Here is a 230,686-nt window from a genome sequence, read left to right as displayed (position 1 = left end):
CCCAAAACAATTTGAAGATATTACGGCAGGAGAATTTTTAGACGAACGTTTAAGAGAATTAGGATTAAAAAAATAGTTTGCAGTTATCAGTCTTCAGTTGGCAGTAATAAGTTAACTGAAGACTGAAGACTGAAGACTGTAAACTGATAAAAAATGGATTTCAAAGATCAATTAAAAAATTTATTTCCAGAACATAAGGAAACCATTGAACCTGTAAAAGAAAAATTGGATATTTGGTTACAAGACGATCCTATTATTTGCAAATACGAAAAGCGAAAAGGGAAACCAATTACCATCTTAGAAGGCTATACAGGCGCAACATCAGATTTTAAAAAGCTAGCAAAAGAAATTAAAACAAAACTGTCTGTTGGCGGTAGTTTTAAAGATGATAAAATTATTATTCAGGGAGATTTTAGAGACCGAATAATGACCATGTTAAAAGATAAAGGATTTAAAGTAAAACGTGTTGGTGGATAAAAATTAGAATCACCTCACCATAAATAATTAGTGTAAACGTTATTAATAAATTATGAGTTCTTCTATATTACATATTACAAATGGAGATAGTACTACAAACTATCTTAAAAATCTGAATTTCTCTGGAGATTTTATTACCTGGAGAGAAATGTTGTGCGAAGGAAAAACTACTGTTGATGTAGGAAGTGAAACTTTCTGGAAAACCAGATTCGATTTCTTAAAAACCTCTTACAGCATTAGTAAAAAGAAATTTATAGATTTTACCTTAAAAGAATACAGGACGCTTTGCAGTAAAAAAGAAAGCAAAGAGATTGTCTTATGGTTTGACCATGATTTATTTTGTCAAATTAATATGATTGCTGTTATTAGTTGGTTAAAAATCTATAGAAAAGGGTATCATATTTCTTTAGTAACAAGTAGCAAACCTAAAGATTCTAACAAATTAAAAAGTTTTTCTGAACTTACTAAAAATCAGATGCAGCAACTTTATAAAAGCCGCATCGATTTATCTTTAGATGATATTGAGTACGCAGACTACATTTGGCAATTATATTGCTCAGATAGCCCTTTAAGGTTAGAAACGGTCTATAAGTTTAACCCAATGTCTCCTTTTATCCATTTAGCGGACGCCTTAGCCGCACATTTGCAAAGATTTCCATCCATTAAAAACGGATTAAACCAAATAGAAAACACCATACTAGAAACTGCAAATTCTCATAATTTTTCATCTAAACCTCAACTAGTTAATCAATTACTAGAATCACAAACTATATATGGTTTTGGAGATTTGCAATACGAACATCATATAGAGCAACTTCAAAAATTATTTACCTCTTTCGATCCCGTAAAATTATCTCGAAAAGGAAAAAAAGTGCTAGAAAACCAACTTAATTTTTATGGTGAACTTCGCAATGAAAATTCGTATCTTGGTGGTGCAAAAAAATATAGTTTTTTATATAATAATCAATCTGAAAGACTATTACAAATTACATCTTAAATGTCTATAAAACAATCTGAACTTATCTTAAACCCAGATGGAAGCGTATATCATCTAAATTTAAAACCAGAACATATTGCCACAAACATAATTTTTGTTGGCGATCAAGATAGAGTCGATAAAATCTCTAAATATTTTGATTCTATCGAGTTTACTACTCAAAAACGCGAGTTTAAAACGACTACAGGCACCTACAAAAACAAACAATTTTCTGTTATTTCTACCGGAATAGGCCCTGATAACATAGATATTGTTTTAAATGAGTTAGATGCACTTGTTAATATCGATTTAGAAACTAGAAAACCAAAAGAAAATTTAACGTCTTTAAACATTGTTAGAATAGGAACTTCGGGTTCTTTACACAATGATATCCCTGTAGATTCTTTTGTAATTGGTTCTCACGGTTTAGATTTAAACGGAATGTTACATTCTTATCAAATTGACACCATTTCGAATCCAGAAATTGAAAATGCTTTTGTACAACACACTAATTGGAGCGCTAAAAAATCGTATCCCATTGTAATTGAAAATAGCAAAGAATTAGAAAACAGGTTAAAATCTGACAAAACCTATAAAGGAATCACAGCTACAGCTGGTGGTTTTTACGGACCACAAGGAAGAATTTTACGTTTAGCTTTGCAGGATAATGAATTAAACCATAAAATTGATAGTTTTAGTTTTAACCAACATAGAATTACCAATTTAGAAATGGAAACCTCAGCAATTTATGGTTTATCTAAATTATTGGGACACAAAGCCTGTTCTATCAACGCAATTATTGCCAATAGAGCCAATGGATCTTTTAGCGAAAACCCAGGTAAAGTAGTTGCTGAATTAATAGAATATACACTTGAAAAATTAGTAGAGTAAATGACAAACCTTAATGTTGGCGGAGTTCCAGAGCATTTTAATTACCCTTGGTATTTAACACTAAAAAATAAAGCATACAAAAAACAAGATATTAATCTTCGTTGGCAAGATTTTCCTGGAGGAACTGGGCAAATGTGTAAAGCTTTACGTGCTGGTGATGTAGATATTGCTATTGTTTTAACCGAAGGAATTATTAAAGATATTGCAGACGGAAACCCTTCTAAAATTGTACAGACATTTGTAAAATCTCCTTTAATTTGGGGAATTCATGTAGGCGCAAAATCATCTTTTAAAAATATAGAAGATTTAGAACATGCCACCATTGCTATTAGTAGGTTTGGTTCTGGCTCTCATTTAATGGCCATTGTAAATGCTTACAACCAAGGTTGGAATATTGCTAATTTAAAATTTAAAGTAATTGGCAATTTACAAGGCGGAATTGATGCCTTAACAAACGGAGAAGCAGACTATTTTATGTGGGAACATTTTACCACAAAACCTTTGGTAGATAATGGTACTTTTAGAAGAATTGACGACTGCCCTACTCCATGGCCTTGCTTTGTAATTGCTGTTAGAAATGAAGTTTTAGAAAATAATTTTGAAGAAGTTAAAAAAGTTTTAGACATTATTAATGATGAAACAAAAGACTTTAAAAAAAGTAAAATGATTGATGTAATTCTTGCAGAAAGATATGAACAGCAATTAGAAGACATTCAGCAATGGTTAAAAATTACCGAATGGAATGACGGAAAACCTATTACAAAAAACTTAATTACACGCATACAAAATAAAATGGTACAATTTAACGTTATTGATGAGAAGAAAAATTCTAGTGATTTCATAAAAAATATGTACATTTAACACGAAAAACCATTATCAATGAAAAAAGTAGTATTTATTGCAGTTTGTATTTTAGGAATTCTTTGTTTCTCTTCTTGTAGAAGTACGTCTAGCCATTGTGGTTTAGCAGACAATACAACAACTATTCAAACAACCTTACAGCAAGTAGATTTAACCTAAAACCTATTTGTTTCTTAATTTCAAATTCAATGAATCCGCTTTTACTGCGGATTTTTTTCGTTCTAAAACACTATACCTCTTAATAGTAAGCTAACTTTTAGTAAACTTTTTCATAAAGTTTATCTTACCTTTTTTTCATTTTTATTTTACGTTTACAACACATACTCTTTTTATGTTTGATAGAACTTAGAAATAAGATAATTGTTTACATATATTTAGAAAATCGTTTTCTTCATAAACTTGTTTACACAAGAAACAATTCTTTTTCTTTTTATGATACAAAATGAAAAAACAAAAAAAACGAAAATTAGATTATGTTGTAATTTCAGACGTACATTTAGGTACTTATGGTTGTAGAGCTAAAGAATTATTAAATTATTTAAAAACAATTCAGCCAAAAGTATTAATACTTAATGGCGACATTATAGACATTTGGCAATTTAACAAACGTTACTTTCCTAAGTCTCACATGAATGTAATTAAACACATTACTTCTCTCCTTTCTAAAGGAACCACCATTTATTACATTACAGGAAACCATGATGAAATGCTTCGAAAATTTAAAGGTTTTCAATTAGGAAATTTTAAAATTTTAAATAAACTCGTTTTAAACATTGATGATAAAAAAGCATGGATTTTTCATGGTGATGTTTTTGATATTACCATGAAAAATTCTAAGTGGTTAGCTAAATTAGGAGGAAAAGGATACGATTTTTTAATTCTAATAAACACCTTTATAAATTGGATTAGTAAACTCTTTGGTTACGGAAAATTATCACTTTCTAAAAAGATAAAAAACAGTGTAAAAAGTGCCGTTAAGTTTATTAATAATTTTGAAAAAACGGCTTCAGACATTGCTATTGAAAACAAGTATGATTACGTAATTTGTGGACATATACATCAACCAGAAATTAGAGAAATAGAAAATGAAAAAGGAAAAACTACTTATTTAAATTCTGGAGATTGGATAGAAAACTTAACCGCTTTAGAATACCATAACCAACAATGGAATTTATATGAATATGCCAAGGATGAAATAGCTAAAAAACCTACAAAAAAACTCAGCAAAAAAGAGTTAAAGAACTTAAACAAGGAAGATCAAAATAATTTTCTTTTTGAAGAATTGTTAAAAGAATTTGATATTGAAAAACCTCTAAAATAAATATTTATGCGAATATTATATGCTATTCAAGGAACAGGAAATGGTCATTTAACAAGAGCTAAAGAAATTATACCTATCCTGCAACAAAAAGGTGAACTAGATATTTTAATTAGTGGAAATGAAAATAATTTAGACATCGGTTTCTATATAAAATATAAACTTTCTGGCTTAAATTTTACCTTCGGAAAAAAAGGTGGTATTGATTTTTTGGCAAGTTTCAAAAAAATGAAACTAGCTCGTTTCTACAAAGAAATAAAAACTTTCCCTATAAAGGACTATGATTTAATTATAAACGATTTTGAACCCGTTACTGCTTGGGCTGCAAAATTAAATAATGTAAATATTGTTTCTTTAAGCCATCAAAATGCAGTGCTAGATGTAGCTTCACCAAAATATGGCAAACACAAAATTGAAAAATTAATTTTAAAGCACTATGCACCATCAAATTATAGATTTGGATTTCATTTTAAACCTTATAGTTCTGCTACTTTTACACCAATCATAAGAAAAAGCATTCGGTCTAAAAAAAATAGCAATAAAGGGCATATTACCGTCTATTTACCCTCTTATAATGTAACTAAAATTGTAGATATATTATCTAAAATACCTCTTGTAAAATGGCATATTTTTTCTAAAGAACACAAACGTTTAATCTTTAAAAAGAACATTACTATTTACCCAATTAGCGAATTTGATTTTATAAAAAGCATGGCTTCTTCTAATGGTGTTCTTTGTGGAGCTGGATTTGAAACTCCTTCCGAAGCATTGTTTTTAAAGAAAAAATTAATGGTAATCCCCATGAAAAATCAATATGAACAACAATGCAATGCTTTAGCTCTAAAACAAATGGGAGTTTCTGTTTTAAAAAAATTAAATAGAAAACAATTAATTAAAATTGCAAAATGGATTGAGAGCGATACTATAATTCCTGTAAATTACCCAGACACAACAGAAGATATTCTGGACGCTATTTTATTACCACATGAAAACCAAACAATTTTGCCTACCATTTTATTGTAGGTTTATCTAAGTTCCTCAAAACCTCATTGGTTTTAGAAAAATGTTTACTTCCAAACCAACCTCTCCAAGCACCTAAGGGAGATGGATGAGGAGCTGTAAAAACGGTATGCTTATCTGTATTTATTAGTTTCGTTTTACTTTCTGCGAATTTTCCCCAAAGTAAAAAAACCACATTTTCTTTTTCATTAGATATTTGCTCAATAACGGCGTCTGTAAATTCTTCCCACCCTTTTTTCTGATGACTTCCTGCTTCATGAGCTCTTACCGTTAAAGTGGCATTTAATAATAAAACTCCTTGCTTTGCCCACTTTTCTAAATTCCCACTTTGTGGAATTTCTTGATCTAAATCTGCTCCAATTTCCTTAAAAATATTTTTTAGAGAAGGAGGATGCTTTATATCATCTTTTACAGAAAAACACAAACCATTTGCTTGCCCTTCGTCATGATAAGGGTCTTGGCCAATAATAACCACTTTTAAATCATTAAAAGAGCAAAAATTAAATGCAGCAAAAATATCTTCTTCTTTAGGAAAGCATTGGTGATTTTTATATTCTGATGTTACAAAACTAGATAAATCCTTAAAATAAGGTTTATCAAATTCTAATTGTAAAATAGTAGACCAAGATTCGGATAAATTTCTTTGCATTGCTAGTTGCTTTTAATATTTCTTCAAAGATATTCCTTTTATCAAAAGTACCATTCCTTTAATGAAAGGAGTATTTACTTTAACGTTAAACATCACTCATTTTAAATATATAAATTTCTTTTTAAAAATGGGTGATTTCCCCTTACTCTCTTTTAAAAAGTACAGTTAACTTTGAATAACTAAAAACTAAAATTATGAAACTAAAACTACTTTCTATTGTATTACTTTTTTTTACTAATATAATATTGTCACAAAATATTACTATTCCTGATTATAATTTTAAAGAAGTTTTACTGAACAACTCCTCAATAAACACCGATGGAAACTACGAAATATCTGTTACCGAAGCTGAAGCTGTAACCATATTAAATATATCTGGTTATCAAGAATTTATTGGAGGCGAAATGGGTGAGATAGGTTCTCCAGGTATTTCAGATTTTACAGGTATTGAAGCTTTTATAAATTTAACTTCTTTAACTTGTTCTCAAAACGATCTGTCTAGCTTGGACGTCTCTGCACTTACGCAGCTAACTTATTTAGATTGCTCAAGCAATATTAATCCAACAGGAATGGCTACGAATAGTGGTATTAGTACGCTAATACTTCCTAATAATAACATTTTAGAAACCTTAATTTGTAAAGAAAATTATATTACTTCATTAGACCTTTCTAATAAAACGGCATTAACTCATTTAGATGCTTCAAGTAATTATTTAGCAAGTCTAAATATAACAAATACACCCGCTTTAGAAAATTTAAATGCCAGTTATAATTACAGTCTAACTTCGTTAGATTTATCAAATCACGCTAATCTTACTTCATTAAATGCAGAAAATTGCACGCTAAATAATTTAAATATAAATAACACCCCACAATTAGAGACACTTAAATGTAAACAAAATCAATTAAGCGTATTAAATGCATCAAGCAGTGCTGCTCTTAAAACTTTAGAATGTTATCAAAATCGAATTGTATCATTAGACTTAACAAACAATACAAACTTAATTACTGTTTCAACATCTAATAATTTATTAACTAATTTACAGTTACCAACCACCAATACTTTAACATCTCTCTTGTGTAACACAAATAAACTACCTGGTTTAGATACAACAATGGCAACTAGTCTTATTACACTTAAATGTAATTCAAATTTATTAACCAATCTATTATTACCAACTACAAGTACATTATCAACTATTGAAACGACATCCAATAAACTTACAACACTAAACACAACAGACGTTACAGGTTTAATAACTTTAAAAGCACACAACAACCTTTTAACAAATTTAACTTTACCAAATTCTACTTCATTACAAACTCTAGAAGTTTATAATAATCAATTAGCTACTATTAATTTATTACCTCAAGCTGGACTAACCAATCTAAATATTAGTAATAACAGTTTACCTTTATTAGATGTTTCTGGAAATTTAAATTTGCAAACACTACGTAGTTCTAATAATCAGTTAGCTGTTTTAAATACTTTATCGAATACTTCTTTAAATTATTTAGAATGCTCTAATAATTTAATAACAAGTTTAGATACTACAACTATTAATACTTTAGCTAGTTTATCTTGTTCTGGAAATTTACTTACAGAATTAGACTTGTCTAGTTTTTCTAATTTAAGTAAACTTTACTGTAATAATAATTTATTAACGTCTTTAAACCTTAAAAACGGAAATTCTAATACACTTGCTTACAACACTTTTACTGCTAAAAATAATACAAATTTAAATGCTATTTGTGTAGACGATGCTTTGGTTGCTGCAGGCAATTTAGGTAATGGTATAGACCCTCACATGAACTTTACAGAATATTGTTCTTTTGTACCCGTAAATTCTAATACAATAACGGGTACTGTTTCTTTTGATTTTAATAATGATGGTTGCGATGCTGCAGATACAAAATCTGTAAATACAAGAATTAACAGTACAAGTGCCAATGTTAGTGCTTCTGCGTTTAGCGCTACAGATGGTACGTATACAATTTATATAAATGACACAAATGTAAATACCGAATTAATACCAAACTTTCCATCATTTTTTACAGCAACCCCAACTACACAAACCACTAATTTTACGGGTTCTGGAAATACAGAAACTATCGATTTTTGCATAACTGCAAACTCACAAGTAAATGATGTAGAAGTATATGCTTTTACTACATCTGAATCTAGACCAGGTTTTGATACACAGTTAAGAGTGTTCTACAAAAATAATGGATCTACAATTATTCCATCCGGAACGATAACTTTAAACTTTAATGAAAACCAAGAAATTTTTAATAATGCAAGTACAAGTCCTGATGCTCAAACAAGTAATTCTTTAACATGGAATTACACCAATTTAATGCCTTTTCAAGAAAGTTATATTGATGTTCATTTTACCATAAATACACCTACAAACTCCACAAACCCAGTAAATGGAGGTGATACAATTACCTACACCACTTCTATTACACCTTTAACAGGTGATGCAACACCTGCAGATAACACCCATATTTTTTCTGATATTATTGTAAACGCTTACGACCCCAATGACGTGGTTTGTTTTGAAGGTGATAAAATTAGTACCACACAAGTACCAAATGATTTAACGTATAGAGTTCGTTTTCAAAATACGGGTACTGCATCAGCAATAAATATTGTAGTAAAAGACATTATTGATGCTGATTTAGACATGACTACTTTTCAGCCCGTAGCAGCAAGTCATTCATATAGAACCGCTATTAGCAATACTAATAAAGTAGAATTTATTTTCGAAAACATACATTTAGCAGATAGCACTTCTAACGAACCAGCTAGTCACGGTTGGTTATTTTATAAAATAAAACCTAAAAGTAACACAGTAATTGGTGATGATTTTGATACTACCGCAAATATTTATTTCGATTATAATGCACCTGTAATTACAAATACTTACAACACTGCTGTTGCTATAGAAACAACAATACCTGATAACAATTTTGAAATGGCCTTAATAAATGCCGGTTTAGATAAAGGAATTCCGGACAGCAAAGTGTTTACAGACAATGTAAATATGATATCTAATTTAGATGTTTCTAATAAAAATATTTCAGACTTAACGGGTATAGAAGATTTTACATCCTTAACTACTTTAAATGTTAGCGATAATCAACTTACAGATTTAGATGTAAGTGCACAGACTTTATTAACTTCTTTAAACATACAATCTAATGCACTCACCTCTTTAAATGTAAAAAATGGAAACAATACCGTTTTCACACTATTTAATGCCATTAACAATCCAAATTTAACTTGTATTGAAGTTGATAATGCTACTTGGAGTGCAGACAATTGGACAAATATTGATACAACAACAAACTTTGTGAATAATCAAGCTGAATGTACTGCATTAAGTACTGATACTTATAATACACTAGCGTTTTCTCTATTTCCAAATCCAACTAACGGAAAAATCACTATTACAGCTTTAGAAAAAGCAGATTTACTTATTTATTCACTTTTAGGTAATGAAATTAAAAAAAGAGTTTTAAATAGTGGCAAAAATGAAATTACGGATTTAAATTTATCAAAAGGAATTTATCTTTTTAAGCTTGTTACTAAAGAAAAATCAGCTACTAAAAAAGTGATTATAAATTAATACGTTACCAAAAAATAAAATATTCAAACTCCATATTATTATAAATGATATGGAGTTTTTAATAAAAAAATATTCTTCTTAATACGCTGCAAACACCTTTAAAAATTTTATTCTAAAAAAAGTTTATTTTATAATTCTAGAAATACTATAATCATAAAATTAATCAGATATTAGATTCAAAATATTTTTTTAATTATCAGCTACTTTTACATAGATTCTTTGTTATTTTTGTCGCTAAACTTAGACTTCACCGGTTATAAAAATCATAAAAAGTCTTCTAAGATATCAAAGAGCGTATTTTGAATAAAAACATATCATCCAAGACATTACAAGATTTAGAATTTTCAACAGTTTTACAGCATGTTGCAGAACATTGTATTTCTGGTTTGGGTAAAGAACAAGTTACTGATATTGAACCTATCATTAATAAAAAAGCACTTTTTAAAGAATTGTATTTGGTTAACGAATACGTTTCTTCTTTTCAAAGTGAAAACAGAGTTCCTAATCATAACTTCGATAATATTACAGAAAACGTAAAACGTTTGGCTATAGAAAATAGTTTTGTAGAAACAGATGCTTTTTTAAAAATAGCTACGACATCTCTTACTGTAAACGAATTGATTAAGTTTTTTAAGAAATTTAAGGTTCAATTCCCTACTTTTTTCGAGCTTTCACAAGAAATAGAATTCACCACTTTTATAGATGATGAAATCAAAAAGATCATTGATATTTCTGGTGAAGTAAAAAACAACGCATCAGATTCTTTAAGACAAATAAGAAAAGATATTAATAATGTTCGTGGTAAAATCGGGGCCAGTTTTTCTAGTGCTTTGTCTAGAGCAATTTCTGCGGGTCATTTAGATGATATAAAAGAAACCGTTGTAGACAATCAGCGTGTTTTGGCCGTTTCTGCAATGCATAGAAAAAAGGTTGCTGGTAGCTTATTAGGTTCCTCAAAATCTGGTAACATCGTTTATATTGCACCACAAGCAACACTTGCGTATTCTAGAGAATATCAAAATTTAATTTATGATGAAAAGCAAGAAATTGTAAAAATTTTACGAGCATTATCCGCTACTATTCGTCCATATGTTTATTTATTAGAAGAATATCTTTCTTTTTTAATTCATATTGATGTGGTTGGTGCAAAAGCAAAATATGCGGTAGAAATGAATGCCGTTTTACCTAAAATATCAAGAGAGAAAAAGATACTTTTTAAGGATGCATATCATCCTATTTTATGGAGAAAGAATAAAAAACAAGAATTACCTACCGTTTCGCAAAGTATAGAACTGAACGAAAAACAACAAATTATTGTAATTTCGGGTCCCAATGCTGGTGGAAAAAGTATCACTTTAAAAACCATTGGTTTATTACAAGTAATGTTGCAAAGTGGAATTTTAATCCCTGTTGATGAACGCAGTCAGACCTATATTTTCGATACTGTTTTAACAGATATTGGAGACAATCAATCTATAGAGAACCAACTAAGTACGTATAGTTATCGTTTAAAGAACATGCGTAATTTTTTACGTAAATGTGGAGAAAATACGTTGTTTTTAATTGATGAATTTGGTACTGGTTCAGATCCTGAATTAGGTGGTGCTTTGGCAGAAATTTTCTTAGAAGAGTTTTATTATAAAAAAGCATTCGGAATTATAACAACCCACTACTCCAACTTAAAGGTTTTAGCCAACGAATTAGAGAATGTTACCAATGCAAATATGCAGTTTGATGAACGTACTTTAGAACCGCTATATCGATTATTTATAGGACAAGCAGGTAGTTCTTTTACGTTTGAAGTTGCTCAGAAAAACGGAATTCCGTTTAGTATTATCAACAAAGCAAAAAAACGTGTAGAGACAGAAAAAGTTCGTTTAGATAAGACGATTTCTAAACTTCAAAAAGAACGTAATAGATTACAAAAGCATTCTGATAATTTAGAAAACCAACATTCTAAAGGACAAGAACATTTAGATAATTTACAAGAAAAAGAGCAACGTGTTCAAGATAAATTATCTGGTTTTCAAGAACTATATGACCAAAACCAAAAAATGCTTTCTTTAGGAAGAAAAACTAATGAACTGCTTAATAAATACTTTCAAACCAATAACAAAAAGGAATTAAACACTAATTTTAATAAATGGGTTGCAGACTTAAAGGTAAAACAAGTAATGAAAAAACCTTTAGCTCCAAAAACCAAAGCACAAAAACAAAAGGCTAAAGTTGCGGAAAAACAACAGCAAGAAATTATTAAAAAAGTAGAAAAAGAGGTTTTACAAAAGGTTGTAGAAGTTAGAAAAGAAAAAAAGATTGAAGCTGCTAAAATAGCCAAAGAAAAATCTGAATACATCTATCAAATTGATGACAGCGTAAAAGTGATTGGCTCAAATTCGGTAGGAACCATCGATAGAATTGATAAGAAAAAAGTAACTATTAATTATGGTTTCTTTACCACAAAAACAACGACAGATAAACTAGAATTAGTAAAAAGAGCTAAAAAATAATTCCTTCCTTTTTTATTTATCTTTAACCTTATTTGAATTCCAAAAAGCAATAAACAAATGAACTTCATTTTAAAATTCAGGTATAGTTTAATAGTTGTCTTGATAATTATCGCTTCTTGCAGTAAAACTCAAAAATCAACTTCAGAAAAGGACTTTTGTGCTACTATTCATAGAAACGACAGTACAACACTTTCTAAAGAATTAGAAAATGTTGCCGAATTGATGGATACTAAAACAGGTGTGTATGTTTTAGAAGACGGAAGTGGTTCTATGGTTGCCAGAGCATGGTTAACAGAATATGCCGAAAAAACAATTGATATTCAGTATTTTATTTTCTCTACAGACAACGTAGGATTAATTGCTTGCGATTATTTGGTAAGAGCAGCAGATCGTGGAGTTAAAATTAGAATTCTGGTAGACGATATTATGGTTGATTCTGATATTGAAGACATTCTAACCTTTGCTTCTCATGAGAATATTTCTGTTAAAATTTATAATCCAGGAGTAAATTTAGGAAAGAACATCTTTCATAAAATTAAGAAATTTACAACTGATTTTAGGTCTGCAAATCAACGTATGCACAATAAAACATTTATTGTAGACGGCAAAGTGGTAATCACTGGAGGACGAAATATTGCCGATGAATATTTTGATTACGACCACGAATACAATTTTAGAGACAGAGATATTTTGCTCTTAGGCAAAGCGTCTAAAAAGGTAAACACTTCGTTCAATCAATTTTGGAATAGTGCTTTAAGTGAAAATGTTACGAGTATAATAAAAGAAAGTCCTAAAAACATTTATACCACAAACAAGTTTGACAACTTACACAACTACGCCTGTAATCCTGCTAATTTTTGGCCACAAATTAGACAAAGAATAGCCAATTTACCCACAACATTTCATGCCATTGAAGCATCCGGCAACTTAGTTTGGTTAGACGATGTTTCATTTATTTCTGATATTCCTGGTAAAAATGACGGAGCGAATGGTTTAGGAGGTGGCGGTATTGCTACAAGTGCTTTAATAGATTTAATTAAAAACGCCAAATCATCTATAGAGATACAAACACCTTATTTAATTACAACTGCCCTTGCTCAAAATTTATTTAAAGAAGCTGTTCAACGTGGTGTAAAAATTAGAATATTAACCAATAGTTTGTCATCTACAGATAATGTAGAAGCTTTTAGCAGTTATCAAACAGATCGAAAAAAATTATTAGAAACAGGAATTAGAATCTTTGAGTTTAGACCTGATGCCGCAGAACGCACAAAAATAATGACCGGTGAATTGCAAGAAAAACTAGACCACAAACCTATTTTTGGTCTACATGCAAAATCGATGGTAATCGATAAAAAAACAACTGTAATTGGTACTTTTAATTTAGATCCCAGAAGCGCCAATTTAAACACAGAATGTATTGTAATTGTAAATTCTGATAAAATATCTAAAGGCGTTTTAAAAGGTATGGAAATAGAATTTCAACCAGAAAATTCTTGGGAAACCACCTTAGATTTTAACCCAGATTCTGAAGTAAGTAAATACAAACGTATAAAAACCTGGACACGTAAAATTCTTCCTAAGAAAATATTGTAAAACTAAAAAAGGTTCGCAAATTGCGAACCTTTTTTAATATATCTAAACTAGTAATTACTAGATATTTTTAGCTAACCAGTCTCCTACTTCTTTTGTTCCGTAAGCTTTTCCACCGTCTGCTAAATCTTCAGTTACAAAACCTGCATCTAAAGCTTTATTTACAGCAGCTCTAATTGCTTTTCCTTCTTCTTGTAAACCAAAGTTTTCAAACATCATTGCTGCAGATAAAACAGTAGCCATTGGGTTTGCAATATTTAATCCTGTTGCTTGTGGGTAAGAACCGTGTATTGGCTCAAACAAAGCATTCTCAGTTCCTACAGATGCAGATGGCATTAATCCCATAGAACCAGAAATTACAGAAGCTTCATCTGTTAAAATATCTCCGAATAAGTTTTCAGTAATTAATACGTCATAACTATTTGGCCATTGAACTAAACGCATTGCAACTGCATCTACAAATTCATAAGAAACTTCAACTTCTGGATAATCTTTTTCCATAGCTTGTACAGTTTCTCTCCATAAACGAGATGTTTCTAAAACGTTTGCTTTATCTACACAACATAATTTCTTACCACGAGTCATTGCCAATTCAAAACCTTTTACAGCTAATCTTTGAACCTCAGCTCTTGTATATACACAATTATCGAAAGCAGTTTCTCCTTCGTCTCTTCTACCTTTTTCACCAAAGTAAATACCTCCAGTTAATTCGCGTAAAAAAACCAAATCAGTTCCTTCTATTCTTTCTCTTTTTAAAGGAGATTTATCTAATAAAGATGGAAACGTAAATGTTGGTCTTACATTTGCAAATAAGCCTAATTTTTTACGCATTTTTAATAAACCTTGCTCTGGACGAACCGTTGCAGAAGGATCATTATCATATTTTGGATGTCCAATTGCACCAAATAAAACAGCATCTGAAGCTACACAAATATCATGTGTTGCATCTGGATAAGGTTCACCCACTGCATCAATGGCAGCAGCACCTGTTAAAGCTGGTTTCCAAGTAATTTCGTGGTTAAATTTTTGAGCAATTGCATCAGATACTTTTACTGCTTGATCAATTACTTCAGGTCCTATTCCGTCTCCTGCTAATAATGCGATATTTAATTTCATGTGTTTAAGCTTTTAGCTGTTAGCTATTGGCCATTGGCTCAATAAACAGCAGATAATTTAATTAATTTATTTTTTTAGCTAATAGCAAACTGCTAAGAGCAAATGGCATTTTTTAAATAATATTCAACATTTTCTCGGTAGATTTAATTGCAGATACTGTTTGATCTGAATCCAATCCACGCGTAATAAACTCTTTTTCTTCTAATTTCCAAGTAATAATCGTTTCACACAAAGCATCAGAATTACTCCCAGGAGGAATTCTTACTGCATAATCGATTAAAGCTGGTAAATCTTTTTTGCTATGTCTTTTATACAATTTACGCAATGCATTCATAAAGGCATCAAACTGCCCATCTCCTTGCGCATGTGCTTCATATTGTACACCTTCTACTCTTAATTGTAAAGTGGTGGAAGGTTTCATTCCTTTCGCATGTCCTAAGACATAATTTTCTACCACAACACGTTTTTCAATAGCATTACTATCTAAAACGTCAGAAATAATATAAGGCAAGTCTTCTTGAGAAACCACTTCCTTTTTATCTCCTAATTCAATAATTCTTTGGGTAACTTTTTTAAGCTCTTCATCATTTAAACTCAGACCTAAATCTTGTAAGTTTTTCTGAATATTTGCTTTTCCAGATGTTTTTCCTAATGCGTATTTCCGTTTTCTACCAAAACGCTCTGGCATTAAATCATTAAAATACAAGTTGTTTTTATTATCACCATCTGCATGAATTCCGGCAGTTTGTGTAAAAACATTTGCACCAACAACGGGTTTGTTTACAGGAATACGAAAACCAGAAAAAGTTTCTACAAGCTTACTAACTTTATTTAATGCTTTTTCATTTACAGCAATCGTTACATCCTTTAAAAAATCATTAATCACAGCTATAACACTTGCCATCGGTGCATTTCCTGCACGCTCTCCCATCCCATTTATGGTTAAATGCAAACCGTTTGCACCCGCTTTTATAGCTTCCATAACATTGGCTACTCCTAAATCATAATCATTATGACCATGAAAATCGAAATGCGTTGTTGGGTATTTTTCACGAACTTCAGCAATAAATTTAAAAGTTTCATCGTGTGTTAGAATACCTAAAGTATCTGGCAATAAAACACGTTCTACTTTTTGAGCCGTTAAGAAATCTAAATATTCAAAAACATATTCTTTAGAATTACGCATTCCGTTAGACCAATCTTCTAAATAGACATTGGTTTTTATATCATGCGTAGCAGCAGACTCAATATTTGCTTTAATATCGGCAAAATGTTGTGCTGGTGTTTTTTTAAGTTGATGTGTTAAGTGATTTAAAGATCCTTTGGTTAATAAATTCTGAACTTTCGCCCCAGCATCTAGCATCCAATCAATAGATTTCCCTCCATCAACAAAAGTTAATACTTCTATTTTGTCTAAAAAATTATTTTCAGTAGCCCAAGAAGTTATTTTTTTAACAGCTTCTAGCTCACCTTCAGAAACTCTTGCAGACGCTATTTCTAAACGATCTACTTTTAATTCTTCTAAAAGTAATTTAGCGATTGTTAATTTTTCGGAAACTGAAAACGACACTCCTGATGTTTGTTCTCCATCACGCAGTGTCGTATCCATTATTTCAATCTTTCTACTAGCCATATTCAACCTAAAAAGTATTCTTAAAATGGTCTTGTTTCAGCAAATGCAGAAATTTCGTTTTCGATGTTTTTTAAGTAATCAATATCATCAAAACCGTTTAACATATTGTCTTTTTTGTAAGTATTAATTACAAAAGATTCAGACTCTCCAGTAGCAACTAAAGTTACTGTTTGGTTAGGTAAATCTACTTTAATTTCTGTTTTAGGATCTGCCATAATTGCTGCAAATAATGTATCTGCAAATTTTGGAGAAACTTGTACAGGTAAAACCCCTACATTTAAACAGTTGTTTTTAAAGATATCTGCAAAGGCAGATGAAATTACACAACGTAAACCAAAATCGTACACAGACCAAGCTGCGTGTTCTCTAGAAGAACCAGAACCAAAGTTTCTACCTCCAACTAATATTTTAGAACCTGCATAAATTTCTTTGTTTAAAGGAAAATCTGCTTTTGGTGTTCCGTCTTGTTCAAATCTCCAATCACGGAAAAAATTGATATCAAAATCTTTACGCTCAGTTGCTTTTAAGAAACGAGCAGGAATTATTTGATCTGTATCTACATTCTCTGTAGGTAAAGGATATGCTGTACTTGTTAGTACGTCAAATTTATCGTAAGCCATCTTTTATGCTTTTAGCTTTTTAGCTTTTCGCCTTTCGCTTCTCACGGTTGTCGAATTGCTGAAGCAATTATTTTAATTTATTTTTTTTGTTATTGGCTTTTCGCTGTTCACTTTTCGCCAATTGCAAATAGCGAAAGGCAAAGTGCCCTTAACCCAATTTACTTATTAATCTGTTTAAACTTCTTTTTAATTGATCTACTTTTTCAATTAACTTTTCTATTGATTCAATTTCTGCTAATTTTAAATCTTTTATCAAAATTAAAAAATATTCTAATTCTGTTGCCGATCCATTAGCTATTACTAAAAAGCGTTTAAACTCTTTTTCTGTTTCTCTTCCGCATCCTTCTGCAATATTTGCAGGTACGGAAGAAGAACATCTTCTCATTTGACTCGTTATTCCAAATAATTCTTCTTTAGGAAATTGTTTTGAAAGCTTATAGACCTCTAATGTAATCTCGTGTCCTAATTCCCAAACTTGATATTTTCTAAAGTTTCTCATTTTTCTAAGCCTTTCGCTTGTTAGCATTTCGCAATTAGCTAAAAGCCAAATCGCCAATTGCCAATAGCGAACGTTGCTAGCCTACTAGCAATGTTCTAGGATCCGTTACTACTCCGCTAACTGCAGATGCTGCAGCCACTAAAGGTGAAGCTAGTAATGTTCTAGATCCTGGTCCTTGTCTTCCTTCGAAGTTTCTGTTTGATGTTGAAACTGATAATTTTCCTGAAGGAATTTTATCATCATTCATTGCCAAACAAGCCGAACAACCTGGTTCTCTTAAAACAAAACCTGCGTCTGTAATAATCTTATCTAAACCTTCTGCTTTTATTTGATCTACTACTTTATGTGATCCTGGTACTAACCAAGCCGTAACATTAGGTGCTTTTTGTCTTCCTTTTACAATAGAACAAAAACCTCTAAAGTCTTCTATACGTCCATTTGTACAAGAACCTAAGAATACAAAGTCAATTTCTTTACCAATCATAGAATCACCTTCGTTAAAAGACATATATCCTAATGATTTTCTGTAAGTATCTACTCCACCTTCTACACTTTCTGCTAAAGGAATTGATTTAGTTACCCCCATTCCCATTCCTGGGTTTGTTCCGTAAGTAATCATTGGTTCAATATCTGCTGCATCATAATTAAATTCAACATCAAATTCTGCGCCTTTTTCTGTATATAAAGTTTCCCAATATTTCATGGCTTTGTCCCAATCTGCTCCCTTAGGAGTTTGAGCACGACCTTTTAAATATTCATATGTTTTAGTATCTGGTGCAATCATACCTCCACGTGCTCCCATCTCTATAGATAAGTTACACACAGTCATACGACCTTCCATAGACATGTCTTCAAAAACATCTCCTGCATATTCAACAAAATAACCTGTTGCTCCAGAAGTTGTTTGCTTTGCAATAATATATAAAGCAACATCTTTAGGCGTTACACCTAAACCTAATTTACCGTTTACGTTAATACGCATGGATTTAGGTTTTGGTTGCATAATACATTGCGTAGACAACACCATTTCTACTTCCGAAGTTCCAATACCAAAAGCAATAGCACCAAAAGCACCATGCGTAGATGTATGAGAATCTCCACAAACAATTGTCGCTCCAGGTAATGTAATTCCGTTTTCTGGACCTACAACATGTACAATTCCGTTATTAATATCTCCTAAACCCCAGTGAGAAATACCATGCTTTTTTGCATTGTTTTCTAGAGCATCTAACTGATTTGCAGATAAAGGATCTGCAACAGGTAAATGTTGGTTTATGGTTGGTGTGTTGTGATCTGCTGTTGCGAATGTTCGCGCAGGATATACAACACTGTTTCCTCTACTTTCTAAACCTAAGAAAGCTACGGGACTTGTAACTTCGTGGATAAAATGACGATCTATAAAAAACACATCTGGTCCGTCTTTAACTTGACGAACAACGTGTGAATCCCATACTTTGTCAAATAATGTATTTGCCATTTGTTTGTTCTTTAATTATTTAAATGATAATCAGCTACCAAAAATAAGAATTTGTTGAGATTTTTAAGGCTTATAATGTTTAGACATATTATACCCAACTGTTAATCATTCTAATAAAACACTCTATAACAATTAATTACATTATTAAAAAATACGATGTCTATTTATTTTATAGGGTTCTGATTTCGTTGAGTTCTTTCCTTTTTTTCTTTTGATATGAGTTGTAAAATAGTTAAAACAGAACTCTATTCAATTATAATTTTATTTTGATAAAAAACACTGAAGTAATGAGAAATCTTATAATCATCATAAAGTGAGATTCCTCAATCGCTTAAAAAAGTTCATTTCGGAATGACACAACTTCTAAAATTGAAGGTTATTTTTATGATAAATTAAACCATAAACATAAAATTGAGGCTTCTACAAAATCTCTACTTTGAGATTTTATTTCGTCTTAAATACATTAAAAATCCAACTGTATTATTTAAAAAAATTATAAGTCTTTTCATGTCGATAAAATCAGACCTACACCGTTTTTAAAAACAACACAAGTAAAATCCTAATTTTCTATATCGTTAACAAACTAGTTTAGCCCTGATTGAAACAATTGTTTGAGCTCTTTTTTAGCCTTTTTAGGATAAAAAAAGCGAGTGTGGAAAGCAGGAAATAGCTTCAAATAAATATTATAGTAATTTTAAAACTTTCTCTATATTTTCTTTGTGTGCCAAATCTGATCCTTCACTTAGAGTTGCAGATACGCCACAGGCAACGCCCCAACGTAAAATGTTTTTTGGTGATTCGTTTTGGGTAATGGCGTAAATTAACCCTGCAACCATACTGTCTCCTGCACCAATGGTACTTTTTACAGAAATTACGGGTGCCGTAACGTATTCTACACCGTTTTTATGTGCCATAAACGCACCGTCTTTCCCTAAAGAAACCACTACATATTGTGCTGTTTTATTTGTAACAAGTTGCATGGCAAAAGCTTCTTGTTCTTCTTTATTTAAAGAGTCTTTACCTGCTAACCTTGCCAATTCTTTTTGGTTGGGTTTAATTAAAAACAACTCGTTTTTTAAAACTTCGTTAAAAACAGGTCCAGAAGTATCTACAATTACTTTAACGTCTTTTGCTTTTAAACTTTTAATAATTTTGGAGTAATAATCTGTGGGCAATCCTTTTGGTAAACTTCCACTAATTACAAAAATATCGTTGGTAGCTACTTGCTCATTTATTAATTTTTCTACATTTTCCATTTCAGCTTCTGAAAAAGAAGCCGTAGGCATTCCGAATCTATATTGTAAGCCTGTTTTTACTTCAAAAACAGCAAAATTTTCTCTTGTCCAAATAGAGATTGGTGTTGCAAAAACGTTAACCTGTTGGTCTACTAATAAGTCTTTTAAGTGCTCGCCCGTTTTACCACCGTAAGGAAATACACAATGACTTTCTATAGACAGTCTGTGTAATACTCTAGAAATATTGATTCCGCCTCCTCCTGGATGATAGGTAATATCTGAACATTCTAGCTTATCAAAAGGTGTCATTTCTGCCACTTTAGCACTTTTGTCTAAAGCAGGGTTTATAGTAAGGGTTACAACTTTCATTATTCTTTTTTTTTATAGTAAAGATAGTATTCTTTTCTTTTTTCTATGGATGAAAAAGAAACAAAAAATCGAAACTTATTATATGTGATTAAAATAAAATAATTCAAAAAATAAATTAACATTCCTAATAAAAGTTAATCTAGCCTTTGTTATTTTACATGACAAAGAAGGAGAAATCTTTTAATTACACAGATATAAGATTCTTCAATCGTTAAAAAAAGCTCATTTAAGAATGGACGTACACACTATAGTCTTTAATTTAGAAAAACTTATTTCAATTCTTGTATATTGCATTCACAAATAAATATTATGAAATTAAACTTATTGTCTTGTGATGCCCAAAGACCAGATAAAAGAGCGATTGCTAGATGTATTGCAGAAATTTCTGTAAGCATTTCTGAGTCTTTATCTAATGAACTTACAGAAATCCTTTTAGAAGGTGACGTTGTAGATATTGAAATGGAAGATAAAAATGCGGGATCTGCTTTAAGAGCTCTAAGAAAATTAAGTATCGATTACGAAATTATAGCATAAAAAACACATGAAAAAATTTACTTTATTATCTATTTTCTTCTTTTTTATGACTTCTTATGGGCAACAAAAAAAGATGTGGGCAAAGTCGTTTTTAAATAAAAAAGCACCAGAATTAGTGGTTAGCACATGGTTAACGGATAAACCTGAAACGGATGGTAAATTTGTTTTAATCGATTTTTGGGCTACTTGGTGCGGACCTTGTGTTAGAGGGATTCCAGAAATGAATGCTTTTTATAAAGAGTTTGCCAAAGATCTAGTGGTTATTGGTATCAGTAACGAATCTAAGGCTAAAATTAAAGGTTTTAAGAAGGCTAAAATTGAATATTATAGCGCTATTGATAGAAAAGCTAGACTTAATAGAACGTTAGAAATAAAAGGAATTCCACATTGTATACTTATTAATCCTGATGGGATTGTTGTTTGGGAAGGCTGGCCTCAACTAAAAGGTTTTGAGTTGACTTCAGAAGTTATACAAGGGCTTATTGATGCTTATAAATCTTAAATAAGCAGCGTATTAAAGGGTTTTGTAAGTACTTATATTTCAATAATTAAATTATTAGAAATACAAAATTTACGTCATCGTTTTCGATTATTTTTTTTTGACTCACTCCTAAATTTAAGAAAGCTAAACGTTTTTAGCTTTACTAAAATAAGCAAACTAGCCTAGCCCTGATTGAAGCAATTGTTTGAGCTCTTTTTTATGATCTTTTTGAATAAAAAAAGCGAGTGCGGAAAGCAGGAAACAGCTTCAAAAAAAAGTAATTATAGCATATTATTTCTTTTGATGAAATACAATAACAAAACCAACCAATAGATTGTATATAATAGCATATTTACTTTAAAAAACTAACTTAGATAAACTTTCTACACCTTCTTTTCTTCTAGTTATTTATAAAAATTGTGAAACATTAAAAATATATACGCAATAAAGAAATTTAGGATGCGTTAACTTAAAACTATTCGCAATAATAAAAGTAAATTGCATGCTTATGTAAGCGACAATAACATAAAATATATAAAAATGAAATATTTGTTAAAAAAAAGTAGTTTAATAGTCTTAACAATTAGTTTAGTGCTATTTGGGCTTATTTCTTGTGAATCCAATGATGATGCAAACTCAGAAGAAAGTAAAGAAACACCTGTAGAGAATGCTACTAAAGCAAAACTTGTTGGAGAATGGAGACTTATTAGCAGTAAGGTTGATGGGGAATTAATAGCTGAAAGTGATTTTGCTACCTTAAAAGAATCATATGCCAACTTTAATGAAGATAATACCTACAAAGTTTTTTATAAGAAAAGTTCTGGTGCTTCTACTTCAACATCTACTTATTCTGGTACTTATGTTGTAAACCAATTAAATAGTGTTACTTTTTATGGTTCAGATTCAGAAATAGCGTTGGTTGATAATACTTTACAAATAACATCGAAAAATGCGGCTAATAAAACGCAGGTAGATCTATTTATTAGAAGTGATAATGATGAATTTGAAGAAGAAGATGCTGATGAAACAGATGTAGTTGATAAGGAGGAAGACTCTACTGATACGAACAATAGTTACGATGGCACTGATGTTATAGCAAAATTGAAGGGAGTTTGGACAATTAGTGGTGTTGATGATGATTGTTTGAAAAAAAATACGTTAAATTTTGAATCAGATGATTTACTGGTGTTTTCTCAACATAAAAAGACTTTTAATAGAAGTGATTTAACACGTAATAACATTAATGTAAGCTACCCAATGCCTGCAATATTTTCGGCAAGTGTAACAAAAGGAGTTAGCACGGTAACTTTTAATACCGAAGCGGATTGTCAGTTTATTAAAGTAAGTAAGCTACATTACAATGTTTTAGACGCGCAAACGATAGCTATAAATGAAACCTCTACTTTAATTATTAAGTTGCTAAATGACACTACTATTAACCTTATTTATACTTACAAGGATAGTGACTCGAATGAACAGGTAATAGAATTCGATTATAAGAAAATGTAACTAGATTATTAACAAGAATTACGCAACATTTTATAAGTACTACTAATAAAATATATAGCACACCTATTTATAACCCTATTAAACTTCTTACAAGTTTAATAGGGTTATTCTCTTTATAAGTGCATCAAAAATAACATTAAAGAATGGTTTCTATTTTAGAAAATCGCCTGTTAGCATTAGAATTTCTAATGAAATAATTATTACAAAACTAGAACAGACAATGCTACTGGGTTAATGTGGCAAAAAATAGGTGATGGAGTTGAAAAATATAAAAAAAATTTAGTTATCTACGCACCAACAAAATAACTTAGCCCTCATTAAAGCTATTGTTTGAGCACTTTTTTATGCTGTTTCTGAATAAAAAAAGCGAGTGTCTTTCGACTACGTCGAGATAAACTCCTAGTAGGGACTAGCTTCAACTAGAAATATTTACATGAAGCTATTTTTTAAAAATTAGGTTGTATACATTGCTACTCAAACTTATCCATAACAGCATCACTAATTCCCATATTAGAGAATCCGCCATCGTGGAATAGGTTTTGCAAAGTCACTTTTTTGGTTAAATCAGAAAATAGCGAAATGGTATAATCTGCACAATCTGCGGCAGAAGCATTACCTAACGGACTCATTTTTTCTGAAAAATTGATAAATCCATCGAAACCTTTTACGCCGTTTCCGGCAGTTGTTGGTGTTGGTGATTGAGAAATGGTGTTGACTCTCACTTTAAAATCTCTACCAAAATAATAACCAAAACTACGTGCTATAGATTCTAAATAGGCTTTATTGTCTGCCATATCATTGTAATCTGGAAACACTCTTTGCGCCGCCATATAGGTTAACGCAACGATTGAGCCCCATTCATTCATGGCTTTTTTATGATATAAAACATTCATTACTTTATGAAAAGAAACCGCAGAAACATCCCACCCTTTTTGAGTGAAATCGTAATTTGAGTCTGTGTAGGCTTTCTTTTTTCTAACATTTACAGACATACCAATGGAATGCAAAACAAAATCGATTTTACCACCTAGAATCTCCATAGATTTTTCTACTAAATTTTCTAAATCTTCGATTGAAGTTGCATCCGCAGGAATAATTTGAGAATTAGTTTTCTTTGCCAAAACATCTAATTCACCCATTCTTATAGAAGCCGGTGCATTGGTTAACACAAACTCTGCTCCTTCTTCATGCGCTCTTTGTGCCGTTTTCCAAGCGATTGAATTTTCGTTTAAAGCACCAAAAATAATTCCTTTTTTGCCTTTTAATAAGTTGTACATGCTATTAAATATTTGTTTTATGAGATTTCTCATTAGTTTATATTGAGCGAAGTCGAAAGGCTAAAAAGCTCATTTCGAAATGACATTCTAACTTTTTAAATTTTAAATAAACTAATTTAATAATTCTTTTGCGTGGGTAAGTGCAGAGTCCGTAATGTCTTTTCCGCTTAGCATTTCTGCAATTTCTTTAATTCTTTCATCTGTAGATAAAAGTTTTAAATTAGTGGTGGTTACTCCTTTTACTTCCTGCTTATATACTTTATAATGATTACTTCCTTTTGCGGCAATCTGCGGTAAATGTGTAATGGCAATTACCTGCATATTAGTACTCATTTTTTGCATAATTGCAGCTATTTTATTAGAAACTTCACCGGAAACTCCTGTATCTATTTCATCAAAAATAATGGTTGGTAATTGTGTATTTTCTGATAAAATTGTTTTTACTGATAACATTATCCTAGACAATTCTCCACCTGAAGCTACTTTTTTTAATTCTCCAAAACTACCTCCTTTATTTGCTGAAAAAAGGAATTCTAATTCGTCTTTTCCGTTAATAAAATAGTTTTTAGTTGGCTTTATTTTAATTGAGAACCGCGCGTTTTCCATACCTAAATCGGATAATAAAACTTGTAGTTCTTTATTTAACTTTGGTATTGATTTTGTTCTTGCACTTGAAATTAAATCTGCAACCTTATCTAGTTTAACAGAAACATCATCTATTTCTTTTTGCTTCTCATTAATTACTTCATCTGCAGATTCTACTTGCGCTACTTTTTCTGAAAGTTCTTCAAAAACAGCAATTAATTCTTTATTATTACTTACCGTATGTTTCTTCTGTAAATTATATAATAATTGTAATCTATCGTTAATTTCTTCAGCTTCATTCGGATTAAAATCTACATTTTCATTTGCATCTTCTAACTCAGAAACAATGTCATCAATTTCAATTTTTACTGATGTAACTCTTTCTGATAAATCTTGATATTCTTTAGAAAACGTTGCTATTTTAGTCAACCTGTTCTCTAAAGTATTTAATAAATTCTGAATTCCGATTTCTTCGTTTACCGTAATTTCTAAAGCTTCAGACAAATTAGCTTTTATATCTTCAATGTTATTTAGTTTTTCTAATCGCTCTTCTAAATCGTCTTGTTCTTCTGTCTTAATTTTGGCTTCTTCTAATTCTTTAAAAAGATGTAGGTTATATTCATACTGCTTATTCGCCTCTTTTTGTTGATCTTTTAATTTAGAAAGTTCTCTATTTAATTTACTTAATTGAGAAAAACCACGCTTGTAAGATGCTATTTTTGCTGTATTTTTTGCTAAAGCATCTAAAATTGAAAACTGAAAAAGATTGTCTGACAGTTCTATGGTTTGATGTTGCGAATGCACATCAATTAATTTGGATCTTAATTTATTTAAAACAGACAACGTTACGGGCGTATCATTTACAAAAGCTCTCGATTTACCAGATGGCAAAATCTCTCTTCTAATAATGGTTTCGGCTTCGTAATCTAAATCTACTTCGTTAAAAAAATCTTCTAAATTGTAATTCGCAATAGCCACTTTAGCTTCTACCACACATTTATTGCTGGTGTCTTTTAAGGAAGATAAATCTGCGCGGTTACCTAAAACCAATCCTAATGCACCTAAAAGTATGGATTTACCTGCTCCTGTTTCACCCGTAATTATAGATAAACCAGAAGAAAAATCAATAGATAACTGATTGATTAATGCGTAGTTATTAATGGAAAGTTGTGTTAACAAATTTTCTGAAATTTAGAAGCTAAAATTAAGGAAAATTGTACCAAGTATAAACAATAATTATAAGGAATGTTTTACTTAATATTTTTCCACTTAGAGTTGTTATTCGGAGATATTTTTTTAACAACCTCTTTTAATCTATTTTGATTTCTAGAAGTAGCATCATCCGTATACATATTTACAATTTCATCCGCTTTTGCATCAAAAAACACACGGATCAAGTAATTACCCACCGTTTTATTATAAATACTTTCTAAAGAGATTACAGCCTCTTCCATATTTTGTTTCGCAATACCATTATTTATAGAAAACTCGTCTAAACCTCTTCTATGATAATTATAAGTAGCCGTTCTATAAGCCGATAGTTTTGGTGATAAAAAACTATCTATTAATAAAAAACGAGTTTGTTTACCTACCACATTTTGCCAAGAAGCGATGCCACTTTGCTGTGCTTGTAACATTACATTCTCTGCTACTTTAAAAGATGCTTCTCCTCCATTCTTTTTAAAAGTATCTGCATCTGCACCTATAATTATATTTGTATAAAAAACAATGGTAGAAATTAAATTACTATCGTAAGAATTCTTATTATAAATTAATGGATCGAATTCATTGTATTTAAAATTGAAATCGTTGTCTTTTAAATTTAAAACAGGTGATGCATAGCTAGAACCAAAAACGGGTCTTGTAGATTGAACTTGTATCGTTCCTTTAAAATTATTTGCATCTCTAGAAGTTATTATAATAGTAAAAGCACAATCTATTCTTTCTTCTGGCTTAACGTTGTTATTAGTCCATTTTGTTTGATTTACAAACTCGGATAAAGATTTTTCTAGTGTTTTAAAAACCTGCGTATTTGAACCATCAACTTGTTTGTAATTTATGGTAACCAAGCAATTCAATTCTTGCGCTTTTAGCACTGAAACAGAAAATAATAACAGAAAAATGAATATAACTTTACGCATTTGTTTTTAGTTTTTACGTCTGGTCGAGCGCAGTCTAGACCTAACTTTAAACCCCTCGAAAACTGCGTTCAATGTATTCAATCAAAAAATATTTTGATTAAAGTAATGCTCGAGGAGAGAAGAAGTATTAAGAAATATTCTTTACAATTTCATCCAAAATATCTTTAGCCACTTCTTCTTTCGATTTTAATTCAAATGATTTCTCATTCAAATCTTTATCAATAATAGTAATTTTATTTGTGTCTGTAGCAAAACCAGCTCCTTTATCTTGTAAAGAATTTAAAACAATAGCATCTAAATTCTTACGTTTTAGTTTTCCTTTTGCATTTTCTAGCTCGTTATTAGTTTCTAAAGCAAAACCAACTAAAAATTGATTTTCCTTAATTTCACCTAAAGAAGCTAAAATATCTTTTGTTGATTCTAACTCAATCTCTAACGTAGAAGCCGTCTTTTTTATTTTCTGAGTAGCTACATTTTTCGGTCTATAATCTGCAACCGCAGCAGAAAGTATAGCAACATCTACTTCTTTAAAGTATTTATGAGCTGCTTTGTACATTTCATCTGCAGAAACCACATCTATTCTATGAACTAAAGAATGTTGTATTTTTTGATGACTTGGGCCAGAAATTAAATAAACCTCAGCACCTAAATTAGCCGCTGCTTTAGCAATTGCAAATCCCATTTTACCAGAAGAATGATTTCCTATAAAACGTACAGGATCTATAGCCTCGTATGTTGGACCTGCAGTTAATAAGACCTTTTTTCCTTTTAAAGGTAATTTTGATAGAATATCACTTTCTATAAATGACACAATATCTTCCGGCTCTGCCATTCTTCCTTCACCAACCAAACCGCTTGCCAACTCACCAGAAGTAGCAGGGATAATGGTATTACCAAAATTTTGTAATTTTTGTAACGTTTCTTTTGTAGATGCATGAATGTACATATCTAAATCCATTGCAGGTGCAAAATATATAGGACATTTTGCAGACAAATAGACTGCTAATAATAAATTATCGCAGGTTCCATTTGCCATTTTAGACATGGTATTGGCTGTTGCAGGTGCAACTACCATATAATCTGCCCAAAGACCTAAATCTACATGACTATTCCACATTTCATTCTCCTCATCTTCTTTATTGTAAAAAGTAGAATGCACAGGGTTCTTAGAAAGTGTGGAAAGTGTAAGAGGTGTTATAAAATCTTTAGACGCAGGAGTCATAATAACTTTGACTTCTGCGCCTAATTTTATAAATAAACGAACTAAACTAGCCGTTTTGTATGCAGCAATTCCAGCAGTAATTCCTAACAGAATTTTTTTACCACTTAAAACAGACATTATTCTGCTTCTGGAGTTCTAAAATATACTTTACCATTTAGCCATTCTTCCATAGCCATAGCTGTTGGCTTTGGTAATCTTTCGTAAAACTTAGAAACTTCTATTTGTTCTTTATTTTCGAAAACTTCCTCTAAACTATCATTATAAGTTGCAAACTCTTCTAACTTATCAACCAATTCTTTCTTTAAATCTCCGTTGATTTGGTTTGCTCTTTTAGCAATAATAGAAATAGCTTCATAAATATTTCCTGTAGCAGCTTCTACTTCATTCTTATTATAAGTAATAGTACTTAAAGGTGCCTTTGTGTCTTTATAATCCATAATTAATTATTATTTCTTTTTTGATTTTTTAACTTTAGTTTTAGCAGTAGCTTCAACTTGTTTTGCTATTAAGTTATCAATTCTTATTTGCTCTTTATTTAAAGTTGCTAACATTTTGTTTGCATCCTCCATATATTGAGATTCTGGGTAATTTCTTTTTAACTTATCGTATGCTTCAATTGCATCTTTTATACGTTCCGATTTTCTTCTGTCATAACTTTTTAAAACAAAATCATGGGCAGCTTTTAATCGGTAATACAATGCCTCTTCTTTAAACTCAGACCCTAAATAGTCTGCCAATAAATTATCAAAAGCCTGTATTGCAGCTTTATAATTTCTTAAATCGTACTCTGCAGTTCTATAATACGTTTTAGCAATTTCAAAATATTTTTTCTGAAGCTTATACCTTAATTCTTTATATTGTTCATTTGCTTGATCAATTTTATCAGAATCTGGGTACGTATTTATAAAACTTTGAAAAGCATCTAATGCCTTATTTGTATCCGTTGGGTCTAAACTAAATTTAGGAGAAGCCAATTTATAACTATAAGCAGATAAATAAGCTGCTTCTTCTCTCTTTGAACTTTTCGGATAATTTTTTGCAAAACGATCAAAATAATAACCAGAAATACTATAGTTTTTCTCATTAAAATTAGATTGAGCTACCATAAATTGAATACGCTCCATTTGTGGCTTCCCTCTATATGTTGGTGTAATTTTCTCAAACAAACGTAAAGCTTTACTATATTTATTACTTTCGTACAATTTTACAGCCATTTTATACTGCTCTTCTGTAGTACCTTTGTTTAATACTTTTTGATATTCACCACAAGAAATCAATACAAGTGAGAACAACAATAAATACGCTAAATTTTTAATTTTTTGCATCGTGCAAAATTAGTGATTAAATATGGATAATAAAAGAATTTATTTTTCTTCAAATAACTCTTCCCTTTTAGCTCCTAAAATACTAAAACAAGTTCAGTAAATATAAGTTTAGGATAACTGTTTCAATGAAATTATAAATGCTCAGCATTTAAAATAACGTATGAAAATAAAACGCTTTTTTTGACAATAAATTATGTCATAAAATAATGACACAAAAGACGCAAAAAAAGCGATTAGTTGTTACTAAAAGTTTGTTAATATTATTGTTGAGGAGGAACAGCTGCAGTAATTAATTGTTTAATATCATTATCAAACAGATAAAAACCACCTTTATCATCTCCAATTAACTTTATCTTATCTAAGATGTTTCTTGCCAATGCTTCTTCTTCTATTTGTTCAGAAACATACCATTGTAAGAAATTATGAGTAGCATAATCTTTTTCTTGTAAGCAAATATCTACTAAATCATTAATACAATCAGATACATATACTTCATGATTAAATAATTCTTGAAACATTTCTTTAAATTCACCAAATTCTACCGGAGGCGCATCTAAAGCCGATACTTTTGCATGTCCACCACGTTCATTTACAAATTTTACCAACTTTAACATGTGCATTCTTTCTTCGTCTGAATGTGCATACATAAACTGTGCAACACCTTCAAAACCTAAAACTTCTGCCCAAGAAGCCATTGCTAAATATATTTGAGAAGACTGGGCTTCTATTCTTATTTGTTGGTTTAATGCTTTTTCTATAATTGGTGATAACATATTCTCTATTTAAAGTTCGCTACAAAATTAGCAATTTTAGATTGAAGTTCTGCACTTGCTTTTACTAAAGGCAATCGAACTTCATTTTTACAAATTCCTAATTCTTGTAAAACAGTTTTTATTCCGGCCGGATTATTTTCTTCAAAAATATAATCTATCACATCCATCATTTTATAATGAATTGCATAACCGTCTTTATTATTTCCTTGTAAACCATGGTTTATCATGGTAGAAAATTGTTTTGGAAAAGCTTGACCGATAACAGAAATAACTCCAGAACCACCCGCTAAGGCAACTCCTAAAGCCATATCATCATCACCAGAAATAATTAAAAAATTTGCTGGTTTGTCTTTTAATAATGTATAATACTGTTGTTGATTATTACCGGCTTCTTTAATAGCTACGATATTATCAAATTCATTTGCCAAACGTATTGTGGTTGCAGGCTCCATGTTTTTTGCAGTTCTACCAGGAACATTGTATAAAATTATTGGTAAATCTGTAGCTTGTGCTATGGCTTTAAAATGCTGATAAAAACCTTCTTGTGTTGGCTTACTATAATAAGGAGCTACAGAAAGAATACCGTCTAAGCCCGTAAAATCTCTTGTTTGTAACTCTTCTATAACTAAAGTTGTATTATTACCACCAACCCCTAAAACTAAAGGCACCCGTTTATTATTTGTTTTAATAATAATATTGATAATCTCTTGTTTTTCTTCTTTGGTAATAGTTGCACTTTCTGCTGTAGTACCATTGATAACTAAATAATCTGTTCCGTTTTCGATGTTAAAATTCACCAATTTTACAAGTGCATCAAAATCTACACTTAAATCTTCTTTAAAAGGTGTTATCAACGCAACTCCAGTTCCAATAAATTTTTGCATTATTATGTATTTTATAAGCAGTAAAATTACAACTTAAAGCTGAAATTAATTACTAAAAAAACAAATCTTAGCAAGAATACACAACTTTTTTATTAAAGTTTAATTTTTTAGCTTTTTAAGAATCTGAAGGTATTTTTTTAGTTCTAATAAGAATGCTTCTAAATGTTCGGTTTCACCTAAAATCTCTAATTCATACAGTTTAGAGTTTACACCAGAAAAACCCGCTTTAAAAGTAGCTTTAGATGTTAATACTGCATTTTCTAAGTACAAATTAGTTTCATTAAAATAACCAATTAACAAATCAAAAGGTTCCTCTAAAAAGCTATTAAAACTAGGTTGGGTATAGTCTCCTTTCCAATTGATATCTTTTTCTGAAAAATATTTAAAGGAACCTTCATCTAATTTAGAATACTTTTTAAAACTATATATTTTAGTATTTCTAACACCAAGAATGGATTCTATTTTTGCTTGAACATCTATTTTTGAAGCAATACTTTCCGTTGTTAAAATACCTACAGATTGAATTTCTTTTTGAGAAACAGTTCTGCTCTCTGATACTTGTTTGATATTTTTATCAAACTTTTTTCTTAACCTCGCTTCTTTTAACTTCGAAAAATTCATTTTTTATAGTACGTTAACTTGACAAAAATAGAAATTATTGATGCGTAATTTCTAATAAAATAAATTGATTTAATTGTTTTCCATACACCTGAAAATTATCATCAGTAACTAAAAGTAAAGATTGATTTCCATTGGCTAATTCTGGTCCAAAGGTAATACCTTCTATGTTATCTATTATTCCGTCTGTTAAATGATTTTTAACATCTTCAAAATTTAATAATAAGCGTTTTTTAAGCGGAATAAATGCTGAGTTTTTCAATGAATCTATATTTAAAACATTCGTTGTTTCTTTATTAATGACAGCATCAAATATTCTTACAATATTCCCATAAGAACCGTAACCACTTTGATAGGTTCTTTCAATAATAAAAAAGTGATTTTCTTTGTATTCTAAAATAGAAGTAAGTCCGTTTAAATTGATATCGCCTTTTGCTGGTTTGGTAATATGTTCTAATTGATACGCAAACTGTTTTGTTGCTTTTTTTGTTGTTTTATCAAAATATGTAATTCTTACTGGCGATGATGCTTTTGTAAAAGTAGGATCTTCTCCATCTGTATTTAATGGTCCTTCCATTGCTACCCAAAACCCTTTTCCGTCAATACTTTTAGAAGATCCTTCGAACGCAGCATTGTGTTTAATTATTTTAGTGTCCTTAAAACTTTTAGGAAGTACAAAATCGCCTAAAAACATACCATTCATAGCTGTTTTAAAAACGGTAGGGCTTTTACCTTTATTAATATTCCCTTCACCAACAAAATAAACTTCTTCGGTTTCTGCATCTACAAAAATTGATTCTAAATCTAAAGCATTTTCTTTATAATAAGATGTTGTAGTATCGTTTAGTAAAACGATATTTTTAAAATCTACAGACTCTATTTTGTTATTTTTGATATTAATTTCACCTTTTACAAAACGAGGATTCCTAGCATCATCAACCACAAAATAATAGGCTCCGTTTGCATTATCTACACCAGACAAACCGCCAATAATTGAATTTTGAAACGGAATTGAATCTGCCAAAACAAACTCATCTAAAAAATTTAGTTTTATCTTTTTCTCACTTGTACAAGATTGCAAAAGACTACATACAAAAACTATTAAAACAAGGTTTTTCATAATAAATAATTAACTATTTAACACGCTATTACTTTTACCTATCATTGTTTTACAAATTAAATATTGCGCCACAATATAGGTAATCATGATACTAATTCCATACACTTCTCTTGCCTCGTAAAACTTATTAATTGCTAACAAACTATCCGACAATATAAAAAATACAGCTCCTAAAAAGAACCATAAATTTTCTGTACTTTTTTCTTGAAGATAATTCAATAATGTAAGTGTACCAAAAGAACAAATAACAATTCCGTAAACAATAACAGGGAATAACATTGCTCCTAAATGTTCACTTATCAAAAATACGACAGCACCAAAAACAATTATAAACGGAATGGAAGCTGTTATTATTTTAATGAAATTTATTTTTTTCACATAACCTGCCGCTATTTTAATATATAAAATATGTGCCATTAAAAAAGCAACCAACCCGAACATGAAAAATTCTGCTTTTAATAGCAAAAATAAATCTCCCCAAAGAGAAAAAAACAGCGCAGCAACATACCAATAATTTGCTTTATTTACAGAAGTCAAATACACCATAACTAAAGAAATGGCAATAAAAGGTTTTGTAATAAAAGCTAAAGTATCATTAAATAAAAGTCCCGAAAGATGCAATACAACAACTATTAAAAAAAATGCTGATGCCGAAAGTGTTTTGTTATGATTTTTCATCTTTATAATTTTCTTCTGTTATCTTCAGACTGTGTATCTATTAACTTATTATAAGGATCCACGCCTACTTCAACTGGCTTTTTATCAACAATAATTTTAATTTTATTATGAATTTGTGTAATCTTATGTTTCTTTAAATACACTTCTTTTTCTTTCTTTTCGCCATCTACTTCTTCTTCTGTAAAAATACCAATATCAATATAATCTGCCAACGGAACCGATAAAATAGGTTTTTTCATTTTATCTGTTTGATAGGTTAAAGTATCTCCTACTTGTTCTCCGTAATAACGTTTTCCTTTTTCATCATTTCTATACTTAGAAACTTCAAATTCTATTTCCACTTCGTATTTTCCATTTTCTAATTGGGTAGATTTTGCATCTAAAATTCGGTTTCTATATAAAGTAATCGTTTCAAACATATCTTTAATTACATATTGTAAAGAATCTGGTGTTGCTTCCTTTATATAATTCACCATTTCTATAGAAGTTGTGTACGGCGCTTCTTGAAATTTTACTTTTTCTACATACTTTTTTAACGCACCATTTAAGTTTGCTTCTCCTATATAATCACTCAAAGCATAAAAAACCAACGAACCTTTTTGATAATGAATATACCCTTGTCCGTCATTATACATCAAGGCATTTTCTCGTTTTCTCTCCATGGTTCTTTGCATTAAATATCCATCTAAAGCTTCTTTTAAAAAAGTTCTCATTTTATCTTTTCCATGTTGATGTTCTAATACTTTTAAAGACACGTATTCAGACAAACTTTCCGACAACATGGTTGCCCCTAAAACGTCTGCTCCAATTACTTGATGCGCCCACCATTGATGCGCAACTTCATGCACCGTAATTGCAAACGGATAATCTACGCCATCTTCATTTTTATCATCTACATCCGCAATAAAACCAACGCCTTCAGAAAACGGAATTGTATTTGGAAAAGATTGTGCAAAACTTCCGTCTGTTCTAGGAAACTCTACAATTCTTAATTGTTTATGTTGATAAGGACTAAAGTTTTTAGAGTTATAATCTAAAGACGCCTTCATTCCTTTCATCATTCTATCTAAATTGAAATCGTGCGCTTTATGATAATAAATTTCTAAAGAAATACCTTTCCACATTTCTTTTTTCACTTCATACCTAGCAGAATTAAAAGCATAGAAATTCAATATTTTACTATCCATTTTATAATGGAAATATTTACGATCTCCTTCTGTCCATTCTTTTTGCAAATACCCAGGCGCAATGGCTATTTGATCTTTAGATGTTGAAACCGTTGCTTCAAAATCGATCCAATCAGAATCTTTAGAAATATAGGTATCACCTAAAGCGGTTGAATCTGTTGGTGCTGGACGTAAATCATTTTCTGGTAAATCGTATTTTTTACGTGTTTTATTGTCTGTTAATTCACCCTGAGAAGAATATCCTAAAGAAGGAAACATTGAAACATTATTGATAAAAGTTCCGTTTTCTTTTACAGGCGATCTTTTTCTATAATTTGTATTCGCCTTACTTTTTACAGTAAGAGAAAGTTGTAAAGTATCTCCTGGTAAAATTTTATTTTCGAATCGATACATGTTAAAATCCTGAATAGTATCTTCTAAAACTAAGGTATTTGGTCTGTTAAATTTAAAAGTACTCTCTAAAGAATTATGATTTAAAAACAAGGTATCAATTGCTTTGTCCGTTTTATTAACCATGATAAAAGTTGCCGCAGCATCAAACAATCTTTCCTTCGGAAAAATATTTACATCCGTTTTAACGGAAATAATTCTTGGTTGAGCGTAACCTTCATATTTTTTATAGGTTTTTTCCCAACTTACACTTTGTAATTCTGCTTCCTTAGAAGATGTTCTTTTCATTTTGGTTCCTGTTTCTTGATAAATGGAATACCCTAACCCTAAAAACGCAATTAATAATACTCCAAAACTAATAACCGCAAAACCTTTAAAACGACTTATTGCAATGGTAACTCTTTCTGAAAACGAACTCGGAATTCCACGAACCCAGAATAAAAAAGAAACAACCAAGAGTAACAATCCACATAAAATCCAATAAATTTTATACGATAAATAAGGAACTAAAGTTGCTCCATATCCATTCATATCCGAATAATTAAACCCTGGACCCTGGTTATATTTAAGAATAGATTGCTCAATACCTGCCAAAGATAAAAATGGCATTCCAATAGAAATCACTAATAAAACGAATAAACCTAAATACGGATTCCCTATTAAAGTTTGTACAAATATTGATAACAAAGCCCAAATAAATAGGCTGATAAAACTTAAAAAATACAACTCAAAAAAGTAATGGCCAATTTCAAAATTATAATATCCTTTATACATCTGAAAAACCATTCCGGAAACAATAATTACTGCTAATAAAACCAATTGCATTTTTATAAGCGCAATTAATTTAGAGAATAAAAGAGTCCAATTAGGAATTGGAGTGGCATCGACCAAATGATTTATTTTGGCAATTTTGGCTCTATGCACCAACATACCTGCATATAAAAATGTACAAATATTTATAGAAGCAAAGAAAACGCCACTTAGGTTAATCATTTTCCAAGTTACCGGTAATGTTGGTGTTCCAAAAATATCACCAACTTCAGAAAGCATGACAACAATCAGTACCAAACCCACTAAAACAATAGAAATAAAAGCCCAACTTTTAAGAATGTATTTAAAATCGATATTCGATAATTTCCAAGTAGTTTTTAAATTCTGAATAAAAGAATAGTCATAAGAAACCTTAGGTAAAGTAATTTTAGTAATTCCGCTAAAGTTTGTTTTTGTCACTCTTTCTCCTTTTATTTTTCTAAAGGAAATAGAAATAGCATTCTGACTAAATGTAAAAAATTGATACACCAAACCAAAAATTAAGGTTGAGATTGCCAACCATAATAAACGGTTGTACACAATCATTTCTTTTAATGGAATTTGTAATTCATTTTGTTCGGAAGGTGTCCAATATTTTGTGTAATAATTAGACGCAGCAGAACCAAAAGGATCTAAAATCGCAGCCAAAGTTCTGTGTTCTGGATCTGATAGCAAACCTTCTAAAACCCCTTGTCCGAACATTAAAATAATAACCGTAATAAAACCTGCTGCAATATTTCTAGTAAACGCAACTACCGCAAAAACAATGGCACCAAACAATAATACATTTGGTAAAATAAAAACGAAATACGTTTGCAAATATGCTTGGAGGTTAAATGGCCCTACAATATCTGAGTTTGTCCCTGGAAAACGAAATCCAATCATCATTCCCAAGGCAATAGACAATACAATAATAGAAACAATTACAATGGAGCTAAAAAATTTTGCGAACAGATAATTTGCTTTGGTAAAAGGATAGGAATATAAAATGGTATGCATTTCACTTTTGAAATCTCTATACACCGAAACCCCAACAATGGAAGGAAATAAAAAGAATATAAAAATAGTTAATGCGTTAAATAAATTGGAAACTCCTATGGGAGAATTTACAATTCTCGATGATCCTGTTGTAGCTGTAACTGAATCGAAAAAACCAGCTGAAGCAGCTGATAAAAAGAAAGCCAATATTAAAAAAATACCAATATAAATATAAAATGCCGGTTTACTAAACCAGTATTTTAATTCTTGTTTGAAAATAGTTGAAAACATTTTTTTGGATATTTAGATTGATGGATTAATTAGATGTTTAGAAGAATAGGATTTTAGATTTATGGATTAAATTATAGAGTTTCTAACAATCTAATCATCCAAAAGTCTAGAAATCTAAAAATTAAACCAACTGCGGTTCATCTTGTTTTAAAGCAATAAAATACACATCATCTAACTGCGGAGTTGCAGCCACAAAATCATCCGAAGGTTTTTCTGAAGCATGCACTCTAATATTTAACGTATTGTCTTGATTGTAGTTTGATGATAAAATATTGAAATTCTTCTCGTTTTCTTCCAATTCCTCTCTCTCTATAATTTTGGTCCAAATAGTATTTGCTATTTCCGAAGTTGCCTCTTGCGGAGTGGTGTGTTTTAGAATTCTACCTCCGTTTAAAATTGCCATTTCATTACATAACTCTTTTACATCTTCTACAATATGCGTAGAAAAAATAACGGTTGTATTGGTACCAACTTCTCTTAAAACATTTAAAAATCGATGTCTCTCTGCAGGATCTAAACCAGCAGTTGGTTCATCAACAATAATCAATTTTGGGTTGTTTAAAAGCAATTGAGCAATTCCGAAACGTTGTTTCATTCCGCCAGAATATCCTGCAACATGCTTATGCCTTACGTCATATAAATTAGTAATTTCTAAAACTTCTTTTACAATAGCTTTTCTTTCGTCTTTTTTTGAAATCCCTTTTAACGTAGCAAAATAATCTAATAAATCTTGCGCTGACATTTTTGGATACACGCCAAAAGATTGTGGCAAATACCCCAATACTTTTCGCAAAGACATATTGTCTTCTAAAACATTAATATCACCAAAAGTAATTGAACCAGAATCTGGACTTTGTAACGTTGCAATGGTTCTCATTAAAGATGATTTACCTGCTCCATTTGGGCCTAATAAACCAAACATTCCTGTACCTATTTCGATACTTAGATTATCGATTGCTTTTACACCGTTTTTATAAGTCTTGGTTAAATTTTCAATTACTAACTTCATATTGTTGGTTTTAGTGATATTCGTTTGGTGATTAGTGTAAAAGTAAGCACTTTTGTTACACTTTTTTGTGATTATTTTAATGGAATTCCTAAAAATTCGTATTATTTTTACAATTGAAAGTGTAAAATGCTCTAAATACTTTTTCTTTTTCAATTCCATAAAAAGAAAACCTACAAACAGACATTTTAGCTTTAAAAACTTTTCACACTTATAAACATATATATAATGTCAAAAAAATCAATATTAAATAAAGAATCTCTTACATTTTTAGAAAAATATCTAAATAATGCTGCTCCGACTGGTTACGAATGGGAAGGTCAAAAAATTTGGATGGACTACCTAAAACCTTATGTAGACACATTTATTACAGATACGTATGGTTCTGCTGTTGGTGTTATAAACCCAGATGCAAAATACAAAGTAGTAATTGAAGGGCATGCAGATGAAATTTCTTGGTATGTAAATTATATTTCTGATAACGGATTGATTTACGTAATTAGAAACGGAGGATCAGATCATCAAATTGCACCAAGTAAAATGGTAAACATTCATACAAAAAATGGCATTGTAAAAGGTGTTTTTGGTTGGCCAGCAATTCACACTAGAAATAAAGCGAATGAAGAAGCACCAAAACCAGACAATATTTTTATTGATACAGGTTGTGCTACTAAAAAAGAAGTAGAAGCTTTAGGTGTTCATGTTGGTTGTGTAATTACCTATCCAGATACTTTTCATATTTTAAATGGAGATAAATTTGTATGTAGAGCTTTAGACAACAGAATGGGTGGTTTTATGATTGCCGAAGTTGCACGTCTATTAAAAGAAAACAAAAAAGAATTGCCTTTTGGTTTATACATTACCAACGCGGTACAAGAAGAAATTGGTTTACGTGGTGCAGAAATGATTACACAAACCATAAAACCAAATGTTGCGATTGTAACCGACGTTACACACGATACTACTACACCTATGATTGAGCAAAAAACTGCTGGATTCTTAGAGTTAGGTAAAGGTCCGGTTATTGCTTATGCACCAGCTGTACAACAAAAATTACGCGATTTAATTACAGAAACTGCCGAAGCTAAAGAGATTCCTTTTCAACGTTCTGCACTTTCTAGAGCTACAGGAACCGATACAGATGCTTTTGCATATAGTAATGGTGGCGTTGCTTCTGCTTTAATTTCTTTACCGTTAAGATACATGCACACAACTGTAGAAATGGTACACAGAGATGATGTAGAAAATGTGATTAAAATGATTTATGAAACATTATTGAATATTAAAGGTGATGAAACTTTTTCATATTTTGAATAATATATAAAACGCAAAAGCACTAAGTTTTCGCAAAGGTCGCAAAGAATAATAAATACTACTTTGTGACCTTTGCGGTTTCTTTGCGCACTTTGCGGTTAAAAAGATGGACGAACTCATTGATATTTTAACTCCTGAAGGGCAACCTACAGGAAAAACTGCTTTAAAATCTGAAGCACATAAAAACGGTTGGTTTCATGCCACTGTTCATATATGGCTTTTTACTTCGGATGAAAAAATATTGCTACAGAAAAGAGCTTTGACTAAAAAAGTATTTCCTGGTATGTGGGATATTTCTGTTGCAGGACATATTGGCGCAGGAGAAGATGTAATTACTTCTGCAAAAAGAGAAGTTTTTGAAGAAATTGGTTTGGAACTGCAAGAAAGAGACCTCATTAAAATTGGTACAAGAATTCATCAAGTTTCTCATGCAAACGGAATTCAAGATAACGAACATCATCATGTTTTTATTGCAGAATTAAAAGTTCCTTTATCAACTTTAAGCATTCAAAAAGAAGAAGTAGATGCCATCAAATTATTTGATTTATCAACTTTAAAAAACACCGAAAATTTAGAAAATATTTTACTCCCTAGATTTCATGAGTATTATTTTTCGGTTTATAACAAAATTCATCAACAAATACATAAAAGATGAAAAACTCAATTGCAGAACGCGTTTACGATTTTTTAAAAAACTATCCTCCTTTCAATCTATTAACAAGTTCCAAAATACTTGAAATCGCTTCTCAAGTATCCATCATCTATTTAGAAAAAGGAAAAGTTCTTTATCACCAAAATGAAGCCAATCACAAACATTTTTACATCGTAAGAAATGGTGGTATTAGTTTGTATAAAAATCTAGAAGACAAAAAATCTTTAATAGATATATGCGACGGTGGTGATATTTTTGGATTAAGACCTTTAATTAGTAAAGAGAATTATGTTTTAGACGCCGTCGCCAATGAGGAATCTATTGTATACGGTATTCCTATTGAAATTTTTGAAGCAGTATCTCAAAGAAGTTTAAAAATTAATAAATTCTTATTAACTTCATTTGCATCTAAATCTTTTGATCCTTATACCAATGAAGAAAACAACAATGTTTTTACAGATTATATCGTTCAAGATAATTTATCTGACTCCAATTTACAATCTGTCAACTTTACTAAAAAACCTTTAAAATGCACCATTAAGTCTACTGTTAAAGAAGCGGCGACAAAAATGAGCAATCAAAAAATTAGTTGTATTATAGTGATTGATGACAACTGCTTACCAATTGGAATTATTACCAATAGCGATTTTAAAAATAAAATTGCAACAGGTCTTTTTTCTATTAATGATTCTGTTGAAGATATCATGTCTTTTCCGGTAATTACACAATCTAAAAACTTAACTGTTTTAGACGCTCAACTACAAATGATAAAACATAAAGTAGGGCATTTATGTATTACTGAAGACGGAACAAGTAATTCTAAATTAATTGGAATTTTAACAAACCATGATGTTTTAGCTTCTTTAGGAAATAACCCTACAGTAATTTTAAAGGAAATTAAACGCGCTAAAAAAACTAGAGAAATTAGAGAAATTAGAATCAAAGCCAATCAGCTTTTAAAATCTTATTTAGAACAAAACATTCCATTATCTCATATTTCTAAAATAATTTCTGAAATAAATGATGGTGTAGCCATACGAGTTATTGAGCTTTCTTTAAAAAAGATGGAAACTCCTCCACCTGTTAAATTTACATGGTTGGCATTAGGTAGTCAGGGAAGAAAAGAACAACTTTTATATACAGACCAAGACAATGCAATTATTTTTGATGAAGTAACTGAAGATAAATACGCAGAAACAAAAGCCTATTTTCTAAAATTATCTGGTCATATTACCAAATCATTACATAAAATCGGTTACGAATATTGCCCTGCAGAAATGATGGCAAGCAACCCAAAATGGTGTCTATCTTTAACAGAATGGAAAAATCAATTTAACGATTGGATTATTAATGTTGATGAAAAAGCCATTTTATTATCGTCTATTTTCTTCGATTTTAATGCTATTTATGGTGATGTTAGCATGGCAAAAGAATTAACTAAAAGTATTTTTGCTACACTTAATGAAAGAAGTCATTTATTTACACTTTTAGGAAAAGAAGCTATCGCAAGTCCCTCTCCATTAGGATTTTTCAAACAGTTTTTAGTAGAAAATAACGGAGACCATAAAGACTCTTTTAACATAAAAACAAGAGCTTTAATGCCGTTAATTAATGCTGCAAGACTTTTAACGTTGTCTAACAACGTGTTCGAAATAAATAATACAGCACAACGTTTTGAAAAATTAGCAGAAATAGAGCCTCAAAATAAAGAACTATATCAATCTTGTTCTTATGCTTTTAAAGCATTATTAAAATTTAAAACTAAACAAGGTATTTTACACAATGATTCTGGAAAATTTATAAAATTAGAGTCCTTAACAAAAGAAGAAAAGTTAAAATTAAAAAGGTGTTTTAAACCAATTAGAGAAATTCAAGAAGTACTTACTATTAGATTTAACCTCGGTAATATTAGATAATTATGAATTTTAGTTGGTTTAATAAAAAAGAGCAAAATAAGCTTCCCGATTACTTTTTAGAGTACGAAGAAAGTCTTTCAAATACACCGAAACTAAGTATCTCCGAAACTAGATTTGTTGTTTTCGATACTGAAACTACAGGTTTTAATAGAATGAAAGATCGAGTTTTATCAATTGGAGCCGTTTCCTTAATAAATAACACTTTAAATGTAAACGATAGTTTTGAAGTATATTTAAAACAAGAATTTTTTAATCCAGAAACAGTACATATTCATGGAATTTTAAAAGAAGGACGTATTACTAAAATAACAGAATTAGAAGCGCTAAAAAGTTTTTTAAAATACATTGGTAATGCTGTTTTAGTAGGGCATCATATTAATTTTGACATGATGATGATGAACCAAATTTTAGAAAGAAATCATTTACCCAATATTCAAAACAAAACTTTAGACACGGAGCATTTATACAGAAAATCTAAACATGCTGTTTATCAAAACACACTCCAAAAAGAACGTTTTACTTTAGACACCTTGTGCGACGAATTAAACGTTTCTAAAAGCGATCGTCATACTGCAAGTGGAGATGCTTTTATTACTGCAATAGTATTTTTAAAAATAATGGCACGTTTAAATAAAAACGACAATTTAACACTTAAAGATTTATTTTCAATTTAATATTTTTTTTTAAGAAAAACCTTAAAGTATTGGTTCCTTCAAAAAATCAATTTTAACATTAAAATAATCCTATGAAAGAAATGTGGAATGAAAGATATGCAGATAAAGAATATGCATATGGAATAAAACCCAATGAATTTTTAAAAGAGACTTTAGATACCTATAATTTAAAAGGCAAAATTTTATTTCCTGCAGAAGGAGAAGGTAGAAACGCCGTATATGCTGCAAAAAAAGGCTTAGAAATTTTTGCTTTTGATATTAGTATAGAAGGAAAAAACAAAGCCTTGAAACTTGCTGAAAAAGAAAATGTAAAAATTAATTATGAAGTAGGCGATTTTTTTAGTCTGAATTTATTGAATGAAAAATTTGATATTGCTTCTTTAATTTTCGCCCACTTTCCTCCTAATATATTATCGGAGTATCACTCCAAAATAGCAGCATTGATAAAACCCAACGGAATTATAATCCTCGAAGGGTTTAGTAAAAATCATTTTGAATTACAAAAAGAAAACCCAAATGCTGGAGGTCCAAAAAACATTGATTTTTTATTTTCTATAGATATGATCAAAAACGATTTTCCTAATTTTAAAATTATCTTATTAGAAGAAAAAGAAATAGAACTCGAAGAAGGTCTATTTCATAAAGCAAAAAGTAACGTTATACGTTTTATTGGAAGAAAAACTAATATTCCAAACCTATAATACTTCTAACTTTATCTAGCGTAGCTATTATGTTTTTAGAGAAATCGAAAGTCATTACATCACTTTCTTTTTTGTTTGCTCTTAACAGATTATTAAAGTGTTCTGTTTCAAAATTATAACCAATGGTTTTGTACTTAAAATCGATGGTTTCATCTTTGCCGTTTTCTGTAATTGTTACAGTTGTAGGCATATGAAACATGGTGTTTATTTTTATAATCCCTCTTTCACAAGTAAAAATTGCTTCTGTAGCAGCATCTTCTAACAATGTACTTTTTAAAACAGCTTTCGTGTCATTATAAGCAAACGTCATATTACATGCAGAGTCTGCTCCGTTATCAAAAAAAGTAGCATCTGCCTCTATAGTATTTGGAATCCCTAAAGTTGATAATGCCGCAAAAATTGGATAAATACCAATATCTAACAAACTACCTCCTCCTACTTCTTTTTTAAATAATCTACTCTCATTATCAAATGCTCTATAAAAACCAAAATCTGCTTCTAGTTTTAATACCTTTCCAAATTTCTCGTTTTTAAGACTTTCTAAAACATAGGTATAATGTGGTAAAAAATAAGTCCATAACGCTTCCATTAATAACACATTATTTTCTTTTGCAACCGCAATCATTTCTTCTACCTCTTGTAAATTCATTGCAAAAGGTTTCTCGCATAAAACCGCTTTTTTATGTTGCAAACAAAGTATCGCATGCTCTTTATGAAAACTGTGTGGAGTTGCAATATAAACCGCATCTACCTCAGCATCATTCGCTAAATCTGAATAAGAAGCATAGGCTTTTTTTGAGTTGTATTTTAGTGCAAATTTATCAGCATTTTCTTGACTTCTAGATGCCACAGCAACTAATTCTGCATTTTCTACAGTGGCTAAATCTTTAGCAAATTTTTGAGCAATATTACCTAGACCAATAATTCCCCATTTAATCGTTTTCTTTTCCATAACACATTAAATTTCTATTGTTTTTAAATCATCTGTATGATTGTCTTTAGAAGGCATAAATGTTTGAATAATAATTGCAATTCCCATTACTAACGCACACCCTAATAAATTCAACCATAAATACGGCAACCAATCAAGTAAAAATACAGTAATAATTAAAGCTTGCGTAATTAATGCTGCTACAAAAACAGCATTTCCTGTAACATATTTAACAAAAAACGCCAATAAGAAAATACCCAAGACATTTCCGTAGAAAATAGACCCAATAATATTAACTAACTGAATTAAATTATCGAATAAATTAGCTACACAAGCTACCGAAATGGCAATAATTCCCCAAGCCAACGTAAACCATTTAGAAGCCTTTACATAATGCTCTTCGCTCTTATCTTCTCTTACGTTTCGCTTGTATAAATCTATAGCAGTTGTACTTGCCAAGGCGTTTAATTCAGACGCTGTAGAAGACATCGCTGCAGATAAAATTACAGCTAATAAAAGTCCGATTAATCCTCTTGGTAAATTGTTTAGAATAAAATGAATAAACACATAATCTTTATCATTCGATTCTATTTTTTTAATCGACTTCTCATCAACTTTTTTAATAATTTCTTTAGCCGATTCTTTTAGCTCTAAATCTCTTGAATTTAATTCTTGAATTCTTTGTTTTTCTTCCACTTGAAATCCATCAGAAAACAACAGCCTTTTATCATTTTCTATAATGGCATGCTCTGCTTCTAATTTTTGATATTCTGCTAAATATTCAGAATTTTGAACTGCATCATTTGCCGTGGGATTAAAATTTAAAGGAGATGCATTAAATTGATAAAAAACAAAAACCATTACCCCAATTAACAGAATAAAAAACTGCATAGGCACCTTTAACAATCCGTTAAAAATTAAACCCAACTGACTCTCTCTAACCGATTTCCCCGACAGATAACGCTGCACCTGACTTTGGTCTGTTCCAAAATAAGACAACATTAAAAATGTTCCTCCTAAAATCCCTGTCCAAACCGTGTACCTATTGCTTAAATCGAAAGAAAAATCTAATACCTGCATTTTATCACTTGCTCCAGCTATTTCTAATGCATTGGTAAAGGTAATATTTTCCGGAAGCTGACTCATAATCATAAAAAATGCAATTAGCATTCCAATAAAAATGATAATCATTTGTTGTTTTTGCGTTACGTTTACCGCTTTTGTACCTCCAGAAACCGTGTAAATAATCACTAAAAAACCAATGATAATATTCAGCGTCAATAAATCCCAATCTAACACAGCACTTAAAATAATTGCTGGTGCAAAAATGGTAATTCCCGCTGCCAAACCACGCTGAACTAAAAATAAAATTGCCGCTAAACTTCTCGTTTTTAAATCGAATCTTCCCTCTAAAAACTCGTAGGCTGTATAGACTTTTAATTTATGATAAATGGGTATAAAAACCACGCAAATAATAATCATTGCAATTGGCAAACCGAAGTAAAATTGTACAAACCCCATTCCGCTATGAAACGCTTGTCCTGGTGTAGATAAAAACGTAATTGCACTGGCTTGTGTAGCCATAACAGATAGTCCAATCGTCCACCATTTAGAATCGCTTCCTCCTTTTATATAATCGGTTACATTATCATTTTTTCGGGTAACATACGTGCCGTAAGCCACAATAAAAATCAAAGTTACAGACAGAATAATCCAATCTATTGCATGTAATTTACTTTCAATTTCCATAGACTAAACCGTAAAATAATTTGTAATAAAATAAAACGCAATAATGTAAATTACATTGGCAATTAAAACCATTGAATATTCTTTTTTCCAAGTATATTTTCGCTCTTTCATTTTATCTTATTTTTTAAAAGCTATTTCCTGCTTTCCACTATATCTTTTTTTCGTTCCTCAAAAAAGGATAAATCCTGTCTTGAGCGAAGTCGAAAGGTTTCAATCAGGGCTAAACCTATTTGCTTTCTTTTTAACTTCACTATATTATTATTCCAACTTTAAACCTGAAACCTAAAATTTTAAAACTATTCTACTAAGTTTTTCTCTACAGACAGCATATTTGCAAATAATTTATACGCACCAGAAACACCTGCAGGTAACTCTCTAAAGAAACTTAAACCTGTATATATATAATTTCCTTTTCCATACTTTGCAATCAGTAAACTACCCAATTTCATGTTTTCTCCTTTATCATGCATAGATAAAACAGGCACGTAAGCTTCATCCCAAATATTAGGGAAATACAAACCACGTTCTTGTACCCAACCATTAAAATCTTCGTTTGTAATTTTATTAGGAAAATTCATTAAAGGGTTGTCTTCTGCTAAAATTAAAACGGCTGCAGCCTCATCTGTTACTCTATCCCTAGACAATTTTAAAGGATAAGGAGCGGCAACATCTACATTTCTATCCGTATTATATTGCACAATCATGTTTCCTCCTTGTTTTACATACGCTAACAAGTATTTTTGTTTAAACTTTAACTCATCAACTACATTGTAAGCTCTAATACCCACAACAATAGCATCATATTTTAATAAGTTTTTATCATTAATTTCTAACGGATTTATATTCTCTACCGTATACCCAATCTGACGTAAACTTTCTGGAACAACATCTCCTGCTCCTTTTATATACCCAATCTTATTATTTGTTGTTTTAATATTTAAACGAACCACTTTTGCTTCAGAATTTAATAAAACAGATTGTTTGGGAATATGGCTATAATTAATTTCCACCAATTCTTTGGTATACGTTTTCCCTTCTAACAATGCTACAACTTGTAATTTCCCTTCAGATTGCTCTTTTGGAGGTGTTACCATAAAAGAAACGGTTTGCTTATCTTTTTTCTGAGCAATATCAAAAGAAATATCTTTAGGCGTAACACTCCAGTTTTCTGGAACTTTTAAACTCACTTTTCCGTTTACATAATTTGCTCCTGCTCTTACTTCCACATCAATTTTTTTAGAAATACTATCAGAAAAAATAAGCACCTTATCCTTTAGCTTAGTAGTTACCTTCGGTAAAATTTCAAAAGGTTCGTAAACTTCTCCTTTATCTCTTTCTGCATATCGCATAACAACATTCTTAGTAATTGTTATTGGCAAATAATTTACAACCAAATTAAAAGCTACTTTAACCACTCTTGGTGTTTCTGGTTTCCCTATCAATTCTTGATTATCTACTTTATACATTCCTAAAGAAGGTTCTTTTCTTAACCAATAAGGATCTGTAAATTCATCCGTTTTTAGTAAAATATTTTCTTTAAAATTTAGTTTCTTATTCTGCTCTAATTCAAAGCCTTTGTATATTGTATTTTCATCCAACGTAGTTGTAATAGAAGTCAATATCATTGGATAACTACTTCTGTTTACTACTTCAAAATTTACATCAATTTTAGAATTTGGTGTTCCAAAAGAACTAACTGCCGAAGCTTCTAAATACAAGCCTACACACGCTTCTATAATTTCTTTAATTTGCTTTTCTTTAATTGCTCGCCAATGCGTATCTTCTAATTTCTCTATTAAACTATAGGCATTCATTAATTGAGGTAAATGCTTAGACGGGTTTACAAAATCGAAATTATTTTCTACATCATATAAAATATCACCAATTTCACCTCCATTTTCAAGACGGTTCCAAGTAGTATTTATTCCAGAGAAAATATCATTTTTATCTTTTGGAGCTTCTCCTTTTAAAAACTCTACGTATTCATTTTCACTTCCTCGGGTAGTTAATCTACCAAAACCCTGACATAAATGCTGGCTGCTTGCTATAGAAGCCAACTCATTATTAGAAACTCCTTTTAACGGATAATATACACCAACATCAAACGATGTTAATTTTCCTTTGGTAGCAGCATCAAAATCTTCTTGCGTTTTATAAAACCACGAAGATGTGTTAAAAAACAAACGTTTTGGTTGCCACGTTTTAGTATATTTTAATTGATCTGTATATTTTGTAGAATCTCCAACCATATCAAAAGCTTCCACACTTAACATAGCAGAACTTGTATGATGCCCATGTGTTGTACCTGGTGTTCTATGATCGAATCTATTGATAATTACATCTGGCTTAAAGTTTCTAATTGCCCAAACAACATCACTTAAAACTTCTTCCTTATTCCAAATTTTTAAGGTTTCATCTGGATCTTTAGAATACCCAAAATCATTGGCTCTTGTAAATAGTTGCTCTCCACCATCTACCCTTCTTGCTGCCAATAATTCTTGGGTTCTAATAACCCCAAGTAATTCTCTAATTTCCGGACCAATTAAATTCTGCCCTCCATCTCCTCTTGTTAAAGATAAATATCCTGTTCTAGCTTTTACATTATTTGCTAAATAGGCAATTAAACGCGTATTTTCATCATCTGGATGTGCCGCAATATATAAAGCAGTTCCTAAGAAATTAAGTTTCTGAATTTTTTCGAAAATCTGATTCGAGGTTAATTTTTGTGGTTTTTGAGCGAACACTGACACTGAAATCAGTAAAAATGCGAGTGTAGAAAGTAAAAATTTCTTCATATGTATAAATTGGTCAATTCTTGTCAGATCTAGCGCAGTTGAGACTTAATAGAAACCTCTCAATTGCGTTCGAAGTGACACTCTTAAAAAAATCTGAGATTATCAATAAAAACAAATGTAGTTTTTTATCAATCAAAATAAAGTTTGTTAACATAATTATAACGTTTCTAAATCCTCAAAATAAATGCTCATAACCTGTTAATAAATTAATTTTTAAAGTCACTTAATAAAGTTATATTTGTAAAACAAATTAAGAAAATACATTACATGAAATTTATTGTATCGAGTTCGCAATTATTAAAACAATTACAAGTTTTAGGCGGCGTTATAAATAGTAACAATACCTTACCAATTTTAGATAACTTTTTGTTTGAATTAGCTGAGAATGAATTAAAGGTTTCTGCATCAGATTTAGAAACAACTATGAGTTCTGTGGTTGAAGTAGAAAGTGAAAGTTCTGGATCTATTGCTGTATCTGCCCGTTTATTATTAGATACTCTAAAAACGTTTCCAAACCAACCTTTAACGTTTAAAACGGAAGGTGACAATGCAATTGAAATTAGTTCTGATCAGGGTAAATATGACATGGCTTATTTTGGTGGAGATGAATTTCCTAAAGCGGTTACTTTGGCATCACCAAGTACAACAGTTGTGCCTGCTAGCATTTTAGGAACTGCAATTTCTAAAACAATATTTGCAGCAGGAAATGATGATTTACGCCCAGTAATGAGTGGAGTATTTTTTCAATTTAGTTCACAAAGTTTAACTTTTGTTGCTACAGATGCACATAAATTAGTTAAATATACAAGAACAGATGTTACTGCAGATCAAACTGCAGAATTTATTATGCCAAAAAAACCTTTAAACTTATTAAAAGGAATTTTAGGTGGTTCTGATAGCGATGTTACTATTGAATATAATGATGCAAATGCAAAGTTTACGTTTGATAATATTGTTTTAGTGTGTCGTTTAATTGATGGAAAATATCCTAATTACGAAGCGGTTATCCCTAAAGAGAATCCTAATAAATTAACAGTTGATAGAGCTTCTTTCTTAAACTCTGTAAGACGTGTTTCTATTTTCTCTAGCAAAACAACACACCAGATTCGTTTAAAAATGGCGGGTACAGAATTAAATATCTCTGCAGAAGATTTAGATTTTTCTAACAAAGCAGACGAACGTTTAAGCTGCGATTACCAAGGAGACGATATGCAGATTGGCTTTAACTCTCGTTTTTTAAGTGAAATGTTAAACAACTTAAGTTCTAACGACGTTTTAATAGAAATGTCTTTACCAAACAGAGCAGGAATTTTAACTCCTATTGATGGTACAGACGAAGGTGAACAAGTTACCATGTTGGTAATGCCTGTAATGTTGAATAGTTAAATTCGGATTATTATAATCTTAAATTTATAGATATTTTAAAAAACCACAATTGAATTTAATTCAGTTGTGGTTTTTTTATGCTTTGTAAATTTTTTCTTTACATTTACCTTTATGAATTTCCTAGCCCATTTATACCTATCACAAAACGACACCAATATTATGATTGGTAATTTTATTGCAGACCATATTAGAGGTAATAATTACGAAGGTTTTTCTAAAGAAATTCAGCAAGGAATTTTCTTACACAGAGAAATAGACACTTTTACAGATGCTCATAAAATTGTACGGAAAAGCAAAAGACGTTTACATAAAAGGTACAGACATTATGATGGTGTAATTATCGATATTTTTTATGATTATTTCTTAGCGAAAAATTGGGCTGATTATTCAGACGTTTCTTTGGATGTGTATACCAAAAGCGTTTATAAATTATTTAGCAAAATTTCAGACGATTTACCTGTAAAGTCTCAAAACTTTATTAAGTATATGATTGAATATAATATTTTATTCAATTATCAATATAAAGACGGAATTGCAAAGGTTTTAAACGGAATGAATACCAGAACAAAAGGAAAATCTCAAATGAATCTAGCCATCGAAGACTTACGCCTTTTAGAAGATGAACTCCAAGAAGATTTTACCTTATTTTTTAAAGACTTAATTGAGCACACAAATAAAAAATTCAAAGAATTAACCGACATTCAATATAAAAATAAATAGAAATAATTTTTCTATTGACATATCATTTATTTAAGAATTAAAACAACTAACTATATGAAAAACGCACTGTTATTATTTACATTTTCATTATTGTTAATCAACTGTAAAACAGCACCTAAAAAAGAAAAAAACTCTACAGGTTTAATATCTCAAAAAGCAATGATTGTATCTGCAAGAGTTGAAGCCTCTAAAATTGGTATTGAAATTCTTAAAAAAGGTGGTAATGCTTTTGACGCAATGGCTGCAACAGATTTAGCTTTAGCGGTTGCTTATCCCTTTGCAGGAAACCTTGGTGGTGGAGGTTTTATGGTCTACCGAAAAGCTGATGGAGAAATTGGTGCTTTAGATTATAGAGAAAAAGCTCCATTAGCTGCCAGCAAAGACATGTATTTAGATAATGAAGGTAATGTTGTTGCAGGAAAAAGTACTTTAGGTGCATTGGCAGTAGGAGTTCCTGGTACGCTTGCAGGAATTTTTGCAGCTCATAAAAAATTTGGGACTCTGCCTATGTCCGAAATTCTAAAACCCGTAATTGTCTTAGCCAAACGAGGTGTTGTTGTAACTAAAAAACAAGAAGACAGAATTAAAAACTATCAACCTTTATTTTTAAAAGCAAATAAAGACTCCATTCCTTTAAGTAAAAACTGGAAAGAAAATGACACCATTAAATATCCTGCTTTAGCAGAAACCTTAATCAGAATTCAACAAAACGGATTGGATGAATTTTACAAAGGGGAAACTGCAAAAAAAATAGTGAGTTTTATTCAAGCAAATGGAGGAATCATCACTTTAGAAGATTTAGCAAATTATGAAGCGAAATGGAGAACTCCCGTTACTTTTAAATATGATGATTTAAAAGTAATTTCAATGTCTCCCCCTTCTAGCGGAGGTGTTGCTTTAGCACAAATAATGAAAGCTATTGAGCCTTTTGACTTAGGTAAATACGGACACAATACAACCAAATCTATTCAAGTAATTACAGAAGCAGAAAGACGCGCTTATGCAGATAGAAGTTTCTTTTTAGGTGATCCTGATTTTGTTACCGTACCACAACAAAAATTAATTTCTAAAGAATATGCTAAAGAAAGAATGGCAGATTTTTCTTTTGAAAAAGCTACAAAATCTGCCGATGTTTCTCATGGAAATATAGAAATTATAGAAAGTGATGAAACAACTCATTATTCTATTATAGACCAGTTTGGAAATGCCGTTTCTGTTACCACAACCTTAAATGGTGCTTATGGTTCTAAATTATATTCACCTGAATTAGGTTTCTTTTTCAATAATGAAATGGACGATTTTAGCAGCAAACCTGGTGTGCCAAATATGTTTGGTTTAATTGGTGCAAAAGCCAATGAAATTCATCCAGAGAAAAGAATGTTAAGTTCTATGACCCCCACAATTGTAGAAAAAGAAGGTAAACTTTTTATGGTGGTAGGAACTCCAGGAGGATCTACAATTATTACCTCCGTTTTACAAACAATTTTAAATGTGCATGAATATAAAATGGGCATGCAAGAAGCTGTAAATGCAGCAAGATTTCATCATCAATGGTTGCCAGATGTTATTAAAATGGAACCAAATAGTTTTGATAAAGAAGTGATATCAGATTTAAAAGAACTTGGGTACCCAATTGATGAAACTACTTCTAGAATTATAGGAAAAGTTTCTGCTATTTTGGTGTTACCGGATACTAGTTTAGAAGGTGGAGCAGATAAACGTGGAGACGATACTGCTGTTGGATTTTAGTTAGCAGTTAGCAGTTAGCAGTTAGCAGTTAGCAGTTAGCAGTTAGCAGTTAGCAAAAATAAAATATTGAATTAAAGAAACTTAATAAAATGCAATTATCTGAAACCCATATTGTAGAAAAACTTGAAAAACCAATTCGTTTTCAAGAATATGGTGTTGGAATTTTCAAATCCATTCCAACAAAGTCTGGCATTAAAAAAGCCATAAAAAAAGAACTTGTTTTTATTGATGGAAGTTTAGCTACCACATCCAAATACATTTCCGGTGGAGAAAAAATAGAACTTTTTGAATCTAAAAATTCATCCACCTTTGAAAGATTAGAACTTGATATTGAAGTATTGTTTGAAGATGATCATTTAGCCATTATATACAAACCTGCAGGTATTTTAGTCAGTGGAAACAAATTTGTAACGATTGCAAATGGTTTAACCCAAAACCTTAAAAAAAGTACTTTAGCTGATGCAGTAAAACCACAACCAATCCACAGATTAGATTATCCTACAAGCGGACTTTTATTAATCGGAAAAACGAGCACTGCTATTACAGTATTAGGAAAGTTGTTTAAAGATAAAGAAATTCAGAAAACCTATTTTGCAATTACTATTGGTAAAATGAATGCTTCTGGAATTATTGATCTTTCTATTGATGAAAAAAAATCTCAAACAGAATATGAAGTTTTAGAATCTGTCCTTTCAGAACGATTTGGATTTTTAAACTTGGTAAAACTACAACCAAAAACAGGTAGAAAACATCAATTAAGAAAACATTTACTAGCTATTGAAAATCCTATTTTAGGTGATAAAGAATATTTTATAGAAAATAAAATTCTAAACGGAAAAGGCTTGTATTTACACGCTGCTAATTTAGAGTTTATTCATCCGTTTACAAAAGAATCTATTTTAATTACAAAAGAACTCCCTAAAAAATTTATAAAGATTTTTTCTGATTTTTAACTTTTATTTGCTTCCTTTTTTACTGAGAATCCATATTTAATTATATAAAGCCAACAAATAGTTTCTTCATTTTAAAAATATTAATTTAGCAACCTCTTATAAATTATAATACATGAAGAAGTTTTTTAAATTTATCGGAATTATAATAGTACTTATAATTGCAACCATAGCTATTTATTATTTGACGAACAACGAATCTTTACCCAAAGGAACACAAGGAAAGGAAGCAGATGAATTGGCTATTAAAATGTTGAGTTCCCTAAACATTGATGCATATAATAATACCGAAATTATAAAATGGAGTTTTAGGAATGAACATCATTACACTTGGCATAAGCAAGAAAACATAGTTCATATTTCTTGGGCACAATACAAGGTAACTTTACATACGAAAGACCCAGAAAAATCGGAAGTATATATTGATGGAAATCTTACAGGAAACAAAGAATTAATAACACAAGCACAAGATTTTTTTAACAACGATTCTTTTTGGTTGGTTGCTCCGTATAAAGTTTTTGATCCAGGAACAGAAAGACGCCTTGTAAAATATAATGGCAAAGATGCTCTATTAATTACGTACACCTCAGGCGGATCAACTCCTGGAGATTCTTATTTATGGATTTTGGACGATAATTACTTACCTAGATCTTTTAAAATGTGGGTTTCAATAATTCCTATGGGCGGCGTTTCTGCAACTTGGTCTGATTTAAAAAACACAGAGTCTGGTATAAAATTACCCAAATCACATACCTTTTCTTTATTCGGCTTACAATTAGATATGGGAAATGTGAAAGCATACAATGAAAAAGCAAACGAATTAGCCAATAAAATTTTAAAAGCAATAAAACATGAAGCTTATAAAAAAACACGATTTATAGAATGGAGTTTTGCTGGTAAAAGACATTTTAAATGGGATAAAGAAAAACATGTTGTAGCCGTTTCTTGGGATACTATTCGTGTAAATTTATTTCCTAGAAACAGAGAAAAAAGTACGATTTTCTTCAATAATAAAAAACAAGAAATTGCAGATACTACCATTGTAAAAAAAGTTTGGGACATTTTTAATAATGATTCTTTTTGGTTGGTTGCTCCTCATAAACTTTTTGAAAACGGAATTATAAGAAGTATTTATAAAGAAGAGAACAAAGATGCTTTATTAGTAAAATACACAACTGGCGGCTCTACGCCTGGAGATTCATATCTTTGGCTTTTAGATTCTAATGATGTTCCTAAAAGTTATAAAATGTTTGTACCAAGTAAAAAAATGAACGGAACTCCCGCTACTTGGCAAGATTGGACAACCACAGAAAGTGGAACTTTATTACCAACAAATCATGTATTTGGTAATGGAAAAATTTTAAGCATGGGAACCGTAAAAGGATATAACTAATGAATTCGAAAATAATAGCAAACGGAATTTTAAGAGCCTTGAGTATTCTATTAGGAATTTTCCTTCTAGGCTATTTTTTATATACAATTCAATCTGTAATAGTTTATATTATTATTGCAGGAATTTTATCATTAATTGCAAGACCCATCATTCTTTTTCTTAGAAAAAGATTAAAGTTTCCGAACACAATGGCAGTTGTATTTACAATGGTTTTAATGTTAGGACTTTTAACAGGTTTAATTCTAATGTTTATCCCCTTAGTGGCTGAGCAAGGTAAAAGTTTATCATTATTAGAAGTCGATAAATTACAAGCAAATATTCAAGAAATATTTAACCAAATAACCTCTTATTTTTCATCGAAAGGAATTGATGTTTTAAACGAATTAAAAAATCTAAATTTTGTTTCTCAATTTAAAGAAATTCCTGATTTTTTAAATGCTATTTTGGCTGCTGTAGGTACTTTAAGTGTTGGCCTATTTTCAGTATTATTTATCTCTTTCTTTTTTATGAAAGACAAATTATTACTAAAAAAAGCGGTGATGACAATAATTCCTAAAGGAAATGAAGGTCGATTCTCTAAATCTTTGGAAACCATTAACGATTTACTATCAAGATATTTTATAGGATTACTTTTTCAGATTACGATTCTATTTGTTTTATACACCATTATTTTGTTAATTTTCGGCATAGACAATGCAGTAGTTATAGCCTTTTTATGTGCCTTATTAAACTTAATTCCTTATGTGGGACCTTTAATAGGTGCTGTTATTATGTTTGTTTTATCGATGACTAGTAATATTGGTCAAGATTTTCAAACAGAAATTTTACCCACAACTATGTACGTAATGATTGGTTATTTTATCGCTCAATTAATTGATAATTTTGGGAGTCAGCCTATTATATTTTCAAAAACCACCAAATCGCATCCTTTAGAAATCTTTTTAATTATTATTATCGGTGGGTTACTTTTTGGAATTGTGGGCATGATTACTGCAGTACCAATGTACACCGCCTTAAAAGTGATTTTAAAAGAGTTTTTGTCTGATAATAAAATAGTAAAATCGATTACAAAAGATATTTAAATTGTCCTTAAATTTAGCAATATTACATCCAGAAGTTCAGCAATTTATTACTGATCATTTAAAATCGAACATTACAAAACTGATTTTAAAAGGAAGTCCTTTTACGGATATCTCTATTCAAGAATTGGCGAATCAAATTGTTGCAAAACAAAAATCTGAACAGAAACTTTCTACCTGGTTTCAGACAAAAAACATTTATTATCCACCTAAAATAAGCATCGAACAAACATCATCAGAAATTACAGCAAAATACAAATGTAATTTAGTTTCTGGTAACTCTATTATAGATATTACAGGTGGTTTTGGTGTAGATTGTTTTTACTTTTCTAAACAATTTAAAGAAGTTACGCACTGCGAAATTAATAATCATTTATCTGCAATTGTTAAGCACAATTATCAGCAATTAAAAAAAGAAAACATTACTACTTTTTCTGGTGATGGAATTGAATTCCTTAAAAATGACACCGCTAATTTCGATTGTATTTACATAGATCCATCAAGAAGAGATGATGTAAAAGGAAAAGTTTTTTTACTGAAAGATTGTTTACCTAATGTTCCAGAAAATATCGACTTTTTGTTTTCTAAAACAAATCAAATTCTCCTTAAAAACTCTCCCATTTTAGATATTACTAGCACTATAAATGAATTAAAATATGTAAAAGAAATTCATATTATTGCAGTAAATAATGAAGTAAAAGAATTACTATTTTTATTAGAAAAAGAGTATGATCAACCTATAAAAATTAAAACTGTTAATATTGGTAAAAAAGAACTGCAAACCTTTAACTTTAATTTTAAAGAGGAACTAACTTCAGAATATTCTAAACCGCTTACTTATTTATATGAACCAAATGCTGCCATTTTAAAATCTGGTGGTTTTCATGAAATTTCACAACAATTAAAAGTATTTAAATTACATCAACACTCACATTTATATACCTCAGATCAAATTATCAATTTTCCTGGACGGGTTTTTAAAATAGAAAAAGTAGTAAATTATGATAAGAAAAAACTAAAGAAATTAGTACCTGAAAACAAAGCCAATATTACAACTAGAAATTTCCCAAAAACAGTAGCTCAAATTAGAAAAGAAACAAAACTTAAAGACGGTGGCAATTTATATCTATTCCTTACTACACTTAATATAAATGAGTATGCTGTTCTTATTTGCAAAAAAACACAACTTAATTAGCTAAATGTTAATAAATTAAATTTTATTTTCAATATTACAATCAGTTTTTTATTAAATTTACCTACACTTTAAGTGTTCCTTGATTAGGGGCTTGAAACACTTAAATAAAAAGTCTCGAATTCACTTTCGAGACTTTTGTTTTTTAGCAACTACTTTTTTCAGTAAGTTTGTATTGGAAGCTTAACTTTATAAATCATGCAAACGATTACTTATCAAGCACTAAAAATTAATGAAAATACACAAACTTCAATTCACGATGTTTTGGTAGTAGAAGCTGCATTACAAATTAATATTAATAAAGAACCTTATACTGTGGTTATGAGAACCCCAGATAATGACAACGCTTTAATAAGAGGTTTGCTTTTTGCCGAAGATATTTATAAAAGTAATAAAACTTTAAATTTTGAAGTGGTTAAGGAAGAAAATGGAAGTCCTACTATTATAAATATTCCTATTTCTAAAGATTTGTTAGGAAAAGGGTATTTGAATAAAAGAACATTATTATCTGTTTCTTCTTGCGGAATTTGCGGTAAAAAAGAATTAAAAGACATTAAAGTGCATGGGGAAAAATTAACACAACCAAATTCTTTTTCCAGTGATATTTTACATGAAATGTTTTTAAGAATGAATGATTTTCAACATACTTTTAAAAATTCTGGAGGAAGTCATGCTGCAGCACTTTTTAATAAAAACCACGAATTTTTAACTGTTAAAGAAGATATTGGCAGACACAATGCTGTTGATAAAGTAATTGGAGATTTGTTGATAAAAGATTATTTAAGCCATGCAAAATACTTATTGGTAAGTGGCCGAGTTTCTTATGAAATTGTTTCGAAAGCCTTCATTGCAAAAATACCTATTATTGTAGCCGTTTCTGCTTGCTCTTCTTTAGCGGTAGATTTTGCCAAAGAATTTGGTATCTGCTTAATTGGTTTTACCAGAGACAACAAAATGACCATTTATTCAAATCCATCATTTATTAAAACAAAAACAATTTATGTCTAAAAAATTAAACGAACAACCTCCCGAAAAATTAACAGGAATTCGTTTAACAGAAGTTCCAAAAACTGCTGTTGGTGTAAAGGCTATTGTTTCTGCTTTAACTCATATAAAGAATGAAGTTGGTGTTACAAAAGGGATTCAATTGTTATCAAAACTAAATCAAAAAGATGGTTTTGATTGCCCTGGTTGTGCATGGCCAGATCCTGATGAGAAAAGGGCTTTTTTAGCAGAATATTGCGAAAATGGAGCTAAAGCAGTAGCAGAAGAAGCAACTAAAAATAAAGTCTCTCCTATATTTTTTACAACACATTCTGTGCAAGAATTGTCTGAATTAACAGATTATGAAATTGGTAAAAGTGGTCGAATTACACACCCCATGTATTTACCTGAAGGAGCAACTAATTACGAAGAAATTTCTTGGAAAAAAGCTTTTAAATTAATTGGTGAAGAATTAAATTCTTTAAACTCGCCAGATGAAGCCATTTTTTACACTTCTGGCAGAACTAGTAATGAAGCCGCTTTTTTATATCAATTATTTGTGCGCCAATTTGGGACAAATAATTTACCAGATTGCTCTAATATGTGCCATGAATCTAGTGGTGTTGCACTTTCTCAAACACTAGGAATAGGAAAAGGTTCTGTTACGTTAGACGATTTTAATCATACAGATTTAGTCATTGTTATTGGGCAAAACCCAGGGACAAACCACCCAAGAATGTTAAGTGCTTTAGGTGAAACAAAAAAACAAGGTGGAAAAATAATAACGATAAATCCGCTACCAGAAGTTGGTTTAATGAATTATAAAGATCCTCAAAATCCTTTAAAATGGATTGGTAGTGGACAAGATTTAACCGATTTATTTTTACCTGTAAAAATTAATGGTGATGTTGCTTTATTAAAAATCATCTTAAAGTTGATGAAAGAAAAAGAAGATGCTGAACCTAATTCTGTTTTCAATCATCAATTTATTGAAGAAAAAACAGCGGGCTTAGAAACTCTTTTAGAAGATTTAGACAAATATTCTATAGATACCTTATTACCACAAACTGGTTTAACATTAGAACAAATTAAGGAAACTACAGACCTAATTATCAACAATAAGAATATAATTATTTGTTGGGCAATGGGTTTAACTCAACATAAAAATGGGGTTGATAATATCCGTGAGGTTGTAAACATCTTATTATTAAAAGGTAGTATAGGAAAAAAAGGAGCAGGAACTTGTCCTGTGCGTGGTCATTCAAATGTGCAAGGAGATAGAACCATGGGAATTTGGGAAAGACCGCCAGCTTCCTTTCTAGATAATTTAGAAAAAGAGTTTGAATTTAAAGCCCCAAGAAAATTTGGTTTTGATGTTGTAGAAGCTATAGAAGCCATGTATAAAAAAGATGCGAAAGTGTTTTTGGGAATGGGTGGTAATTTTATTTCTGCTACTCCAGATACTACTTTTACTGCAAAAGCATTACAAAACTGTAACTTAACAGTGCAAGTATCAACCAAACTAAATAGAAGTCATTTAATTACAGGTAAAAAAGCAATAATTTTACCCTGTTTAGGAAGAACAGAAAAAGATTTCCAAGAAAAAGGAGAACAATTTGTTTCTGTAGAAAACTCCATGGGTGTTGTGCATCAATCTAAAGGAACCTTAGCTCCTTGTGCAAGTCAATTATTAAGTGAAGCTGCAATTGTAGCGGGCATTGCTAATGCTACATTACCAAATTCAACAACCAATTGGTTAGAATTAATTTCTAATTACGACTTTATTCGTGATAAAATTGAAGCAACCATTCCTGGTTTTACAAATTTTAATGAACGTGTAAGAATTAAAGGCGGATTTTATTTACCAAACAATGCACGAGAAAACGATTTTACACCAACAAAAACTGGTAAAGCTAATTTTAGCATTAATAAACCTTCTGAAATTGAGTTAGAAAAAAATCAATTTATGATGATGACCATTAGAACTCATGACCAATACAACACTACCATTTACGGTTTAAATGATAGATACAGAGGTGTTTTAAATGAAAGAAGAGTTATTTTTATGAATGAAAACGACATGAATTCATTACATTTAAAAAAATTAGATTTAGTTGATTTAACAAGTCATTTTAAGAATGAAGAAAGAATAGCAAAAGGTTTTTTGGTTGTTCCTTATGACATTCCTAATCAATGTACAGCTACTTATTTTCCAGAAGCCAATGTACTCGTACCTTTAAAAAGTAAAGCAGATATTAGTAATACTCCTACTTCTAAAACAGTAATTATTACCATCAAAAAAAGATAAAAATCACTTTATGAAAAAGATTATTTTTTTATTTATAGTACTTATTTCTCAACAAATACTATTTTCTCAAACAGAAAATATTCCGAAGAAAATAACACAAAAAGGATTTGCAAAAATAGATTTCCTTTCCATAGATATGCCTATCACTAATGCAACTCCTCTTAATTTTAATGAGCCAAATATGGGATTTACAGGAATTCATTATAATCTATTTTTAAATGATGAGTTCTATACAGGTGTTGGACTTTATGGTTCTATTTCCGGCATTAGAGGAGGTTTTTTTACATTAGGTGTAAATGCAGGTCTTAAAAAATATTTTTCTAAAAAATTATATGCAGATACCGGTTTTCATTTTGGTGGTGGTGGTGGTGCGGGTGCTCCAGATGGTGGTGGTGCTTTTATCTTACCTCATTTTAATTTAGGTTATGATTTTAAAGACTTTTCAATAAATGGAGGTTGGAGTTATATTAACTTTTTTGATGGTGGAGAAATTAAAGGACATCAACTAAATGTTGCTTTAGAAATTCCTTTAGATTTTGAATATTCAAATTATAAATCGGCAGAAAAAGAAATAGATTTAAATCATTTTGAAAATACTCGTTGGAATCAAAATCCAAAAAGAAATTCTTTAATGGTTCACTTTAATAATTTAAAAGTTTTAAGCAAGGCTAGATCTACAGATAATCAAATTTTAGAAGGTAAAACCATAAAATTAGCTGGGTTTGAATATACATCTTACTTAAACAAAAACTGGTTTACATTTTTAAAAGTAGATGGCGCCTATGATGGCATTAGAGCTGGTTATATGGATGTTTTTTTAGGTGGAGGTTATCATTTATCCATGAACAATAACAGAACCAACATTTTAGCTAAACTTGGTATTGGTGCTGGTGGCGGTGGCGGAGTAGATAGTAAAGGAGGTTTTTTATTCTACCCAGACATATCACTTGAACAACAACTATTTAAAGACATTTATGTATCCGTTAACAAAGGGTATTTATTAACTCCCAATAAAGATTTTTATACCTCTACTTTTGGAGTTGGTATTAAATATTATATAGAGAGAAATGGTGTAAAAATCGAAAATAATTCTTTTACACAAGGAAAATTTAAAGGTTTTGAGGTAATTGTAAAGCAAGACATGTATTTTAATGCCAAAAGAATGGAAGATGTAACAGAACACATGCATCAAATTTCTTTACAAGTAAATTTAGATTTAAATAAAAATATATTTGTAGCTGGTCAAACTTCTTTTGCCAATTTTGGTAATGCAGGTGCTTATGCAGAAGGTTTGGTTGGTTTAGGTTTAAAAACGAATCCGATGTTAAATAATTCTACTTCCTTTTTTACACAAGTTTTAGGAGGTGCCGCAGGTGGAGGAAACATTAGTACAGGGCAAGGTTTAATTATAAAACCTAGTTTAGGATTTAATTATGAGCTTTCTAAAACGTTAAATTTAAGAGCAGCTGCAGGTTATGTAAAAGCAAAAGGAGGCGAATTAAGTAGCCCTTTTATCAACCTTGGTTTAAAGTATAACATATCTTTTTTGAAGTTGAAATAATGAAAAACATCGCTAGTATTAAAAATATTTTTTAATACTAGCGATGTTTTTATATTTAACACCTTATTTTAAATATTTTCTCTTAAATAATTTACTACAAAGTCTATTTCTTGTTTTGTAGTATATTTTGAAAAAGAAAAACGAACTGAAGTTTTATCGGCATCAGCATCATTTAAAATTTCTCTTAAAACATGTGAACCTTTATTGCTTCCACTTTGGCATGCACTTCCACCAGAAACAGCAATTTCAGCCATATCTAAACTAAATAAAAGCATCTCATTTGTAAAAGGAAAACGCACATTTAAAATGGTATAACTACTTTTTTCTAAGTCTGAAGAAAGTCCGTTAAACTGAATATTTTTAGAAAGACTCTTTAATTCAGTCATAAAATATCCTTTTAAATTTTCTATATCTTTTTTGTCCTTATCTAAATTTTTAATTGCAATTTCTAATGCTTTTTCCATGCCTAAAATTGCATGTACATTTTCTGTACTAGACCTAGCTCCCATTTCTTGATCGCCACCATGAAGCATCGGTAAAATTCCAAATCCTTTTCTAAAAAAGGCAAACCCTACACCTTTTGGTCCATGAAACTTATGTGCACTTGCTACAATAAAATCTACAGGTATTTTTTGTAAATCAATTGGATAATGAGTAATAGCTTGTACAGTATCTGAATGAAATAATGCATTGTTATTTTTACAAATTACAGCAATAGTATCAATATCTAAAATGTTACCAATTTCATTATTTATCAACATTAAACTTACTAATGTTTTTTCTTTTGAAGCTGATAAAAGTTCTTCTAAATGTTTAGTATTAACTGTTCCAAATTCATCAACATCAACATAATCTACAATAATGTGATGTGTTTTTTCTAAATGATTACACGTATGTAAAACGGCATGATGCTCTATTTTAGATGTAATAATTCTTTTAACTCCAAGATTAAAAACAGCATTGTGTAAAATTAAATTATCTGCTTCTGTACCTCCTGCAGTAAAAATAATTTCACTTGCAGTTACATTAAAATGTTTCGCAATTTTTTTCCTTGCAGTTTCTACCGCAGTTTTTGCTTTTCTTCCAAAATGATGAATTGATGAAGGATTACCATAATTACTTTTCATAGAAGTATATATTACATCTATAACTTCATCATCTATTTGTGTGGTTGCTGCGCTATCTAAATAAACAGTATTCATAACTTAAAATTACAATTAATTAGGGTTTTGAAAAATGTAAACCTCTGTTGCTCCTAATCCATATTTCTTATAGGAAGCATCATAAAATTTAACAGGGTATTTACTTAACAATCTTTGAAGTTCTGATCTTAATACTCCTTCTCCTACTCCATGAATAAAGACTACTTTAGAAATTCTTTTAGAAATAGCAAACTCTACTTTGTTTTTTGCGGTATCTAGCTGAAGATTTAACATATCATAATTATCCATATATTTTGTAGATTTTGCAAGTTTATTTATATGTAAATCGACTTCTAAAATCACTTCCTTTTTTTCCTTTTTGAATAAACTTTTCTTCGGTGGATTTTGGGCTATCTTATCTTTTAATAAAGCATTATTTATATCGCTATATTTAGATAATTCATGTTGCTCTACATCAATTCTAACTAACTCAGACGAATGAAACTTAAACACCATACCATCCGTAGTTTCTACAAAAATCTCATCACCATTAATATTGATGACTTTTCCTTTTAGAACATCATCTAAAACGGCTACCTTATTTCCAATTTCTAAATTCATTCTAAATTTTAAATTAATTCTACTAAAACTTTACAAAGATATGTTCGCTACAAAAATAACAAGATGAAATAGGTTTCTCCTAAAAACAGTATAAATTCTCAGAATAAAATTATGCGCAAAAAGATGTCTTTAAAACAGCTATCTTTTTTTATAAATTTTTTAATTTATCACCAAAAAGTAATAACAAAATAATTGGGATACCCAATGAGATAACTAAAATCTTATTTGTATTAAATAATGAAGGGTTTAATAAAAGTGATATTACAAAACCTCCTATAGCTCCCCCTAAATGTGCAGAATGACCGACATTACCCAATTGCTTTTTCATTCCGTAAATTGAATATAGTAAATACCCAACTCCAAAAATATAACCAGGAATTGGTATTGGAATAAAAAATAAATACAGTTCCATTCCCGGATATAAAAGTATAGATGCATATACAATACCAGAAACTGCACCAGAGGCACCTATGGCACTATAATAAGGATCATTTTTGTGGTATCTAAGTGAATATAAACTGCCTGCTAATAGACTACCAAAATAAATAATTAAAAAATTTACAACTCCTAAAATATGTACTACAATATCTCCAAAAAGATATAAAGCATACATATTAAAACCAAGATGCATCCAATCAACATGCAGAAAACCAGAGGTAATTGTTCTTATTTTTTCGCCAGATAAAACTTTACCTACTTGAAATTTATATTTGTCTAGAAAAGCATAATCCTTAAACCCTTTCATAGAAACCAAAACATTGGCTATAATTAGTAATAAAACTGCTTGATTTATATTATTCATCATACAACAAACTTACTAAAATCTGATTTACTAATACTATATCAATTTAAATTTATATCCGATATTTGCAATCTAAAATAATACTCCATGCATTTAATAGTCTTTAGTCTTATATATCCTTTCATCTGGTTATTTTCTAAACTTCCTATGAGGATATTATACCTAATTTCCGATGGACTTTACTACTTAAACTACTATATTATTGGTTATAGAAAAAAAGTTGTACTAGAAAATTTACGTTTAGCTTTTCCTGAAAAAAGTGAGAAAGAAATTATAAAAATAAGTAAAGGTTTTCTTAGACATCTTTCCGATTTTATTGTAGAAACGATAAAAACCTTTACAATTTCCGAAAAAGAAATTTCCAAAAGAATAAAATATAAAAATATTGATTTACTTAAAGAAGTTGCAAAAAACGGAAAAAGTATTTCGTTAGTTGGAATTCATCAAGCAAATTGGGAATGGCTTACGGGTTTACCTTTACAAATTAAAAAACCAGATTTTTATGCTGCTTATACTAAGGTCGAAAATAAGTATTTTGAAAAGGTTGTTAAAATGTCTCGCTCTAAATTTGGCGGAACACTGTATAGAACAACAGATACAATAAGAAATATTCACAGGAATTTTGTAAATAAAAAACAAGGAATTTATATTTTGTTAAGCGATCAATCTCCAATAATAAATAAAACTCATTATTGGTCTGAATTTATGGGAATAAAAGTTCCTATTCATACGGGTGCCGAAGCATTAGCTAAAAGGTACGATATGTCTTTTGTATATTGGACGACAAGAAAAATTAAAAGAGGTTATTATGAAGTAGAATTTGAATTGATTACTGAAAACCCAAAAGAATATAAAGATTACCAACTTACCGATAAGTTTTTAGAAATAACGGAAAGGAATATTAGAAACCAACCAGAGGTTTATTTATGGTCTCACAAACGTTTTAAACATAGAAATAAAGTACCAAAAGAGTTTTTATAATTCTTTTAGTACTTTATTTATAATTTTTATATGCGAAATCTTCCTCCTATAAGTATGTTTCTCTGAAAAAAAGTAAAACTTTGAGATGCTCCATCATTTGGATTATAGGTAGTTTGAACATCTGGCATATTTATATAACCAAACTTTAAATCTGATTGAATATAGAAATATTTAAAGAAAGTTAAATCTATACCAACTACAGCAGAAGCTCCCCAACCGGCAATATGAAACTCATCATGTCTTTCTTGATTAAATAAAGTTACATCTGTTCTTGGATATAAAATACCAGCTCCTAAACCTTCACTAAGGTTTATTTGAAAGTTTTTATGGTTTATACCTATCAAATGACCAATTTCATCAAATCGTCTAAACTCAACATTTACATAGTTTAAACCATCTGTATGCTCTAGTTGTAAAAAATTCTTGGTTAATTCTATATCTTTATTGTTATAAACGTCATCAAAATCAGGATTACCAGAATTTGTAATAACGCCATCAATTTTTACTGTTTGGTCTGCAACCATTACATACTTCATGTGATCTACACCAATAGAAATTGTATAATTTTCCTTTAAAAAATAACCTATTCTATAATTATTCTGAGGAATCGTAATATTTCCAGGGTTAAAGTAATCATTAAAACTAAACGGAGTCTGCCTGTCTTTTGCTTTTACATTATGTAAGGTAAAATCGTAGCTACCATTATCTCCTTTAAAATGAATATCAGAATTAGAATAATTAGCCCTATTCCATCCCCAATAAAAAAAGAACTTTCCTTTATTTGTTATTTTATCTACTTTTTTAAAATCTTCTGTCTTTTTTTCTTGTGAAAAAGCACAGATACTCATTAATAAAAATGAACCTATAATTAATTTATTTTTCAAAATATTATGCTATAATTGCTTTAATTTCATTGATAAATCTTACTGCTAAGTCATCTGCAGCTTGCTGTGATTTTGCTTCTGTATAAATTCTAATAATTGGTTCTGTATTCGATTTTCTTAAATGAATCCATTCGTCTGCAAAATCAATTTTTACACCATCTATTGTATTAACATCTTCGTTAGAATAGGTAGACGCCATTGTTTCTAAAATCTTGTCAACATCTATTTCTGGTGTTAACTGAATTTTATTTTTACTCATAAAATAACTTGGGTAAGAATCTCTTAATTCTTTACAAGATATTTTTTTATTTGCTAAATGCGATAAAAACAAAGCAACACCTACTAGAGAATCTCTACCATAATGAGAAGCAGGATAAATGATTCCGCCATTTCCTTCTCCACCAATTACTGTATTGGTTTCTTTCATTTTGATAACCACATTTACTTCACCAACTGCAGAAGCAGTGTATGTTCCGCCATGTTTTTGGGTAACATCTCTTAAGGCTCTAGAAGATGATAAATTAGAAACCGTATTTCCTCCTCCTAATTTCCCTAAAACATAATCTGCACAAGCAACTAATGTATATTCTTCTCCGAACATAGAACCGTCTTCAGAAATTAAAGCCAAACGATCTACATCTGGATCCACTACAATTCCGAAATCTGCTTTTTTCTTAACTACTAATTCAGATATATCTGTTAAGTGCTCTTTTAATGGTTCTGGATTGTGAGGAAACTGTCCGTTTGGTGTACAGTATAATTCAATACATTTTACACCTAATTCTTTTAATAAAGCAGGAATAAAAATTCCTCCTGTAGAATTTACTCCATCTACAACTACCTTAAATTTTGCTTTTTTAATGGCTTTTACATCTACTAAATCTAACTTTAAGACTTCTTTAATGTGCTTTTTTAAGTATTTTTTGTTCTTTTTGTAAGAACCTAAATCGTCTACTTCTGCAAAAGAGAAATCTTCACTTTCTGCTAAAGCTAAAATTTGTTCTCCTTCTGCTCCGTTTAAGAATTCTCCTTTTTCGTTTAATAATTTTAAAGCATTCCATTGTTTTGGATTGTGAGAAGCGGTTAAGATGATTCCTCCATCTGCTTTTTCTAAAGGTACAGCAACTTCTACGGTTGGTGTTGTAGATAAACCTAAATCGATTACATCTATTCCTAAACCAACTAACGTATTCGCTACTAAACTAGATATCATTTTACCAGAAATACGAGCATCTCTACCAATAACCACTTTTATTTTTTTCTTACCTGCATTTCTTGCTTTAATAAATGCACCGTAAGCAGAAGCAAACTTTACTGCATCTATTGGTGTTAAATTATCAGCAGTTTTTCCACCAATGGTTCCTCTAATTCCTGATATTGATTTTATTAATGTCATATTTTATGGTTGTCTTTTTAAGCGGAACAAATATAATTCTATTAAGTGATAAAATAAATTAGTGAGCTGTTAATTTTGTGCACGCTATATGTTAGCAAAAGTGTGCGTTAGGGATTGTAACGGCATCCTTTTTATAGCCCTTATTAAAAAGCGTCATTGCGAGGAACGAAGCAATCTGTTAATTAATGATGAGATTGCCACAGTTTACTAAAAAGTAAACTTCGCAATGACAGCTATAAAAAGATACAGTGAAAAGCCCGACCTTTTTAGGGAACGCCCAGAGAAAGTGTTGGCTGTATTCTGTATTTAGTATTCAGTATTCAGTATTCAGTATTCAGTATTCAGTATTCAGTATTCAGTATTCAGTATTCAGTATTCAGTATTCAGTATTCAGTATTCAAAAAATAAATTTTTTGAATATGGGAAACCTCAAAGTTGTTAGAAGTTTTAAGGCACAAAAAAAGCCGATACAAGTTGTATCGGCTTTTAAAATATATTAGAAATGTAAATGATTATTTACCTTCTTCCATTTTTTTCTTTAATGCTGCAAGACCACCAATATCTCCTAAGGTAGTTTTTTCTGCTTCTGCTGCTTTCTTAACGGCAACTTTCACATTTCTTTTCTCTTGCTCTTTAAATAAAGATGTATGAGAAACAACAACTCTTCTGTATTCTTTAGAGAATTCTAAAACTACAAATTCTATTGTGTCTCCTTTTTCTAATTTAGAACCATCTTCTTTTTCTAAGAATCTTGTAGGTGCAAATCCTTCTACGCCATCAGCGAAAGTTACAACTGCTCCTTTATCATTCTTTTCTTTGATTGTTCCTGTGTGCTTAGAACCGATTGCATACGTAGCTTCATGTGCATCCCAAGGGTTATCTTGAGTTTGCTTATGACCTAAGTTTAACTTTCTGTTCTCTACATCTAATTCTAATACTTGTACTTCAAGCTTATCACCAACAGTTACAAAATCTGAAGGATGTTTCACTTTCTTAGTCCAAGATAAGTCTGAGATATAAACTAAACCATCAATACCTTCTTCTAATTCTACGAATACACCAAAGTTAGTATAGTTACGAACTGTACCAGTGTGAGTAGAACCTACAGGATATTTAGTAGTAATATCTGTCCAAGGATCTGGGTGTAATTGTTTAATACCTAAAGACATTTTACGGTCTTCACGGTCTAAAGTTAAAATTTGAGCTTCAACTTTATCTCCAACTTTTACGAAATCTTGTGCAGAACGTAAGTGAGTTGACCAAGACATTTCAGAAACGTGAATTAACCCTTCTACTCCTTGTTCTACTTCTACAAACGCACCATAATCAGCTAAAACAACAACTTCACCAGTTACTTTATCTCCAACTTTTAAGTCAGTGTTTAAAGCTTCCCAAGGATGAGCAGATAATTGTTTTAAACCTAATTGAATTCTAGATTTGTTATCATCAAAGTCTAAAATTACAACGTTTAATTTTTGATCTAATTCTACAACCTCATTAGGATGATTGATTCTTGACCAAGATAAATCAGTAATATGTACTAATCCGTCTACACCACCTAAATCAACAAAGACACCATAAGAAGTAATGTTTTTAACAATACCTTCTAATACTTGTCCTTTTTCTAATTGACCAATAATTTCTTTTTTCTGTAATTCAATATCAGCTTCAATAAGAGCTTTATGAGATACAACAACGTTTTTAAATTCGTGGTTGATTTTAACAACTTTGAATTCCATTGTTTTCTCAACATATTGATCGTAATCTCTAATTGGCTTAACGTCAATTTGAGATCCTGGTAAGAATGCTTCGATTCCGAAAACATCTACAATCATACCACCTCTAGTTCTACATTTAACGAAACCGTTAACTACTTCACCAGTTTCATGAGCATTGTTAACACGTTCCCATGCTTTAATAACTCTTGCTTTTTTGTGAGATAATACTAACTGACCAGAAGAATCTTCTCTTTTGTCAACTAATACTTCTACTTTATCTCCAACAGCTAAACCTTGGTTGTAACGGAATTCGTTTAAAGAAATAACTCCTTCAGATTTAGAGTTGATATCGATGATTGCATCTCTATCAGTAATTCTGATTACAGTTCCTTCAATTACGTCACGCTCGTTTACAAAACCTACAGTTCCTTCTAACGCTTTTTCAAATGCTTGTAATTTTTCCTCATCAACAGCTTCAATACCTTGTTCGTATTTGTGCCAGTTAAAATCAGCTAAAAATTGTTGTGGATCTACAGCTGGAGTCGCTGTTTCTTGTACTTCAGTAGCAACTAATTGCTCTTCAGTGTTTTTTGTTTCTTCAGACATTTCTGAATAATAATTTTGTATCTTATTGTTTATCAGATTTTAACGATATAAACGCAAAGAGTTGTTTTTATAAATTGTTTTAAATATCCTTCTTATAAATCTGTTCTCGTAAAAAGGAGTGCAAATTTACAAAATTGTTTTGATTATTAAGCAATTAGAATTAATTTATTATTCCTTTTATTCTTGATACACAAAAAACTACCTTTGCACTTTTAAAACCTTTTTAGGGTTGATATTAATGAAGATGGATAAAAAGACAAAAGATTTAGTAAACAAAGGTATTATGCTTCCGTTAATGGAAGAGTTTTATACAATACAAGGTGAAGGTTCTCATACAGGCACTGCAGCTTATTTTATTAGAGTTGGTGGTTGCGATGTGGGTTGCCATTGGTGTGATGTTAAAGAAAGTTGGAATGCAGAATTGCACCCACCAACCCTAGCAGATACAATTGTAAAGAATGTAACAAAACACGCTAAAACGGTTGTTATTACGGGTGGAGAACCTTTAATGTGGCCAATGAATTATATTACAGAATTACTTCAGCAGAATAATATAAAAACACATATAGAAACTTCTGGAGCCTATTCTTTTTCCGGAAAATGGGATTGGTTTTGTCTTTCACCAAAGAAAACAAAAATGCCTTTAGACGAATGTTATCCAGAAGCAGACGAACTTAAAATGATTATTCATAACAAGTCAGATTTTGATTTTGCTGAACAAGAAGCTGCCAAAGTTGGCGAAAAATGCCAGTTATTTTTACAACCAGAATGGAGTAAAAAAGAAAAAATGACACCAGAAATTGTAGATTATGTGATGAAAAATCCGAAATGGAAAATTTCTTTACAAACGCATAAATACCTGAATATTCCATAATATTCAGGTATTAACTATTTTTATTAGAAGCTGTTTCCTGCTTTCACTACTCGCTTTTTTTATCCTAAAAAGGAATAAAAAAGAGCTCAAACAAACCGTTCAATCAGGGCTAAGCGCATTTATAAATTTAATGTTATTCAGAAAGTTTTCTATCTACTAACGTACAAATACGTTCAAATTGCTCTGTAATTCCCATATCAGAATTATCAAAACCAATTGCATCAATTGCTTTCATTAAAGGAGAGTCTTCTCTCGTAGAATCAATTCTATCTCTTTCTTCAACATTAAAAAGAATATCTTTAAAATCCACTTTATCACCTCTATCAACCAACTCTTTATAACGTCTGGTTGCCCTTTTATCCGCAGATGCGGTCATAAATAATTTCAGTTCTGCACCCGGAAAAACAACAGTACCAATATCTCTACCGTCCATAACAATTCCACTATTTTCTCCCATTATTTGTTGTTCAGCCACCAACTTTTTTCTTACTGCAGAAATAGTAGCTACTTTACTAACCAATTGAGATACCTCTAAAGTCCTAATTTCTTTCTCAACATTTTCACCATTCAAAAACATTTCCGCAAAACCCAATTCCTTGTTAAACTGAAAAGTAAGAGAAATATCTTTTAAACTAGAAACAAGTGCTTCTTTATCTAAAAAATCTTTACCTACAAAACTATTTTGTTTTGCAAACAAAGTAACAGCTCTGTACATTGCACCAGTATCTACATAAATATAATTATACTTTTTTGCTAGTAATTTAGCAATGGTACTTTTACCGGTAGATGAAAATCCATCAATTGCAATAATAATTTTTTTACTCATATTATCTTCTACTATCTAAATCTATTAATAAACTAAAAGTACTTGCATTTGCTGCAGAGTGATACTTAGAATACGCATAATTAAACTTTAACCTATTCATTTGAATTCCAAATCCATAAGAAAAACCACTAAAAGTTCTCGCATTTTGTAATTTTAATTCCGCTGCTCTTCTAAAATTATAGCCCAACCTTAAATTAATCAAACTCTCAGGAAACAACTCTCCCCCAATTACAAAATGTCTAAAAGTATTACCAATAAAACCAACTTTCTCATTAGTAACATTCCCTTCTAAATCCGTTGTTTGATCAGATGGGTTTCGCACTGAGATATCCCATTTCTGTAAATTATCAATAGTAGCATACCATTTTAAAGGAACATGTTCTAATTTATAAGAACCACCTAAAGCAACTTTAAAAGGTAATTTTTCGTTTACTCCATTATAAGTCTCTAATTGAACACCTATATTTCTAGAAACCAAAGTAAACGTAAAAGGCTTATAAGGACTGTAGTACAAAATAGCTAAATCTGTTGCCACACCAATAGAAGAAAAATTAGCTATATTAGAATTTATAAAACGAATATTAGAACCTACAAAAAAATTTGATCCTGGAATATTTAAAGCATAACCCACCGATACCGCTATATCACTAGCATTAAAATCTCCAGTTTCATTGCCTTCTTCATCTGCTCCAATTAAAGAACCATAATCAATATATTTAATACTTCCATGAATGGTACCAAACCGTCTAGAAATTGTTTTAGCATAAGCTAAAGAACCAATATTTATTCCCGCTAAAAAACTAGTATAATTGGCAGACAATTTATTGTCAATCTCAACACTAATTACAGAAGGGTTCCATATAGGTTGATTCACATCATCTAAAAGTGTTAAAACTTCTCCACCTAATGCAACTTGACGAGCAGAAGTAGATACATTTAAAAACTGATATACTTTTTCTCCTCCAACTTGTCCTCTCAGAGAGCAAATAGAAAAAATAAAGATAGAGAATACGATGTTTTTATAATTCATTAAGAAATAAATAAACTGCTGATAAATTAATAACGAAAATAAGCTATAATATTATAAATAGAATAAACAAATATGATAAAATTCCAACAAAACATTTCATTTTAAACCAAAAAAAAACCTCAATTCGTAAGAATTGAGGTTTAAAGAAAGGCGGCGACCTACTCTCCCACATAAATGCAGTACCATCGGCGCGATTGGGCTTAACTTCTCTGTTCGAGATGGGAAGAGGTGAGCCCCAATGCTATAACCACCCTAAGATTTTCAGTATGCAGTGTTTTAGTATTCAGTTTTCAGTCTCAGTATAAATACTGCTACTGCCAACTGCTGACTATTTTCACTGCCAACTGTATAAGTTAACATATGGTAAAATAATATCGTTTTTTTCGTAATAAATAAAGAGTCTGTGCTCCCGCCTTTCGGCGGGAAGCGTACATAAGTCTATGGGTTATTAGTATCACTTGGCTATGACATTACTGCCTTTACACCTATGACCTATCAACGTTGTAATCTCCAACGACCCTTTAAAGAAATCTCATCTTGTGGTGGGTTTCGCGCTTATATGCTTTCAGCGCTTATCCCTTCCCGACGTAGCTACCCTGCTATGCTTCTGGCGAAACAACAGGTACACTAGAGGTCAGTCCAACTCGGTCCTCTCGTACTAGAGTCAGATCCACGCAAATTTCTAACGCCCACAGCAGATAGAGACCGAACTGTCTCACGACGTTCTGAACCCAGCTCGCGTGCCACTTTAATGGGCGAACAGCCCAACCCTTGGGACCTTCTCCAGCCCCAGGATGTGACGAGCCGACATCGAGGTGCCAAACCCCCCCGTCGATATGAGCTCTTGGGGGAGATCAGCCTGTTATCCCCGGAGTACCTTTTATCCTTTGAGCGATGGCCCTTCCATGCGGAACCACCGGATCACTATGCTCTTGTTTCCAACCTGATCGACCTGTATGTCTCTCAGTCAAGCACCCTTATGCCATTGCACTCTACGTACGGTTACCAAGCGTACTGAGGGTACCTTTAGAAGCCTCCGTTACTCTTTTGGAGGCGACCACCCCAGTCAAACTACCCACCAAGCACTGTCCTCATCTCTGAGTTAGACTCTAGATAAGCAAAGGGTGGTATTTCAAGGACGACTCCACAACGCCTAGCGACGCCGCTTCAATGTCTCCCACCTATCCTACACATTACTTATCCAAAGCCAATACTAAGCTATAGTAAAGGTTCACGGGGTCTTTTCGTCCCGCTGCGGGTAATCGGCATCTTCACCGATACTACAATTTCACCGAGCTCATGGCTGAGACAGTGTCCAGATCGTTGCACCATTCGTGCAGGTCGGAACTTACCCGACAAGGAATTTCGCTACCTTAGGACCGTTATAGTTACGGCCGCCGTTTACTGGGGCTTCATTTCAGATCTTCGCCGAAGCTAAACCCTCCACTTAACCTTCCAGCACCGGGCAGGTGTCAGGCCTTATACATCATCTTTCAATTTAGCAAAGCCCTGTGTTTTTGATAAACAGTCGCCTGGACCTTTTCACTGCGGCCCATCCGAAGATGGGCGACCCTTCTCCCGAAGTTACGGGTCTATTTTGCCTAGTTCCTTAGCCATGAATCTCTCGAGCACCTTAGAATTCTCATCCCAACTACCTGTGTCGGTTTACGGTACGGGTTCTTATAATCTGAAGCTTAGAGGTTTTTCTTGGAAGCCCTTAGGCACACTATCCAATTGTCCGAAGACGCTTGGTACTATCACACTTCACCTAAACCTGCGGATTTACCTACAAGTCTAATAGCTACATGTTTCAACGAACTATTCCGTCAGTTCGCGGTGCTTTCATTACTCCGTCACCCCATCGCAATTATAAGAAGTACAGGAATATTAACCTGTTATCCATCGACTACTCCCTTCGGATTCGCCTTAGGACCCGACTAACCCTCAGCTGATTAGCATCGCTGAGGAAACCTTAGTCTTTCGGTGTGGGGGTTTCTCGCCCCCATTATCGTTACTTATGCCTACATTTTCTTTTGTAACCACTCCAGCATACCTCACAGTACACCTTCTACGCTGATTACAATGCTCCCCTACCACTAACGTGTCTTTCAACGTTAATCCATAGCTTCGGTAATATGTTTATGCCCGATTATTATCCATGCAAAATCGCTCGACTAGTGAGCTGTTACGCACTCTTTAAATGAATGGCTGCTTCCAAGCCAACATCCTAGCTGTCTAAGCAATTTCACCTCGTTTTTTCAACTTAACATATATTTGGGGACCTTAGCTGATGGTCTGGGTTCTTTCCCTCTCGGACATGGACCTTAGCACCCATGCCCTCACTGCTGAGAAACATTTTATAGCATTCGGAGTTTGTCAGGAATTGGTAGGCGGTGAAGCCCCCGCATCCAATCAGTAGCTCTACCTCTATAAAACTTTTACTCAACGCTGCACCTAAATGCATTTCGGGGAGTACGAGCTATTTCCGAGTTTGATTGGCCTTTCACCCCTACCCACAGGTCATCCAAAGACTTTTCAACGTCAACTGGTTCGGTCCTCCACTGTGTGTTACCACAGCTTCAACCTGCCCATGGGTAGATCACTCGGTTTCGCGTCTACTACTACTAACTAAAGCGCCCTATTCAGACTCGCTTTCGCTACGGCTCCTTGACTTAATCAATTAACCTTGCTAGAAACAGTAACTCGTAGGCTCATTATGCAAAAGGCACGCCGTCACACCATAAATGATGCTCCGACCGCTTGTAGGCGTACGGTTTCAGGTTCTATTTCACTCCCTTACTTAGGGTTCTTTTCACCTTTCCCTCACGGTACTAGTTCACTATCGGTCTCTCAGGAGTATTTAGCCTTACCGGATGGTCCCGGTGGATTCATACAGGATTACTCGTGTCCCGCACTACTCAGGGTACCACTATCTAAAATTCGCTTACTTTTACGGGACTATCACCCTCTATGGTCTGTCTTTCCAAACAGTTCTAATTCACTTATCTTCGAATATCGTGGCCCTACAACCCCTATTTTGCCGTAACAAAATAGGTTTGGGCTAATCCGCGTTCGCTCGCCACTACTAACGGAATCACTATTGTTTTCTCTTCCTCCGGTTACTTAGATGTTTCAGTTCACCGGGTTTACTCCTCTTACGAGGTGACATGTCTTCAACATGCCGGGTTGCCCCATTCGGAAATCTACGGATTAAAAGGTATGTGCCCCTCCCCGTAGCTTATCGCAGCTTATCACGTCCTTCATCGTCTCTGAGAGCCTAGGCATCCGCCATACGCCCTTACTTAACTTATTGTACTTTTTGCTACAGTGTGTTGCCACACTATAATGAACTCTTTTATATTTTTATAAAAAAATTATTTGATTAGATATTACTCTAATCGTTCTCTATCTATTTGATTCTTACGATATCATTTTACCAATATGTCAATGAACTTGTGGCGAATCGCCACTGATAATTAAATCAGTAACAACTATAAGCCGTTGTGGAGAATATCGGAGTCGAACCGATGACCTCTTGCGTGCAAGGCAAGCGCTCTAGCCAGCTGAGCTAATCCCCCATTATGAAATTCAGAATAAATTCTAAATTATGAATGTAGAATCCTCTTACTTCCAGAATTTCCTTAGTACTTTTGCTTATTTGTAGTCCCGGGCAGACTCGAACTGCCGACCTCTACATTATCAGTGTAGCGCTCTAACCAGCTGAGCTACGAGACTATAATAGCTTAAAATACTTATATTATAAAATTAACAGCAAAGAGTAAAAATGACCTTTTTTTGTAACTCACCATCTTTCTCTAGAAAGGAGGTGTTCCAGCCGCACCTTCCGGTACGGCTACCTTGTTACGACTTAGCCCTAGTTACCAGTTTTACCCTAGGCGGCTCCTCACGGTGACCGACTTCAGGCACTCCCAGCTTCCATGGCTTGACGGGCGGTGTGTACAAGGCCCGGGAACGTATTCACCGGATCATGGCTGATATCCGATTACTAGCGATTCCAGCTTCACGGAGTCGAGTTGCAGACTCCGATCCGAACTGTGATATGGTTTATAGATTCGCTCTCTGTTGCCAGATGGCTGCTCATTGTCCATACCATTGTAGCACGTGTGTGGCCCAGGACGTAAGGGCCGTGATGATTTGACGTCATCCCCACCTTCCTCACTACTTGCGTAGGCAGTCTCGTTAGAGTCCCCAACTTTACTTGCTGGCAACTAACGACAGGGGTTGCGCTCGTTATAGGACTTAACCTGACACCTCACGGCACGAGCTGACGACAACCATGCAGCACCTTGTAATATGCCCGAAGGAAAAACTATCTCTAGTCCTGTCATACTACATTTAAGCCCTGGTAAGGTTCCTCGCGTATCATCGAATTAAACCACATGCTCCACCGCTTGTGCGGGCCCCCGTCAATTCCTTTGAGTTTCAGTCTTGCGACCGTACTCCCCAGGTGGGATACTTATCACTTTCGCTTAGTCACTGAGCATACACCCAACAACTAGTATCCATCGTTTACGGCGTGGACTACCAGGGTATCTAATCCTGTTCGCTCCCCACGCTTTCGTCCCTCAGCGTCAGTACATTCGTAGTAGACTGCCTTCGCAATCGGTATTCTGTGTAATATCTATGCATTTCACCGCTACACTACACATTCTATCTACTTCCAAATGACTCAAGTCAACCAGTATCAAAGGCAGTTCCATAGTTGAGCTATGGGATTTCACCTCTGACTTAATTGACCGCCTGCGGACCCTTTAAACCCAATGATTCCGGATAACGCTCGGACCCTCCGTATTACCGCGGCTGCTGGCACGGAGTTAGCCGGTCCTTATTCTTACAGTACCGTCAAGCTGGTATACATACCAGTGTTTCTTCCTGTATAAAAGCAGTTTACAACCCATAGGGCAGTCTTCCTGCACGCGGCATGGCTGGGTCAGAGTTGCCTCCATTGCCCAATATTCCTCACTGCTGCCTCCCGTAGGAGTCTGGTCCGTGTCTCAGTACCAGTGTGGGGGATCTCCCTCTCAGGACCCCTACCTATCGATGTCATGGTAAGCCGTTACCTTACCATCTAACTAATAGGACGCATAGCCATCTTTTACCAATAAATCTTTAATTAAATCCCGATGCCGGAACTCAATACTATGGAGCATTAATCTTCATTTCTAAAGGCTATTCTCCAGTAAAAGGTAGGTTCTATACGCGTTACGCACCCGTGCGCCGGTCGTCATCTGTGCAAGCACAATGTTACCCCTCGACTTGCATGTGTTAAGCCTGCCGCTAGCGTTCATCCTGAGCCAGGATCAAACTCTTCATTGTATATTTTAAATATTTTAATGAATAAGTTTCAAAAGAATTTACATTAAATTAATAATGTGGTTATTCTACTCTTTAATTACGCTGTCAATTTCAATATTTTCAATGAACTTTTAGGCTTCGCACTCATGTTTTCAAACACTCGTTATAAATCCTAACTTGTAGAAATGTTAGACTCGAACTAACTGATAATCTTTAACTATCATTCCAAACTTTCTCTGATCGTTTTTGCTGTATTCCTTAGCGGCTGCAAACATACAAACTATTTCTAATCTGACAATAAAAAAAAGAAACTTTTTTTTTATTTGCTTTTTAACCTTAAAAAAACCTGAACGTTTTGCCGAAAATTTCGGACTGCAAACATACAACTCTTTTTAATTATAATCCTAAGGAAATTGTTATTTTATTTTTAAATAAAAGCTTGACACTTTATTTAGTTAAACTACTAATCCTTAAACTAATTACAACTCCTCAATGAACGTTGCTAACTCTGTGTTATTCCTGTTAGCGGGTGCAAACTTACAACTCATTTTTATTCTGACAACTATTTTTTTACGTTTATTTTTATTTAATTTTACATACGGTTTTAAGAGGTTTGTTTTTAGCGGTTTATGAGGAAGGTTTTTTTGAGGTTATTTCTTGATTCATAAAAGGATTGAGGATTATTTTTAGAGAATCTCCTCATTTAAGCTATACACCATCTAAAACAAGAAAAAGTTCTAGATTGAATTTTGAAGGTATTATTGCTTTTATTATTGCTTTTTTTTGTAATTCTTCTGCTTACCTAGTGGCTTTTATTTTTAAAAAGAAACTTCATTATTATAATAATCGTGCTTTTTAGCTCTAAAGAAGTTGTTTGTGTCTTTATATATTAGCGCGTTATTCTTGATCGTCCTTCAAAAAATATAAATAATAGTAATCTATATTGGGTCGCAATGCTTAAAATGAGTTTAGAAATATTATTTTTAAACACATAGCAACATAGAAAACATAAATTTGTTCTCGACAGCGCTTGAACTGACAGTATATTAAGTTTGTTGCAAAATTGGTTTTATTTGCTTATCGATAATTGTCTATATATAAGGTAGTATTTTTGAAATGACAATTACGCTAGCAAATTAGCTGTGTTAGGGATTGAAACGGCATCCTTTTTATATGATTATTGATGCGATAGCAGAAATAAGCATATAAAAAGATATAGTGGAAAGCCCGACCTTTTTTCTAAATCTTCTTTAAATTGATAATTATGCTTATCTAAAACAGTAAATTTTATATAATAGACTAAAAAAAGGGAACACCCTAAAGAGAATATTAATCTTTTTTAATATATGTATTTAATTAGTCTTATAACAAAATCATGATTGCAATGAAGATAAATACGGTTACTTGTCCCCATTTTAGATATACGCCTACTTTATCATTTTCTTTTAAGTAACTAGAAATACTTCCTGATAAAAGGGCAATGCCAGCAAATACTAAAAAAGAGACTAGAATAAAAATACCGCCTAAAGTATAAAACTGAATAACGGTTGAAATAGTTTTAGAAAACAAAAACTGAGGAAAAAATGCTAAAAAGAACAAAGCAACTTTAGGATTTAATACATTCATTATAAATCCTTTTTTGAATAGCTGAAATACTGACTCTTTTTGAATATTTGTATTAGACAAGACTATTTTGGCGTCACTTTTATACACTTTGTACGCTAAAAAGAGTAGATAACTTGCGCCTAATAATTTTATGATAAAGAAAAGGCTTTCGTTTTCTTTGATAATTGTCGAAACTCCGAAAGCAACCAGTGTGGTATGCACCAAACAACCAGACATTAACCCTACAACGGTAGCAATACCATATTTTGTTCCGTTTACTATACTCTGGGTAATTACGAAAATATTATCTGGACCTGGGGAAAGGGATAAAACAGCTGTTGCAAAGGCGAAAGAGATTAATATTTCTATCATAAACTTATGTTTTTTCTAAAATGAGTTTTTAACGAAAGTAAGACCTCTTTTATATGATAAGACTTCTATATTAAAATTGTTTTAGAATTGCTTTGTTTATTCGCTTTACCAAACCTGGACCTTCATAAATAAAACCAGTGTATACTTGCACTAAATCTGCTCCTGCATTTATTTTTTCTAACGCATCTTTTTCTGAGTGAATACCTCCTACTCCAATTATAGGAAAAGATTTATTAGAAGTATCTGCCAAATATTTAATAACAGCGGTACTTTGATTTTTTACCGGTTGCCCACTTACTCCGCCATTACCAATTTCTGCTAAACGTTCTTTAGATACTTTTAAGTTTTCTCTGTTTGTAGATGTGTTAGAAGCAATTACTCCATCAATTTTTGTTTCATGTACCAATTCTATAATTTCATCTAACTGGATATTATTTAAATCTGGAGCAATTTTTAATAAAATTGGTTTTTGTACTTTTTCTTTATTATTAAGCTTCTGACAAGCAGAAATTAATTCTAATAAATAGTCTTTGTCATTCAGTTTTGCATGACTACCTACATTTGGGCAACTTACATTTAAGACAAAGTAATCTACATACGGATGTAATTCTTTAAAAACTTCGCAATAATCTTGTGTATAATTTTCTGGAGTAGTTGCTGTATTTTTACCAATGTTTCCACCAATAATTACTTGCCCTTTATTCTTTTTTAGGTTTTTAACGGCAGCTTCCATTCCGTCATTATTAAAACCCATTCTGTTTATAATTCCTTGATCATCTTTTAATCTAAACAATCTTTTTTTAGGATTACCAACTTGCCCTTTTGGGGTAACGGTTCCTATTTCTATAAATCCAAAACCAAAATTTGCTAATTCGTTATACAAAACAGCATTTTTATCGAAACCTGCTGCCAAACCTACTGGGTTCTTAAAGGTAATTCCGAATAACGTTTTTTCTAATCGTTTGTCTTCAACAACATATAAACCTCTGAATATAGAAGAAACAAAAGGAATTTTACAAAGATTTTTGACTAACGAAAAAGTGAAGTAATGAATTTTTTCTGGATCGAATAAAAAGAAAATTGGTCTTACAATAGATTTGTACATGCTTTACTAGGGTTATTTTAAGTAGCTTATTTCTAGTTTTCAAAATTACAAATTTTATAATGATAAAACTCTAAAACCTATTTCAAATAAAAAATCAAAAAATATGAACCTCAGAAAAATAAAATATTAAAAAAAATAATCGTTTTTTTAATTGATAACACACTCAAAAAGAGTTAGAAATAAAAAATAATTTCTTTACCATTTTTCTTTTTCAGAAAAGAAAAAATTCATTTTGTAATTTAAATAATTAGCACTCGACCAAGAAACCTAACTATTAAAAAACACAAAATGAAAACAAGTAAAATAGTATTAGGATTGGTTTTTGGACTAGCTTTAACAACACAAACTAATGCTCAAGGATTGTTAGATGGTTTTACTCCCAAAAAAGGAGATTTATCTTTAACAGCTTCTTACACCTCTAGTAATTATGAAAAATTTTATGCTGGGGAAACCAAAATGGACGCAGTGCCTGCTCATAATGAAATTGATCAGAACGTTTATAGCTTATACGCTAAATACGGTATTACAAACAAATTATCTGTTGTTTTAAATGCGCCTTATATTTCTGCTGAAGGAAATGGAATTGCAGACCCTGTAAACGGAGCTACTAAACAAGATGGTTTTCAAGATATTTCTATCGGATTAAAATACAATGCGTATACTTTTAATTTTGAAAAAGTAAACTTAGATGTTATTACTGGTTTAAGTGTAGATATTCCTACAGGTTACGAAGCAAACGGAATTTTGTCTCTTGGTAACAATACATTTTCTACCAACTTAACTGCTGGTTTACATTTACAAAACGATGCGGGTCTTTTTGCTACCTTTTTAAATTCTTACCAATTTAGAGGTGATGCAGACAATACTGTAGGTGGTGCTGATTTTGATGTACCAAATGCTTATTATGCAACTACTAAAATAGGGTATGCTAGTTCTTTAATTTATGTAGAAGGTTGGTTAGATTATTTAGCTTCTACAGACGGAGTAGATATTGGTGGAGCTGGTTTTACTGGTAATAACTTTCCTGAAACTAAAGTAGAATATACAAGATTAGGTGCTACTATTTATAAAAACATTATTCCTGAATTAGGAGCAAGTGTAGGTTTTAGTGCTGTTGTTGATGGACGTAATATTGGTAAATCTACCAACTATTCTGTTGGATTAACTTACAACCTTAACCTATAAGTTTCTTTTAATAAGAATAGAAAAAGCTCGTAATTTCTTACGAGCTTTTTCTATTCTATAGAATTAGATTCCTTTTTCTAATCATAAATTAAATACTTACTTCTAACAACTTTAAAATTTTCTAAATCCTTATTCCAAGTTTTTCTAATCTCTTGTTTAGACAATCCCTTTACAATTTGTTCTTGTAATTTTTTAGTCCCTGCAAGTTTAGTAAAGAAACTATTAAAAAACTCTTTAGAGGTATTCTGTTGGTATGCTTTTATTAAATAGGATAAATCTAATTTATTAAGATTCTCTGTTTGTTGTAAATTTTCTCCGTAACATAATATATTTTTAAACTTTGGATATTTAGCACCTTCATTTGCTTGCGGTGTAAAAGTAAACTCGCTTTTTGTTAAATACGGAGAACCATAAATTTGGAACTGCATTGCTGTTCCTCGTCCTGCAGAAACATTTGTACCTTCGAAAAAACACAAACTAGGATATAGGTTAATACTTTTATCATTTGGTAAATTCGGTGATGGTTTTATTGGCAAACTATATTCCGTTTGGTGCGTATAATTTTCTAAAGGAATTACTTTTAAATTACACTGCATTCCATTTTTAAGCCATTTCTCTCCATTAATCATTTGGCCATATTCGCCAATAGTCATTCCGTATACCACCGGAACTTTATGCATCCCCACAAAAGAACTATGTGCTTCTTCTAAAACGGGTCCGTCTATATAATGTCCGTTTGGGTTTGGTCTGTCTAATACAATTACTTCAACTCCAGCTTCTGCACACGCTTCCATTACATAATGCAAAGAAGAAATATACGTATAAAAACGCGCGCCAACATCCTGAATATCAAAAACTACAATATCAATTCCTGCTAATTGTGCTGCAGAAGGCTTTTTATTTTTTCCATATAAAGAAACAATTGGCAAGCCAGTTTTAGTATCAAAACCATCTTTTACAACCTCACCTGCATCTGCTTTTCCTCTAAAACCATGTTCTGGTGCAAAAACTTTTTTAACGTTTATGCCATTAAAGTTGTGTAAATAATCTACCAAATGATGGGTAACTTTTTTAGACCCCATAACATTAGCCGCTACTTCTGCCCTTTCTAAAACAGACAACACAGATGTTTGGTTTGCAACAATTGCAACATTTTTTCCTTTTAACATGTTCAAGTACAAATTGGTACGCTCTGCTCCTGTTTTAATTTTTAAGGCTTCAGTTTTTTCCTTTTCAACTTTTAACTTTTTAACTTTTACACCAGAACTTTGTGCACAAGAAATCAGCTGAAAATTCAGCAGTAGAAATAAGAATAAATATGTACTTTTGAAAGGTTTAAAAACTATCATCAATTTGAATTACGAGTTATTTATTGCAAAACGCATTATTGCCGGTAAAAAGTATAAAAATAGCATTTCGTCGCCAATAATAAAAATTGCAATCACAGCAATTGCGTTAGGAATTATTATTATGCTAATTGCTGTAGCAACAGGTGCTGGACTGCAATATAAAATTCGCGATAAAATGGCTGGGTTTAAAGGCCATGTTCAAATTATCAATTACGATGCCAATAATTCTGATGTTTCTACGGTTCCTATTGATAAAAACCAAGAATTTTATCCGAAGTTTAAAAATATTGAAGGAATAAAAAATATACAAGTTTTTGCAAATAAGGCTGGAATTTTAAGAACAGAAACGGACTTTGAAGGCATTATTTTTAAAGGTGTTTCTACTGATTATGATTGGACTTTTTTCAACGAATATTTGATAGCTGGTAGAACACCCAATTTTAACCAAGATAGAACTAAAGAAGTTTTATTATCACAAACCATTGTAAATCGTTTACACCTTAAATTAAACGATATTATTTTAGCCACTTTTTTAAAAACGGCAAACAGCAAACTACCTTCTAATAGAAAATATACAATTGTAGGAATCTATAATTCTGGTTTTGCAGAATTTGACAAATCTATGATGATTGGTGACATTAGAGAGGTACAAAACCTGAACAAATGGACAGAAAACCAAATTGGTGGTTTTGAAGTACTTTTAGATAGTTTTGATAATATTGAAGCAAAAGGAGACGAAATTTATAAAGAGATTAGTCTAGACTTAAATGCAAAAACGATAGTAGATAGTTATCAAACGGTTTTTGAGTGGATAGAGCTTTTTGACAATAACGTGTGGTTTATTATAGCTATTATGATTTTAGTTGCCGGTATAAACATGATTACTGCTCTACTCGTTTTAATCTTAGAACGTGTACAAATGATTGGTATTTTAAAAGCCTTAGGAAGTAGCAATACTAGCATTAGAAAAATATTTTTATACAATGCTTCTTACCTTATTTTAAAAGGCCTTTTCTGGGGAAATATTATTGGTTTATCTATCCTTTTTGTACAATATTACTTTGAGCTAATCACCTTGAATCCGGAAACCTATTATGTAACAACAATGCCAGTTTATATCTCTTTAAAAGCTATTTTATTGCTAAATATTGGCACGTTAATAATGTCTTTTTTAATGTTGATTATCCCTTCTTATATTATTACTAAAATTCAGCCTTCTAAATCTATTAAGTTTGCATAAAAGCTTGTCTTGAGCTTGTTTAAATTTGGGCGTTTCTTTATCCTGAAGGCATTCAGGACCAAGTCGCGCTTTCCGTTATATCTTTTTATTTCTGTTGTATTTATAATAACTTCTAACTCTTAATACAAGTACTTCTATTCTTTATAAAAGGCATTACAAACCCGCTTAACATAAAAAGGATGCCACTGCAATCCCTAACGCAAACCATCTATTTACTTTTAGAATACACCTATAGCTAACACATAATTTGCGTTAGTGATTGAATGGCATGTTTGAGCTCTTTTTTTGTTTTAGATGAATCTAAAAACAAAAAAAAGCGAGTAATGAAAGCACGACCTTTTTAGGGAACGCCATAAAACCATACATAACTAAAGAAATAAAATTACTTCTTACCTATGCTATTACAGATGTTCTAACATACACTTTTACAATTTTTTATGTACTTAAAACAACATCTCTTGTATAAAATGTTCATTTTGTTGCACTAAACTTTAAGTAAGCAAATTACCTTTAAGACATAAAAGATTACTATAAATTTATTGCAAAAAACAAAAGAAAAAACCTTATTGGAAATAGAATCTATTTGCAATAGTTAAGTTAAAAATGTAATATTACAATACACTAAAAAGTTATTAATTTAATGAAAAAATTACCTACATTAATATTGCTTTTTTTATGCATCTCTTTTTACGCTCAAAAACCTTATAAAGATTATAATTTTGTAAATATTAAAGAAGGCATTCCTAAAGTAGGAGTTTCTTGTATTGTTCAAGATCATTTGGGTTTTATTTGGATTGGAACTACTGGCACTGGTGTTTACAAGTTTGATGGCATAGATTACACACCTTATAAGTTTAATTTTGAAAACACTAATTCTTTAAGTAACAACCTTGTACAATGCTCTTTTATAGATAGTAAACAACGGCTTTGGTTTGGTACAGAAGACGGTTTAAATCTTTACAATAGAGATTTAGATGAATTTATAAAAGTAAAATTAGATACAGATAATAATAACAAAGAAAATATTTTAGCTATAGAAGAAGACTCTTTAGGTAATTTATTGATTGGTACTAATAGAAAAGGTTTATATAAATTAAATATTAAAACACTTAAAGTAGGTGAAAAAATAAACAATTCTACGCAAGATCTAAGTATTCACAGCATTAAACACACCAAACAAGGCAAAACTTTTGTTGGTACCAATTTTGGTCTAAAAGAGATCGATTTTATTAATAATAAACTTATACAAACAAGGTTATTTATAGACAATAAAGAAACAATTAACCAATCTATTGAAGTTTTATTTTTAGATAACAATGATAATTTATGGATTGGTTTTGAAAGGGATGAAGGCATTTACAAATGTGGCTTAACAAATGACAGAAATAATAATATTGTAAGCTTAAAACAGTTCCATTTTACTGATAAAAAAATTATGGAAATCATTCAGTTATCAGATAATACAATCATGATTGGTACTGAAAATGATGGGCTTTTTCATCTAGACCAAAATAATGAAGTAATTAAAAATTATGTTTCTAGTAAAATAGATAAAAACAGCATATTACATAATTCTATTTGGGAACTATTTATAGACAAAAATGATAGAATTTGGATGGGTTACTTTAATAGCGGTATTGCTGTTAGCGATAAACTTTTTGATAAATTTAAAAATATTGAGTGTTTACCAAACAAAAACAACTCTTTAAACTTATCTTCTGTAACGAGTATTGTTAAAGATAAAAAAGGAAATTTATGGCTATCTACAGACGGTGGTGGTATAGATGTTTATAACCCTAAAACATCAAAAATAACACATATTAATAAAGATTCCAATAATCCATATTCTGGCCTAAACTCAGATTATATTGTTCACTTATTTTTAGATTCTAAAAATAATTTATGGGTTGCAAGTTGGGATCACGGAATTTTTCTTCTAAAAAATGGATCTAAAAAGTTTATCAACTTTAATAAAACAAATACCCCATCAAAATTTATCTCAAATACAATTAGAAGTTTTTCTGAAGATTCTAAAGGAAATATATGGATAGCTACTTATTTTGAAGGGCTTCACTCCTATAATCTAAAAACCAATAAATTTAGAAAATACGACTCCAAAGAATTTCTTAAACACAAATCTTTAAATAGTAAGATAATGAAAGTCTTTGTTTCTACTGATGATACTATTTGGGTTGGTACAGCAGATGGTTTGTTTAAAGTAAAAGATATTGGAAATAATAAATTTGAAATAGTTGCTTTAGGACCAAAAATGCAAGAGGCCTATGGTAATTTATCTGATGTAAATCACATACTTTCTATTTATGAATCTTCTGATAATACTATTTGGATTGGAACAAGAGGTGCTGGTCTTTGCAGATATAACAAAAATGAAGATTCTTTTACCTGGTATAATAAAACTATAGGTTTAGAAGAAGAAAACGTTTCTGCTATAATTGAAGATGAAGACCATAATATATGGGTTAGTGGTAATAATGGTTTAACTAAAATAAGTTTAAAAGATAAGAAGTTTACAAACTACACCTCCAATGATGGTTTATTATCTAATGATTTTAATTTTGGAGCTGTACTAAAAGATGAAAAAGGAACACTATATTTTGGTGATTTTAAAGGTTTAGATTATTTTAATCCTAAAGAAATAAAAACAAACGCTAGTTTACCCTCATTGCATTTAACCGATTTTAAATTGTTTAATGAGAAAGTGATTCCACAAACTAAAAATTCTCCTTTAAAAAAAGTAATCTCAGAAACAAAAAGCATTATACTATCTGATGTGCAATCTGTATTTACAATAGAATATACTGGGTTAAATTATACAAGACCAGAAAAAAATAGCTATGCCTATTATCTAGAAGGTTATGAAACTACCTGGAACTATGTTGGTCATAAAAGAAGTGCTACTTATACAAATTTAGATCATGGAGATTATGTTTTTAAACTTAAAGCATCTAATAATGATGGGGTCTGGAACGAAGTTCCGTTAGAATTAAATATTAAAATTCTTCCACCATGGTGGAAAACGAATTGGGCAATATTAAGTTATATTCTAATATTTATGTTTTGTATTTATCTATTAAACAGCCTAACTCAAAAAAGAATAAAAGAAAAAGAAATTCTAAAAAATGAACGTTTATTACAGACACAAAACGATGAATTAAACCAAAAGAAACTTCAATTTTTTACAAATATTTCTCATGAATTTAGAACTCCTTTAACCTTAATTATCAATCCTATTAAAGATATTATTAGTAACAAAGAATTAGATCTACCTCAAAGTGTTAATAATAAACTTGCTATTATTTACAAAAACACCAACAGACTCTATCGCCTAATTAATGAGTTAATGGATATTAGAAAATTAGAACATAACAAAATGAAAATTAGGGCAAGTAAAATTAATCTAATTGAATTTACTAAAAATATAGCCAACTATTTTCAAGAAGAAACGCTCAATAAAAACATTTTATTAAGTATCGATTCAGATGTACCAGATTTGGGTGTTTGGGCAGATGAAAAGATGTTAGAAAAAATTATATTCAACCTTTTATCTAATGCTATTAAAGCAACCCCTAAAGGAGGTGCCATAAATATCGATTTATTTTCTAATCATAAATTATATCTTTTACCGTTGGTTGATAAAAAACAACCTATAGAAGTTATAGAAATAGTAATTTCTGATACAGGAGCAGGATTAAATGAACAAGAAGTTGAAAAAATATTTGAACGTTTTTATCAAGTAGAAGACCAAAACAAAACATATATAGGTGGCACTGGTATTGGCTTAGAAGTGGTAAAAAGTTTTGTCTATCTTCATAAAGGAGATATTAAAGTAGAAAGTAAAGTAGGATCTGGAACCACTTTTAAAATTTTATTACCAACAGGTAAATCACATTACACAGAAGATCAAATTATATATGAAAATGATAAAAGAGTTAATAGCAAAGAACAGTTCTTGTTAATTGACCCTATTGAAAAGAGAGTACATTCTACGGATGAAACAGTCTTACATAAAACCAAAACAATTTTAATTGTTGAAGATAATTTAGAGTTATTAGATTATCTAAAAATAGAATTAAGTAAAGAATATAAGGTGTTTGTAGCTACAAATGGTATTGAAGGTCTTAAAACAGCTAAAGAGACATTACCAGACGCTATTATTACAGATATTGTAATGCCAGAAATGGATGGATTTATTTTTTGTAAAGCTATAAAAACAGATGCATCAACAAGTCATGTTCCTGTACTAATGTTAACAGCAAGAACAACTATAGAAAACAGAATTGAAGGTATAGAAAACGGAGCCGATGCTTACATGGTAAAACCTTTTGATTTAAAATTATTAAAACTTCGATTGTCACAATTAATAACAAGTAGGCAATTAATTTTCGATAAATTCTTTGGAGCAATTAGTGGTGCTGATGAAAAAATAAACTCAAACTCTATAGATAAAGAATTTATACAAAAATTACTAGACTATATAAACAACAATATTTCCGACTCTAATTTAAGTGTAGAAGAATTGGCATCACAATTAAAACTAAGCAGAAGTCAATTATATAGAAAAATAAAAGCCATTACAGGGCAAACAGTAAATGAATTTATTAGAAAAATAAGGTTAGAAAGAGCAAAACAAATTCTAGATTCTGGTAGAGGGAATATTAGTGAAGCATGTTTTAAAGTTGGCTTTTCTTCTCCTTCTTATTTTTCTAAATGTTTTAAAGCTCATTTTGGAGTTTTACCTTCTGAAATAGAGGTTAAAAAAGATACAAAAGTTTAGTAGTCCATTTCTGTTGCCGAAGAAATGAAAAAATTTGCTAAAAACTTGAATAAATTATAAGTAAAAAACTTAATAAGACCTTAATATGAAACTAATTAAAAACATAGTACTAGTTTTACTAACAAGCATAAGTACTCTTTCTTCAGCTCAAGAAACTGAGTTTTCTAAGCTATTACAGAATATTGACTCTAGAGAAAAAACGTCATTAAATGGCATGTGGGATATGATTGTAGATCCACTTGAAAATGGATATTATAACCATAGATTACTCCCTAAAGAGAAAGGATACTTTAGTAATTTACAAATGCAAACACCAGCTGACTTGATTGAATATAATTTTGAAACTAGTTTGCAATTAATGGTTCCTGGTGATTGGAATACTCAAACGGATAAATTGTACTATTATGAAGGAACCGTTTGGTACAAAAAAGACTTTAATTATACAGCCAACAATGATGAATTAACCTATTTATATTTCGAAGCAGTAAATTACGAAGCTATCGTTTACCTTAACGGAGAGCGCATTGGTTCTCATGTTGGTGGTTACACCCCTTTTCAATTTGAGATTACTAATAAATTAAAAAAAGGCAATAATTTTATAGTTGTAAAAGTAGACAACAAAAGAAAATTAGAGAATGTACCTACAGTAAATCAAGATTGGTGGAACTATGGAGGTATTACAAGGTCGGTACATTTAATTACAACTCCAAAATCACATATTACTGATTATTTAATTCAGTTACCAAAAGGAAACACCAATACAATTGAAGGTTGGGTATCCGTTAAGAATGGTAAAGATGGTAATGTGGTTAACTTGAGCATTCCCGAGCTCAACAAGTCAGTAAATTCAGTTCTAAAAAATGGAATAGCTAAATTCTCTATAAAAGCAAATCCCACACTTTGGGAACCAAAAAACCCAAAAACATATAAAGTTATTTTAAAAACGTTAACCGACAAAATAACAGATAACATTGGCTTTAGAACAATAACCACAGATGGCTCTAAAATTTTATTAAACGGTAAAAAAATATTTCTAAAAGGTATAAGCATTCACGAAGAAGCCCCATTTAAAACTGGTCGGGTAGTTTCTAAAGAAGAATGTAAAATATTGCTACAATGGGCTAAAGAATTAGGTTGTAATTTTATACGTTTAGCTCATTATCCGCATAGTGAAGCAATGGTTAAGGAGGCTGAAAAGATGGGTTTTATGATTTGGTCGGAAATACCAGTTTATTGGACCATTCAATTTGATAATAAAGATACCTATGCAAATGCAAAGAATCAACTTACCGAGATGATTTCACGTGATAAAAACCGGGCATCGGTAATATTGTGGTCTATGGCAAATGAAACGCCTGAAGGAGAAGCACGATTGTCTTTTATAGAAAATTTAGCAAAACAAACTAGAAAATTAGATAACACTCGACTAATTACAGCTGCTTTAGATACGCAAGGTTATGGAGATGATGGAAACTTAATTGAGGACCCTCTAGGAAAAATAGTAGATGTAATTGGTATTAATAATTATTGCGGTTGGTATGCCGGGGCAGTAGAAACCTGTTCTAAACTAAAGTGGGCTAGTGCATATAACAAACCCATGATTATGAGTGAAGTTGGTGGTGGAGCATTATTTGGCATGCATGGTAAAGAAAAGGAACGATGGACAGAAGAATACCAAGCAGAACTTTACAGAACAAATATTGAAATGATGAGAAATATTGATTTTATGGCAGGTTTATCTCCTTGGGTTTTGATGGACTTCCGTTCTGCAAGACGTCCTTTAAGAAGAATTCAAGATGATTTTAATAGAAAAGGGTTAATTTCGGAGCAAGGTATGAAAAAGCAAGCCTTTTTTGTCTTACAAAATTATTATCTCAAGGAAAACAAATAGAATACCATTGCGCTATTTAAATTTATAGGATAACCAAAAATTCAAGATTTTTTTAGACAAAAAATTGTTTAGTGCGTCTCTAGAAATCCGTGGAATTTCTAGAGACGCACTAAGCAGATTCTAAATGTTACATGTTCAATTAATAAGAGGTTCTCAATTCGAGTATTTTTTTCAGAAATTTTATATCGAGAACTTATCAATTAGAAATACATCATAAAAAAGAATCACTTTGTCTATTACCTCTAAAACTCTCATTATTTTATTGCTTTTATTATTTCGGATCTCTTAAAACTTTGCACATATATATGCTAGTTTATATTTCTGAATTAGCAAGACTCATGGATTTTTAAATAAAAATGCATTTTTTTTACGCAACTCGTATTTCCTAAGTTTTGCTTAAATTTCCACTACCTAATAAGCACTATGAAACAATTGTTGCGCACTATGAATTAAATGTAGCATCTATGTTAAATAAAGGTTAAATAGCAACAAAAGTTCTAAAAGCTGTATTTTTTGTTTTAAAAAATGCAGATATCTTACTATACATTTGGATAGTACAACAATGTTATGAAACAAACAAAAAACAGAAAAAAACTATTATATGAAGTACTATTAGTAATTATTATGTTATTACTATTAGTATTGATTTTTAATAATATATAATTCTAACCTATAGTTTCTGCACTGTTAAACAAACAAGTATTTTAATTAACCAATTAATATGAATGATGAAAAAATTTAAAGTCACGATTATTGCATGCCTAATATTATGTGTGCAGAATGTTTTTTCGCAAAACAAGACAATTACTGGTCAGGTAACTGATTCCGCAGGAAACACTTTACCAGGAGTATCAGTTGTAATTAAAGGAACTGTCAAAGGTACAAATGCAGATTTTGAAGGTAATTATACCCTATCTGATGTATCTCCTAGCAATGAGTTAGTTTTTTCTTATTTAGGAATGGATTCTCAAACAATTCTTGTTGGAGACCAAACTAAAATTAATGTAGTATTACAAGACAATCTAGAATCTTTAGATGAAATAATAGTAGTTGGGTATGGTAGCAAGAAAAAAAGCTTGGTTACCGGAGCAATTTCTAGTATTGATTCTAAACAAATTAAAAGTTCTTCTAACCAGAGAGTAGAAGCGGTATTACAAGGTAGAACTTCTGGTGTTACTGTATCTTCATCATCTGGATCCCCAGGTTCTGGTGCAAAAATAAGAATTCGTGGTGCGGGTTCTAGTGGAAATTCAGAACCGTTATTTATTGTTGATGGTATGAAAGCCTCTTCTATTTCAGATATTGCTCCGTCAGATATTGCAAATATAGAAATCCTAAAAGATGCTGCTTCTGCTGCCATATACGGTACAGAAGGTGCAAACGGAGTAGTTATTATAACTACAAAAAGAGGACGAAAAGGAGGTTTACAAGTCTCTTTTAATTCTCAATTTGGTATTCAATTTCTAAAAACAGACATGGAGTTAATGAATGCTTCACAATTTGTTACTTATATGAATGAAGCTGGTTTAACCAGTATTACAGATAATGGGTATGATACTAATTGGATCGATGAAACATTTTCTACTGCTATTATGCATAGAAATGATATTAACTTATCTGGAGCTACAGAAAAATTTTCTTATTATACTTCTGCATCTCATTTAGACCAAGATGGTATTGTTGGTGATGGAAGTACTTCTTTTAAAAGATCTACATTTAGAGTAAACTTAAAAGGAGATGTAGCAAAATGGTTAGAAGTTGGTGTTAATTCTACGTATTCTTCTTCTGATAAAAAAGGAATTCAGGAAAATAGTGACACAAGAGGAGTTATACAAAACATGCTTATTATAGATCCCTTAACACCTGTTACTTATGCAAATGGCTCAGTTCCTCAAACGGTTATAGATCGTTCTGAAGCTAACGGAGTTCCATTACTTAGAGATAAAAATGGTAATGTTTATGGATATCCAAGTTACTCTACTGGTGAAGTTGTAAACCCTGTAGCATATGCAAATGACATCAATAAAACTACTGTAGATTCTTATCAATTTTTAACTTCTGCATACTTAAAATTTAAACCTTTTGAAGGCTTTTCTTTTACAACAAGACTAGGATATGATAAAAATCAATGGGACACAAAAAATATGGTGAACCCTTATTATGTTTCATCAGAAGCGGCAAACACAACATATACCGGTTCTCAAACAATTGTAGAATCTAAAAGGTGGTTGTGGGAAAATTTTGCCTCTTATGAAAAAGAATTTGGTAACCATAATTTTAAATTATTGGCAGGATATTCTGCAGAAGAAACAAGAGTTAAAACACCAACGTCTAGAAGTGGTTCTGCTGCTATTGCCGATTTTGTAGGGTTTAACTTTGACCTACCAGAGTTTAATACACAAATAAATCAAATAGATCCATCACCAGATAATATGGTATCTATGTTTGGTAGACTTTCTTATGATTATTTAGGCAAATATTTATTCGAAGCTTCTATTAGAAGAGATAAATCAGATAAATTTCCAGAAGCAAACAAAGCGGGTACTTTCCCTGCATTTTCTACAGGATGGGTAGTTTCTAAAGAAGATTTTTGGAAAGCAGATTCTAAAATAGATTATCTAAAATTTAGAGCAAGTTGGGGGCAAAACGGAAGTAGAAGTAATCTTAATGGTAACTCAGATAAAACATATATTACCTCTACCATTAACGGACAAAGTCTCGATTATTTAGGGAATACAGGTGCTCAAATTACCGGATATTCTAACCTTAACTTAGTTTGGGAAACATCAGAACAATTAGATTTAGGTGTAGACTTAAGAACCTTAGATAACAGATTAACTTTCTCTGCAGATTATTACAAAAAAACTACCAGAGATGCTATTATTAACGACGGTTCATTAATTACACCTGGTTCCTCTGGTTTTATTTATAACGAGTTTAATTCTGGTACTATAGAAAACAAAGGTTTCGAATTTGAATTAGGATATGGTGATACTACAGAAAGTGGATTAAGATACAACATTAATGCCAACTTATCTACTCTACAAAATAAAGTAACAGAAATTTTACTTGTGCCAGAAGGCACTTCTCTTACAGGCGTTAGTGCTCCTCAAAACCCAGACGGAATTACTAGATTTACAGAAGGTCTGCCTTCTTGGTATTTCTACGGATATAAAACGGATGGAATTGACCCTGCAACCGGAGAGGTTATAAAAGTAGATACAGATGGAGTAAGTGGTATTACAAATGCTGATAAAACAAATATAGGATCTCCTCACCCAGATGTTTTATTTGGAGGTAACATCAGTTTAGGCTACAAAGCATTCGATTTTAACTTACAGTTTCAAGGAACTATTGGTAATGATATTATTGCAACTTATCATCAACCGTCTAGACCAATTACAAACAAACCTGTACATTTCTTTAATGAAAGATGGACAAAACCAGGTGATATAGCAACCTTTCCAGGTGCAGCAAATGTAATTTCTTCTTATGATACTGATTTAATGGTGGAGGATGGTTCTTTTATGAGAATTAAACAAATTCAATTTGGATATTCTTTACCAGAAAACACTATTAAAAAAATGCATATTAACAATTTAAGATTTTACGTTTCCTTAGATGACTTTTTCACCTTTACAGGTTATAAAGGCTTAGATCCAGAAATTGGAAACTTTAGCTATAATGCTATCGGTGTAGACAGAGGTTTTTATCCTACTGCTGCAAAAGTTGTATTCGGACTCTCTTTAGACTTTTAATAAAAACAATATCACATATTATGAAAAAAACAATTTTAACAATTATAGGAGTTCTTTTTCTAGGGTTTGTTTCTTGTAGCGATGAGTTTACAGAAAACCCAAGAATAAATGTTGAGGATTTAGACACCTTTTTTCTTGAAGAAGACAACGTAGAATCCGCTGTTATAGGCATCTATGATTTGATGCAATATAATTATGCCGTAGATTGGAGTAGTGTCTTTTTAGTAAAATTACTTCCAGGAGACGATGCAAATGCTGCTGGTGGTAATGCAGACGATCAGTCTCAACTTCAAGCGATAGATGATTATACAGATGTTTCTTCATCTAATGCTTCTATTACAAGTGTTTGGGATCTTTTCTACAGAACTATTTCATTATCAAACCTAGTTATCAATAATATATCAGATAGTGATTTAAGTAATAAAGACAGAGCTTTAGCTGAGGCTAAATTTATGAGAGCTTGGTGTTATTTTGAATTAACAACCATGTTTGGTGATGTTCCTTTAAGGTTAACAGTGCCAGAAAAAGTAGAAGACTTCGGAATCGTAAAATCATCAAGAGCAGATATCTATACCCAAATTGAATTAGATTTAACTGCTGCAATTGCCGATTTACCGGGTAAAGGTGCTTCCGATAGCTTTAGAGCTTGCAAAGAAACTGCAGAAGCATTAATGGGTAAAGTATTAGTTTTTCAAGAAAAATATAGTGAATCTATTCCTTTTTTCGAAGCTGTAATTAATAATCCTGCTATCGATTTAGAAGAAAACCCTGCAGATGTTTGGAGCATTAATCATGAATTTGGAAAAGAATCATTATTTGAAATAGGATATATTTCTACAACAGCAAGAGATTGGGGTAACTTTGCTTGGGGCGGTAGAAATGAAAGTAACCTACACATTCAATTGATGGGACCAAGAGGAGATGGTATCTTTGATCTTACTGGTACAGATCTTATTAATGGATGGGGATTTAACCTACCAACAAGAAAATTAATAACTGCCTTTGAAAGTGCCGGTGATACGAAAAGAAAAGCTGCTACTATTATGACAGAAGAGGAATTGATTAACGCAGGTGGTGCAGTAGATGCTACAAAAGCTACAGGAGGAGTAATTTGGGATTATGAAGGGGCTATAAGAATAAAATACGCAACTAAATCTGAAGACACAAGTGAAGACGGTGTTAAAGAATTAAATTACAGTACTAATTTTAGGTTATTTAGATATGCAGAAGTTTTACTTTTAGCTGCCGAAGCTTACAACAAAGCAGGAGGGCAAGATATTGCTGCTAGAACGGAATTAAATAAAGTACGTGTAAGAGCTGGTTTATTACCTGACAATACCTCTACTGGCACAGCACTATTTGATGTAATTGTAAATGAAAAATTCTTAGAATTAGCTCATGAAGGACAACGCTTTTGGGATTTAGTTCGTTGGGGAAGAGCTGCAACCGAATTATCTGGAACAGGCTATACTTCTAAAAACGATTTATTTCCAATTCCTATTACCGAAATAGATAAAAATCCTGAATTGACTATTGCTGATCAAAATCCTGGATATTAACAATTAACAACTTTAGTTCCCCAATTTTATTATATTACCAAATAAGGCAGCATAAATATTAATTTTATGTTGCCTTATTTATTTAAACTAAATGAAACAAATGTTTAGACTATACTCCTTTGTATTTGTTATTGTAAGTATTACTCGTTGTTCTACCAAAAACAACGATAACAAAGAATAAACCTTATTTTCTAAACGTTCTACTAGTTCAACTACTATTTATAAAATTACATCAATTACAGCTCTATTTATTTGTGATGAGGCATTTCTATTCGAAATATTGATAATGATGGTTTCGACGATCTTTTCTTTATAGGAAATAAAATGTTATGATAAAGGAGGAAAATAAGATGTCCTTATTGCTAGAGGCTTGCTAGAATCAGAAGTAGAAATTGCAAGAAATGATGCAAGTTACGCTTGTTTTTAAAAGAAAAAGGAGATAGAAATTCAATACTTTTTTCTCTTTTAGAAAGTGATTTTTAGACTTCTGCAAAAGTTAAAGAAATGTCTATAATAACAATATATTTTAATTGAAAAGAATAAGGATGCTGTACAATATTTAAAGATGACAAATAAGAATCTTAACTATAAATAGTAATTAAAAATTAATTTCATATAAAAAATAGGGTTAAACCATAAAAAGTTTAACCCTGTTTTTTATTTACAAACTTTCCTAAATTATTTTTTAAGAGAAAAAGATGTTTTTAAACCTTGAGAAGCGTTTGGTCCAACCCAAAGATTAAAACTTCCTTCTTCAGCTGCTTTAATTAATTTATGATTTACAAACTCTAAATCTTTAGCAGAAATTATAAAAGTTACTTCTTTTGTTTCACCACTTTTTAAGAATACATGCTCAAATCTTTTTAACTCTTTAACAGGTCTAGTAATGCTGCCAACAACATCTTGTATATAGAGTTGTGCTATTTCTTTACCATCCTTTTTACCTGTATTTGTAATAGATACATTAACTTCTAAATCTTCATTAAAATTGATAGTTTCTTTAGATAAAGAAATATCTGAATATTTAAACGTTGTGTAAGATAAACCATAACCAAAAGGAAAGTGCGGTGTAAAACCAACATCTAAATAATGAGATTTATTACCTAAAGAACTTTGCCACGCCGCAACAGGTATTTTATCCATAGAAATATAATTAGTACTATCTGCAGGTCTACCTGTATTTTTATGATTATAGAAAAAAGGTAACTGTCCTGCTGTTTTTGGCCAAGAAACAGGCAATCTTCCTTGGGGAGATTTTATTCCGTTTATAACTTCATACAAAGCCTCTCCTCCCATAGTTCCTGGATGCCAAGCCATTAAAACTGCAGCTGTTTTGTCTATAATGTTTGTAAAGGTAATTGGTCTACCTGCCATAATTACTAAAACAATTGGTTTTCCTGTTTTAGCCAATTCGTTAATTAATTCTTCTTGAGCTCCTGGTAAATTCATATTTGCTCTACTATGTGCTTCTCCAGATAAAATAGCCTCTTCACCTCCAAAAAATAAAATTACATCAGATTTTTTAGCAATATTAATTGCTTCCTGAAATCCTTTATTAGACGTATCTCTACTATATTCTAAACCTTTTGCAAACAGAAAATTGGTACTTGCTTTTTTGTATGCAGCTAATGGTGTATTGGTATGTTCTTTTTCTCCATCAAAAGTCCAAGTACCTAATTGTTCGTGTGGCGCATTTGCTAACGGACCAATAATGGCAACGTTTGTTTTTTCTGAAATAGGCAATATTGAATTCTTGTTTTTTAATAATACCATACTTTCAATCGCTGCTTTTTTAGCTTCTTTTAAATGACTTTCTGCGTACAAATTACCCGTATGTTCTTTGTTTCTGTATGGATTTTCGAAAAGACCAAGTCTAAATTTAATTCGTAAAATATTACGTACAAATTCGTTTAACTCTTCTATACTTACCTTTTTTTCTTTTATCAATTCTTTTAAATGGTTCTCATAAGCTTCACTATTCATTTCCATATCTAATCCTGCTTTTGCAGCTAATTCTGCAGCATGCTTTTCGTTACTAGCAAAACCATGAGCAATCATTTCTGTAACCGAATCCCAATCACTTACAACAAAGCCATCAAATTGTAATTCTCCTCTTAAAACATCTTTCAATAAAAACTTATTTCCTGTAGCTGGAATTCCGTTTATTTCGTTAAAAGAACTCATTACAGTTGCAGCACCTGCATCTACAGCAGCTTTAAATGGTGGTAAATAAATATTTCGTAAAAGAGGTTCACTTAAATTAACAGTGTTGTAATCTCTACCTCCAATAGCAGCACCATACCCAATATAATGTTTTGCAGAAGCTGCCATTCTATAGGGATTACTTAAATCATCTCCTTGAAAACCTTTTATATAAGCAGCTCCTAAAACGGTTGCTAAATAAGGATCTTCTCCGGGAGATTCTGCAACTCTTCCCCATCGGCTATCTCTTGCAATGTCTAGCATTGGAGCAAACGTCCATCGTATGCCTGATGACGTCGCTTCAAAAGCAGCAATTTCAGAAGTTTTTTCTACAATTTGAGCATCCCATGTTGCTGCTAATCCCAATGGAATTGGAAAAATAGTTTTAAAACCATGAATCACGTCTCTACCAAAAATTAATGGAATTCCGTTTGGGCTCTCTTCAACAGCTATTCTTTGTAGTTCATCTACATAGTCTAAATTCATGATGTTTAAAAAAGCACCTACATTTCCTTTTTTAACAGATGCTATTAATTTTTCAGGAAGCTCACTTTCTGTGCTATGCATGCCTCTTAAATTGGTTTGTCCAATTTTTTCTTCTAAAGACATTTTAGAAAGTAAAGTTTCAATCTTAGCTTCATTAGTTGAGTCTTTTACAAAAGACGAATTCTTGTTTTCTTTACAACTTATAATTGTTACCAATAGCAGTAATAAAAAGAATCTTTTTTTCATAATATTATTCATTTTGCTGGTTTATTTTCTATCAAAAAGGTGCTTTTTACACCTTTAACTCCCTGTCTGATTTTGAAAAAACTCATAAAACATCATTTTTCCAGGCACAGTTCAGTGAGATCTACACTTATATAGATTATTTAAAAAGTGTCTAATTTTTTTATTCAAAAAAAGCAGCACAAAGTAAGTTCATACTGCTTTTTCACAATTAACAACTCAAGTTAAAACAATTCAAACTTAATTTTTTTTACAATATTATTCGATGCATTTCCTACATATAAATAATAAGTACCGTCCTCTACAGACCAATCAGAAATATCGGTATTATAATACCCCAATGATGATGCATTCATAGAAATAGTAACTAACTTATTTTCTCCTTTTTCTAAATAAACTTTAGAAAATCCTTTTAATTCCTTTACAGCTCTTTTTACTTTAGATTTATGTTTTCCTATATAAACTTGTACAACCTCTGCTCCTTCTCTATTACCTGTATTAGCAACTTCTAAAGTTACTTTTATCTGATCTTTTTTAGTGTAATTTTCTTTATCCAACTTTACATCAGAAATCTTAAAATTAGCATAAGACAAACCAAAGCCAAAAGCATATTGAGGTTTAATTTTTCTAGTATCAAACCATCTATACCCTACTAAAATATCTTCGATATATTCTTGATTAACGCCATCTCCCGGATATGAAATTTGACCAAATGTATGCGCTGCATTGTCATTTAATTCTTTTGGAAAAGAAAAAGGAAGTTTCCCAGAAGGATTTACATCTCCGCTCACAATATCTGCAATGGCAAGTCCTGCAGTACTCCCTAAATACCAGGTTTGTAAAATTCCTTTGGTTTTAGAAATCCAAGGCATTTTTACAGCGTTTCCTGTAACCAATAAAAAACCTAGATTTTTATTTACTTCGTAAATTTCGTTTATTAACTTCTCTTGTCCATAAGGCAAATCAAAATCTTCTCTATCATCTCCTTCACTATCTTGAAGATGGTTTTTGTTTAATCCACCAATAAAAAGAACAACGTCTGCTTTTTTAGCAACCTCAATTGCTTTTACATATAAAGAATCTTGGTTTAAAGTTGCAGGAAGCACTTTGTCGTAAACAGGTGCTCCAGATTCATATCCCATTGTATAAATAATGGTTGCATTTTTATATCTTTTTTGAATCCCTTGTAAAGGAGATATTTCGAAAAGAGGTTTTAATTGAGAAGAACCTCCTCCTCTTGTCATGTTTCTCGTTGCATTTTCTCCAATAACTGCAATTGTTAATCCTTTTTGGTCTTTAATAGGAAAAAAATTATCGTCATTTTTTAACAATACAATACCTTCTGTAGCTACTTTTCTAGCTGTTTGATAATGCTCTTTATTATTTAATTTCCCTAAAGGTCTGTTTGGGTTCAAGTTTGTACGATACATTAAACGTAAAATTCTACGTACTTTATCATTCACTAAATCTTCACCTAATTCACCCTCTTTAATTGCTTTTAAAAATGGTTTAGCTAAATAATAATATTCGTAATGGTTAACTGTACCTGTTCCTAGGCCATCCGTTCCTGTCCCCATTTCCATATCAAGGCCATATAAAGCAGCTTCTTTTGTGTTATGAGCAGAGCCCCAATCACTAATTACAACACCATCAAACTTCCAATCTGTTTTTAAAATTTCACTTAAAATTTTATGATGCGTTGTATGTTGTCCTCTAAATTTATTATAAGCCCCCATTAAAGCCCAAGTATTTCCTTTTTGCACCGCTGCTTTAAATGCAGGTAAATAAATTTCATGCAAAGCTCTATCGCTAACTTCTACATTTATCTTATCTCTCCAATGTTCCTGATTATTTAAGGCATAATGTTTTACACAAGCAGCCACACCATTTTTTTGGACTCCTTTAATATATGTTACTACCATTGATGATGCTAGAAAAGGATCTTCTCCTAAATACTCAAAATTTCTACCATTTAGTGGTGTTCTATAAATATTGACACCAGGCCCTAGTAAAACATCTTTTTTTCTATATCTAGCTTCTTCACCTAAACTAAAACCATATTCTTCAGCTAATTCAGGGTTAAAACTTGCTGCTAAACATGTTAATGCAGGAAAAGCAGTTATGGCATCATTCGTCCAACCTGCTTCAGACCAAGCATCCCAACTAATTTCTTCTCTAACCCCATGCGGTCCATCAGACATCCATACTTCTGGTATTCCTAATCTAGCAACTCCTTTTGTACTAAATTTAGATTGCGCATGCGTCATAGCTACTTTTTCTTCTAAAGTTAAAACAGCTATAATACTATCTATTTTAGCTTCAATAAATTCAGAAGAAATCTGGTTTTTCTCTAATTGAATTGTTGGTATTTTATTTTGGCCTATAATATGTGGAATATGTAAGCATAAAATAACACTTAATAACAGCTTGCTTTTTTTAAATGAAAATCTCATCATTACTATTAATTTACTAGGTTGTTTCTATTTCATAAAATTACTTTTTAACAGAATAGATGTATGCAACTATTTCAACTAACATTAAAACATTTGTTGCAATCCTTCTATAAACCTTACTTTCAGAGAGCCAATAAGACATTTGAGCTATCTTTTGCTTTAGATGTTCCATTCATACATTTTTATTCTTTTTATGTTTACAATACATTGATAACAATGTAATAATAGAGAAATTTAAAGAAAAATAATCCTTTTAAATCATTTGAAAAGTGAAATACACGGTATTAAAAACTGAAGCATTACAACTCAAGTATTAAACATAATAAATTAATAATTGAAGATTTTGAATCTAAATTATAAATAGCCAAAAAGCAATACAAGCTATAATTCATTAAATAAACAGGAAGATCAATAAAATAACAATTTTATGATTTTCTTCTTTTACCAATGCTGCATTTACAAACCAAAAACGGATAATTTCATCATAAAAAAACTTATACAATTAGAAAATGTTAAACATACATAAAGTTCCTTTAAAGGAAAAAATAGGATACGCGCTTGGAGATGGTGCTGCCAATATAGCTTGGAGAGGAGTTGCCGCTTTTCTGTTTATTTTCTATACAGATGTTTTTGGATTGCATCCTGCTACCGTAGGTCTTTTAATGCTAGTATCTCGTTTTAGTGATGGTATTAGCGATATTTTAATGGGAATTATTGGAGATAGAACCAAATCTAAATACGGAAAATTTAGACCTTGGATTTTATGGACAGCAGTCCCTTTAGGTTTAAGTCTTTCCTTGTTATTTTCTAGTCCAGATTTAAACCCTACAGGTAAAATTATCTATGCCTATATTACCTACATCGCTTTTACATTAATTTATACTGCAAATAATGTTCCGTACGGAGCCTTAATGGCGGTTATGACAGGCAATGACAAAGAAAGAACTAGTATTGGTTCTTTTAGAATGGTTGGTGCATTTGCTGGAGGAATGTTGGTACAAGGAGTCTTGCTTTTCTTGGTCGCTTATTTTGGGAATGTAAACCCTATTATTAAGGTTGATAAATTAGATACTGAAAAATTTAAAGTTGAAATATCTGCACCTAAAGACGTTTTAAATGCTAATATTAAAACAGAAAACGGAATTGCTTTATTTACTTGGGACACTATTGAATCTAAAGAAAATACTCCTACAAAAGGAAAAAGTTTTACTATAGAAGCCAATAAAAATTACACATTTATTGTTACCGGAGAAAAAGATATTAATGAAAAGTCTTTTTCTATTATTGATCAAAAAAAAGGATATAGCAATTCTATGTATATCATGTCTATTTTTTTAACCTTGTTTATGGTTATCACTTTTTACACCACTAAAGAAAGAGTGTTGCCTCCAAAAGATCAAAAAACAAATTTAAAACAAGATTTAAAAGACTTAATAAAAAACAAACCTTGGTTAATTTTATTAGCCATAGGCCTATTGTTTAATGTGTACAATTCTATAAAACAAGGAATTGTTGTCGTTTACTTTACACATTATTTAAACAATCAATTATTAGCAGCCAGTTTTATGGTCGGTTTAATGTTAGCCTCTATTGCAGGTGCTATGATAACGGCTCCTTTAGGTAGAATATTAGGAAAACGGATGTTATTTATTTATGCTTTATTATTTTCCGGAGGTGTAAATGCATTTCTAGTTTTTTGTGGTCCGAATGATATTTCTATGATTTTTGCCTTAGGTATTATCTCTGAATTTGGCGCAGCAATTCTACCTACTCTGTTCTTTGTAATGTTAGGGGATGCAGCAGATTATTCTGAATTTAAAAATGGAAGAAGAGCCACAGGATTGGTATATTCCGCAGGTTCTTTTGCTACAAAATTTGGAGGAGGAATTGCGGGTGCTATTATTGGTTTGGTTTTAGCAGCGTTTCATTATAGTGGTCAAGATGCCGTTGCCATAGAAGGTGCACTACCAGGAGTTGTTATGTTAATGAGTTGGGTTCCTTCTTTAATTACAATTTTAGCAGCTATTGTAATGCTCTTTTATCCGCTTACCGAAACAAAGTTAGATGAAATTACATTAGAATTAAACACAAGAAGATTAAAAGAAAAATAGAATTTTTAAATATTGATATTATATACTTATGAATAAATTTCCAAAAGATTTTGTTTGGGGAACAGCTACATCATCTTATCAAATAGAAGGTGCAAGTGATTTAGATGGAAAAGGTCCTTCCATTTGGGATGCTTTTTGCAAAATTCCTGGTAAAATAAATAATAATGAAACAGGTAACGTTGCCTGCGATCATTATCATCTATTTAAAGAAGACATCAAATTGATGCAAGAAATGGGCGTTAAAGCCTACCGTTTTTCAATTGCTTGGTCTAGAATTATGCCAACAGGAAAAGGAACTGTGAATGAAAAAGGAATTCAGTTTTATTCAGAATTAATTGATGAGCTTTTAAAAGCAGATATTGTTCCTTGGGTAACACTGTATCATTGGGATTTACCTTTGGCCTTACAAATGGAAAATGATGGGTGGTTACACAAAGATATTACAGATTATTTTAAAGAATATGCCGATGTTTGTTTCAATCGATTTGGTGATCGCGTAAAAAACTGGATTACATTAAACGAACCTTGGGTCGTTTCTATTTTAGGCTATGGACAAGGAGTTTTTGCTCCTGGTAGAGTTTCTAATTCAGAACCTTATTTGGCTGGTCATCATTTAATTTTATCTCATGCAAAAGCCGTAAAATTATACAAGGAAAAGTATGCGCATCAAAATGGAGAAATCGGAATCTCTAATAATTGTGATTGGCGAGAACCATTAACAGATAGCAAAGAAGATAAGGATGCTGCCGAAAGAGCGTTAGAATTTTTTATTGCTTGGTTTGCCGATCCTATTTATAAAGGAGATTACCCTGAGGTAATGAAAGAACGATTAAAAGAACGTCTTCCCTGTTTTACTGAAGATGAAAAAATATTGATAAAAGGATCTTCAGACTTTTTTGGGTTGAATCATTATACAACTATGTATGCCGCAAATTCTGATGGAATTATAAAAGAAGTGGCAGTTAACGGAAATGGCGGTATTTCTGAAGACCAAGACGTAGATTTAAGCGTAGATAAAGACTGGAAAGTAACTTTAATGGATTGGGCAGTGGTGCCTTGGGGCTGTAAAAAGTTATTAAAATGGATAGATAAGCGTTACGATAAACCTAATATTTACATCACAGAAAATGGTTGTGCGTATCCAGATAAATTAATCGATGGTAAAATTGATGACCAAGAAAGATTAGAATTTTATCAAGGTTATTTAATAGCTTGTCAAGAAGCAATCGCTGAAGGTGTTAATTTAAAAGGATATTTTGCCTGGTCTTTTATGGATAATTTTGAATGGGCTTTGGGTTATGAACAACGATTTGGTTTGCATTATGTAGATTTTAAAACTTTAGAAAGAACCCCTAAAAAATCTGCCTATTGGTTTAAAAAAGCCATAAAAAATGATAGTGCAGAAGTAACCTTATAATTATAAAACCATCTATACTTTATCTAAAAAAAGGAAGTACAGATGTTTTTTTTATCCAAATAATTCAAAAAAAATCTTCCTTTAAATTTCTTAAATAAAATAAATATCTCTACTTATTTTATTACTTTTCCTTTTGTAGTACTTTAGCACTATACCATATGCACTAAAAACAACTAAAAATTGGTTCCTAAAATTAAAATCATATTATTTTTAAGCATTATTCTTTGTTTTGGATGTTCTAAAAACACAAAACATCAAAATGAATTAGGCCATGAAACCAGCCCCTATTTATTACAACATGCAAATAATCCTGTAAATTGGAAAGCTTGGAATGATAAGACATTACAACTTGCAAAAGATAAAAATAAGTTAATTATTATTTCTATTGGTTATTCTGCGTGTCATTGGTGTCATGTAATGGAAGAAGAAAGTTTCGAAAACGATTCTATTGCCAAAATAATGAATGAAAACTTTATAAATATTAAGGTTGATAGAGAAGAAAGACCAGATGTAGATAATGTGTATATGAATGCAGTACAATTAATGACTGGCAGTGGCGGTTGGCCTCTAAACTGTATTGCGTTACCCGATGGTAGGCCTATTTATGGTGGAACCTATTTTACAAAAGAACAATGGGAAGAAATTTTGTTAAACATCTCTAAACTCTATAAAGAAACCCCAGAAAAAGCTATTGAATATGCAGAGCGTGTAACGGAAGGCATTCAGAAATCTGAATTAATTACCATTAGAAAAGATACAGCCGATTTTAAAGATACAGATATTAAAAACGCTGTTTCAAACTGGCAACAAAACTTAGACACTGTTTATGGTGGATCAAATAGAGATATTAAATTTCCGATGCCGAATTCATTGGAATTTTTATTAAGATACAGTTATCAATTTGAAGATAAAAGCATAAAAAATCATCTAGAAATAACGTTAACTAAAATGGCTTTTGGTGGAATTTATGATCAAATAAATGGCGGATTTTCTAGATATTCCACAGATAAAAAATGGCACATTCCTCATTTTGAAAAAATGCTTTATGACAACGCACAGCTTGTTAGTTTGTATGCAAAAGCCTATCAGAACGATAAAAAAGAATTGTACAAAACAGTAATTGAAGAAACTTTAGATTTTGTAAAACATGAATTAACAGACCAAAATGGAGCTTTCTTTTCTTCTTTAGATGCAGACAGTAAAAATGCTGAAAACGAATTAGAAGAAGGTGCTTATTATTATTTTACGAAACAGGAATTGCAACATTTAATTACTAAGGATTACTCATTATTTGAAGATTATTATAATGTGAATGATTTTGGCTTGTGGGAAAAAGACCTATTTGTTTTAATTAGAAATTCAACGAATGTAGCATTTGCAGACAAACACAATATAAGTACTGATTTGCTTTCATCAAAAGTAAAAAATTGGAAAACAATTCTTAAAAAAGCCAGAGCACAAAAAGCAAAACCAAATTTAGATGATAAGGTTTTAACTTCTTGGAATGCCTTAATGATAAAAGGATATACAGATGCATATAAAGCGTTAAAAAACGAAGATTATTTAAAAATAGCTCTTAAAAATGCTAACTTTATATTAAAGAATCAATTACAAAAAGACGGAAACCTTTACAGGAATTACAAAAACGGAAAAAGTACTATTAATGCCTATTCCGAAGATTATGCTACTTTAATAGATGCTTTTATCAATTTGTATGAAGTTACCCTTGATGAAAAATGGTTAACTACCTCCAAAAAACTAATGGACTTTACTTTAGAAAACTATTTGAATAAAGAAAACAATATGTTTTACTTTACGTCAAATAAAGATCAAAAAATAATATCAAGAAAAGTAAAAGTTGATGATAACGTTATAGCTTCTCCCAATTCTATTTTAGCAAATTGTCTGTTTAAATTAAGCCTTTATTATTCTGATACTAATTATAACAAAATTTCAAATCAGATGCTTCACAATATGAAAGATGATGTTTTAAAAAGTCCTTCTAGTTATAGTAATTGGTTAAACCTGATGACCAATTATACCAGACCTTTTTATGAAGTGGCAATTGTTGGTGCTAAAGCATCCGTTCTTAAAAATGAATTTCAAGAGAACTACATTCCGAATGTTATTATTGTTGGTTCTACAAAAGAAAATGCGAGCGTTCCTTTATTAAAGGATAAATATGTAACGGATAAAACCTACATTTACGTTTGTAATTTTGGGGCTTGTAAATTGCCTCAAACAGAAATTACAAAAGCTATTGAATTGATACAAAAATAAATTACAAAACTAAAAAACCATCTCTTTCGAGATGGTTTTTCTAAATCAACTAATTCAAATAATTTACACAATGAAAACAGTTTACTACGTTGTCTTCATATTTATGAAAGCAAGTTCTGTGCCAAGATCTATTTGAATTGTATTTTTAAGATATATTTTAAAAAAGTATTCCTTAACTCCTTCTCTTTTTTACTTTAGAAACCATTGGTACTGCTTTTTTTAATGCTTCTACAATAGAATACGCAGCCGGACAAATAGCAGTATTTGCAACTGTCAATTCAGAAATATTGATAAACTTTTTTCTATTTGTATGAGGATATTCGGCACATGCTTTAGGACGAACATCATAAATAAAACAGGTATTATCAGATTCATCGAAGAAAGAACATGGCGCCGTTTTTAACACCATAAAATCGTCTTCGTCTCTTTCTAAATACTGATTTGTAAAAGCAGCAACTTTCATTTTTAAATGCTTAGAAATACGTTCTACATCTTTATCCGTAAAAATAGGGCTTGTTGTTTTACAACAATTTCCACAAGCTAAACAATCTGTCTTTTCAAACTCCTTATCGTGCAATTCTTGCACCACATAATCAAAGTTTTTAGGGACTCTTTTTTTTACATTCGCAAAATATTTTAGACTTTCTTTTTTAGCTTCTTCTGCTAATTTTGGTAGTTGTTCTAGACGTTTTTCCATTATGCAAAAATACAATTATTCTTGACCAAAAATCGTTCTAAAAAACAAATAAAATATGTAATTTTGCATTTCAATTTTCAATACCATATGAGCATTCAAAATAGTATAGAAACCAAAGTAAAAGAAGGTTTTTTAGCATTATACAATACCGAAATTCCAACTGTAGAATTTCAGGCAACCAGAAAAGAATTTGAAGGAGATATTACAGTAGTAGTATTCCCTTTATTACGCTACAAAAAAGGAAATCCTGTTCAAATTGGTGAGGATTTAGGAAAATACATTGTAGAAAATGTTACAGAAATCACTAATTACAACGTAGTAAAAGGTTTCTTAAACCTAGTAATTGACGATAGTTTTTACACAAACTTCTTTAACGCAATATACTCAGATGCTACTTATGGTTTTGTTTCGCCAAAGGCGGATGAAAAAGCAGTAATGGTAGAATACTCTTCGCCAAACACCAACAAACCTTTACACTTAGGCCATGTTCGTAATAATTTATTAGGGTATTCTGTTGCAGAAATTATTAAAGCTGCAGGTAAAAAGGTGTACAAAACGCAGATTATTAACGACAGAGGTATTCATATTTGTAAATCTATGTTGGCCTGGGAAAAATTCGCTCCCAATGGGAGTGATGGACAAAAAGAAACTCCAGAAAACACCGGTTTAAAAGGTGATAAATTGGTGGGTAATTACTACGTAAAATTCGACCAAGAATATAAAAAAGAAATTGCGCAATTAATTGCGGAAGGAAAAACGGAAGACGAAGCTAAAAAAGAAGCTCCGTTATTTGTAGAGGCACAACAAATGTTGTTGAAGTGGGAAGCTGGAGATGCAGAAGTTGTTGCTCTATGGAAAGAAATGAACTCTTGGGTGTACAAAGGTTTTGAGGTTACTTACAAAAGTATGGGTGTAGATTTTGACACTTTATATTATGAAAGTAACACCTATTTATTAGGAAAAGATGTAGTTGCACAAGGTTTAGAAAAAGGTGTATTCTATAAAAAAGAAGACGGTTCTGTTTGGTGTGATTTAACCGAAGATGGTTTAGATGAAAAAATTGTGTTACGCTCTGATGGTACAGCAGTTTACATGACCCAAGATATTGGTACTGCTATACAACGTGTAAAAGATTATGCAGATGTTGGTGGTATGGTGTATACGGTAGGAAATGAACAAGATTATCATTTTCAAGTATTATTCTTAATCTTAAAGAAATTAGGATTTGATTGGGCAAAACAATTGCATCATTTAAGCTACGGAATGGTAGATTTACCATCTGGTAAAATGAAATCTAGAGAAGGTACTGTAGTTGATGCAGATGATTTAATGGATGAAATGACGGCAACGGCCAAAGAAATTTCTGAAGAATTAGGGAAATTAGATGGGTATTCTGATAAAGAGAAAAACGAGTTATACGAAACGATTGGTTTAGGTGCTTTAAAATACTTTATTTTAAAAGTAGATCCTAAAAAGAGAATTTTGTTCGACCCAAAATCTTCTGTAGATTTTCAAGGAAATACAGGTCCTTTTATTCAATATACATACGCTAGAATTCAGTCTATTATTAGAAAAGCAGATTTTGATTACTCGCAACCTCTTACTATTGAATTACATGAAAAGGAGAAAGAATTGTTAAAACAATTAGAATTGTACCCTGAAACTGTACAACAAGCTGCTGCCAATTATTCACCAGCAATTATTGCAAATTACACATACGATTTGGTAAAGGAATTTAATTCTTTTTATCAGAATGTACATATATTAGGAGAACAAGATCTAAATAAAAAAGTTTTTAGAGTACAATTGTCTAAAAAAGTAGCGGAAACTATAAAATCTGCCTTTTTATTGTTAGGAATTCAGGTTCCGGAGAGAATGTAAATTAGTTAATACTAGCATTGGCTATAAACATAAAAGTTAGTAAATTAGCATGCGTTAAGGATTGAAGTGACATCCTTTTGCTTTTTAGCAAAAGATATAACGGAAAGCCTGTTAAAACGCCCAAATAAAAAATATTAAAAGATAATTTTTGAATCTTTTAATCATAAATTTTTAAATAAATCAAAATGAAATACGACATCATTATTATTGGAAGTGGTCCTGGAGGTTATGTAGCAGGAATTAGAGCTTCTCAATTAGGCTTTAAAGTTGCCATTGTAGAAAAAAGTGAAATAGGTGGAATTTGTTTAAACTGGGGATGTATACCTACAAAAGCATTGTTAAAATCTGCTCAAGTTTATGATTATTTAAAGCATGTAGACCAATATGGTTTAAAGGCTGAAGCTATTGACAAAGATTTTGAAGCTATTGTAAAAAGGAGTCGTGGTGTTGCTGATGGAATGAGCAAAGGTGTTCAATTCTTAATGAAGAAAAACAAAATTGATATTATTAACGGTTTTGGTAAAATAAAAACTGGTAAAAAGGTTGATGTTACTGCTGAAGATGGAACCGTAACTGAATATAGTGCAGACAATATTATTATTGCAACTGGTGCACGTTCTAGAGAATTACCAAACTTACCACAAGATGGTAAAAAAGTAATTGGCTATAGACAAGCAATGAGTTTACCTGAACAACCAAAATCTATGATTGTTGTTGGTTCTGGTGCTATTGGTGTTGAGTTTGCGCATTTTTATAATTCAATGGGAACTGAGGTTACTATTGTAGAATTTATGCCAAATGTTGTGCCTGTAGAAGATTTAGATGTTTCTAAACAATTTGAGCGTTCTCTTAAAAAATCTGGAATTAAAGTAATGACAAATTCTTCTGTAGAGTCTGTTGATACTTCTGGTGAAGGAGTTGTTGCTACCGTAAAAACTAAAAAAGGAGAAGAAACGTTAACTGCTGATATCTTATTATCTGCAGTTGGAATTAAATCTAACTTAGAAAATATTGGTTTAGAAGATGTTGGTATTATTACTGATAGAGATAAAATATTAGTAAATGATTTTTACCAAACAAACATACCTGGTTATTATGCTATTGGTGATGTTGTTCCTGGACAAGCATTGGCACACGTTGCTTCTGCAGAAGGAATTACTTGTGTAGAGAAATTAGCTGGTTTACATACAGAACCAATCGATTACGGTAACGTTCCTGGTTGTACCTACGCGTCTCCAGAAATTGCATCTGTTGGTTTAACGGAAGCGAAAGCTTTAGAGGCTGGATATGAATTAAAAATTGGTAAATTCCCGTTTTCTGCATCAGGTAAAGCAAGTGCAGCTGGTAACAAAGATGGTTTTGTAAAAGTTATTTTTGATGCTAAATATGGCGAATGGTTAGGATGCCACATGATTGGTGCTGGTGTTACTGATATGATTGCTGAGGCTGTTTTAGGACGTAAATTAGAAACTACAGGTCATGAAGTACTGAAAACAATTCACCCTCACCCAACCATGAGTGAAGCGGTTATGGAAGCTGTTGCAGATGCTTATGATGAAGTGATACATTTATAATAATTAAAATTATGGGTCGTTTCTCGTTTAAACGAAGAATTTCGACATACAGAATATTACATTCAACGAAAACCGTAGCTAAATGCTACGGTTTTTTTGTACTTTTAAATCATAAACAATTAATTAAAAGAAATAGTATGAAAGCAAAATATAAAGGTGTATTAGATTTAGGAGAACAGTTAGCTATTGCAAATGGTGATGTAAAAGAAGAAAATGGTATTTTACACGTAACAGGAACAGCAAAGAATCAATATGAAAAAAACCTTCTTTGGGATAAAATAAAGGAAATTGGTGGCGAAAGCCCAACAGACATTATGGCAAATATTGAAGTTGCAGATACTTCTGTTTTTGCGAACCACATCGTTGTAAAAGGAGAAACTTTAGGTAAAATATCTAAAAAGTATTATGGTATATCAGGAAAATACAATGCTATTTTTGAAGCCAATACAAACATCTTAAAAAACCCAGACGCTATTCAAATTGGTCAGGAATTAGTGATTCCTAATTTATAGGAAATTACAAAAAATTGAGTTTTAAAAACCGAAGGAATTTCCTTCGGTTTTTTTATATTTGAAATCATATAAATATAAGACATGAATCCAAAAGAAAACAATCTAAAAAAGAACGAAAATTTTATAAAATATTAGGAAACAAAAAGAGATAATAGAGTTAAATATTCAATTCTACAAAGCCTATATTTTACAATTCCTTTCAGTATTGTCTTTCAAGCCATAGAAAGTGTTCAAGGTTTTTTAACTTTAAATTTCGGTTTCAAATTTCTTACTATTTTTAGTATTTATTTTCTACTCACCTATTATGTGTCTTTTAATCTGTATGATAAAAAATACCATAAATTTAAAAACCAATCATAGAATTTTGATCACCAACAAAAAAAAGTTTTTTTCAGAAATATTAAAAGCAATTTTAAAACTTATAATCGCTGGAGTATTTATTGGAATATTAAAAAAATATGATGCAATTGTAGCTGTAATATTAATCATAAGAATAATACACCATGTCAACAAAACAATCCTAGTACCAAAAAATAATAAAAATTGGGTTTTACTTTTTGGAATGTTTTTAATTGCAATTATTGGTGTTTCTGGTGAATATTGGGCGGTTTCTAATGGCTATTGGGAATATCATGAAGTTGAAAGAGAGTTACCTCTTTGGTTACCCTTTGCTTGGATGCTGGCTTTTCACTTTTTATATGAATTAGAAGGTAGATTAATTCCTATTTTAAAAAATAAAACTTCTAAAAACAAAATAATTTTAGCTATATTATTGGCATTAATTCTTCCTGCTTTTGGAGAAGTAATTACAATCTATTTAGGTGTTTGGACGTATTATTGGCCTTATCAAATATTAGGAGTTCCTTTATATGCTTTTATCTCTTTGGTTTTTGTGCACATGTTAGTCTATACTATTTTACATTTTGTTTGTAAAAAATATAAAATTGAAGATATAGTTTTTAATTAATTATTACACAGAGATCCTTTGAGAAATTTCACAGAGATTCACAGAGAGCTTTAAATAAATAGATTCCTCTTCGTTCCTCATTCGGAATGACATTTTGTATTATATTACCAAATGTATTTTTAGCTATTGAGAGATCTCAGACGATTTCAAATAGATTCGAAAATTAGATATTGTTTATTTTATAAAAAAGGCTAAATCAACATATATTGATTGAGCCTTTTTTATAATGTATGTTTTTTAGTTTACAAAATGGAACTGGTTTTAATCAACAACCTTAATCCCAAATACGAGGACTGCTTCCAAAACAAATATTTTTCATTTAGAAGGTAAATCTTAGTAAATTAAATCCTAAGCTACCCCTGCGATTAAAATCTCCAAGCAACAATTCTGGTTACTTTATTTCCTTGATGCATCGGAATAATTTTAAACTCAACCGCTCCTAACTTTGCCGAAGATTTTTCTAAACTCTTTACGTTTTCTTTCTTAGAAACTAAACTTGTAAACCATTTACTACTTTTAGGAAACAAAGAGCTTTCGTATAAATAATTATGTAAAAATGCTTTCTCGCCACCAATGTACCAAAGTTCATTGTTGTTTCCTGCAAAGTTTCTTACTGCGTTATTTCCTAAGTTTCTAGATTTTCTACCATTGGCTCCTTGTGCTTCTTCTGCCGATTTGTAGAAAGGAGGATTACACATGGTTGCAGAAAAAGAATCGGTATCTTTTAAGATTCCTTTTAAAATTTGCTCTTCGTTCAATTGCTGACGTAGTTCAATATTATCCGTAAAATTATTATCGTCTATAATATCTTGCACAGTATCTAAAGAATCTAAATCGATGTCTGTTGCCACAAAATTCCAATTGTATTCTGCAATACCTAATAAAGGGTAAATACCTGTAGCACCTGTACCAATATCTAATATTTTAATATCTTTTTCTTCTGAAAGCAAATCTGCTAAATGATGAATATAATCTAAACGACCAGGAATTGGTGGACATAAATTGTTATCACCAAAATTCCAAGTAGAAATTTTATCGAAAGAAAATAATAAGGCTTTATTCAATTCTTTTACAGCATCCGGATTTGAAAAATCTATGGTCACTGTGCCATATTGGTTTTTAGCCACAAACTCTTTTAATGCTGGGTTTATAACATTTAATTCATCAAAATTATAGCCTTTGTTGAATTTATTTTTTGGATGTAAGCCTTTTTCTTTCATTGTATTTGGTGTAATTATAGTGTAAAGAGTTTACACAAATTTTACTAATTATAACAGTGTGTCAAAAGTAAGTTATATTAGATAAACTTGATTGAAATTAGATGCTAAGTTTAAAATAGTTTGTTATTGTATATGAGATTTCTCAATCGTTTAAAAAACTCATTTCGAAATGACAGTTGGTTATTTAATATCTAAGTTTTTAGAAATAACTCAGTGTTTCCCGATTAAATTTCTCCGTGAATCTCGGCGTTATTATTACAACTCCAAAATTGTAAACTCTAATTGCAACGGTTTTAAAGCACCTTTTAATGCTTTTACAAATGATGAACCATACGCCAAATAGTATTCAGAAAAGTTACGTTGACGTTCTTCTAAACTTTGGTTTGGTAAAATTTCATTTTGAAGTTGCGTAATTCTATCAACTAAATCGTTTTGTCTTTTTTTCTCTGCTTTTAACAAACGTTTTTGCAAATTCTCTAATCCTTTAATTTGCTTTCTTTCTTGCGCATTTACAGCATTCACAAAAGAAACATCTGTTTGTTTAGCTACTTCTTTTAGTTCTGTAAATTGATTTTCTAAAAACTGAATTTTTTCATCAAAGTTCACTTTAATATCAGAATTTTCTATCACTTTTTGAGACAATAAATCATATTGATCTAAAAATAATTCTTCTAAAGAAATATTTAGTCTTTCTAATTTATTTGCTTGTTTTTCAGAAACTACTTGCACAGAATTACGTAACAATAAAATAGGAAATGGAATAGTTACTTCTTCAAAATAATCTTTTAATTCTAACCAATATGCCATCTCTCCTCCTCCACCTAAATAGCAAAGGTTAGGCAAAATAACCTCTTGATATAAAGGTCTCATAATTACATTTGGAGAAAACGATTTTGGGTTTTCATCAACCTCTTTTAAAATTTCAGTTTTCGAAAAAGTAATTTCGGTATTGTTTACTTTGTAAATTCCGTCTTCAAAAAGAATACGTTCTCTAAAAGCATCACCCAAATAAAATAAATTAATTTCTCTAGGGTTTACTTGAATTTTATACAATTTTTCTAAATCTGCAATCGTTTTAGAAACGGCTTTAAATGAAGTTCCATTTTCTAATTCGTCTTTTACAATTGGGTTAAATAATTGTTTTAAACTAGCATCATCACCATCTAAAATAACCAAACCATAATCACTAAACAATTCATTTGCAATATAACGCGTAGCATCCGCCAGATTATTATGCTTTAAATAACCATCTGAAAACAGTTTTTTAAGAAATTCCGCATTTTTAGAATGCCCTAAATGTTCAGAAAAAACATCAAAAACAGCAGCTAAACCTTCTGTAGAAAATCTTCCTACTGCTCCACCATCTTCTCTGTTCCACATTACTTTTTTTCCGTCGAAATTAAAATAATTAATTTCTTCAAAATCATGATCTTCTGTTGCCATCCAATAAATTGGAACAAAATTTTGTTCAGGAAATTTCTCTGCTAATTCTTCGCACAAATTAATGGTAGAAAGAATTTTATATAAGAAATACAAAGGCCCAGTAAACAAATTTAATTGATGCCCCGTAGTTACTGTAAATGTATTTTGCTTCTTTAAACTATCTATATATTCATTGGTTTTCTCTGAAATATGAAAGCCTTTATACTGATTTTTTAAAGCATCTACCAAAACTAATCTAGATTGCAACCTAAAAGATTTTTGCTTTTCTTCTATCTGATTATGAAAACCTGTGATATCTGGAAAATTATTATAAAATGGCTGTATAGACTCTTTTTTCTCTAAATAATCTAACATTGTAGAAGAGAAAAAACCGGTTTTCTTAAAAGGTATCTGTGTTACTTTCATCTTAAAGAACACGTTTTTGGCAACAATCAGATTCTGAGATCAAATTCATTTAGTTTGATTAATTTTTGATAAAAATACGAATAATTTTTCCTTTGTCGTAAGCACCAATCCAATCTAACAAAGTTTTAACATCATAAAAATTCAAACTACTGAAAAACAAAAAAATATATTCTTACTTTTGGTTTCCAAACGCTTATTTATGAAATTAAAATTACTTTTTATTACTGCTTTCTTAACCATTGGAAGTGTATTTTCACAAACATTAAAATCTCCTTCAGAATTTTTAGGCTATGAAATTGGAGCTCGCTTTACAAGACATCATAAAGTGGTAGACTATTTTAAATACGTAAGCAGCACTTTGCCGAATGTTAAATTAGAAAAATACGGAGAAACAAATGAGCACAGACCTTTGTATTTAAGTTATATTTCATCCGAAGAAAATATTAAAAATTTAGAAAGTATTAGAAAAGATAATCTTGCTCAAACAGGTATTATTTCTGGAAATTCTAAAAACAACAAAGCCATTGTTTGGTTAAGCTACAACGTTCATGGAAACGAAGCTTCTAGCACAGAAGCTGCCATGTTAATGCTTTACGAGTTGGTTACTAAAAAGAAAGCTTATTTAGAAAACACGATTGTTATTATAGACCCTGCTGTAAATCCTGATGGACGAGATAGATATGTAAATTGGTACAACCAAGTAAAAAGTACGCCTTTTAATATTAACCAAGACGCAAAAGAACATGCAGAACCTTGGCCAGGAGGAAGACCAAATCATTATTTATTCGATTTAAATAGAGATTGGGCTTGGGCAACACAAGTAGAATCTGCGCAACGCATAAAAATGTATAATAAATGGATGCCACATGTGCATGTAGATTTCCATGAACAATATATTAATAGTCCTTATTATTTTGCGCCTGCCGCAGAACCTTTTCATGAAGTTATTTCTGATTGGCAACGAGAGTTTCAAACTGAAGTAGGAAAAAATAATGCGAAGTATTTTGACCAAGAAGGTTGGCTGTATTTTACAAAAGAAAGTTTCGATTTATTATACCCAAGTTACGGAGATACCTACCCAACCAACATGGGTGCTATTGGTATGACCTACGAACAAGCAGGTCATGGAATGGCTGGTTTAGGAATTAAAACAGATGAAGGAGAAGTGTTAACCTTAAAAGACAGAGCAATTCATCATCTAACTACTGGTTTGTCTACTGTAGAAATTTCATCTAAAAATGCAGAAAAATTAAATACTGAATTTAGAAAATTCTTTAAAAATGAAGCTTTAGGTTATAAAAGTTATGTGTTAAAAAATGAGAATGAAGACAAAACGAATCGCTTAAAAGCTTTATTAGATACGCATGAAATTCTATATGAAAACACTAAAAGCGGAATTGTAAAAGGATATGATTACACTACCCAAAAAGAAGGAAAAATGGCTATCTCTTCTACTGATTTAGTAATACATACCAATCAGCCAAAAGGAAAAATGGTAAAAGTTCTTTTTGAACCTAAAGTAAAATTAGTAGATTCTTTAACGTATGATATTACTGCTTGGTCTTTACCGTATGCACACGGATTTAAAGCAATTGCTTCTAAAACTAAAGTAAGTTCTAGTACTAGTAAAACCACAAACGTTATTACAAATGCTATTGATAAAAAAGCGTATGCCTATATTTCTAAATGGAATAGTTTAGACGATGCCACTTTTTTAGGCGCTTTATTACAAGCTAATATTACGCCTCGTTTTTCGGAGAAGCCTTTTTCTATCGCAGGAAAATCATATAAAAGAGGAACTCTTATTATTCTAAGAAATGACAATAGAAATACTGCTTTTGATACTAAGTTAATCTCCATTGCAAATAAACACCAAAGAGAATTAGCTGCTGTAAAAACTGGTTTTGTTTCTTCTGGAGTCGATTTTGGTTCTTATTCTGTGAAACCAATCAACCATCAAAAAATTGCCGTTTTATCTGGTAAAGGAACTTCGTCATTAAGTTTTGGCGAGATTTGGCATTTCTTTGAAACACAATTACAATACCCAATAACGAATGTAAATACGGAAAACTTTGGATTTTTAGACTATTCTAAATATGATGTTATTATCATTCCGAATGGTGCTTATAGTAAGGTCTTAACAAAAACTACTTTAGAGAAAGTAAAAAAATGGACACGTTCTGGAGGAACTTTAATTGCCATTGGAAATGCCTTAAATAGTTTTGCTGATAAAAAGGAATTCTCTTTAAAGAAGAAAATATCTGGAGATAAAATTAAAGATGCAGACCTTACTCCTTACGCAGCTAAAGAGCGTAAAGATGTTGCTAATTTAATTACAGGTAGTATCTTTAAAAGTACTTTAGACAATACGCATCCGTTAGCTTTTGGATATGGAAAAGAATATTTTTCATTAAAATTAGGCAGTACTTCTTACGAATATTTAAAAGACGGTAATAACGTTGCTTATTTTGATAAAGAAGCTAAAAACGTATCTGGTTATGCAGGTAGTAAAGCGGTGAAAAATGTACCGAAATCTATTTTATTTGCAGAAGAACAAATAGGTAGCGGAAGTATTATTTATATGGTAGACAATCCTTTGTTTAGATCTTTCTGGCAAAACGGAAAACTATTTGTTGCCAATGCTGTTTTCTTATTAAATTCTGATAAATTAAAGTAACATCACTTTATTTTAAACCATAAAAAAACCACTCTAACGAGTGGTTTTTTTTACTTTTTATTTATTATTTTCTCTTTTGATTTAAAGAAACAGGCTTTTCTTGCTTAACAGTTGGCGTTCCGTATAAATCATAATCTCCGGCTTCGTGGATTTTAATATCTATAAATTCACCAATTTTAATATAATGTTCTTTGGCATCTACAATAACATCGTTATCAACGTCTGGCGAATCAGATTCTGTTCTTCCGTAGAAAAACTCACCATCTTTTCTGTCGAATAAACATCTAAATGTTTTTCCTATTTTTTCTTGATTCAATTCCCAAGAAATTTGAGATTGAATTTCCATAATCTCATTGACTCTTTGAAACTTTACTTCTGCAGGTACATCATCTTCTAAAACATAAGCTCCTGTATTTTCTTCATGAGAATATTCGAAAGCACCCATACGTTCAAAACGCATTTCTTCAATCCAATCTTTTAACTCTTGAAACATTTCTTCTGTTTCCCCAGGATACCCAACAATTAGTGTCGTTCTAATTGCCATTTCTGGCACAGCTTCTCTAAATTTATGAATTAAAGCAGTTGTTTTTTCATGAGTTGTACCACGTTTCATAGACTTTAACAACTCTGTGTTAATATGTTGTAACGGAATGTCTAAGTAATTACATACTTTAGGTTCACGTTTCATCACTTCTAAAACATCCATAGGAAAACCTGTAGGAAAAGCATAATGCATTCTAATCCATTCAATTCCCTCTACTTTAGCCAACGCTTCTAACAATTGCGCTAAAGAACGTTTTTTATAAATATCTAATCCGTAATATGTTAAATCTTGCGCGATTAACATTACTTCTTTAATTCCTTTTGCCGCTAACTTTGTTGCTTCTGTAACAATATCTTCAATAGGAGTAGAAACATGTTTTCCTCTCATCAAAGGAATTGCACAAAAAGAACAAGGTCTATCGCAACCTTCTGCAATTTTTAAATATGCATAATGTTTTGGAGTTGTTGTTAAACGTTCTCCGATTAATTCGTGTTTATAATCTGCTTCTAAAGCTTGCAATAAGTTTGGTAAATCGTGCGTACCAAAATACTGGTCTACATTGGTAATTTCTGCTTCTAAATCTGGTTTATATCGTTCACTTAAACAACCAGAAACAAAAACTTTATCAATTTCACCAGCTTCTTTTCTTTTGGCATAATGTAAAATGGTATCTATAGATTCCTCTTTAGCTTTACCAATAAATCCACAAGTATTAATAACGACAATATTTCCATCATCATTTTCATCTTCATGAACAACCTCTTTTCCGTTGGCTTTTAATTGTCCCATTAACACCTCAGAATCGTAAATATTTTTAGAACACCCTAAAGTAACTACGTTAATCTTATTTTTTTTGATGGTTTTTGTACGCATATCGTTTTTTTCTGACTGCAAATATACAGCTTAATTAGGGTTTATCTATATAGTTTTTATGAGGTTATTGTAAACGCTTTTAGAAGTCTAAAAAAGAAGCTAATTGATTAAACCATAAAACTTGAAAATTATTTTGTTTTGCATAAAAAAACCTCGAAATGTCGAGGTTTAATATTATTTTCTGAATCAAATGATCAACTCCAAAAAGCTCTTTTCTTATTTAAGGCTTCTTCTTCTTTTGTTAATTCTTCTAATTCTTTTACAGATAAAACTTTTAAAAATGACGGATGTTGTTCAATAGCAAATTCTATCTTAGTTACAATTTCTGCAATACTTTCATTTTCGTAATCTATTTCTAATGGCTCTTTAATTACCATAGATTGTAAAACATTACGTTTCTTAATACTTAATCCTTTTTTATCAAAAGAACGTCTAAAACCATCAATAACAATAGGCACTACAACTGGCTTATAAGTTTTAATAATATGCGCAGTACCTCTTCTAATTGGCCTAAAGGGTGTAGTTGTACCTTGTGGAAATGTAATTACCCAACCATCTTTTATGGCTTTACCAATATTAGAAATGTCTGAGTTTTTAACTTGTCTTTTTACATCTTTACCAGCACTACGCCATGTTCTTTCTATAGAAACAGACCCCATGTAAGCAAATATTTTAGGTAAAATACCAGATCTCATGGTCTCACCTGCCGCAACAAAATATACATTTAATTTAGGTTTCCAGATATAGCCAATATTTTTTATAGAATCGTCTCTACCACTTAAAGAAGCATTAAAAACATGATACATAGCTGCTACGTCCGCAAAATAAGTTTGGTGATTAGAAATAAATAAGACCCCTGAATCTGGTAAATTTTTAAGGTTCTCAGATCCTTCAATATTTAAATTATTGAATTTATGATATCTACCGTGAGATACAATTCCGAAAATTCTGATAAGCCATTTTTTTAACAATAAAATATGGCCAAATGGATTCCTTTTAAATAAAGGCATTATTAATTAGTTTTAGTTAGATTAACAAACTTACAAAACAAATAAGAAAGAAGCTATTTTAAGAGTTCTTTAATTTCTGAAAGCATCATAGCCGTTGCTCCCCACACAATATAATCTTCTAATTTAAAGCAAGGTACTTCTATATTATCCATATAAGAGGTATTCATATTTACAGAGCTTATATTGGTTTCATTTAGCAAATCTCTTAATAAAACCTCTATCGTTTGCTCTACTTCATAATTTAAAATAAAATTAGGTCGTTCATTTGTAAAACCTAAAAATGGGGTTGCTAAAAAATTACTTGGCGGAATATACACATCTGTTAATTCTCTAATTATTTCTATAGATGCCTCAGCAACTCCTACTTCCTCAAAAGTTTCTCTTAATGCTGTATTTTCAAGATCTCTGTCTGTTTTATCTAACTTCCCTCCGGGAAAACTTATTTGTGCAGAATGTGCACCTTTATAACTAGCCCTTTGTGTTAGTAAAAAACAAGTTTCATTTTTTCTATTGGGATAAAACAACGCCAACACTGCTGCTTTTCTTGGATTATTCGCTATAATTTTATCAGCATCAAATTTTAAGCGCATTTTAGGTGCTAATTTAAATTGAGCCTCTAAACCACCTAATTCAATTGTTTTAAGTTGGACTATTTTATTTTTGAAAACATTAAAATCCACCGAGAAAAATTTAATTTTAACAAATTTATTAATTTCGCTTTTAAATAAGTCGTATTTGGCAAGAATTTTGATTTATTTTACTAAAAAATAAGTATGAATAAGAAATACAAAAAATTAATTTTAAGCATTGTATTAGATATTATTGGTATCATTCCAATACCTTTTATAGATGTTATTTGGGCTCCTTTATCTGGATATATAATGACTAAAATGTATAAAGGAAAGCAAGGAAAAGTAGCTGGTATTGTTAGTATTATTGAAGAAGCAGTTCCTTTTTTAGATGTGATACCAACATTTACAATAATGTGGTTTTACAGTTATGTTATTAATAAGGAAGAAGTAAAAGAAATTATATCGTCTTAATTTTCTTTTTTAAATAAAAATCCTAAACCTAGTCTGCTTAAAAACTTTTTCTCAAAAGCCCAAAAGAATTTAAACTGTCCAAAACACCAACCTACAATAGGAAGTGTTGCTTGGTAAATAGGAAAAATCAATAGAATTCTTAAAGGCCAAAATACCCAAGGGTTTGTTGTTTCTTGAGATAGCCCTAAAAAACTAGTTAAAGGTTTTGCCACCCAAGTAGCAAAAGAACCGTTTATAGAAAAAACTAAAATGATTGCTATAATAGACCAATTACTATTTACTCCCCAACGTTGTTTTAATTTACTCATACAACTACTTATTTTACTGTTTTTTTTGATTTCTTAAACATCAACCAAAAACCGATTAAAACCAATGGTATACTTAAAACTTGTCCTGTATTTAAGGAATTAAATACCCAATCTTCTCTACCATCTACCTGTGCTTCTTTTAAGAATTCTATAAAGAAACGTAGCGACCAAAGTACCACTAAAAACAAACCAAAAAGATATCCTGTTTGTTGTTTTTTATCCGTTTTCCAATACAAATGCCACATTACAAAAAACAATACTAAATAACTAAAGGCTTCATACAATTGGGTTGGATGTCTCGGAGCGGTTTCTCCTGCTGCTTTAAAAATTACTCCAAAACTAGAATGGGTTTCTTTTCCATAAATCTCTGAGTTGAAAAAATTTCCAAAACGGATAAAAAATCCTGCTAAAGCCACCATAATTGCTAATCTATCTAAGATAAATAACCAAGGTTTTTGTAAATGCTTTTTTGCATAAAAATACATTGCAATAGGAATACCAATGGCTGCACCGTGACTTGCAAAACCTGTAAAACCTGTAAATTTCCACCCTTTTATAATACCAAATAAAGAATCGGTTGCACTTTCTTTTATTGGTAAAAATATTTCTAATAAATGATTCTGATAATAAGACCAACTATAAAAAAACACATCTCCCAAACGCATCCCTACAAGCATAGAAACAAAGACATACATAAATAATACATCTAATTTTTCTTCAGGAATTTTATCTTCAACATAGATTTTTTTCATTAGTCTTAACCCCAATAAAAATGCTGCTACAAACATTAAACTGTACCAACGAACGGTAAAAAAACCTAAATCTATTCCTATTGAAGGATTCCATGTAATTGCTAAAAAGCTCATATTTTTTTATGTTTTTTTGTCATTAATAATAAAAAGAAGCAATCTCTTACCAAATAGCAGATTACTTCGTCATTTTTCCTAGTAATGACATTTATATTTGTTTTAGTCAAAAGTCAAAACGTCTTATGTCTTATGTCTTTTTTTTTCTATTCTTCCTTTTTATCCGGTACCGGATCATAACCACTTCCTCCCCAAGGATGACAACTAAAAATTCTTTTTAATGCCAACCAACCTCCCGAAAACAATCCATGTTTTTGTAAAGCCTCAATTGTGTAATGTGAACACGTTGGACTGTATCTACAAGTTGATGGTGTAAATGGAGAAATTGCCACTTGGTAAAAGCGAACTAGCAATATAAATGGATATGAAAGTATTTTTTTCAATGATTATTTATTAAAAATTAAATGAATACATCTTGATTCTGAGATTTCTCAATCGTTCCTCTTTCGAAATGACAATCACACTCAAAAACTTGAAAATTCATAATTTGTAATTCGTAATTCGTAATTCGTAATTCGTAATTTTCTTTTTAATTGATTAAAAATGTGGTACCCTCTTTACCATCTTTTAATTGAATTCCTAATGCAATTAGTTCATCTCTAATTTGGTCTGACAATGCCCAATCTTTATTTTCTCTTGCTTCTTTTCTTAACTTTATTAGCAATTCTACAACTCCATTTATTTTTTCTGAATTGTCTTGAGAATTTTCATTCATCAACCCTAAAACATCAAAAACAAATGCATTCATTGTTGTTTTAAATTCGGCTAAATCATCTACAGTTAAACTTGCTTTATGCTCTTTTATTTGATTGATCACTTTTACAGCTTCAAATAATTGCGGAATTAACATTGGCGTGTTAAAATCATCGTTCATAGCAGCATAACAAGCTTTTTTCCATTCCTGAACATTGAAAGTAGATGTTTTACCTGCTTCAATTTTTTCTAAGAAATTTACAGCTTCCATTAATTTAGAATGTCCTTTTTCTGATGCTTCTAAAGCATCTCCAGAAAAATCTAAAATACTTCTATAATTAGCTTGCATGTTAAAGAAACGAACTACACTTGCAGAAAATGGTTTTGGTAAAATGTTATTTTCTCCAGATAAAATCTCATTCGGTAAAATAAAATTACCTGTAGATTTTGCCATTCTTTGGCCGTTTAAAGAAAGCATATTTGTGTGCATCCAGTAATTTACAGGCGTTACACCGCTACATGTTTTAGATTGTGCAATTTCACATTCGTGATGTGGAAATTTTAAATCCATTCCACCTCCATGAATATCGAAACTTTCGCCTAAATATTTTGTACTCATTACAGAACACTCTAAATGCCAACCCGGAAAACCGTCTGACCAAGGAGAAGGCCAACGCATAATATGACGTTCATCTGCTTTTTTCCAAAGTGCAAAATCTTGTGGGTTTTTCTTATCAGATTGTCCGTCTAAAGTTCTGGTATTATGTAATAAATCTTCTACTTTTCTACCAGAGAGAATTCCGTAATTTTCTTTTTTGTTATACTCATGTACATCAAAATAGACAGAACCATTTACTTCATATCCAAAACCTTTTTCTATGATTTCTTTAATCATTTCTATCTGCTCTACAATATGACCTGTGGCAGTTGGCTCTATACTTGGTGGTAAAAAATTATAGTTTTTTAAAACATCATGAAAATCTACCGTGTAACGTTGTACAACTTCCATCGGTTCAATTTGTTCTAAACGTGCTTTTCTTGCAATTTTATCTTCCCCTTCATCTGCATCATTTTCTAAATGCCCCGCATCTGTAATATTACGCACATAACGTACTTTATAACCTAAATGCAATAAATAACGATACACAACATCAAAAAACATAAAGGTTCTAACATTACCTAAATGCGCGTTGCTATAAACGGTTGGACCACAAACATACATACCTACGTATCCGTCTGTTATGGTTTTAAAATTCTCTTTTTTCTTTGATAAAGAGTTGTATACTTTAAGTTGATTTTCTTTGTAGAGTTCCATTAAATAAGTGACTAATTACAACCGATAAAGATAGACACTTTAAAAAGAATGACGAAATGGAATTTGTTAGAAGTTTACTAAGATTTAAAGTTGCTCACAAAATTTATAATTATTTATCTTTTATCTAAATAAAAATCTTTAAGATGTACCTAAACAAAACAATAAAACTCGAAAAAAAATAATCCTATTATATATCAGATATTCTTCAAAAAATATAGATTCAACATATTAAACTAAAAAATCACCTACTTATAAACCATCTAAATATCTTTTAACCAAATCTAGCAAAAATACTTTTAGGACTTCTGGTTTAATCCCTAATTAAAGGCAATGTAGAACACCTAAGCAATCCTTCTTGTTTCGCTATTTCTGCATAACTTACTTCTTCTACTGTAAAACCATTTTCTCTTAACCAAGTATTTAATCTGGTAAAGTTTTTTTCAGAAACAATAACTTCTTCAGAAATAGAAAAAATATTACTATTCATATTATACATTTCTTCTTTGGTAATTTCGAAAATATTTTCCTCTCCGAAAAAATTAACCAACCATTCATATTCTCTTTCAATTAAAAAACCATTTTTATGAAGAATAGCTTTGTCTTTCCCGATGGGTTGAAAACAACAGTCTAAATGCAATGCGTTTTCTTTTGCATTGGTATTTGATTTTCTTAATTCAAAAGATTTAACCTTCTTTTGAGGAAATAATTCTTGAAGTGCAATTACAGCATCTATATTAGTACGAGCAGTAATATAATCAGCATAATCACTTCCAGAATAAGTACCTATAAAAATATACTCATTCCAAGGCATTACATCACCACCTTCTATATGACATTCCTTAGGTAAAACAACTACCTTTTCTTTATTAATTTGTGAGATCACTTTACCTATAGCCTTATACTCTTTTTCTCTTTCTGGAAGGATATTTGCTTCAATAAAAGTGTCTTCAATTACAAAGGCTATATCTCTAGAAAATATTTGATTATAGTCTTCAATTATATCTGGTCGAAATACCTGTACATCATACTTTTTAAAAACTTCTGCGAACATTTCCATCTCCTCAATCATTTCAGATTCTTTCGGATAAGTACCTGCCAAAACATGTTTAATACTTTTAGGATCATAACAATCTTCTAACCTAGGTATGCCACCATTACTTTTGGCTGTTCCTAAAATTACAGCTCTTAATCGTGATGTTTCGTTTTTGATATTTAATTTTAACATAGATAAAATGGATAAAAAAAGCTTCATAAATTTATGAAGCTTTGATTTTGTAAATGTAATAAAATTTATCTTTTTTCTATACCAACAAATGGTCTGTAATTTTCACCTGTATAAATTTGACGTGGTCTACCTATTGGTTCTTTATTAAGACGCATTTCTTTCCATTGAGCAATCCAACCAGGTAAACGTCCTAAAGCAAACATTACTGTAAACATTTCAGTAGGGATTCCCATAGCTCTGTAGATAATACCAGAATAAAAATCTACGTTCGGATATAATTTTCTTTCCACAAAATAAGGATCACTTAAAGCTTCTTCCTCTAAGGCTCTTGCAATATCTAAAATAGGGTCTTCAACACCTAAATCATTTAAAAGTTCATCTGCTGCAGCTTTAATAATTTTAGCTCTTGGATCAAAATTCTTATAAACTCTATGACCAAAGCCCATTAAACGGAAAGAATCTTCTTTATCCTTTGCTTTTGCCATGTATTTTTTAGTATCTCCTCCATCCGCTTTTATAGCTTCTAACATTTCTAAAACTGCTTGATTAGCCCCACCATGTAATGGACCCCAAAGTGCAGAAATCCCAGCAGAAAGAGAAGGGAATAACCCCGCTTTAGAAGAACCCACAATTCTTACTGTAGATGTAGAACAGTTTTGCTCATGGTCTGCATGTAAAATTAACAACTTATCTAATGCATCTTTAACAATTGGATTAATGATAAAATCTTCGTTAGGTTGTTTAAACATCATAAACATCAAGTTCTCTACATACCCTAAAGATTTTTTTCCATAATTTAAATGCATCCCTTTTTTCTTACGCATTGTCCAAGACACCAAAACAGGGAATTTAGCCATAATACGTACAATAGCATTATACATATCCTCTCTAGACTCAACATTTACAGAAGAAGGGTTAAAAGCAGTTAACGCACTTGTTAAAGAAGATATAACTCCCATAGGGTGCGCAGTTTTTGGAAATGCTTCCATAATCTTTCTAATATCATCATCTACTAAAGAATGATCTCTAATGTCATTTTGAAATTTATCTAATTGTTCTTTATTAGGTAAGTTTCCAAATATTAAAGCGTAAGAAACTTCTAAAAAGTCTGCTTTTTCTGCTAATTCTTCTATTGAATAACCTCTATAACGTAAAATCCCTTTTTCTCCATCTAAAAAAGTAACAGCACTTTCACAAGAACCTGTGTTCTTAAATCCAGGATCAATAGTTATTACTCCATTAGTTGCACTTCTTAGGGTTTTTATATCTATGGCAACCTCATTTTCTGTTCCCTTTATAAGTGGAAATTCATATGAATCTTCTCCAATTGTTAATTTAGCTATATCTGACATTAATGATGATTTTTTAGTATTGTTAAGTTTGACGAAGATACCAAATTTTAAGACATTTTAAAAGGTTGTTCTAATAGATTTTAGATATTTTAAGATAATCTTAATTTATGTAAGAATACCGCAAAAAAAACCTCATAATTTCTTATGAGGTTCAATTATTTTTAAAAAAATATTTAATTATAAATTAAAAGCTTTTTCTCCTGGAAAATAAGCAGTTGCTCCTAATTCTTCTTCAATACGTAATAATTGGTTGTATTTTGCCATTCTATCAGAACGAGAAGCAGAACCAGTTTTTATTTGTCCACAATTTAAAGCTACTGCTAAATCTGCAATAGTATTATCTTCTGTTTCACCAGATCTGTGAGACATTACTGTTGTATAACCAGCATTTTTAGCCATATTAACAGCTGCAATAGTTTCTGTTAAACTACCAATTTGGTTTACTTTAATTAAAATTGAATTTGCTATTCCGTTTTCAATTCCTTTAGCTAAGCGCTCTACATTAGTAACAAATAAATCATCACCTACTAATTGAACTTTATCTCCAATTAATTCAGTAAGATATTTTGTTCCATCCCAGTCATTTTCATCCATTCCATCTTCAATAGAAATAATTGGATATTTAGAAGCTAATTCTGCTAAATAATCAGCTTGTTCTTTACTAGTACGGATAACACCTTTATCTCCTTCAAATTTAGTATAATCGTATTTACCATCAACATAAAACTCTGCAGAAGCACAGTCTAATGCAATTTTTACTTGTTCACCAAAAACATAACCAGCATTTTTAACTGCTAATGCAATTGTTTCGATAGCATCTTCTGTTCCGTCTAAAGTTGGTGCAAAACCACCTTCATCACCTACAGCAGTAGATAAACCTCTGTCATGTAAAACTTTCTTTAAGTTATGGAAAATTTCAGATCCCATTTTTAATGCTTGAGAAAAAGTTTCTGCCTGAACTGGCATAATCATAAATTCTTGAAATGCAATAGGAGCATCTGAATGAGAACCACCATTAATGATATTCATCATTGGTAATGGTAAAGTATTAGCAGAAACACCACCTACATATCTATATAAAGGCATACCTAACTCATTCGCAGCAGCTTTAGCAGCAGCTAAAGAAACTCCTAAAATAGCGTTAGCTCCTAATTTAGATTTATTTGGAGTACCATCTAAATCAATCATTAATTGATCAATAGCATTCTGTTCAAAAACAGAAGTACCTAATAACTCTGGTGCTATAATATTATTTACATTAGAAACTGCTTTTAAAACACCTTTTCCCATGTAATCTTTTCCACCATCACGTAATTCTACAGCTTCATGCTCTCCTGTAGAAGCTCCAGAAGGAACTGCCGCTCTACCTAAAATACCATTTTCTGTAGTAACATCTACTTCTACTGTTGGATTACCTCTTGAATCAAAAATTTGACGTGCGTGAACGCTAATTATAATGCTCATTTTATTTATTATTTAATTAATTTAAAATCTTTTTACTTGCTTTGGCTAAATTACGAAATGTCTTATGTATTTAATAATTTGAGCCCAATTAATTACGAAAACGTTTGCTAAAATAATTCTAGATAAAATAAAAAACCCACTCATAAAATGAGTGGGAAAATTGATATGAAAAAGAATGTGATTTTTACGTCACAACTCAAAAATAATATTTAAAAGTTATAGATACTTTAACAATTGTTCATCAACATTAAAGCTACTACATATAACCTATAAACTAAGACAAAACTTTTTTTGCTGCTATAATATTTTCAATAAATTGATCAAATAAATATTCAGAATCATGTGGTCCTGGACTTGCTTCTGGGTGATATTGAACAGAAAACGCATTCTTATCTTTTATACGAATTCCAGCTACTGTATGATCATTTAAATGAACATGTGTAATTTCTACATTGTCATTAGCTTCTGTTTCTTCTCTATTAATAGCAAAACCATGATTTTGTGAAGTAATTTCTCCTTTACCCGTCAATAAGTTTTTAACAGGATGATTAATTCCTCTATGACCATTATGCATTTTATAAGTAGAAATTCCATTAGCCAATGCAATTACTTGGTGTCCTAGACAGATACCAAACAAAGGTAAATTTCTTTTGATAATTTCTTGTGCTAGTTCTTGTGCTTCAATTAATGGTTCTGGATCTCCAGGTCCATTAGAGATAAAATAACCATCAGGATTAAAATCTAATAAATCTTCAAACTTAGCATTGAATGGAAAAACTTTAATATAAGCCCCTCTTTTTGCCAAGTTTCTTAAAATATCCTTTTTAATTCCAATGTCTAAAGCAGAAATTCTAATTTTTGCATTCTCATCACCAACAAAATAAGATTCTTTAGTAGATACTTTAGAAGCCAATTCTAATCCTTCCATACTTGGTACAGATGCTAATTGTTTCTTTAAAGCATCAATATTTTCTACATCAGTAGAAATAATTGCATTCATTGCACCATTGTCTCTAATATATGCTACTAATGCTCTGGTATCAACATCAGAAATAGCCACAAGATTATGTTTTGTAAACCAATCTTTTAAGTTTCCATTAGAATCAACTCTAGAATGTGTAAAACTAAAATTTCTACAAATTAAACCAGAAATTTTAATTCCGTCAGATTCTACTTCATTATCATTTACCCCGTAATTACCAATATGAGCATTTGTTGCCACCATTAACTGACCAAAATAAGATGGATCAGTAAATATTTCTTGATAACCTGTCATTCCTGTATTGAAACAGATTTCACCAGTTGATGTTCCTTCTATTCCTACGGATTTACCATAAAAAATTGTTCCATCTGCTAATAAAACAAGCGCCTTTTTTCGTGTTTGATATTTCATTGATAGTTGTTGTGTTTCTTAATGCAAAAATATAAAAAAAAGGGATAAACGTAAACGCTTATCCCTTTTATATAATTTAAAAAATTTTCATTTTTTATTCTTCAGATTTTTCTTCTGTTGCCGTTCCTTCTACTTGTGGAGCATCCGCTTTTTTGCTTCTTCCTCTACGTGTAGTTTTCTTAGCTTTTTTACCATTAGGATTGTAAATTTCGTTGTAATCAACTAATTCTACCATTGCCATAGGAGCATTATCTCCTTGACGATTTCCTAACTTAATAATACGAAGATAACCTCCTGGTCTATCTGCTACTTTTACAGAAATTTCTTTGAATAATTCTGTAACTGCATATTTATCACGTAAGTGAGAAAATACAACACGTCTGTTGTGAGTAGTATCACTTTTAGACTTTGTTATTAATGGTTCTGCAAAAACTCTTAATGCTTTTGCTTTTGCCACTGTAGTGTTAATACGTTTATGTTCTATTAAAGAACATGTCATATTAGCTAACATTGCCTTTCTGTGTGAAGTAGTTCTTCCTAAATGATTATGCTTTTTTCCGTGTCTCATGACCTTTGTTTTATTATTTCATCTTGCATCAACTCACTATGAGGAGCAAATTATGAAAAATTAATCTCTATCTAATTTGTATTTTGTCAAATCCATTCCAAAACTTAAACCTTTAACAATAACTAATTCTTCTAGTTCTGTTAATGATTTTTTACCAAAGTTTCTAAATTTCATTAAATCACTTTTGTTAAAAGAAACTAAATCTCCTAATGTATCTACTTCTGCAGCCTTTAAACAATTTAAAGCTCTTACAGATAAATCCATGTCGATTAATCTAGTTTTTAATAACTGACGCATGTGTAATGATTCTTCATCATACGTTTCTGTTTGTGCAATTTCATCAGCCTCTAAAGTGATACGCTCATCAGAGAATAACATAAAGTGGTGAATTAATATTTTTGCAGCCTCAGTTAATGCCTCTTTAGGATTTATTGATCCATCAGTATCTATATCGAAAACTAATTTTTCATAATCCGTTTTTTGTTCTACACGATAATTTTCGATTGCATATTTTACATTCTTAATTGGTGTGTATATAGAATCTGTAAAGATTGTTCCTATTGGTGCTGAAGCCTTTTTATTTTCTTCTGCAGGTACAAATCCTCTACCTTTTTCTATAGTAATTTCTGCATTTAATTTTACAGATTTATCCATATTACAGATTACTAAATCTGGATTCAAAATTTGAAAACCAGAGATAAATTTCTGTAAATCTCCAGCAGTTAATTGCTCTTGACCAGATAATGAAACAGATACAGTTTCTCTATCAGTTTCTTCTATTTGTTTCTTAAAACGAACTTGTTTTAAGTTTAAAATAATTTCTGTAACATCTTCTACAACTCCAGGAACTGTTGAAAACTCATGCTCTACACCATCAATTCTTAATGATGTAATAGCAAATCCTTCTAAAGAAGATAAAAGTACTCTTCTTAAAGCATTTCCTACGGTTAAACCAAAACCTGGTTCTAAAGGTCTAAACTCAAATCTACCTTTAAAATCAGTAGATTCAATCATTATAACTTTATCTGGTTTTTGAAAATTTAAAATTGCCATTTTCTTCGTTTTAATTGTTATCCGGTTGCGCGGTTTATAAATGTGAAGAAATATTTATAAACCCTTTGGCCGAATTTCAATATGATTAATTGATTACTTAGAATATAATTCTACGATTAATTGTTCTTTAATGTTTTCTGGAATCTGTAATCTTTCTGGTGCTTTTACAAAAGTTCCAGTTTTAGTATCCGTGTTCCAAGTTAACCATTCAAAAACATTGCTATTAGAAGCTAATGCATTTTCGATAGCTACCAAAGATTTAGATTTTTCTCTTACAGCAACAACATCTCCATCTTGTAAACTATAAGAAGGAATATTAACGATTTCACCATTAACAGTAATATGTCTGTGAGAAACTAATTGACGAGCTCCACTTCTAGAATTAGAAACACCCATTCTATAAACCACGTTATCTAAACGAGATTCACATAATTGTAATAAAATTTCACCTGTAATACCCGAAGCAGCTTGTGCTTGTTTAAACAAGTTACTGAATTGACGCTCTAAAATACCATAAGTATATTTCGCTTTTTGCTTCTCCATTAATTGAGTTGCATATTCAGATTTTTTTCCTCTTCTTCTTGCATTTCCATGCTGTCCTGGAGGAAAGTTTCTTTTTTCGAAGTTTTTATCTTCTCCAAAAATTGCCTCGCCAAATTTACGAGCAATTTTAGTTTTTGGTCCTGTATATCTTGCCATTTCTTTTGTTGTTATAGATAGGGATTATGAATTAAGGCTTTCTCCTTCGATAATCTTATTCCCATCAAATTAAAATATTTAATTATACTCTTCTTCTCTTAGGTGGACGACATCCATTATGAGGAATTGGTGTAACATCAATAATTTCTGTTACTTCGATACCTGCATTATGAAGTGATCTAATTGCAGATTCTCTACCATTACCTGGTCCTTTTACATAAACTTTTACTTTACGTAAACCTGCTTCTTTTGCAACATTTGCACAATCTTCTGCTGCTAATTGAGCTGCATATGGAGTATTCTTTTTAGAACCTCTAAAACCCATTTTACCTGCAGATGACCAAGAAATAACGTCTCCTTTTTTATTTGTTAAAGAAATAATGATGTTGTTAAAAGATGCAGTTACGTGCGCCTCTCCAACAGCATCAATTATTACCTTACGCTTTTTTGAACTTGCTTTTGCCATAATTTTTCAGTTTTAGTAATTTAGTTTTCTAACCTTATAGTAAATACTATTATTAGATCTTGATTACTTTATCTAACTTATTTTTTCTTGTTAGCTACAGTTTTTCTCTTACCTTTTCTTGTACGAGAGTTATTCTTAGTTCTTTGTCCTCTTAATGGAAGACCAAGTCTATGACGAATTCCTCTTTGACAACCGATATCCATCAAACGTTTGATGTTTAACTGTACCTCAGAACGTAATTCTCCTTCAATAGTGAAAGATCCTACTTGTTCTCTAATTGCTGCGATTTGATCATCTGTCCAATCTTGAACTTTAATGCTCTCATCTACTTTTGCTTCTGCTAGAACTTTTTGAGCTCTGCTGCTTCCTATACCAAAGATGTAAGTTAATGCGATAACACCTCTTTTATTCTTTGGAATATCAATACCTGCTATTCTTGCCATTACCCTTGTCTTTGTTTAAATCTAGGATTTTGTTTATTAATCACGTATAATCTACCTTTTCTGCGAACTATTTTGCAGTCGGCACTTCTTTTTTTAACTGATGCTCTAACTTTCATCTGTTTTGTTTTTTTAGTATCTGTAAGTAATTCTTGCCTTTGATAAATCGTATGGGCTCATTTCTAATTTCACCTTATCTCCTGGTAATAATTTAATATAATGCATACGCATTTTACCTGAAATGTGAGCCGTAACAATATGTCCGTTTTCTAATTCTACACGAAACATCGCATTAGATAATGCTTCTGTAATTGTTCCGTCTTGTTGAATTGCTGATTGTTTAGCCATATTATTTATTCGATTTTCTGTTGCTATTCCCCGCTTTCATTAAACCATCATAATGACGATTTAACAAATACGAATTAATTTGTTGCAACGTATCAATTGCAACCCCAACCATAATTATTAATGATGTTCCACCAAAAAACATGGCCCAACTATGTTGTACTCCAAACTGAACTACAATTGATGGTAAGATTGATAATGCCGCTAAAAACAACGATCCTGGAAACGTTATTCTAGATAAAACAGAATCTAATCTATCTGCTGTGTCTTTTCCTGGTCTAATTCCTGGTATAAAACCACCACTTCTTTTTAAATCATCTGCCATTTTATTCGTAGGAATAGTAATAGCAGTATAGAAATAACTAAAGATGACAATTAACAATGCAAAAATAACATTGTACCATAAACCATTCATATCTTGTAAACTAGCAATTGCTGGAAATCTCTGAGCTAAAGCAACTGGTAAAAACATAATTGCTTGTGCAAAGATAATTGGCATTACACCTGCTGCATTTAATTTCAAAGGAATATAATCTCTTGAACCTGCAACATTTTGTACATTTCCCACAACTGTTCTTCTAGCATATTGCACCGCGATCTTTCGAACAGCAGTAACTAATAGCACAGTTAATAAAATTACTACAAACCAAACAATGATTTCTATTAAAACCATCATAATACCACCCGCACCTGCATTTGTTGTTTTTGCAACAAATTCTTGTAAAAATGCTGCTGGAAATTTAGCTAAAATACCTACTGTTATTAATAATGATATACCATTACCAACACCTTTGTCTGTAATACGCTCTCCCAACCACATAGCAAAAACCGTTCCTGCAGTTAAAATGATAATAGATGATATCCAAAAAGTAGGTCCAGTTACTAAAAAAGCCTCTGGTCCTAAACCAAATTGTGTTTTAATAGCCGTAATATACGTTGGTGCTTGAACCAAAGTAATACCTATCGTTAACCATCTAGTTATTTGTGTAATTTTTTTACGTCCACTTTCTCCATCTTTTTGTAGTTTTTGTAAATAAGGAACCGCAATTCCCATTAACTGAACTACAATAGATGCTGAAATATAAGGCATAATACCAAGTGCCATTACTGACGCTCTAGCAAATGCTCCTCCTGTAAATGCATTTAATAAACCTAAAAGACCTCCAGAAGTACTCTCTTTTAAAGCTGTAAGTTGTAAGGGATCTATTCCAGGTAAAGGAACAGCCGCCATAAAACGATATACAGCAATTAAACCGATTGTAAGAAGAATTTTATTTTTCAACTCCTCAATACTGAAAATTTCTTTTAATCTATTTATTAATTTCATCATTTACGGGATGTTATAAAGTAACAGCTTCTCCTCCAGCCGCTTCAATAGCTGCTTTTGCTGATGCTGTAAATTTATGTACAGTAATATTTAATTTAGCCTTTAATTCTCCACCACCTAATATTTTTATTAAGTCGTTTTTTCTTGCCAATCTATTAGCTATTAAAGAATCTAAATCTACTGTATCTGTTATCTTTCCACTATCTACTAAAGATTGTAATTTATCTAAATTGATACCTTGATATTCAATACGATTAATGTTTGTGAAACCAAATTTTGGTACACGTCTTTGAAGTGGCATTTGCCCACCTTCAAAACCAATCTTTTTAGAATAACCAGAACGAGATTTCTGTCCGTTGTGTCCTCTTGTAGCGGTACCACCTTTTCCAGATCCTTCACCTCTTGCAATTCTTTTTCCTTTTTTAATGGAACCTTCTGCTGGTGTTAAATTATGTAAACTCATTTTTCTATATGTCTTATTTAATTTCTTCGAAAGAAACTAAGTGTTTAACTGTATTTACCATACCAACTATAGAAGGCGTAGCCTCATGCTCTACAGTTTGGTGCATTTTACGTAAACCTAATGCCTCTAAAGTTCTTTTTTGACTTTGTAGACGTCCGATTTGACTTTTTACTTGTGTAACTTTAATTCTTGCCATCGTTCTTAGGTTTATCCGTTAAATACTTTCTCTAAAGAAATACCTCTTTGTTTAGCAATAGATGCTGCACTTCTTAATTGTAATAAAGCATCAAAAGTTGCTTTTACTACATTATGAGGATTTGAAGATCCTTGAGATTTTGATAATACATCATGTATACCTACAGCCTCTAACACGTGTCTTACAGCACCACCGGCTATAACTCCTGTACCATGAGATGCAGGCTTTAAAAACACTTTAGCTCCACCAAATTTACCTTTTTGTTCATGAGGTAAAGTTGCTTCTAAAATAGGAATTCTTACTAAGTTTTTCTTAGCATCTTCAATTGCTTTAGCAATAGCAGATGCAACATCCTTAGATTTACCTAATCCATGACCAACAACACCACTTCCGTCTCCTACAACAACAATTGCAGAGAAACCAAATGCTCTACCACCTTTTGTTACTTTAGTAACACGTTGTACACCAACTAATCTATCTACAAGATCTAACCCACTAGGCTTAACTCTTTCTACGTTTTTATATCCTTGCATAATTTCTTAAAATTTTAAACCAGCTTCTCTTGCAGCGTCTGCTAATACTTTAACTCTACCGTGATATAAATATCCGTTTCTATCAAAAGATACTGTTTCTATACCAGCTTTAGTTGCTTTCTCAGCGATTGCTTTTCCAACAGCTATTGCAGCATCTGATTTAGTATCTGCTTTTATTTCTTTATTTCTAGATGAAACTGAAGCTAATGTTACTCCGTTTACATCGTCTACCAATTGAGCGTAAATTTCCTTGTTACTTCTATAAACCGTTAACCTTGGTTTAACAGCTGTACCAGAAATAATCTTTCTAATTCTACGCTTAATTCTAGCTCTTCTTTGAAGCTTTGATAATGCCATAATGTTATATATTATGCAGATTTACCTGCTTTTCTTCTTAATATTTCACCAACAAACTTAACACCTTTACCTTTATAAGGCTCTGGAGCTCTGAAAGAACGAATCTTTGCAGCAATTTGACCAACTAATTGTTTGTCAAATGAAGATAATTTAATGATCGGGTTTTTCCCTTTCTCAGATATTGTTTCAATTTTAACTTCTGGAGCTATTTCTAAAACAATATTATGAGAGAAACCTAAAGCTAAATCTAATTTTTGTCCTTGATTAGATGCTCTATAACCTACACCTACCAATTCTAAATCTTTAGTCCAACCTTTACTTACACCTTCAATCATATTTGCGATCAAAGCTCTCATTAAACCATGTTGTGCTTTATGGTCTTTACTTTCAGATGCTCTATCTAATGTGATAGTTCCATCTTCAATCTTAATTGTAATACCATTAGAAATAGTCTGAGTTAACTCACCTAATTTTCCTTTAACGGTTACAACATTGTCTTTTATGTTTACATCTACACCTTGTGAAATGCTAACGGGATTTTTTCCTATTCTACTCATTTCCTTAGATTAATAAACGTAACATAAAACTTCTCCTCCAACATTTTCTTGACGTGCTTTTTTGTTTGTCATTACACCTCTAGATGTAGAAACAATAGCAATTCCAAGTCCGTTTAATACTCTTGGCATCTCTGTAGAGCCAACATATTTACGTAAACCTGGTGTACTGATACGTTGAATTTTTCTAATTACTGACTCTTTTGTGTCTCTTTCGTATTTTAAAGCTATCTTAATTGTCCCCTGAACTTTATCGTCATTGAACTGGTAGCTTAAAATATACCCTTGATCAAACAAAATTTTAGTCATTTCCTTCTTCAAATTTGAAGCCGGAATTTCCACTACTCTGTGTCCTGCTGCGATTGCATTTCTTACTCTAGTAAGAAAATCCGCGATTGGATCTGTATACATATTTATTTAAAATTGCGATTACGGTTTTCAAATATCTCTATTTATGCTACAGATTGCTCTGTGATAAATGAACCTATAATCAGTTAAAATTCTTATACTCAAAAAAAATAGAGCGTGCAAAGATACACATTCTATTTTTATATTTGAGCTTTATTTAAAATTTTCTACCAAGATGCTTTTTTAACACCAGGTATTAAACCTTGATTTGCCATTTCTCTAAAAGTAACACGAGATAAACCAAATTGTCTCATATATCCTTTTGGACGTCCAGTTAATTTACATCTGTTATGCATTCTAACTGGTGAAGCATTCTTTGGCAACTTTTGCAAAGCTTCATAGTCTCCAGCTTCTTTTAAAGCTTTTCTCTTTTCTGCATATTTTGCAACTGTTGCTGCTCTCTTACGCTCACGCGCTTTCATTGATTCTTTAGCCATTTCTTAATTTTTTTTGAATGGTAAACCTAATTCTCCTAATAATGATTTTGCTTCTTTATCAGTATCTGCAGATGTTACAAAAGTAATATCCATTCCACTAATCTTTTTAACTTGATCAATATTAATCTCTGGGTAGATGATTTGTTCAGTAATTCCTAAATTGTAATTACCTCTTCCATCAAAACCATTAGCTTTTATACCGTTAAAGTCTCTTACACGAGGTAAAGAAGCTGTAACTAATCTATCTAAAAACTCATACATTTTATCTCCACGTAAAGTAACTTTAACACCAATTGGCATCCCTTTACGCAATTTAAATGCTGCGATATCTTTTTTAGACATTGTAGAAACTGCTTTTTGACCTGTAATTTTAGTCAACTCTTCTACAGCATAATCTATTAATTTCTTATCTGCAATTGCAGCACCTACACCTTTAGAAACAACTATTTTTTCTAATTTAGGTACTTGCATTACATTCTTGTAACTGAATTCTTCAGTAAGAGCTTTTATTACTCTTTCTTTGTATTCTGCTTTTAATCTTGGTACGTAACTCATGATTATCCTTATTTTTTAGTTTTTTTAGAGACTCTAGTCTTAGTATCTCCATCAACCTTATAACCTACTCTCACAGCTACACCATCTTCAACTAACATTAAGTTAGATATGTGAAGTGAAGCTTCTTTCTTTACAATACCACCTTGAGGATTTTGAGCGCTAGGTTTTGTGTGCTTAGAAACTAAGTTAACACCTTCTACTAAAACTCTATCCTTGTCTTTAATGATTTGTAAAACCTTTCCTTCAGATCCTTTATGATCTCCTGCAATTACTTTTACAGTATCTCCTGATTTTAATTTGAACTTCTTCATCTTATATAATGATTTAAAGCACTTCAGGTGCTAATGATACTATTTTCATGAATTGTTTCTCACGAAGCTCACGAGCAACAGGACCAAATACACGTGTTCCTCTCATTTCCTCTGTAGGATTTAAAAGTACACAAGCGTTATCATCAAATCTGATGTATGATCCGTCTTTACGTCTTACTTCTTTTTTCGTTCTTACAACAACTGCTCTAGATACTTGACCTTTTTTTACAGTTCCGTTTGGAGTTGCAGATTTAACAGCTACTACAATCTTGTCTCCAATACTTGCGTAACGTTTTCTTGTTCCTCCTAAAACTCTAATCACTAAAACTTCTTTTGCTCCAGTGTTATCTGCGACTTTTAATCTTGATTCTGTCTGTAACATATTATTTAGCTCTTTCTAGGATTTCTACTAATCTCCAACGTTTAGATTTACTCATAGGTCTTGTTTCCATGATCCTAACAGTATCTCCTTCGTTGCAATCATTCTGTTCGTCGTGTGCAACATACTTTTTCGTCTTTAATACGAATTTACCGTACATTGGGTGCTTTACTCTCTTAGTTTCAGCAACAACAATAGATTTTTCCATTTTGTTACTAGAAACAACACCAATTCTCTCTTTTCTAAGATTTCTTTTTTCCATCTTTAAAACTGACTATAGAATTATTGTAATTCTCTTTTTGTTAATTCTGTTGCAATTCTTGCTACAGTTCTTCTTAAACCTCTCAATTGCAATGGATTCTCCAATGGAGTGATTGCATGAGCCATTTTAAGATCAGTATAATTCTTTTGCAACGCTCCAAGCTTCTCATTAAGATCAGCTGTAGATAATTCTTTTACTTCAGATTGTTTCATTTTATTTAGAATTATGCGTTAATATCAAAATCTCTTGCTATTACAAACTTCGTTTTCACTGGAAGTTTCTGAGCTGCTAAACGTAAAGCTTCTTTTGCCACATCCATTGATACTCCACCAATTTCAAACAAAATTCTACCCGGTTTAATAACTGCAACAAAATGATCTGGTGCTCCTTTTCCCTTACCCATACGTACCTCTAAAGGTTTCTTAGTGATAGGCTTGTCTGGAAATACTTTAATCCATAACTGCCCTTCTCTTTTCATATGACGAGTTGCCGCGATACGAGCTGCTTCTATTTGACGAGAAGTTAATAAGTTCTGGTCTAGAGATTTGATACCAAACATTCCATTAGAAAGTTGATTTCCTCTACCAGAAATACCAGTCATATTTCCTTTCGACTTCTGTACCTTACGGTATTTTACTCTTTTTGGCTGTAACATTTTTAATTTCTAATTTTAAAAATTATTTTCTTCTACGAGGTTGTTGACGTTTAGATCTATCACCACCACCTTTATTACCGCCTTGTTTTTTAGACAAACCAACTAATGGAGACAATTCTCTTTTACCATATACCTCACCCTTCATAATCCATACTTTAACACCTAGTCTTCCGTATTGAGTATGTGCTTCTACAAGTGCATAATCAATATCAGCTCTAAAAGTAGAAAGTGGAATTCTTCCTTCTTTATAATGTTCTGAACGTGCCATTTCAGCTCCATTTAAACGACCTGAAATTTGAATTTTAATTCCTTCAGCGTTCATACGCATAGTAGCCTGAATAGCCATTTTAGTAGCTCTCTTATAAGAAATTCTATTTTCAATTTGACGAGCAACACTAACTGCAACTAATTTTGCATCTAATTCTGGACGTTTAATTTCAAAAATATTAATTTGAACCTCTTTACCTGTAATTTTTTTAAGCTCCTCTTTTAACTTGTCTACCTCTTGACCTCCTTTACCAATAATGATACCTGGACGTGCAGTTGTGATAGTAACGGTTACAAGTTTTAAAGTACGCTCTATAATTACTCTAGAAACACTTGCTTTAAATAATCTAGCATTTACATACTGTCTTATTTTAAAATCTTCAGCTAATTTATCTCCGTAGTCATTACCACCATACCAGTTAGATTCCCAACCTCTGATGATTCCTAAACGATTCCCTATTGGATTTGTTTTTTGTCCCATTTCTACTTTAATTAATTGCTTAAATTTTTACTACCTAACTCTAAAGTTACGTGATTAGAACGCTTACGAATTCTATGAGCACGCCCTTGTGGAGCTGGTCTTAATCTCTTTAACATTCCTGCGCTATCAACACAAATTGTTTTTACAAACAATTTAGCTTCTTCAATAGACGCTTCTTCATTTTTAGCTTGCCAGTTTGCAATTGCAGACAACAACAATTTCTCTAAATTAATTGAAGCTTCTTTTGGGCTAAATTTTAAGATTTTTAAAGCTTTTTCAACTTCTACTCCTCTTATCTGATCTGCGACTAAACGCATTTTTCTCGGTGATGTAGGACAGTTAGTAAGCTTCGCGAAAGCACGTTGCTTTCTATCTGCTTTTAACTGATCTGCCATGTTTTTTTTACGAACTCCCATATCCTACTATTTTTTTCCTTTATTTTTTGCACCAGCGTGTCCTCTAAAAGAACGAGTTGGTGAAAATTCGCCTAACTTATGCCCTACCATGTTTTCTGTAACATAAACTGGTACAAACTGACGTCCGTTATGAACAGCAATTGTTTGTCCAACAAAATCTGGAGAAATCATACTTGCTCTAGACCAAGTTTTGATTACAGTTTTGTTTCCAGCTTCTACATTAGCTAACACTTTTTTCTCTAATTTATAGTGAATGTAAGGTCCTTTTTTTAATGATCTTGCCATAACTTAATTATTTCTTTCTACGTTCAATAATGTACTTATTACTAGCTTTAGTCTTAGATCTAGTTTTAAATCCTTTAGCAGGAATACCATTTCTAGATCTTGGATGACCTCCAGAAGCACGACCTTCACCACCACCCATTGGGTGATCGACAGGATTCATTCTTACTGCATTAACTCTTGGTCTTCTACCTAACCATCTTCTTCTACCTGCTTTACCAGATACTAATAATTGATGATCTGAATTAGATACAACTCCAATAGTTGCCATACACGTTAACAAGATTAATCTTGTTTCACCAGAAGGTAACTTTACAGTTGCGTACTTACCATCTCTTGCCATTAACTGTGCAAAAGAACCTGCAGAACGAGCCATAACTGCTCCTTGACCTGGACGTAATTCAATACAAGATATTGTAGTTCCTAAAGGAATTTCGCTTAATGCCATTGCATTTCCAATTTCTGGAGCAACACCACTACCTGCTACAATAGTTTGACCTACTGTTAAACCGTTTTGTGCAATCACATAACGCTTTTCTCCATCAGCATAACTAAGTAAAGCAATAAATGCAGTACGATTTGGATCGTACTCTATAGTTTTAACTGTTGCGGGAATACCTGCTTTCTCTCTTTTAAAATCGATAATACGGTATCTTTGTTTATGACCACCTCCGATATTACGAGTTGTCATTCTTCCCTGACTGTTTCGACCTCCAGATCGTTTTTTCGGAGCAAGTAAACTTTTCTCCGGCTTATCAGTTGTTATGGTGTCGAACCCATTTACAACTCTAAAACGCTGACCTGGTGTTATTGGTTTTAATTTTCTAACTGACATTTTTGTCTTTTCTTAAAGATTGTTATAAAAATCAATGCTTTCTCCTTCTGCTACTTGAACGATAGCCTTCTTGTATCCACTTTTAATACCAGTTACTAAACCTTTTTTAGTAAACTTAGTATTTCTTTGAATTGGATAGTTTAAAGTCTTAACGCTTAAAATAGAAACTCCATAAGCCGCTTCTACAGCTCCCTTGATTTCAACTTTATTAGCTTTCTTATCTACAACAAATGTAAAACGATTATATAATTCGCTATCATTAGTTGCTTTTTCCGTGATAATAGGTTTTATTAAAATACTCATTATGAATCCCTATTTATTTAAAATTGTATTAATTCCTTCTAAAGAACCTTCAGTAATAACGATCTTACTTGCATTTAAAATACCATAAGTATTTAAATCTGAAGCGTTAATTACTGTAGAACCTTTTAAGTTTCTAGAAGATAAATACACATTCGTATTTAATCCATTTAAAACAAATAAAGATTTTCTAGCATCTAAAGCTAAAGCATCTAATAAGTTTGTAAAGTTTTTTGTCTTTGGTGTTTCAAAGTCAAAATCTTCTATCACTACCAAGTTTTTATCTGTTGCTTGAATACTTAAAGCAGACTTACGTGCTAAACGCTTTAAGTTTTTATTCAATTTAAAAGAATAACTTCTTGGTCTTGGTCCGAACATACGTCCACCACCTCTAAAAACACCAGACTTGATAGAACCTGCTCTTGCAGTACCAGTTCCTTTTTGTTTTTTTATCTTTCTTGTAGAACCTGTAATTTCAGCTCTCTCTTTAGATTTATGCGTTCCTTGACGTTGATTTGCCAAATACTGCTTTACATCTAAATAAATCGCATGATCGTTAGGCTCTATCCCAAATACATCGCTAGAAAGTTCAACTTGTCTACCTGTATCTTTTCCTGTAATATCTAAAACTGCTACTTTCATTATTTCTGAATAGTTACAAAAGCATTTTTGTGTCCAGGAACTGCTCCTTTAACAACAAGTAAGTTCTTTTCAGCAACTACTTTTAATACTCTTAAGTTTTGTACTTTCACTTTATCTCCACCCATACGGCCTCCCATTCGCATTCCTTTGAATACTCTTGCAGGATATGACGCAGCACCGATAGAACCCGGAGCTCTTAAACGGTTATGTTGACCGTGAGTAGCTTGACCTACACCAGCAAATCCATGACGTTTTACAACACCTTGAAAACCTTTACCTTTAGATACACCAGAAACATCAACGAATTCGCCTTCTTCAAAGTGATCTACAGTAATAGAATCTCCTAATTTAAACTGCTCTTCAAATCCTTGAAATTCAACAACTTTTCTTTTAGCAGTGGTACCAGCTTTTTTAAAGTGGCCATCTAACGCTTTGTTAGAACTTTTTGCTTTTTTGTCATCGAAACCAAGCTGTAACGCACTATAGCCGTCAACCTCTTCGGTTCTGACCTGAGTGACAACGCAAGGACCTGCTTCGATTACTGTACAAGGAATATTCTTCCCGTTCTCATCGAATAAGCTGGTCATCCCAATCTTTCTTCCTATTAACCCAGACATTTAGTTAAAATTTTAGACGATAGATTTAATTATCCAGCGCGTCTATATTAATAATTTATTTTTTGAAACAATTGTTTCATTTTCGTCCTTTAAATTTCGACCAAAAAAAACAGCGCAAACAAATTCAACGCTGATTTTGTTTTTTCCGTTTTTCCTTCGCGAAACGCTCTGGACATGTTACTATTTCTTAATTTTACTCAAAAAATAGCGTCACCCTACTCTATTTCGGGTTGCAAAAGTATAAAAAACTTTCGGTTTAACAAAATTAAACCGAAAGTTAATATAAAATTACTTTTTTTTAGAGATCCTCACTTTCGTGAGAACTACCATTAAAGTTTAATTAAACTTTAATTTCTACTTCAACACCGCTTGGTAACTCAAGTTTCATTAAAGCATCAATAGTTTTCGAAGAAGAACTATAAATGTCTAATAATCTTTTGTAAGAAGCTAATTGAAATTGCTCTCTAGATTTTTTGTTTACGTGTGGAGAACGTAAAACAGTAAAAATCTTTTTATGTGTTGGTAATGGTATTGGTCCGTTTACAACAGCACCAGTACTTTTTACCGTCTTAACGATTTTTTCAGCAGATTTATCTACTAAATTGTAATCGTAAGATTTTAATTTAATTCTAATTTTTTGACTCATCTTGTAATTATTAAGTAGATTATCCTTTAGATTTTGCGATTACTTCTTCCGATACATTAGAAGGAGTTTCTGCATAATGTGAAAATTCCATAGTAGATGTTGCTCTACCAGAAGACATAGTTCTTAAAGCTGTTACATATCCAAACATTTCAGATAATGGAACAATTGCTTTTACAACTTTAGATCCAGCACGATCACTCATGTCGTTCACTTGACCTCTTCTTCTATTTAAATCTCCAACGATATCACCCATGTTTGCTTCAGGAGTTAACACTTCTACCTTCATTAAAGGTTCCATGATTTTTGCTTTTGCAGATTTTGCAGAAGCTTTATACCCCATTCTTGCAGCTAACTCAAAAGATAATGCATCAGAATCCACTGCGTGGAAAGACCCATCTCTTAAAGTAACTTTCATTGAATCCATTTCGTATCCAGCTAAAGGACCATTCTTCATAGCTTCTCTGAATCCTTTCTCTACAGAAGGAACAAATTCTCTAGGAACATTACCACCTTTAATAACAGAATCGAATTGTAATCCTTGAACACCTTCATCTGCAGGCCCTATTGTAAATGCAATATCAGCAAATTTACCACGACCACCAGATTGTTTTTTATAAACTTCTCTATGATCTGTTTCAGCAGTAATAGCTTCTTTATATTCAACTTGAGGTTGACCTTGATTTACTTCAACATTAAACTCACGTCTTAAACGATCTACAAGTACATCTAAATGTAACTCTCCCATTCCAGAAATAATAGTTTGTCCTGAAGCTTCATCTGAACGTACTGTAAACGTTGGATCTTCTTCTGCCAACTTAGCAAGTCCGATACCTAATTTATCTACATCCGCTTTTGTTTTAGGCTCAACAGCAATACCAATTACTGGGTCTGGAAAATCCATAGACTCTAATACAAGAGGGAATTTTTCAGCAGTTAAAGTATCTCCTGTTTTAATAGATTTAAAACCTACAGCAGCACCAATATCTCCAGCTTCGATATAATCAATTGCATTTTGCTTATTCGCATGCATTTGATAAATACGAGAAATGCGTTCTTTTTTACCTGAACGGTTATTTAAAACATAAGAACCAGCATCTAAACGACCAGAATATGCTCTAAAAAATGCTAAACGACCAACAAAAGGGTCTGTTGCAATTTTAAAAGCTAAAGCAGCAAAAGGCTCATCTACACTTGGTTTACGTAATTCTTTTTCTTCTGTATCTGGGTTTATACCTACAATACCTTCTTTATCCATAGGAGAAGGTAAATAACGACAAACAGCATCTAAAAGAAACTGAACACCTTTATTTTTAAATGCAGAACCACAAATCATAGGAATGATAGCCATATCCATAACAGCAGCTCTCAGTGCATGATGCACTTCATCTTCCGTAATAGAATTTTCATCTTCCATGAATTTCTCTAAAAGATTTTCATCATAACTAGCTACTTCTTCAATAAGATTAGCACGTAATGCTTTCGCTTCTTCTTTTAAATCATCAGGAATATCTACAACATCAAATGTTGCACCCATTCCTTCTTCATGCCATATAATAGCTCTGTTTTTAACTAGATCTACAATACCTTTAAAGTTCTCTTCATCACCAATATTTAAAACAATTGGAACTGCATTAGAACCTAACATTGTTTTTACCTGGTCACAAACCATCATAAAATCAGATCCTTGACGGTCCATCTTATTAACAAAACCAATTCTTGGCACTTTATAATTATCAGCAAGTCTCCAGTTAGTTTCTGACTGAGGCTCAACACCATCAACTGCAGAAAATAAGAAAACTAAACCATCCAAGACACGTAATGATCTATTTACTTCTACAGTAAAATCAACGTGACCTGGAGTATCAATAATATTGAAATGGTAATCTTTAGTATCTGGAAGAACTTTAGCGTTTTCCATAGGAAATTGCCATTCACAAGTAGTTGCAGCAGAAGTAATTGTAATACCTCTTTCCTGCTCTTGCTCCATCCAGTCCATTGTAGCTGCTCCATCATGCACCTCACCAATCTTGTGAGAAACACCCGTATAGAACAACACACGTTCTGTTGTAGTAGTCTTACCAGCATCAATATGTGCGGCAATACCTATATTTCTTGTATATCTTAAATCTCTAGCCATCTCTATTAAAATCTAAAGTGAGAGAAAGCTTTATTAGCCTCTGCCATTTTGTGAGTATCAGTACGTTTTTTTACTGCTGCACCCTCTTCTTTAGCTGCTGCTAAAATTTCCGCTGCTAAACGCTGTGCCATGGTTTTTTCATTTCTCTTACGAGTATATAAAATCATCCATTTAATAGCCATAGACACCTTACGGTCTGGTCTAATTTGCATTGGTATTTGGAATGTTGCACCACCAACACGACGAGATCTTACTTCTACGTGAGGCATTACATTTGACAAACCATCTTTCCAAATTTCTAAAGCCGATTTTTCTTCGTCTTCTCCTTTTCTTTCTTCTACTAGCTCTAAAGCGTCATAAAACACTTTAAATGCTACAGACTTCTTACCGCTCCACATTAAGTTATTCACAAAACGTGTTACTAACTGATCGTTAAATTTTGGATCCGGTAATAAGACTCTTTTTTTTGCTGCTCTTTTTCTCATGTCTTTACATTAAAAAAGTTAATTAATTTGTTATTAGCTCTTCGCTACAAAACATTAAAACAATAGTAAAAACTCAAGAAAATTCTCAAACAATTAACTACTACTCTAAAAGCTTTACAACTCTTTACCGATAACTCTTACTTCTTTGGGCGTTTTGCACCATACTTTGAACGTCTCTGGGTTCTACCCTCAACTCCCGCTGTATCTAATGCACCACGTACTACGTGATATTTAACACCTGGTAAATCTTTTACCCTTCCACCTCTAACTAATACTATCGAGTGCTCTTGTAAGTTATGTCCTTCTCCTGGAATGTATGCGTTTATCTCATTACCATTTGTCAATCTAACTCTGGCAACTTTACGCATTGCTGAATTAGGTTTTTTTGGTGTTGTAGTATAAACACGAGTACACACTCCACGTCTTTGAGGACAAGACGACAAAGCAGCCGATTTACTCTTCTTAGTTATTTTGGTTCTTCCTTTACGAACTAATTGTTGAATAGTTGGCATACTAAATTATTACTGTTTTTCGTTTATAATTAAACCTTTACTCTTTTTTAAGAGTCCGCAAATGTACAATTTTTTTCTAATTATTCAAGTATCAGCAAGTTATTTTTTCTTAATGATGATTTTTATATTGAATTTTGTGATTTTCTATTACTTTTGAACCAATTATTTTATCCATTTTGAAAAAAAGAACCACTCATTATATATATATATTACTCACCTTATACTCCATTAATGGAATCTTTGCTCAGGAATTCACTTTAGATTTAACTTCTAAAAATAAAATTGAAAAAAAAGTTTTAAATAAAATTGACTATCTAAAACTTCACAAAGACACTATTACCATAAATAAAGAAATAGTTAGAGTAACTGAATATTTAAAAAACATAGGTTATTTTACAAGCAACATAGAAAGCATAAAAAAAGCAAAAAACAAATACATTATCTCCATCAACCTAAACAAAAAGATAGAGAATGCCATTATTAACATAAACCAAACAACAAATAATTATTTAAAAACATCAACAGAAAAAGAAAACACCGTTACTATTCCGATTGAAAAGTTATCATCCACCCTTTCCAATATTTCCAAAAAATTAGATAACGAAGGAAAATCTTTTTCTACAGTACGATTAAAAAACATTATAATTAAAGACAAAACATTATTTGCTGATTTAATTATTAACCCTTCTAAAAAAAGAACCATTAATAAGGTGATTGTAAAAGGGTATGCTAACTTCCCAAAATCGTATTTAAAAAATTACTTCAACATAAAACCTTCTAGTGTTTTCAATCAAACAAAAATTAAAGAAATATCTGAAGCGTCAAAAAGTTTAGACTTCATTAAAGAAATTAAATCTCCAGAAATATTATTTACAAAAGATTCTACCTTATTATATATGTACTTAAGAAAACATCCAAATAATAGTTTTGATGGAATTGTAAGTTTTGCTTCTAAAGAAAATGGAGACGTATTATTTAATGGAAATATCGACATACAACTACACAACATTCTAAACACAGGCGAAAAGTTTGGCTTATTTTGGAATAGTATTGGAGAAGAAAAACAAGAATTAAAATTATCTACCCAAATACCCTATATTTTCAACTCGAAATTTAGTCCAGAAATGGCTTTTAACATCTATAAACAAGATTCTACATTTCTAAACTCAAAATTTGATACTAGAATAGCGTATCACATTAACTCTAAAGCAGAACTGTCATTCACTTACAATTCTGAAACCTCGGAGAACCTAAAAGAAAACCTAAAAAACAATATAGAGAGTTATAGCAATTATTTTTTAGGATTTCAATTTAAATACAACGTACCTAAAAATGATTTTTTTTTAAACAACAAATTTTACGTAGATCTAAATCCTAGCTATGGTAAAAGAACAACAGATAAAAACACCACAAATCAATTTAAAATAGAATCTACCATTTCATACCTATGGGATTTAAATATACGCAATAGTATTTTTATCAAAAATAAAACAGGTTATTTAAACTCAGACACATTTATAGACAATGAACTATATAGAATTGGAGGAGCAAATAGCATACGTGGGTTTAATGAGCAAAGCATATTCACCAACAATTACACTTATTTTAACATAGAATATAGATTCCTAACATCTAAAAAATCATATTTATACACTTTAACCGACCTGGGAAGAATTAAGCTAAATTCTAAAAACGAAAATCTATTAGGTTTAGGATTGGGTTATTTATTCAATACAAATAATTCTCAAATTAACCTTAATGTTTCCGTAGGTAAAACAAACCAACAAAATATTGACTATAAAAGTATTAAGTTCATCATCAACTGGAAAAACTATTTTTAACATAATCTTTCAATATTTTTCCAACAAATTAAAACATTATATTATAGTTAGGAATAAATACGGATAACAACTACTAAAAATCAATTATTAATATTATTCCAAAACATTAAAATCATTAAATATTCCACAACTAGAACCAGAGAAAAAGATCAAAATTTCTAAATAAACTAACGATTTGACTAAAATAATAAAAATATAATAATTTATTTTACATAAAAAAAACAAGCACCCCTAAAACAAACAACAATCATAAATAACACATTGTCAATTATTTAAAACTAAAAACACTCAGTAAAGTGATGATAAAACAAAAAAAACCACAACTTATACTACCATAAATCCAAACTATTTATGTTAAAAAATTGTTTTATTAAGATAAATTTAAGATTTTTGGTTCTAATTAATTCAAATAATTATACAATGAAGACAAAGTTTAATGGAATTTTAACGCTATTCTTAGCGTTGGTCGTGCAAATTTCGTTTGCACAACAAAAAAAAGTTTCTGGGACTGTATCAGACTCATCTGGTACACTACCTGGAGTAAGTGTCGCTATTGAGGGCACAAACAATGGAACTCAAACTGATTTTAACGGAAAGTATTCCATTAACGTAAAACAAGGCGATGTGCTTAGTTTTAGCTATGTAGGATATAAAACCATTCAGAAAAAGGTTACAAATTCAAGCACTATTAATGTCTCTATGATAGAAGACTCGAGTGTTTTAGATGAAATTGTTGTCACCGCATTAGGTATATCTAGAGACAAAAAGTCTTTAGGGTATTCTACACAAAAAGTAGGTGGAGAAGAATTAACCACTAACAAAAGTGGTAACTTCGTAAATGCTCTTTCTGGTAAAGCATCTGGTGTTCAGATTAAAAAGAACAATAACTTAGGTGGATCTACAAATGTTGTTATTAGAGGTAACGCTTCTATGACTGGTAGTAATCAAGCTTTATTTGTAATTGACGGTGTACCAATTAATAACACAAACACAAACTCTGCTGGTCAAGCACAAGCAAATGGAGGGTATTATGATTACGGTAATGCTGCATCAGACATTAATCCAGATGATATAGAATCCTTAAACATTCTTAAAGGGGCTGCTGCATCTGCATTATATGGGTCTAGAGCTGCAAATGGTGTAATCATGATTACCACAAAAAAAGGTAAAAATGCTAAAGGAATTGGTGTAACTATTAATTCAGGAATGTCTTTTGGTCAAATAGATAAAAGTACTTTTGCCAAATACCAAACAAAATACGGAGCAGGTTATGGTGCTTATTATGATGGTCCAGGTGGTTATTGGTACGAAGAAGATATTAACGGAAACGGAAGCAATGACCAAGTTGTTGTTTATACAGAAGACGGTTCTTACGGAGCTCCTTTTGATGGTAGCTTAGTTTACCAATGGGATTCTTTTGACCCTGATTCTCCTAATTACCAAAAATCAACGCCATGGGTTAACGCTGCAAATGGTCCAATTTCTTTCTTTGAAACTCCAGTAACAATAACGAATTCTATCTCTTTAGACAAGAGTATGGATGAAGGGTCTTATAGATTAAACTATACACAATTTGATCAAACTGGTTTAATGCCAAACAGTTCAATTAAAAAACATAATTTTTCTTTTAGTGGTAACTATAAATTAAACGATAAACTTACTGTTACTAGTTACGCTAACTATATTAAAAGTGGTGGTAAAGGGCGTAACTCTACTGGATATGGAGATAATGTTGTTGCCAACTTTAAACAATGGTGGCAAACAAATGTTGACCTTAAACAACAAAAAGATATTTATTTTGCAACAGGAAGAAACGTAACATGGAATCCCGCAACTACAGACGCAGGTTCTGCTCCTATTTTCTGGGATAACCCTTATTGGAATAGATATGAAAACTACCAAAATGATTCAAGAAATCGTTTTATTGGTAACATCTCTTTAACTTATGAATTAAAAGACTGGTTAAGCGTTACCGGTAGAATTGCAACTGATACTTATTCTGAATTACAAGAAGAAAGAAGAGCAAACGGTAGTGTTGCAAGTAGTTTTGGCGTTAGTAGAGGAAATGTAGATTCTGGTTATGCTAGAAAAAATATTCAAAACACAGAAACAAACTACGATTTAATGTTTAATTTTAATAAAGACATTAGCGATAAAGTAAACTTAAAAGGTATCTTAGGTACTAACATTAGAAGAAATGACTTAAATTTAATTCATGTATCTACAGCAGGTGGATTAAGTGTACCTAAATTATACTCATTACAAAATAGTGTAAATGCCCTACCCTTACCTTACGAAAGAGCAGAAAAAATTGGAGTAGACGGTGTTTATATTAGTGGATCTTTAGGATATGACAACATGTTGTTTTTAGACGCAACGTATAGAAGAGACCATTCATCAACTTTACCTGCAGACCATAGTACTTTTGGTTACCCATCTGTTTCAGGAAGTTTTGTATTCAATAAATTAATAGAAAAAGATTGGATTTCCTTTGGTAAAGTGAGAGCAAATTATGCTGAAGTTGGTAACAGTGCTGAGTTCGATTTCTTATATGATAGTTTTGTTGTAAACACTCCTATAGGTAGTGCTAGCACATCTGTTGGTAACATTAAGAAAAACCCAAATTTAAAACCAGAAACTACAAAAAGTATGGAACTTGGTTTAGAAATGAAATTTTTAGATAACAGAGTTGGTTTTGATGCAGCTTATTACAAAAATAATTCAGTTGACCAAATTTTTGGTGTACCTGTATCTAAAGCTACAGGATTTACTTCTAAGATACTAAATGCTGGTGAAATTGAAAATAAAGGTATTGAACTTTCTCTTTATGGTAGCCCAATTAAAACGGAAGACTTTACTTGGAACATGAATGTTAACTGGTCTAAAAATGAAAACACAGTGGTTTCTTTAGTAGACGGTATCGAAAACTTACAATTAGGAGATTTTCAAGGAGGTGTTACTTTAAATGCTAGAGTTGGACAACCTTATGGAGTTATTCAAGGAAGTGATTACACTTATATAGATGGAGAAAAAGTAGTAGATGCATCTAACGGACAATATGTTGCCACTGCTACATCAGACCAAGTAATTGGAGACATTAACCCAGAATGGAATATGGGTATTTCTAATAATTTCCAATACAAAAACTTCTCTTTAAGTTTCTTAATTGACATTCAAAAAGGAGGAAGTATATTTTCTTTAGATCAATATTACGGTCTTGCAACTGGTTTATATGCAGAAACTGCTTTTACAAATGATCTTGGAAACCCTGTAAGAAACACAATTGCAGACGGAGGTGGATTTATCAACCCTGGTGTAAATGCTGATGGTTCTACAAATACCACTAGAATCGATGCTAATAGATTTGGTGCTTTCGGTTATAGAAGAGGTTTACCAAATAAAGCTTTTGTTTACGACGCTAGTTATGTGAAATTACGTGAATTAGCAGTTACTTTTAACTTCCCACAAAAGGTTTTAGACAAAACATTCTTATCTAACGCAACAGTAAGTTTTGTTGGAACTAACTTATGGATAATCCATAAAAACACACCTCATGAAGATCCTGAAGGTGGTTTAGGAGCAGGTAACTTACAAGGTTACTCAGTTGGTTCTTTACCTACAACAAGAGATTTCGGTTTCAATGTTAAACTTCAATTTTAAAAATGAAAAAAATGAAAAAAATATTAATATTAATTGCGGCAGTAATTATTACATCTTGTTCAGACAATTTAGAAGGTCTTAACAAGAACATAAAAGATCCTTCTGCCGTTCCTGGAGAAAGTTTATTTACAGGAGCACAGAAAAATTTAGTAGACCAAATAGTTGATCTAAATGTAAACAATAATAATACCAAACTTTGGTCTCAGTACTTGCAGGAAACTACGTATACAGATGAAAGCAATTACGATCAAGTAACTCGTACAATTCCTGGTACACAATGGAGTGTTCTTTATAAAGATGTATTAAAAGATTTGGACGAAGCAGCTAAAGTTATTGAAGCAACAACATACCCTTTAGCTTCTGATGCCGAACTAAAATCGAATAAACTACAAGTAATAGAAATATTAAAAGTATATACTTATAGTATTTTAGTAGAAACTTTTGGTGATGTTCCTTATTCTGAATCTTTAGACATAGACAATTTATTACCTAAATACGATAACGGTCTTACAGTTTATAAAGACTTAGTAACAAGATTAACTGCTGCAATTAGCGCACTAGACACCTCTAAAGGTAGTTTTGACACCGCTGATAATATTTATGCAGGTGATGTTACAAGCTGGAAAAAGTTTGCAGCTTCATTAAAATTAAGAATGGGTATTTTATTATCTGACGTAGATAATGCATTCGCAAAAAGCACTGTAGAATCTGCTGTTGCAACTGGTGTATTTACAAGCAATGCAGACAATGCTAACTTTAAGTATCTGCCAGCAGATCCTAACACGCACCCTGTACACGCTAATTTAGTTTTAAGCGGCAGACATGATTTTGTTGCAGCTGAAACAATTGTAGAAATTATGCAACCTAGATCATATGAGTATTTGGAAGACACAAATGAGGATGGAACTATAGATAGTAAAGATGATAAAACTGTGGTACCAGGATCTGTAACTGTAACAGACCCTAGAATGAAATACTTTTTCTCAGACAACTATGACGCTGATAAAACCGTTTCTCAAACCGTTTATCTAGGCGGAATAATTGGTAGCACCTCTAGCTTTGCATCACACACACAAGTATCTGCAAAAGTAGAAGCAGCAGATGCTCCAGGAGTAATTTTAGATTACGCAGAAGTAGAATTTCTTTTAGCAGAAGCTAGCGCAAGAACTTTCTCCGTAGGAGGAACTACTGCAAGCCATTATAATACTGCTATTGAAGCTTCAATTTTAAATTGGGGTGGAACTGCTGCTGAAGCAACGACATACCTTGCTCAACCAACTGTTAGTTACCTAACAGCAATTGCAACAAGTACTGCTGCAATGCCATGGAAAGAAGTTATTGGTACTCAAAAATGGTTAGCTTTATACAATAGAGGTTTTGAGGCTTGGACTTCAATCAGACTTTTAGATTTTCCAGAAATGAAAACTCCATCTGATGCATTATCTGGATACCCAAATAAATATACTTATCCTGTAATAGAACAAACATTAAACAGAGCAAACTATACTTCTGCCTCTGCAGCCATTGGCTCAGACACAGCAGAACAAAAATTATTTTGGGATAAAAACTAAGTATTTATCTAATGAAATAATCTTATTTTAATAAATTTTAAAGAGACTGTCTAAAAAGGCAGTCTCTTTTTTATTGTGTTAAGAAAATAATAAATAAACAGGAACTATTTTTATTATTAAAAACAATCTAATACTATAAAGATTTTAAAACAACACCAATAAATTATTAAATAACACTTGAAATTAATAGAACAAACTACATCATTCTTTTTGCGTTGTATTTGATATTAGTAAAAAAAAACTAAGCAATCGTTTCCTTATAAATCCTCTGCACCAAAACACACTTCAAAAAGAGTTTTAAACCTCACCTAAGAGCATCAATAAAATAAAGGAAGTAGTGGTTAAAAAAGGATTAAGAATATAATACCCATAATAATTATAGCTAAATCAATTCTTTTTCACTCATTTTATCAATAAAACAGAATTCGTTTTAAAAAGAGCAATAAATAAAAAATCAATAAAAAACTAACACAATAAATAAAAAAAGAACAAAAAAGCACTCACTATACCCCCAAAAAGAATAAAAAAACGTCTTTATTAACTATAAGATTGTTAGTTTAATATACAACACTGCAAAGTATTTGTGTTAAAAAATTGTTTTATTAAGATTAATTTAAGATTTTTGGGGTTAATTAATTCAAATAATTATACAATGAAGACAAAGTTTAATGGATTTTTGACGCTACTCTTAGCGTTAGTCGTGCAAATTTCGTTTGCACAAACAAAAACTATTTCCGGTACTGTTTCTGATAAATCAGGAGTATTACCTGGAGTTAGTATAGTCATTAAAGGCACTAAAAAAGGTACAGAAAGTGACTTTGATGGAAAATTCTCTATCAAAACAAACAATGGAGATGTTTTAATTTTCAGGTATCTTGGATACAAAACTACCAAAAAAACTATTGGAAGTAATAATATCTTAAATGTAACCTTAGAAGAAGGTGGTGAAGTTTTAGATGAAATAGTGGTAACAGCTACAGGTGGTCAAAAAGTAAAAAAAGCTTTAGGTTATTCTGCAGCCTCATTAGGTAAAAAAGATTTCACGATCTCTAAAACCTCCAACCCAATGGATGCATTGCAAGGAAAAGTATCGGGTGTAGATATTTCTGCAGGACCTGGACCTGGATCTACTCAAAACGTGATAATTAGAGGTTCATCTTCGTTTGGTAATAATCAACCATTATATATTATCGATGGTATTCCAATTACAAATAGTCAAAATAGATCAGGTAGTAGTTTAAACAACCAAGTTGATTTTGGTTCGGGAATTAATGCAATTAACCCTGACGATATTGAGAACATGACTGTACTTAAAGGAGCTGCTGCAACTGCACTTTATGGTTCTAGAGCAGCCAACGGGATAATAATGATAACTACCAAATCTGGGAAAAATACGGATGGAAAAGTAAATATTAGTTATAACAATACTTTTGCTTTTACAAGAGTTGGTTATTTACCAGAAGAACAAAAACAATTTGGCCAAGGTTGGAGCGGAGATCGCGCACTAGATGAAAATGGAAACTGGGGAGCTGCATATGATGGTTTAGATAGAGTTTGGGGAAGAGTTATAGACAATAGCCAAAGAATTAAACCTTATAATTTTGTAGAAAATAGAATTAGAGATTTTTACGATTTAGGAGAATCTCATAGTAATTCATTAGCACTTAGTGGTGGTAACGAAACCACTAACTTCTACCTGTCTTTATCTGAAAACAGTGTAGATGGTCCAATACCAACAGATAATGATTCTTATAATAGATATACCATTTCTATGAAAGGATCGCATCAAGGTGAAAAATTAAAAATTCAAGGATCAATTAATGTTGCATCAGAAAAAACAAACGCTGTTGAATCTGGACAAGGCTCTTCTGTTCTTAGATCTTTATATGAAATTTCAAACGACATTTCTCTTTTAGAATTAAAAGACTATAAAAACAAATTTAATAACTTAGACAACTATTTTACTCCTTATGGAATAAACCCTTATTATATTCTAAATGAAAATGGGGCTGAGCAACAGAAATATAAATTTTATGGTAAATTTCAGTTAGATTATAAACTTTTAGATAACTTAAAATTACAATATGCTTTTGGTGGAGATTTTGAAACATCTACTTCTGATGTTCATCATGCAATTATAGAATCTTCAACTGCAACATCATTAGATCCAGGTTCATATTCTGAAACAAGAAGAAACAGTTTACAAATGAATCATGACTTTAAAACTATCTATAACACCAAATTATTTAAAGGTATTAATTTAGATGCAATCGTTGGACTAAATGTAAATGAAAGACAAAGTGATGAATTAAAAGGAAGCATTAACTCTCTAGATTTACCGAATTATTATCATTTATCAAATTCTTTAGCTCCTTCTACATCTTCACAAACCTCTAGTAAAAGAAGACTAATGGGATTATACTATAACTTAGACTTCTCAATATATGATTACCTATACTTAACTTTATCAGGTAGAAATGACTGGTCTTCTACGTTACCAGAAAAAAATAATTCTTATTTTTATTCAGGACAGACTTTAAGTTTTATTCTTTCAGATTTTTTAGAAGCTAAAAATGTGAATACAGGAATAATGAATTTTGCAAAATTAAGGGTAGCTTACGGTACTACTGGTAATGATGCAGACCCATATTCTATTGCAGATAGATATGTATCTGCTACATCTACAAATCCAGGTTTTCCTCAGATAGATGATTTAGATTTCCCACTTAATGGAGTAAATGCATACTCAGCATCAAACAGATTACCGAATCCAGATTTAGCTCCAGAGTTAACAAACGAATTTGAAGTAGGAGTAGAAGCTCAATTTTTTAACAGCAGGTTAGGTTTTGAAGTTTCTTACTATAATAGATTCACAGAAGGTCTTATAGACGATAGACCAATAGACCCTTCATCTGGTTATACGTTTCAAACAACAAACTTAGGTGATGTTAGAAACAAGGGGCTTGAGATTAATTTTAACGCAACACCAGTAGTAATAAAAGATTTTAGTTGGAAAGTTAATGCAAATTTTTCTACCAATGACAATATGGTAGAAAAATTACAAGATGAAGTTTTTCTTGCTGGTTTAGGAGGTGCTGGAATTTATGCTGTTGAAGGAAAATCAATGGGACAATTTAAGGTTGCCAAAATTCAAACAACAGATACAGGACAGACTATCGTAGATGGATCTGGAATGCCGATAGCAACTGTAGATACAGAATATATTGGAAAAGACATTAATGAAGACTACAGATTAGGGTTAACAAATACTTTTACATGGAAAGGCTTTTCTTTAGCAGGTACTTTAGATTATAGAAATGGAGGGTACATCTATTCAGGAACAAAAGCATACATGGGAGGATGGACCGGTGGAGGAATAGAAACTGTATTAAATGATAGAAAACCATTTATTATAGAAAACTCTGTTACTAAAAACTCAGATGGATCATTTAGTGAGAACCACACACCTGTAGACAATACAAAATTAAATGACTTCTACAGTCAAGGAGGATTAACAGGAGAGGAATATGCAATCATAGATAGATCCTATTTAAAACTTAGAAATGTTAATTTAAGATACCAATTTCCTACTAGTATAACAGAAAAAATAAATGTTAAATCACTTTCACTTTCATTAAGCGCTAGTAATATACTATTATGGACTCCGGCAGAAAATAAATATATCGACCCTGAAACTACCTCTTTTGGAAATGACATTGGAGCAAAATTTGGAGAGTTTTCTGCAAATGCACCAAATCAAACCTTTACAATTGGTTTAAATCTTAACTTATAATATATAATAAAATGAAAAAATATATAACAATACTAATATTAACTTTGGTTATTACTACCAGCTGTAATAATTATTTGGACGTGAATACGGATCCAGATACCGTAGCAGCTGAACAGATTACTGACCCTAGAGCTATTCTACCTGCAGCTGAATTAAACTTAGCAAATACAATAATGGGATGGGAATTTGGGTTTAATGGAGCCTTCTATTCTGAATATTGGACAGCAGCTTATACTCACGCACAATTTAAATCTGCTTGCCAGTATGAGCCAGTAAGTATGTCTACTGCATATTTAAATTTAACAGGAGGCGTATTAACAGATTTAAAAAAGATAGACCAACTTTCATCAGTAAATGAAGAATATAAAGGATACGCTTATATCGCAGAAGCATTGTCTATTTATACTTGGCAAATTATGACAGATGTTTGGGGAGATATTCCTTACACTGAAGCAATTAAAGGAGATGAAGGAATATATAGCCCAAAATTTGATGATGGAAAATCTATATATACAGATTTATTAGTAAGAATTAATAAGTTAAGTGCAGTAAACGTATCCGACTATTCAATTTCAAAAAATAGTAGTGATTTTATTTTTGATGGAGATTTTGGTCAATGGAAATTATTTGTAAATTCATTAAAACTAAAATTAATGATGAGAACTTCTGAAACAGACTTATATAACAATGCAGATATGGTTAATTTTGTAGCTTCTAATTCATTTTTAGAAGAAAGCGCAAAAATATCTGGAGACGTTTGGAGCGATGGTCAGGAAGGTAAACGCCACCCAATGAGAGAGTTTGAAGAAGGTGAAGCTGCTTACGTTTCTAAGGCAACAATTGCATGTAGAACATTTACCGATTATTTATCATCAAAAAATGATGAAAGAGAAAAAACGTTATTTACAGATGTTGATGGTGCTTACGTAGGAGCATATTTTGGTGACTTTAATTCAAAAAAAGACTCAAATTCAAATGGAACAGATGATGATAAAGAAGAATATAGTATCCCTAAATTTGAGGCAGATACAGATATTATTCTTTTATCAAACTGGGAAGTTAGCTTTTTTATAGCAGAAATTAATGCAAGAAATAGTAACGAGGCAGCAGCCAAACTTAGTTATGAAAAAGGTGTGCAACAATCTTATACTCAACACAAAATAACAACACCAGTACCAACTGACTTAGATTGGAAAACTGGTAAAACTATTGAAGAAAATATAGAGCAAATAGCAATGCAAAAATGGGTTGCCAATGCTAAATACCAACATATTGAATCTTTTCTTGAAAGAAATAGAACTAGATATCCTGCATTAGATAAAGTAGATATAAAAGCAGATAGAAATGCAGTAAACATTGCATTTCCTATAGGAAAACTAACACTATCCGTAGCTGGTAGAGTTTTATTAAATGATAAATTGCCAGAATCGGCTACATACCCTGCAAGTATACTTACCAGAAATGTAAATGCACCATCTCAAAAAGCGAATATGGCTGAAAAAGTTTGGTGGAACAAAAAATCTAATGATTAAAACCATATATTATGAAAAAAATATTTAATTTAATACTTACTATATTAATAACTACAAGTTTTATTTCTTGTGAAGACAGTGATAGTTCAGACAATCTATCTAGAATTACCTCATATGTTGATTTAGAATTAAACGGACCATCAATTGAAGTTATAAGATTAAATGATACTTATAATGAACAAGGAGCTATAGGTTTAGAAGATGGTGAAGAAGTAGACGTTATGATTGATGGAAATGTTGATACATCTACACTTGGAGCATATACAGTAAGTTACTCTGCTTTAAACCAGGATGGTTTTGAAAAAAGAGTTACAAGAACAGTTGTAGTAGCACCTACAAATACGTCAACCATTAATTTAGAAGGTGTTTATAATGGAGAACGAGATGGAAAAACTCATTATAACGAGGCTTGTGTAATAACAAAACTTTCTGAAGGTGTATTTTTAGCTTCAGACTTTTTTGCTGGGCATTATGAAAAAACAGCTGGTTATGGCCCTGCATATGCTTATAAACTAATTTTTCTTTTAAACCTAGACAACACTATTACATTATTGGATGCACAAACAAAACCATTTGGAGTAATTTGGAGTTTAACAAATACAGCCTATTCTGTAACTGAAAACAAACTTAACTTTAAGGTAAATAACTCGCCAACATTTGGCTTTACTGTAACTTTAACAAAAAACTAAAAAAATGAAAAAAAATATAATAAAAACATTATTGCTAGCCGTAGTAATGACACTATCCTCTTGTAATGAAGATATTGAGATTTGGGATAGCAATACACTAGATTATTCTGGTACTTATTTTTGGGAATTATATAACGAAGATATGACTAGTAATTTGGTTGCGTACGATCATGATGTACAACTTTTAATATATAATACTGCAGAAAATATTTCTAATGAAGTATGGATGGAGGATACAGATGGTATATTTCCTTTTAAAAGTAAATTCTCATTAGAAGGTACATCATCAGCATTTGAATCTAAAAGTACTACTTTTGCTGATTTGGATAATAATGTTCTTGCAATTACTAACCCTAGTACTAAGCCTACAGCATTAGGGCAAGAAGTAATAGAAGATAGAGATTACATTAGAAATACTATTCTAGAAGGTAAAATCCTACCAGATGCAGCCACTACCGTAAGTGGTAACCCTGTAGATAGTTTATATATTAAAATTAAACTATACAGTGGTACTGTAAAATTTACGAGTAAAGCTGTGCCTGTTGAGTTAAGAGCTGACCCAGAAGTAGAAGAATTTGCTTGGGAATATAACAGTGTAACTTATGATAATTCAAAAGATGAAACATATGTGATATCTGGTCATAGAAAAACTGGATTTGCAGCTGATGATCATTAAGGAATTAGATTAAGAAATATTTTAAACCACCTCTTAAAGAGGTGGTTTTTTTTTGTCTAATATTTTCAATAATTAACATACCTTTGCACTATGACAACAGAAACTACACCAACTACCAATATTTTTGGTATTAGAGCCATAATTGAAGCCATAGAAAGTGGTTCTTCAATTAATAAAATATACTTACAAAAAGGACTAAGAGGAGAATTGTTTTACGAACTGAATACGTTAATTAAAACAAACAACCTTACTACAAGTATGGTTCCTGTAGAAAAATTAGACAGATTATCTAAAAACAGTAATCATCAAGGTGCTGTTGCTCAAATATCTCCAGTAGAGTTTTACGATTTAGAAGAATTGATTGAAAAAACTGTAGAAGAAGGAAAAACTCCTTTGTTTTTATTATTAGATCAAGTATCTGATGTACGTAATTTTGGTGCCATTATTAGAACGGCAGAATGTTCTGGAGTTAATGGAATTGTTATTCAGAAAAACGGAAGTGCTCCCGTAAATGCTGAAACCATAAAAACCTCAGCAGGTGCCGCTTTTAAAATTCCTATTTGTAAAGTAGACCACATTAAAGATGCAATATTTTTATTACAAGCATCAGAAATTAAAACAGTTGCTGCCACTGAAAAAACTGAAGATTCTATATATGATGTTGATTTTAAACAACCCATGGCAATTATTATGGGATCTGAACATAGAGGAGTAAATCCTTCCATCTTAAAAATGGTAGATTATAAAGCAAAATTACCTTTGCTAGGTGAAATAGCTTCTTTAAATGTGTCTGTAGCTTGCGGTGTTTTCTTATATGAAACGGTTAGACAAAGAATAGCAGTTAGCAGTTAGCAGTTAGCAAAATAATAAAATCACTTTGATACATTTTATCAAAGTGATTTTTTATTTTAATCTATAAATTATCCTCAATTCTTTCATCACCTAACTCCTCCTCTATTCTTGGCGGAGCAAAATTACCATGTTCATCAAACAAAGTATCAAATTCTGTTTCTGTAAATTGATGATCTTCTTTTACAATTCCCTTATGTCTATAAAGAATTGCAAAAATAACACCTACTAGAAAACCAGATAGATGCCCTTCCCAAGAAATACCTTCTTTTATAGGAAACACATACCAAATCATGCTTCCGTAAAGAAATATAATTATTAAAGATAAGGCCACCAATCTATAGTGTCTTTTAATAATTCCACTAAAAAAAACAAAACTAAAAAGGAGGTATACAATTCCACTTGCTCCAATATGATACGATTCTCTAGCAATACACCAAGTTAGAAAACCTGTAAAAAAACCACCAAGAAGTAATACTTTATACGCTACATCTTTATAAAAATAAAAAAGACTACTTAAAAGTACAAATAAAGGAATAGAATTATTAAAAAGGTAACTAACATTGCTATGTATAAAATGTGTTAGGAAAACACCTCTAAACCCCACCAAAGTCCTTGGATAAACTCCGTATTTATTAAAATTTAAATCAAATTGAATTTCAATCCAATAAATAAACCAAATTGTTACAATGTATGCAACCGGAATTAAGAAAATTGATTTAGATATTTTTAATTGATTCTGTTCTTTCATCAAGCATAAAAATAACAAAAATAGAACCAATTTAGATTTTTACAATTTCTGTCAGAAATCTTTATTATTTTTACTGAATGAATGAACCTTTGGCAGAAAGAATTAGACCCAAAACTCTTGAAGACTATATCAGTCAGCAACATTTAGTAGGTAAAACGGGTATTTTAACCAACTTAATAAAAAAAGGAATTATTCCTTCGTTAATTTTATGGGGACCTCCTGGAATTGGAAAAACAACACTTGCCAATATTATTGCTACAGAATCTAAACGTCCATTTTATACTTTAAGTGCTATTAGTTCTGGTGTAAAAGATGTAAGAGAAATAATAGAAAAGGCTAAAAAAAGCGGCGGTTTATTCACTGTTAAAAATCCGATTCTTTTTATTGATGAAATTCATAGATTTAGTAAATCTCAACAAGACTCTCTTTTAGGAGCTGTAGAAAAAGGTTGGGTAACCTTAATTGGTGCTACTACAGAAAACCCTAGTTTCGAGGTGATTCCCGCCCTACTCTCTCGTTGTCAGGTTTATATTCTAAATTCTTTTGATAAAAACGATCTCATTGCTCTTTTGCATAGAGCAATGGAAAAAGATGCCCTTTTATCAACCAAAAAAATAATTTTAAAGGAAACGGATGCATTATTACAAGTTTCTGGAGGAGATGCCAGAAAGCTTTTAAATATTTTCGAATTATTAGTTTCTGCTGATGATGAAATTGAAATAACTAACGATTTAGTGCTAGCAAAAATCCAGAAAAATACCGTTAGGTACGATAAAACGGGTGAGCAACATTATGATATTATTTCTGCTTTTATAAAATCTATACGAGGTAGTGACCCAAATGCCGCTGTTTATTGGTTGGCTAGAATGATTGAAGGTGGTGAAGATGTAAAATTTATTGCTAGAAGGCTATTAATTTTAGCTTCGGAAGATATTGGTAATGCCAACCCAACTGCATTAATTTTAGCAAATAATACTTTTCAAGCAGTTTCTGTTATTGGTCATCCAGAATCTAGAATTATATTAAGTCAATGTGCCATTTATTTAGCAAATTCCGCTAAAAGTAATGCTTCTTATATGGCCATTAATGAAGCGCAAAGTTTGGTTCAAAAAACAGGAGATTTATCTATTCCACTTCATTTAAGAAATGCTCCTACTAAATTAATGAAAGATTTAGATTATGGTAAAGAATATAAATATTCGCACAACTACCCAAATAACTTTATAGAACAACAATTTTTACCCGATGCAATAGCTGGAACAAAATTGTATGAACCAGGCAAAAACGCAAGAGAAAATCAATTTAGAGAAACCTTAAAGAATAGATGGAAAGACAGTTATAAATATTAAATAATAATAGATTTATTATTTGCAAAAAAAAAGATGTCATCAGAAATTATTTCCAGATGACATCTTTTTTTTTACAATAAAATGGGGTTTTAAAAAACCAAATTTTATTGAATTTAAATTTGTTATGGACTATTAAAACTTAATAGCGTAATGTTTTATTACTAATTCTTCATTTTCATAATATTCCGCTACCCAGTTATTACCGTTTTTGTAGATAATTCCATTTTTATCTTTTATCACAAAAACATCTTTTACATTTGTTTTTAAAATCTGAAAAACAACTGCAGGAGTAGTATCTACTAACTGAAAACCATTCTTTTTAGCTTGACTATACAAAACCTCTAAACTACCTTTTGGAACAGCAATTTCTTTAGAAACCATTTTTTGAACAAGCAATACTTCTTCTACCTCTAAACCTGCATCTTTAATAGATTTTTCTTGTAATGGAGTATAATTATACTCTAAATCTACCATAGAATCATAAGCATCTCTAATAGCTTCTTGATAGGATTTTTTATAATCTTTCTCTTTACTTTTACCTAGTTCAGAACTATATAAAACGTTTCCATTACAATCTTGCATTTCTATTTTACTTTTAACTGTAAACATGCTAGAATCATCAATAACAATTGCAGTTAATGCTTTGCATCTATTTAGCATTAAATCTTGAGGTAATTTTTCATTACTTAAAAAAACATCAAACCCTTTTTTCTTTAAAAGAAACTTTGTTAAAGAACTTGTTTGATATTGATCTGCAGTCTTTAAAAAATCGAAACGTTCTGGTACAATTACATATTTGTAATTATTTATTTTTTCTTGTTGACTAAATGCTGATATTGTTATTAAAAACAAAAAACTACATATTATTTTTTTAATCATTTTAATTGAATGTTAAATTAATTTCTCATTGAAGAGATCTATTATTTGCTGATGCAATATCGCTAAATTGTATGATATTTTAGGTTATTCTGTATAAATTAACTTTTCTTTATATTAAATAGAAAACGTTATTTAAGCTAAAGATATTGTTTAATTTCTAAAAGTGTTTTTACAGAAATTAACTCATTGTTATTAAATGAATTATTCTCAAAATTGCAATAAATAGCTTGCATCCCTACATTTATAGCTCCTTCTATATCTGCCTCTAAATTATCGCCAATCATAACTGAATTGCTTTTATCTGCATTTGCAAGTTCTAAAGCATAGTTAAACACTTTTGCATTTGGTTTTTTAACCCCTACAGATTCTGAAGTAATAATTTTATCAAAATAATGATATATATTAGAACTCATCATTTTCTTATGCTGTACTTCGTCAAAACCATTGGTAATAATATGTAATGTATACTTTCTTTTTAAATAATCTAAAATCTCAAATGTTCCATCAAAAAGATGATTAAAATGAGGTAGAAATTCTAAATAATTTATAGCAATTTCATCTATTAAATCATCTGAAATTGTATAATTTAAAGCATCAAAACTTTTTTTTAATCTGCCATATCTTAACTCTTCTTTAGTTACTTTTTCTTCTCTATATAATTTCCAATATTTAAAATTTAGAGGTTTATAAACAGTTAAAAAAGAATCGATACTTACCAAAATACTATGTTTGGTAAAAACTTTCTGAAAAGCTAAATCTGAGTTTTTTTCGAAATCCCATAAAGTGTGATCTAAATCGAAAAAGACGTGTTGTATATTTTTCATTTACATTATATTTGAACAAAGAAACTATTTGAAAGCTAAAATACACAAAAACCCATTATCTTTTTTTTATAAAAACATTCTTATAATGTTTAGAGGAACTATAATTGCACAAATTATAGCGGTTATTGGAACAGTTTTTCTAGCAAAAATGTATGGAGAAGAAGCCTATGGATTTTTTGGCGTTTTTATAAGTATTGTTGGTATTGTATCTATAATTACAACATTACAATTAGATAAATGTATTATTATTGCTAAAGATAAAAACGAAAGTATAAATTGGTATAATTTTTTATTGATTTTAATTCCATTTTTATCAATATTTATCATACTTATTCTACTTCTTACATCAAATTACTTTTTTGAAGAAAAACTTTCTATACATATTATTTTTATATCTATAGTTGGTGCCTTATTGTTTGCATATAACCTCGTTAACGAAAGTTTTTTCACCTTTAAAAAAGAATTTTCGACCATTTCTAATGCAAGGGTTTTTTTTACAATTAGCAATGTAGCCTTACAAATGTTACTTTATAGTTTTTATAATCTATTAGGTTTAATCATTGGTTTTTTAATTTCTCAACTGCTTTTATTAGTTTATTATTTATTCAGAAATAAAAGTGAGTTTTCGATACCAAATTTTAGAAAAATAAGAAAAGGCATCAATTCTAATGCCTCCATTGTAAAATATTTGCTACCTTCTAACACTATTAATGGTTTAGCAACTAATTTAATGCCTATCTTAATCCTTAGTTTCTTCGGAGCAAAAGAAGCAGGAGTTTACTTTTTTAGCATCAAAATTTTAGGAACTCCCTTATCTCTAATTTCTACTTCTATTTCTCAAGTTTTCTTTCAAAAATCTTCTGAACTTTTTAAAGAAAATAAAAATGAATTGTATAAACTTACTAAAAGAATTGTACGTACAAATCTTATTATAATGTTTGGGTTTCTTGTTCTAATAAATACAATTGGACTATACATTTTAGAACTGTATTTAGGAGAGAAATGGCTTAACTTAAAAACTTATACTTTAATTTTATCTATACTTATCTTTGCAAGAGCTTCTTTTAACCCCATAAGTAGTTTAATTGTGGTTTTAAATAAAAATTTAGAAAGTTTAATTTTTAATAGTTATTTGTTTGTAATTAATATAATTGCAATTTATGTTGGATATTTTTATTCAGATATTACCATAACAATTATAATTCTTGCTATTTTTGGTGGAATAGGTTATTTAGTATTACTCGCCTATTTTTTAAATCATTTAAAACAGCTTGTAAAAAATAATGTTTAAAAAACTAGATTTCTTCTTTTTTGGATGGATTATAAATTTTTTATATCCAGAATATTACAGACCTAAATATGGTTACCAACGTTATTATATTTTATTTTTTCATTACTTAATACCTCAGAAACTATTTAGATTAAATCCAAAAGTAAAATGGCCTGTTCATTTTACTTCAAAAGTACATTCTCCAGAAAAAATATCAAAAGGAATTCTTTGTGATCCAGGTGATAATATTCACAACTACATTCAAGCGAGTAACGGAATTATTTTTGGTAGTAATATAGAACTAGCTCCAGGTGTTTCTATTATTTCCTCTAATCATGATGGTGATAATTTAACAAATCATATAAAGGGGAATCCAATTATTATTGGTGATAATGTTTGGATTGGTGCAAATACTACCATTTTACCAGAAGTAAAAATTGGTAATAATGTAATTATTGGAGCAAACTCTGTAGTTGTAAAAGACATCCCTTCTAATTCTATTGCTGTTGGGAATCCTTGTAAAGTAATTAAAGAAAAAAAGAGCTATTCAGAAGATTTTTCTAAATTAATTTTCAATAAAAAAATACCCAAACAATTTGAAAGGTTCATCAATATTACTTCTTAAAAAGTTTTAATAAAAAAGGTAGGTTATTGTATTTTATCTGTGGATATTTTAAAGTAGAAGCTCCAAAACTTAAAAAATATTTTGCAATAGTCTGTAGTGATGATCCTCCAAAGTTAAAAACACTAAAATTCTTTTCAAACTTATAAATTGCACGATCAATTAAAAAAGTATTCGCACCATTTTTTCGGTTTTTAAAATCTGTAGATGACACCAAAATTGTAACCTTTTTTTTATATTTCAGAAAAAAACCTGATGCCACCAAATGATCATCTTTATCATAAATAGAAAGAATTTCTCCTACCTTTTTTTCTAAACAAACAGTAATTAGTTTTTTAAGAACATCATAATCTTTCTCAACAATATATGGAGTTCTTTTACCTACATTATTTTTAAAAAGTTCAATTAACTCTTCAGAATTATCTTTCCATTTCTCTATTAAATCTAACTTTTTTGCTTTGGCTACATCTTTTCTTCTATCTTTTCTATAGTTATTAAAAAGAGCTGCATAATCATTTTCCATTAATAAAATCTGCAATTCACTCTCTCTTTCATAAGCCTTAAACATAGAAAAAGAATTGTAGGTATTTGTTCTAGTTTCTGCAAATTTAAAATCATTAAACAATTCAATTAAAAATTCATTTTCATCTACAACCTCTATAGAATAAACACCTAATTGAATTAACCAAAAAGGGGGATACACATATTTAATAAATAGCTTTTTTTTCCAAGGAATTGGCATTACCGCTTTATAATCATCTAAAACCAAAACATCCCAATTATCTGCAACAATATCTAAATACCAAGAATATCCGTAAATATTGGACTGCAAAGAATTATCAATACAAGCATCATATTTTACTACTTCTAAATCTTTCCTTTTAACATATCGAATCATTACGAAACTGCTATTTTAACCATAGATTCATACAATCTTTTCCAACCTTTCCAACGTAAATAATCACTTAAACTTTCATTATGAAATAAAGTAATAAAACAGCCATTAACCGCTTTTACTTCGTTTTTTATATCTCTAATTCTACCTAAAGATTGTTTAGGAGTTAGTTTCATATAATCATTTAAAGTAGTATCCATTAAGGCAAAAGGAAATACTTTTAAAGGTGTTTGAATTTCGAAATCTAAATCGTAAAAATAAAAAGGAGTACATGTACTTGCCCTAAAACCAACATTGCTTGCATACCCCATAGAATAATCTTCTTCTACTTCTAAATCTATTAAATTTTGATAGGTGTCTGGTAAACTAAAGCGTAAATAATGTTGTCTAGATCTTTGAATTGGTGAATTAATAATTTCTTCTAATCTGTGTTTTTCTTTTTTTAATAAAGGAGCATTGTTCATCGTAAAATAAGAAGGATGCAAACCAACTTTGGCATAATCTACCATTTCTTTAATTAGTAATCTGTACTTTCTTTTAGATGCAGAGACATTGGTATCAAAAGTAGTATAATCTCCAATTAAAAAGAAAAAAATAGTTTTAACATCTTGTTCTCTTCTAACTTTTAAAATTCTATGAAAAGTGTCAAAAGGATCATTTTTAATATTAAAAGTCACAGCAAAACGATTCCAAACATTAAGTATTCTTAAATGAACTAAATCATTTAAAAAACCACCTACGCTTCTTACTAAACTCTTATATTTATAAGCGTAAGCATTGTCTATATCTATCGTAGAAATAAATTTGTATTCACGTTTTTTATATTCATAATCTGGAAACTTTTCTTTTAAAGCATCTAATAATTTATACGCCCAAATATCTACTACTGGCTTTTCTAAAAAACGATGCTTATACGCTAAACTTTGGTCTGCAGTATAACGTCCATGAATATCCTTTACATGTGGTAAATACTCCTCATATCTAGTAATTAGATAGAAACTTGCCGCAAAAACATCAAAAGGAATAGAAGATTTTGGCCCGGTTTTAAAGAAACAAGGAACTTCATCCCATTTTTGAATAGAAATCTCCATATCATTAACACCTTGTTCAAATAATAAACTGTTACTTTTTACAAAAAACTCATTCCCTAATGGTGTTTTTGTATAGGTCATTTTAGGCCCATTAAATGCCACAAATTCTTCAACTTTAGAAGTAAAATCTACAGGAATTAATAAAGTTCTTGTAAGAATGTGCTTAAAAATATAACGAACTCTCGGTGTAATTTTATGTGTGTAAACTAGTATCATGATTTATTTAGTTGGCAGTTTTCAGTCCTCAGTATTCAGTGATGTACTGACTGAAAACTGTCTACTGAAGACTGTGGACTATAAGTACCCTTCATCTGCAAAGCTAAAATACGCTTTTTCAGTAATTATTAAATGATCTAAGAGTTTTATATCTAAAGTGTTTCCTGCTTCTTTAATTTTTTGAGTAAGTTGTTTATCGGCATTACTAGGTTGCAATTTCCCTGAAGGATGGTTATGACATACAATCATTGCTACAGAAGCCAATTCTAAGGCTCTTTTAAACAACAATCTAACATCTACCACAGTAGCTGTTAAACCTCCTTTGCTTATCTGACTTTTAGCTAAAACTTTGTTCGAATTATTTAAAAACAACACCCAAAATTCTTCGTGCTCTAAATCTCCAATAACAGGTTGCATTACATTAAAACCATCTTTACTACTGGTAATCTTAGGTTTTTCTAAGGCAATTTCTAATTGCCTTCTTTTTCCTATTTCTAAAGCCGTAATAATAGCAATTGCCTTTGCTTCTCCTATGCCTTTAAATGTTGTTAATTTTTCTACGGATAATTTTGCAAGCTCGTTTATGTTGCCATCTACAGCTTGTAAAATTCTTTTAGAAAGAGCTACTGCGCTTTCTTGTCTATTACCAGAACCAATAAGGATTGCTATTAATTCTGCATCAGAAAGTGCTGCCTTTCCTTTTGCCAACAGTTTTTCTCTTGGTCTATCATCTAAAGCCCAAGATTTAATAGTTAACTTTTCCATCTTCTTTTTTTATAAAAATACAAAATTGAAAGTTAACTATTTTGATAGGTTCTAAATTTAGAACCTAAACAACACTAACGAAAGCTAGTAAAGGGTCATTATAATTGATTTAAAAAATTTCTATATTGCTGATTGTTTGGATACAAATCAATTAATGTTTGTACAATATTTTTCGCTTTTTCATTTTGATCAGACTTAGAATATAAATAAGCCAACGCATACAATAAACCTTCATTTGTACCTTCTACCTTAAGACCAGAAACCAAGGCTTTTTCTCCATTTTTATAATCTTTCTTTTTATCATATAATAAACCCAAATTATAATAAACACGAATATTATCTGGCATTATTTTCGATGCCTTCTTAAGCTGAACAATTGCTTCATCTACTCTATTTAATTCTGCATACATTAAAGCTAAAGAATAATAAACAGGCCCATATTTTGGTTCTTGTTCAATAACAATTTTAAAAGCATCTTCTGCCTTCTTGTACTCTTTATTATTGTAATATAATGTAGCTAAACTTATTCTGATTTGATTATTGATATTATCAATTGACAAGGCACTTTCAAAACTTTCTATAGCTTTTGCCATATTACCTTGTTTCAGATAATAATCTCCTCTTTTCATTCTTGATCCTACAAAATCTGCATTTGTTTTTAAATTTAAGTAGAACTCTTTCTTTACTTTAGCATAACTCTCTTTGTAAACTTCAGGAATATCTGCTTCTTTTACGCCTCCTAATCCATAAAAAGCTTTAATTCTAATACTTCTTTTTGGATCTTCTAAAAGTGGTAAAAAATATGCCGTATAGTCTGTGCTATTTACACTACTTAAAACATCTACACTAGCACCTCTTACTAAGGCAGAATCATCATTTAAAAGAGAAATATAATCTTGCACAAAATTTTGCGCATTATAATTAGACAATACTTTTGTGGCAGAAGCTCTTACTATTTCTGGTTGATGTTTGTCATGCATCAATTCAATTAGCCCTACATGTCCGTTAGGTTGCATGGTAATTCCTGGTGCTAATTTATCTGAAAAATGAATAGAATCTACTTCTCCAAATAGTTTTTTAAAGCTTTTGGCCGCCCAAACATCGTCTTTATCTTTATGACAGCCTGCACATGCATTTGGCGTTCCGTATTTAACACTTAAATCTGGTCTAGGTATTCTAAAACTATGGTCTCTTCTAAAATCATTTCCCATATAAAATCTACCAGGCATGTGGCAATTTATACATTTTGCACCATCTGTATTTGGTTGATGAAAATGATGTTCTGGTGTATCAAATGTTTCTGGTGCATGACATTGGGCACACAATTTATTCCCATCAAACTTTAGTTTTAACGTGTGTGCATCGTGGCAATTCGTACAAGTAACATCATTATTATACATCTTGCTCTGTAAAAAAGAACCATACACATAATCTTCATCTAAAATTTGTCCGTCTGCTTGATACAAAGGGGCTTCTAATAATTGTGGATAATAATGATCTAAAAGTGTCCCTTCAAAATTAAAAAACTCAGAAAACTGCTCTCTTCTCATGTGGCAACGGGCACATTCATCTACCAATTCTCTTGGCGCAGTATCTGTAGTCATTTGAAAAGTTCCGCTTGCAACATATTTTTCACCAAGCTCCTCTACATCGGCAACATGTTTTTTTCCTGGTCCGTGACAAGCTTCACAGTTTACATTAATAATTGCAAACTTAGTATCATAACTATGCGTTTTCTCTTCGTAATTTTTACGAACATTTGTAGAGTGACAGTCGGCACACATATTATTCCAATTTAAACCGCCTCTAGACCAATGCAACCATTCTGAGTGCACAACCTTAAAATCTGGATATAAATCAAACCATTTATTTTTAACAGAATCCCAAGCAGTTCTTAAACATTGATAATGTCCATTAGGAAATTGCACAATGAATTGTTGCAAAGGTGTAACACCAAAAGTATAAACAATTTTATAATCATGATTTTCACCATCTGGTCCTTCTGTATTTACATAAAAATCCGTATCCTTTTTGTAGAAGTGAGAAGTAACTCCTTGACTTACGAATTTTTTATTATTAAAATCACCTAAAACAGAAACACTATCTGCAATTTGCATGGCTTTATCATGATCTGATCCTTTCCATTTTTTAAACTGATCTTGATGACATTCTTTACATTTTTGATCTCCTAAAAAATGATCATCAGGAATCATTTTACCCGAAAGGAAAACACCATCATCTTTAGTAACTTCCTTGTATTCAACTTTTTTATCACAAGAAGAAAAAGAAATAATACAGAAAAATATGATTGAATAAAAACTTGCTTTTAAAAGGACTGATGAGCGTAAATGATTTAATTTCACAAAATGTGTTTTATATTTTTGAGTGGTAAATCTAAAGTTTCTATTTTATAGAAAAAAAGATATTTATCAGTTTTTTATAGAAAAAAATGAATTATAATTCATTTCTAACTTTCATTAAAACTGAAAACTTTATTTTATTTCTCTTTTCCATGAAAACTCTTTCTATATTTGCCCATTATCCCTATATTTAATTTATGAAAATTATCATAGCAGGAGCTGGAGACGTTGGTTTTCACTTAGCTAAACTTCTTTCTTACGAATCTCAAGACACCTATATCATAGATTTTGATGGTGAAAAACTAGAATATCTTAACAGTCATTTAGACGTTATTACTAAAAAAGGAGATGCTACATCCATAAAATTATTAAAAGAAATTGGTATTGATTCTGCTGATTTATTAATTGCCGTTACCGATAGCCAGAATACCAATTTTACAATTTCTGTGATTGGTAAATCATTAGGGGTTAAAAAAACAATTGCAAGAATAGACAATCCAGAATTTCTAAATAATTGTGAAGTAGACTTTACCCAATTTGGTTTAGACTTTATGATTTCTCCGCAAGAATTAGCCGCAAACGAAATTAAAATGTTGTTAAATCAATCTTCTTTTAATGACACTGTAGCCTTTGAAAGTGGTATTTTTAATGTGTTAGGAACGCCATTAACCTATAAATCTCCCATTGTAAATTTAACAGTTAAAGAGGCCAAACAAAAATTTTCTGATGTAGATTTTATAACCATTGCCATTAAAAGACAAGGAGAATCTCAAACCATTATTCCTAGAGGAGATGTTGTTTATGAAATAGGCGACCAAGTCTATTTTTGTGTCCCTAATTACAGTATGAAAGATCTATATCCTATTACAGGTAAAAAGCGACTTCATATTAAAAATGTAATGATTCTTGGAGGTGGTAGTATTGGAGAAAAAACAGCAAGAAAGCTTTGTAAAGATAACTTTAGAGTAAAACTAATTGAAAAGAAAAAAGATAAAGCGGAGTTCCTAGCAGAGCAACTAAGCGATACTTTAGTTATTCATGGAGATGGAAGAGATTTAGAACTATTAGAAGAAGAAAACATTAGAGAAACAGATGCTTTTATTGCAGTTACAGGAAACTCTGAAACCAATATTATGTCTTGTTTAGTTGCAAAATCTAAAGGAGTTAAAAAAACGGTGGCTTTAGTTGAAAATATGGATTATATTGATATTTCTCAAACCATTGGAATTCAATCTTTAATTAACAAAAAATTACTTGCAGCAAGCAACATTTTTAGACATATTAGAAAAGGTGAAATTTTAGATCTAGCCAATTTACATAATGTAGATGCCGAAGTTTTTGAATTTGAGGTTCAAGAAGGTGCCAAAGTTTCTGAATTTCCTATTAAAAATTTACGTGTTCCAAGAGCGGCTGTTTTTGGTGGCGTTATTAGAGATAAAAAAGCAATTTTACCTGACGGAAATATGCAGATTAAGACTGGTGATAAAGTAATTGTATTCTGTTTGCCAGAAGCTATAACTGCTGTAGAGCGTTTATTTAAATAATTATGACCAGTAGTTTAAACACCAAAATAATATTTCGATTCTTAGGTATTACGGCAGTATTAAACGGAATTTTCATGTTTATCGCGTATCCGTTTAGCGTGTTTCATAATGAAGACGCTAAATGGGGCATTTTAAATGCAGGAATTGTAACGATAATTATTGGGCTTTTACTTTATTTTTTAAACAAACCCAAAAGCACCAATATTAAAAAAAAAGAAGGATACCTAATAGTATCCTTAGGATGGCTAATACTCACACTTACAGGAATGTTGCCTTATTTATTTTCTGGAACCATACCAAGTGTTGCAGATGCTTTTTTTGAAACCATTTCTGGGTATTCTACCACAGGTTCTTCTATATTAACAGACATAGAGTCCATGCCAAAAGGAATTTTATTTTGGCGAAGTGCTACGCATTGGATTGGAGGAATGGGAATAATCGTTCTTACTGTTGCAATTTTACCTCTTTTAGGTATTGGAGGAATGCAACTTTTTATGGCTGAAGCTCCAGGCCCTTCTGCAGATAAATTACACCCAAGAATTACAGATACGGCAAAACGACTGTATTTAATTTATATAGCACTAACGTTTGCTCAATTTTTTTTATTAAAAGTTGCGGGTATGACTTGGTTTGACGCTATTAATCATGCCATGGCAACAATGAGTACAGGTGGTTTTTCTACAAAAAATACTAGTGTAGCTTTCTATAACAACCTTCCTTTAGTACAATACATTATTATATTTTTTATGTTTGTAGCAGGAACAAACTTTGTACTGACTTATTTTGCCTTAAAAGGAAAAGTTCGTAGAGTATTTGAAAGCGAAGAATTTAAATATTACTTTTTTGGAATCATAGGTGTTTCGATGTTAATAGCTATTATCATCATCTTTTTTCAAGACCCAAATTTACAAACAACCATAGTACATCCAATGGTCTATGGAAAAGTAGAAAGCGCTATCAGACATTCTCTATTTATGGTGATCTCTGTAGTAACAACAACAGGCTTTGTAAGTGCAGATTTTACTATGTGGAACTTCTTTGCCACAGGTATTTTCTTTGCTTTATTTTTTACAGGTGGTTCTGCAGGATCTACAAGTGGTGGTATAAAAATAGTAAGACATATTGTTATGCTTAAAAGTAGTTTTCTAGAATTTAAGAAAGCCTTACACCCAAACGCCATTATACCTGTAAGATTAGACGGAAAATCAGTACCACCTACTATTGTATTTAATATATTATCTTTTTTTATTATTTACATGCTTATTTTTGTTTTGGCCTCTGTAATACTTACTTTATTTGGGTTAGACTTTATGTCTGCACTAGGTGCAGCCGCTTCTTCTTTAGGAAACATTGGCCCTGCTATTGAAAGTGTGAGTCCGGTAAATAGTTATGCGCATTTATCTAATGCCGCCAAATGGTTTTGTTCCTTTTTAATGCTTATTGGTCGTTTAGAACTTTTTACTGTACTAATTTTATTTACCCCTTTCTTTTGGCGTAAAAATTAAGTTTAAGGTATACTTTTATTAAAAAAAATATTTGATAACCATAATTATTTTTAAATAACAAACGCCTCAATTTTGAGGCATTTTTGTTTTGTATAAGTAATAAAATAACTACTTTTATTCTTTATGAAAAAACAATCAAATTTCTTATACAAGACAGCAGAAGATAAAACTATTGTTTGGTTTGAAAACAATAATGAATATCTAATTTTAGAAAATAAAACAGCCGATATTTTAAAAAGGTTAAATGAAGGCATATCTGTTAATGACATAGCACAAGGTTTATCTAAAAAACTAGGAGTGCCCGCAGATAGTACTATCGATTTTATTATCGATTTAGAAGAAAAATTCTACGAAACAAAAAATGATATTGAGTCCGAAATACTCCAAGATTACAAAGACCTTAAAACGCCTACTTCATTTGAATTTATAAAGTATTACAAAGTTAACAACGTTGTTTTTAAAGTTTCTTATTTAAGCGAAAAAGAGCTTTCTCTAGTGCATCCAAAGTTTGCTCATCTAGTGATTAATGATACCACCAAATTTGACTATGAATTTGATGTTTTTATAAACAATAAATTCATCTTTCTTATAGTTGATAAAAACCTAATAGGAGCTTGGAGTCATAATGATATTCATTATTTTCAAGGAAAGTTTTCTATGCAATTTATTCAGAAAATTCATCAGAAAGAAGAAGATAAATGGATGGGGGTTTTTCACGCATCCGCTGTAAGCGATGAAAAGAAATCAATCTTATTTCTAGGTGATTCAGGCAACGGAAAAAGTACCTCATTAGCACTATTACAAGCACACGGTTTTACGTGTTTAGCAGACGATTTTGTACCTATAGATATCGAAAAAAGAGAAGTGTACAGTTTTCCTGCATCCATATCCATCAAACAAAACAGTTTAGAAACGTTGCTTCCTATTTATCCTGAATTAGAAACATCCGCAGAATATAACTTTACCCGATTAAACAAGGTTGTACGATATTTAAAACCCAACAATACTAATTACTTTAATCATTTACCATGTAATGATTTGGTCTTTATTAAATATGAAAAAGATGCTGATTTAACTTGTGAGAAAATTTCTAAATTAACTGCTTTTCAGCAATTAATTCCAGACTCTTGGATCTCTCCAAAAAAAGAAAATGCACAAATATTTTTAGATTGGTTTAGTACTTTAAACTGTTACCAACTAACCTACTCTAATAATGAAGAAATGATAAAAGCGGTTTCGAAAATATTTAAAAATGAATTATAAAGAAACACTCTTTTTTGTAGCTAAATGTTTAACAATTTCTTCGGAAGAAAAAAACAAACAAGAGATAGAAATACAATTAAAAACTACAGAAATAGATTGGGATTCCGTTGTAAAAGTAAGTACTGGTCATTTTGTATTCCCTGCTTTGTATTGCAATCTTAAAAGAGCCAATTTCTTGCATTATTTACCAGAAGAATTAGTGAATTATATGATTCATATTACTAATTTAAATAGAGAGAGAAATGAGCAAATTATTGAGCAGGCTAAAGAAATAAATGAACTTTTATTAACAAACAATATTACTCCAATTTTCTTAAAAGGAACCGGAAACTTACTTGAAGGATTATACGAAGATATTGGTGAAAGAATGGTTGGCGATATTGATTTTATTTTCTCCGAAGAAGATTATACAAAAGCAATCAAATTATTAACAAATAATGAATATTCTAAAGTACATAAAACTACATACGATTTCCCTCAATTTAAACACCATCCAAGACTACAAAAGTTAAAAAAAATTGCTGCTGTAGAAATTCATAAAGAATTATTAATTGAAAAATATGCCGATGAGTTTAATTATAATATTGTAAAGAAAAACTCGCAAATAATAAATAAAATAAATGTAATTAGTTTTGAAAATCAACTAGCTTTATCAATTATTGCTACTCAAATAAATGATAATGGATTTCACTTCAAAAATATTTCTTTAAGAAATGCATACGATGTTTTTTTACTTTCTAAAAAAATAAATTCAAATAAAGGTTTTGATGAATTTCAAAAATTAAAAACCCCTTTAAATTGTTTTTATGCAAGTTGTTTTGAAGTTTTTAATAGACCAACTTCTTTAAAATATAATTCTACTGTAGAAATAGAAAGTTATCTAAACATTTTTTATAAGCAACTAAATAATAATGTTTTAAAAGTTAAAAGGCATAAAAAAACAGAAAATATTCTTTTTATAAAAAAGAGATTGAGCATTATTTATAAATCATTTTTTGACAAAGCTTATAGGAAGTGGCTATTAAATAGAGTAACGGATAAACATTGGATACAAATAAAACTTATTCAACTTGGTCTAAAAAAAACTAAACCAAACCTTTAACCTCTTCAAAATCTAAACCTCCATAATTACCAGAACTCATTAAAACAACTGCTGTTTTCTCTAAATTCTGACTAAATAAGAATGCTTTAAATTCATCGGGATTCGTATAAATAACCAAATCATCTCTTTCAAAAGCGTTTGCAATTTGTTCCGCAGTAACGGCTGATAATTGTTTAATTTTCACGGCATGCGGAGAATAAAACACCACCGCTTTGTCAGCTGCATCTAAGGCTCCTTTATATTCTGCTAAAAACTCAGCATTTAAACTAGAATAGGTATGTAATTCTAAACAAGCCAAAACAGTTCTCTCAGAATATTGTTCTTTTACGGCTTTTGTAGTTGCCTCCACTTTACTTGGTGAGTGTGCAAAGTCTTTAAAAATTACTGTTGATGGAGTTTCTACAATTTTCTCTAATCGCTTGCTTGCTCCTGCAAAACTAGCAATGGCTTCATAAAAATCATCTTCATCAATTCCCATGTGCTGACAAATCCACTTTGCTCCTGCTAAATTTTGAAGATTGTGTTTTCCAAAAACCTCTAATGGTAAGTTTCCTTCTGATGTTTCTAAATAGGTAATTCCGTTTTCAATAAAATGTTTAGGTGTCGTATAAGGATACTTCTTAATATGATTTTCTGATGATTCTACAACCTCTTTTACAATTGCATCTTCTTCATTATAAACCATACTTCCTCCGTTTACCATAGAATCTGTAAAGATTTTAAACTGCTCTACATACCCTTCAAATGTTGGAAAAACATTAATATGATCCCAAGCAATCCCGCTTAATAACGCAATATTTGGTTTGTATAAATGAAACTTTGGTCTCATATCTATTGGCGAACTCAAGTACTCATCACCTTCTAAAACAATAAAATCGTTTTCTTCAGTTAAATGCACCATGGTTTCAAAACCTTCTAATTGCGCACCAACCATGTAATCTACTTCTTTTTCATGATAATTTAATACATGTAGAATCATAGAAGTAATGGTTGTTTTTCCATGAGAACCTCCAATAACAACTCGCGTTTTATCTTTAGATTGTTCGTATAAAAATTCTGGATAAGAATAAATTTTTAAACCTAATTCTTGTGCCTTTAACAACTCTGGATTGTCAATTTTAGCATGCATTCCCAAAATAATTGCATCTAGGTTAGACGCTATTTTTTCTGGAAACCAGCCAAATTCTTCTGGTAACAAACCATATTTTTCTAATCTAGATTTAGAAGGATTGTGAATTGTATCATCAGAACCAGAAACTTGGTATCCTTTTTGGTGTAAAGCAATTGCTAAGTTGTGCATTGCGCTTCCGCCAATAGCAATAAAGTGAATTTTCATCGAACAAAATTTAGAAAAGTAAAAATACAAAAGCTTTACACAATATAAAGTATCTTTATAACTAAACTCAATTAAAAAATAGTTTTACGCACTAAAACAACCCGTTAACTAATTTTAGGTTGTTTTTAAAATCGATTTAAACGTGCTTTACAGCATTAAATCTTATGATAATGAAAAAAATTACATCAACATTAATAATGATTCTAGCATTCGCTTCTATTTCTAACGCCCAAAACTCTTTTGAGAACCTTTGGTTACAAGTAGAAGGTTTCGAAATAGACAATTTACCAAAGTCTGCTTTAAAAATTGTAGACAAAATTTACACAGAGGCAGAGAAAGAACATAATTCTTCTCAGCTAATTAAATCACTTTTTTATAAAAGTAAATTTTCATTAACGCTAGAAGAAGATGCTCAATTAAAAGTAATAGAAAATTTAAAAAAACAGATTGCTACTAGTACATTTCCAACAAAAAACGTGTTAGAAAATGTTTTAGCTAATTTGTATTGGCAATATTTCAATGGAAATAGATACAAGTTTTACAACCGAACAAAAACAGCGAACAAAGTAGATAATAACGACTTTAGAACTTGGGATTTAGAAACGCTTTTTAAAGAAATACATTGTCATTTTGAGAGTTCTTTAGAGAATGTAGAAGAATTACAGAAAACAGGTATTTATGATTATTCAGATATTTTACAAATCTCTAAAGAGTCTAAAACATACAGACCTACTTTATATGATTTTCTTGCAAACAATGCTTTAGAATTCTATAAATCTTCAGAAACCTCTATTACAAGACCGTCTTATAAATTCAGTATTGATAACCCTGATTTTTTAGGGAATTATAACACTTTTTCTAAACTAAATATTACTTCAAAAGACACTTTATCTTTAGAATTTAATGCCCTAAAAATTTATCAAGAACTAATACTGTTTCATTTAAAAAACAACAATTTAGACGCGTTGGTAGATATTGATATTCATAGATTAAACTTTGTAAATAATCATGCTACTTTTAATGATAAAGAAGCAATTTTAGTATCAACCTTAAAAGCATCAAAAGAAAAAACTAAAACAAATGAAGCTAGTGGTTTATATGCTTTTGAAATTGCTAAAACATACAATAACAAAGCCAATTCTTATCTTGCTAACACAGCAGAAAAAGACAGGTATAAAAATAAGGAAGCTTTAGAAATTTGCAATTCAATAATTAAACGTTTTCCAAAAAGTTTAGGTGCTAAAAAATGCACAATACTTAAAAATCAAATTTTAGAAAAAACACTATTTATTACGGCAGAAAAAAGTATTCCAATTCAGAAAAACTCTAGATTATTAATCAACTATAAAAATATTGATACTTTAAATTTTAAGGTCTATAAAATAACCAATAAGCAGTTGTATCAATTTAACAAAGTCTATCAATTAAAAGAAAAAATAAAATTAATAAATACGTTAGAAAACGTAAGTAATTGGACTTCAAAATTACGTAACGAAAATGATTACTTACAACATTCTACCGAAGTAATTGTACCTAAAGCTAATAAAGGAACTTACTTAATTATAACTTCAGAAAACACTGTTTTAAAAGAAAATGAACTCTTTGGAACTACCTCTTTTCAAGTAACAAATTTAACAATTATTGAAAACAATTTTGACAACAAACATAATTATCAAATTGTTGATAGAAATAACGGAAAACCAATTAAAAATGCAGAGATTCATTTAAAAAGCAAAAAAAATAACAGAGGTTCATCTATCAATAGAAAACTAATTACAGACAAAAATGGTTTTGCTTCTTTTAAAAGCGACACTAATTATAGTAAGGTAGAAATCACCGTAAAAACGGATACTGATTTTGCCCGTTTTGGTAATTTTTATTTACATAAAAACAATAGAAAATCTATTGAAGAAGTCGAAGAAAGTCTTGTCCCTTTTATTTTTACAGATAGAAGTATTTATAGACCAGGACAAACCGTTTATTTTAAAACAATTGTTATTAAAAAACAAGGAAAAAAATCTGAAGTTTTTAAAAATGAATATATAGAAATTATTTTAAGAGATGTTAATAATCAAAAAGTAAAAACACTTAATTTAATACTCAACGAGTTTGGTTCTGTAGCAGGGGAGTTTATTTTACCTAGCAATGGTTTAACAGGTAAATTTAGTATCCAAATTAATGAAAGTACAGAGCATGACAGTAAATTTTATGACAATAAAGATTATGATTTTCATACTCGCAGAACACACATTTCTGTAGAAGAATACAAAAGACCAAAATTTGAAGCCCAATTTAAACCCGTTACCGAAAGTTTTAAAATTAACGATTCTATTACGGTAAATGGTTTTGCAAAAGCCTTTTCTGGTGCAAATATTACAGATGCAAAAGTGGTGTACCGTGTCCACAGAAAAGTACAATACCCGAGTTGGTATTATTGGAGAAGACCAAATACTACTTCTAGTCCGCAAGAAATTACACACGGAGAAAGCAAAACGGATGAAAATGGTGCTTTTAAAATTATATTTAAAGCGATGCCAGATGAAAATGTTTCTAAAGAAGATTTACCCATTTTTACGTATGAAGTTACGGCAGATATTACGGATGTAAATGGAGAAAGCCACAGCGTTACAACCAATGTTAAAGTAGGTTACCATTCTTTATTAGCAACTATTTCTTTAGATGATAAAATTGATAAAAACCAAAAAGAAACCACTTTAACTATTGCTACCAAGAATTTAAACGGCGAGTTTGTTCCTGCAAAAGGAAACATTAAAATATACAAATTAATTTCACCAAAGAATCCGCTGAGAAAAAGTCCGTGGAACTCGCCAGATTATCAAGATATTTCTATTACTGAATTTAGAAAACTGTTTCCTAATGATCCTTATTCTGAAAATGAAGCTGATGAAAAAGAGTGGAAAAAAGGTGAAATGGTTTTTTTAAGTGATTTTGATACAGAAACATCAAAAGAACTGCAACTTAAAAACATTAAAAAATGGTTTTCCGGACAATATATTGCCGTTTTAGAAAGTAAAGATAAATTTGGAAACCCTGTAAAAGATGAGCAAAAATTCTCTCTTTTTAATACCAAAGAAAATAAAGTTGCAGACAATAAATTGTTTGTTATTAATACCAACAAAACTTCTTATACTGTTAATAATATTGCAGAAGTAACTATTGGTTCTGCATCAAAAGACATAACGGTTATTGTACAAATTGAAAAGAATCATAAAATTATAGAAACACATTTAATTCATTTAAATAATAAAACAAAAACACTAAAAATACCGGTTAACAAAGAAGATATTGGTGGTTTTGCTGTTAAATATCACTTTGTAAATTACAATTATTTTAAAAGTGGAAGTTTACTAATTAATGTAATTGAAGAACAAGCAAAAATAGCCATTGAAACCAATATTTTTAGAGATAAATTACAACCAGGACAAGATGAAACTTGGAGTTTCACCATAAAAAACGACAAAGATGATAAAATTTCTGCGGAAGTTTTAGCTTCTATGTACGATGCTTCTTTAGATCAATTTAAGACGCATAATTGGCAATTTAACCCTAATACACCTAAAGCAACTTACAGTTCTTACAATACAAGTAACGCTCGTAATAGTTTTGGAAATATTAATTTTAATATCAGAAATAATCAACGTAGCTATTACGGTTTTCCTTCTATTTCTTATGATACTTATAACTGGTTTGGGTTTAGTTTGCTAAATAATAGGTGGACAAATCAACAATATTTAAGAGATATAACTAATAAATTAAAAAACATAAAATTCAAAGCTATATTTAAAAAATCGGGTAAATTTAATGGTACTATTAGTGGAATTGTAACTGATAAATATAATGAACCAATACCAGGGGCTAATGTTACAGTTAAAGGTAGTTTAACAGGAAAAGTAACAGACTTTGATGGAAACTATTCCATTAAAATAAAAAAAGGAGATATTTTAACGTTTAATTATTTAGGTTTTAATGATATAGATATAAAAGTAGAAGACTTTTCTATACTTAACGTGGCCTTAAAGGAAAACCTAAATTCTTTAGACGAAGTTGTTATAATTGGTTATGGAGCTCAGAAGAGAAAAGACATGACTGGCGCTGTTATGAAATGGAGTGTAAAAACAGCAAACGAAATGGCTCCTGGAATTGAGTTAGAAGAAGCTCTTCAAGGACAAGTTTCAGGTATAAATGTTGATAATGGCTCTGCAAATATTCTAATAAGAGGCATAGGTAGTTTAGACAACGTTACAGAGGCATTATATGTGGTTGATGGAAAAGTAATGACAAAATTAGAGGTTGAAAGTATAAACCTTAATGAAATTTTAGAAATGGATATTCTAAAAGATGCTGCTGCCATTTCTTTATATGGACAAAGAGGTTTAAATGGCGTAATTATAATTAATACCAAAAAAGCTATAAACAATCAATTATCACAAATAGAAGCACGAAAAAACTTTAAAGAAACCGCTTTCTTTTTTCCACAATTAAGAACAGATAAAAACGGACAAGTCAGTTTTTCTTTTACAATGCCAGAAGCATTAACACGTTGGAAATTACAATTACTAGCACATACTAAATCTTTAAAATCGGCAACCAAAACATTAGAAACGGTTACGCAAAAAGAATTAATGATAGTGCCAAATGCACCAAGATTTTTACGTGAAGGAGATAAAATTACTTTAAGTGCAAAAATTACCAACTTAACAAATAACCAATTAAGTGGTTTCGCAAAATTAATGTTAACGGACGCAATTACAAACAAAGAAATTAATATTGATTTAGAAAACACTAATTCTACTAAAAACTTTACAGTAAATAAAGACGGAAATACCAATGTATCTTGGCAATTATCAATTCCAGAAACGGTGCAAGCGGTACAATATAAAATTGTGGCTAAAGCTGGTGATTTCTCTGATGGTGAACAAAATGTTTTACCCGTTTTATCCAACAGGATGTTGGTAACAGAAACCTTACCAATGTGGATAAAATCTAACGAAACAAAAACTTTTACCTTAGATAAGTTAAAGAACACTTCGTCTACGCTCAGTGCAGGCTCGTCTTCTACTTTAAAAAACCACAAATTGACTTTAGAAATGACGTCAAACCCAGTTTGGTATGCAATTCAATCTTTGCCATATTTAATGGAATATCCGTATGAATGTGCAGAACAAGTTTTCTCTAGATATTATGCAAATACCTTGGCAAGTTTTGTCGCAAATTCTAATCCTAGAATTCAAAAAGTATTTAATGCTTGGAAATCTTCTGATGCTTTATTATCTAATTTAGAGAAGAATCAAGAATTAAAATCATTAATAATTCAAGAAACTCCTTGGTTAAGAGATGCGCAATCTGAAACCGAGCAAAAAAAGAGAATCGCTTTATTATTCGACTTGAATAAGATGAAAAATGATCAAGAAAAGGCCATCAATAAATTAGAAGACATTCAGATGAATTCTGGTGGATTTCCTTGGTTTAAAGGCGGACGATATGAAAGTAATTTTATTACACAACATATTGCAACTGGTTTTGGACATTTATCAAAATTAGGTGCAGAAAATTTCGAACCATCAACTAAAAAAATAATAGAAAAATCTGTTAATTATTTAGATGGAGAATTATTAGAACAATACAATAAACTCATAGAAAGAGCAGAAGAAATTAAACAGAAAGCCAAAACAGAAAAAAAAGGTAAAGAAGATTATGACAACTATTTGGCTAAAAACAATCTGAACTATTTTACCATTCAGTATTTGTATATGCGTAGTTTTTATTCTTCCATTTCTATGAATAACAACTTGCAAAAAGCGGTTGCTTATTACAGAAATCAAACTGTTACCTATTGGAATGACTATAATTTATATGCAAAAGGACAAATTGCTTTATCGCTTTTTAGAAGCGATGAAAAAATAACTGCAAGTCAGATTTTAAAATCCTTAAAAGAAAATTCAATTACTTCTGATGAATTAGGAATGTATTGGAAAGAAAACGCTGCTGGTTACTATTATTATCAAGCTCCTATAGAAACTCAAGCATTAATGATTGAAACATTTTCTGAAATAGAAAACAATACAGAAACCATTGACAACCTAAAAATTTGGTTGCTAAAAAACAAGCAAACCAATAGTTGGAATACCACCAAGGCAACTTCTGAAGCGGTGTATGCATTATTGTTAAATGGAACTAATTGGATTGAAGCCAGTACTGAGCGAAGTCGAAGTGTAACTGATATGGTAGATATAAAAGTTGGTGACAATGAAATTAATCCAACAAAGTTGGATAACGTAAAAGTAGAAGCAGGAACTGGATATTTTAAAACTTCTTGGAATGGATCTGAAATTACACCAAAAATGGCAGAAGTGATCATCAACAAGAAAGGAGAAGGAATTGCATGGGGAGGTTTGTATTGGCAATATTTTGAAGATTTAGACAAAATTACTTCCGCAGAAACACCTTTAAAATTGGATAAGAAATTATTCTTAAAAGTAAATTCAGATACAGGAAAAGAGTTACAGGAAATAACAAAAAACACAAAGTTAAAAGTTGGCGATTTAATTACGGTAAGAATTGAGTTAAGAAGTGACAGAGACATGGAATTCATCCATATGAAAGATATGAGAGCTTCTGGTGTAGAACCTGTAAATGTTTTATCTAGATATAAATGGCAAGACAATATAGGTTATTATGAAAGCACTAAAGATGCTGCTACTAACTTCTTTTTTGATCGTTTTCCTAAAGGCGTTTATGTTTTCGAATATGATGTAAGAGTTAATAATGCAGGGAATTTCAGTAACGGAATTACAACAATACAAAGTATGTATGCTCCAGAATTTAGCAGTCATTCTAAAGGAATAAGACTTATGGTGGATGAAAATTAAGCATTTTACCTAGCTAAATAACAAGCTTTTTATTTTGATTCACTTGCTAAATGGTTGTATTTTGGGCATCCCTAATTTAATTACATATCATAAAATGAAGAAAATATTATTAGCCCTAAGTATAATATTAGCAGCAAGTTTCTCTATAAATGCCCAACAAATATCTAACCACGCAATTGGTATACGTATTGATGGCGGAAATGGTACCGGAGAAGAAATTTCCTATCAAAAACTATTAAACAATAACAATCGATTAGAAGTGAATTTAGGTTTTGGTAGTGAGTATAATGACTTTAAAGCAACTGGTTTATATCAATGGATTTGGAGCATAGAAGAACAATTTAATTGGTATACAGGTATTGGTGGTGGCATTGCTTCTGCTAATAAAACAGGAATATATGGTGCAGGTCTTATAGGAATTGAATATAACTTTAGAGCTCCTTTAATAGTTGCCCTAGACTACAGACCAGAAATTGGTTATACTGGCAATTCAACTGGTTTAGTATCCAATATGGGTATCGCTGTTAGGTATCAGTTTTAAAACATAAATTTTACTTTATAACCCTTCTAATTTAACTATTAGAAGGGTTTATTACGCAATTATTTTTTGTTGGTAAAAATATCTTTTGAGTTCATATTTCAATAGATAAAGATCATAAAGATGAATTAATAAATATAACTTTGACCTTCAATAAAAAACACATAAAAACATGAAAAAAACACTTTTAATTATCGGTCTTTTAATAGTTGGAGCATTTTCTGTAAATGCTCAAGACATTTCAGATAATGCAATTGGACTTCGTTTTAGTGGAGGAAATGGAGTGGGTGGAGAAATCTCTTATCAAAAAGCATTAGGAGCCAACAACCGTTTAGAAGTAGATTTAGGTTTAGCTAACGAATTTGCTGATTTTAAAGCTACTGGTTTATATCAATGGGTTTGGAATCTAGAAGATAAATTTAATTGGTACGCTGGTTTTGGTGGTGGAATTGTTTCTGCTAGTGGTACCGGAATTTATGGTGCTGGGGTTGTTGGTATTGAATATAATTTTGATGCACCAATTTTAGTATCTCTAGATTATAGACCAGAAGTAGGTATTGCAGGTGGCTTAAGCGGTGTAAATTCTGATATATCTTTAGCTGTTAGATATCAATTCTAAATAGGAAATTTATTATATTAAAAAATCCTCTAAATTAATTTTTAGAGGATTTTATTTTTTTACTCGCTTTGGCAAGCGGATTAAAATCTAAAGCTAATTGCAACCAATAGTTTAAATCATCATCTAAATCTACCGCTTCTTCAGAGAGAAACACAAAACCTTTCATCGGTTTTCCTGTAAAATTCATTTTATTACACCCCTCCTTTTCTATAGATTCATCATAAATATTTGGATTAATACGAGCCATAATTTCTTCTTTCATTACAGCAACATACATTTTATCATCTACCATAAATAATAAACCTCCCATCATTTTTTTTGTAATAAAAGCAATACTCTTTTCAGTTAAAAATTGAGAAACTCTATCTACTAAATGCCATTAATTATTTATTTGAGAGGATAACTTTGTAATATTTTATGCACTATTTCTTTAAAATAAAGTATTCTTTTTGCTGGATTTCTTTTCTCCTTTATGGTGGATGTTAAAATACCTTCCCAAAATAATTCATTGGTTTTAGCATCTACGAACTCTAAAGTAATTTCTTCATCTAGCTTTTTTCCACCAATCGGAATTCCGCCAGAAACTCCTAAACCACCATTTCTACCTCCACTTCCTAAACCAATTGCTATGGTATTTGTAACTTTAGCTTCAGTAGTTTTTGCTTTTAAATTGATATAAAAATCAGGCGTTTCTGTCTCTTTAAAACCAAGTGATTCCATTTCTGAAAATATGGCGTCTGCGCTCCTATTTACATCAAACTCATTTAAACCTGCGCCAATATCATCAAAAAAAGCATAGGTTTTGTATTGCTTAAAATTCGTATTATCATCATAATCTGTAATTACTTTAGAAGTTGAGCAACTCATCAATAAAAACAAAAAGAAGTATCGTACTTTCTTCATAACAAATTTTATTTATTCTCTTTAATTACAACTCTCGTAGGAGTATCTTTTCCACTAATAATACTCTCAGTTCCTTTTGCAACAGCCTTAATCGTTTCTGTAATTACAGCCATATCTAGAGTTTCTACTTCATCAGAAACCTGATGATAATCTTTATCAACATCTATTGGTGTTGTAGAAAAAGTATGAGAAGGCACCCCTAACCTTGCCAAGGAAGCATTGTCTGATCTAAAAAACAAATTAAACTTTTTATACGGATCTGCAAATAGTTGATAGCCGGTTCCCTCTAAATTCTTCTGAATAATTTTACCAAAATCAGATCTTTCAAAACCTGTTAACCACGCCGTATTTGGACCAAAACTTGGTACTTTCCCTATCATTTCTAGATTAATACCTGCTACAAATTTAGTAGCGTCAATTCCTTTTCCAAAATAAGTAGAACCTATTAAGCCTAATTCTTCACCAGTAAAAGCAACAAAAAGAATCGTTCTTTCATTATTTGCTTTCTCTTTAAAATATTCTGCCAAAGCTAAAACTCCGGTTACACCAGAAGCATCATCATTAGCACCATTATAAATACTATCTAATTGCCCTTCTTTAATTTTAACCCCCAAATGATCGTAATGCGCAGAAATAATTACAATTTCATTTTTCTTAGATTTCCCTTCCAAAACACCAATAATATTACTGGTTGTTATTTCTTTTTTAGAACTTTTGTCTGTAAATGTAAAAGTCTGTCTGTAATCTTTTAAAGTATCATAAGTAGTTAACCCAATTCTTTTAAATTCATTTTCTATATATTTTGCGGCTTTTTCAATTCCTGCAGTTCTGGTCTTTCTACCTTCCATATCATCAGCCGCTAAGGTATAAAGATGTTTTTTTACTGTAATAGAATCTATAACTGCAACCTTTTTATTCGTTTTAACTACTTTCGCACTTTCTTTACAAGAAAAAATAATTGCAAATAAAAGGACATAAACTAAGTTGATTTTCTTCATTCTAATTGAGTTTTAAAAGTTTAAATATAGCTAAATTTATTTCGTATTTTTGTTGAAAATATATAAAATGGATTTATCTCTTATACCAAACATAAAACACTTAAACTCAAATAACTTTTTTTTGCTTGCAGGTCCTTGTGCCATAGAGAGTGAAGAAATGGCAATGAGAATTGCCGAAAAAGTACTTACAATTACAGATAAGCTAGAAATTCCTTATATTTTTAAAGGAAGTTTTAAAAAAGCAAACAGAAGTAGAATTGATAGTTTTACAGGAATTGGAGATAAAAAAGCCTTAAAAATTTTACGTAAAGTTTCTGAGACTTTTAATGTACCCACTGTTACCGATATTCATGAAGTTTCAGATGCTATAAAAGCAGCAGAATATGTAGATGTTTTACAGATTCCTGCTTTTTTAGTTCGTCAGACAGACTTAGTGGTAGCTGCTGCACAAACGGGTAAGGTTGTCAATCTTAAAAAAGGGCAATTTATGAGTCCTGGAGCAATGAAACATGCAGTTCAAAAAGTAAAAGATGCTGGTTCTGAAAAAGCGTGGATTACCGATAGAGGCACCATGTTTGGCTACCAAGACATGATTGTAGATTTTAGAGGAATTCCGGAAATGAGAAAGTTTGCACCTACAATTTTAGATGTTACACACTCTTTACAACAACCAAATCAAGAAGTAGGTGTTACAGGCGGAAGACCAGATATGATAGAAACGATTGCTAGAGCCGGAATTGTAAATAACGTGGATGGATTATTTATTGAAACTCATTTTGATCCTGCAAATGCAAAAAGTGATGGAGCAAACATGCTACATTTAGACAATTTAGAAGGTTTGTTAACTAATCTAGTTGCTATTAGAAAAACGATAAATAGTTTATAAAAGAGCTGTTTTTTGGGCGTTTTAACAGGCTTTCTCTACTCGCTTTTTCTTCGTGCTGATAAAAATCAGCATCTCAAAAAAGAGCTCAAACATTGAGCCTGTCTTGAGCGTAGTCGAAAGGTTCAATCCTTAACGCGCTTACTCAGTATCCATAAAAAATAATTACATAAATCCTACAAGGTCATTTTTTGATCTTGTAGGGTTTTTTAATCCTTTCTAAAATTATTTTCTCTTATAAAACCCTTTTTCTTTAAGTTGATGCGCTTCCTCTAAAACTGATAGTAAAATTTCTTCATTAATATCATCTATAGTCCAATATCGTAAGGACTTTATAACTTTTCTGTTTTCTAAAATTAAATACTCATTGTATTTTGTTAAATGAGCAGAAACCCAAAAACCTACATCTACATACCCTTTTTTCTTTGAAGGATTTAAATAACAAAATGGCTTTTCATCTAAATAATAAAAAGGCATTTTCCATTTAAATTGTAAATCTACTTCTGGGAAATTAGTTTCAATTAAAATCTGCAAATGCATTAAAATGGATTTGAAAGGTTCTTGTTGCTTTAAAATGTATTCTTCTGCAGGTTTCATTTTTGTATATTCGCGAAAGTTAAAAAATTACAGGTAAATAAAAGTTATATGAACGATAATATTAAAATTAATTTCTCTTTAAAAGGATATACAAGTATTCTTATTGGAGCTTACTTTTTTATAAGCAATCATTTTATAAAGACAATTTTAGATAGTACTATTATTGAAGAAAGTCCGTTGGCAAAAACGTCTCCAGAGAGCATAAAAACTATAGTAATATCGATTTTATTTTTGGTTTTTCTCCTTTCTTCTTTTACCTTATTTTTTTTCGGAAAAAGGAATGCTAAAAAGTTACAACATCAACTTTGGAATGCAAAAACAAAAGCTGCTTTTAAAAAATATATTCTTGGTATTATAATCATCTCTACTATATTAATTATTTTAATGAATCTAGGCTTTATCAATTACCTAACTTCTACTTTCCTTGTTTTATATGGTGTTTTCTTGTTTTTATTTAAAAATAAAGAAAGTAAAGACTTATTAGTATTGGCAAGTTTGTGTGTTCTTTTAGGTGTTTTATGCTTTTTAATCCCTAGTTATTGGTCTTCTGCGATATCTATTATTGCAATAGTTCATGTTACATATGGATTTATAGCAAAATAATGTTTCATTAATTTTACATCCTTTTTTATTTTTTAAACTGATTCTAAAAGTTTTTACAATTTTAATTGCGTACTATAATTTTTATAATTTACTTTGCAATTCAAAGTTCTTTAAGAAATGAGTCAAAAAGATTATTTAAAAGACCTATCAGAAATTAAAAACTTAATGAGTAAATCATCAAAATTTATTTCATTAAGTGGTTTGTCTGGTATTTTAGCAGGGATTTACGCTTTAATTGGTGCAGGTTACGCATATTGGTTGATAGAAAAAAGTGAAAGAAATTACCTCATTTTAGATGGAGGAGTGTTTCGGTTGGTTCTTATAGACTTGCTTTTGGTTGGTGCTCTAAGTGTTGGTACCGCAATTTTTTTAACCACAAGAAAAGCGAAACATAATAATGAAAAAATTTGGAATCCATTAACCCATAGATTGTTACTAAACTTTATAACCCCATTAGTTACTGGAGCTATATACATTATCATTATTTTAAATCAACAAAAGTATGGCAGTACAGGTGCTTTAATGTTACTTTTTTATGGATTGGCACTAGTAAGCGCATCAAAATATACTTTAGGTGATATAAAATACTTAGGATATTCAGAAATAATTTTAGGCCTCCTAGCGGCTTTATATCCTGGTTCCGGTTTTTGGTTTTGGGTAATTGGTTTTGGAGTAATGCATATTATTTATGGTACAATTATGTATTTTAAATACGACAGAAAACAATAGTTTTATAACCTAAATAAGTTCTTTTGAAAAATATTATTCTAAATATAAATAAAGCTTTTGATCATCGAATACGACTAGGTATTATGTCTGTTTTAATGGTGAATGAATATGCGGATTTTAATACTTTAAAAGAATTATTAGGTGCCACAGATGGAAATTTAGCAAGTCATACAAAAGCATTAGAAAAAGTCGATTTTATAAAAGTAGAGAAACAATTTATTGGCAGAAAACCAAACACCAAATATTTGGCTACCGATTTAGGAAGAATGGAGTTTAAAAAACACATTGAAGCACTAGAAAAATTAATTAAAAACAAATAAAGCTATTTTTTTACATACTTACTTTGAATTTCAAAGTTCTTTTAAAAACATAATAACATGAAAGAAATAAGCTTACCATACCATTTAATTATTCCCACAATAATCTCTATTCTAATTTTGGGAATACTTTTTTATAAAAGGAAAAAACTATTTATAAATGATAAAAACAAAGTGTTTTGGATCAGTGTCATTCTATTTTTTTGCATCTATTTACTCATTGTTGGCAATGCAACGTATACTCATTATTCCACGAATATACTTTTACAAAGTTTTGATTTAAACAAAGATGGAAACTTTAATACAGCAGAAATCACTCCTGAATTTAATATTGCCATGAGAAATGTTATTTCAGATACTGGTAGAAATTTTTCATTTATAACAGGACTTCTTTTTTCTGGTATCATAACTTCTTTTGTTTATGTAATCGGAACAAAAATTAATCAATATAAAAACAACAAATTATAAAAATTCAATAACTATGGAAACGAACAATCAGCAACAAGGAAAATTTGGTAGATGGGCAAAAACATCAATTACGGCAAGAATGCTAATGGTAGGAGTTTTAATTGTGGTTTTAATGATTCCGCTTTCTTATATTAAAAGTTTAATTAATGAAAGGAAGTTAAGACAACAAGAAGTTGTGAGTGAGATCAATCAAAAATGGGGAGAAGAAGTGATGATTTATGGTCCTATTTTAAAAGTACCTTATAAAACTTATTTCGAAAAAACAATTACTAATCCAACAACTAAAGAAGTACAGAAAGAAACGATTACAAAAATAAAATATGCCCATTTTTTTCCTCAAAAATTGGTAATTAATTCGACGATCAATCCAGAAGAAAAAACCAGAGGAATCTATAAAACTGCAGTCTACAAAAGTAGCATTGCGCTAAACGGTAGTTTTTCTAAACCTGATTTTTCTGAAATAGAAATTAAAGATGAAGATATTCTTTGGAATAAAACAAGGGTTATTATGCAGTCTTCTAACTTAAAAGGAGCGTCGAGCTTATTTGAAATTCAGTTTAATAAAAATAAATATCAGTTAACCTCTAAGAATTTTAAAGATGCTAATTCGCAAAAATTATACAACAACAATTATGTAGAATTAAACGAGTTAGAGAGTAATAATTTACAACTTTTAGATGCACCTAACGGAAAAGAAACTCCTTTTTCTATGACTATACATATGAAAGGAAGCAAACAGATTCGTTTTATTCCGATAGGACAAGAAACCGATGTAACCATAAATTCTGATTGGAAAACGGCTAATTTTATTGGAGAATACTTACCCCATAATTCAGATAAAATAACGGAAACAGGTTTTAATGCAAAATGGAAAATTTTAGATATTAACAGACCCTTTTCTCAACAATACTTTAACGGTATTCCTAATTTAAAAAACTATGCTTTTGGTGTAAATTTTTTAATTCCTGTAGATGAATATCAAAAAAGCGAGCGTTCTGCTAAATATGGCTTTTTAGTGATTGGGCTAACGTTCTTAATTTTCTTTTTAATACAATCTATGAGCAAGATAAACATCCATCCGTTTCAGTACTTAATGATTGGTATTGCATTGACGATGTTTTACACACTATTAATCTCCATTTCTGAACATAGTAGTTACTTAAAAGCATATTTAATTGCGGGAGTAGCCGTAGTAACATTGATTACTTTATACTCAAAATCTATCCTAAAAAACATTAAGTTCCCTGTTTTTATTGGAGTTTCTTTAACAGCATTATACACCTTTATTTTTGTTATTATTCAACTAGAGAATTATGCGTTATTAGTGGGAAGTATAGGCTTATTTACAATTCTTGCAGCTGTAATGTATGCTTCAAGAAAAATAGATTGGGAAAATAATTAGAAATGGAACCATTTGAACAAAGCTTCTAACTATTAGAGGCTTTGCTCTTATTAAAATAAAATCATGATACAATTCAATCTAAAGTATTTTACCTATTTTTCAATCTTATTCATCACAGAAATACTCATTGCAAAGTATTCTTCTGGTTTTTTAAGACATACTATTGGCGATTATCTAGCAGTTATGTTAGTATATACCTTTATAAAAGCAATCCTTAAAATATCACTAGAAAAAGCAATCTTAGTAACGTTCGCTATTTCTTTTTTGATTGAATTTCTACAACTATCAGATTTACAAAACAACTTTCCCGCTGCATATTCAAAAATGCTAAAAATTATAATGGGTACTTCTTTTAGTATTGGCGATTTAGTTGCTTATACTTTTGGAGTTATCACCATCTTAATTATCGAAAAATATATTCAGAAAAGAAAGAGATCCTAAGTATAAATTACACTTAGCATTTACTGCTATTATTTTCTTACCAAAAAAGAAACCTCTGCCCTTCTTGCTTTAGAATTATTTTGTGTACTATAATCTATACCATGATATTGTGTTAACACTCTAGTTGGATGCACTCCTCTTAACATTAAAGCTTTTTTAACGGCTTCTGTACGTTGCATAGATAGGTTTTCGTTATAGATTGCATTGCCTTTATTACTAGCAAAACCTTTAACCAATACATCTAAATTTTCATTTACCTCTAAAATAGCATACAAATCATATACCACTTGTAAAGATTTACTATTTAAATCCTTTGAGTTATCTGCAAAATAAATGTCTTGTTTATAATTTTTATACTTAGCAACTAAGTTCTCATAAGTAGTAGGTAGTTCTTTATTTTTAGCCATCTCGTTTTTCAACTCTTGTATTCTTAACTGAATTGCATCAAAATTATTAGTATAATTATTGTTTTCTGATTGTTTAAAACCATCTAACACGCCATAAAGCGAATCTAGTTTTTGTTGTACAATAACAGAATTAACAGAAGTTTGTTCTCTTACAATTTCTTTAGGTAGTAAAAAAGGCTGTACAATTGGTTGTACAATAGGTTTAATATTATTAGAAGGTGGTAAATAAACTACATTATTTTTACCATTACTAGATTGTTGCTGCAATAATGCAAGTCTTAATTGACGAACCTCTAACCTAAGATTTCCTAATTCTGAAGATTGTAAATCAGTAGTATTAGAATTTTGGTTACTATTATTTTGATTATTTAAGCGATTTTCTAATTGTGCCATCTTACTTCTTAAATAATCTAATTCAAAATTAGACGCTTTACCACTCGTTAAAACAGTATCCTTTACTTTAGTTAATTGTATTTTAGCATTCTTTCTTAAAGCTTTTTCTTTTTTGTAAATCCTTAATTTACTAGTTAAAGATATAATATCGGCTTCACTCATTACCACCATACTCTCTTTAGAATCTGTAGTACTATGCTGTTGCCCATAACTCATGGTTAAAGATCCTAACAGAAGAAAAGAAACACTAATATATTTTACTGAATTCATTTTTGACTTTTTTAAAAAATTAGAATAGTAATAGTTACCACTTATTTATTAAACACAACAAAGTTGCTATAAGTCACATTATAAACATATTATTTTAAATAGAAATGTGACTTACTAATAAAAAGTGTGTTTATAATATTGAAAGTTATAACTAATTAAAGTTAATAAAGAAATAAAATGAAAAAAATACAATTAACAACTATGCTTCTTATTCTATGTGCATACGTAGGTAAGGCTCAGGTAAAAGATATCAGTTTCACCGTATCTCCAGCCGCAGAATATACTTGGTGGGATGATAAAGCAGGATTTGAAGACAATGTAATGGTTGGTGGAAAATTAGGTTTTGGATTTGGAGAATTTATAGAGCTTAGAGGTATTTATTTACAATCTTTAGATCAAAAAACAGATTTCAGTAACTTTGGTATTACAGGTTTTAACCCTACTCTTTTTGATGCCCAAGATGTAACTATATCTCGTTATGGTGGTGAATTTAAAGCTAACTTTGGTACAAAAGGTATTAAGCCTTACTTTACATTAGGTGCTGGTGTTCAAAATATAGATTTAGATACTAGTGGAGATTACGAACAAGTATATGCTTCTTTAGGCTTAGGTGTTAAATTTAACCTTACAAAAAGAATTGTTTTTGCTTTAGAAGCAAAAAATACAACTTACAAATTTAATTCTGGTGCAAGTTTATTATCTAATGGAGATAAAGCAGATTTTGCAGTAACAGATGCAGACTTTGGTAGTGAACGTTTATCTAACTGGTCTGCACAAGGTTCTTTACAATTTTATTTAGGAGGAAGAAAACCTGGAACTTTATCTGATTTAGACAAAGCTTATCTTCAAAACTTTAAAGGAGGTTTTAAAGGCCTACAATGGGTTATAGAACCAAGTCTTGCTTACGTAAACTTTGCAGGAGAATCTTTATATAAAGACACCTATATGCTAGGTGCTTATGCTGGTTTAGACTTAAATGAATATATTGGAATTAGAGCTTTCTATTTTCAAGCAACCGAAAATGAAGAAATCTCTACAAACTTTGACAAAATGGCAATGTATGGTGGTGAGTTTAGAGCCAGATTAAATGATGGAAATGGGGTAACTCCTTTCTTAACTTTAGGTGGTGGTTATTTAAGTACAAGTGATAATTACGTTTCTGCTCCTAATGAAAGTGGTCTTTTTTCTAATGTTGAAGGAGGCGAATTTGCTATGGGTGGTTTAGGACTAAATATTCCATTAGGTAAAAACGTATTAATTACAGCTGCTGCAAGAGCAATGATAACTTCTGGAGAAGATGCAAAAGATATTGCTACTACAGATGACATACAAACGCATTTCTTTTACAATGCTGGAATTAAATTTACTTTAGGTAAAAAATCTAAAGCGCCTAGTGCTGTATATAAAGAAAATTTAGACAGAGAATTAACCGCACAAGATGAAGTAAATAATAAAAAGATTGATCAACTTAAAAAAGAATATCAGTCTAAAATAAATATTCTAAACAAAGATCTTAAATTAGCTTACGAAACCAAAGATGTTGATAAAGCAGTAGAGATTTTAGAAGAGAAAAAACAAGTAGAAGAAGCACTAAGCGAAGTAAAACAAGTTGAAAAAGTACATGTAAAAACAATTCAACAACCAGTAGCTTCTGTTACTACTTTAGACACTATTACTTCTACTAATAAGGAAGTTATTACTCCTAAAATAGCAACTGTTTCTAATCCGTTAGAAGAAAAATCTAGATTAATTCAAATGACACCTGTGGAATTCGAATCTCTAATAGATAGAATTCTAAAAAACGTAGATAACGAAAACCCAGTTCCTGCTAAAATAGAAGAAACTAAATCTATACAATTAGAGAATAACTTAACACCGCAGGATCAAAAAATAGAGCAATTAAATAATAGAATTCAATTATTAGAAAAACTATTATTACAAATAAATGCTAAACAAGGTACTAGTAATAATATACAAGAAAATAATACACCTAATAAAGATGAGCGTGTACAAGGCATGAACAGTACAATTCTTAATAAATTAGACGATTTAAATAGAAATAATAACTCTAACGATAAAAAGAATCAAACTAATAATAGAAAAACAGTTATTGTTTCTCCAAATCAAAATAATGATGGAAAAACAGTAGTCTCTACAATTAATGATAAGGGAGAGATAATATACACCTCAACGTTAAAAGAAGGTAATTTATTAACGTACAAAAACTCATCTTTACTTGCCGGATTTAACTATGGAGGTGCTTCTACTTTTAACTTAGGTTTAAGATTACACTATGCTATAGGTAAAACAAAATTAGAGTTTGTACCAGAAGCATATTACGGAGTTGGTGAAGCAAATGCTTGGGCAGTATCTGCAAATGTGATTTACCCAATAAATCTTAAAAATGACAATTTTGAACCTTACTTAGGTGCTGGTCTTGGGTTTGGTGACTTAGTAGATGGAATCACTGGATATTATAATGTTATATTAGGTGCTAAGTTACCATTTATACATAAAAACTTATATTTTGATTACACTACTCGTAATTCATTTGACTATAACCAATTTGCAATAGGATATACTCTTAAATTTTAATAACTACAAAAAAAATAAATTAACAAATAATACGATTATGAAAAAATTAATAACAATAGCAAGTTTAATCTTAATTACAGTTTTAGCCGTAGGATGTTCTAAAGATGATGATTCTATATCTTCTAGCTCTAAAGACCTAGTAGGTACTTGGAAATTAGATTACTTTGTTCAAGATGGACAATTAACAGAAGAAATAATCTGTGATAATCAGATTCAATATGTGTTTTCTTCTAACGGAAACTACACTGAAACTACCTATGCAGGTACATCTTCTAAAGATTGTAAAACTGCCACTGTAACAAGTGGAACTTGGACAAGTGTTAGTGATAACGATTATGAATTAACGCCAAATAAAACGTCAAGTACATCAGCATCATTAAACATTACTTTTCATGATGATTTTACAAAATTTACATCTGAAGTAAGTAGTACTAGAACAGAAGGATTTGAAAAAATATAATCTTTTCTCGTATAAAATGCCATTTATAAAGTAGAATAATACAACTTAAATCTAATTTACAAGGTGATTTTAAAGCTGAAAGCCTATAAATATTGAGCTTCATTAACTAAAAAGCTGTTCTTCTATAAGAGCAGTTTTTTTTGTGCATAAATTAAAATATTTCTAGTTTTTACTTCCTTAAAATTAGCATTCAAAGATTATAGATAATCAATCTGACAAGATCAGTGTTACATGCTTACATTTTATCACCTTTAGGTTGATTCTAATATTATTTTTTGACTATAAGTAGTTAATCCAAAATAACACAAATTAACCTAACTCTGGTTTACTATAACATTAGAATATTCAAAAAGAAAAAATACAGCAGTAGTTCTACTTCTTTTACTGATCAATACATAGAGCATAACATTCTCTGCAAGAAAAACCCAGGTGTATGCAAGTTTCTTTAATTTTACAGCTTCACCAAGAGTATATTATATATCACTTTAAAACCACTATAAAACCAAAGAGAGCGCATTTTGCAATGCACTCTCTTTGGTTTTAAATAATAAGAAATATTCTAATCTAGTACTTCAATATCATTGGTAACAATTTCTGATATAGGCAAAACCACCTTATTTGGCGTAGTATTTAAGGTAAGAGAAATACCATCAATTGATTCTATATAACCTGTGTAATTCTTAACTTTTATCTTCTGACCAATATTATATTTCTTTCTTACATAAAAAGCTCTCATTAGCTGGCTAATTACCTCTTTAGAGCCCAATGCAAGAGATAAACCTATAGAAGTTAACACAATAAACAAAATAACAGTTAAGTTGTTAGAAATAATACTTGTATCCACACCTGCCTGATTAATGGCTGCAACAGTAACAATGGTAACAATTACATAAAACACCAAATTACCTATAATATTACCTCCCATAATGTCAAAAGAATCAAAGACATTGTTTAAAGAACTTTTAATAAAGTTAGCAATATATAAACCTAATATAAACAATACAATTGCTCCAAATAATTTTGGCAAGTATAAAAGCAAATTACCAATTACAGTAGAAATGGTTTGTAATTCTAAAATTTCGAAAGCTAAAGTTATGGTTACTAAGAAAAGGGTAACCTTTATAAAAAGTAGTATTATTTTAGAAATATTTAAATTCTTAATTTCTCTACCTAAAACTCCTTTTTGATTAATTCTATCTGATAACTGATCAATTTTTATCAACTTTAAAATTTTCTTTAAAAAGAAAGCAATCATTTTGTTGATCAACCATCCAAGAAAAAGGATAAAAATAGCACCAATAATATTAGGCAATAAATCTGTAATTACATCAAACAAATTATTAAAAGAATTTATTGATATTTCTTTCCACGCGTTTAATTTATCCATTTTTCGTTTTTTTAGTAGTTGGTTTTCTTTCTATAATACTTTTTGCAGCTTCTCCATAATTAACCGTAAATAAATTCGCTAAATCACTAAACAACAAACGTAAAGCTATTTCGTTTTTCACCTCACTCTTTATTTCTTCAGGAACTTCATGGTGAGGTTTCCATAATTTTTTAAAAGGGTTTTCCATTTTATATCAGTCGTTTAAATTCTTTAATTTTACTAACTTTTCTTTTGCTCTTTTTATCCTCATTTTAATAGCACTTTCACCAATACCGTATACCTTAGAAAGCTCACTAACCGTAAGCTCATCTTGGTATTTTAATAATAATATCGTTTTATCTTCTGGACTTATTTGCATTAACAATTTATCTAACGCTTCTACTTTTAATTCAAAAACAACAGAATCACTTACCTCTTCTACTGCTAGAGATTCTAATTCGTAAACAGGTGCTTTAGATTTTAATTGATTATGATGCTTATCTCTATTAACATAGTTTATACAAATATTATAGACAAACACATACAACCAAGCTTTAAACTTAGATTGCGACTGATAGTCTTTTAGTTTGAAAAAAAGTTTTATAAAAACTTCTTGCGTTAAATCTTTAGCATCATCTTTATCTTTAGTAAAGCCCAAACATTTATTGTAAATGATTTGAGAATACCGATCATACAAAACACCAAAAACTAGAGAGTTATTAGAATCACATATGATTTTAATAATTTCATCATCGGATAATTTTTTATACGACGCTACATTCATCTAAGTTTGTCTTTATAGTTAGAACACTAAGAATTTTAAAAAGTCACTTTTTAAGTAAAAAAAAAGCGATATCCCATTGGCAAATTTTAAGGATATTAAGATACACTTTTATTTCTCATTTTTACAGCTAATTACCTCACTTATAAACTGTAGCAAAAAGTGACTTTTTCCATTTTAATGTGTTGTATATATGAGTCAAATACATTAATCTTATGAAGTTAAAAAATATTATTTCGTTCCTTTTTATTGTTTTAATCGTTGTTTTCTCTTTGCAGAATGCAGCAACAACCGATGTGAACTTTTTATTTTGGAAGGTTTCAATATCTAGAGTGTTGGTGATTATAGGTAGTTTTTCTATTGGTATTTTAGTAGGTGTTTTAATGTCTGTTAAATTTAAAAGGAATAGAACAAACTCATTTTAACCAAAGAATAACTGAGAATTATTATAACTCTATTAAAAATTTTACAATGGCAAAAATTTTATCCGTAAAACTAGTTTCTATACCAGAAGTAATTGTTGTTAATGATGACAATAATGATTTTACAGTGCTTATAGATATTGAATTCCATGATATAGACTTGCAACTAAAAATGGAGTATTGTTTACATTTATTTGCTTATGAAGTTCATGGAGAATTAGACGCTCCTCTTATTATTTCTAATTGGGATGAAAGCAAAGTAGTACCAATATCTAAAGATAGAAAAGATGAATACCTAGGAAAAGAAATAAAGATGATAACTGCTAGGTCTAAAAAAGAATTATTTGAAGTACCGATGAGTTTAAAACTTGGTAAATTAACAAATAGGAGCTCTCACTTCTCTAAAAAAACAGAAGTATTTGCTACGCTTGCTCCGGCTATTGGGAGAGCTTCAAAATGGTCACTTCCGTTTGAATCTAAAATTGAATTTTAATAATCTAAAAGTTAACCCTAATTTTTACATCAGCAATATTTATGCTTAACTTATAATTTATTTCTTTGGAAAAGCTGTTATTTCAATAGCCGCAGAGGCTACTTCCACTCTACCTTTAGATTCCTTAATTGCTGATAAAATTTTATCAAATAGTACAGATTTTGTACCTCTTCTAGATTTGTAATCTACCGCATAACGCAAGGTGAAAGTAATCCAGTTTTCATCAAAAGACATAGAAACCATAGGTGTTACACTGGCATTTTCTATGCTATAAGTTCCTATCATTTTATTCCAAGCCACTTGAGACGTTTTTGCAAAATCTCCTACTTCCTCTACTAAAATTCTAGTAAAAGTATCTTTCGCAAATTTATAATCGCCATTTGTTTTTATCGGAATCGTAATTTCATCCCACAGAAAAGGAAAATCGCCCGAGTAATTATAAACAGGTTCTTTAAAAACAAAACTATTGGCAACTCTTACCATTTTTCCGTTATATAAATCGCCATTTACCCAGTCTCCTATTTCCATTAAAGTAGTTCTTAGCAGACCAATATCTATAACATCTCCTTTTGTACCACCTAATTTAACACGATCTCCAACTTTATAAAAATTACTAGAAAAAACGGTTACATAACCAGCTATACTAACAATTACTTCTTGTAATGCAAACGCAATACCAGCACCTGCAACACCTAACGCTGTACCTAAACCTGAAAGTTTTGTATTAAAAATGTATAAAATTCCGAAAACAAAAAAGAGATACCCAATAAAATTTATGAGCTTTTTAAACTTGTATTTAGCACTGTTGTCTTTTGCAATTTTAAAAGTTGCTTTTTGTGAAATTTTCACCAACGCGTAAATAATTACAAAAAGAAATAATATGGAAGTGGTTTTTGTAAATATCTCGTTATTTAATAATTGTTGAATATCCACTTTTTTGAAGGAAACTGTAGAAGTGAGACAGTTTCCTACCAAATATAATCATTTATTAAGTAAAATCTTGTTGAATTTTTCTAATAATATCTTCTAAACCATTTAATTGAAGTTCATAAACCAACTCCATTTGTTTCCCTAATTTACCGTTAGGAAACCCTTTGTTTTTGTACCAAACAATATAATGTTCTGGTAAATTAATTAAATATCTGCCTTGATATTTACCAAAAGGCATTTTCATTTTTGCTAAATCTATTAGAAACTGTCTGTCTTGTAACATTATTTTGTAATTGAATTAAACCACTAGACTGCGCTCTAGGAAACACTTGAAACCAGAAACTTGAAGTCTTGAAACGTTAAACTCCCCCCCTATTCTACCCCATCAACATAATCTTGTAAATAAGAAAAACGTTCTGTTAGTTTTCCGTTTTCTGTCATTTTTGCACGTTGTAAAACCCCGTCTTTGTCATCATTAAAAAAAGCAGGAATTACATTTTCTAAAAACATTTCTCCAAAACCTTCACTCGCATCTTTAGGCAACTCACAAGGTAAATTATCTACTGCCATTACAACTATAGCATCTTTATCTTTAAAATTAACTTCAGATTCTGTTTGAGGATTGTACCCATAAATAGGGTCTGCAATGGTAGATGCTTTTAATGTTGATGCCACAGGACCGTCTACATCACAAGAAATATCTGCTACATATTTTATATTGAAATCTGCTGATTTTGCATCTTCTCTGGTAAATAAATAAGGTGCTCCGTTACCATAAAAATGACCTGCAATAAAGAAATCGGACACTTTAGCAAAGCGCATAAAATCTGACTCATACTTTTCTGGATGATCATAAAAATCGAAATTATCTAGTGTTTGTCCGTCTTTGCGTTTGTTATAATCTAACACATCTGCCAAACAATATACAGGCTCGTTAAACGAATTATTTAAATAATCATTTACAGAAACTTCTTTAATACTCATGGCATCTAACATTTCTTTTGCTCCGTAGGCAACTTTTCCATTACCCGTTAAAAGAATTTTAATGCTAGGTAACTTTATTTTCTTTAGTTCGGCTATCAATTCTTGCTGACTGTATAAATGTTCTGCTTTTGGTAAATTAAAAGTTCCGTTTGTTAAACCAATAGCTCTAAAACCATTGTAAGCACCTACAATACCGGCATAACGCCCAAAACCGATTAAGCGCAATCCGTTTTCTCTTACAATCGTTTCGTGGTCATATAATTCTATGTTTTTTTCTAAAATAGCCAACAACAATTTTCTATTATAAGGTTGCTTTTTAATAGTATGACTAAAGAAAAAATATTTTTTATTGTTGATTAAAGCTTCAATTGGCACTTCTTTTACGCCAAATAAAACATCGCAGTCTGACACATTTTCAGATACTTCTAATCCTGCTGCTTTATAAGCTGCATCAGAGAATATTCTAATACTTGAAGATTCTACTTTAACAGCGGCTTCCGGATACTTTTCTTTGAATTCTAGTAGTTTTTCTGGTGAAAAAACGACTCTTCTATCTGGTGGATTTTTGCGCTCTTTAATAATGCCAAATTTCATAATAGTAGTATTTTTAGACCTACTTAAACTAGTTTAGCAGGATTGGTATAATATTTGCTCGAAGATATTAGAATTTATGATGATAAGCAACAGTATTTTTTATACTTTTGCAGACCGCGTTAAGGATTGAAGTGACATCCTTTTTTAATTTTTTCAATTAAAAAAGATATAACGGAAAGCCTGACCACGTTTTTTTACGTGGTAACGCCCAAACTATTAAAACGGGGACGACTGGTTTTGACAGCGAGGACAGTGAATTTGTAAGCATACCGAGTTATGAAATAACACTCGTAAAACCTAATTTCAACTTTTTAAACGGCGAAGATAACTACGCTTTAGCTGCTTAATCCGAACTATAGTAGGATTGGCCTCGGCACACTAGGTGTGCAAGCTTTATGTCCACGGAAAGCCCTGATTTACGGCGTTTCACTTTTGGATATCGTAAAAGTAAATATAGGAAATTTGAAGCTTCGGCAAATTTCTGAAACTAAAGAAGATAAGCTAAAAGCAGATTGTTCTTAATCAGCTTTTGGTCGAAAACCAAGAAAGAACTAAGTATGTAGAAAGCTTTTTGGCTGCTTGTTTGGACCCGAGTTCGATTCTCGGCGTCTCCACTTAAAAACCCGTAAATCAATGATTTACGGGTTTTATTTTTTATAATCTAAATCTAAACTTATAATTTATACTCTTATTTAGAATATTTTATAAATAAAATAATAAACCTCTCAGTAAATTATTAATACAGTTTAACAAATGTATTTCAGTCTTTAATTGTTTATAAAGTACTTAGCAATAGGAAGACTTCATCAATATAAATTTAATAAATTCTTATTCACAAATCCTTCTATAGTACTATATTCAAAAACGAATAAAAATTAAAGATACTTTTAACTCAGATATGAAAATTGTATAAACGTACCTTTTTTTATATAAAAAAAAAGGTAAAATTAACATAGTATTAAAAAATTTACTAGATTTGATTTATCTAAAGGTTCTTGTATTTTTGCGAAATTTTGAATTTTATTCAGAAATCCCTAACTGACAAAATTACGACCTCCTTAATAAGATAATATATCCCCCTATTAAAAAACTCCCCCTTCATTCAGTAACCTAACGCAATAAGTTGAACTATTTTAAAGCAAACTTAACAGAAAATGCTACACCTAATAGAAAACAAAATATATGCAAAAAGACAAAGAAGATCTGGTGCAAATGATTTTTAATGACTATGTAATAGAGCCATTCATTAGTCAGATTCATAAAGATTTAAATGCATTCTGTATAAATGAAGTGTTTTTTACGTATGAATACTTTGCTAAAACAATTTCTAAAATTAGAGATAGTTTACAAAAACAAAAAATTGTTTCTAAAAATATAGGTATCGTTGTAAATGACGATTTAGAAACGTATGCCTCAATATTTGCTATTTGGTTAGAGGGTTTGGCATATGTGCCTCTTCATCCTAATCAACCAATTGAAAGGAATCTCGAAATAATTAGTCAAGCAGAAATAAGCTTCATATTAGACTCTTCATCGGATAGCAAATATGAAGGGTTTCGGAAAATAAACACAACCGGTTTAGTATTTATTAAATATAATTTAGAAATAAATAAAATAGAAGATAGTGAATTAGCATATATCTTATTTACCTCTGGAAGTACCGGGAAACCTAAAGGTGTTTCTATTACCCGAGAAAATGTAGGTGCTTTTATGAAATCTTTTTTTGAAATAGGATTTGATATTACCGAAAAAGATAGATGTTTACAAGCTTTTGATTTAACATTTGATGTTTCTGTACAGTCTTTCTTAGTTCCACTAACTAAAGGAGCTTGTACATATACCATACCCCATGATCAAATAAAATTCAGCTATGTATACGGACTATTAGAAGATCATAAAATTACATTTGGTGCTATGGCTCCTTCTATGTTAAGATATCTTAGACCTTATTTTGATGAAATTGAAATACCTAGTATGAGATATAATATTCTTACGGCAGAAGCTTCCCCTGTAGAATTAGTAGATGAATGGAAACTATGTGTGCCAAATGCACAATTATTTAATTTTTATGGACCAACGGAAGCTACTATATATTGTACATATTATGAGATTCTTAGGGATGCTAGCAATAAAACTTTAAACGGAATGTATTCTATTGGTAAAGCCATGAAAGGTTTAGAGGCTGTAATTCTTATTGATGGTGATATTACGAAAAAGCCTGGAATAAAAGGCGAATTATGTATAGCCGGAAAACAAATTACACCGGGTTACTGGAAGAATGATGAAAAGAATAAAGATTCCTTTATAAAAATAAAAAACAGTGATAAGGAATTAAGGTTTTATAGAACTGGAGATTCTTGTTATTTTGATCATGATGGAGATATTTTATTATATGGAAGAATTGATCACCAGGTAAAAATACAGGGATATAGAATAGAACTTGGAGAAATAGAATATAAGGTTAGAGATTATTGTAACGGAGTAAGTGCAGTAGCAACATCCTATACTAATAAAACGGGCAATACAGAACTTGCATTGTTTATAGAAAGTACAGAAGTGTCTAGTGATGATGTAAAAAATTATTTGTCAACTAAATTGCCTCCTTATATGCTCCCTTCGAAACTATATTTTTTGAATCAATTTCCATTAAACTCGAATGGGAAAATTGATAGACTAAAATTAAAATTATTAATAAAATAATGAATATTATGAACTTAAACTATAAATTTTAGTGTATTAGTATTTAAAAATGATACTAGATTATACAGATGGAAACTTCTTAAAAGACACGAAGCTGTTCTCTGTATAAGGAATCAGAATTACAAAGAGTTAAATGAGGATTCAACAATACACTTAAATTTAAACAAAATAAAATCTAGAATCCCTCTACATTGTTGCTATCACTAATTAAAGAAAAATAAATAATGAATAAGAATAAAACAACACAAGAAGTTGAAGCTATCTTCAAAAAAGTTTTTGAAGATGACAAATTAGAAATTAATATGACAATGACGGCAAATGATGTTGATAATTGGGATTCTTTAAGCCACATGTTACTAATTGTTGAAGTGGAGAATACTTTTAATATTAAGTTTAAATTAAGAGACTTAAACAAAATGAAGAATGTTGGAGATATGATAGATCTTCTAGTACTAAAAACAGAATAATTAGGGTATGATATTTAATTCTCTCACTTTTATAATATTTTTTGTTGCTGTATTTTTTATATATTATTTTGTTTTTAAAGAGAGCACCAAATACCAAAATTGGTTACTACTTCTAGCAAGTTATTTCTTTTATGGATATGTAAATTGGAAAATTATTCCAATCCTCTTAATTGCAACCATACTTATTTATTTTTTGGGTATTGCAATATATACCTCAGAAGAAAATGAAAAGAAGTCTTCAAGATTAGCAACTTTAGGGATAGTATTAGGTGTTGGACTTTTATTTTATTTCAAGTATTTCAATTTTTTTATTGATTCATTTTCGTCTGTTTTAAGCGTTATCGGTTTAAAATCAAACATTGGAACTTTCAACATTATTATGCCTCTCGGTATAAGCTTCTTCACTTTTAAGCTTATTAGTTATATTATTGAGGTACATAGAGGACAAATTGAACCAACCAAAGATTTTGTAATCTTTGCAACTTATGTAGCCTTTTTTCCTACAATTTTGTCTGGCCCAATAGACAGACCTAATAATTTTATTCCTCAACTTGTAGGTAAACGAACGTTTAATTACAACCTTGTTGTAGATGGTTGTCGTCAAATACTTTGGGGTCTGTTTCAAAAAGTAGTCATAGCAGATAACTTGGCCGTATATATTAATGGAGTTTGGGGCGATATCCCTAACCAATCAGGAAGTATGTTATTGTTTATGGCAATTCTATATAGTTATCAAATATACACCGACTTTTCTGGGTACTCACATATGGCTATTGGAGTTGGTAAAATTCTAGGTTTCCAAATTACTAAAAACTTTAATTATCCATATTTTTCAAGAAATATTGCAGAGTTTTGGAGAAATTGGCATATATCCTTAACATCATGGTTAACAGATTATGTTTTTATGCCATTAAATTTTAAGTTTCGTTCTTTTGGTAATTGGGGTATAATTCTAGCTATAATTATTAATTTTATGTTAGTTGGTTTGTGGCATGGAGCTAATTGGATATTTGTTATTTATGGCCTTTACCATGGTTTACTTTTTATTCCTTTAATTCTTACAGGAAGTATTTTTAAAAAGAAAAAATTGATAGTAAATAAATATGGGTTACCATCATTAAAAGATTTTTATAAAATTAATGTAACTTTTTTACTTTGGACTTTAAGTTTGATAATTTTTAGAGCAGACAACATCAATCAATCTTGGAGCTATTTTTCCAAAATTTTTTCAAGTTCCCTATTTACGATACCAAAGTTTAATCATCATGACTTAGGTGTAATTATTACAATCATTTTTTTTATAATTATATTTATGTTGATTGAATGGTTTGGTAGAGAAAAAGAATATGCTATATCTCAATTAGAAAAAACCAGCAATAAATATAGTCGTTGGGCTATCTATATTATCATCATAATATCAATAATGATATTTGCGGGAGGAAAACAAGATTTTATTTATTTTCAATTTTAAACAAAAAATTAAATGAAAAAATTTATCGGGAAAATGGTTTTATTTTGCTTAATAATAATCTCCATTTTATATTTATTAGACTATACGGCTACAAAAGGATTAAGAAAGAGTCATTTTCATACATTTAATAATTTAACCAAAATATACAATAGTGAGTTAAATTCTGATTTAATAATTAATGGAAGTTCTATTGCCTTATTTCAAATATCACCTTTCTTAATAGATTCTATTTTAAATGTAAATTCTTACAACTTTGGAATAGCAGGAGCAGGATTTATTGATCAAAAATTGCAATATGACCTATATTTAAAATATAACAAGAAACCAAAAACAGTGATTCAATTAGTAGGTGATTTTGATATGTTTAAAAATGAAAAAATATCCGGAAATATGGCATTCACGCCCTATTTAGATATGGATATGGTTAAAAAAGTAGCTAAAAAATATAAAGGAATTTCATTTTTAGATTATAATATTCCATTTTTCAAATATACTGGAAGTCCTTTTAATATTATGGATGGCTTTTTTAGTTTTTTTGGTTTGGAACTAAGAAAACCAACTGGATATAAAGGCTATTTTGAACAAGATATAAAATGGACTGATTCTTTTGATAAATTTACAAGTACCCATAAGAATGGGACAGTAATAAAAATGGATGCTGAAACTATGAAAATATTTGAAAATTATATTGCTGAATGTAAAAAGAATAAAATAAATATTTTACTTATCTACCCTCCTACCTATTATAAATACAACAAGTATATCAAAAATCAAGATGATATTATTTCATACTACACCAGCATTTCTAAAAAATATGATGTACCATTTATTGATTATTCAACTAATTTCCTTGTATATTCTACCGACTATTTCTATAATTCGCAACATTTAAATAAAAAAGGAGCTGAGATATTTACAAAAATACTAGGTGAAGACATTAAGAAGATCTTGCCAAAATAATTAATATAAATCTCTTAATTTTTATTTATAGATTTTGTAGAATATCAATTATACAAATTTGCCTTTTACTTTTCTTTTTTACTATAATTTAAAATCTATTAAAAAATTAAAAGTATATTTTTGTTTTTTATTACAAGCTAAACATTGAAAAAAATAATAGTTACTGTTACAAATGATTTATCAACAGATCAACGTGTTGATAAAGTTTGCTGTACGTTACAAAAAAATGGATTCGAAATTGTTTTAATAAGATGCTTAAGTTAAAAAAACACTGTTCTTAAAGTATTGGTAGTACACAAAATTTGACTTTTTTAAATAAACAAATATCCTCTAACCAGCAATTTTTCTAATTAAAAATTTAAGTAAAGCAATAATTGAAAATATTGGTTTTAAAAAAATAATAGAATTATTTGTTTTTAAGAGTATTTCTTCTTTATATAATGACCAATTATAGTTTTTAGAAACACCATAAGGTTCACATAAAGCAATAACAGTAGATACGGTTTTAACTTTACTTTTGTTAGCAAATAAGCTTAAATTAAAATCATAATCAGACAAAATTTTATAATTTGTGTTATATAAATTTTCGTTAAAAATAGTTTTATTATAAAATATAGATTGATGATGAACCGTATTTTTCACCCACATTATAGAAGACCATTTCGATTTAAAATTTTTACTAATTGTTTTAAAACAGTAACTAATTTCACCAATTATTAAATCAAATTTAAGGTCCAATTCTTTTGATAAATTTTCTATAACCCAATTAGAAGCTAATAAATCTCCACTTCCTAAAAAATACAACCATTTTCCTTTAGATCTAAGAACACCTTTGTTCATAGCATTATAAATCCCTTTATCTTTCTCAGAAATATAGTTAAAAGGTGGTCTTAATGTTTTTAAATATTCTTGAGTTTTAGTTTTAGAGCCACCATCAATAATCCAAACTTCAAAATTATTTAAAGATTGATTTTGAATACTTTTTACCGTTTTTTTTAATCCTTTAAGATTATTTAAAACTGGTATTATTATGGATATTTTCGGTTTGATATCTATTTATTTAAAGTAATTATCTAATTTTTTAGATTCTATCTCCCAACAAAGTATTTCTTTTGTTTCTTGTTGATGTTTTTTTATAGAGCTTAATAAAGCGGCATCGTTTAATACTTCATTAATTTTGCTAGCTATTTTTTCTGGAGAATAATCTTCTACTGTAACACCAACTTTATATTCATTTATAATTCTTGATATTTCTGGCATATTACCCGCAATAATAGGAATTTCTGCATGAATAAAATCGAATAATTTATTTGGTAAAGAATACGTAAAACTTAAACCTAAAGGCTCTTCTAAAACCATACCCAAAGTTGCTAACTTAGTATAATTAATAAGCTTACCTCTATCTATTCTACCTAAAAAATGAACTCTCTCGTCCATTTTTTCTTTAGCAACAAACATTCTTAATTCTTGTTCTACTTTGCCATAACCAATAATAACTAAATCTAAGTTATCTATATATTTTAAAGCCTTAATCATTGGTTTAATTCCCCTACCAGGATTTAAAACTCCTTGATACAGAATAGTCCTTTTATCTGTTGGAAACTTTACTTCTTTTAAATTAGAGTAAGCATTCTTTAAAGGAACATTTTTAATAACACCCATTTTATTCTGATATTTTTTATCATAAAAATCGGCTATAGATTGACTAACGGTATAAGATTTTTTTATTCTCGGTAAAAAAAAATCTTCTAATTTTCTCCAAAAATTCTGCACAAATGCTCTACCTTGTAATTCTGGTCCTTCAGAAAAAAGCTCGTGACTATCATAAACTAAATCAATATTTTTTAACTTGCTAGTAAAAAAACAAGCAGGTAAAGTATCTAAATCATTAGATACTATATAATTAAATTTTCTAAATAAGATATAAAAAAAAAGTCTTATATTATACTCTGCATAAAATAAAAAATTATTATTAAAAAAATGTTTTTTTCTAATAATTGTATACGCTCTTTTTACAGTAATTGTATTTGGTAAAACTCTACCATACACAACAACATCGAAACCTAATTTAATAAGATAACTGCATATTTTATGCACCCTATAATCTGTTGAAATATCATTAGTTACAGCTACAAAAACTTTATTTTTTTTTTTCAATATTATAAGATTATAATCTAAACAGTGGCTTTTTGAGCTACTTCAAACAACTCTCCACCTTCACACTTTAACGTTTTTTGCTTAAACTTTACAATTAATTGGTAATCATGCGTTGCCATTAAAATGGTTTTACCACTTTTATGAATGTCATTTAAAAGTTCCATTACCTCTAAAGAAGTTTTTGGGTCTAAATTACCTGTAGGCTCATCTGCTAAAATTAATTCCGGATCATTTAACAACGCTCTAGCAATGGCTATTCTTTGTTGTTCTCCTCCAGAAAGTTCATACGTTTTCTTAAAAGAATGTGCTTTCATGCCTACTTTATCTAATACGGCATCAATTTTCTCCTTAATTTTAGTTTTATCTTTCCAACCAGTCGCTTTTAATACAAACTCTAAATTACCAAAAACATTACGATCACTTAACAATTTAAAGTCCTGAAAAACAATTCCTATTTTTCGTCTTAAAAAAGGGATGTCTTTTTCTTTAATCGATTTTAAATCGAAATCCACAATACTTCCAGCACCTTTTTGCAGCTTTAAATCGCCATATAGCGTTTTCATTAAGCTACTTTTCCCACTTCCTGTTTTACCAATTAAATAATAAAATTCTCCTTTTTGTATCGAAAGATTAACTTTAGACAACACCAAATTTTCTCTTTGATATATATCTGCGTTTTCTAAAAATAAGACTGGTTTTTCCATAAAAAAACTTGTTTCTACAAACTTAAAAGTTTTGAACGATTTTATACTATGAATTACAAACAATTCTTACTTTTGATTCAAAATATTTTCATAATATTTCTTCCTCCATCAAACAAAATTAAAATATGTTCGTTATTCATTTTAAGTATCAAAAATAATTATATGAAGTTTATTTTTATAAAAAAACGTTTTATTACTTGTTTCTTTTTTTTAGTTGCTTTTGCAGGTTTTAGCCAACAAACAATTGTAGACACAAATATTTTTACAAAATATAATAATGCCATAAAGTTATTTAATGACAAAGCGTATGCTGCCGCGCAAGCTAGTTTTATTTCTATAAACAAAACCGCAACCGTAAGTTCTAATTTAAAAGCAGATGCCGCCTATTATGATGCCATGTGTGCTGTACGATTAAATCAACCAGAAGCAGATAAAAAAGTAGTAACTTTTATTGAAGAAAATCCTAATAGCAGTAAAAAAAACAAGGCCTTTTTTACAGTTGCTAGTTATTATTTTGCCAATAAAAAAGCTGCTTATGCTCTTAAATGGTACAAAAAAGTGAATGCAGATCAACTTTCTAAAGAAGATAGAAAAGAACTAAATTTTAAAATGGGATACGCTTATGTAGTAACCAAAAATTTAACTTTAGCTAAAGAAAAATTTCTTCCATTAATTAATGATGCTAAGTATGGTAATGATTCTAGATATTATTATGGTTACATTGCTTACAAATTAGAAGATTATGAAATTGCAGAATCTACGTTTAAAGAAATTGCAGATAATGAAACCTATCGCGTAGAGATTTCTTACTATTTATTAGACATTAGTTTTCAGGCTGGTAAGTTTGAACGTTGTATTACCGTTGGTAAAAAACTAATGAATACATTTAAGAAAAAAGATAGATCAGAAATTTCTAAAATAATTGGTGAGAGCTATTTTAATTTAAAACAATATAGTGAAGCAATTCCTTATTTAAAAGGATATACAGGTAAAAAAGGGAAATGGAATAATACAGATTATTATCAATTAGGATTTGCGTATTACAAACAAAACGATTTTGAAAATGCCATTAGTAATTTTAATAAAATTATTGATGAGAAAAACTTTGTTGCTCAGAATGCCTATTACCATTTAGGTGAATGTTACCTTAATTTAGAAAAAAAAACAGAAGCTCTAAATGCTTTTAAAACAGCTTCTGAAATGGATTTTGATACAAATATTAAACAAGATGCTGCTTTAAATTATGCAAAATTAAGTTATGAAGCAGGTAATCCTTTTAAGAGCGTTGCAGAAGTTTTGCAAGATTACTTAAAAGCTTATCCAAAATCTAAAGCATACGAAGAAATTAATGACTTAGTTATTTCTTCATTCTTACATCAACAAGATTATAATGGGGCTTTAGCATTTTTAAGTCAAAAAAAATCTATAAAAAATAATTCTTTAATTTCAGAAGTTTCTCTATATAGAGGTATTCAATTATTTAATGATCAAAAATTAAAAGAAGCGTTACCTTTCTTTGTAGAAGGCAAAAAAGCAACAGACGTATCTATTAATGAAAAATCTAAATATTGGGAAGCCGAAACTCTTTATCGTTTAGATAACACGAATGAAGCACTCACTAAATTTACGGCGTTAAAAAAGGAATTAAAAATAGAAGGTGGCGAATTTAAACTACTAGACTACAACATTGGTTATAGCTATTTTACACTAAAAGACTATACCAATGCTGCTATATCTTTCGAAAATTTTATAAAAAAAGAATCTATAGAAAAAGAGATTAAAGACGATGCTTTTATCCGTTTAGGAGATAGTTATTTTGCTCTTAGAAATTATAAAAAAGCAATTACAACCTACGCTAACGTAGTTAAAACTTATGGTGCAGATGCCGATTACGCCCAATATCAAATAGGAATGAGTTATGGTTTTATTGAAGATAACCAAGCTAAAATAAAAGCGCTTACCAATGTTGTAAATGAATACCAAATTTCTAATTTAAAAGATGACGCCTTATTTCAACTCGCAAACACATATACCATAATAAAAGATAATAAAAAAGCACATTTAGCCTATGAAAGGTTAATTGAGAAACACCCAAACAGTGTTTTTTTACCAAAAGCTTTAGTCCGTCAAGGATTATTGTATTATAGTGAAAATGAGAATGAAAAAGCTTTAGAAAAATTCAAAAAAACTACCAGTCAATTTCCTAATTCTCCAGATGCCTTTGAAGCTGTTGCAAATGCCAGAAATATTTATATTGATAATGGCAATTTAAATGATTATGTTAGTTGGGTTTCTGGTTTAAAATTTATAAACATTACAAATTCCGATTTAGACAACACCACTTTTGCAGTAGCAGAAAAAAAATATTTTGAAGCAAAAGATGGTAATGAAATTATTAGAGCGATTTCTAAATACACAATTTCTTTTCCTGAAGGAATACACAAACTAAAAGCAAATTATTACTTGGCAGATATTTTATTTAAAGAAAAACAATTTGACAAAGCAATTCCTTATTATCAAAATGTATTAGAAGAAGGACAAAATGAATATAGTGAAGATTCACTGGCTAAATTAGCTCAAATATTTCTTGAAAAAAATGAGTTTGAAAATGCAATCCAAATATTAGACAGATTAGAACTAGAAGCTTATACAACAGAAAATGTTTTATTTGCCCAAAGTAATTTAATGAAAGGGTATTATGAAACAAAAGCTTATGAACAAGCAATAACATACGCTAAAAAAATTCTTGCTAAAGATAAATTAAACGACCAGCTAGAAAATGATGCAAAAATAATTATTGCTCGTGCTTCTTTTATAAACAAAGATTTTTACACTGCTGAAGAATATTATACAGAATTAGAAAGTAAGGCTTCTGGCGAATTAAAAGCAGAAGCATTGTATTATAATGCATACTTTAAAAATCAACAAAAAGAATTTGCAGACTCTAATAAAACCGTACAAAATTTAATAGCAAACTATTCTTCTTATAAATATTGGGCCGTAAAAAGCTATATAATAATGGGGAAAAATTATTATGGATTAAAAGATGTTTATCAAGCTACTTTTGTTTTAGAAAACATTATTAAAAACTTTACTCAATTTAAAGACATTGTTGAAGAAGCCAAACAAGAATTAAAAATAATTAAAGAAAACGAAGCCAAAACTAATAATTCCGTAACTCCTATAAAAGAGGATAACACTACTAAAAAAAATCAAAAATAATGAAAAAAGGTTTCACATTATTTCTACTCTATTTTTCTTTTTTAAGTTTAAACGCTCAAAAAAAAGAACAAGCTATAGACACCGTAAAAACAGAAGTTGTAAATATTGTTACAAAATACAACCCTAAAATTGCAGATGCTAAAAAGATTAATAAAAACCCAACAATAAAACTGCTTAAAAGCAACGAAAAGAAAAAACTAGAATACACTATTTTTTCTGCTCCTGTTGCCTCTACTTTTATTCCTAAAAGTGGTGTTGTAAAAGGAATTAATGTTGGTATAAAAGAAAGAGTTTACCAAAATTATTTAGCAGCCGGATATGGTAATTACAACACACCATATTTAGAAACCAATTTACATTATAGTACTCGCTTTGAAAACGAGTTTGGTTTTAATGCAAAATATTTAGCATCTCTAGACAATGTTAAAAACTCAGTGCTTAACAGTAATTTTTCTAACTTAAATATTGGCGCTTTCTACAAGCAGCAAGACCGTTACTTCGATTGGAAAGTAACCTTAAATTCTGAAAGAAATCTTTATAATTGGTACGGTTTACCAGATCTTAATTTTACAGATTTAACGACTAATTCTATTAATGAAGAACTAATAAACAATTATTTTGAATTAATTGGATCGTTCAATTTTAAAGACTCTTATCTTCATTCTGCAAAAATTAAAACAGCCTATTTTACAGATAGTTATAAAAGTAATGAAATATTAGCTAAATTTAATGCGAGATTAGATTTGCCTTTAGATTTTTTACTTTCTAGTTTAAATGATATTTCTATTGCTACTAGCATCGAATTTTTAAAAGGGGAGTTTAAAAACGATTACAGCAATTCTAATTCTTTAAAATACGGAACATCTACCATCAACATAAATCCTCAATATAAAATAGAATATGAAGGTTTTTCTATAAAACCAGGCTTAAAATTAATTGCTTCTTTTGATTCAGAAAACAGCTCTAATAACTTTTTTATATTACCCGATGTATTTGTTGAAGGACCAATAATAGAAGAATATTTAAATATCTATGGTGGTTTTTCTGGAGATTTACACACCAATACATACAAGAATTTCACTGAAGAAAACCCTTACGTTTCGCCTACTCTTTTTATAACTCAAACTTTAGAAAAATCGAATATCTATTTGGGGTTAAAAGGAAGAATTATCAACGATTTAAGTTTTAATATTAAAGCAAGTTTTAAATCTGAAGAAGACAAACCTTTATTCTTAAGAAATACTTCTAAATCTAACGGAAGTATTAACACTTATAATGGCAGTAATTTAAAAGGATATGAGTATGGAAATTCTTTTGATGTGTTGTATGATGATGTAAAAACAAATACTTTATTTACAGAATTAGAATATGACTATTCTAAAAACTTATCATTTGGGCTTCAGGGAATCTACAACAACTATACTTTAAAAAATGCTTCAGAAGCTTGGAATTTGCCTTCTGTAGAAGGAAGTATTTCTGCTAATTACAAAACAACTAAATGGTTTGCTTCTGCCAACATTTTCTATGTAAGCGAAAGAAAAGATGCCCTCTATAACAACCAATACCCTTCTAGTTTAGGTGGTATAGAGACTGTAGATTCTTTTGCAGATGTAAACTTAAATGGAGGATATCATTTTAACGACAAGTTTTCTGCATTTCTAAAATTAAACAATATATTAAACACAGAATACCAACGTTTTGCAAACTTTGACACTCAGGGATTTCAAATATTAGGAGGAATGACTTATAAGTTTGATTTTTAAAATCAATTATAAAAACCAAGCATTTTATTAAATTTATTTTATGTTTTACTACTTAATAATTGGACTTCAAATTTATTGCGTATACCATGCCTATAAGAATAGGAACAATATGTATTGGTATTTTATAATATTCTTTATTCCTTTAATTGGTTGTATTATTTACCTTTTAACACAGGTAATTAATAAAAGTGATGTAACTAATATAACAGAAGAAATTACTACCATAATTAATCCTACAAAAAAGATAAAAGACTTAGAAACAGCTCTAAAATTTTCTAACACATTTCAAAATAAGATTAATTTAGCAGATGCTTATGCACAAAACAAAGAGTATAAAAAAGCTATTGACACTTATGAAAAAGCGCTAGAAAGTAATTTTAAAGATGATCCGTACACGTTAAATAAACTAATTACTTGTTATTTTAACACTCAAAATTTTGATAAAGTAATTGAATATGCACAAAAAATAGACCTCCAAAAAGACTTTAAAGAAACCATCTTTTTTTATGGTTTAGCTTTAGAACAAAAAGGAGCATTAGAAAAGGCGGAAATTCAATTAAGAAAAATTGACATCAGATATTCTCATTATAATGAAAGACTTGAACTTTCTAAATTCTTAATTAGACATCACAAAAAAGATGCTGCCAAAGAAGTTTTAACTGAAGTTATTGCAGAAATAACTGCGATGACAAACGTAAATGCAAGAAAACATAGAAGCATACTATCTGAAGCAAGTAAAATTCTGAATGAGAATTAACTATTTTTTTAAGGGAATTCTACATTTATTAATTTTCTTATTTTTAACGGTAACAACTCAAATTGGTGGCATATTATATGTTATTACATTTTTATTAATTTCTAATAAAGTGTTAAAATATAGATTAAAAAGGACATTCTTTTTCATCACTTTATATTTAATAACATCCTTTTTAATTGTTCCAAAAATGGCTCCATTATTTGGACGCGTTAAAATTGAAAACAATAAAAATTTAGAGGCACATAACTTTATAACCAAACTCTTTAATAGAAATTATGTTACGCCTAAATTACAAGAAGTGTTAACAGCTGTTTCTTTAAAAATAAAGAAAGAATCGCCTTCTTTAAAAGTTATATATTTAGATGCAAACTTTCCTTTTTTTAATGGTTTTCCTTTACTTCCTCATTTAAGCCATAATGATGGTAAAAAGATTGATATTTCTTTTATTTATCAAACCGAAAAAGGTGTAAATACAAATAACAAACCTTCTAATAGTGGCTACGGAATCTTTGTAGCACCTAAAAACAATGAAATCAATCAAACCAATATTTGCAAGAAAAAAGGTTTTTTGCAATATGATTTTACCAAGTACTTTACGTTTGGAAGCTTCAATTCAAATTTAAAAATCTCAGAAAAAGCTACCAAAAATCTTATTCTACAAATCTTAAAAGAAGATGCGGTTAGTAAAATTTTTATAGAACCTCATCTTAAAAACAGGTTAAATCTCAATCATTCTAAAATTAGGTTTCATGGTTGCGGAGCTGTTAGACATGATGATCATATTCATTTTCAAATTAAATAAATAGTCATTTCATTTTTGTAGCTTTATAAAATCAAATAACCTATAAAATATTAAAAACCAACTATTCTAATCTATATCTTCAATGTTACTAATTTCTTGTAATAGAAAATTAAAAAGACAATTGATAACGCTCAATTTTAATCAGAATAAAAAATAGATTATGAACATTACTTAACAAAATAAACAAGTTTCGTTACAAATTAGTAGCACTCAATGTAAGTATCATTTATTTAACAACTAACTATTAAAATCAAAATTGAATGGAAATTTTTATACTAATTCTTAAAATATTTTTTGGTGTTTTATTCTGCTTCGCAGGAATTATGCATGTTATAAAACCGAATGCTTTCAAACATTTTATTCCAGATTTTTTACCGAAACGATTGGTAAATTATATTGCAGGAATTATTGAATTTGCATTAGGATTAGGGTTGTTTTTTCCATCTACTGTTAAAAATGCTGCTATGGGAATTTTTGTTTTAATGATTCTATTCCTACCCATTCATATTTGGGATCTTACTAAAGAAAGACCTGCAATCGGTTCTAAAAAAATAGCTCTTATTAGAATTCTTTTACAATTTTTGTTGATGTATTTATCCTACCTAACTTACCTAAACTAATAAAATTAAAATGCGCATTTATGCGATGGTTTCTACTGAAAATCAACCCGATATAGATTATTATATCTAAAATGGCCCTGAAAATGGTTTTAAGATAGAAATACATTAAGCAAGGAAGAAACCCTAAAAGTGATGACTATTTTCGCTGCTTATGCCAATTTTCAAGAAGAGAAAAAGTGTATTAAATCACTTTCAAAATTTAAAACAAGGTTGATAAAAAACTAAATTTTCTTTATATTTTTTATCAAACTTTCAGAAAGACTTAACAGCCACCTAACTTGTTCAGATACTAATTGTGTTTCATGTAGTTGAGATCTCATTTCTTTTGTGATAGGCAATCCTTTTTCTATTTCTTTATCTCTTTGGTTTGCTAAAATTTGAAAATAATCCTCATAATTTTTTGCAGCAACAGCCAACTCTTCCCTTTCTAAACAAATAGAAGATTCAGAATTATTTAAGAGTTCTATTGCCTTTTCTAAATTTGATAAAATATGTTTTATATAAATTTCAAATTGTTTTGGCACTTTGCCAGTTTCATTGGTTCTTATATACATCCCTAAAGAAGAAAGTGATGACAAATAGGTATTAAAAATGCTCATTAATTCATAAAACAATTCACTGTTTTCTTGCTTAGATTTTGGTTCTTGTGCCAGTCTTTGATAAGCTGCATTTAGATCTCCTACTTGTAAAAAAGCTTCTTTCCTAGCCAAACTATATGCCGTAGGTACTTCACCTTTTTGGTGATATAAAACATCTATTTGCTTTAAAAACTCTGAAAAACTTTCTATTGATTTTGATAAAAATTCTTTTATATTTTTAGCTTCCCAAGCTGGCCAAAAAAAGTAATTTGCAACATACGCTAAAACAGATCCTATTAAAGTATCCATAACTCTAAACTTTATAACCGTTAATATATTCGGATTTATTAAAGCATATATAAAAATAACATACAACGTAATAAATGCTGCTCCATTTCTATAGTTTTGTTTTACTAAAGAAAAACCTATTATTAAAGATAATGCAGCAATTATAGCATATATTATTACATTTTGTGTTAAAAAAACAATCCCAACTCCCACCGCAGCACCAATTAATGTGCCTACTACTCTACTCTTGGTTCTTTCTTTAGTTAAACCATAACTAGGTCTCATAATAACCACTATAGTTAACAATATCCAATAAGGCTGCTGCATTTCTATAGCATAACCAATGATAAAACCAATTAACATGGTAAGTGTTAATCTTAATGAATGCCTAAATATGGGCGATTTAAAACTAAAATTGGCTTTTAACTTTTTAAAATCATAGTCTTGAGGCGTTAAAAACTGTTCTGCATCTTTTATAGGCCTAATCTTATCGTTTTTAGAATAATTATCTATTACCCTAACAATATCCATTAAGTTTCCTATTTGCTTTTCTTGATACGCTTTATAGTTTAATAAAAAGATAACTCCTTCCCTAGCTTCTGGCAAACCAACATTTACTTTATAAATTTCTATATGATTCTCAATTTTTTTAAGTAAAATATTAAAATTGTTTTGAAACGTAAGTTTCTCTTGTTTTAATATTACTTTAGAAATATGATTTAATCTATCAGAAACTTCAAAAATCAATAACTTAAACTCATCTACTTTCTCATGGTGCTCTTTAAATAATGTATCAAACTTCTCGTAATCGATTGTGTTTGATATAGCCAATTCATATATCTCAATAATTTTAGAAAAAATTAATTGTTGTCGTCTTGTTCTGTTACTAAAAACGGTCTTTGATCTTTTTACTAAAACAACTTCTCTTATCGTTTCGTGAAGCTCATTGATTTCTGTTTGCAATTTAAAATTCTCCTCTAAAAGGTTTGTTCTATTATCAATCTCCACCAATAATTTTCCTCTAATTTTTATAAATTTTGAAGTTTTTTCAAGTAACTCCACAAACAAATAATCTATTTGAACCTTTGGCAATACTACATCACTTAAAATTACCAAAGACAAATACCAAACACCTCCTAAAGCAATAAACAAAGCATGTTCTAAAACCGAAATTTCTGCACTCTGATGTGCAAGCGCTAAAATCAATGAAATTAAACCCGCAAATGAAATTAAAGAGGCTCTAAAGCCAAATACAGAAATATAAGAAATTAAAAATACAAGAATAACTAGCAAAGGAACTAAAACTAGATAATCACTAAACGAACCTATTAATAGCGTTACTACAAAGGTTAAAATTATGGAAATTAATATCCCAAAAAATTTATGTTTTAAACTTCCTGGCACATCCGACGGAGCACAAAAGATGGCTCCTAATGCAATGCTAAATCCTATATTAAAATTGTCAAAGAAATAAATTGATATAAATACAGGAACTGCCATTGCTAAAGCAACTAAAAATGCTTTAATAAAATAAACACTCTTAAAATATCTAATTAAATTTTTAACCATAAATAAAATTAAGTATCAAATTTAAGAAGTTTTTTTTAGGTGCGTCTATTAATTTAAGACATTTAAACTTAAAATACAAGGATTATATAACTCCCCCATTTTACGTTAAAATAAGAAGAAAAAACACGCCCAAAGTTAATTATTTCTTTCTTTAAAAGGAATAAGAAAATAAAGCACGTGTAGTTTCAAAATCCTTGCAGAAGAAATATACATTTAATTAATTACTATTTCTTAAGAATAACAATTTATGATCTATGAGAACCATCACAAAAAGGTGCATTTTTAGTTTCTTTACAAGCACATAAATTTCTGCTTTCTGTTTTATCTGCTTTAAAAACATTCGGACTCATGCCTGTGCCTTTATGTTTTCCATCACATAATGGTTGGTTTTCCGACAAACCACAACTACACCATGCATAATTTTTCCCTTCTTCTAATTCAACTGCAATAGATGCATTTCCTGCTCTTTTTGGTAATTTCATAATTATATTGTTTTAGATTCTTAATATAAATAAAATAATGAATAGTTTCTATTTTTAAATTATATAATGATTTGGATTTCTTTTATATTCGCCTAAAACTTAAAAAAACGTACCATGAAATCATATTTATATTTGTTTTTATCACTAATTCTTTTTACTTCTTGTAATAAAGAAGATAGTTTCAACCCAGAAACAGAAGCTGATATTTTAAAATATCTTGAAGACAACAATTTAACTGCAACAAAAACTGATACAGGACTTTACTATATTATTAATAATGAAGGTACAGGAGAGTATCCTTCAGAAAGCTCTATAGTAGATGTTGACTATAAAGGATATTATTTAGACGGAACAGTTTTTGACGAATATGAAGGTGCTGTGTTTAATTTAACAAAAGTAATTCCTGGTTTTATAGAAGGCCTTCAACTTTTTAGAGAAGGTGGAGATGGAACTTTAATACTTCCTTACCAATTAGCTTATGGCGAAAGTGGATCTGGTTCAATTCCTGCAGGTGCTGTATTAATCTTTGACATAAAAATTAATGCTGCATATACAGATTATGACGAACAAAATGAAGCTGCTATTTTAAAATATATTGAAGACAATAATTTAACTGCAACAAAAACCAATTCTGGCTTGTATTATGTAATAAATAATGAAGGAACAGGTACAAGACCAACAGACTCTTCCAATGTAACAGTTGCTTATAAAGGAACTTTTTTAAACGGAACTCCTTTTGATGAAAGTACTGTATCTGGAGCAACATTTAATTTAAATCAAGTAATTGCAGGTTGGACAGAAGGAATTCCATATTTTAAAGAAGGTGGAGACGGTATTCTGTTAGTGCCTTATACTTTAGGATATGGAGAAAACGGATATACTGATGTTTATGGAAATGTTCTTATTCCAGGATATACTGTTTTAGCTTTTGATGTCAATTTAATTAGTGTTAATGACTAAACTAAATATTTAAGGACATAAAAAAAAGCGAAACTTAATAAGTTTCGCTTTTTTTTATATAATTTATATGACTTTAATTTAAGAAATAATTGGTTTTATAAAATCATCAATTTTATCAATTCCATTAGCACCTAAATTCTTAATAAATGCAGAACCTATAATAGTTCCGTTTGCATATTCACATGCAGTAGTAAAAGTTTGTTTATCAGAAATACCAAAACCAATAATTAATTTACTTTGCAAATTCATGTTTTTTATTCTTTCGAAATAAGCAACTTGATTATTAGAAATATCTCCTTTTGCTCCCGTAATAGAAGCCGAGGCAACTACATAAATAAAGGCTTTAGAATACGCATCTATTTTTCTAATTCTTTCTTCGGATGTATGCGGAGTAATTAAAAACACGTTTGTAATTCCGTATTTTTCAAATAAATCTTTATAATGATTTTCAAACTCAATCATTGGTAAATCTGGAAGAATAACGGTATCAATACCACAATCTACTACTTTCTTACAAAATTTATCTTCACCATATTTTAACATCTGGTTTAAATACCCCATTAATACCAAAGGTGTTTTATTACTGCCTTTAATCGTCATTAATTGATCAAAAATCAAATCTAAATTAATACCGTTTTCTAATGCTTTCTGGCTACTATCTTGTATCGTTGGTCCGTCTGCTAAAGGATCTGAATATGGCAAACCAACTTCTATAAAATCTACACCACTTTTTTCTAATGCCGAAATCACTTTTGTAGTATCGTTTAACTTCGGATATCCACAAGTAAAATAAATAGATAATAAATTTTTATCTTTTTTCTGAAATAATTCTTGAATTGAATTCATAATATTCTATTAATGAAGACCCTTCAGGTTTTAAAACCCTGAAGGGTCTAATTCTAATTAGTCTTCTAAATGGTTGATATACGTTTCTAAATCTTTATCTCCTCTACCCGATAAATTCACCACCACAACTTGGTCTTTTTTAAACTTAATTTTAGGTAAAACCGCCAAAGCATGTGCACTTTCTAAGGCAGGAATAATTCCTTCAATTCTAGTTAATTCATAAGCTGCTGCTAACGCTTCTTTATCTGTCGCATCCATGAATTTTGCTCTTTTAGAATCAAAAAGATAGGCGTGTAAAGGTCCAACTCCAGGATAATCTAAACCTGCAGAAATAGAATAAGGCTCAATAATTTGACCGTATTCATCTTGCATTAAAATGGTTTTAGAACCATGAATAATTCCTACTTCACCTAATTGAGAGGTGGCGGCACTTTCTCCAGAATTCACCCCTAATCCAGAAGCTTCAACTGCAATTAACTCTACATCTTCATCATCCATATAATGATAAAAAGCACCGGCTGCATTAGAACCTCCACCAACACAAGCTATAATTGTATCTGGATTTTCTTTACCGGTTTTCTCTTTTAGTTGCCATTTCATTTCTTCTGAAATTACTGCTTGTAAACGCGCAACCATATCTGGATACGGATGCGGCCCAACTACAGAACCAATTAAATAAAACGTTTCTGGATGCTGAATCCAATAACGAATTGCTTCATTTGTTGCATCTTTTAAAGTTCTACTTCCGCTTAAAGCAGGTACCACTTTTGCACCTAACATTTTCATACGTGCAACATTTGGCGCTTGACGCTCAATGTCTTTTTCTCCCATAAAGACAGTACATTCTAAGTTCATTAAAGCACAAACTGTAGCCGTTGCAACTCCGTGTTGTCCTGCGCCTGTTTCTGCTATAATTTTCGTTTTCCCTAATTTCTTAGCAACTAAAATCTGACCAATAGTATTGTTTATTTTATGTGCGCCTGTATGGTTTAAATCTTCTCGTTTTAAGTAAATAAAAGCACCATATTTTTCTGATAATCTTTTTGCCAAATACAACGGACTCGGGCGACCAACGTAATCTTTTAATAAGGCTTTGTATTCTTCTTGAAACTCTTCCGATTCTAAAATTTGAAGATAATTATCTTCTAATTCCTTTACATTCGGGTATAACAATTCTGGGATAAAAGCACCTCCAAATTGTCCGTAATAACCATTTTTGTCTGGGTGAAATTTTGATTTCATATCTTAAATTGTGTAATTGTTTATTTGTTTAATCGTGTAACTGTTGATGTGCTTTTTTACACAATTCAACTTTTACACAATTACACAAAAATTTCTTTCTTAAATTCCTTTAACTCTTCTGTTTTCTTAACTCCTGGTTTACTCTCAAATTTACTATTTACATCTAAAGCGTAAATTGGTAAATTAGATTTCAATATTTTTTGTACTTCTTCTACATCCTCTAAACCGATTCCTCCACTTAAAAAGAAAGGTTTTTCAAAAGGATATTTCTCTAAAACAGACCAATCAAATTTGGTTCCATTTCCTCCTCTTTCTTTTCCTTTGGTATCAAACAAAAAGAAATCTACCACTTCTAAATACGGCTTTAAAACATCAAAATTAAATTCGTCTTTAATTCCGAATACTTTAATAACCTCAACTTCATTTTTAGAAATGTAGTGTTTATTTTTTTGCTTTTTTATCGTCTTATTTTCTTCAATAAACAGCGCTTTATTTTCTGCTAATTGCTTTTTTAAATTGACAACATACTCAACAGACTCATCTCCGTGTAACTGAATAGCTTCTAACCTATATTCTTCAACTAAAGAAATAACAATCTCGATATATTCATTTACAAAAACACCTGTTTTTTTTATCGAATTAGAAAGTTCTGGAATAATTCCTTCAAAATTTCTTTTTGATTTTTCATAGAAAATAAACCCCAAATAATCAGGTTGCAACGCTGCAACTTGTTGGATATTTTCTGTAAACTTCATTCCACAAACCTTTAATTTCATAATATTATCTTTTTGTCACTTCGAGTGATTTTCGACTTTATGAGAAAATTGTATCGAGAAGTTATTCTGTTCTCGATACAAATTTTTCGTTCCTCAAAATTCACTCGAACTGACATAACTATCTAATTTGATTGATAAAATCTAAACAAGCTTCTCCAGGATTGTCTGTTTTCATAAAATTCTCTCCAATTAAGAAACCTTGAAAACCAAATTCTTTCAATCCAGTAATAATCTTTGGATCAGAAATTCCGCTTTCTGAAACCTTTAAACACGTATCCGGAATTTGACCTGCTAATTTAATTGAGTGCTCTAAATCCACTTCAAAAGTCTTTAGGTTTCTATTATTAATTCCGATAATCTTATTATCTAAATCGTTAATTTTATCTAAATCTTCTTGCGTATGTACTTCATACAAAACCTCTAAACCTAAGTCTGTTGCTAAGTTTCCGTAGTTTTTTAACTCAGTTGCGGTTAAGCAAGAAGCTATTAATAAAACTACATCGGCTCCAATCGCTTTTGCTTCTACAATCTGAAATCCATCAACAATAAAATCTTTTCTAAGAATTGGTTTTTGTTGATTGATAACTCTTGCCTCCATTAAATCTGCCATTGTTCCTCCAAAGAAAGAAGTGTCTGTTAAAATAGATTGTGCAGCAACATTCGCATCCAAATACCCATTAGTAACCTCTGCAATGGTTGCTTGGTCGTTAATGATTCCTTTTGATGGAGATTGACGTTTAAACTCTGCAATAATCCCTGTAGAACCAACTTCTAACAAAGATT

At 30.6% G+C, this 230,686-nt stretch carries 195 protein-coding genes, 2 tRNA genes, 3 rRNA genes and 1 other RNA gene (2 of these 201 running past the window's edge); 86 read left to right on the top strand and 115 right to left on the bottom strand.

Annotated features, from left to right (window positions below; all coding sequences use genetic code 11):
• From JOP69_RS17380 to JOP69_RS17345, 8 genes are all read left to right on the top strand, one after another.
• Window positions 1-76, top strand: the end of a protein-coding gene (locus tag JOP69_RS17380; RefSeq protein WP_203393605.1) for an isopenicillin N synthase family oxygenase. It extends 872 nt beyond the left edge of the window; the window shows 76 of its 948 coding nt (coding positions 873-948); its start codon lies off the left edge, out of view; it ends in the stop codon at window positions 74-76.
• A gap of 77 nt (window positions 77-153) precedes the next feature.
• Window positions 154-477 (top strand): translation initiation factor, encoded by a 324-nt coding sequence (locus JOP69_RS17375; protein ID WP_203393606.1) that lies wholly within the window; start codon window positions 154-156, stop codon window positions 475-477.
• A gap of 52 nt (window positions 478-529) precedes the next feature.
• Window positions 530-1,474 carry a DUF1835 domain-containing protein gene (locus tag JOP69_RS17370; protein ID WP_203393607.1) on the top strand — a complete coding sequence of 315 codons (945 nt, stop codon included), beginning with the start codon at window positions 530-532 and terminating at the stop codon, window positions 1,472-1,474.
• A complete protein-coding gene (locus JOP69_RS17365; protein WP_203393608.1) occupies window positions 1,475-2,344 on the top strand; it encodes a nucleoside phosphorylase in 870 nt (289 codons plus the stop codon).
• Entirely contained in the window at window positions 2,345-3,205 is an 861-nt protein-coding gene (locus JOP69_RS17360) for a substrate-binding domain-containing protein (protein WP_203393609.1), read from the top strand.
• A gap of 18 nt (window positions 3,206-3,223) precedes the next feature.
• Window positions 3,224-3,364, top strand: coding sequence for a hypothetical protein (locus JOP69_RS17355; protein WP_203393610.1), 141 nt, complete (start codon window positions 3,224-3,226; stop codon window positions 3,362-3,364).
• 283 nt (window positions 3,365-3,647) lie between these two features.
• On the top strand, window positions 3,648-4,526 hold the full coding sequence (locus tag JOP69_RS17350) for a UDP-2,3-diacylglucosamine diphosphatase (protein WP_203393611.1): 879 nt from the start codon (window positions 3,648-3,650) through the stop codon (window positions 4,524-4,526).
• A 6-nt stretch (window positions 4,527-4,532) separates the two neighbouring features.
• Window positions 4,533-5,546, top strand: a complete 1,014-nt coding sequence (locus JOP69_RS17345; protein WP_203393612.1) for a glycosyltransferase family protein — start codon at window positions 4,533-4,535, stop codon at window positions 5,544-5,546.
• Here JOP69_RS17345 and JOP69_RS17340 read toward each other — a convergent pair.
• The gene (locus JOP69_RS17340; RefSeq protein ID WP_203393613.1) at window positions 5,530-6,192 is read right to left on the bottom strand and encodes a uracil-DNA glycosylase; all 663 of its coding nucleotides are present in this window, start codon (window positions 6,190-6,192) and stop codon (window positions 5,530-5,532) included. The two genes, JOP69_RS17345 and JOP69_RS17340, sit on opposite strands and share 17 nt — an antisense overlap.
• 194 nt (window positions 6,193-6,386) lie before the next feature.
• On the opposite strand from JOP69_RS17340, the gene JOP69_RS17335 reads away from it, so the two are divergent.
• The 3 genes from JOP69_RS17335 to JOP69_RS17325 all read left to right on the top strand — a co-directional run bounded on the left by JOP69_RS17335 (window position 6,387) and on the right by JOP69_RS17325 (window position 13,927).
• On the top strand, window positions 6,387-9,824 hold the full coding sequence (locus JOP69_RS17335; protein WP_203393614.1) for a T9SS type A sorting domain-containing protein: 3,438 nt from the start codon (window positions 6,387-6,389) through the stop codon (window positions 9,822-9,824).
• 299 nt (window positions 9,825-10,123) lie between these two features.
• Window positions 10,124-12,331 carry a DNA mismatch repair protein MutS gene (locus JOP69_RS17330; RefSeq protein ID WP_203393615.1) on the top strand — a complete coding sequence of 736 codons (2,208 nt, stop codon included), beginning with the start codon at window positions 10,124-10,126 and terminating at the stop codon, window positions 12,329-12,331.
• A 57-nt stretch (window positions 12,332-12,388) separates the two neighbouring features.
• Window positions 12,389-13,927: a phospholipase D family protein gene (locus tag JOP69_RS17325; protein WP_203393616.1), complete on the top strand. Its 1,539-nt coding sequence runs from the start codon at window positions 12,389-12,391 to the stop codon at window positions 13,925-13,927.
• A 57-nt stretch (window positions 13,928-13,984) separates the two neighbouring features.
• On the opposite strand, the gene leuB is transcribed toward JOP69_RS17325, so the two are convergent.
• The 6 genes from leuB to JOP69_RS17295 all read right to left on the bottom strand — a co-directional run bounded on the left by leuB (window position 13,985) and on the right by JOP69_RS17295 (window position 20,873).
• Window positions 13,985-15,040 carry a 3-isopropylmalate dehydrogenase gene (gene leuB / locus JOP69_RS17320; protein ID WP_203393617.1) on the bottom strand — a complete coding sequence of 352 codons (1,056 nt, stop codon included), beginning with the start codon at window positions 15,038-15,040 and terminating at the stop codon, window positions 13,985-13,987.
• A gap of 112 nt (window positions 15,041-15,152) precedes the next feature.
• Window positions 15,153-16,673: an alpha-isopropylmalate synthase regulatory domain-containing protein gene (locus tag JOP69_RS17315; protein WP_203393618.1), complete on the bottom strand. Its 1,521-nt coding sequence runs from the start codon at window positions 16,671-16,673 to the stop codon at window positions 15,153-15,155.
• Between the two features lie 20 nt (window positions 16,674-16,693).
• A complete protein-coding gene (leuD, locus tag JOP69_RS17310) occupies window positions 16,694-17,293 on the bottom strand; it encodes a 3-isopropylmalate dehydratase small subunit (protein WP_203393619.1) in 600 nt (199 codons plus the stop codon).
• 148 nt (window positions 17,294-17,441) lie between these two features.
• Window positions 17,442-17,792 carry a four helix bundle protein gene (locus tag JOP69_RS17305; protein WP_203393620.1) on the bottom strand — a complete coding sequence of 117 codons (351 nt, stop codon included), beginning with the start codon at window positions 17,790-17,792 and terminating at the stop codon, window positions 17,442-17,444.
• Between the two features lie 76 nt (window positions 17,793-17,868).
• Entirely contained in the window at window positions 17,869-19,269 is a 1,401-nt protein-coding gene (gene leuC, locus JOP69_RS17300; protein WP_203393621.1) for a 3-isopropylmalate dehydratase large subunit, read from the bottom strand.
• A 683-nt stretch (window positions 19,270-19,952) separates the two neighbouring features.
• The gene (locus JOP69_RS17295) at window positions 19,953-20,873 is read right to left on the bottom strand and encodes a 1-phosphofructokinase family hexose kinase (RefSeq protein ID WP_203393622.1); all 921 of its coding nucleotides are present in this window, start codon (window positions 20,871-20,873) and stop codon (window positions 19,953-19,955) included.
• Between the two features lie 309 nt (window positions 20,874-21,182).
• On the opposite strand from JOP69_RS17295, the gene JOP69_RS17290 reads away from it, so the two are divergent.
• The 3 genes from JOP69_RS17290 to JOP69_RS17280 all read left to right on the top strand — a co-directional run bounded on the left by JOP69_RS17290 (window position 21,183) and on the right by JOP69_RS17280 (window position 23,397).
• Window positions 21,183-21,407 (top strand): hypothetical protein, encoded by a 225-nt coding sequence (locus JOP69_RS17290; protein WP_203393623.1) that lies wholly within the window; start codon window positions 21,183-21,185, stop codon window positions 21,405-21,407.
• Window positions 21,408-21,414: 7 nt separating this feature from the next.
• Window positions 21,415-21,909 (top strand): TlpA disulfide reductase family protein, encoded by a 495-nt coding sequence (locus JOP69_RS17285; RefSeq protein ID WP_203393624.1) that lies wholly within the window; start codon window positions 21,415-21,417, stop codon window positions 21,907-21,909.
• A gap of 519 nt (window positions 21,910-22,428) precedes the next feature.
• Window positions 22,429-23,397: a lipocalin family protein gene (locus tag JOP69_RS17280; RefSeq protein ID WP_203393625.1), complete on the top strand. Its 969-nt coding sequence runs from the start codon at window positions 22,429-22,431 to the stop codon at window positions 23,395-23,397.
• Window positions 23,398-23,867: 470 nt separating this feature from the next.
• Here the strand turns inward: JOP69_RS17280 and JOP69_RS17275 are convergent, their stop codons facing one another.
• The 13 genes from JOP69_RS17275 to JOP69_RS17215 form a co-directional block, all read right to left on the bottom strand.
• A complete protein-coding gene (locus JOP69_RS17275) occupies window positions 23,868-24,674 on the bottom strand; it encodes an enoyl-ACP reductase (RefSeq protein ID WP_203393672.1) in 807 nt (268 codons plus the stop codon).
• A 111-nt stretch (window positions 24,675-24,785) separates the two neighbouring features.
• Window positions 24,786-26,438 (bottom strand): DNA repair protein RecN, encoded by a 1,653-nt coding sequence (recN, locus tag JOP69_RS17270; RefSeq protein WP_203393626.1) that lies wholly within the window; start codon window positions 26,436-26,438, stop codon window positions 24,786-24,788.
• Between the two features lie 71 nt (window positions 26,439-26,509).
• Entirely contained in the window at window positions 26,510-27,400 is an 891-nt protein-coding gene (locus JOP69_RS17265) for a DUF4835 family protein (RefSeq protein WP_203393627.1), read from the bottom strand.
• Window positions 27,401-27,527: 127 nt separating this feature from the next.
• Complete coding sequence (gene coaBC, locus JOP69_RS17260) at window positions 27,528-28,739, bottom strand: bifunctional phosphopantothenoylcysteine decarboxylase/phosphopantothenate--cysteine ligase CoaBC (protein ID WP_203393628.1); 1,212 nt, start codon at window positions 28,737-28,739, stop codon at window positions 27,528-27,530.
• The gene (locus JOP69_RS17255) at window positions 28,739-29,059 is read right to left on the bottom strand and encodes a DNA-directed RNA polymerase subunit omega (protein ID WP_203393629.1); all 321 of its coding nucleotides are present in this window, start codon (window positions 29,057-29,059) and stop codon (window positions 28,739-28,741) included. The genes coaBC and JOP69_RS17255 overlap by 1 nt, the downstream gene beginning before the upstream one ends.
• Before the next feature lie 9 nt (window positions 29,060-29,068).
• Window positions 29,069-29,947, bottom strand: coding sequence for an outer membrane protein assembly factor BamD (locus tag JOP69_RS17250; RefSeq protein WP_203393630.1), 879 nt, complete (start codon window positions 29,945-29,947; stop codon window positions 29,069-29,071).
• Window positions 29,948-30,207: 260 nt separating this feature from the next.
• A complete protein-coding gene (locus JOP69_RS17245; protein ID WP_203393631.1) occupies window positions 30,208-30,720 on the bottom strand; it encodes a ferritin in 513 nt (170 codons plus the stop codon).
• A 5-nt stretch (window positions 30,721-30,725) separates the two neighbouring features.
• Complete coding sequence (gene dapA / locus JOP69_RS17240) at window positions 30,726-31,604, bottom strand: 4-hydroxy-tetrahydrodipicolinate synthase (RefSeq protein WP_203393632.1); 879 nt, start codon at window positions 31,602-31,604, stop codon at window positions 30,726-30,728.
• Between the two features lie 99 nt (window positions 31,605-31,703).
• Entirely contained in the window at window positions 31,704-32,225 is a 522-nt protein-coding gene (locus JOP69_RS17235) for a hypothetical protein (RefSeq protein ID WP_203393633.1), read from the bottom strand.
• Window positions 32,226-32,259: 34 nt separating this feature from the next.
• Complete coding sequence (locus JOP69_RS17230) at window positions 32,260-33,342, bottom strand: esterase-like activity of phytase family protein (RefSeq protein ID WP_203393634.1); 1,083 nt, start codon at window positions 33,340-33,342, stop codon at window positions 32,260-32,262.
• Between the two features lie 9 nt (window positions 33,343-33,351).
• Entirely contained in the window at window positions 33,352-34,020 is a 669-nt protein-coding gene (locus JOP69_RS17225; RefSeq protein WP_203393635.1) for a lysoplasmalogenase, read from the bottom strand.
• 2 nt (window positions 34,021-34,022) lie between these two features.
• Window positions 34,023-37,676, bottom strand: a complete 3,654-nt coding sequence (locus JOP69_RS17220) for a M1 family aminopeptidase (RefSeq protein ID WP_203393636.1) — start codon at window positions 37,674-37,676, stop codon at window positions 34,023-34,025.
• A gap of 121 nt (window positions 37,677-37,797) precedes the next feature.
• Entirely contained in the window at window positions 37,798-38,685 is an 888-nt protein-coding gene (locus tag JOP69_RS17215; protein ID WP_203393637.1) for an ABC transporter ATP-binding protein, read from the bottom strand.
• Window positions 38,686-38,910: 225 nt separating this feature from the next.
• Between JOP69_RS17215 and JOP69_RS17210 the strand changes: the two genes are divergently transcribed.
• From JOP69_RS17210 to JOP69_RS17190, 5 genes are all read left to right on the top strand, one after another.
• Window positions 38,911-39,999 carry a M42 family metallopeptidase gene (locus tag JOP69_RS17210; protein ID WP_203393638.1) on the top strand — a complete coding sequence of 363 codons (1,089 nt, stop codon included), beginning with the start codon at window positions 38,911-38,913 and terminating at the stop codon, window positions 39,997-39,999.
• Between the two features lie 103 nt (window positions 40,000-40,102).
• Entirely contained in the window at window positions 40,103-40,651 is a 549-nt protein-coding gene (locus JOP69_RS17205; protein WP_203393639.1) for an NUDIX domain-containing protein, read from the top strand.
• The gene (locus JOP69_RS17200; RefSeq protein WP_203393640.1) at window positions 40,648-42,564 is read left to right on the top strand and encodes a DUF294 nucleotidyltransferase-like domain-containing protein; all 1,917 of its coding nucleotides are present in this window, start codon (window positions 40,648-40,650) and stop codon (window positions 42,562-42,564) included. The genes JOP69_RS17205 and JOP69_RS17200 overlap by 4 nt, the downstream gene beginning before the upstream one ends.
• Window positions 42,565-42,566: 2 nt before the next feature.
• A complete protein-coding gene (locus tag JOP69_RS17195; protein ID WP_203393641.1) occupies window positions 42,567-43,238 on the top strand; it encodes a PolC-type DNA polymerase III in 672 nt (223 codons plus the stop codon).
• A gap of 71 nt (window positions 43,239-43,309) precedes the next feature.
• A complete protein-coding gene (locus tag JOP69_RS17190) occupies window positions 43,310-43,939 on the top strand; it encodes a bifunctional 2-polyprenyl-6-hydroxyphenol methylase/3-demethylubiquinol 3-O-methyltransferase UbiG (RefSeq protein WP_203393642.1) in 630 nt (209 codons plus the stop codon).
• On the opposite strand, the gene JOP69_RS17185 is transcribed toward JOP69_RS17190, so the two are convergent.
• From JOP69_RS17185 to JOP69_RS17175, 3 genes are all read right to left on the bottom strand, one after another.
• Window positions 43,920-44,891 (bottom strand): Gfo/Idh/MocA family protein, encoded by a 972-nt coding sequence (locus JOP69_RS17185; protein ID WP_203393643.1) that lies wholly within the window; start codon window positions 44,889-44,891, stop codon window positions 43,920-43,922. The two genes, JOP69_RS17190 and JOP69_RS17185, sit on opposite strands and share 20 nt — an antisense overlap.
• Before the next feature lie 6 nt (window positions 44,892-44,897).
• Window positions 44,898-46,619, bottom strand: a complete 1,722-nt coding sequence (locus JOP69_RS17180; protein ID WP_203393644.1) for a sodium:solute symporter — start codon at window positions 46,617-46,619, stop codon at window positions 44,898-44,900.
• Window positions 46,620-46,915: 296 nt separating this feature from the next.
• A complete protein-coding gene (locus JOP69_RS17175; RefSeq protein WP_203393645.1) occupies window positions 46,916-49,414 on the bottom strand; it encodes a PIG-L family deacetylase in 2,499 nt (832 codons plus the stop codon).
• Window positions 49,415-49,681: 267 nt separating this feature from the next.
• On the opposite strand from JOP69_RS17175, the gene dnaN reads away from it, so the two are divergent.
• The 10 genes from dnaN to JOP69_RS17125 all read left to right on the top strand — a co-directional run bounded on the left by dnaN (window position 49,682) and on the right by JOP69_RS17125 (window position 62,736).
• The gene (dnaN, locus tag JOP69_RS17170; RefSeq protein ID WP_203393646.1) at window positions 49,682-50,800 is read left to right on the top strand and encodes a DNA polymerase III subunit beta; all 1,119 of its coding nucleotides are present in this window, start codon (window positions 49,682-49,684) and stop codon (window positions 50,798-50,800) included.
• A 159-nt stretch (window positions 50,801-50,959) separates the two neighbouring features.
• Entirely contained in the window at window positions 50,960-51,520 is a 561-nt protein-coding gene (locus JOP69_RS17165) for an ACP phosphodiesterase (protein ID WP_203393673.1), read from the top strand.
• A 54-nt stretch (window positions 51,521-51,574) separates the two neighbouring features.
• A complete protein-coding gene (gene ggt / locus JOP69_RS17160; protein WP_203393647.1) occupies window positions 51,575-53,269 on the top strand; it encodes a gamma-glutamyltransferase in 1,695 nt (564 codons plus the stop codon).
• An 89-nt stretch (window positions 53,270-53,358) separates the two neighbouring features.
• Window positions 53,359-54,222 carry an RluA family pseudouridine synthase gene (locus JOP69_RS17155; protein ID WP_203393648.1) on the top strand — a complete coding sequence of 288 codons (864 nt, stop codon included), beginning with the start codon at window positions 53,359-53,361 and terminating at the stop codon, window positions 54,220-54,222.
• A gap of 112 nt (window positions 54,223-54,334) precedes the next feature.
• On the top strand, window positions 54,335-55,612 hold the full coding sequence (locus JOP69_RS17150) for a hypothetical protein (RefSeq protein WP_203393649.1): 1,278 nt from the start codon (window positions 54,335-54,337) through the stop codon (window positions 55,610-55,612).
• On the top strand, window positions 55,612-56,694 hold the full coding sequence (locus JOP69_RS17145; protein ID WP_203393650.1) for an AI-2E family transporter: 1,083 nt from the start codon (window positions 55,612-55,614) through the stop codon (window positions 56,692-56,694). The genes JOP69_RS17150 and JOP69_RS17145 overlap by 1 nt, the downstream gene beginning before the upstream one ends.
• A gap of 1 nt (window position 56,695) precedes the next feature.
• Window positions 56,696-57,886, top strand: a complete 1,191-nt coding sequence (locus JOP69_RS17140) for a class I SAM-dependent methyltransferase (protein ID WP_203393651.1) — start codon at window positions 56,696-56,698, stop codon at window positions 57,884-57,886.
• A gap of 195 nt (window positions 57,887-58,081) precedes the next feature.
• Window positions 58,082-58,891, top strand: coding sequence for a formate dehydrogenase accessory sulfurtransferase FdhD (gene fdhD / locus JOP69_RS17135; RefSeq protein WP_203393652.1), 810 nt, complete (start codon window positions 58,082-58,084; stop codon window positions 58,889-58,891).
• Window positions 58,884-61,175: an FdhF/YdeP family oxidoreductase gene (locus tag JOP69_RS17130; RefSeq protein ID WP_203393653.1), complete on the top strand. Its 2,292-nt coding sequence runs from the start codon at window positions 58,884-58,886 to the stop codon at window positions 61,173-61,175. The genes fdhD and JOP69_RS17130 overlap by 8 nt, the downstream gene beginning before the upstream one ends.
• 10 nt (window positions 61,176-61,185) lie before the next feature.
• The gene (locus tag JOP69_RS17125) at window positions 61,186-62,736 is read left to right on the top strand and encodes a hypothetical protein (RefSeq protein ID WP_203393654.1); all 1,551 of its coding nucleotides are present in this window, start codon (window positions 61,186-61,188) and stop codon (window positions 62,734-62,736) included.
• Between the two features lie 68 nt (window positions 62,737-62,804).
• Here JOP69_RS17125 and JOP69_RS17120 read toward each other — a convergent pair whose 3' ends face one another.
• From JOP69_RS17120 to JOP69_RS17110, 3 genes are all read right to left on the bottom strand, one after another.
• Window positions 62,805-63,938, bottom strand: coding sequence for a cysteine desulfurase family protein (locus tag JOP69_RS17120; RefSeq protein ID WP_203393655.1), 1,134 nt, complete (start codon window positions 63,936-63,938; stop codon window positions 62,805-62,807).
• Window positions 63,939-63,953: 15 nt separating this feature from the next.
• Entirely contained in the window at window positions 63,954-64,499 is a 546-nt protein-coding gene (locus JOP69_RS17115; RefSeq protein WP_203393656.1) for a Smr/MutS family protein, read from the bottom strand.
• A gap of 148 nt (window positions 64,500-64,647) precedes the next feature.
• Complete coding sequence (locus tag JOP69_RS17110; RefSeq protein WP_203393657.1) at window positions 64,648-65,304, bottom strand: rhomboid family intramembrane serine protease; 657 nt, start codon at window positions 65,302-65,304, stop codon at window positions 64,648-64,650.
• Window positions 65,305-65,388: 84 nt separating this feature from the next.
• On the opposite strand from JOP69_RS17110, the gene JOP69_RS17105 reads away from it, so the two are divergent.
• Window positions 65,389-66,282 carry a lysophospholipid acyltransferase family protein gene (locus JOP69_RS17105; RefSeq protein WP_203393658.1) on the top strand — a complete coding sequence of 298 codons (894 nt, stop codon included), beginning with the start codon at window positions 65,389-65,391 and terminating at the stop codon, window positions 66,280-66,282.
• Between the two features lie 26 nt (window positions 66,283-66,308).
• On the opposite strand, the gene JOP69_RS17100 is transcribed toward JOP69_RS17105, so the two are convergent.
• The 3 genes from JOP69_RS17100 to rpsA form a co-directional block, all read right to left on the bottom strand.
• On the bottom strand, window positions 66,309-67,166 hold the full coding sequence (locus JOP69_RS17100) for a hypothetical protein (protein WP_252191123.1): 858 nt from the start codon (window positions 67,164-67,166) through the stop codon (window positions 66,309-66,311).
• Window positions 67,167-67,170: 4 nt separating this feature from the next.
• Window positions 67,171-68,562 carry a phosphoglucosamine mutase gene (gene glmM / locus JOP69_RS17095; RefSeq protein WP_203393659.1) on the bottom strand — a complete coding sequence of 464 codons (1,392 nt, stop codon included), beginning with the start codon at window positions 68,560-68,562 and terminating at the stop codon, window positions 67,171-67,173.
• A gap of 512 nt (window positions 68,563-69,074) precedes the next feature.
• A complete protein-coding gene (rpsA, locus tag JOP69_RS17090; RefSeq protein WP_203393660.1) occupies window positions 69,075-70,886 on the bottom strand; it encodes a 30S ribosomal protein S1 in 1,812 nt (603 codons plus the stop codon).
• Between the two features lie 244 nt (window positions 70,887-71,130).
• Between rpsA and JOP69_RS17085 the strand changes: the two genes are divergently transcribed.
• A complete protein-coding gene (locus tag JOP69_RS17085; protein ID WP_203393661.1) occupies window positions 71,131-71,760 on the top strand; it encodes a 7-carboxy-7-deazaguanine synthase QueE in 630 nt (209 codons plus the stop codon).
• Window positions 71,761-71,893: 133 nt separating this feature from the next.
• Here the strand turns inward: JOP69_RS17085 and cmk are convergent, their stop codons facing one another.
• From cmk to JOP69_RS17040, 9 genes are all read right to left on the bottom strand, one after another.
• Window positions 71,894-72,586, bottom strand: coding sequence for a (d)CMP kinase (gene cmk / locus JOP69_RS17080; protein WP_203393662.1), 693 nt, complete (start codon window positions 72,584-72,586; stop codon window positions 71,894-71,896).
• Between the two features lies 1 nt (window position 72,587).
• Window positions 72,588-73,616 carry a type IX secretion system protein PorQ gene (gene porQ, locus JOP69_RS17075; protein ID WP_203393663.1) on the bottom strand — a complete coding sequence of 343 codons (1,029 nt, stop codon included), beginning with the start codon at window positions 73,614-73,616 and terminating at the stop codon, window positions 72,588-72,590.
• A gap of 145 nt (window positions 73,617-73,761) precedes the next feature.
• Window positions 73,762-73,871: ribosomal RNA gene (gene rrf / locus JOP69_RS17070) — 5S ribosomal RNA — on the bottom strand.
• 173 nt (window positions 73,872-74,044) lie between these two features.
• Window positions 74,045-76,929 (bottom strand): 23S ribosomal RNA (locus tag JOP69_RS17065).
• Window positions 76,930-77,120: 191 nt separating this feature from the next.
• Window positions 77,121-77,194: transfer RNA gene (locus tag JOP69_RS17060), tRNA-Ala, on the bottom strand.
• An 83-nt stretch (window positions 77,195-77,277) separates the two neighbouring features.
• A tRNA-Ile gene (locus tag JOP69_RS17055) sits at window positions 77,278-77,351 on the bottom strand.
• 84 nt (window positions 77,352-77,435) lie between these two features.
• A 16S ribosomal RNA gene (locus JOP69_RS17050) occupies window positions 77,436-78,953 on the bottom strand.
• Together the 16S, 23S and 5S rRNA genes with 2 tRNA genes alongside form the textbook arrangement of a ribosomal RNA operon.
• A gap of 1,341 nt (window positions 78,954-80,294) precedes the next feature.
• Window positions 80,295-80,909, bottom strand: a complete 615-nt coding sequence (locus JOP69_RS17045; RefSeq protein ID WP_203392086.1) for a LysE family translocator — start codon at window positions 80,907-80,909, stop codon at window positions 80,295-80,297.
• Window positions 80,910-80,979: 70 nt separating this feature from the next.
• The gene (locus JOP69_RS17040; protein WP_203392085.1) at window positions 80,980-82,014 is read right to left on the bottom strand and encodes a quinone-dependent dihydroorotate dehydrogenase; all 1,035 of its coding nucleotides are present in this window, start codon (window positions 82,012-82,014) and stop codon (window positions 80,980-80,982) included.
• A 288-nt stretch (window positions 82,015-82,302) separates the two neighbouring features.
• Between JOP69_RS17040 and JOP69_RS17035 the strand changes: the two genes are divergently transcribed.
• Window positions 82,303-83,199 (top strand): transporter, encoded by an 897-nt coding sequence (locus JOP69_RS17035; protein WP_203392084.1) that lies wholly within the window; start codon window positions 82,303-82,305, stop codon window positions 83,197-83,199.
• A gap of 77 nt (window positions 83,200-83,276) precedes the next feature.
• On the opposite strand, the gene JOP69_RS17030 is transcribed toward JOP69_RS17035, so the two are convergent.
• A complete protein-coding gene (locus JOP69_RS17030; protein WP_203392083.1) occupies window positions 83,277-84,548 on the bottom strand; it encodes an exo-beta-N-acetylmuramidase NamZ domain-containing protein in 1,272 nt (423 codons plus the stop codon).
• A 4-nt stretch (window positions 84,549-84,552) separates the two neighbouring features.
• Between JOP69_RS17030 and JOP69_RS17025 the strand changes: the two genes are divergently transcribed.
• The 5 genes from JOP69_RS17025 to JOP69_RS17005 all read left to right on the top strand — a co-directional run bounded on the left by JOP69_RS17025 (window position 84,553) and on the right by JOP69_RS17005 (window position 97,791).
• Entirely contained in the window at window positions 84,553-85,788 is a 1,236-nt protein-coding gene (locus JOP69_RS17025; RefSeq protein ID WP_203392110.1) for an ABC transporter permease, read from the top strand.
• A gap of 640 nt (window positions 85,789-86,428) precedes the next feature.
• The gene (locus tag JOP69_RS17020; RefSeq protein WP_203392082.1) at window positions 86,429-90,583 is read left to right on the top strand and encodes a hybrid sensor histidine kinase/response regulator transcription factor; all 4,155 of its coding nucleotides are present in this window, start codon (window positions 86,429-86,431) and stop codon (window positions 90,581-90,583) included.
• Between the two features lie 85 nt (window positions 90,584-90,668).
• Complete coding sequence (locus JOP69_RS17015) at window positions 90,669-92,474, top strand: glycoside hydrolase family 2 protein (protein ID WP_203392081.1); 1,806 nt, start codon at window positions 90,669-90,671, stop codon at window positions 92,472-92,474.
• A 725-nt stretch (window positions 92,475-93,199) separates the two neighbouring features.
• Complete coding sequence (locus tag JOP69_RS17010) at window positions 93,200-96,232, top strand: SusC/RagA family TonB-linked outer membrane protein (RefSeq protein WP_203392080.1); 3,033 nt, start codon at window positions 93,200-93,202, stop codon at window positions 96,230-96,232.
• A 20-nt stretch (window positions 96,233-96,252) separates the two neighbouring features.
• A complete protein-coding gene (locus JOP69_RS17005; RefSeq protein ID WP_203392079.1) occupies window positions 96,253-97,791 on the top strand; it encodes a RagB/SusD family nutrient uptake outer membrane protein in 1,539 nt (512 codons plus the stop codon).
• Window positions 97,792-98,469: 678 nt separating this feature from the next.
• Here JOP69_RS17005 and bglX read toward each other — a convergent pair.
• Window positions 98,470-100,725, bottom strand: a complete 2,256-nt coding sequence (gene bglX / locus JOP69_RS17000; protein ID WP_252191140.1) for a beta-glucosidase BglX — start codon at window positions 100,723-100,725, stop codon at window positions 98,470-98,472.
• A gap of 221 nt (window positions 100,726-100,946) precedes the next feature.
• Complete coding sequence (locus JOP69_RS16995) at window positions 100,947-103,178, bottom strand: glycoside hydrolase family 3 protein (protein WP_252191139.1); 2,232 nt, start codon at window positions 103,176-103,178, stop codon at window positions 100,947-100,949.
• A gap of 506 nt (window positions 103,179-103,684) precedes the next feature.
• Between JOP69_RS16995 and JOP69_RS16990 the strand changes: the two genes are divergently transcribed.
• The 3 genes from JOP69_RS16990 to JOP69_RS16980 all read left to right on the top strand — a co-directional run bounded on the left by JOP69_RS16990 (window position 103,685) and on the right by JOP69_RS16980 (window position 108,983).
• Entirely contained in the window at window positions 103,685-105,286 is a 1,602-nt protein-coding gene (locus JOP69_RS16990; protein WP_203392077.1) for an MFS transporter, read from the top strand.
• 28 nt (window positions 105,287-105,314) lie between these two features.
• Complete coding sequence (locus JOP69_RS16985; RefSeq protein WP_203392076.1) at window positions 105,315-106,703, top strand: GH1 family beta-glucosidase; 1,389 nt, start codon at window positions 105,315-105,317, stop codon at window positions 106,701-106,703.
• Window positions 106,704-106,883: 180 nt separating this feature from the next.
• Window positions 106,884-108,983: a thioredoxin domain-containing protein gene (locus JOP69_RS16980; RefSeq protein WP_252191138.1), complete on the top strand. Its 2,100-nt coding sequence runs from the start codon at window positions 106,884-106,886 to the stop codon at window positions 108,981-108,983.
• A gap of 172 nt (window positions 108,984-109,155) precedes the next feature.
• Here JOP69_RS16980 and JOP69_RS16975 read toward each other — a convergent pair whose 3' ends face one another.
• On the bottom strand, window positions 109,156-109,680 hold the full coding sequence (locus JOP69_RS16975; protein ID WP_203392075.1) for a YkgJ family cysteine cluster protein: 525 nt from the start codon (window positions 109,678-109,680) through the stop codon (window positions 109,156-109,158).
• Window positions 109,681-109,767: 87 nt separating this feature from the next.
• On the opposite strand from JOP69_RS16975, the gene argS reads away from it, so the two are divergent.
• The 4 genes from argS (at window position 109,768) to JOP69_RS16955 (ending at window position 114,614) form a co-directional block, all read left to right on the top strand.
• Window positions 109,768-111,561, top strand: coding sequence for an arginine--tRNA ligase (gene argS / locus JOP69_RS16970; RefSeq protein ID WP_203392074.1), 1,794 nt, complete (start codon window positions 109,768-109,770; stop codon window positions 111,559-111,561).
• A gap of 185 nt (window positions 111,562-111,746) precedes the next feature.
• Window positions 111,747-113,135, top strand: a complete 1,389-nt coding sequence (lpdA, locus tag JOP69_RS16965) for a dihydrolipoyl dehydrogenase (protein ID WP_203392073.1) — start codon at window positions 111,747-111,749, stop codon at window positions 113,133-113,135.
• Between the two features lie 137 nt (window positions 113,136-113,272).
• A complete protein-coding gene (locus JOP69_RS16960; RefSeq protein ID WP_203392072.1) occupies window positions 113,273-113,647 on the top strand; it encodes a LysM peptidoglycan-binding domain-containing protein in 375 nt (124 codons plus the stop codon).
• 322 nt (window positions 113,648-113,969) lie between these two features.
• Window positions 113,970-114,614, top strand: coding sequence for a hypothetical protein (locus JOP69_RS16955; protein WP_252191137.1), 645 nt, complete (start codon window positions 113,970-113,972; stop codon window positions 114,612-114,614).
• Between the two features lie 365 nt (window positions 114,615-114,979).
• On the opposite strand, the gene rlmF is transcribed toward JOP69_RS16955, so the two are convergent.
• Window positions 114,980-115,834 (bottom strand): 23S rRNA (adenine(1618)-N(6))-methyltransferase RlmF, encoded by an 855-nt coding sequence (rlmF, locus tag JOP69_RS16950; RefSeq protein ID WP_203392071.1) that lies wholly within the window; start codon window positions 115,832-115,834, stop codon window positions 114,980-114,982.
• Window positions 115,835-116,089: 255 nt separating this feature from the next.
• Window positions 116,090-117,682, bottom strand: coding sequence for a bacillithiol biosynthesis cysteine-adding enzyme BshC (bshC, locus tag JOP69_RS16945; protein WP_203392070.1), 1,593 nt, complete (start codon window positions 117,680-117,682; stop codon window positions 116,090-116,092).
• Window positions 117,683-117,881: 199 nt separating this feature from the next.
• Between bshC and JOP69_RS16940 the strand changes: the two genes are divergently transcribed.
• Window positions 117,882-120,359, top strand: coding sequence for a M14 family metallopeptidase (locus JOP69_RS16940; protein ID WP_203392069.1), 2,478 nt, complete (start codon window positions 117,882-117,884; stop codon window positions 120,357-120,359).
• A gap of 64 nt (window positions 120,360-120,423) precedes the next feature.
• Here JOP69_RS16940 and rimO read toward each other — a convergent pair whose 3' ends face one another.
• From rimO to JOP69_RS16925, 3 genes are all read right to left on the bottom strand, one after another.
• A complete protein-coding gene (rimO, locus tag JOP69_RS16935; RefSeq protein ID WP_203392068.1) occupies window positions 120,424-121,776 on the bottom strand; it encodes a 30S ribosomal protein S12 methylthiotransferase RimO in 1,353 nt (450 codons plus the stop codon).
• 194 nt (window positions 121,777-121,970) lie between these two features.
• Complete coding sequence (locus tag JOP69_RS16930; protein WP_203392067.1) at window positions 121,971-122,786, bottom strand: 1-acyl-sn-glycerol-3-phosphate acyltransferase; 816 nt, start codon at window positions 122,784-122,786, stop codon at window positions 121,971-121,973.
• Window positions 122,787-122,839: 53 nt separating this feature from the next.
• Window positions 122,840-123,466 (bottom strand): CoA pyrophosphatase, encoded by a 627-nt coding sequence (locus tag JOP69_RS16925; RefSeq protein WP_203392066.1) that lies wholly within the window; start codon window positions 123,464-123,466, stop codon window positions 122,840-122,842.
• Between the two features lie 93 nt (window positions 123,467-123,559).
• Here JOP69_RS16925 and JOP69_RS16920 point away from each other — a divergent pair, with 93 nt between their 5' ends.
• Window positions 123,560-123,829: a hypothetical protein gene (locus tag JOP69_RS16920; protein WP_203392065.1), complete on the top strand. Its 270-nt coding sequence runs from the start codon at window positions 123,560-123,562 to the stop codon at window positions 123,827-123,829.
• Here JOP69_RS16920 and JOP69_RS16915 read toward each other — a convergent pair.
• The 40 genes from JOP69_RS16915 to rpsL form a co-directional block, all read right to left on the bottom strand.
• Entirely contained in the window at window positions 123,826-124,137 is a 312-nt protein-coding gene (locus JOP69_RS16915; protein WP_203392064.1) for a DUF6787 family protein, read from the bottom strand. The two genes, JOP69_RS16920 and JOP69_RS16915, sit on opposite strands and share 4 nt — an antisense overlap.
• Before the next feature lie 8 nt (window positions 124,138-124,145).
• Window positions 124,146-125,003 (bottom strand): prolipoprotein diacylglyceryl transferase, encoded by an 858-nt coding sequence (gene lgt / locus JOP69_RS16910; protein ID WP_203392063.1) that lies wholly within the window; start codon window positions 125,001-125,003, stop codon window positions 124,146-124,148.
• 146 nt (window positions 125,004-125,149) lie between these two features.
• Window positions 125,150-125,386 carry a membrane protein insertion efficiency factor YidD gene (gene yidD, locus JOP69_RS16905; RefSeq protein ID WP_203392062.1) on the bottom strand — a complete coding sequence of 79 codons (237 nt, stop codon included), beginning with the start codon at window positions 125,384-125,386 and terminating at the stop codon, window positions 125,150-125,152.
• 146 nt (window positions 125,387-125,532) lie between these two features.
• On the bottom strand, window positions 125,533-127,011 hold the full coding sequence (gene cysS, locus JOP69_RS16900; RefSeq protein ID WP_203392061.1) for a cysteine--tRNA ligase: 1,479 nt from the start codon (window positions 127,009-127,011) through the stop codon (window positions 125,533-125,535).
• Between the two features lie 310 nt (window positions 127,012-127,321).
• Complete coding sequence (locus JOP69_RS16895) at window positions 127,322-128,236, bottom strand: dimethylarginine dimethylaminohydrolase family protein (RefSeq protein WP_203392106.1); 915 nt, start codon at window positions 128,234-128,236, stop codon at window positions 127,322-127,324.
• 65 nt (window positions 128,237-128,301) lie between these two features.
• Window positions 128,302-129,588: a citrate synthase gene (locus JOP69_RS16890; protein ID WP_203392060.1), complete on the bottom strand. Its 1,287-nt coding sequence runs from the start codon at window positions 129,586-129,588 to the stop codon at window positions 128,302-128,304.
• A gap of 177 nt (window positions 129,589-129,765) precedes the next feature.
• The gene (eno, locus tag JOP69_RS16885; RefSeq protein ID WP_203392059.1) at window positions 129,766-131,052 is read right to left on the bottom strand and encodes a phosphopyruvate hydratase; all 1,287 of its coding nucleotides are present in this window, start codon (window positions 131,050-131,052) and stop codon (window positions 129,766-129,768) included.
• Window positions 131,053-131,326: 274 nt separating this feature from the next.
• Window positions 131,327-132,445: a glutamine-hydrolyzing carbamoyl-phosphate synthase small subunit gene (carA, locus tag JOP69_RS16880; protein ID WP_203392058.1), complete on the bottom strand. Its 1,119-nt coding sequence runs from the start codon at window positions 132,443-132,445 to the stop codon at window positions 131,327-131,329.
• A gap of 94 nt (window positions 132,446-132,539) precedes the next feature.
• Window positions 132,540-133,013, bottom strand: coding sequence for a 50S ribosomal protein L17 (gene rplQ, locus JOP69_RS16875; protein WP_068451564.1), 474 nt, complete (start codon window positions 133,011-133,013; stop codon window positions 132,540-132,542).
• 60 nt (window positions 133,014-133,073) lie between these two features.
• Window positions 133,074-134,066, bottom strand: coding sequence for a DNA-directed RNA polymerase subunit alpha (locus tag JOP69_RS16870; protein WP_203392057.1), 993 nt, complete (start codon window positions 134,064-134,066; stop codon window positions 133,074-133,076).
• Window positions 134,067-134,159: 93 nt separating this feature from the next.
• Window positions 134,160-134,765, bottom strand: a complete 606-nt coding sequence (rpsD, locus tag JOP69_RS16865; RefSeq protein WP_203392056.1) for a 30S ribosomal protein S4 — start codon at window positions 134,763-134,765, stop codon at window positions 134,160-134,162.
• An 82-nt stretch (window positions 134,766-134,847) separates the two neighbouring features.
• The gene (gene rpsK, locus JOP69_RS16860) at window positions 134,848-135,231 is read right to left on the bottom strand and encodes a 30S ribosomal protein S11 (protein ID WP_203392055.1); all 384 of its coding nucleotides are present in this window, start codon (window positions 135,229-135,231) and stop codon (window positions 134,848-134,850) included.
• A gap of 77 nt (window positions 135,232-135,308) precedes the next feature.
• Window positions 135,309-135,674: a 30S ribosomal protein S13 gene (gene rpsM, locus JOP69_RS16855; protein WP_105050458.1), complete on the bottom strand. Its 366-nt coding sequence runs from the start codon at window positions 135,672-135,674 to the stop codon at window positions 135,309-135,311.
• Window positions 135,674-135,790, bottom strand: coding sequence for a type B 50S ribosomal protein L36 (ykgO, locus tag JOP69_RS16850; RefSeq protein ID WP_004568720.1), 117 nt, complete (start codon window positions 135,788-135,790; stop codon window positions 135,674-135,676). Before ykgO ends, rpsM begins: the two co-directional genes overlap by 1 nt.
• Window positions 135,791-135,803: 13 nt before the next feature.
• A complete protein-coding gene (gene infA / locus JOP69_RS16845) occupies window positions 135,804-136,019 on the bottom strand; it encodes a translation initiation factor IF-1 (protein WP_004568721.1) in 216 nt (71 codons plus the stop codon).
• A gap of 1 nt (window position 136,020) precedes the next feature.
• The gene (gene secY / locus JOP69_RS16840; protein WP_203392105.1) at window positions 136,021-137,343 is read right to left on the bottom strand and encodes a preprotein translocase subunit SecY; all 1,323 of its coding nucleotides are present in this window, start codon (window positions 137,341-137,343) and stop codon (window positions 136,021-136,023) included.
• A 13-nt stretch (window positions 137,344-137,356) separates the two neighbouring features.
• On the bottom strand, window positions 137,357-137,806 hold the full coding sequence (rplO, locus tag JOP69_RS16835) for a 50S ribosomal protein L15 (RefSeq protein WP_203392054.1): 450 nt from the start codon (window positions 137,804-137,806) through the stop codon (window positions 137,357-137,359).
• A 13-nt stretch (window positions 137,807-137,819) separates the two neighbouring features.
• Window positions 137,820-138,002 (bottom strand): 50S ribosomal protein L30, encoded by a 183-nt coding sequence (gene rpmD / locus JOP69_RS16830; protein WP_068451547.1) that lies wholly within the window; start codon window positions 138,000-138,002, stop codon window positions 137,820-137,822.
• An 11-nt stretch (window positions 138,003-138,013) separates the two neighbouring features.
• On the bottom strand, window positions 138,014-138,538 hold the full coding sequence (gene rpsE, locus JOP69_RS16825; protein ID WP_203392104.1) for a 30S ribosomal protein S5: 525 nt from the start codon (window positions 138,536-138,538) through the stop codon (window positions 138,014-138,016).
• A gap of 3 nt (window positions 138,539-138,541) precedes the next feature.
• Window positions 138,542-138,892, bottom strand: coding sequence for a 50S ribosomal protein L18 (gene rplR / locus JOP69_RS16820; protein ID WP_203392053.1), 351 nt, complete (start codon window positions 138,890-138,892; stop codon window positions 138,542-138,544).
• A gap of 11 nt (window positions 138,893-138,903) precedes the next feature.
• On the bottom strand, window positions 138,904-139,449 hold the full coding sequence (gene rplF, locus JOP69_RS16815) for a 50S ribosomal protein L6 (protein WP_203392052.1): 546 nt from the start codon (window positions 139,447-139,449) through the stop codon (window positions 138,904-138,906).
• A gap of 9 nt (window positions 139,450-139,458) precedes the next feature.
• A complete protein-coding gene (rpsH, locus tag JOP69_RS16810) occupies window positions 139,459-139,857 on the bottom strand; it encodes a 30S ribosomal protein S8 (RefSeq protein ID WP_203392051.1) in 399 nt (132 codons plus the stop codon).
• 164 nt (window positions 139,858-140,021) lie between these two features.
• Entirely contained in the window at window positions 140,022-140,291 is a 270-nt protein-coding gene (gene rpsN / locus JOP69_RS16805) for a 30S ribosomal protein S14 (RefSeq protein WP_203392050.1), read from the bottom strand.
• Between the two features lie 3 nt (window positions 140,292-140,294).
• Window positions 140,295-140,846 (bottom strand): 50S ribosomal protein L5, encoded by a 552-nt coding sequence (rplE, locus tag JOP69_RS16800; protein ID WP_203392049.1) that lies wholly within the window; start codon window positions 140,844-140,846, stop codon window positions 140,295-140,297.
• 8 nt (window positions 140,847-140,854) lie between these two features.
• The gene (rplX, locus tag JOP69_RS16795) at window positions 140,855-141,157 is read right to left on the bottom strand and encodes a 50S ribosomal protein L24 (RefSeq protein ID WP_203392048.1); all 303 of its coding nucleotides are present in this window, start codon (window positions 141,155-141,157) and stop codon (window positions 140,855-140,857) included.
• A 13-nt stretch (window positions 141,158-141,170) separates the two neighbouring features.
• On the bottom strand, window positions 141,171-141,539 hold the full coding sequence (gene rplN / locus JOP69_RS16790; protein WP_068451523.1) for a 50S ribosomal protein L14: 369 nt from the start codon (window positions 141,537-141,539) through the stop codon (window positions 141,171-141,173).
• Window position 141,540: 1 nt separating this feature from the next.
• Entirely contained in the window at window positions 141,541-141,798 is a 258-nt protein-coding gene (gene rpsQ, locus JOP69_RS16785) for a 30S ribosomal protein S17 (RefSeq protein ID WP_065320234.1), read from the bottom strand.
• A gap of 20 nt (window positions 141,799-141,818) precedes the next feature.
• Window positions 141,819-142,010: a 50S ribosomal protein L29 gene (rpmC, locus tag JOP69_RS16780; protein WP_203392047.1), complete on the bottom strand. Its 192-nt coding sequence runs from the start codon at window positions 142,008-142,010 to the stop codon at window positions 141,819-141,821.
• Between the two features lie 11 nt (window positions 142,011-142,021).
• Window positions 142,022-142,453, bottom strand: coding sequence for a 50S ribosomal protein L16 (gene rplP, locus JOP69_RS16775; protein ID WP_203392046.1), 432 nt, complete (start codon window positions 142,451-142,453; stop codon window positions 142,022-142,024).
• Window positions 142,454-142,475: 22 nt separating this feature from the next.
• Complete coding sequence (rpsC, locus tag JOP69_RS16770; RefSeq protein WP_158841427.1) at window positions 142,476-143,201, bottom strand: 30S ribosomal protein S3; 726 nt, start codon at window positions 143,199-143,201, stop codon at window positions 142,476-142,478.
• A gap of 11 nt (window positions 143,202-143,212) precedes the next feature.
• The gene (gene rplV, locus JOP69_RS16765) at window positions 143,213-143,617 is read right to left on the bottom strand and encodes a 50S ribosomal protein L22 (RefSeq protein WP_203392045.1); all 405 of its coding nucleotides are present in this window, start codon (window positions 143,615-143,617) and stop codon (window positions 143,213-143,215) included.
• Window positions 143,618-143,623: 6 nt separating this feature from the next.
• Entirely contained in the window at window positions 143,624-143,902 is a 279-nt protein-coding gene (gene rpsS / locus JOP69_RS16760) for a 30S ribosomal protein S19 (RefSeq protein WP_109403430.1), read from the bottom strand.
• A 7-nt stretch (window positions 143,903-143,909) separates the two neighbouring features.
• Window positions 143,910-144,734 (bottom strand): 50S ribosomal protein L2, encoded by an 825-nt coding sequence (rplB, locus tag JOP69_RS16755; protein WP_203392044.1) that lies wholly within the window; start codon window positions 144,732-144,734, stop codon window positions 143,910-143,912.
• Between the two features lie 12 nt (window positions 144,735-144,746).
• Complete coding sequence (gene rplW, locus JOP69_RS16750; protein WP_203392043.1) at window positions 144,747-145,037, bottom strand: 50S ribosomal protein L23; 291 nt, start codon at window positions 145,035-145,037, stop codon at window positions 144,747-144,749.
• A 9-nt stretch (window positions 145,038-145,046) separates the two neighbouring features.
• Window positions 145,047-145,676 carry a 50S ribosomal protein L4 gene (gene rplD / locus JOP69_RS16745; RefSeq protein ID WP_203392042.1) on the bottom strand — a complete coding sequence of 210 codons (630 nt, stop codon included), beginning with the start codon at window positions 145,674-145,676 and terminating at the stop codon, window positions 145,047-145,049.
• Complete coding sequence (gene rplC, locus JOP69_RS16740; RefSeq protein ID WP_203392041.1) at window positions 145,676-146,293, bottom strand: 50S ribosomal protein L3; 618 nt, start codon at window positions 146,291-146,293, stop codon at window positions 145,676-145,678. Before rplC ends, rplD begins: the two co-directional genes overlap by 1 nt.
• A gap of 340 nt (window positions 146,294-146,633) precedes the next feature.
• Window positions 146,634-146,939 carry a 30S ribosomal protein S10 gene (rpsJ, locus tag JOP69_RS16735; protein ID WP_004568745.1) on the bottom strand — a complete coding sequence of 102 codons (306 nt, stop codon included), beginning with the start codon at window positions 146,937-146,939 and terminating at the stop codon, window positions 146,634-146,636.
• 19 nt (window positions 146,940-146,958) lie between these two features.
• Window positions 146,959-149,076 carry an elongation factor G gene (gene fusA, locus JOP69_RS16730; RefSeq protein WP_203392040.1) on the bottom strand — a complete coding sequence of 706 codons (2,118 nt, stop codon included), beginning with the start codon at window positions 149,074-149,076 and terminating at the stop codon, window positions 146,959-146,961.
• Between the two features lie 5 nt (window positions 149,077-149,081).
• Complete coding sequence (gene rpsG, locus JOP69_RS16725; RefSeq protein ID WP_087522435.1) at window positions 149,082-149,561, bottom strand: 30S ribosomal protein S7; 480 nt, start codon at window positions 149,559-149,561, stop codon at window positions 149,082-149,084.
• A 137-nt stretch (window positions 149,562-149,698) separates the two neighbouring features.
• Complete coding sequence (gene rpsL, locus JOP69_RS16720) at window positions 149,699-150,073, bottom strand: 30S ribosomal protein S12 (protein ID WP_018943587.1); 375 nt, start codon at window positions 150,071-150,073, stop codon at window positions 149,699-149,701.
• Between the two features lie 176 nt (window positions 150,074-150,249).
• On the opposite strand from rpsL, the gene JOP69_RS16715 reads away from it, so the two are divergent.
• From JOP69_RS16715 to rlmB, 8 genes are all read left to right on the top strand, one after another.
• Window positions 150,250-151,914: a ShlB/FhaC/HecB family hemolysin secretion/activation protein gene (locus JOP69_RS16715; protein ID WP_203392039.1), complete on the top strand. Its 1,665-nt coding sequence runs from the start codon at window positions 150,250-150,252 to the stop codon at window positions 151,912-151,914.
• 420 nt (window positions 151,915-152,334) lie between these two features.
• Window positions 152,335-155,574 (top strand): SusC/RagA family TonB-linked outer membrane protein, encoded by a 3,240-nt coding sequence (locus JOP69_RS16710; RefSeq protein WP_203392038.1) that lies wholly within the window; start codon window positions 152,335-152,337, stop codon window positions 155,572-155,574.
• 11 nt (window positions 155,575-155,585) lie between these two features.
• On the top strand, window positions 155,586-157,145 hold the full coding sequence (locus tag JOP69_RS16705; protein ID WP_203392037.1) for a SusD/RagB family nutrient-binding outer membrane lipoprotein: 1,560 nt from the start codon (window positions 155,586-155,588) through the stop codon (window positions 157,143-157,145).
• Between the two features lie 652 nt (window positions 157,146-157,797).
• Window positions 157,798-160,938 (top strand): SusC/RagA family TonB-linked outer membrane protein, encoded by a 3,141-nt coding sequence (locus JOP69_RS16700; RefSeq protein WP_203392036.1) that lies wholly within the window; start codon window positions 157,798-157,800, stop codon window positions 160,936-160,938.
• Window positions 160,939-160,949: 11 nt separating this feature from the next.
• Entirely contained in the window at window positions 160,950-162,470 is a 1,521-nt protein-coding gene (locus JOP69_RS16695) for a SusD/RagB family nutrient-binding outer membrane lipoprotein (protein WP_203392035.1), read from the top strand.
• 11 nt (window positions 162,471-162,481) lie between these two features.
• Window positions 162,482-163,159 carry a BT_2262 family domain-containing protein gene (locus tag JOP69_RS16690; RefSeq protein ID WP_203392034.1) on the top strand — a complete coding sequence of 226 codons (678 nt, stop codon included), beginning with the start codon at window positions 162,482-162,484 and terminating at the stop codon, window positions 163,157-163,159.
• 4 nt (window positions 163,160-163,163) lie between these two features.
• On the top strand, window positions 163,164-163,835 hold the full coding sequence (locus JOP69_RS16685) for a lipid-binding protein (RefSeq protein ID WP_203392033.1): 672 nt from the start codon (window positions 163,164-163,166) through the stop codon (window positions 163,833-163,835).
• A 90-nt stretch (window positions 163,836-163,925) separates the two neighbouring features.
• Window positions 163,926-164,687 (top strand): 23S rRNA (guanosine(2251)-2'-O)-methyltransferase RlmB, encoded by a 762-nt coding sequence (rlmB, locus tag JOP69_RS16680; RefSeq protein ID WP_203392032.1) that lies wholly within the window; start codon window positions 163,926-163,928, stop codon window positions 164,685-164,687.
• Between the two features lie 61 nt (window positions 164,688-164,748).
• On the opposite strand, the gene JOP69_RS16675 is transcribed toward rlmB, so the two are convergent.
• On the bottom strand, window positions 164,749-165,435 hold the full coding sequence (locus JOP69_RS16675; RefSeq protein WP_203392031.1) for a rhomboid family intramembrane serine protease: 687 nt from the start codon (window positions 165,433-165,435) through the stop codon (window positions 164,749-164,751).
• 77 nt (window positions 165,436-165,512) lie between these two features.
• Between JOP69_RS16675 and JOP69_RS16670 the strand changes: the two genes are divergently transcribed.
• Window positions 165,513-166,784: a replication-associated recombination protein A gene (locus JOP69_RS16670; protein ID WP_203392030.1), complete on the top strand. Its 1,272-nt coding sequence runs from the start codon at window positions 165,513-165,515 to the stop codon at window positions 166,782-166,784.
• Window positions 166,785-166,916: 132 nt separating this feature from the next.
• Here the strand turns inward: JOP69_RS16670 and JOP69_RS16665 are convergent, their stop codons facing one another.
• Both JOP69_RS16665 and JOP69_RS16660 read right to left on the bottom strand, forming a co-directional pair.
• Window positions 166,917-167,663 (bottom strand): hypothetical protein, encoded by a 747-nt coding sequence (locus JOP69_RS16665; RefSeq protein WP_203392029.1) that lies wholly within the window; start codon window positions 167,661-167,663, stop codon window positions 166,917-166,919.
• A 137-nt stretch (window positions 167,664-167,800) separates the two neighbouring features.
• Window positions 167,801-168,487: a YjjG family noncanonical pyrimidine nucleotidase gene (locus JOP69_RS16660; RefSeq protein ID WP_203392028.1), complete on the bottom strand. Its 687-nt coding sequence runs from the start codon at window positions 168,485-168,487 to the stop codon at window positions 167,801-167,803.
• 85 nt (window positions 168,488-168,572) lie between these two features.
• Between JOP69_RS16660 and JOP69_RS16655 the strand changes: the two genes are divergently transcribed.
• Window positions 168,573-169,778 (top strand): oligosaccharide flippase family protein, encoded by a 1,206-nt coding sequence (locus JOP69_RS16655; RefSeq protein ID WP_203392027.1) that lies wholly within the window; start codon window positions 168,573-168,575, stop codon window positions 169,776-169,778.
• Window positions 169,771-170,382, top strand: a complete 612-nt coding sequence (locus tag JOP69_RS16650; RefSeq protein ID WP_203392026.1) for a DapH/DapD/GlmU-related protein — start codon at window positions 169,771-169,773, stop codon at window positions 170,380-170,382. The genes JOP69_RS16655 and JOP69_RS16650 overlap by 8 nt, the downstream gene beginning before the upstream one ends.
• On the opposite strand, the gene JOP69_RS16645 is transcribed toward JOP69_RS16650, so the two are convergent.
• The 4 genes from JOP69_RS16645 to JOP69_RS16630 all read right to left on the bottom strand — a co-directional run bounded on the left by JOP69_RS16645 (window position 170,372) and on the right by JOP69_RS16630 (window position 175,709).
• Entirely contained in the window at window positions 170,372-171,277 is a 906-nt protein-coding gene (locus tag JOP69_RS16645; RefSeq protein ID WP_203392025.1) for a hypothetical protein, read from the bottom strand. The genes JOP69_RS16650 and JOP69_RS16645 overlap by 11 nt on opposite strands.
• Window positions 171,277-172,581 carry a polysaccharide deacetylase family protein gene (locus tag JOP69_RS16640; RefSeq protein ID WP_203392024.1) on the bottom strand — a complete coding sequence of 435 codons (1,305 nt, stop codon included), beginning with the start codon at window positions 172,579-172,581 and terminating at the stop codon, window positions 171,277-171,279. Before JOP69_RS16640 ends, JOP69_RS16645 begins: the two co-directional genes overlap by 1 nt.
• 78 nt (window positions 172,582-172,659) lie before the next feature.
• A complete protein-coding gene (gene radC, locus JOP69_RS16635) occupies window positions 172,660-173,346 on the bottom strand; it encodes a DNA repair protein RadC (protein WP_203392023.1) in 687 nt (228 codons plus the stop codon).
• A 98-nt stretch (window positions 173,347-173,444) separates the two neighbouring features.
• The gene (locus JOP69_RS16630; protein WP_252191136.1) at window positions 173,445-175,709 is read right to left on the bottom strand and encodes a tetratricopeptide repeat protein; all 2,265 of its coding nucleotides are present in this window, start codon (window positions 175,707-175,709) and stop codon (window positions 173,445-173,447) included.
• 194 nt (window positions 175,710-175,903) lie between these two features.
• Here JOP69_RS16630 and trkA point away from each other — a divergent pair, with 194 nt between their 5' ends.
• From trkA to JOP69_RS16610, 4 genes are all read left to right on the top strand, one after another.
• Window positions 175,904-177,250 (top strand): Trk system potassium transporter TrkA, encoded by a 1,347-nt coding sequence (gene trkA, locus JOP69_RS16625; protein ID WP_203392022.1) that lies wholly within the window; start codon window positions 175,904-175,906, stop codon window positions 177,248-177,250.
• 2 nt (window positions 177,251-177,252) lie between these two features.
• Complete coding sequence (locus JOP69_RS16620; protein ID WP_203392021.1) at window positions 177,253-178,755, top strand: TrkH family potassium uptake protein; 1,503 nt, start codon at window positions 177,253-177,255, stop codon at window positions 178,753-178,755.
• Window positions 178,756-178,878: 123 nt separating this feature from the next.
• On the top strand, window positions 178,879-180,018 hold the full coding sequence (locus tag JOP69_RS16615; protein ID WP_203392020.1) for a hypothetical protein: 1,140 nt from the start codon (window positions 178,879-178,881) through the stop codon (window positions 180,016-180,018).
• Window positions 180,008-181,120 carry a nucleotidyltransferase family protein gene (locus JOP69_RS16610; protein WP_203392019.1) on the top strand — a complete coding sequence of 371 codons (1,113 nt, stop codon included), beginning with the start codon at window positions 180,008-180,010 and terminating at the stop codon, window positions 181,118-181,120. The genes JOP69_RS16615 and JOP69_RS16610 overlap by 11 nt, the downstream gene beginning before the upstream one ends.
• On the opposite strand, the gene JOP69_RS16605 is transcribed toward JOP69_RS16610, so the two are convergent.
• A complete protein-coding gene (locus JOP69_RS16605) occupies window positions 181,104-182,456 on the bottom strand; it encodes a UDP-N-acetylmuramate--L-alanine ligase (RefSeq protein ID WP_203392018.1) in 1,353 nt (450 codons plus the stop codon). The two genes, JOP69_RS16610 and JOP69_RS16605, sit on opposite strands and share 17 nt — an antisense overlap.
• 170 nt (window positions 182,457-182,626) lie before the next feature.
• Between JOP69_RS16605 and JOP69_RS16600 the strand changes: the two genes are divergently transcribed.
• From JOP69_RS16600 to JOP69_RS16590, 3 genes are all read left to right on the top strand, one after another.
• Window positions 182,627-189,346: an MG2 domain-containing protein gene (locus JOP69_RS16600; RefSeq protein ID WP_203392017.1), complete on the top strand. Its 6,720-nt coding sequence runs from the start codon at window positions 182,627-182,629 to the stop codon at window positions 189,344-189,346.
• Window positions 189,347-189,440: 94 nt separating this feature from the next.
• Entirely contained in the window at window positions 189,441-189,887 is a 447-nt protein-coding gene (locus tag JOP69_RS16595) for a hypothetical protein (RefSeq protein ID WP_203392016.1), read from the top strand.
• Window positions 189,888-190,056: 169 nt separating this feature from the next.
• Window positions 190,057-190,503 (top strand): hypothetical protein, encoded by a 447-nt coding sequence (locus JOP69_RS16590; RefSeq protein WP_203392015.1) that lies wholly within the window; start codon window positions 190,057-190,059, stop codon window positions 190,501-190,503.
• A gap of 34 nt (window positions 190,504-190,537) precedes the next feature.
• On the opposite strand, the gene JOP69_RS16585 is transcribed toward JOP69_RS16590, so the two are convergent.
• The 3 genes from JOP69_RS16585 to JOP69_RS16575 form a co-directional block, all read right to left on the bottom strand.
• Window positions 190,538-190,816 (bottom strand): TfoX/Sxy family protein, encoded by a 279-nt coding sequence (locus JOP69_RS16585; RefSeq protein ID WP_203392014.1) that lies wholly within the window; start codon window positions 190,814-190,816, stop codon window positions 190,538-190,540.
• A 74-nt stretch (window positions 190,817-190,890) separates the two neighbouring features.
• Window positions 190,891-191,406 carry a DUF4136 domain-containing protein gene (locus tag JOP69_RS16580; protein WP_203392013.1) on the bottom strand — a complete coding sequence of 172 codons (516 nt, stop codon included), beginning with the start codon at window positions 191,404-191,406 and terminating at the stop codon, window positions 190,891-190,893.
• A gap of 8 nt (window positions 191,407-191,414) precedes the next feature.
• Window positions 191,415-192,404 (bottom strand): M28 family peptidase, encoded by a 990-nt coding sequence (locus JOP69_RS16575; protein WP_203392012.1) that lies wholly within the window; start codon window positions 192,402-192,404, stop codon window positions 191,415-191,417.
• Window positions 192,405-192,471: 67 nt separating this feature from the next.
• Between JOP69_RS16575 and kdsA the strand changes: the two genes are divergently transcribed.
• Window positions 192,472-193,290: a 3-deoxy-8-phosphooctulonate synthase gene (kdsA, locus tag JOP69_RS16570; RefSeq protein ID WP_203392011.1), complete on the top strand. Its 819-nt coding sequence runs from the start codon at window positions 192,472-192,474 to the stop codon at window positions 193,288-193,290.
• A gap of 222 nt (window positions 193,291-193,512) precedes the next feature.
• On the opposite strand, the gene JOP69_RS16565 is transcribed toward kdsA, so the two are convergent.
• The gene (locus JOP69_RS16565) at window positions 193,513-193,884 is read right to left on the bottom strand and encodes a DUF1801 domain-containing protein (RefSeq protein WP_203392010.1); all 372 of its coding nucleotides are present in this window, start codon (window positions 193,882-193,884) and stop codon (window positions 193,513-193,515) included.
• A 48-nt stretch (window positions 193,885-193,932) separates the two neighbouring features.
• Between JOP69_RS16565 and JOP69_RS16560 the strand changes: the two genes are divergently transcribed.
• The 6 genes from JOP69_RS16560 to JOP69_RS16535 all read left to right on the top strand — a co-directional run bounded on the left by JOP69_RS16560 (window position 193,933) and on the right by JOP69_RS16535 (window position 197,844).
• Window positions 193,933-194,487 (top strand): hypothetical protein, encoded by a 555-nt coding sequence (locus JOP69_RS16560; RefSeq protein WP_203392009.1) that lies wholly within the window; start codon window positions 193,933-193,935, stop codon window positions 194,485-194,487.
• A gap of 117 nt (window positions 194,488-194,604) precedes the next feature.
• Window positions 194,605-195,216 carry a hypothetical protein gene (locus JOP69_RS16555; protein WP_203392008.1) on the top strand — a complete coding sequence of 204 codons (612 nt, stop codon included), beginning with the start codon at window positions 194,605-194,607 and terminating at the stop codon, window positions 195,214-195,216.
• Between the two features lie 23 nt (window positions 195,217-195,239).
• Window positions 195,240-195,536, top strand: a complete 297-nt coding sequence (locus JOP69_RS16550; protein ID WP_203392007.1) for a transcriptional regulator — start codon at window positions 195,240-195,242, stop codon at window positions 195,534-195,536.
• Window positions 195,537-195,593: 57 nt separating this feature from the next.
• Window positions 195,594-196,001, top strand: coding sequence for a hypothetical protein (locus JOP69_RS16545; RefSeq protein WP_203392006.1), 408 nt, complete (start codon window positions 195,594-195,596; stop codon window positions 195,999-196,001).
• Window positions 196,002-196,014: 13 nt separating this feature from the next.
• Window positions 196,015-197,403, top strand: a complete 1,389-nt coding sequence (gene creD, locus JOP69_RS16540) for a cell envelope integrity protein CreD (RefSeq protein ID WP_203392005.1) — start codon at window positions 196,015-196,017, stop codon at window positions 197,401-197,403.
• Window positions 197,404-197,466: 63 nt separating this feature from the next.
• Window positions 197,467-197,844, top strand: coding sequence for a DUF2809 domain-containing protein (locus JOP69_RS16535; RefSeq protein ID WP_203392004.1), 378 nt, complete (start codon window positions 197,467-197,469; stop codon window positions 197,842-197,844).
• A 29-nt stretch (window positions 197,845-197,873) separates the two neighbouring features.
• On the opposite strand, the gene JOP69_RS16530 is transcribed toward JOP69_RS16535, so the two are convergent.
• Window positions 197,874-198,914 (bottom strand): OmpA family protein, encoded by a 1,041-nt coding sequence (locus JOP69_RS16530; protein WP_203392003.1) that lies wholly within the window; start codon window positions 198,912-198,914, stop codon window positions 197,874-197,876.
• Window positions 198,915-199,091: 177 nt separating this feature from the next.
• Here JOP69_RS16530 and JOP69_RS16525 point away from each other — a divergent pair, with 177 nt between their 5' ends.
• Window positions 199,092-201,509: a hypothetical protein gene (locus JOP69_RS16525; RefSeq protein WP_203392002.1), complete on the top strand. Its 2,418-nt coding sequence runs from the start codon at window positions 199,092-199,094 to the stop codon at window positions 201,507-201,509.
• Between the two features lie 37 nt (window positions 201,510-201,546).
• The gene (locus tag JOP69_RS16520; protein ID WP_203392001.1) at window positions 201,547-201,969 is read left to right on the top strand and encodes a lipocalin family protein; all 423 of its coding nucleotides are present in this window, start codon (window positions 201,547-201,549) and stop codon (window positions 201,967-201,969) included.
• Window positions 201,970-202,528: 559 nt separating this feature from the next.
• Here JOP69_RS16520 and JOP69_RS16515 read toward each other — a convergent pair.
• From JOP69_RS16515 to JOP69_RS16505, 3 genes are read right to left on the bottom strand one after another with little or no spacing between them, the layout of a single operon-like run.
• Entirely contained in the window at window positions 202,529-203,356 is an 828-nt protein-coding gene (locus tag JOP69_RS16515; protein WP_203392000.1) for a hypothetical protein, read from the bottom strand.
• Complete coding sequence (locus tag JOP69_RS16510; RefSeq protein ID WP_203391999.1) at window positions 203,349-203,543, bottom strand: hypothetical protein; 195 nt, start codon at window positions 203,541-203,543, stop codon at window positions 203,349-203,351. Before JOP69_RS16510 ends, JOP69_RS16515 begins: the two co-directional genes overlap by 8 nt.
• A 6-nt stretch (window positions 203,544-203,549) precedes the next feature.
• The gene (locus tag JOP69_RS16505) at window positions 203,550-204,119 is read right to left on the bottom strand and encodes an RNA polymerase sigma factor (RefSeq protein WP_203391998.1); all 570 of its coding nucleotides are present in this window, start codon (window positions 204,117-204,119) and stop codon (window positions 203,550-203,552) included.
• Between the two features lie 212 nt (window positions 204,120-204,331).
• Between JOP69_RS16505 and JOP69_RS16500 the strand changes: the two genes are divergently transcribed.
• Entirely contained in the window at window positions 204,332-204,541 is a 210-nt protein-coding gene (locus tag JOP69_RS16500) for a lipopolysaccharide assembly protein LapA domain-containing protein (protein ID WP_203391997.1), read from the top strand.
• A gap of 46 nt (window positions 204,542-204,587) precedes the next feature.
• Entirely contained in the window at window positions 204,588-205,031 is a 444-nt protein-coding gene (locus tag JOP69_RS16495) for a hypothetical protein (RefSeq protein WP_203391996.1), read from the top strand.
• A gap of 57 nt (window positions 205,032-205,088) precedes the next feature.
• On the opposite strand, the gene JOP69_RS16490 is transcribed toward JOP69_RS16495, so the two are convergent.
• The 3 genes from JOP69_RS16490 to JOP69_RS16480 all read right to left on the bottom strand — a co-directional run bounded on the left by JOP69_RS16490 (window position 205,089) and on the right by JOP69_RS16480 (window position 207,539).
• Entirely contained in the window at window positions 205,089-205,964 is an 876-nt protein-coding gene (locus JOP69_RS16490; protein WP_203391995.1) for a mechanosensitive ion channel family protein, read from the bottom strand.
• Between the two features lie 55 nt (window positions 205,965-206,019).
• A complete protein-coding gene (locus JOP69_RS16485; protein ID WP_203391994.1) occupies window positions 206,020-206,244 on the bottom strand; it encodes a DUF3820 family protein in 225 nt (74 codons plus the stop codon).
• Between the two features lie 89 nt (window positions 206,245-206,333).
• Window positions 206,334-207,539 carry an NAD(P)-dependent oxidoreductase gene (locus JOP69_RS16480; RefSeq protein ID WP_203391993.1) on the bottom strand — a complete coding sequence of 402 codons (1,206 nt, stop codon included), beginning with the start codon at window positions 207,537-207,539 and terminating at the stop codon, window positions 206,334-206,336.
• 223 nt (window positions 207,540-207,762) lie between these two features.
• Here JOP69_RS16480 and ssrA point away from each other — a divergent pair.
• From ssrA to JOP69_RS16455, 5 genes are all read left to right on the top strand, one after another.
• Window positions 207,763-208,156: a transfer-messenger RNA gene (gene ssrA, locus JOP69_RS16475) on the top strand.
• Window positions 208,157-208,721: 565 nt separating this feature from the next.
• Complete coding sequence (locus tag JOP69_RS16470) at window positions 208,722-210,239, top strand: amino acid adenylation domain-containing protein (protein ID WP_203391992.1); 1,518 nt, start codon at window positions 208,722-208,724, stop codon at window positions 210,237-210,239.
• Between the two features lie 224 nt (window positions 210,240-210,463).
• Entirely contained in the window at window positions 210,464-210,706 is a 243-nt protein-coding gene (locus tag JOP69_RS16465; protein WP_203391991.1) for an acyl carrier protein, read from the top strand.
• 7 nt (window positions 210,707-210,713) lie between these two features.
• Window positions 210,714-212,177, top strand: coding sequence for an MBOAT family protein (locus tag JOP69_RS16460; protein WP_203391990.1), 1,464 nt, complete (start codon window positions 210,714-210,716; stop codon window positions 212,175-212,177).
• Window positions 212,178-212,189: 12 nt separating this feature from the next.
• Window positions 212,190-213,137: a hypothetical protein gene (locus tag JOP69_RS16455; RefSeq protein ID WP_203391989.1), complete on the top strand. Its 948-nt coding sequence runs from the start codon at window positions 212,190-212,192 to the stop codon at window positions 213,135-213,137.
• 330 nt (window positions 213,138-213,467) lie between these two features.
• Here the strand turns inward: JOP69_RS16455 and JOP69_RS16450 are convergent, their stop codons facing one another.
• Genes JOP69_RS16450 through JOP69_RS16440 form a run of 3 tightly spaced genes read right to left on the bottom strand, consistent with a single transcriptional unit; the run spans window position 213,468 to window position 215,998 of the window.
• A complete protein-coding gene (locus JOP69_RS16450; protein WP_302850209.1) occupies window positions 213,468-214,163 on the bottom strand; it encodes a glycosyltransferase in 696 nt (231 codons plus the stop codon).
• Between the two features lie 30 nt (window positions 214,164-214,193).
• Entirely contained in the window at window positions 214,194-215,294 is a 1,101-nt protein-coding gene (locus JOP69_RS16445) for a glycosyltransferase (RefSeq protein ID WP_203391988.1), read from the bottom strand.
• A gap of 17 nt (window positions 215,295-215,311) precedes the next feature.
• Window positions 215,312-215,998, bottom strand: coding sequence for a cell division ATP-binding protein FtsE (locus JOP69_RS16440; protein WP_203391987.1), 687 nt, complete (start codon window positions 215,996-215,998; stop codon window positions 215,312-215,314).
• A gap of 162 nt (window positions 215,999-216,160) precedes the next feature.
• On the opposite strand from JOP69_RS16440, the gene JOP69_RS16435 reads away from it, so the two are divergent.
• The 5 genes from JOP69_RS16435 to JOP69_RS16415 all read left to right on the top strand — a co-directional run bounded on the left by JOP69_RS16435 (window position 216,161) and on the right by JOP69_RS16415 (window position 223,162).
• Window positions 216,161-219,220, top strand: a complete 3,060-nt coding sequence (locus JOP69_RS16435) for a lipopolysaccharide assembly protein LapB (protein ID WP_203391986.1) — start codon at window positions 216,161-216,163, stop codon at window positions 219,218-219,220.
• On the top strand, window positions 219,220-220,983 hold the full coding sequence (locus JOP69_RS16430; protein WP_203391985.1) for a hypothetical protein: 1,764 nt from the start codon (window positions 219,220-219,222) through the stop codon (window positions 220,981-220,983). The genes JOP69_RS16435 and JOP69_RS16430 overlap by 1 nt, the downstream gene beginning before the upstream one ends.
• Window positions 220,984-221,092: 109 nt before the next feature.
• Window positions 221,093-221,740: a tetratricopeptide repeat protein gene (locus tag JOP69_RS16425; protein ID WP_203391984.1), complete on the top strand. Its 648-nt coding sequence runs from the start codon at window positions 221,093-221,095 to the stop codon at window positions 221,738-221,740.
• Window positions 221,730-222,542 (top strand): hypothetical protein, encoded by an 813-nt coding sequence (locus JOP69_RS16420; protein ID WP_203391983.1) that lies wholly within the window; start codon window positions 221,730-221,732, stop codon window positions 222,540-222,542. The genes JOP69_RS16425 and JOP69_RS16420 overlap by 11 nt, the downstream gene beginning before the upstream one ends.
• Window positions 222,543-222,802: 260 nt before the next feature.
• Complete coding sequence (locus tag JOP69_RS16415) at window positions 222,803-223,162, top strand: MauE/DoxX family redox-associated membrane protein (protein WP_203391982.1); 360 nt, start codon at window positions 222,803-222,805, stop codon at window positions 223,160-223,162.
• A gap of 221 nt (window positions 223,163-223,383) precedes the next feature.
• Here JOP69_RS16415 and JOP69_RS16410 read toward each other — a convergent pair whose 3' ends face one another.
• Together JOP69_RS16410 and JOP69_RS16405 are read right to left on the bottom strand one after the other, a co-directional pair.
• The gene (locus tag JOP69_RS16410; protein ID WP_203391981.1) at window positions 223,384-225,597 is read right to left on the bottom strand and encodes an FUSC family membrane protein; all 2,214 of its coding nucleotides are present in this window, start codon (window positions 225,595-225,597) and stop codon (window positions 223,384-223,386) included.
• A 245-nt stretch (window positions 225,598-225,842) separates the two neighbouring features.
• Window positions 225,843-226,079 (bottom strand): CDGSH iron-sulfur domain-containing protein, encoded by a 237-nt coding sequence (locus JOP69_RS16405; protein WP_203391980.1) that lies wholly within the window; start codon window positions 226,077-226,079, stop codon window positions 225,843-225,845.
• 114 nt (window positions 226,080-226,193) lie between these two features.
• Between JOP69_RS16405 and JOP69_RS18870 the strand changes: the two genes are divergently transcribed.
• Window positions 226,194-227,039, top strand: coding sequence for an FKBP-type peptidyl-prolyl cis-trans isomerase (locus JOP69_RS18870; RefSeq protein WP_349666068.1), 846 nt, complete (start codon window positions 226,194-226,196; stop codon window positions 227,037-227,039).
• 78 nt (window positions 227,040-227,117) lie between these two features.
• On the opposite strand, the gene trpA is transcribed toward JOP69_RS18870, so the two are convergent.
• The 4 genes from trpA to trpC all read right to left on the bottom strand — a co-directional run.
• Window positions 227,118-227,885 (bottom strand): tryptophan synthase subunit alpha, encoded by a 768-nt coding sequence (gene trpA / locus JOP69_RS16395; protein WP_203391979.1) that lies wholly within the window; start codon window positions 227,883-227,885, stop codon window positions 227,118-227,120.
• Window positions 227,886-227,942: 57 nt separating this feature from the next.
• Window positions 227,943-229,127, bottom strand: coding sequence for a tryptophan synthase subunit beta (gene trpB / locus JOP69_RS16390; protein ID WP_203391978.1), 1,185 nt, complete (start codon window positions 229,125-229,127; stop codon window positions 227,943-227,945).
• A gap of 80 nt (window positions 229,128-229,207) precedes the next feature.
• On the bottom strand, window positions 229,208-229,903 hold the full coding sequence (locus tag JOP69_RS16385; RefSeq protein WP_203391977.1) for a phosphoribosylanthranilate isomerase: 696 nt from the start codon (window positions 229,901-229,903) through the stop codon (window positions 229,208-229,210).
• A 118-nt stretch (window positions 229,904-230,021) separates the two neighbouring features.
• A protein-coding gene (gene trpC / locus JOP69_RS16380) for an indole-3-glycerol phosphate synthase TrpC (protein ID WP_203391976.1) crosses the window boundary here: on the bottom strand, window positions 230,022-230,686 show its 3' portion. The gene runs 124 nt beyond the window's last position; only the last 665 of its 789 coding nucleotides appear in the window; the start codon falls outside the window, past its right edge; the stop codon is at window positions 230,022-230,024.

It is taken from the genome of Polaribacter sp. Q13 (assembly GCF_016858305.2).
Lineage (GTDB): Bacteria > Bacteroidota > Bacteroidia > Flavobacteriales > Flavobacteriaceae > Polaribacter.
This window is presented reverse-complemented; position numbering and strand designations above follow the sequence as displayed.

Bases quoted from the DNA above. Each gene is read 5' to 3' on its own strand.
- JOP69_RS17375 (WP_203393606.1), top strand. From the start codon at position 154: ATGGATTTCAAAGATCAATTAAAAAATTTATTTCCAGAACATAAGGAA.
- JOP69_RS17370 (WP_203393607.1), top strand. From the start codon at position 530: ATGAGTTCTTCTATATTACATATTACAAATGGAGATAGTACTACAAAC.
- JOP69_RS17365 (WP_203393608.1), top strand. From the start codon at position 1,475: ATGTCTATAAAACAATCTGAACTTATCTTAAACCCAGATGGAAGCGTA.
- JOP69_RS17360 (WP_203393609.1), top strand. From the start codon at position 2,345: ATGACAAACCTTAATGTTGGCGGAGTTCCAGAGCATTTTAATTACCCT.
- JOP69_RS17355 (WP_203393610.1), top strand. From the start codon at position 3,224: ATGAAAAAAGTAGTATTTATTGCAGTTTGTATTTTAGGAATTCTTTGT.
- JOP69_RS17350 (WP_203393611.1), top strand. From the start codon at position 3,648: ATGAAAAAACAAAAAAAACGAAAATTAGATTATGTTGTAATTTCAGAC.
- JOP69_RS17345 (WP_203393612.1), top strand. From the start codon at position 4,533: ATGCGAATATTATATGCTATTCAAGGAACAGGAAATGGTCATTTAACA.
- JOP69_RS17340 (WP_203393613.1), bottom strand. From the start codon at position 6,192: ATGCAAAGAAATTTATCCGAATCTTGGTCTACTATTTTACAATTAGAA.
- JOP69_RS17335 (WP_203393614.1), top strand. From the start codon at position 6,387: ATGAAACTAAAACTACTTTCTATTGTATTACTTTTTTTTACTAATATA.
- JOP69_RS17325 (WP_203393616.1), top strand. From the start codon at position 12,389: ATGAACTTCATTTTAAAATTCAGGTATAGTTTAATAGTTGTCTTGATA.
- leuB (WP_203393617.1), bottom strand. From the start codon at position 15,040: ATGAAATTAAATATCGCATTATTAGCAGGAGACGGAATAGGACCTGAA.
- JOP69_RS17315 (WP_203393618.1), bottom strand. From the start codon at position 16,673: ATGGCTAGTAGAAAGATTGAAATAATGGATACGACACTGCGTGATGGA.
- leuD (WP_203393619.1), bottom strand. From the start codon at position 17,293: ATGGCTTACGATAAATTTGACGTACTAACAAGTACAGCATATCCTTTA.
- JOP69_RS17305 (WP_203393620.1), bottom strand. From the start codon at position 17,792: ATGAGAAACTTTAGAAAATATCAAGTTTGGGAATTAGGACACGAGATT.
- leuC (WP_203393621.1), bottom strand. From the start codon at position 19,269: ATGGCAAATACATTATTTGACAAAGTATGGGATTCACACGTTGTTCGT.
- JOP69_RS17295 (WP_203393622.1), bottom strand. From the start codon at position 20,873: ATGAAAGTTGTAACCCTTACTATAAACCCTGCTTTAGACAAAAGTGCT.
- JOP69_RS17290 (WP_203393623.1), top strand. From the start codon at position 21,183: ATGAAATTAAACTTATTGTCTTGTGATGCCCAAAGACCAGATAAAAGA.
- JOP69_RS17285 (WP_203393624.1), top strand. From the start codon at position 21,415: ATGAAAAAATTTACTTTATTATCTATTTTCTTCTTTTTTATGACTTCT.
- JOP69_RS17280 (WP_203393625.1), top strand. From the start codon at position 22,429: ATGAAATATTTGTTAAAAAAAAGTAGTTTAATAGTCTTAACAATTAGT.
- JOP69_RS17275 (WP_203393672.1), bottom strand. From the start codon at position 24,674: ATGTACAACTTATTAAAAGGCAAAAAAGGAATTATTTTTGGTGCTTTA.
- JOP69_RS17265 (WP_203393627.1), bottom strand. From the start codon at position 27,400: ATGCGTAAAGTTATATTCATTTTTCTGTTATTATTTTCTGTTTCAGTG.
- coaBC (WP_203393628.1), bottom strand. From the start codon at position 28,739: ATGTCTGTTTTAAGTGGTAAAAAAATTCTGTTAGGAATTACTGCTGGA.
- JOP69_RS17255 (WP_203393629.1), bottom strand. From the start codon at position 29,059: ATGGATTATAAAGACACAAAGGCACCTTTAAGTACTATTACTTATAAT.
- JOP69_RS17250 (WP_203393630.1), bottom strand. From the start codon at position 29,947: ATGCAAAAAATTAAAAATTTAGCGTATTTATTGTTGTTCTCACTTGTA.
- JOP69_RS17245 (WP_203393631.1), bottom strand. From the start codon at position 30,720: ATGTTATCACCAATTATAGAAAAAGCATTAAACCAACAAATAAGAATA.
- dapA (WP_203393632.1), bottom strand. From the start codon at position 31,604: ATGCAAAAATTTATTGGAACTGGAGTTGCGTTGATAACACCTTTTAAA.
- JOP69_RS17235 (WP_203393633.1), bottom strand. From the start codon at position 32,225: ATGAATTTTTCGAAGTTAAAAGAAGCGAGGTTAAGAAAAAAGTTTGAT.
- JOP69_RS17230 (WP_203393634.1), bottom strand. From the start codon at position 33,342: ATGAAAAACCTTGTTTTAATAGTTTTTGTATGTAGTCTTTTGCAATCT.
- JOP69_RS17225 (WP_203393635.1), bottom strand. From the start codon at position 34,020: ATGAAAAATCATAACAAAACACTTTCGGCATCAGCATTTTTTTTAATA.
- JOP69_RS17220 (WP_203393636.1), bottom strand. From the start codon at position 37,676: ATGTTTTCAACTATTTTCAAACAAGAATTAAAATACTGGTTTAGTAAA.
- JOP69_RS17215 (WP_203393637.1), bottom strand. From the start codon at position 38,685: ATGAAGTTAGTAATTGAAAATTTAACCAAGACTTATAAAAACGGTGTA.
- JOP69_RS17210 (WP_203393638.1), top strand. From the start codon at position 38,911: ATGTCAAAAAAATCAATATTAAATAAAGAATCTCTTACATTTTTAGAA.
- JOP69_RS17205 (WP_203393639.1), top strand. From the start codon at position 40,103: ATGGACGAACTCATTGATATTTTAACTCCTGAAGGGCAACCTACAGGA.
- JOP69_RS17200 (WP_203393640.1), top strand. From the start codon at position 40,648: ATGAAAAACTCAATTGCAGAACGCGTTTACGATTTTTTAAAAAACTAT.
- JOP69_RS17195 (WP_203393641.1), top strand. From the start codon at position 42,567: ATGAATTTTAGTTGGTTTAATAAAAAAGAGCAAAATAAGCTTCCCGAT.
- JOP69_RS17190 (WP_203393642.1), top strand. From the start codon at position 43,310: ATGAAAGAAATGTGGAATGAAAGATATGCAGATAAAGAATATGCATAT.
- JOP69_RS17185 (WP_203393643.1), bottom strand. From the start codon at position 44,891: ATGGAAAAGAAAACGATTAAATGGGGAATTATTGGTCTAGGTAATATT.
- JOP69_RS17180 (WP_203393644.1), bottom strand. From the start codon at position 46,619: ATGGAAATTGAAAGTAAATTACATGCAATAGATTGGATTATTCTGTCT.
- JOP69_RS17175 (WP_203393645.1), bottom strand. From the start codon at position 49,414: ATGAAGAAATTTTTACTTTCTACACTCGCATTTTTACTGATTTCAGTG.
- dnaN (WP_203393646.1), top strand. From the start codon at position 49,682: ATGAAATTTATTGTATCGAGTTCGCAATTATTAAAACAATTACAAGTT.
- JOP69_RS17165 (WP_203393673.1), top strand. From the start codon at position 50,960: ATGATTGGTAATTTTATTGCAGACCATATTAGAGGTAATAATTACGAA.
- ggt (WP_203393647.1), top strand. From the start codon at position 51,575: ATGAAAAACGCACTGTTATTATTTACATTTTCATTATTGTTAATCAAC.
- JOP69_RS17155 (WP_203393648.1), top strand. From the start codon at position 53,359: ATGCAATTATCTGAAACCCATATTGTAGAAAAACTTGAAAAACCAATT.
- JOP69_RS17150 (WP_203393649.1), top strand. From the start codon at position 54,335: ATGAAGAAGTTTTTTAAATTTATCGGAATTATAATAGTACTTATAATT.
- JOP69_RS17145 (WP_203393650.1), top strand. From the start codon at position 55,612: ATGAATTCGAAAATAATAGCAAACGGAATTTTAAGAGCCTTGAGTATT.
- fdhD (WP_203393652.1), top strand. From the start codon at position 58,082: ATGCAAACGATTACTTATCAAGCACTAAAAATTAATGAAAATACACAA.
- JOP69_RS17130 (WP_203393653.1), top strand. From the start codon at position 58,884: ATGTCTAAAAAATTAAACGAACAACCTCCCGAAAAATTAACAGGAATT.
- JOP69_RS17125 (WP_203393654.1), top strand. From the start codon at position 61,186: ATGAAAAAGATTATTTTTTTATTTATAGTACTTATTTCTCAACAAATA.
- JOP69_RS17120 (WP_203393655.1), bottom strand. From the start codon at position 63,938: ATGAATACTGTTTATTTAGATAGCGCAGCAACCACACAAATAGATGAT.
- JOP69_RS17115 (WP_203393656.1), bottom strand. From the start codon at position 64,499: ATGAATTTAGAAATTGGAAATAAGGTAGCCGTTTTAGATGATGTTCTA.
- JOP69_RS17110 (WP_203393657.1), bottom strand. From the start codon at position 65,304: ATGATGAATAATATAAATCAAGCAGTTTTATTACTAATTATAGCCAAT.
- JOP69_RS17105 (WP_203393658.1), top strand. From the start codon at position 65,389: ATGCATTTAATAGTCTTTAGTCTTATATATCCTTTCATCTGGTTATTT.
- glmM (WP_203393659.1), bottom strand. From the start codon at position 68,562: ATGACATTAATAAAATCAATATCAGGAATTAGAGGAACCATTGGTGGA.
- rpsA (WP_203393660.1), bottom strand. From the start codon at position 70,886: ATGTCTGAAGAAACAAAAAACACTGAAGAGCAATTAGTTGCTACTGAA.
- JOP69_RS17085 (WP_203393661.1), top strand. From the start codon at position 71,131: ATGGATAAAAAGACAAAAGATTTAGTAAACAAAGGTATTATGCTTCCG.
- cmk (WP_203393662.1), bottom strand. From the start codon at position 72,586: ATGAGTAAAAAAATTATTATTGCAATTGATGGATTTTCATCTACCGGT.
- porQ (WP_203393663.1), bottom strand. From the start codon at position 73,616: ATGAATTATAAAAACATCGTATTCTCTATCTTTATTTTTTCTATTTGC.
- JOP69_RS17045 (WP_203392086.1), bottom strand. From the start codon at position 80,909: ATGATAGAAATATTAATCTCTTTCGCCTTTGCAACAGCTGTTTTATCC.
- JOP69_RS17040 (WP_203392085.1), bottom strand. From the start codon at position 82,014: ATGTACAAATCTATTGTAAGACCAATTTTCTTTTTATTCGATCCAGAA.
- JOP69_RS17035 (WP_203392084.1), top strand. From the start codon at position 82,303: ATGAAAACAAGTAAAATAGTATTAGGATTGGTTTTTGGACTAGCTTTA.
- JOP69_RS17030 (WP_203392083.1), bottom strand. From the start codon at position 84,548: ATGATAGTTTTTAAACCTTTCAAAAGTACATATTTATTCTTATTTCTA.
- JOP69_RS17020 (WP_203392082.1), top strand. From the start codon at position 86,429: ATGAAAAAATTACCTACATTAATATTGCTTTTTTTATGCATCTCTTTT.
- JOP69_RS17015 (WP_203392081.1), top strand. From the start codon at position 90,669: ATGAAACTAATTAAAAACATAGTACTAGTTTTACTAACAAGCATAAGT.
- JOP69_RS17010 (WP_203392080.1), top strand. From the start codon at position 93,200: ATGATGAAAAAATTTAAAGTCACGATTATTGCATGCCTAATATTATGT.
- JOP69_RS17005 (WP_203392079.1), top strand. From the start codon at position 96,253: ATGAAAAAAACAATTTTAACAATTATAGGAGTTCTTTTTCTAGGGTTT.
- bglX (WP_252191140.1), bottom strand. From the start codon at position 100,725: ATGAAAAAAAGATTCTTTTTATTACTGCTATTGGTAACAATTATAAGT.
- JOP69_RS16995 (WP_252191139.1), bottom strand. From the start codon at position 103,178: ATGATGAGATTTTCATTTAAAAAAAGCAAGCTGTTATTAAGTGTTATT.
- JOP69_RS16990 (WP_203392077.1), top strand. From the start codon at position 103,685: ATGTTAAACATACATAAAGTTCCTTTAAAGGAAAAAATAGGATACGCG.
- JOP69_RS16985 (WP_203392076.1), top strand. From the start codon at position 105,315: ATGAATAAATTTCCAAAAGATTTTGTTTGGGGAACAGCTACATCATCT.
- JOP69_RS16975 (WP_203392075.1), bottom strand. From the start codon at position 109,680: ATGGAAAAACGTCTAGAACAACTACCAAAATTAGCAGAAGAAGCTAAA.
- argS (WP_203392074.1), top strand. From the start codon at position 109,768: ATGAGCATTCAAAATAGTATAGAAACCAAAGTAAAAGAAGGTTTTTTA.
- lpdA (WP_203392073.1), top strand. From the start codon at position 111,747: ATGAAATACGACATCATTATTATTGGAAGTGGTCCTGGAGGTTATGTA.
- JOP69_RS16960 (WP_203392072.1), top strand. From the start codon at position 113,273: ATGAAAGCAAAATATAAAGGTGTATTAGATTTAGGAGAACAGTTAGCT.
- JOP69_RS16955 (WP_252191137.1), top strand. From the start codon at position 113,970: ATGATAAAAAATACCATAAATTTAAAAACCAATCATAGAATTTTGATC.
- rlmF (WP_203392071.1), bottom strand. From the start codon at position 115,834: ATGAAAGAAAAAGGCTTACATCCAAAAAATAAATTCAACAAAGGCTAT.
- bshC (WP_203392070.1), bottom strand. From the start codon at position 117,682: ATGAAAGTAACACAGATACCTTTTAAGAAAACCGGTTTTTTCTCTTCT.
- JOP69_RS16940 (WP_203392069.1), top strand. From the start codon at position 117,882: ATGAAATTAAAATTACTTTTTATTACTGCTTTCTTAACCATTGGAAGT.
- rimO (WP_203392068.1), bottom strand. From the start codon at position 121,776: ATGCGTACAAAAACCATCAAAAAAAATAAGATTAACGTAGTTACTTTA.
- JOP69_RS16930 (WP_203392067.1), bottom strand. From the start codon at position 122,786: ATGCCTTTATTTAAAAGGAATCCATTTGGCCATATTTTATTGTTAAAA.
- JOP69_RS16920 (WP_203392065.1), top strand. From the start codon at position 123,560: ATGAATAAGAAATACAAAAAATTAATTTTAAGCATTGTATTAGATATT.
- JOP69_RS16915 (WP_203392064.1), bottom strand. From the start codon at position 124,137: ATGAGTAAATTAAAACAACGTTGGGGAGTAAATAGTAATTGGTCTATT.
- lgt (WP_203392063.1), bottom strand. From the start codon at position 125,003: ATGAGCTTTTTAGCAATTACATGGAATCCTTCAATAGGAATAGATTTA.
- cysS (WP_203392061.1), bottom strand. From the start codon at position 127,011: ATGGAACTCTACAAAGAAAATCAACTTAAAGTATACAACTCTTTATCA.
- JOP69_RS16895 (WP_203392106.1), bottom strand. From the start codon at position 128,236: ATGTTAAAATTAAATATCAAAAACGAAACATCACGATTAAGAGCTGTA.
- JOP69_RS16890 (WP_203392060.1), bottom strand. From the start codon at position 129,588: ATGTCAGATATAGCTAAATTAACAATTGGAGAAGATTCATATGAATTT.
- eno (WP_203392059.1), bottom strand. From the start codon at position 131,052: ATGAGCATTATAATTAGCGTTCACGCACGTCAAATTTTTGATTCAAGA.
- carA (WP_203392058.1), bottom strand. From the start codon at position 132,445: ATGAAATATCAAACACGAAAAAAGGCGCTTGTTTTATTAGCAGATGGA.
- rplQ (WP_068451564.1), bottom strand. From the start codon at position 133,013: ATGAGACACGGAAAAAAGCATAATCATTTAGGAAGAACTACTTCACAC.
- JOP69_RS16870 (WP_203392057.1), bottom strand. From the start codon at position 134,066: ATGGCAATTTTAAATTTTCAAAAACCAGATAAAGTTATAATGATTGAA.
- rpsD (WP_203392056.1), bottom strand. From the start codon at position 134,765: ATGGCAAGATATACAGGACCAAAAACTAAAATTGCTCGTAAATTTGGC.
- rpsK (WP_203392055.1), bottom strand. From the start codon at position 135,231: ATGGCAAAAGCAAGTTCAAAAAAGCGTAAGGTAATAATTGATGCTGTT.
- rpsM (WP_105050458.1), bottom strand. From the start codon at position 135,674: ATGGCAAGAATAGCAGGTATTGATATTCCAAAGAATAAAAGAGGTGTT.
- ykgO (WP_004568720.1), bottom strand. From the start codon at position 135,790: ATGAAAGTTAGAGCATCAGTTAAAAAAAGAAGTGCCGACTGCAAAATA.
- infA (WP_004568721.1), bottom strand. From the start codon at position 136,019: ATGGCTAAACAATCAGCAATTCAACAAGACGGAACAATTACAGAAGCA.
- secY (WP_203392105.1), bottom strand. From the start codon at position 137,343: ATGAAATTAATAAATAGATTAAAAGAAATTTTCAGTATTGAGGAGTTG.
- rplO (WP_203392054.1), bottom strand. From the start codon at position 137,806: ATGAGTTTACATAATTTAACACCAGCAGAAGGTTCCATTAAAAAAGGA.
- rpmD (WP_068451547.1), bottom strand. From the start codon at position 138,002: ATGGCAAGAATTAAAGTTACACAAGTAAAAAGTCAAATCGGACGTCTA.
- rplR (WP_203392053.1), bottom strand. From the start codon at position 138,892: ATGGCATTATCAAAGCTTCAAAGAAGAGCTAGAATTAAGCGTAGAATT.
- rplF (WP_203392052.1), bottom strand. From the start codon at position 139,449: ATGAGTAGAATAGGAAAAAATCCCGTTAGCATTTCACAAGGTGTAGAT.
- rpsH (WP_203392051.1), bottom strand. From the start codon at position 139,857: ATGTATACAGATCCAATCGCGGATTTTCTTACTAGAGTAAGAAATGCA.
- rpsN (WP_203392050.1), bottom strand. From the start codon at position 140,291: ATGGCTAAAGAATCAATGAAAGCGCGTGAGCGTAAGAGAGCAGCAACA.
- rplE (WP_203392049.1), bottom strand. From the start codon at position 140,846: ATGAGTTACGTACCAAGATTAAAAGCAGAATACAAAGAAAGAGTAATA.
- rplX (WP_203392048.1), bottom strand. From the start codon at position 141,157: ATGAAGAAGTTCAAATTAAAATCAGGAGATACTGTAAAAGTAATTGCA.
- rplN (WP_068451523.1), bottom strand. From the start codon at position 141,539: ATGTTACAGACAGAATCAAGATTAAAAGTCGCAGATAACACTGGAGCA.
- rpsQ (WP_065320234.1), bottom strand. From the start codon at position 141,798: ATGGAAAAAAGAAATCTTAGAAAAGAGAGAATTGGTGTTGTTTCTAGT.
- rpmC (WP_203392047.1), bottom strand. From the start codon at position 142,010: ATGAAACAATCTGAAGTAAAAGAATTATCTACAGCTGATCTTAATGAG.
- rplP (WP_203392046.1), bottom strand. From the start codon at position 142,453: ATGTTACAGCCAAAAAGAGTAAAATACCGTAAGGTACAGAAGTCGAAA.
- rpsC (WP_158841427.1), bottom strand. From the start codon at position 143,201: ATGGGACAAAAAACAAATCCAATAGGGAATCGTTTAGGAATCATCAGA.
- rplV (WP_203392045.1), bottom strand. From the start codon at position 143,617: ATGGGAGTTCGTAAAAAAAACATGGCAGATCAGTTAAAAGCAGATAGA.
- rpsS (WP_109403430.1), bottom strand. From the start codon at position 143,902: ATGGCAAGATCATTAAAAAAAGGACCTTACATTCACTATAAATTAGAG.
- rplB (WP_203392044.1), bottom strand. From the start codon at position 144,734: ATGTCAGTTAGAAAATTAAAACCAATAACACCAGGTCAGCGTTTTAGA.
- rplW (WP_203392043.1), bottom strand. From the start codon at position 145,037: ATGAGTATTTTAATAAAACCTATTATCACGGAAAAAGCAACTAATGAT.
- rplD (WP_203392042.1), bottom strand. From the start codon at position 145,676: ATGAAAGTAGCAGTTTTAGATATTACAGGAAAAGATACAGGTAGACAA.
- rplC (WP_203392041.1), bottom strand. From the start codon at position 146,293: ATGTCTGGGTTAATAGGAAGAAAGATTGGGATGACCAGCTTATTCGAT.
- rpsJ (WP_004568745.1), bottom strand. From the start codon at position 146,939: ATGAGTCAAAAAATTAGAATTAAATTAAAATCTTACGATTACAATTTA.
- fusA (WP_203392040.1), bottom strand. From the start codon at position 149,076: ATGGCTAGAGATTTAAGATATACAAGAAATATAGGTATTGCCGCACAT.
- rpsG (WP_087522435.1), bottom strand. From the start codon at position 149,561: ATGAGAAAAAGAGCAGCAAAAAAAAGAGTCTTATTACCGGATCCAAAA.
- rpsL (WP_018943587.1), bottom strand. From the start codon at position 150,073: ATGCCAACTATTCAACAATTAGTTCGTAAAGGAAGAACCAAAATAACT.
- JOP69_RS16710 (WP_203392038.1), top strand. From the start codon at position 152,335: ATGAAGACAAAGTTTAATGGAATTTTAACGCTATTCTTAGCGTTGGTC.
- JOP69_RS16705 (WP_203392037.1), top strand. From the start codon at position 155,586: ATGAAAAAAATATTAATATTAATTGCGGCAGTAATTATTACATCTTGT.
- JOP69_RS16700 (WP_203392036.1), top strand. From the start codon at position 157,798: ATGAAGACAAAGTTTAATGGATTTTTGACGCTACTCTTAGCGTTAGTC.
- JOP69_RS16695 (WP_203392035.1), top strand. From the start codon at position 160,950: ATGAAAAAATATATAACAATACTAATATTAACTTTGGTTATTACTACC.
- JOP69_RS16690 (WP_203392034.1), top strand. From the start codon at position 162,482: ATGAAAAAAATATTTAATTTAATACTTACTATATTAATAACTACAAGT.
- JOP69_RS16685 (WP_203392033.1), top strand. From the start codon at position 163,164: ATGAAAAAAAATATAATAAAAACATTATTGCTAGCCGTAGTAATGACA.
- rlmB (WP_203392032.1), top strand. From the start codon at position 163,926: ATGACAACAGAAACTACACCAACTACCAATATTTTTGGTATTAGAGCC.
- JOP69_RS16675 (WP_203392031.1), bottom strand. From the start codon at position 165,435: ATGAAAGAACAGAATCAATTAAAAATATCTAAATCAATTTTCTTAATT.
- JOP69_RS16670 (WP_203392030.1), top strand. From the start codon at position 165,513: ATGAATGAACCTTTGGCAGAAAGAATTAGACCCAAAACTCTTGAAGAC.
- JOP69_RS16665 (WP_203392029.1), bottom strand. From the start codon at position 167,663: ATGATTAAAAAAATAATATGTAGTTTTTTGTTTTTAATAACAATATCA.
- JOP69_RS16660 (WP_203392028.1), bottom strand. From the start codon at position 168,487: ATGAAAAATATACAACACGTCTTTTTCGATTTAGATCACACTTTATGG.
- JOP69_RS16655 (WP_203392027.1), top strand. From the start codon at position 168,573: ATGTTTAGAGGAACTATAATTGCACAAATTATAGCGGTTATTGGAACA.
- JOP69_RS16650 (WP_203392026.1), top strand. From the start codon at position 169,771: ATGTTTAAAAAACTAGATTTCTTCTTTTTTGGATGGATTATAAATTTT.
- JOP69_RS16645 (WP_203392025.1), bottom strand. From the start codon at position 171,277: ATGATTCGATATGTTAAAAGGAAAGATTTAGAAGTAGTAAAATATGAT.
- JOP69_RS16640 (WP_203392024.1), bottom strand. From the start codon at position 172,581: ATGATACTAGTTTACACACATAAAATTACACCGAGAGTTCGTTATATT.
- radC (WP_203392023.1), bottom strand. From the start codon at position 173,346: ATGGAAAAGTTAACTATTAAATCTTGGGCTTTAGATGATAGACCAAGA.
- trkA (WP_203392022.1), top strand. From the start codon at position 175,904: ATGAAAATTATCATAGCAGGAGCTGGAGACGTTGGTTTTCACTTAGCT.
- JOP69_RS16620 (WP_203392021.1), top strand. From the start codon at position 177,253: ATGACCAGTAGTTTAAACACCAAAATAATATTTCGATTCTTAGGTATT.
- JOP69_RS16615 (WP_203392020.1), top strand. From the start codon at position 178,879: ATGAAAAAACAATCAAATTTCTTATACAAGACAGCAGAAGATAAAACT.
- JOP69_RS16610 (WP_203392019.1), top strand. From the start codon at position 180,008: ATGAATTATAAAGAAACACTCTTTTTTGTAGCTAAATGTTTAACAATT.
- JOP69_RS16605 (WP_203392018.1), bottom strand. From the start codon at position 182,456: ATGAAAATTCACTTTATTGCTATTGGCGGAAGCGCAATGCACAACTTA.
- JOP69_RS16600 (WP_203392017.1), top strand. From the start codon at position 182,627: ATGAAAAAAATTACATCAACATTAATAATGATTCTAGCATTCGCTTCT.
- JOP69_RS16595 (WP_203392016.1), top strand. From the start codon at position 189,441: ATGAAGAAAATATTATTAGCCCTAAGTATAATATTAGCAGCAAGTTTC.
- JOP69_RS16590 (WP_203392015.1), top strand. From the start codon at position 190,057: ATGAAAAAAACACTTTTAATTATCGGTCTTTTAATAGTTGGAGCATTT.
- JOP69_RS16585 (WP_203392014.1), bottom strand. From the start codon at position 190,816: ATGATGGGAGGTTTATTATTTATGGTAGATGATAAAATGTATGTTGCT.
- JOP69_RS16580 (WP_203392013.1), bottom strand. From the start codon at position 191,406: ATGAAGAAAGTACGATACTTCTTTTTGTTTTTATTGATGAGTTGCTCA.
- JOP69_RS16575 (WP_203392012.1), bottom strand. From the start codon at position 192,404: ATGAAGAAAATCAACTTAGTTTATGTCCTTTTATTTGCAATTATTTTT.
- kdsA (WP_203392011.1), top strand. From the start codon at position 192,472: ATGGATTTATCTCTTATACCAAACATAAAACACTTAAACTCAAATAAC.
- JOP69_RS16565 (WP_203392010.1), bottom strand. From the start codon at position 193,884: ATGAAACCTGCAGAAGAATACATTTTAAAGCAACAAGAACCTTTCAAA.
- JOP69_RS16560 (WP_203392009.1), top strand. From the start codon at position 193,933: ATGAACGATAATATTAAAATTAATTTCTCTTTAAAAGGATATACAAGT.
- JOP69_RS16555 (WP_203392008.1), top strand. From the start codon at position 194,605: ATGAGTCAAAAAGATTATTTAAAAGACCTATCAGAAATTAAAAACTTA.
- JOP69_RS16545 (WP_203392006.1), top strand. From the start codon at position 195,594: ATGAAAGAAATAAGCTTACCATACCATTTAATTATTCCCACAATAATC.
- creD (WP_203392005.1), top strand. From the start codon at position 196,015: ATGGAAACGAACAATCAGCAACAAGGAAAATTTGGTAGATGGGCAAAA.
- JOP69_RS16535 (WP_203392004.1), top strand. From the start codon at position 197,467: ATGATACAATTCAATCTAAAGTATTTTACCTATTTTTCAATCTTATTC.
- JOP69_RS16530 (WP_203392003.1), bottom strand. From the start codon at position 198,914: ATGAATTCAGTAAAATATATTAGTGTTTCTTTTCTTCTGTTAGGATCT.
- JOP69_RS16525 (WP_203392002.1), top strand. From the start codon at position 199,092: ATGAAAAAAATACAATTAACAACTATGCTTCTTATTCTATGTGCATAC.
- JOP69_RS16520 (WP_203392001.1), top strand. From the start codon at position 201,547: ATGAAAAAATTAATAACAATAGCAAGTTTAATCTTAATTACAGTTTTA.
- JOP69_RS16515 (WP_203392000.1), bottom strand. From the start codon at position 203,356: ATGGATAAATTAAACGCGTGGAAAGAAATATCAATAAATTCTTTTAAT.
- JOP69_RS16510 (WP_203391999.1), bottom strand. From the start codon at position 203,543: ATGGAAAACCCTTTTAAAAAATTATGGAAACCTCACCATGAAGTTCCT.
- JOP69_RS16505 (WP_203391998.1), bottom strand. From the start codon at position 204,119: ATGAATGTAGCGTCGTATAAAAAATTATCCGATGATGAAATTATTAAA.
- JOP69_RS16500 (WP_203391997.1), top strand. From the start codon at position 204,332: ATGAAGTTAAAAAATATTATTTCGTTCCTTTTTATTGTTTTAATCGTT.
- JOP69_RS16495 (WP_203391996.1), top strand. From the start codon at position 204,588: ATGGCAAAAATTTTATCCGTAAAACTAGTTTCTATACCAGAAGTAATT.
- JOP69_RS16485 (WP_203391994.1), bottom strand. From the start codon at position 206,244: ATGTTACAAGACAGACAGTTTCTAATAGATTTAGCAAAAATGAAAATG.
- JOP69_RS16480 (WP_203391993.1), bottom strand. From the start codon at position 207,539: ATGAAATTTGGCATTATTAAAGAGCGCAAAAATCCACCAGATAGAAGA.
- JOP69_RS16470 (WP_203391992.1), top strand. From the start codon at position 208,722: ATGCAAAAAGACAAAGAAGATCTGGTGCAAATGATTTTTAATGACTAT.
- JOP69_RS16465 (WP_203391991.1), top strand. From the start codon at position 210,464: ATGAATAAGAATAAAACAACACAAGAAGTTGAAGCTATCTTCAAAAAA.
- JOP69_RS16460 (WP_203391990.1), top strand. From the start codon at position 210,714: ATGATATTTAATTCTCTCACTTTTATAATATTTTTTGTTGCTGTATTT.
- JOP69_RS16455 (WP_203391989.1), top strand. From the start codon at position 212,190: ATGAAAAAATTTATCGGGAAAATGGTTTTATTTTGCTTAATAATAATC.
- JOP69_RS16440 (WP_203391987.1), bottom strand. From the start codon at position 215,998: ATGGAAAAACCAGTCTTATTTTTAGAAAACGCAGATATATATCAAAGA.
- JOP69_RS16435 (WP_203391986.1), top strand. From the start codon at position 216,161: ATGAAGTTTATTTTTATAAAAAAACGTTTTATTACTTGTTTCTTTTTT.
- JOP69_RS16430 (WP_203391985.1), top strand. From the start codon at position 219,220: ATGAAAAAAGGTTTCACATTATTTCTACTCTATTTTTCTTTTTTAAGT.
- JOP69_RS16425 (WP_203391984.1), top strand. From the start codon at position 221,093: ATGTATTGGTATTTTATAATATTCTTTATTCCTTTAATTGGTTGTATT.
- JOP69_RS16420 (WP_203391983.1), top strand. From the start codon at position 221,730: ATGAGAATTAACTATTTTTTTAAGGGAATTCTACATTTATTAATTTTC.
- JOP69_RS16415 (WP_203391982.1), top strand. From the start codon at position 222,803: ATGGAAATTTTTATACTAATTCTTAAAATATTTTTTGGTGTTTTATTC.
- JOP69_RS16410 (WP_203391981.1), bottom strand. From the start codon at position 225,597: ATGGTTAAAAATTTAATTAGATATTTTAAGAGTGTTTATTTTATTAAA.
- JOP69_RS16405 (WP_203391980.1), bottom strand. From the start codon at position 226,079: ATGAAATTACCAAAAAGAGCAGGAAATGCATCTATTGCAGTTGAATTA.
- JOP69_RS18870 (WP_349666068.1), top strand. From the start codon at position 226,194: ATGAAATCATATTTATATTTGTTTTTATCACTAATTCTTTTTACTTCT.
- trpA (WP_203391979.1), bottom strand. From the start codon at position 227,885: ATGAATTCAATTCAAGAATTATTTCAGAAAAAAGATAAAAATTTATTA.
- trpB (WP_203391978.1), bottom strand. From the start codon at position 229,127: ATGAAATCAAAATTTCACCCAGACAAAAATGGTTATTACGGACAATTT.
- JOP69_RS16385 (WP_203391977.1), bottom strand. From the start codon at position 229,903: ATGAAATTAAAGGTTTGTGGAATGAAGTTTACAGAAAATATCCAACAA.